We start from the raw sequence: 230,686 nt of genomic DNA on the forward strand, positions 1-230,686 counted from the left end.
CGTGTCAGGTGGCGTCGCACCGGTAAGGCGCGCTTCCAGCTGTTCGGCAAGCAGACCGTTGAACGGCGCGGCTATCCAGTTTGCTATCGTCGAAAAGAAATAGCCGAAAACCAGCAGCACGGAGATAACCGCAATCGGCCAGAGCAGGTAGTCTAGCCACTGTAACCAGTCCGGCACATAGCTCATCAGGGAAGGGATCCAGCTTTCCAGTCTGGTGAACAGCCACCAGAAGGCCCCGCCCATCAGAATAATGTTGATCAGTAACGGCAAAATAACGAAGCGTCGAATGCCCGGCAGGGAGACCAGTTTCCAGCCCTGAGAAAAGTACCAGACCCCGCTGCGTGGGGCAGAAGAAGATGTTGAAACCATACCAGGCTGTACTCCTTTTTACACAACCAGTGGAATTGCCCGCCTATATTATCCAGTTACGGGCCAATGACCAGTTCGGAAATGTTCGAAAAACCAGCAAAAAGCACGATTTAGTTCATCTTTATGCTGTGAATGCTCTGCATACACTTGCACTTGACGTAAACGGCAAATACTCTTAGTGAGTAAATGTTTGCCGTGGTGGCAAGGTGTTAGAACAACAGAGAATATAATGATGCAGGATTTGCGTCTGATATTAATCATTGTTGGCGCGATCGCCATAATCGCTTTACTGGTACATGGTTTCTGGACCAGCCGTAAAGAGCGTTCCTCTATGTTTCGCGATCGTCCACTGAAGCGCATGAAGTCCAGTCGTGACGACGATGACGTTGAAGACGACATCGACGGTCCTGACGACGACGGCGTGGGTGAAGTTCGTGTTCATCGGGTCAATACTGCGCCCGGCGCAGCGCATGGAGAGCATGAAGCCCCCCGCGCTCCGCAGCACCAGTATCAACCACCGTATGCCTCTGCCCAGCCGCGCCAGCCAGCGCCGCCGCCAGTGGAAGAACCTGTTCGTCATCCGCCGCAGCAGCCTGTGCAACAGCAGCCCGTTGCGCCACAGCCTGTACAGCCGCAACCTGTGCAACAGCCTGCACAGCCAGTGCATCAGCCACAGCCTGTTCAGCAGCCGCAGCCGGTACAACAACCGCAGCCGCAGCCTGAACCGCCTGCGCCACAGCCCGCTCCGCGTGTTGAGCCAGAGCCGGTCGCAGAGCCAGAACCGGTTGTTGAAAAGCCGCAGCGTAAAGAAGCGGTGATCATCATGAACGTGGCTGCTCATCATGGCACCCATCTGAACGGTGACGTGCTGCTTAACAGCATCCAACAGGCAGGCTTCAAGTTCGGCGACATGAATATTTTCCATCGCCACCTGAGTCCTGACGGTAGCGGTCCGGCGCTGTTTAGCCTGGCCAATATGGTCAATCCAGGCACGTTTGACCCGGAAATGACCGGTGATTTCGTCACGCCGGGGGTTACGATCTTTATGCAGGTGCCGTCCTACGGTGACGAGCTGCAAAACTTTAAGCTGATGCTACAGTCCGCTCAGCACATCGCCGACGAAGTGGGCGGTGTGGTGCTCGACGATCAGCGTCGAATGATGACGCCGCAGAAACTGCGCGAGTATCAGGACCGCATCCGCGAAGTTAAGGAAGCGAACGCGTAATCGTCGCGTTAACTTCACCTCCTCCTCAACCCCCGCCTGTCGGGGGTTTTTCTCATTGATGGTGCGATATGGACTCAATCGAACAACAACTTACTGAACTGCGAACCACGCTTCGCCATCATGAATATCTCTATCATGTTATGGACGCACCGGAAGTGCCGGATGCGGAATATGACCGCCTGATGCGTGAACTGCGCGAGCTGGAAGCGCAGCACCCCGAACTGATTACGCCCGATTCCCCAACGCAGCGCGTCGGCGCGGAACCGCTGGGCGCTTTCAGCCAGGTGCGCCATGAAGTGCCGATGCTGTCGCTGGATAACGTGTTTGATGAAGAGAGTTTTCTGGCTTTCAACAAGCGTGTGCAGGATCGCCTGAAGAGCATCGACAATCTGAGCTGGTGCTGCGAGCTAAAGCTGGATGGTCTGGCCGTTAGCATTCTTTATGAGAACGGCGTGATGGTGCGTGCCGCAACGCGCGGCGACGGCACTACCGGGGAAGACATCACCACTAATGTGCGCACTATTCGTGCGATCCCGCTGAAACTGCGTGGCGATAACATTCCCGCCCGGCTGGAAGTGCGCGGGGAAGTGTTCCTTCCGCAGGCGGGCTTCGAGAAGATCAACGAAGAAGCGCGTCGTACCGGTGGGAAAGTGTTTGCAAACCCGCGTAACGCGGCGGCAGGTTCGCTGCGTCAGCTCGATCCACGAATCACCGCGAAGCGACCGCTTACTTTCTTCTGCTACGGCGTCGGGATCCTGGAAGGCGGTGACCTGCCAGATACTCACCTGGGTCGTTTAATGCAGTTCAAAGAGTGGGGGTTACCGGTTAGCAACCGCGTGCAGCTCTGCGACTCTCCGGAGGCGGTGCTGGCGTTCTATCACAAGGTTGAAGAGGATCGTCCCACGCTCGGGTTTGATATTGATGGCGTGGTGATCAAGGTTAACTCGCTGGCGTTGCAGGAACAGTTAGGATTTGTGGCCCGTGCGCCGCGCTGGGCGGTGGCCTTTAAGTTCCCGGCGCAGGAGCAGATGACCTTCGTTCGCGACGTGGAGTTTCAGGTAGGGCGTACGGGGGCGATTACGCCTGTGGCGCGTCTGGAGCCTGTGCAGGTGGCTGGCGTGCTGGTAAGTAACGCCACGCTGCATAACGCCGATGAAATTGCCCGCCTGGGCCTGCGCATTGGTGACAAAGTGGTGATTCGCCGCGCGGGCGACGTGATCCCACAGGTGGTTAACGTTGTTGAGTCTGAACGTCCTGCCGATACCCGTGCCATCGAGTTTCCAGCCCACTGTCCGGTATGTGGTTCGGACGTTGAGCGCGTGGAGGGGGAAGCGGTAACGCGCTGTACGGGCGGGTTAATCTGCGGCGCGCAGCGTAAAGAGTCCCTGAAGCACTTTGTCTCCCGCCGGGCGATGGACGTCGACGGAATGGGTGACAAGATTATCGACCAGTTAGTTGAGAAAGAGTACGTCCATACGCCAGCGGACCTCTTTACCCTGACGGCAGGTAAGCTGACCGGTCTTGATCGTATGGGGCCGAAATCTGCCCAGAACATCGTTAACGCGCTCGAGGCGGCCAAAAACACCACCTTTGCCCGTTTCCTTTACGCGCTTGGCATTCGTGAAGTCGGAGAGGCGACGGCGGCAGGGCTGGCGGCGTATTTCGGCACGCTGGACGCGCTGGAGAAAGCCACCATCGACGAGCTACAGAAAGTCCCTGATGTCGGCATTGTGGTCGCTACCCACGTTTTCAACTTCTTCGCCGAAGAGAGCAACCGTGAAGTGATCGGTAAATTACTGGAACAGGGCATTCACTGGCCTGCACCGGTAGTGGTTAATGCCGAAGAGATCGACAGCCCGTTTGCCGGTAAAACGGTAGTGCTGACCGGCAGCCTGAGCCAGCTCTCGCGCGATGACGCGAAAGCGCGCCTGGTGGCGCTGGGGGCAAAAGTGGCGGGCAGCGTATCGAAGAAAACCGACCTGGTGATTGCCGGGGAAGCGGCCGGTTCGAAGCTGGCAAAAGCGCAGGAGCTTGGCATCGAGGTAATCGACGAAGCGGAAATGATGCGCCTGTTAGGAGAGTGACGTGGAAAAAGAGCAGCTCGTTGAGATCGCCAATACGGAGATGCCGTTCGGTAAATATAAGGGTCGCAGGCTGATTGATCTACCGGAAGAGTATCTGCTGTGGTTTGCCCGTAAGGATGAGTTCCCCGCCGGGCGTCTGGGCGAGCTGATGGCTATCACGTTACTGTTCAAAACAGAGGGGCTGACCCAGCTGGTTCAGCCCCTAAAACGTCCTTAAACTTTCGCGGCGCGGGTCTCTTCCTGCGCCAGCTTTTCAGTCTGCGCCTTGTAACGCCGCGCCAGTACCGCGCACACCATCAACTGGATCTGATGGAAAATCATCAGCGGCAACACCATCATCCCAATGACGGACGTCGGGAACAGAATATTGGCCATTGGGATCCCGTTGGCCAGGCTCTTTTTCGATCCGCAAAATACAATGGTGATTTCATCGGCCTTATTGAAGCCGCATTTGCGGGCCACAAAGACGTTAACCGCGATGACAATGGCCAGCAAAACGATGCTTACCACCACAATAAACAGCAGCGATCCAGCGCCCACCCTGTGCCAGATGCCGTTCACCACGGCTTCGCTGAAGGCCGTGTAAACCACCAGCAGAATTGAGCTTTGGTCCGTTTTCCCGATCCATTTTTTATGTTTTGCCACAAACGCCCCAATCCAGGGACGGGATAAGTGTCCGAGCACAAACGGCAGCAGCAGTTGCAGACAAATTTTACCCACCTGCTCCAGATTACCTTCCGCCCCGTGCATGTTCATCAGCAGACCGACCAGTAGCGGTGAAACAAAGATCCCCAGCAGGCTGGAAGCGGAAGCAGAACAAACCGCCGCCGCGACGTTACCGCCCGCCAGCGAGGTAAAGGCAATAGCGGACTGCACGGTGGCCGGCAAAATGCACAGATAAAGGAAACCGGTATACAGCGCCGGATCGACATTCACCGGCGCCCACCAGGCGAACAGCACGCCCAAAACCGGGAAGAGGATAAAGGTGCTGCACATTACCCACAGGTGCAGTCGCCAGTGGCTACCGCCTGCAATAATGGCTTCCCGGGAGAGTTTGGCGCCATGCATAAAGAACAGCAGGGCAATGGCTGCCGTGGTCAGTCCTTCAATAACCGGAACGAAACTGCCCCGCGCCGGGAAGAACGAGGCCAGCAAGACGACACTAATCAGGGTCAGCGTAAACGGATCAAGGATACGAAAAAGTTTCATAATCACTCCTGAAAACAGATGCCGCTATTGTGCTTTCTTCCCTTTGAGAAATAAAATTGATTTATTGCATCCATTCATGAATTAAACAGATGAATTATTCGTTACGTCAGCTTCGCGTTTTCGTCACCGTCGCGCAGGCCCGCAGCTTTAGCCGGGCAGGGGAGATCATTGGCCTCAGCCAGTCGGCGGTGAGCCATAGCGTTAAGGAGCTTGAAACGCAAACGGGAGTGAAGCTGCTCGACCGTACGACGCGAGAAGTGGTACTCACCGAAGCGGGACAGCAGCTGGCAATGCGACTGGAAAGGCTGCTGGATGAACTGAACAGTACGCTCAGGGATGTTGGCCGGCTCGGACAACAGCTTTCCGGTACCGTGAGAGTGGCGGCGAGCCAGACGATTTCAGCGCATCTTATTCCCCAGTGTATCGCTGAAAGTAATCACCGCTATCCGGATATCGATTTTGTTTTGCACGACAGGCCGCAGCAGTGGGTACTGGAGAGTATCCGTCAGGGGGATGTGGATTTTGGCATCGTTATTGATCCCGGAGCGGTAAGCGACCTGGAATGTGAAGTGGTGCTCTCGGAGCCCTTTTTATTGCTCTGCCGCGATGATGATCCGCTGGCATCGATGCCACAGGTGGCCTGGCAGGCCTTGCAGGGGGCAAACCTGGTGTTACAGGATTATGCATCAGGCAGCCGTCCGCTGATAGATGCCGCACTGGCCGCGCAGGGTGTTAAGGCAACCATTGTGCAGGAGATCGGGCATCCTGCCACGCTCTTCCCGATGGTCGAAGCGGGGATTGGCATCAGCGTTCTGCCGGCGCTGGCGCTGCCACTGCCGCAGGGGAGTCGTTTAACGGTAAAGCGTTTCGTACCCTGTGTCGAACGCCAGCTGATGCTGGTACGCCGTAAAAACAGGTCACTTTCCGGCGCGGCGCATGCCTGCTGGGATGTGGTGCGTATGCAGGCCGAACGTTTGATGGAGGCCCGCACACGCGATCCACTTTTTAACGAAACCAATAATCAGATGTAGATATTAATCTGATGCTCCGCGGAGGGCTTATTGATGCCTTCCGCGACTGCCTGACCTTTTTCCTGTTTTGGCATCGCCTCTTCTGCCTGCTGACGCTGCAATTGCGCCAGCTGTGCCTGCAACATAGCCAGCTGAGATTCGAGTAATTCCTGCTGCTTTTGCTTCTCTTCTGCTGTGGCATCACCCATGGCCACTTCTTTGAGCTGCTGAGTGACTTTCGTTATCTGTTTGGTCAGACGGGTGATTTGAGAAGCAATGTCGTTTCCGCCGGAGCTGTTATCTACGCTGCCGATTTCCATCGCCGACAGAGAAACGGGCTTAAGAGTTGTCATATTGAGATCCTTTTCGCCATAAAATAGAGGTATCGGCAAAGAAGGCGTGAGCTTGAGTAAAACAAGCGGTCTGGCTGCAATGGGGATGTGCTATATCGCAGATAGCAAAAAAGCGCCTTTAGGGCGCTTTTTTACATTGGTGGGTCGTGCAGGATTCGAACCTGCGACCAATTGATTAAAAGTCAACTGCTCTACCAACTGAGCTAACGACCCGAAATGGTGGGCGATGACGGGCTCGAACCGCCGACCCCCTCCGTGTAAAGGAGATGCTCTACCAACTGAGCTAATCGCCCATTTCGGAACTGCTGCGATAAGGTGAGAATGGTGGGCGATGACGGGCTCGAACCGCCGACCCCCTCCGTGTAAAGGAGATGCTCTACCAACTGAGCTAATCGCCCAATCTCAATGCTTATCTACACTGCGAGTCTACCGAAGTAGATGGTGGGTGATGACGGGCTCGAACCGCCGACCCCCTCCGTGTAAAGGAGATGCTCTACCAACTGAGCTAATCGCCCATTTCGGAACTGCTGCGATAAGGTGAGAATGGTGGGTGATGACGGGCTCGAACCGCCGACCCCCTCCGTGTAAAGGAGATGCTCTACCAACTGAGCTAATCACCCCCGCTGTGTGGAGTCGCATTATAGGGAGAGTTGAAAATGAGTCAACGCATTTTCTAAAGTTTTTATTCGTTCGTCGTAAAATTAGTCAAAACGATCGCAAAACGGACTGTGGCGCATGATTTATAAACAAAAACAGCAATCTCGAACCGGATAAAGTGATCGACATTGAGGAATCGGCCCACAGTGATAGAATATTGCCCATTGTTTTCTTCCCGGAATTTGCCGATTACCGGCATCTTTATAACGTAAGGCCATTTCATGAAAATCAAAACTCGCTTCGCGCCGAGCCCGACAGGCTATCTCCATGTCGGTGGTGCACGTACCGCTCTCTACTCCTGGCTTTTCGCACGTCACAACAACGGTGAGTTTGTGCTGCGTATTGAAGACACCGATCTGGAGCGCTCAACGCCGGAAGCAATTGAAGCCATTATGGATGGGATGAACTGGCTGAATCTGGCGTGGGACGAAGGCCCATACTTCCAGACCAAACGTTTTGACCGCTATAACGCCGTAATTGACGAGATGCTGGTGGCAGGCACGGCCTATAAGTGCTACTGCTCCAGGGAGCGTCTGGATGCGCTGCGTGAAGAGCAAATGGCAAAAGGCGAAAAACCGCGTTATGACGGTCGTTGCCGCCATGACCACAGCGAGCATGCTGCGGATGAGCCTTGCGTAGTGCGTTTTGCTAACCCACAGGATGGCTCTGTTATCTTTGATGACCAGATCCGTGGCCCGATCGAATTCAGCAACCAGGAGCTGGATGACCTCATCATTCGTCGTACTGACGGATCGCCAACCTATAACTTCTGCGTAGTTGTAGACGACTGGGATATGGAAATCACTCACGTGATCCGTGGTGAAGACCATATCAATAACACCCCGCGTCAGATCAACATTCTGAAAGCGCTGAACGCGCCTGTACCGGTGTATGCGCACGTATCAATGATCAACGGTGACGACGGTAAAAAGCTGTCCAAACGTCATGGCGCGGTGAGCGTGATGCAGTACCGTGATGACGGCTATCTGCCGGAAGCGCTGCTGAACTACCTGGTGCGTCTGGGCTGGGCTCATGGTGACCAGGAGATCTTCACCCGCGAAGAGATGATCGAGCTGTTCTCTCTAAACTCGGTCAGCAAATCAGCCAGCGCGTTCAACACTGACAAACTGCTGTGGCTGAACCATCACTACATCAATACCATGCAGCCAGAATATGTGGCGACTTATCTGCAATGGCACATTGAACAGGCAAACATCGATACCCGTACGGGCCCTGAACTGGCGGATCTGGTGAAGCTGCTTGGCGAGCGTTGCAAAACGCTGAAAGAAATTGCTGAAAGCTGCCGTTACTTCTATGAAGAGTTTGACGCGTTCGACGCCGACGCGGCCAAGAAACACCTGCGTCCGGTTGCGCGTCAGCCGCTGGAAGTGGTGCGTGATAAACTCGAAGCCATTACCGAATGGACTGCGGAAAATGTTCACCACGCGATTCAGGCTACCGCTGATGAGCTGGAAATTGGCATGGGTAAAGTCGGTATGCCGCTGCGCGTTGCGGTGACGGGGGCAGGCCAGTCTCCGGCGCTGGACGTGACCGTTCATGCCATCGGCAAATCACGTAGCGTTGCGCGTATCAACAAAGCGCTGGGCTTTATTGCTGAGCGTGAAAGCCAGCAGTAATACTCGTGTAATACAAAAAACGGCAGGGTAACCTGCCGTTTTTTTATGCCTGTTATTCAGCAATACCAAGACGCGTGAGAAAACCCTGCAACCCTTCACGAGCGAGCAACTTGTGCAAACGTTCCTGTTCGACAGTCGTCATGTTTTCCAGCGAGTCGATAATTTGTGGAAGCAGGCTGGATGAGGTTGCCACGCCGTAGTGGGAGGGGCTTTCCGCCACATGGTAAACAGCCCGACGGTTACGAATGGCGGGAAGACTAATGATGTGCTCCTTAACGTGCGCATCAATACATATCACCCTCGCTCTTCCGCCTTTTACACCGTTGATACCCTCCGTTTTCCATCCCTTCTGTCGTATCCAGCGATTAACGGTTTGTCGGGCTACGCCCAGACTGTCCGCCAGCTCTTCCGTGGTCATTTTGCTGCGTAATCTTTTCATATCAGCGTTGGTCGCGAATCCCTAAACGTTGTAACAAGCCGGTAATCCCTTCCCGCAGTAACAGCGATGTCATCTGCTTTTGCTCTTCCGGCGTCATTTCATTCGCCAGCGTCAGGAGCAGGGCATGAAGCGAGCCCTCGTGGTACGCCTTACCTGGCAGTTCTGGCGTCTCTGTTGCCCTGCGCGCGCTGCGAATAAAGTCGCGCACTTTTTCATTGACGTGTACCAGACGCGCTTTGCCACCCTGAACGCCTGGCTTTGGCGATGTAATCCAACCCTCTTTGCGTACCCATTTATTGATGGTCTGTCGGCTATAGCCAGTCAGCAGGGCTAACTCTTCTGGCGTCATTCGTTCCTTGATCATACAATTTCCTGAATATCTGTGGGGTTAATTAGTGGTTCATTTTATAGCACCGTTTTACGTGAAAACGTGACAAGCTTAACTCCTGGCTGCGAGCAGGCTCTCAAAGTGATTCATTTGCATGATTTTTCGGCGATTGAAAGGCGGAGACTGAATTTGCCGTTGACACTCTGCGGCGGAATTCATATTATGCCGCCCGTCAACATGACAGCTTTACGACGGGGCTATAGCTCAGCTGGGAGAGCGCCTGCATGGCATGCAGGAGGTCAGCGGTTCGATCCCGCTTAGCTCCACCAAACTCTGAACCCAACAGAGTGCGGTAGGTAAAGTAACATGTGGGGCTATAGCTCAGCTGGGAGAGCGCTTGCATGGCATGCAAGAGGTCAGCGGTTCGATCCCGCTTAGCTCCACCAAAATTTAAACCCTCGTCGCAAGACGGGGGTTTTTTTATATCTTGTAAAATATTTTAGACTGTTTTTGTTGCAATTAACGTCGTTTTCTACACCTCACCTCAATCCAAATCAATAAACAAGTCTATAAATAGACCTGAACTTGATTCGTGTTATTAATAAACCTATTATCCATGCGGTCAATGAGACGATGGTAAAATAGATTATCCGGATTAATGAATAGAAAAATTTACAATAATGTAAAGATATTTATGATTGCCCTGGCGCTAAGCCTGATTGCGATTCCTTTTTCTCGTTATATCTCTCCACGGGCCATCGTCAGCGAAAATGATGTTTATCTGGCGTGGTTGCCCTTAAGTGCCATGCTCGCCATCGTGTTGTTATTTGGACGACGGGCAATCATTCCTTTGCTGTTAAGTTTTAGTATTACTAATATTTATAATCTTGATTTAGCACCACTACAATCTGCCGTATTATTATGTTGTCAGACGTTTACCGTCTTCGCCGCCTGTGGCGTCATCCGTCTGGTGCTGGGCAAGCGCTGGCGACACAGCATACCGAATAAGTACATTGGCATACGTATTTTCTGGCTCGGATTTATGGTGCCTGTGGGAATCAAATTATCGATGTATCTGGCGGGATATTTATTTGATTTCCCGGTGACAATCTCCTCCTATTTCGGCGAAGGCTCTGCAATTTATAACGTTATCGATATTCAGAGTCTGATTTGTGCCGCCCTGATTTTCACCATGATGTTCTATTATCCGTTAAGAATGATTATTAATCCTCGCTATGCCCGAACATTCTGGCGGCGAAGCGTGAAGCCCCTCTTTTGTCACAAAAAAGCGTTATTTATCGTTGTGTGGCTGATGCTGTTGATCTCGATGATCGCTATTTTATGCGCGCCTTTTGAGTCGCAGTTTATTGCGGGTTATTTGATGCCAATCGTTTTCATTCTTTTTACTCTGGGGATAGGTCGTCTGAGCTATGCGCTCATCTCTTTATTCTGGGCGGCCTCGGCGCTCATGCTGTTGACCTATAATTATAATTTTCTTAATGGCGTTGAATCGGGCCACTCGCTCTCCTTTATCCTGTCGGTGCTTATCTCTTTCGCCATCTGCCTGCTTTACATGTCGCGGATCTATCAGAAAAGTGAATGGCTGAAACAGGGGTGGCAGGAGAGGGCGCTTACCGATCCGCTCACCGGTCTGCCTAACATTCGTGCGCTGGAAGTGTTTTTACAGCACCATCCCGAGGCCAAAGTCTGCTGCCTGCGCCTGGATAATCTCGAATTCCTGAGCCGTCACTACGGCATCCTCATGCGTGTACATTGTAAAAAGATGATAACCGCGTCGCTGCAACCGTTATTGCAAAAAGACGAGAAGCTCTTCCAGTTGCCGGGCAGTGAGCTGGTAGTGGTCTTGCTGGGTCCGGGCACGGCTGAACGTCTGCAATATATGGTTGATCATCTGAACAGCCGTAAGATTATCTGGAACAAGACTGAGCTCGACATCGAGTTTGGCGCCTCCTGGGGTGAAGTGCCGGATGGAGAAAGCCTGCATCACACGCTGGGTCAGCTGAGCTGGCTCTCCGAGCAGTCCTGTGCCGGGCACAACGTCCTGGCGTTAACCAACAGTCTGGATGATGTCTCCGGTCAGACGACGGACAGAGTGCTGATGCTGGCCCGCATAAAACGCGCCCTTGATATCGGTGGGCTTCACCTTTACGCCCAGCCAATCCATAACGCGCGTGGGGAAGGGTACTTTGAAATCCTCTCAAGGCTTGAAAGCGAGGGTGAGATCATCACGCCTGATCGCTTTATTCCGCTGATTGCTCAGTTTAACCTGAGCCACCGATTTGACCTGAACGTGGTGGAAAAATTGCTGATGTGGATGCGCAGCCATCCGTCCGAACGGGCCGGAACGCGGTTCTCCGTTAATCTGATGCCGCTGACGCTGATGCAAAATGAGATTGCGGCTGAGATCATCGCGCTTTTTGAACGCTACGCCATTGCGCCGCAAGATATCGTCATTGAGATCACCGAGGAACAGGCTTTCTCTGACTCGGGAAGCAGCATCAACAATATCCAGCAGCTGCGGGATTACGGCTTCCGGATTGCTATTGATGACTTTGGTACCGGCTATGCCAACTTTGAGCGCCTGAAGCGGCTGGAGGCCGATATCATTAAGATCGATGGCTGCTTCGTGAAAGATATCTGCACCGACAGCATGGATGCGATGATCGTGCAGTCCATTTGCAACATGGCCAAAACGAAATCGCTTTGTGTGGTGGCTGAATATGTGGAATCGGCTGAACAACGCGAGATGTTGCTGCGATTTGGCGTGGACTATTTGCAGGGCTATTTGATTGGTAAACCACTGCCCCTGACGGCGCTGGAGGCATAAAAAAACCGGGAGCGAGGACTCCCGGTTTTTATTACGCGGTATGAATTACAGAACCAGTGCTGCGATAGAGGCAGACAGGACGCTCACCAGTGTTGAACCGTAAACCAGCTTCAGGCCAAAGCGAGAAACGACGTTACCTTGCTCTTCGTTCAGTCCTTTAATCGCACCAGCGATAATACCGATGGAAGAGAAGTTCGCGAAGGAGACCAGGAAGACGGACAGGATCCCTTCCGCACGAGGGGAGAGTGTGCTGGCAATCTTCTGGAGATCCATCATCGCCACGAACTCATTGGAAACCAGTTTCGTTGCCATGATACTGCCCACCTGCAACGCTTCGTGAGCGGGCACGCCCATCACCCAGGCAATCGGGTAGAAGATGTAGCCCAGAATACCCTGGAAGGAGATACCGAGTACGGCCGCAAACAGGGCGTTCAGCGCAGCGATCAGCGCGATAAAGCCAATCAGCATCGCGGCGACGATAATTGCAACCTTGAAACCCGCCAGAATGTATTCACCCAGCATTTCGAAGAAGCTCTGTCCCTCGTGCAGGTTTGACATCTGAATGTTCTCTTCGCTGGCATCCACGCGGTACGGGTTAATCAGCGAAAGCACGATAAAGGTGCTGAACATGTTCAGAACCAGCGCCGCAACTACGTATTTTGGTTCCAGCATGGTCATATACGCGCCCACGATAGACATGGAAACGGTAGACATTGCGGTTGCCGCCATGGTGTACATGCGGTTACGGGACATCTTGCCGAGAATATCTTTATACGCAATGAAGTTCTCAGACTGACCCAGGATCAGCGAGCTGACTGCGTTAAAGGATTCCAGTTTGCCCATGCCGTTAACTTTCGATAACAGGAAGCCGATCGCACGGATAACCACCGGCAGAACGCGGATGTGCTGAAGGATACCGATCAGGGCAGAGATGAAGACGATAGGGCAGAGCACCTTCAGGAAGAAGAAGGCCAGACCCTGATCGTTCATGCTGCCAAAGACGAAGTTTGTCCCTTCGTTGGCAAATCCGAGCAGTTTTTCGAACATTTCGGAGAAGCCTTTCACGAAGCCCAGGCCTACGTTGGAGTTCAGGAAGAACCACGCAAGTAAAACTTCAATGACCAGCAGTTGGACAACATAGCGAATACGAATTTTTTTGCGGTCTGTGCTGACCAGCAATGCAAGTGCAGTAACGACAACGAGTGCCAGGACAAAATGAAGGACGCGGTCCATATTTGCTCCAAATATGAGGCAGGTTTAATTTCCGTGCACATTCTATGTAACAAGCACAAAGAAAACGAGATCAAGCCCACACTATAGTTACATCCTGTGACGAGTCTCAAAAATAGTGATCAACAAGACATTTTTGTTATGTTAGGTAAATGAGTGAAAAGTTAAGTTTGTGTGCTACGCTTCACAAATGTCTGCGCATTTTCACATTCTGTGACCTTGCTCCACCTGCCTGTCTATCGTTCCTGACTATCAGAGAAATCATGTTAACCGTTACAAATGAACTTGATAATCATTCTCATTTTGATAGCATAAAACATAGCAAAGGCTATATTTCCAGAGGCAGAAATGACGAATAGTCGCGTAGAGAGTAGCAGCGGCAGAGCGGCACGCAAGCTGCGGTTCGCATTAATGGGACCGGCATTCATTGCCGCGATTGGCTACATCGATCCGGGTAATTTTGCGACCAACATTCAGGCCGGGGCCAGTTTCGGCTATAAACTGCTGTGGGTTGTGGTATGGGCCAATCTGATGGCGATGCTGATTCAGATGCTCTCCGCGAAGCTGGGTATTGCTACCGGAAAAAACCTGGCGGAGCAAATCCGCGATCATTATCCACGTCCGGCAGTTTGGTTTTACTGGGTTCAGGCGGAAATTATCGCCATGGCCACCGATCTCGCCGAGTTTATCGGGGCGGCGATCGGCTTTAAGCTTATCCTGGGCGTCTCCCTGCTTCAGGGGGCGGTGCTGACCGGTATCGCCACTTTCCTGATTCTGATGCTCCAGCGGCGGGGGCAAAAACCGCTGGAGAAAGTCATCGGCGGCCTGCTGCTGTTCGTCGCTGCCGCCTATATTGTTGAGCTGATTTTCTCCCAGCCGAATCTGGCGCAGCTGACGAAAGGGATGGTGATCCCGTCGTTACCCACTTCTGAAGCCGTTTTTCTGGCTGCCGGGGTGCTGGGGGCGACCATCATGCCGCACGTCATTTATCTGCACTCTTCATTAACCCAGAATCTGCATGGCGGGACGAGTAAAGAGCGCTACTCCGCCTCGAAATGGGATGTGACTATCGCGATGACCATTGCCGGATTTGTGAATCTGGCGATGATGGCGACCGCCGCCGCCGCGTTCCACTTTAACGGGCATACCGGGGTTGCCGATCTCGACCAGGCTTACCTGACGCTGGAGCCGTTGCTGAGTCATGCCGCTGCCACTATTTTTGGTTTAAGCCTGGTTGCTGCGGGTCTTTCATCTACGGTTGTGGGGACACTGGCCGGGCAGGTGGTGATGCAGGGGTTCGTACGTTTCCATATTCCGCTGTGGGTTCGCCGCTCGGTCACGATGCTGCCATCCTTTGTTGTGATCCTGATGGGGCTGGATCCGACCCGCATTCTGGTGATGAGTCAGGTATTGCTGAGTTTCGGGATTGCGCTGGCGCTGGTGCCACTGCTGATCTTTACCAGTAATAAATCGCTGATGGGCGAACTGGTGAATTCGACGTGGGTGAAGCGCGCCGGGTGGGCCATTGTGGTCGTGGTGGTGGCGTTAAACTTGTGGTTGCTGATAGGCACAGCCGCAGGCCTGTAAAAGAAAAAGGAGCCGGAAGGCTCCTTTTTGTTGTTAATGGTGATGGCCGTGACCGTGGCCTCTGCCTTTTCCATGACCCCAGCCGCCACGGCGGTCGTCACGATCGTTCCAGCCTTCGCGGTAGCCGCGTTCGTAAGCCTTACGCTTATCCCAGCCACGGTGATAGCCGTTATCGTGTTTCCACCAGCGGTTTTGACGCCATTCATAATGGCGGTGCCAGTAGTCACGGTCGCGCCAGTAGCCACCGTCCCAGTATCTGCCGTAGTCATCACGATCGCCAATTTGTAATTTAATCGATGGCAACAGGGTGATTTCGCCCGCACTGGCGACCAGCGGGGCCGAAGCCAGTAATACCGCTGCAAGAATCAGTGACCTGAACATACTCTTCTCCTTCACGATCGGGGCCGCTGTGCGACCTGTTAACGCAATTTTACGAGTTGGTAAACATTCGTTTCATCGCCTCAACTCCTAAATCATGAACGAGAGCACTTTTTGCTAAAAGTGTTTTTAATCTGAACTGGACAGGATCGTATCTATCGTCTTCAGCTCTTCTGCCGTGAACCGACAATTCTCAAGCACGCCTGCTGCATCTTCAATTTGTCCGGTCTTGCTTGCGCCGATGAGCACGGATGTCACCGCATCGTGGCGCAGGATCCAGGCCAGTGCCATTTGCGAAAGCTTTTGCCCCCGGTTTTCCGCCAGCGCATTCAGCTTGCGTACCTTTTCCAGCTTTCTGTCGGTGATCTGCTCCGGGTTAAGGAACTTACTGCCGCTTGCTGCGCGAGAATCCGCCGGGATACCGTTCAGATAGCGATCGGTCAACTGTCCGCCCGCCAGGGGGGAGAAGGGGATACATCCCACCCCTTTATGCTGCAACACGTCCAGCAACCCCTCTTCAGGCGCACGTTCAAACATGGAGTACTTCGGCTGGTGGATCAGACATGGCGTGCCCAGATCCTCCAGTATTTCAATCGCCTGCCTTGCCACTTCTGCCGGGTAGTTGGACAGACCGATGTACAGCGCCTTGCCCTGACGCACCACATGGTCAAGCGCTTTCATGGTTTCACGTAGCGGCGTTTGTGGATCCGGGCGGTGGTGATAGAAAATATCGACATACTCCAGCCCCATACGCCTGAGGCTCTGGTCCAGGCTGGCGATCAGATATTTACGTGAGCCCCAGTCGCCGTAAGGCCCGTCCCACATGGAGTAGCCCGCTTTGGTGGAGATGATTAGCTCATCGCGCCAGGGCAGGAAATCCTCCTGCAAAATGCGCCCGAAATTACGTTCGGCCGAACCAGGAGGCGGGCCGTAATTATTGGCAAGGTCAAAATGCGTAATACCCAAATCGAAAGCACGCTGTAAAAGTTGACGGCTGTTTTCGAGTAACGTCGCGTCGCCAAAATTATGCCAAAGCCCCAGCGAGATGGCGGGAAGCTTAAGGCCGCTTTGCCCACAGCGGCGATATTGCATTGTCTGATAACGATTTTTGTCAGGCTGATAACCCATTGGCGAGACCTCTGGCGCTGGAAAGAAACATCAGTGTATACGTTTACACTAACCTGAAGAAAATGAGCATAGCTCAGCTTTTTTCGTAAAGCATTCTTTCCAGACCCTGATTGTCGCCAATTCTGGACACGCTTCACGCTTATTTAATACTCAGAGTGAGGTCAACGTCAGAAGGACACTTATAATATGCGTACCCCCTATTGCGTCGCCGATTACCTGCTGGACCGACTAACAGATTGTGGTGCCGATCATCTGTTTGGCGTGCCAGGCGACTATAACCTGCAATTTCTCGATCACGTGATAGACAGCCCGGACATCTGCTGGGTGGGCTGTGCCAATGAACTGAACGCGTCTTACGCCGCAGACGGCTATGCCCGCTGTAAGGGCTTTGCCGCGCTCCTGACGACATTCGGCGTTGGGGAGTTAAGCGCCATGAACGGTGTGGCGGGCAGCTTTGCCGAACATGTTCCCGTCCTCCATATTGTGGGGGCCCCGGGTATGGCGGCGCAGCAGCGAGGAGAGTTATTGCACCATACGTTGGGTGACGGCGAGTTCCGCCATTTCTATCATATGAGCGAACCCATCACCGTTGCACAGGCGGTGCTTACCGAACAAAACGCCTGCTATGAAATTGACAGAGTCCTGACCACTATGCTGCGGGAGCGCCGTCCGGGCTACCTGATGCTGCCCGCTGATGTGGCGAAAAAAGCCGCTACGCCCCCTGTAAGCGCTCTCACTGTTAACCCCGCACCGGCTGATTCAGCCTGCTTGCAGGCGTTCCGTGAGGCTGCCGAAAAGCGCTTGTCCACGAGCAAACGCACCGCGCTGTTAGCGGACTTCCTCGTACTCCGCCATGGTCTGCGCACGGCCCTTCAGACGTGGGTGAAAGAGGTGCCGATGGCACACGCCACCATGCTGATGGGCAAGGGCATTTTTGACGAACGACAGAGCGGTTTTTACGGCACCTACAGCGGATCGGCGAGCGCCGCGCCGGTCAAAGAGGCCATCGAGGGGGCTGATACGGTGCTGTGTATTGGCACGCGCTTTACCGATACGCTCACTGCCGGGTTTACCCACCAGCTGACGCCAGACCAGACGATAGAGGTTCAGCCACACGCGTCCCGCGTCGGCGACGTCTGGTTTACGGGTATCCCGATGAGGGAGGCCATTGAAACGCTGACAGCGCTGTGTAAAACCTATGTTCGTGATACGCGAGCGCCATTGGATCACAGCGGCTTTTCGTTCCCGACTATCGAAGGGGCGCTGACTCAGGAGAGCTTCTGGCGTACCCTGCAAACGTTTATCCGCCCCGGAGACATTATTCTGGCTGACCAGGGAACGTCTGCTTTCGGCGCTATCGAACTGCGTTTACCGGCGGACGTGAACTTTATCGTCCAGCCGCTGTGGGGATCGATTGGCTACACGCTGGCGGCAGCGTTTGGCGCGCAAACGGCGTGTCCGAACCGACGCGTGATTGTCCTGACGGGTGACGGCGCCGCGCAGTTGACCATTCAGGAGCTGGGATCGATGCTGCGCGACAAGCAGCGCCCGATTATTCTGGTGCTTAACAACGAAGGATACACGGTGGAAAGGGCCATCCACGGGCCGGAGCAGCGCTATAACGACATTGCCCTCTGGAACTGGACGCAGATCCCGCAGGCGCTGAGCCTGGCGCCTCAGGCAGAGTGCTGGCGCGTCAGCGAAGCGGAAGCGCTGGCGGAGGTGCTGGATAAAGTGGCACACCATGAGCGGCTTTCGCTGATCGAGGTGATGCTGCCGAAAGCCGATATTCCGCCGCTGCTGAGCGCGCTGACCAAAGCGCTGGAGGCGCGCAATAACGCCTGATTACCTGTCGTTTCGCCATCCCATCAGCATCGGTTTGCCCGCCAGCAGGAGCCAGGCGGGCAACATCACGATACAGAGCAGCGGCAGAAGCGTGGTATCCGGTACGACAACGGCCGCCATAAACAGGCTCAGCCACGCATCGCGCGTGACCACCAGTACCAGCCCCAGAATGGAACAGGAGACGGTAATCGCCGCAGGGACAGCGTCAACGTGCTCATGCAGCATCAGCCCCAGCGCGACGCCAACAAATACCGCCGGGAAGATTCGACCTCCCCTGAAACCACAGGCCGCAGCGACCACCAGCGCCGCCAGTTTTACCAGCGCGAACAGCAGATAATCGGAGACGCTAAAGACCTGGCTGAAGGCCAGCTGCTGCATTTCGTCCAGACCCTTAAACAGCGTAACCGTCCCGCCGATGGCGCCTAAAACGCCCAGAATAAAACCCCCCATGCCCAGAATCAGCACCGGATGCTTCAGCCTGTGCATCAGGCGATGCAGGCGAGGGAGACACCATACCGCGACCATCCCCAGCGCAATGGCGATCGCGACGACGACGGCACCGCTGAAAATATCGGTGAGTTGCATCTGGCCGTAGTGGGGGATGGAGAGTGAAAAATGGGGATGGAAAAACAGGCTGGTGGTGAGGGCTCCCGCAGCGGCGGCCATTAGCGGCGCGAAGAGTTTATCCCACAGCGGTACTTCATGATCACTGCTGAGGGTTTGCGAAAAAATGAGCGCAGCCGCGACCGGAGTGCCAAACAGCGCCCCGATGGTGCCTGCTGACGCCAGGATCGTCCAGTCCAGCGCGCCAACGCGCGGAAAAAGACGCGCCCCCAGAAAGACCGCCAGCGCGATATTAACCGCCATAATGGGATATTCAGGCCCGAGGCTTACGCCGCCCGCAAGACCGATAATCAGCGCGATAATAAGCCCCGGCAGAGCAGAGGGAGAGACAGGGGCGCCAATCAAGGGTTCCAGTGCCGGGTCCGGCCCGGCATGACCCGGGCTATAGCGGATCACCAGCCCTACGGCAATCCCGGTCAGGGTCAGCATCATCATGATCCAGCCCGGCGAGTCAATGCTGATGCCGAATTTTACCGGAAGCGCGGTCCATAAAATCGTTTGCAGCACCGCCGCCACTTTCATGACGACGATGAGCACCAGGCTCGACGCCACGCCAATAATCAGCGCCGGGACAGCCAATAACAGCATGGTTCTGGCTCGCGGATGGAGCATGATGATTTCCTTGTACAAAACGGCTTAACGTTACTTTGCACAATCAGCATTGTGGCAATAGTGCAAAAGGTGCTGAAACGGTAAAGTTATAATGTGACGAAGATCGATAATCCATGGGCAGTCACCTTCTGGTCGTTGTTGTTATCACGCCTTGAATTTACAGTGTCCCAAAGATTTATTCTGACTTTAGCGGAGCAGTAGAAGAATGACAAAGTATGCTTTGGTAGGTGATGTAGGCGGCACCAACGCGCGCCTTGCCCTGTGCGATGTGAACAGCGGTGAAATTTCTCAGGCGAAAACCTATTCAGGGCTGGATTACCCAAGCCTGGAAGCGGTGGTTCGCGTCTATCTGGAAGAGCATAAAGTGAGCGTTGAAGACGGTTGTATCGCCATCGCCTGTCCGATCACCGGCGACTGGGTGGCGATGACCAACCACACGTGGGCCTTCTCAATTGCCGAAATGCGGAAAAACCTCGGCTTCTCGCACCTTGAAATTATCAACGACTTCACTGCGGTTTCCATGGCTATCCCAATGCTTAAACCAGAGCATCTGATTCAGTTCGGCGGTACGGCCCCGGTTGAAGGCAAACCGATTGCCGTTTACGGCGCAGGCACCGGCCTGGGGGTGGCGCACCTGGTCCACGTCGACAAACGCTGGGTCAGCCTGCCGGGCGAAGGCGGTCACGTGGATTTTGCGCCGAACAGCGAAGAAGAGGGCATTATTCTGGAGGAGCTACGCGCCGAGATTGGGCACGTGTCGGCCGAGCGGGTGCTTTCTGGCCCGGGCCTGGTGAACCTGTATCGGGCGATTGTAAAATCAGACGGTCGTCTGCCGGAAAATCTGCAACCTAAAGATGTGACCGAACGCGCGCTGGCCGACAGCTGTATTGACTGCCGCCGTGCTTTGTCGCTGTTCTGCGTCATCATGGGGCGTTTTGGCGGCAACCTGGCGCTGAACCTTGGCACCTTTGGCGGGGTCTATATTGCGGGCGGGATCGTGCCGCGCTTCCTCGATTTCTTTACCGCCTCCGGCTTCCGTGGCGGCTTCGAAGACAAAGGCCGCTTCAGGAGCTATGTCCAGGACATTCCTGTTTACCTGATTGTCCACGACAACCCAGGCTTACTGGGCTCCGGGGCGCATCTGCGTCAGGTACTGGGTCAGATCCTCTGACGCTCATTCCCCTCTCCTGCGGGAGAGGGAACGCGCTACAGGTGCATGAGCTGGCGGAACTCTTTCACTCTGCTGCGGCTTACCGGCACCTGAAAATCCAGATCCTTCAGCCGCAAAATATAGGTGTTGTTAAACCAGGGTTCGATTTCGCGGATCTTGTTCAGGTTGACGCAGAACGAGCGGTGGCAGCGGAAGAAGTGGGCGGCCGGGAGTTTATTGCAGAATTCGGTGATGTTCATCGCCATGACGTAGGATTCACGCCGCGTATAGACAAACGTCATTTTTTCATGCGCTTCGGCATAGTAAATATCGTCGACAGGCGTGACGATGATCCGTTCGTCCTTCACCAGATTAATCGTGTCGTTTTCCCGCGCTACCGGGCTGGCGCTGGCGGGTAATGTCTGCTGCTGCCACGCGGCTTCCAGCTTATGCAGCATGCTGATAATACGCGACTCCTGGTACGGCTTGAGAATATAGTCGAACGCCTCAAGCTCGAAGGCCTCCACGGCATGCTCTTTCCACGCGGTGACAAACACAATAAACGGCTTGTGGGCGAACTGATTGATATTTTGCGCCAGCAGGACGCCGTCCAGCGACGGAATATTAATATCGAGGAATATCGCGTCGACCCGGTTATGCTGTAAAAATTTCAGCACGTCCAGACCATCCTCAAAACAGCCAACAATCTCCATCTGGCTGTGGGTTTTGATAAGCCAGCTCAACTCCTGTTGAGCCAGAAATTCATCTTCTACGATGATGACTTTCATCTGTTACTCCGGCCTACGGCAACAAGGATATCGGGGCATTCACGGGCGTTCGCTCATTCGGAACATAAAAGGCAATTTCGGTGCCCGGCTCAAGACGGTGAATATGCAGCCCTTCACCGTACAGCAGTTTGACCCGGTGATGCACATTCAGCAGTCCGATCTTGTTGCCCGGCATTTCGTTTGATTTGACGCGCTCGATGACTTTCGGATCGATGCCGTGCCCGGTATCGCGCACGGCGATGCGCACGCGGTTACCGCTTTCCGTCACGCTAATCGTTACTACGCCTTTGCCTTTACACGGCTGAATACCGTGAACAATGGCGTTTTCCACCAGAGGCTGGATCAGCAGGCTTGGGATCACGCAGCTGACCTCTTCATCAATATCGTAAATGACCGTGAGCTTATCGCCAAAGCGTGCCTGCTCGATGGCGATGTAATCCTTGATTTGATACAGCTCTTTTTTGATGTCGATCTGCTCGTCGTCATTTAGCTCAATGTTGTAGCGCAGATAGCGCGACAGATTAAATATCAGCTGCCGCGCGGTATCCGGATTCAGACGGATGGAAGAGGAGATAGCGTTCAGCGCGTTAAACAGGAAATGGGGATTGATCTTGCTTTGCAGGGCGCGCAGCTCTGCCTTATTTGCCATCTCGCGCAGCTGCTCTGCACGCGAAACCTCAAGTTGAGTGGAGATAATCTGCGACAGGCCAATCGCCATCTCCTGGAGCGAGGAGGTGATTTGGTGCGCATGGCAGTAGTAAATTTTCAGCGTCCCCGTGACCACGCCTTTTTCCCACAGCGGGATCACCAGCATTGAGTGGATCTCTGGCGTCCGGTGGGCTTCATCATTGTTTTTAATGATGATTTTTCCGTAGTTAATCGCCTGTCTGGTGGTCGGGCTGATGTTATCGTCGCTGTCGCGATAATTGTGCTCCCCGACGCCAACGTAAGCCAGCACGTGGTCAATATTGGTGATGGCGACCGCATCGGCGTGAATATCACGGCGGATGATATCGCAAACCTGACGTAAAGATTCGGCGTTAACGTGTCGGAAAAGCGGCAGCGTCTTGTTGGCGATATCCAGCGCCAGCTTGGCCTGACGCGCGGCGCTGGCCTCTTTTTCGCCCTCCACGCTTTGCACCAGCAGCACGATAAAACCGATACAGACGCTCCCGAGGATCATAGGAATACCGATCTTCGAGACGATATCCAGACCCAGCGCAACGGTTGGCGCCCAGACGATGACCAGGATCATGGTCAGCGTTTCGCAGACCATCCCCGCGATAATCCCTGCACGCCAGTGCTGCTTTTTCGGGATTTTGCGGTTAATCCAGCCCGAGAGCAGCCCGGCAATAATGCTGGTGATAAAGCAGGGGACTGCCGTCACGCCGCCAATATCAATCAGGTATCGATGGGTGCCGGCGATGATGCCTGTGATAATCCCTACCCAGGGACCAAAGAGGATCCCGCCCGACATGACGGCGATGATGCGCACGTTCACCAGCGAGCCTTCTACCGGCACCCCGGACCAGGTGCTGAACAGGGCAAACATCGAAAAGATAAACGTGACGGCCAGCAGCTCTTTTGGCGAATGGGCAGATTTATGCAACAGTTCGCGGAACAAGCGGATGCGGATAAGGAAAAAAAGACAGATCAGCATTAATGCCGCGCGGTCGAACACCGCCAGGAGCATATTGAAGATTTCGTGCACGGTCAGGCCTGGGAAAACGGGAAAAATCTATGATAGAAAACATAGGGCCTGATGACCAGCTATCCATCAGATTTATCAAATGGGGAAAAACCATAATTCTCAAAGGGGATTGCTGGCTTTTGACTGAAAGCCGGTGCTTTTCCGTTTGGGGAGAAACGTCAGGTAACGATACTGAAAATATTGTGTTAAATCGTAGCGCTTAAAACTGCCTGTTCGCGATAAGAGTTCCGCTTTTCACTGCAATCACATTCCCGTTTTAGCGCAAAATATTGTTTTGCCGTTATCCTCTCGACAGCGTCTTTTTCTTCAGGTTATTTTCTAAGCACGCCACACGGGTGGCAGCGTCGCTCGGACGGTCCGGGCGCTAACGTGACTCTGAGGAATCTATGGCTGAATTCAGTCCTGAACGCCGTTTTACGCGTATCGATCGTCTCCCCCCTTATGTTTTCAATATCACTGCTGAACTGAAAATGGCTGCGCGTCGGCGCGGCGAAGACATTATCGATTTCAGTATGGGTAACCCTGACGGCCCAACGCCGCCGCATATCGTTGAGAAACTCTGCACGGTTGCGCAGCGTCCTGATACCCATGGGTATTCCACCTCACGCGGCATTCCACGCTTACGTCGGGCGATCTCCCGCTGGTATCAGGATCGTTATCAGGTCGATATCGATCCTGAAAGTGAAGCGATTGTGACCATTGGCTCCAAAGAGGGGCTGGCCCACCTGATGCTGGCGACGCTGGATCACGGCGATACCGTACTGGTGCCGAATCCGAGCTACCCCATTCACATCTATGGGGCGGTGATTGCCGGCGCGCAGGTGCGTTCTGTCCCGCTGGTGGAAGGCGTCGACTTCTTTAACGAGCTGGAACGGGCGATTCGTGAAAGCTATCCGAAGCCGAAAATGATGATCCTCGGTTTCCCGTCAAACCCAACGGCACAATGCGTTGAACTCGAATTCTTCGAGAAAGTGGTCGCGCTGGCTAAGCGTTACGACGTGCTGGTGGTACACGATCTCGCCTACGCCGATATCGTTTATGATGGCTGGAAAGCGCCGTCAATTATGCAGGTACCGGGTGCCCGTGATGTGGCGGTTGAGTTTTTCACCCTGTCGAAAAGCTACAACATGGCGGGCTGGCGAATTGGTTTTATGGTGGGAAACAAAACGCTGGTGAGCGCCCTGGCGCGTATTAAAAGCTACCATGACTATGGCACCTTTACGCCGTTACAGGTCGCGGCCATCGCGGCGCTGGAAGGGGATCAGCAATGCGTGCTCGATATTGCCGCTCAGTATAAACGCCGCCGAGATGTGCTGGTAAAAGGGCTTCATGAAGCAGGCTGGATGGTGGAAATGCCTAAAGCCTCTATGTACGTCTGGGCGAAAATTCCTGAGCCGTATGCTGCGATGGGTTCTCTGGAATTTGCCAAAAAACTGCTTCAGGACGCGAAGGTTTGCGTCTCTCCAGGCATTGGCTTTGGTGACTACGGTGACACGCACGTGCGTTTCGCGCTGATTGAAAACAGCGACCGTATCCGTCAGGCAGTGCGGGGCATTAAAAGCATGTTCCGCGCGGATGGCCTGCTTGCAGCGAAGAGCGTTGCGGAACAACCCGAGTCGTAACGGACAACAAAAAAAACAGGCGCCAACGGCGCCTGTTTTTTTGACTGCATTTTCTTAACTAGATCATCAGAGCAAACGTTCCGGCCCAAACTAAAACAATAACCGAAATGCCCATAAAGAAATATTTCACGTTTCATCGCTCCGCGTATCTTCCGGTACGCATTAAAAAAACAGAGTCCAACTGAGTATAGAGAGTTGAAATCATGCGAAAGGGGAAATCGGAATTATCCCGTGACGTCGCTAACTTCAGCTCTGAATTCTGTGCTTTCCTGTCGCCAGACGGCGCTAATGTACGCCTAAATTTCAGGAGTGACAAGAGGCATTTTTTTAAATAATTTCCTACACTTACGATTGTCGTGGAACGGCGACAGTTTGATTTCGGTACGCAATAAATGCCTGTTGAGCGACGGTCGAAAAAAGCCGTTACGCACTGCGATTACAGGTGTTTGAAAAGGTTAGTTTCTTAGCGAAACTAACCTTCGACAGGGGTCAGATATAGAGTGAGGCTTCGCCCAGGGGACGGGTTTTAAAGCGGCGGTGCATCCACAGATACTGCTCAGGTGCACGCATAATCTCAAACTCAATCACCTTATTGATAAAGGTCGCGGCTTCACTCTCATCTTCAGGATAGTTCGCCATCTCTGGGGAGATATGCAGACGATAGCCTGACTTATCCGCTTTTCTGACCATGGTCACCGTCAACATCGCGGCGCCTGAGAGACGTGAAATCACAAAGGTACCGTTCGTCGTAGCGACATCTTTAACCGCAAAGAAAGGGGCAAAACTGCTGCCTTTAGGACCGTAGTCCTGGTCCGGGGCAAACCAGACGGCTTCCCCTTTTTTCAGGGCGCCAACCATACCGCGCAGATTGTTACGGCTGATCATCGCCTTATTTGAACGCATGCGGCCCCGCGTTTGTACCCATTCCATCAGCGCGCTGTTATGCGGGCGATAGGTTGCCATCATTGGCTGACAAAGACCCATAACGCGGCCGCCCAGCTCAAGCGACATAAAATGCACACCCACAACCATCACGCCGCGGTTTTGCATCTGGGCACGTTTCAGGTTATCCAGGCCTTCCACGTCAAACCATTTACGGACACGCTCGTCTGGCCAGAACCAGGCCATACCGGTTTCAAGCAGCGCCATACCGATAGATTTAAAGTTTTCCGCAATCAGCGTTTCGCGCTGCTGGGCATTGTAATGCGGAAAGCAAAGTTCGAGATTTTTTCGGGCAATGGATTCACGACGCTTAAGAAAGTAACGCGATGCGCTGCCGAGCTTAGAACCCAGGAAACGGATCACGGGATATGGAAGTTGAACCAGCAGCCAAAGCACGCCAAGGCCGAACCATGTAAACCAGTAGCGCGGGTGCAGAAACGCCCGCTGAAATTTGGATTGAGACAAAATAGTGGAACCTATGTGAAGCCTGTGAAGGTAGCGCAGACTTCGCGATACCACGTGCCATTGAGACCGTAGGACGAGGTCATGGTTGCAGGCTTTACCGTTCTTTACGACGTTGCCTGGCCATTGCTGACTTGGGTGGGCGGCATAATGTAGCACCGTTATACATTATGAGCCATCACTCGTTTTTGTTTAAAAAAGCGGCAATTGCGGAGTGGTTTGATTTTGCTATTGTTAAATCTGCGTTCCCGCATGTCTCCTGAAGGTGCAGACCATGGAAACCTACCTGCAAACGGTGAAAGAAGAGTGGGTGAAGCTGATTAATGAAACCGATCCCGATGTGCATCGGCTTGCGACTGAGCTTGCCAGAGACAACGCAACGCCCCTGGTCGCTGAATTCTATCGTGTTGTGCTGGCAGATCCATCGGCAGCTGAATTCCTGACCACCGAACAGGTGGAGAGGCAGCTTCAGGAGGCGCTTCGTCGCTGGCTTATTGATGTGCTCTCATGCCGGGTGGAGCAGGTTGAAGAGCAGATGCGGGCGCAACAGCGCGCTGCGGATGTTCATGCCCGTATTGGTATTTCGGTTGATTTAGTCGAAATGGGCTTCCGCGTTCTGAAAAAGCTGCTGTTGCCTGTCATTACTACCAGCGCCCATTCGCCTGAGGTGAAGCTGCATATTTATCACTACGCGATAAACAGTATCGATCTGGCCATGGAAGTGATGTCGCGGGCCTATGTATTTAGCGAGAACAATGCGGCGAAAGAGGACGAAAATTATCGCATCTTTTCCTTAATGGAGAATGCAGAAGAGGAGAAGGAGAGACAGACCGCGGCGCTGCTGTCATGGGAAATGGTGCTTCTGTATAAGATCACGCTTAATTCCAGTATCGGCAACAGTCTGCCGCTGGGGCAGTCTGAATTTGGACTGTGGTTTAGCCATAAAGGTCGGCACTATTTCAGCGGCATCGCTGAGGCCGGTCATATCTCTCGTCTGATTCAGGAATTCGATGACCTTTTTAACGAGGTCCGTCTTGCAGGGCAGGGTCTGAGTGATAAAGCGCAGCGGGATAAATTCTTGCAGCGAATGCGTAATACCCTCTCGCAAATCATCACGCTTTTGCGCGAACTGTTTGACGAAGTGTCGCGACACGAGGTGGGGGTTGATGTCCTGACCCGCCTGTTGAATCGCCGTTTCCTGCCAACCATCTTCAAACGCGAAATCCTGCACGCCACCCGGGCGGGAACAAAGCTCTCGACGCTGCTGATTGACGTCGACAAATTTAAACAAATCAACGATACCTGGGGGCACAATACCGGGGACGAGATCCTGCGAAAAGTCTCCGGCGCGTTCTACGACAACGTGCGAACCTGTGATTACGTTTTTCGCTACGGCGGCGATGAATTTCTGATTGTGCTAACGGAAATCTCAGAGGTGGACGCGCTGCGAATTGCCGAGCGTATCCGCAGGCGGGTGGAAAAAATCAAGGTTAACTCCCCAACCGGCGATATTATCCCGCTCTCCCTCTCGATAGGCGTTGCGATGTTCAACGGGCATCCCGATTACGAGCGATTGATTCAGGCGGCGGATGAAGCCTTATACGGCGCGAAACGGCGTGGCCGAAACTGCGTGGAGCTTTGGAAGGGGGCGTAAGGAAAGACAGAAGTGTCCCCTGCAGGAATCGAACCTGCAACTAGCCCTTAGGAGGGGCTCGTTATATCCATTTAACTAAGGGGACGAAGCGGCAAGAGTATAGCGTTATTTACACTTTTCGTTAAGCGCATTGCCGCCTGACTGGTCAAAGAGTCACCGTTCACGCCGATTTTTCGGCAGTTTTATCCTTTTTTTCCTGAGCCTTAAGCTCGGCCTTACGCTTGTTGGACATGTCGTTACGGATTTGCGCATGGCTCAGCAGCGCAAAGATAAAGGTCCCGCCACAAATGTTGCCTGCGAGGGTTGGCAGGGCGAACGGCCAGAAAAAGTCGCTCCAGTGGAGTGTGCCGTTAAATACCAGATAAAGGATCTCCACGGTTCCGACAACAATGTGCGTGGTATCGGCGAGTGCGATAAGCCAGGTCATCAGGATAATTACCACGATTTTCGCGCTACCCGCTGACGGGAACATCCAGACCATAGTGGCGATGATCCAGCCGGAAATTATGGCATTAGAGAACATTTCAACCGGCGTGTTTTTCATCACATCCATGCCAATTTTCACAAATGCGTCGCGGGTCGGTTCATCAAATATTGGCATATACTCGAATGCCCAGGCGGCTATGCCCGTACCGATCAGGTTCCCCAGCAGCACGACGCTCCACAGGCGCATCAGTAAACCGAAATTACCGAGGGTCGGATTTTGCATGACGGGCAGTACGGCAGTGACGGTATTCTCCGTAAAAAGCTGCTGTCGCGCCATAATGACGATAATAAAGCCGAACGTGTAGCCTAAATTTTCCAGCAAAAACCCGCCCGGTACGCCTTCCAGCTGAACGTGAAATATCCCTTTGGCGAGCAGAGAGGCGCCCATCGACAGACCGGCTGCAATGGCTGACCACAGCAGGGCCATCGCGTCGCGCTCCATCTCTTTTTCCCCGTCCTGGCGAATATGCTCATGAATAGCCATGGCGCGCGACGGCAGGCGATCTTCATCGACTTCTATCTCTTCTCCCCGGTCTTTCTCCTCGCTTTCAATCTCATGTTCCTCTTTGCTTTCACCAATTTTCTCTTCGCTAATGTCTTTCATAACAGCTCCTTCGGGGTAATTGCTCATTTAAGCGTAGCGGCTTTTAGCGCTTTCCCCGTGGGGATGCTCTTAAATTGCTGAAAATGGCAATAAAGGTGAGACATCTCTTTCAAAGCCAATATAAAATTGCCAGCGAAACGAATTCCGAAAGACAGGCTATGCTGAAATTAGCGTGATGACGCGAGCGGGTCGTCATTGTCCTCGTAGACATCGGTAAGCGTGCTGTTACAATCACTTGCACGTTTCAGGCGGAGCATCTCAGGCTCCGTCACAGATGGCATTCAACGATAGCCATATTGAACAGGGAGAAATTTATGAAGCTTCGGCTGTCGGCGCTTGCGCTGGGCGTAACAATGCTTGTGGGCTGCGCCAGCTCTGGCGAGCAAACGGGACGCTCCGATCCTCTCGAAGGATTTAACCGTTCAATGTACAGCTTTAACTATAATGTGCTGGATCCATATCTGGTTCGTCCGGTTGCCGTGGCATGGCGTGACTATGTTCCGCAGCCGGCGCGTAACGGGCTGAGCAACTTTACCAGTAACCTGGAAGAGCCAGCGGTTATGGTCAACTACTTCCTTCAGGGCGACCCGTATCAGGGGATGGTGCATTTCACCCGCTTCTTCCTGAACTCCCTGCTGGGTATGGGCGGCTTAATTGATGTCGCAGGCATGGCGAACCCGAAATTACAGCGTGAACAGCCGCACCGTTTCGGCAGCACGCTGGGTCATTATGGCGTAGGTTATGGTCCGTATGTGCACCTGCCATTCTACGGCAGCTTTACCGTGCGTGATGATGGCGGCGACATGGTGGATACGCTGTATCCTGTACTGTCATGGCTCACCTGGCCGCTGTCGATTGGTAAATGGACCGTGGAAGGAATTGAAACGCGTGCGCAACTGCTGGATTCTGATGGTCTGCTGCGTCAGTCTTCCGATCCGTACATCATGGTCCGCGAGGCCTACTTCCAGAACCATGATTTTATTGCCAACGGCGGTAAGCTGAAGCCGGAAGATAATCCGAACGCGAAAGCCATCGAGAACGAATTAAAAGATATCGATTCGGAATAAATAAAAAAGGTGAGCAATGCTCACCTTTTTTAATCGTGTTGGGATTAGAACGCGTAGTTGAAGTTGGTACCAAACAGCCAGGCTTTACCTTCAGAGGAAAACTCGTACGGGCCTTCCTGGAAGGTCACCTTCTGGCCATGCATGTACGACACGCCCGCGTCGATAGAGGCATTCTCGTTGAACGCGTAGGTTGCCCCCGCACTCACCCAGAAACGGTCCTGATCCGGAATGGAGATAGAACGTTTATCGGCCGGTACCGGGCTGTCATCAAATGCCACGCCGGTACGGAACGTCCAGTTGTCATCCATATAATAGGTCGTACCAAGCGCGATACGGTAAGCATCGTGGAAGCTTTCGTCTTTATAGAACAGCGTCTGGCCGTTGCTGCCGGTGGCTTTAAGCTCCTCGAACTGGCTCCAGCTGGTATACGCGAGGCTGTAGTGAATTGCCCACTGCGGCGCAACGCGGTTATAACCTGACACTTCCCACATTTCTGGCAGATGCAGCGACAGTGAACCCGGTACGGTTTGATTCGAGGTACCCCATGGAATGGTGGTGCCCGCGCCTGGGACCATACCGTTGACTGGGCTCAGGATGCCGCTTTTGTAATCGCCATCGAAATCAATTTTCACTTCTGAGCGATAGGTCAGACCCCAGCGGTTGTTTTTATCCAGTTCATACAGGATACCGGCGTTCCAGCCGTAACCCCATTCATCACCTTTCAGGCTGGCAATTTTATTGCTGTTTTTCGGCAGTGCAGCAGTTTGCTCCCCGGAGTAACGCTCGATTTTTGCATCGGCGTAGACAGCATCAAAGCCCAGACCAAAGCTCCAGTTATCGTTCAGACGATATGCGCCGCTCAGGTTGAGGTTCAGGGTCGTCAGGTCGGTTTTACCGCCGTATTCCCCGGCCGGATAGTTGTTATTGAACTCCGTTGCCAGGCCATAGTTAGAGGTGACAGAGGCACCCCAACCAAACTGTTCATTGATTGGCGCAACAAAGTGCAGGTTAGGCACCCACGCGGTCGGCGCAATGTTATCCGCCTTCAGATCTGCGCCGGTGAACTGAGATTTGCCAGAAATATTGACATCAGGATCGATGTAAACCGCACCGGCAGAGAAGGTAGGGCGATCAAACATCATGATCAGTGCCGGGTTACGACTCGCGTTGCCTGCGTCATCGGCAATCGCACCTTCCCCGGAATACGCACGGCCAAGGCCAGAGGAAGAAAATTCGTTTAACTGGAAGCCCGCTGACCAGGCGGACGTTGAGACGATTGCCACTGCAACTGCTAAAGCAGTTTGTTTGAACAGGGTTTTCTGGCTCATGACCATAACCTCATTGAGTTATTTTTATTCAATAATTGTTACATACCGTAACAGGAGCGCGAAGTGTAGGGTCTGAGGTATGACTTACAAATCAGACCAGTGGCGAGAGTATAGGTCTGACCAGCTGGGATGTTGCAAGTTTGTTTATTAATATTTTCAGATATGTTTCTTGAAACGAGATCTGGTTGGCAAAATTGTGACCAGTGCGATTCCTCTGAAAAGGGGAATTTTGTTTTAGATCATTTTTTAGTGTGATATTGCTCACTTATCCGATTTTGCGCCATTAACGGCTGGAGGGGGCTCGTTCGGGGGCGTAAAATAGACGCATCGTGTTTATCTCGCGCCCTGCGCGAATACAGAGGAAATTGAGCTATGAGTAAATGCAGTGCTGATGAAACCCCGGTTTGCTGCTGTATGGATGTTGGCACCATTATGGACAACACCGATTGCACCGCCTCTTACAGCCGCGTATTCCCTAACCGCGCTGAAGCGGAAGAGACGCTGGCCGCGCTGAGCCAGCGCGCGCGTGAAGTCGAATCCGATCCGTGTGAAATCAAATCCACCTTCACGGAAGTGGAAGGCGGCGTGCGGCTGGATATCGACTTTGTGTTCGCCTGCGAAGCAGAAACGCTGATCTTCCAGCTGGGCCTGCGTTAATACTTTTTGCACGGGCCTATGATCGTGTAGGCCGGTTAAGGCAACGCCGCAACCCGGCAACAAATCTCACAAATGCCTCTGCCATGCAGGGGCATTTTCTTTTTCTTCTCTGTGCCTTAGCTCGCAATTTTTCGCTTCCCCGATTGGCTCAATGTAAAAAAATAGTTAAGACTATTATCAGGTCAGACCACTTAATGTGTGCGCAAAATTTTTTTACAGGGGAGTGTTATGAGTCAGGCATTACCGCTTATCACCCGACACGGTGACCGCATTGCCATTGTCAGCGGGTTACGTACGCCGTTTGCGCGTCAGGCAACCGCGTTTCACGGTATACCGGCTGTCGATCTGGGAAAAATGGTGGTGGGGGAGATGCTGGCTCGCAGCGAGATCCCGCCACAGGTTATTGAGCAACTGGTTTTCGGCCAGGTGGTGCAAATGCCGGAAGCGCCCAATATCGCACGTGAAATCGTGCTGGGCACCGGCATGAATGTTCACACCGACGCATACAGCGTCAGCCGCGCCTGCGCCACCAGTTTCCAGGCGGTGGCGAACGTGGCGGAAAGCCTGATGGCGGGGACCATTCGCGCGGGGATCGCCGGCGGCGCGGATTCCTCATCCGTGCTGCCCATCGGTGTTAGCAAACAGCTGGCCCGCATCCTCGTGGATGCCAACAAAGCCCGGACCACCGGTGCGAAGCTCAAACTCTTCTCGCGTTTACGTCTGCGCGACCTCATGCCCGTGCCACCTGCCGTTGCTGAATACTCCACCGGCCTGCGTATGGGCGACACTGCCGAGCAGATGGCAAAAACCTACGGTATTACCCGCGAACAGCAGGATGCACTGGCGCATCGCTCGCATCAGCTCGCTGCGAAGGCGTGGTCGGAAGGCAAACTTGCCGACGAGGTGATGACGGCTTACATCCCGCCTTTCCGCGAACCGCTGGTGGAAGATAACAATATCCGTGGCACCTCGACGCTGGAGGATTACGCAAAACTGCGCCCGGCGTTTGATCGTAAACATGGCACCGTTACGGCGGCGAACAGTACGCCACTGACGGACGGTGCCGCCGCCGTGATCCTGATGACGGAATCCCGGGCGAAAGAGCTTGGCATAACACCGCTGGGCTATTTGCGTAGCTACGCCTTTACCGCCATTGATGTCTGGCAGGACATGCTGCTCGGTCCGGCCTGGTCCACGCCGCTGGCGCTGGAGCGTGCGGGGTTGACGCTGGCTGACTTAACCCTGATCGATATGCACGAAGCCTTTGCCGCACAAACCCTGGCAAACATTCAGCTGCTGGCAAGCGAGCGCTTCGCGCGCGATGTACTGGGCCGCGCCCACGCGACCGGCGAAGTGGATCAGAGTAAGTTTAACGTGCTTGGCGGATCCATCGCCTACGGCCATCCATTTGCGGCGACCGGCGCGAGAATGATAACTCAGACTTTGCACGAGCTGCGTCGCCGCGGCGGCGGTTTTGGTCTCGTTACCGCCTGTGCGGCGGGCGGCCTGGGTGCAGCAATGGTTCTGGAGGCTGAATAATGGAAACGACATCTGCATTTAATCTGGCTGTTCGCCTTGATAACGTGGCTGTTATCACCATTGATGTACCCGACGAAAAGATGAACACCCTGAAGGCCGAGTTCGGCGTTCAGGTGCGTGCGATGCTCAGACAGATCCGCGAAAACAAAGCGATACGTGGCCTGGTATTTATCTCGGCAAAGCCGGATAACTTTATTGCCGGGGCCGATATCAACATGATTGCCCGGGCGAAAAGCGCTCAGGAAGCAGAAGACCTGGCGCGTCAGGGGCAGCAGGTAATGGCGGAGATCCATGCGCTGTCGATACCCGTTGTCGCTGCGATCCACGGGGCCTGTCTGGGCGGTGGGCTTGAGCTGGCGCTGGCCTGTCACAGCCGAATTTGTACCGACGATGCGAAAACCGTACTCGGACTGCCGGAGGTACAGCTTGGATTGCTGCCCGGTTCAGGTGGCACGCAGCGCCTGCCGCGTCTGGTGGGCGTCAGTACGGCGCTGGAGATGATTTTAACCGGTAAACAGCTGCGCGCCCGTCAGGCGTTAAAGGCGGGTCTGGTTGATGAGGTCGTTCCGCACGCCATCTTGCTTGAGGCCGCCGTTGAGCGGGCGCTGAAAGGTCGTCAGGCGAAACGCCCTCTGCCGGTGCGCGAGCGTATCCTCGCCGGGCCGCTGGGGCGCACGCTGCTGTTCAATATGGTGGGTAAAAAAACCGAGCAAAAAACCAAAGGGAACTATCCGGCAGCGACGCGCATTCTGAAGGTGATTGAAACCGGTTTATCGCAGGGCAGCAGCAGCGGTTATGCTGCGGAAGCGAAAGCCTTTGGCGAGCTGGCGATGACGCCGCAATCGCAGGCGCTGCGCGGCATTTTCTTTGCCAGCACGGAGGTTAAAAAAGATCCGGGCAGTGAAGCTGAACCGGCTCCGCTGCGCGCCGTTGGCGTTCTGGGTGGTGGGCTGATGGGCGGCGGCATTGCATTTGTCACCGCCAGCAAAGGCAAATTGCCCGTACGTATCAAAGATATCAATCCTAAAGGTATCAACCACGCGTTGCAGTACAGCTGGCAGAACCTTGATCGCAAAGTGAAGCGCCGCCATATCAAGGCCAGTGAGCGTGATAAAACCCTCGCGATGATCACTGGCGCCACCGACTACAGTGGGTTTGCACACCGCGATCTGGTGATTGAAGCCGTGTTCGAAGATCTGGCCCTTAAGCAGCAGATGGTGGCGGACGTTGAACAGCATTGCGCGCCGCACACCATTTTCGCATCAAACACCTCGTCTTTGCCGATCGGCGACATCGCGGCGAAAGCCGTGCGCCCGGAGCAGGTGATAGGGCTGCACTATTTCAGCCCTGTCGAAAAAATGCCGCTGGTGGAGGTTATCCCGCATGCCACAACCAGCCCGCAAACTATTGCCACCGTGGTGAAACTGGCGAAAAAACAGGGCAAAACCCCGATTGTGGTCGCGGACAAAGCCGGCTTCTACGTCAACCGCATTCTGGCGCCGTACATTAACGAAGCGATGCGGTTGCTGACGGAAGGGGAGAAAATTGAGCACGTCGATGACGCCCTGGTGAAGTTTGGCTTCCCCGTCGGCCCAATCCAACTTTTGGATGAGGTAGGAATTGATACGGGGACTAAGATTATCCCTGTGCTGGAAGCGGCTTATGGCGATCGTTTTGCGCCGCCTGCAAACTTTGTTTCCGCAATTTTGAAGGACGATCGCAAAGGCAGAAAAAATGAACGCGGTTTCTATCTTTACGCCGCGAAAGGGCGTAAAAGCAAGAAACAGGTCGACCCTTCGGTTTATGCGCTTATTCCTGTTACGGGTCAGGGAAAACTGTCGGCGGTTCAGTGTGCTGAGCGCTGCGTGATGATGATGCTCAATGAAGCGGCGCGCTGCTTTGGTGAGCAGGTGATCAAAAGCGCGCGCGACGGCGATATCGGCGCCGTGTTTGGTATCGGTTTTCCGCCATTTCTTGGCGGTCCGTTCCGGTATATGGATACCCTCGGGGCGGGTGAAGTGGTTGCGATCCTGCAACGTCTGGCCTCGCAATATGGTCCACGGTTTACACCTTGTGACGAATTATTGCAGATGGCGGAACGGGGTCAGACATTCTGGCCCGCAAGGGAAACTGATTGCGTAAACTGAAGTCAAAGAAGGGTAAATCCTGAGGTGATGGAACCTGTTCTGGCGAAATTGTAAACAGAGATTGACTATACTTACGCCATTGAGGTAAAAAACAGCGTTTCATTCACCGAATGGATCAGGCACAATGCCCGGCCATCGGGTTTTCTACCTCGGAGCATTAATCGCGGGTAGTTAACGCCGGTGATTCTGGTTAACAAAAGCGGTGCAATATGCAAGTTTTTATCATGCGTCACGGCGACGCGGCACTCGATGCCGCCAGTGACTCAGTACGTCCTTTAACCGTCTGTGGCTGCGACGAATCCCGTCAGATGGCGACATGGCTTAAAGGTCAAAAAGTGGACATTGAACGCGTTCTGGTGAGTCCGTTCCTGCGGGCAGAACAGACGCTGGATGTGGTAGGGGAGTGTATGAACCTGCCATCCAGTGTGGATGTTCTCCCTGAACTCACGCCGTGTGGCGATGTTGGCCTTGTCAGTGCTTACCTTCAGGCGCTGTGCAATGAAGGTGTCGCTTCCGCACTGGTCATTTCCCACCTGCCGCTGGTCGGCTATCTGGTATCTGAGCTGTGCCCGGGCGAAACGCCACCGATGTTCACAACGTCCGCCATTGCCAACGTCACCCTCGACGAAACCGGCAAAGGGGTCTTTAACTGGCAAATGAGTCCGTGCAACCTGAAGATGGCAAAAGCCATCTGACGTGACGTGCGATATGGCGGGGTGCAGCGTGCCTCCCGCCATCCTGTCAGGGCAACTCTGGCGGCTGCCACTCCTCCACTTCAATCAATACCAGCAATGCGGCATCTCCGCCATACTCTTTGGGCGCCTGATGAAAAGCCATCACGTGTGGATGCTGAGCCAGCCACAGCGGTGTCTGTTGCTTAAGAATATGTTTGCCGTGGCCGTGCATCACGCAGGCGCAAAAAACATGCTCGCGACGACATGCCGCGATCAACGCCCCCAGCTCCTGTTTCGCCTGCATCTGGGTCAACCCATGCAGATCGAGGAACAGCTCCGGCGAGTAATCTCCCCGGCGTAATTTTTTCAGTTCAAAATGGCTGACGTCTTCGCGCACGTATTTCACCGCACCCTGCGTATTTAGCAGCGGCTGAAACTCATCTGAAAAATAGTGGCTGTTATCGGCCTGCTCCTGGAGCAACCGTTTGACCGGTACCTCGCTGACTTTTTTACGCTGCGGGCGATGGACAATGGTGTCGTGCGTGATTTGACGCGTCCCGGTCATCAGCTGGCGGAATAGAGCCTGATCCTCCTCGCTGAGCGATGTTTTCTTTTTCATTCGTCATTCTCATCTCGTATTTCCGATAGTGTACCCGACTAAACGCATTTTTTAACCTCAAGCGGTACGCGTCATTGCTGATTTATCGCCGTCTTCATGGCAAACTAGCCGCCGAAAATTATGCGAGCATGCCCTGGAGGAAAGAGTGGATAAAATTTTTGTCGATGAAGCAGTAAACGAGCTGCATACCATACAGGACATGTTGCGCTGGTCGGTTAGCCGCTTCAGCGCCGCCAATATCTGGTACGGACACGGTACCGACAATCCGTGGGATGAGGCCGTGCAGCTGGTGCTGCCGTCTCTCTACCTGCCGCTGGATATTCCGGAAGACATGCGCACCGCGCGCCTGACCTCCAGTGAAAAACACCGCATCGTTGAGCGCGTGATCCGTCGCGTAAACGAGCGCATTCCGGTGGCTTACCTGACCAACAAAGCCTGGTTCTGCGGCCACGAATTCTATGTTGATGAGCGCGTGCTGGTGCCGCGTTCGCCGATTGGCGAGCTGATCAACAACCATTTTGACGGCCTGATTAACCATCAGCCGCAGCACATTCTTGATATGTGCACCGGCAGCGGCTGCATCGCCATTGCCTGCGCGTACGCCTTCCCCGAAGCGGAAGTGGACGCCGTCGATATCTCCACCGACGCGCTGGCCGTCACCGAACACAACATTGAAGAGCACGGGCTGATTCATCACGTCACGCCTATCCGCTCTGACCTGTTCCGCGACCTGCCGACGCTGCAATACAACCTGATCGTCACCAATCCGCCGTACGTGGATGCAGAAGATATGTCCGATCTGCCGAACGAGTATCGTCACGAGCCGGAGCTGGGCCTGGCGTCAGGTTCTGACGGGCTGAAGCTGACCCGCCGCATCCTGGCCTGCGCGCCGGATTATCTGACCGACGACGGCGTTCTGATTTGTGAAGTAGGCAACAGCATGGTACATCTGATAGAGCAGTACCCGGATGTGCCGTTCACCTGGCTTGAGTTCGACAACGGCGGTGACGGCGTCTTTATGCTGACCAAGGCGCAGCTGCTTGATGCACGCGAATACTTCAGCATTTACAAAGATTAATCCAGCGGGCTTCGGCCCGTTTCACAACGCTCAAACACAAACAACAACATCGGAGCCGTGATGGCAGGAAACAGTATTGGACAGGTATTCCGTGTGACCACCTTTGGCGAGTCGCACGGTCTGGCACTGGGTTGTATCGTTGATGGCGTCCCGCCAGGCATCGAACTGACCGAAGCCGATTTACAGCATGACCTTGACCGTCGTCGTCCGGGTACCTCTCGCTACACCACGCAGCGTCGCGAGCCGGACCAGGTCAAAATTCTCTCCGGCGTATTTGAAGGCCGTACCACAGGGACCAGCATTGGTCTGCTGATTGAAAACACCGATCAGCGTTCTCAGGACTACGGCGCGATTAAGGACGTTTTCCGTCCTGGTCACGCCGACTATACCTACGAACAAAAATATGGCTTTCGCGACTATCGCGGCGGCGGGCGTTCTTCCGCGCGTGAAACCGCGATGCGCGTGGCGGCAGGGGCAATTGCCAAAAAATATCTCCAGCAGAAATTCGGCATCGTTATCCGCGGCTGTCTGTCCCAGATGGGCGACATTCCGCTGGCAATCAAAGACTGGGATCAGGTAGAGCTCAACCCGTTCTTCTGCGCCGATGCCGACAAGCTGGACGCGCTGGATGAGCTGATGCGTGGCCTGAAAAAAGAGGGCGACTCCATTGGTGCGAAAGTCACCGTGGTGGCCGACGGCGTGCCGGCTGGCTGGGGCGAGCCGGTATTTGACCGCCTTGACGCCGACATCGCCCACGCGCTGATGAGCATCAACGCGGTGAAAGGCGTTGAAATCGGCGACGGTTTTGACGTGGTCAAGCTTCGCGGCAGCCAGAACCGCGACGAAATCACGAAGGCGGGTTTCCAGAGCAACCATGCGGGCGGCATTCTGGGTGGCATCAGCAGCGGGCAGCAAATTATTGCCAATATTGCGCTGAAGCCAACGTCCAGCATTACCGTCCCGGGCCACACGATTAACCGCGCTGGCGATGAAGTTGAGATGATCACCAAAGGGCGTCACGATCCGTGCGTGGGGATCCGCGCGGTGCCGATCGCAGAAGCGATGCTGGCGATCGTGCTGATGGATCACTTCCTGCGCCAGCGCGCGCAGAATGCGGATGTGACGACCACCATTCCACGCTGGTAACTATGAAAAAAACCGCAATCGCTCTGCTGGCGCTGCTGGCCAGTGGAGCAAGCCTGGCCGCTACGCCGTGGCAGAAAATCACCCACCCGGTAGCGGGGAGCGCGCAGTCCATTGGCGCTTTCTCCAACGGGTGTATCGTCGGCGCGCAGGAACTTCCGCTGCAATCGGATACCTATCAGGTGATGCGCACCGACCAGCGCCGTTATTTCGGCCATCCTGACCTGGTGCTGTTTATTCAGCGTCTTGGCAACCAGGTGCATAACCTGGGGCTGGGGACGATGCTGATTGGCGATATGGGGATGCCTGCCGGTGGTCGCTTCAACGGCGGTCACGCCAGCCACCAGACCGGACTGGATGTGGATATCTTCCTGCAATTGCCGAAAACGCGCTGGAGCTCAGCGCAGCTGCTGAAACCGCAGGCGCTGGATCTGGTCTCGGCCGACGGTAAACGGGTCGTCGCCTCGCGCTGGTCGCCGGAAATTTCCAGCATGATTAAGCTGGCGGCAGAGGATAACGACGTCACGCGGATCTTTGTTAATCCGGCCATCAAGCAGCAGCTTTGCCTGGATGCGGGAACGGATCGCGACTGGTTGCGTAAAGTGCGCCCTTGGTTCCAGCACCGGGCGCATATGCATGTTCGCCTGCGCTGTCCGGCGAACAGCCTGGAATGTGAAGATCAGCCGCTGCCACCGCCTGGCGATGGTTGTGGTTACGAACTGCAAAGCTGGTTTGAACCAGCCAAGCCTGGAACCTCTAAGCCTGAGAAGAAGACACCGCCTCCGTTGCCGCCTTCCTGCCAGGCGCTACTGGATGAGCATGTACTTTAATGGATAATTTCGTCGATCTGTTCATGGTGTCACCGCTGCTGCTGGCGGTGCTCTTTTTTGTTGCGATGTTAGCCGGATTTATCGATGCCCTGGCGGGCGGCGGCGGGTTGCTCACCGTTCCGGCGCTGCTGGCGGCAGGCATGAGCCCTGCCCAGGCGCTTGCCACCAACAAACTCCAGGCATGCGGCGGTTCGCTCTCCTCGTCGCTCTATTTCATCCGGCGCAAAGTGGTGAATCTCGCCGATCAGAAGCTCAATATCCTGATGACGTTTATTGGCTCAACGGCGGGTGCGCTGCTGGTCCAGCACGTACAGTCCGACATTCTGCGCCAGATCCTGCCGCTGCTGGTTATCTGTATCGGCCTCTATTTCCTGCTGATGCCAAAGCTCGGGGAAGAAGATCGACAGCGTCGTCTTCACGGCCTGCCGTTTGCGCTGATTGCCGGTGGCTGCGTCGGTTTTTACGATGGCTTCTTTGGCCCGGGGGCAGGTTCGTTTTATGCGCTGGCATTCGTGACGCTGGCCGGATTCAACCTCGCCAAATCCACCGCCCACGCCAAAGTCCTCAACGCGACCTCCAACGTTGGCGGTCTGCTGCTGTTTATCATTGGCGGCAAGGTTATCTGGGCAACCGGGTTTGTGATGATGGCAGGGCAGTTTTTGGGCGCGCGCGCAGGCTCGCGTCTGGTATTAAGCAAAGGACAAAAGCTGATCCGCCCGATGATTGTTGTCGTCTCGGCGGTGATGAGCGCCAAACTTCTTTATGACAGCCATGGACAGGAGATCCTCACCTGGTTGGGGATGAACTAATGAACAGTACGCATAACTACGAACAGCTGATTGAGATCTTCGATAGCTGTTTCGCTGATGATTTTAATACCCGTCTGATTAAAGGCGACGACGAACCGATCTATCTTCCAGCTGATGACGAGGTTCCGTATAACCGCATCATCTTTGCCCACGGCTTTTACGCCAGCGGTTTGCACGAAATTTCGCACTGGTGTATCGCCGGGAAAGCGCGTCGCGAGCTGGTGGACTTTGGTTACTGGTACTGCCCGGACGGGCGCGACGCCGCCACCCAGGGGCAGTTCGAAGATGTGGAGGTGAAACCTCAGGCGCTCGAATGGCTGTTCTGCGTAGCGGCGGGTTTCCCGTTCAACGTAAGCTGTGACAATCTCGAAGGCGACTTCGAGCCAGACCGTATCGTCTTCCAGCGCCGCGTTCATGCGCAGGTGATGGAATATCTTGAGAAAGGCATCCCGGCACGTCCGGCACGCTTGATCGAGGCTTTACAGAATTATTACCACACGCCGGAGATCACGGCGGAATGCTTCCCTTGGCCGGAAGATCTTTAACAGAGGAAAGAAGATGATCGCAGAATTTGAATCACGCATTCTGGCGTTAATTGATGACATGGTGGAACACGCCAGTGATGATGAGCTGTTCGCCAGCGGTTATCTGCGTGGTCACCTGACGCTGGCGGTAGCCGCGCTGGAAGCCGGGGACGATCACTCTGCCGACGCCGTTCACGCGGAAGTCACTCGCAGCCTGGAAAAAGCCATTCTGGCCGGGGAACTCTCTCCGCGCGACCAGTCTTTAGTGCTGGGCATGTGGGACAATTTGTTCCAGCAGGCGAAAGCGAAGTAAGTGTATCACCGCCCTCTCCCACAGGGAGAGGGCCGGGGTGAGGGCACCAGACCGCACCCTACTTGACCATTTTCCCCTTCAGCAATTTCCGCACCCACAGTCGGTTTGGATTCAGCCCCGCGAGCGTAACCCTGTCCAGCGGAACCGGCTCGTCGCTCATTTGCGCGGCTAACGCTTCAGCCAGCAGCGGCGCGGAGCATAATCCCCGCGAGCCTAAGCCACCCAGCATAAACAGCTCGGGGTGAACGGGAGCACTTACCGCCGTTTCTTTGTTGTCAGCAAGATCCTGATAGACTTCAAGCGTGGCGTCATAGTCCGGCACGTTTCCCGCCATCGGCAGGTGATCGCGGGTCGCGCAGCGTACGCCGCAGCGCGCCTGACCCTCACCGACATTCACCTCTTTTGCCCACGACGCATCCGGGAAACAGTCGAGCAGGCGCTGGCGGTTTTGCTGCTGATCCGCTTCGCTGTACTGCATATCTGTTTCACCGCGATGGTAGCTGGCACCGATGCAGTGATGGCCGTTGGACGGGTTTTGCGGCGTCAGGTAGCCGTCGTAACACAGCACCTGACGCAGTTTGCTCAGTTGGGGGGCGGCAGGAATATGGCTTACCTGGCCGCCGACCGGATAAACCGGCAATGACGCTGTCTGGGTAAACTGGCTGATATGATGCCCGTTGGCCAGCACAACGCTGGCATGCTGCGCCTCTTTGCCGTTAGCGAAACGCAAATTCCAGTGCGCAGTGCGGCTTAGCGATTGAACCTTATGGGCATAATGCACTGTCAACCCACGCGACTGCCCGAGGGCTATCGCCGCAGAAGTCAGTTCAGCCGGACACAGCCAGCCGCCGAGTGGATACTGAATACCCCCGCAGCCGGTGTCGACGCCAGCGGTCTCTGCAACCTGCTGCGCCGTGACGGCATGGGCGATGGCCTCCGGCAGACCCAGCGACAGCATTTGTGTGATTTTCTGCTGGCTCTTCTCGTCCCAGCCGAGCTGCGTCACGCCGCACCAGTTGTGGTCGAACGCAACCGGCAGGCTATCGTAAAGGCGGCGAGCAAACGTAAACGCCGCCGGGAAGAACTGGAACAGTGCCGGATCGTGTGAACTTAATAAGGGATAAAGCGCGCCCTGACGGTTGCCTGATGCGCCCGTCGCCGGCGCCTCGTCAGCGCAGTAGAGCGTCACCTGCCAGCCACGGTGCAGCAGCGCCAGCGAGAGCAGGGCGCTGGCGATACCCCCGCCCACAATGGCGACCTCACGCGAGGTGCTGGCGCGACGGGCAAACCAGGGGGCCTGCGCCGGGATCGCCAGATCCTGTTCCATCACCCCGACCAGCATGTCGCGTTTGCGGCCAAAGCCTTTGGTTTTCCGCATGGTAAACCCCGCCTCCTGCAACCCACGGCGAACAAATCCCGCCGAGGTGAAGGTAGCAAGCGTCGCGCCCGGGCGCGCCAGACGTGCCATGGCGCTGAACAGGTGCGGGCTCCACATGTCCGGGTTTTTGGCGGGCGCAAAACCATCCAGGAACCAGGCGTCCACCTTCTGATTCATTGAGTCATCGAGCTTATCGGTCAGGTCGTTAATGTCGCCCAGCCACAGGTCGAGGGTGACGCGTCCGTCGTCCAGAATCAGACGATGACAGCCACCGATAGCCGGAGGCCACTGGGCCTGAAGCTGTTCCGCCCAGTGGGTAAGCTCCGGCCAGCGCTGATGGGCAAGCCGCAGATCGTGCGCGGTAAGCGGAAATTTTTCGAAACTGATGAAATGTAATCTTTGTAAGGTAGCCTCGGGGTGTGCAGCGCGAAACTGGTCGAACGCCTGCCAGAGGGTCAGAAAATTCAGCCCGGTGCCGAAACCGCTCTCCGCTACGACAAACAGGCTGCGCGGATGCTCAGGGAAGCGGGTGCTGAGATGATTTCCTTCGAGGAAGACATAGCGCGTCTCTTCCAGTCCGTTATCATTAGAAAAGTAGACGTCATCAAAATCTCGGGAAACAGGTGTACCCTCAGCGTTGAATTCGAGGTTGGCAGGTTGTATGGCGTTTTGTTTCACGTAAGTTACTCGTCCGACAGGCAGTGGCACGATCTTAGCGATGTGAGCCCATCGGTGCAAATTTCCACAGAAAATGGCTGATCGGACTTGTTCGGCGTACAAGTGTACGCTATTGTGCGACTCGAAACTTTTTATAGTGCGACTTACAGAGGTATTGAATGAAACGTGCAGTGATTACTGGCCTGGGCATCGTTTCCAGCATCGGTAATAACCAGCAGGAAGTCCTGGCATCTCTGCGTGAAGGACGCTCCGGGATCACTTTCTCTGAAGAGTTTAAAGATTCTGGAATGCGTAGCCACGTATGGGGTAACGTTAAACTGGACACCACCGGTTTAATTGACCGTAAAGTGGTTCGTTTCATGAACGATGCCTCTATCTACGCCTATCTTTCCATGCAGGAAGCGATCAAGGATTCTGGTCTGAGCGAAGACGCTTACCAGAACAACCCACGCGTGGGCCTGATTGCAGGCTCCGGCGGTTCCTCTAAAGCTCAGGTGTTCGGTGCTGACGCCATGCGCAGCCCGCGCGGCCTGAAAGCGGTCGGTCCATATGTTGTGACCAAAGCCATGGGTTCAGCGGTTTCCGCGTGCCTGGCAACGCCGTTCAAAATCCACGGTGTGAACTACTCCATCAGCTCCGCATGTGCGACCTCCGCACACTGTATCGGTAATGCGGTTGAGCAGATCCAGCTGGGCAAACAGGACATCGTATTTGCTGGCGGCGGCGAAGAGCTGGGCTGGGAAATGGCCTGTGAGTTCGACGCGATGGGCGCACTGTCCACCAAATACAACGAAACGCCAGACAAAGCGTCCCGTACTTATGACGCACACCGCGACGGTTTTGTTATCGCTGGCGGCGGCGGTATGGTTGTGGTTGAAGAGCTGGAACACGCGCTGGCGCGTGGCGCGCACATCTATGCTGAGATCGTGGGCTACGGCGCAACGTCTGACGGCGCTGACATGGTTGCTCCATCTGGTGAAGGCGCGGTGCGCTGCATGAAGATGGCGATGCACGGTGTTGATACTCCAATCGACTACCTGAACTCCCACGGCACCTCAACGCCGGTAGGCGACGTGAAAGAGCTGGGTGCGATCCGTGAAGTGTTCGGCGACAATAGCCCGGCTATCTCTGCAACCAAAGCCATGACCGGTCACTCTCTGGGAGCGGCGGGCGTGCAGGAAGCGATCTACTCTCTGCTGATGCTGGAAAACGGCTTTATCGCGCCAAGCATCAACATCGAAGAGATGGACGAGCAGGCGGCTGGCCTGAACATCGTGACCGAAACCACCGAACGTGAGCTGACGACCGTTATGTCCAACAGCTTCGGTTTCGGCGGCACCAACGCCACGCTGGTGATGCGTAAGCTGAAAGCGTAAGCGTTTGAAGGTATAGTAGAAGGGAGCCGCGCGGCTCCCTTTTTTATGCCTGAACACGGAGTTATGCATGAAGGCTGTTACCCCTGAGAAGAGCGCTCCTTCCGGGAACCTTTCCCTTTTCCGCATCGCCTTTGCGGTGTTTCTGACCTATATGACCGTTGGCCTGCCGCTGCCGGTGATCCCCTTGTTCGTTCACCAGGAGCTGGGCTATGGCAACACCATGGTCGGTATTGCGGTGGGCATTCAGTTTTTAGCGACGGTATTAACCCGGGGCTACGCCGGTCGCCTGGCGGATCAGCACGGCGCAAAACGCTCGGCGTTGCAGGGCATGTTTGCCTGCGGGCTGGCGGGGGGAGCCTGGCTGCTGGCGGCGCTGTTGCCAATAGATGCAGCGTATAAATTCGCGCTGCTGGTGGCAGGGCGCCTGATCCTCGGCTTTGGCGAAAGCCAGCTGCTGACCGGCACCCTTACCTGGGGAATGGGGCTGGTGGGGCCTGCGCGTTCCGGAAAAGTGATGTCCTGGAACGGAATGGCGATTTACGGCGCGCTGGCGGCAGGCGCACCGCTGGGGCTGCTGATCCACAGCCAGTTTGGTTTTGCGGCGCTGGCAGGCACCACCATGGTATTGCCGCTGCTGGCGTGGGCGTTTAACGGTTCGGTGCGTAAGGTGCCCGCCCATAAAGGCGAGCGTCCTTCGCTGTGGAGCGTGGTGGGGCAAATCTGGCAGCCGGGCCTCGGGCTGGCGCTTCAGGGGGTGGGCTTCGCGGTTATTGGTACCTTTGTCTCCCTCTATTTCATGAGCCGCGGCTGGGCGATGGCGGGCTTTACGCTGACGGCCTTTGGCGGCGCGTTTGTATTGATGCGCGTGCTGTTTGGCTGGATGCCGGATCGCTTTGGCGGCGTGAAGGTGGCCGTGGCGTCACTTGTCATTGAGACCGTGGGGCTGGTACTGCTCTGGCAGGCGCCGTCCGCATCCGTTGCGCTGCTGGGTGCGGCGTTAACCGGCTGCGGCTGCTCGCTGATCTTCCCGGCGCTGGGCGTTGAAGTGGTGAAGCGCGTCGCTCCGCAGGTGCGCGGCACGGCGCTGGGCGGCTATGCGGCGTTTCAGGATATCTCATACGGGGTCACCGGGCCGCTGGCGGGGCTGCTTGCAACGTCGTTTGGCTATCCTTCCGTCTTCCTGGCCGGTGCGGTGTCAGCGGTGGTGGGAATTGTGGTGACGCTGGTGGCGTTTCGCAGGTCGTAGTTTTTGCCCGGTGGCGGCTACGCCTTACCGGGCCTACTGTTCGAGCCGTTGTAGGCCCGGTAAGCGAAGCGCCACCGGGCAAATCCTCACGCAACCAGCCAGAAAATCGCCAGCGCAATCACCAACGCGATAAACATCAATCCCGGACGGGCAGAAAGCGTTTTGAACGTATCAACTACGGGGGCAAACAGCGGGCTGTAGATCGGCTGAATGTTTCTTACCTCCGGCACGCCGCCTTCCCGCTCGGCGCGGCGAATGAAGATCTGATTGAGCACATCCTGCACCTGCGCGGTGGTCAGCACCGTTTGCGGCGTAGCCTGCCAGCTCTGCTGAGCGTAATCCCGAATCATATCGAACTCGTGCGGTTCCAGCGGTTGTTTCAGCGCCGCCTGTACGCTGTGCAGGGTCGGGGCGCTCTGGGTGCTGAGCGTCTGACGCGCCTGGAGCCAGGTGACCAGATGGGTAAACTGTTTTGCCGGGATCATCTCGCCCGCTTTCACACCGGAAAGTTCCAGCATGGATTGCCAGATAAGCTTTGTGGGTTCGCCGGTAGCGGCAGCCAGCTTAGTGACCATCTGCTTGAGCGTATTATGCTCCGCAGGCTGCAATGGCCGCTCTGTAGACGGGCGCTGTTGCGGCTGCGGGATAGAAAGCTGATTGCTTTGTAGCAGGGTCAACACGGTTTTCAGCTGTTCTTGCGAAAGCTGGCTCAGGGCGGTATGACCGTACTGTTGACGGATAAAATCACTCACCGCCTGGCGATTATTCCCCTGGCCCAATAGCTCGGTCAGCTGCGAGATAATCTGGCGGGTAGTATGTTGCTGCTGTGCGCTGGTAAGACGCTGGTTCAGGTTTTGTTCGGCGGCAGGGAAATGGCGCGACTGTAGCGGCGCATCGTTTCTTACGCCCAAATCGTGCTTAACGCCGGCCCATACCTCTGCGTTTTGCTGTGAGGTTAACGCAATAAGACGCGTGATCAGACGCTCCAGTACGGTGCGTTGCTGCGTGGAGAGCGGTTGTTCGCCTGGCGTGTTGGGCGTTACGGGGCCTTCACCCGGAGGGCGCGGAGGCGTACCTGAAATGGGCTGCATCGTCAAAAATCCTTAAAGTCAAACTCTGCGTAACCGGGCGGAGATATATGCCCGGCGGCGAGATTATGGCACACTTGGCAGGTTTACTTCCTCTCAAACAGGTACTCAGACGTGAAAATCCTCGTTGATGAAAATATGCCTTACGCCCGTGAGCTGTTCAGCCGCCTGGGTGAGGTTAAGGCTGTCCCTGGTCGCCCGATTCCGGTCAGCGAACTGGACGATGCAGACGCCCTGATGGTGCGCTCGGTGACCAAAGTAAATGAGGCACTGCTCACCGGCAAAGGGGTTAAATTTGTCGGGACGGCAACGGCCGGGACCGATCATGTGGATGACCAGTGGCTTAAGCAGGCGGGGATTGGTTTTTCCGCGGCGCCAGGCTGTAACGCCATTGCCGTCGTGGAATATGTTTTCTCCTCGCTATTGATGCTGGCCGAGCGCGATGGTTTTGCGCTGAAAGACCGCACCGTCGGGATTGTGGGTGTGGGCAACGTGGGCGGACGTCTGCAAAAGCGTCTGGAAGCCTGGGGTATCCGCACCCTGCTGTGCGATCCGCCGCGTAAGGATAATGGCGATGAAGGCGACTTCCGCACGCTGGATGAGCTGGTCGACGAGTGCGACGTCATCACCTTCCATACACCGCTCTTTAAAGAGGGGCCGTACAAGACTCTGCACCTGGCCGACGAAAAACTGATCCGCCGTCTGAAGGCTGGCACTATTCTGATAAATGCCTGCCGGGGACCGGTGGTGGATAACGCGGCGCTGCTGGCATGTCTCGACGAAGGACAAGAGCTTAGCGTCGTGCTGGACGTCTGGGAACCAGAGCCGGATCTCAACGTCGCCTTGCTGAATAAGGTGGACGTGGGTACCGCGCATATCGCGGGTTATACCCTTGAAGGCAAAGCGCGTGGCACAACCCAGGTGTTTGAGGCTTACAGCGCCTTTATCGGCCATCCGCAGCAGGTGGCGCTGGATACGCTGCTGCCCGCCCCGGCATTCGGCCGCATTACCCTTCATGGCCCGCTGGATGAGGCAACGCTGAAAAGACTGGTGCATTTGGTGTATGATGTGCGCCGCGATGACGCGCTGCTGCGTAAAGTGGCGGGTATTCCGGGTGAGTTTGACAAGCTGCGCAAAAATTACCTTGAGCGCCGCGAGTGGTCTTCCCTGTATGTCATGTGCGATGACGCGTCAGCGGCGGGGCTGCTGCATAAACTGGGATTTAACGCCGTTCACCACCCGGCACGTTAATGTCTTCTTAATGCTCCCTGTCGGATATTCCGGCAGGGACGCTTTTTATTTCTGGAGTAAACCACCATGTCTGAAGGCTGGAACATTGCCATTTTGGGTGCCACTGGCGCCGTGGGCGAAGCCCTGCTTGAAACCCTTGCTGAGCGTCAGTTCCCGGTGGGTGAGATTTACGCACTGGCGCGTACCGACAGCGCAGGAGAACATCTGCGTTTCGGCGGCAAATCCGTGATGGTGCAGGATGCCGCCGCGTTTGACTGGACGCAGGCTCAGCTGGCGTTTTTTGCCGCAGGTGCGGAAGCCACGGCGTCTTACATTGAAGAAGCGACCAGTTCAGGCTGTCTGGTGATCGACCTGAGCGGCCTGTTCTCCCTGGAGCCGGATGTGCCGCTGGTGGTGCCGGACGTCAACCCGTTTGTGCTGGCTGACTACCGCAACCGCAACATCATTGCAGTACCGAACAGCCTCACCAGCCAGCTGCTGACCGCGCTGAAGCCGCTGATCGACGACGGTGGCCTGTCGCGTATTTCCGTGACCAGCCTGCTTTCAGCCTCCGCTAACGGTAAAAAAGCCGTAGACGCACTGGCAGGGCAGAGCGCGAAGCTGTTGAACGGTATCCCGATCGACGAAGATGATTTCTTTGGCCGCCAGCTGGCGTTCAACATGCTGCCGCTGCTGCCGGATCGTGAAGGTTCGGTGCGGGAAGAGCGTCGTATCGTCGATGAAGCACGCAAAATTTTGCAGGATGACGGGCTGATGATCTCCGCGAATGTCGTGCAGTCTCCGGTCTTTTACGGCCACGCGCAGATGGTCGGGTTTGAAGCCCTGCGTCCGCTGGCGGCTGAAGAAGCCCGCGACGCGTTTGGCCGCGGTGAGGACATTGTCCTGTCCGAAGAGAGCGAATTCCCGACGCAGGTGGGCGACGCCACCGGCAGCGCGCATCTCTCTGTGGGCTGCGTGCGTAACGATTACGGTATGCCGGAGCAGGTGCAGTTCTGGTCCGTTGCCGACAACGTGCGTTTTGGCGGCGCGCTGATGGCGGTCAAAATCGCGGAAAAACTGGTGCAGGAGTATCTGTACTGATGTCAGATGTGGAACAAAAGCCGGTCCACAGAATTGCCCTCGGCATTGAATACGATGGCAGTAAATACTATGGCTGGCAGCGGCAGAATGAGGTGCGCAGCGTCCAGGAGAAGCTGGAGAAAGCGCTCTCTCAGGTGGCGAACGAACCGATAAGCGTCTTCTGTGCGGGCCGCACCGATGCCGGCGTTCACGGCACGGGGCAGGTGGTGCATTTTGACACCACCGCCGTGCGCAAAGCCGCGGCCTGGACGCTGGGTGTAAATGCGAATTTGCCTGGTGACATTGCCGTGCGTTGGGTGAAAGCTGTGCCGGATGATTTTCACGCGCGTTTCAGCGCGACGGCGCGGCGCTACCGTTATGTCATCTATAACCAGCGCCTGCGCCCGGCGGTGTTAAGCCAGGGCGTGACGCATTTTTATGAACCGCTGGATGCAGAATGTATGCAGCGTGCGGCGCTGTGTCTGATTGGTGAGAATGATTTTACGTCGTTTCGTGCGGTGCAGTGTCAGTCCCGTACGCCGTGGCGTAACGTCATGCACATTAACGTCAGTCGTTATGGCGCGTATGTGGTGGTGGATATCAAAGCCAATGCCTTTGTACATCATATGGTGCGGAATATTGTAGGCAGCCTGATGGAAGTGGGCGCCGGACACCAGCCGGAGAGCTGGATTGCAGAACTGCTGGCAGCGAAGGACAGAACGCTTGCGGCAGCAACGGCGAAAGCGGAAGGGCTGTATCTGGTTTCGGTGGATTATCCGGACCGGTTCGACCTGCCAAAACCGCCAATGGGCCCGCTGTTTTTAGCGGACTAAACAAAGGTGCAATTAGGGCTTAGACAATATGGACGTAATACGTTTTCTGATTGATTTCATCCTGCATATTGATGTTCACCTGGCGGAGCTGGTCGCGCAGTACGGCGTCTGGGTGTACGCCATTCTGTTCCTCATTCTGTTCTGTGAAACCGGCCTTGTGGTTACGCCGTTCCTGCCGGGAGATTCACTGCTGTTCGTGGCGGGCGCGTTATCCGCACTGCCAACGAATGACCTGAATGTCCATCTGATGGTGGTCCTGATGATCATCGCCGCGATTGTTGGTGATGCGGTCAACTACACCATCGGGCGGGTGTTTGGCGAGCGGTTGTTCAGTAATCCGGACTCGAAGATTTTCCGCCGCAGTTATTTAGATAAAACCCATGCGTTCTATGAGCGCCATGGCGGTAAGACCATTATCCTTGCCCGTTTTGTGCCTATTGTGCGTACATTTGCACCGTTTGTGGCGGGAATGGGTCACATGTCCTATCGTCATTTTGCCATGTACAACGTGGTGGGCGCGCTGCTGTGGGTGCTGCTGTTCACCTATGCAGGCTACCTGTTTGGCGATCTGCCGGTGGTTCAGGAAAACCTTAAGTTACTGATTGTAGCGATTATTGTGCTTTCCGTACTGCCTGGCGTCATCGAAATTATCCGTCACAAACGCGCGGCGGCAAAGCAAGCGAAGTAAATGCATGCTGGCGGTTCGACCACTTTTTTATCCAAAGTTTCGGGCTGTTATGTTTTAATGTGCAACATTCATGGTCTGTTGGAGGCAAAAATGGCATTATTCGCCTCTTACAGCAAAACTGGCATACGACCAGGTTCAGGCAGAAAGGTTATCAATGAGCTGGATTGAACGAATTAAAAGCAACATTACCCCAACGCGTAAAGCGAGCATTCCTGAAGGGGTATGGACGAAGTGTGATAGCTGCGGCCAGGTTCTGTATCGCGCAGAGCTGGAACGCAATCTTGAGGTGTGTCCGAAGTGTGACCACCATATGCGTATGTCGGCGCGCAACCGCCTGCATAGCCTGCTGGACGAAGGTTCTCTGGTAGAACTGGGCAGCGAACTGGAGCCAAAAGATGTGCTTAAGTTCCGCGACTCCAAAAAATACAAAGATCGTCTGGCCTCTGCGCAGAAAGAGACCGGCGAGAAAGACGCGCTGATCGTCATGAAAGGCACCCTGCACGAGATGCCGGTGGTTGCCGCCGCGTTTGAGTTCTCCTTTATGGGCGGCTCAATGGGCTCTGTGGTTGGCGCGCGCTTCGTGCGTGCCGTTGAGCAGGCGCTGGAAGACAACTGCCCGCTGATCTGCTTCTCCGCCTCCGGTGGCGCACGTATGCAGGAAGCGCTGATGTCCCTGATGCAGATGGCGAAAACCTCTGCGGCGCTGGCGAAAATGCAGGAGCGCGGTCTGCCGTACATCTCGGTACTGACCGATCCAACCATGGGCGGCGTTTCTGCAAGCTTCGCGATGCTGGGCGACCTGAACATCGCTGAGCCAAAAGCGCTGATCGGCTTTGCGGGTCCTCGCGTTATCGAGCAGACCGTACGTGAGAAACTGCCGCCGGGCTTCCAGCGCAGTGAGTTCCTCATTGAGAAGGGCGCCATCGACATGATCGTCCGCCGTCCGGAAATGCGCCTGAAACTGGCAAGCGTCCTGGCGAAGCTGATGAATCTGCCGGCGCCGAACCCGGACGAGCCGCGCGAAGGCGTGGTGGTACCGGATCAGGAACCCGAGGCCTGATAACTGAAAAGGGCAGGGCCGAATGGCGCTGCCCTTTTGCTTTCTAAACCGTTAATGACAACCGGGCATCATGGAAAATAAAAGCATTCCTCAAGCCACGTCGCCCCTGGCCGCGTGGCTTTCTTATCTGGAAAACCTGCACAGTAAAACTATCGACATGGGCCTTGAGCGCGTAAGCCAGGTTGCCGCGCGTCTTGACGTGTTGAAACCCGCGCCTTTCGTATTTACCGTGGCCGGCACTAACGGTAAAGGCACCACCTGCCGCACGCTGGAATCTGTCCTGATGGCGGCGGGGTACAAGGTTGGCGTTTACAGCTCGCCGCATCTGGTGCGCTATACCGAGCGCGTGCGCGTGCAAAACACCGAGCTGGCGGAATCCGCCCATACGGCGTCGTTTGCCGCTATCGAAGCGGCGCGCGGCGAAACCTCATTAACCTATTTCGAATACGGCACCCTGTCGGCGCTGTGGCTGTTTAAGCAGGCGCAGCTGGACGTGGTGATCCTGGAAGTGGGGTTGGGCGGGCGTCTGGATGCCACCAATATGGTGGATGCGGATGTCGCCGTCGTCACCAGCATCGCGCTGGATCACACCGACTGGCTGGGCCCGGACCGCGAGAGCATTGGCCGTGAGAAGGCCGGTATTTTCCGGGCCAATAAGCCTGCCGTGGTAGGCGAACCGGACATGCCGCATACCATTGCTGAGGTAGCGAAAGAGAAGGGCGCTCGTCTGCTGCGTCGCGGCGTGGACTGGCAGTATGAGGTGCAGGACAAAGGCTGGCGCTTCAGCGATGCGCAGGGCGTGCTGGAGAGTCTGCCCCTTCCGCAGGTGCCACAGCCTAACGCGGCGACTGCGCTGGCAGCCCTGCGCGCCAGCGGATTAGCGGTAAGTGAGCAGGCGATCCGCGACGGCATTCAGAACGCACTGCTGCCGGGACGTTTTCAGATTGTAAGTGAGTCACCGCGTCTGATTCTGGATGTTGCACATAACCCGCATGCGGCGGCGTACCTCGCAGGACGTCTCAAATCGTTACCAAAAACCGGGCGCGTGCTGGCGGTTATCGGTATGCTTCATGATAAAGATATCGGCGGCACGCTGGCCTGCATGGAGAGTGTGGTCGATAGCTGGTATTGTGCTCCTCTGGAAGGGCCGCGCGGCGCGACTGCTGAGCAGTTGATGGAACATCTCGGCAAAGGCGAAATCTACAACAGTGTGGTTTCGGCCTGGCGTGCCGCGATGGCGGAGGCTAAACCAGAAGATACCGTGCTGGTGTGTGGGTCATTCCACACGGTGGCACATGTCATGGAAGTGATGGACGCGGGGAGAACCGGTGGCGAGTAAGTTTCAGAACCGTTTAACAGGAACCATTGTGCTGGTCGCGCTCGGGGTGATTATTCTCCCGGGACTGCTCGACGGGCAAAAAAAGCATTACCAGGATGAATTTGCGGCCATTCCGCTGGTACCCAAACCGGGCGATCGCGACGAGCCCGATATGCTGCCAGCGGCAACGCAGGCGCTGCCTGCCCAGCCGCCAGAAGGTGCAGCGGAAGAGGTGCGCGCAGGTGATGCAGCCGCGCCGTCTCTTGATCCGTCGCGTCTGGCCGCGAATAACAACGTTGAAATCGATCCTGTACCGGTAGAGCAACCCAAACCGGTTGAAAAACCGAAGCCGGTAGAGAAAACGCAGCCTAAACCGCAGCGTGACAAAGCCGACGAGCAGCTGGCTGCGGCAACGGAAACGCCGCCACCGGCCAAACAGACCCAGCAGGAGGCCGCCCCTACGGGTAAAGCCTATGTCGTTCAGCTCGGTGCGTTGAAAAATGCAGATAAGGTCAATGAGATCGTGAGTAAACTGCGCGGCGCGGGATACCGTGTTTATACTTCACCCACCACGCCAGTACAGGGTAAAATTACCCGTATCCTCGTGGGGCCGGATGCGTCTAAAGATAAGCTCAAAGGTTCGCTTGGCGAGCTGAAGCAAATCTCCGGCCTGAGCGGTGTGGTGATGAACTACAGCGCAAACTGATAGAAATTCCCCCCTCACCCTAAACCTCTCCCCAAAGGGGAGAGGGCCGGGGTGAGGGGGAGGCAGACGTTCACAGAAACGTCAAAGGTGCGGTGGCGTTGAGCATTTTTTCAGCGCCTTTTTTATTTACGCGTGGGAAGGAAATCCCTACGCAAACGTTTTCTTTTTCTGTTAGAATTCGCCCCGAACTGGATGACAGGGCGTTTAATCGTGGGACACATATGGTCTGGATTGATTACGCCATCATTGCGGTGATTGGTTTTTCCTGTCTGGTTAGCCTGATCCGTGGCTTTGTTCGTGAAGCGTTATCGCTGGTAACCTGGGGTTGTGCTTTCTTTGTTGCCAGTCATTACTACACTTACCTGTCTGTCTGGTTCACGGGCTTTGAAGATGAACTGGTCCGAAACGGAATCGCCATCGCGGTGCTGTTTATCGCGACGCTGATTGTCGGCGCTATCGTCAATTACGTGATAGGTCAGCTGGTCGAGAAAACCGGTCTGTCAGGAACGGACAGGGTACTCGGCATCTGTTTCGGCGCGTTGCGAGGCGTGCTCATTGTGGCCGCGATCCTGTTCTTCCTGGATACCTTTACCGGGTTCTCCAAAAGTGAAGACTGGCAAAAATCGCAGCTCATTCCGGAGTTCAGCTTCATCATCAGATGGTTCTTTGACTATCTGCAAAGCTCGTCGAGTTTCTTGCCCAGGGCATAAACCCTGAGATGTGGCTTAACGAGGAAAAGACGAATGTGCGGTATTGTCGGTATCGCCGGTTTCATGCCGGTAAACCAGTCGATTTATGACGCGTTAACGGTGCTTCAGCACCGTGGGCAGGATGCTGCGGGTATCATCACCATTGATGCAAACAACTGCTTCCGTTTACGCAAGGCGAATGGCCTGGTAAACGATGTGTTTGAAGCCCGCCATATGCAGCGTCTGCAAGGTAATATGGGGATCGGTCACGTTCGTTATCCTACTGCTGGCAGTTCCAGCGCCTCTGAGGCTCAGCCTTTTTACGTTAACTCCCCGTATGGCATCACGCTTGCCCACAATGGCAATCTGACCAATGCCCACGAGCTGCGTAAAAAGCTGTTCGAAGAGAAACGTCGCCACATTAACACCACCTCTGATTCTGAAATCCTGCTCAATATCTTTGCCAGCGAACTGGATAACTTCCGCCATTATCCGCTGGAAGCAGACAACATTTTTGCCGCCGTTGCCGCGACTAACCGCCTGATCCGTGGCGCGTATGCTTGCGTGGCGATGATCATCGGTCACGGCATGGTGGCCTTCCGCGATCCAAACGGCATTCGCCCGCTGGTGCTTGGCAAACGTGACCTCGGCGATGGCCGTTCCGAGTACATGGTTGCCTCCGAAAGCGTGGCGCTGGACACTCTGGGCTTCGAATTCCTGCGTGATGTCGCGCCAGGCGAAGCGGTCTACATCACTGAGAAGGGCCAGCTGTTTACCCGTCAGTGCGCCGACAACCCGGTGAGCAACCCGTGCCTGTTCGAATACGTTTACTTCGCGCGTCCGGACTCGTTCATCGACAAGATTTCCGTTTACAGCGCGCGCGTCAACATGGGGACGAAGCTGGGCGAGAAGATTGCCCGCGAGTGGGACGATCTCGACATTGATGTCGTGATCCCAATCCCTGAAACCTCCTGTGATATCGCGCTGGAAATTGCCCGTATTCTGGACAAGCCGTACCGTCAGGGCTTCGTAAAAAACCGCTACGTGGGCCGCACTTTTATCATGCCGGGCCAGCAGCTGCGTCGTAAGTCCGTACGTCGTAAGCTGAACGCTAACCGTGCCGAGTTCCGCGACAAGAACGTGCTGCTGGTGGACGACTCCATTGTGCGCGGCACGACGTCTGAGCAGATCATCGAGATGGCGCGTGAGGCCGGGGCGAAGAAAGTGTATCTCGCCTCCGCAGCGCCGGAAATTCGCTTCCCGAACGTGTATGGCATTGATATGCCAACCGCTAACGAGCTGATTGCTCACGGTCGTGAAGTAGACGAAATTCGGCAGATCATCGGTGCCGACGGCCTGATTTTCCAGGATCTGAACGATCTGATCGACGCGGTGCGCGCCGAGAACCCGGATATTCAGCAGTTCGAATGCTCGGTATTCAATGGGATCTACGTAACGAAAGACGTTGACCAGCAGTATCTCGACTATCTGGATTCGCTGCGTAACGACGATGCGAAAGCCGTCCAGCTGCAAAACGATCTCGAAAGCTTAGAGATGCACAACGAAGGTTGATGCGTATGCAGGTGAGGGCGCTCGCCCTCACTTGCAACTCCCCGTAAAATCCTGCACAGTCTGCCCTGAAATCAGCAAGGGCGAAAATCATGAAACGACTCATTGTAGGGATCAGCGGTGCCAGCGGCGCGATTTATGGCGTCCGGCTTTTACAGGTGCTGCGTGACGTTGCAGGCGTAGAAACCCATCTGGTGATGAGCCAGGCGGCGCGTCAGACCCTCTCTCTTGAAACCGATCTCTCTCTGCGCGACGTTCAGGCCCTGGCTGACGTTGTCCACGATGCCCGCGATATCGCCGCCAGCATCTCTTCGGGCTCGTTTAAAACGGCCGGCATGGTTATTTTGCCCTGTTCGATTAAAACCCTTTCCGGCATTGTAAACAGCTATACCGACACGCTGGTGACGCGTGCAGCGGATGTGGTGCTGAAAGAGCGTCGTCCTCTGGTGCTCTGCGTGCGGGAAACGCCGCTGCACCTGGGACATCTGCGTTTAATGACGCAGGCAGCCGAACTGGGGGCCGTGATTATGCCGCCGGTCCCCGCGTTCTATCATCGTCCGCAAACGCTGGACGATGTCATCAACCAGACCGTTAACCGCGTACTGGATCAGTTCGATATCGACCTGCCGGAAGATCTCTTTACCCGCTGGCAGGGGGCGTGAAGCTGTGCACAAACAAGGTGCATGAAAAGACAATTTGCCCTGTTTCAGGGCAAAACTGCAACCGCGATCATATCCTCGACATTTAATCCGCTTTTTCCCTTTTTCTCTTTCCGGTTCGTTCGGCAGACCTGCTATCTTTCACCATTAAGGCAGTATCGCAACGTTTTATTAACATATTTAACGTCGTAGTTTTAACCCGACGACAATGTGGCATAAGACCTGCAAGAACAGCCTGCAACACAACACACAACATAAACCATAATAAAATCACGGTTCTTGAGGGTAAATGTATGAAGAAGACGGTTCTGGCTCTGTCTTTGCTCGTGGGCTTGAGTGCAGCAGCAAGTAGCTATGCAGCGCTTCCACAGACAGTTCGTATCGGTACAGACGCAACTTACGCGCCATTCTCCTCCAAGGATGCGAAAGGCGACTTCGTGGGGTTTGATATCGATCTGGGAAATGAGATGTGCAAACGCATGGAAGTGAAATGCACATGGGTGGGCAGTGACTTTGATGCGCTGATCCCGTCGCTGAAAGCCAAGAAAATTGATGCCATTATCTCTTCTCTTTCCATCACGGAAAAACGTCAGCAGGAGATCGCCTTCTCTGAGAAGCTCTACGCTGCCGACTCACGTCTGATTGCCGCGAAAGGCTCGCCAATCCAGCCGACCATCGACTCGCTGAAAGGCAAACATGTTGGCGTGCTTCAGGGCTCGACCCAGGAAGGTTACGCCAATGCTAACTGGCGCGAGAAGGGCGTCGATGTTGTGGCTTACCAGAACCAGGATCTGATCTACTCTGACCTGGCGGCAGGCCGTCTGGATGCCGCGTTTCAGGATGAAGTCGCCGCGAGCGAAGGCTTCCTGAAACAGCCTGCGGGTAAAGAGTACGCCTTTGCTGGCCCGTCGGTAAAAGACAAAAAATACTTTGGCGACGGTACCGGTATTGGCCTGCGTAAGGATGATACCGAGCTGAAAGCCGCCTTCGACAAAGCCTTTAATGAGCTGCGTAAAGACGGTACCTACGACAAACTGGCGAAGAAATACTTCGATTTCAACGTCTACGGTGATTAATGCCTGAATGAGATGCACTGAAGTGGTGCATCCCGGCGGGGTTATGTTCCAGTATGGTGCAACACATGCACCATACTGGATCGTTGTGTGCATAGTTAAGCATTTATAATGCAAAAATTCCCGTTCAAAGGCATTAATCTTTGCCTGAATGAGGGGATTAATGGCACATTAACAACACCCCGTCGTCGTAAAAATCTCGTATTAAGACAGTTTGTTGAGGACAGATATGAAAAAACTGGTGTTGTCACTTTCTCTGGTACTGGCTTTTTCCAGCGCCACCGCGGCATTCGCAGCAATTCCGCAGAAAATTCGTATTGGAACTGACCCAACCTATGCACCTTTCGAATCGAAGAATGCGAAGGGGGAACTGGTCGGTTTTGACATCGATCTGGCTAACGAGCTGTGCAAACGCATTAAAGCGCAATGTACCTACGTTGAAAACCCGCTGGATGCGCTGATCCCGTCCCTGAAAGCGAAGAAAATTGACGTGATCATGTCCTCCCTGTCCATCACAGAAAAACGTCAGCAGGAGATTGCCTTCACGGACAAACTCTATGCGGCGGACTCACGTCTGGTGGTGGCGAAATCCTCTGACATTCAGCCAACCCTTGAATCTCTGAAAGGCAAACGCGTGGGCGTGTTGCAGGGTACGACGCAGGAAACCTACGGCAACGAGCATTGGGCGCCAAAGGGGATTGAAATTGTCTCTTACCAAGGCCAGGAAAACATCTACGCAGACCTCACGGCAGGCCGCATTGACGCGGCATTCCAGGATGAAGTGGCGGCAAGCGAAGGCTTCCTGAAACAGCCTGTGGGTAAAGATTACAAGTTCGGCGGTCCGTCCATTAAGGACGAAAAACTCTTTGGCGTCGGTACCGGTATGGGCCTGCGTAAAGAAGACAACGAACTGCGTGAAGCCCTGAACAAAGCGTTCGCCGAGATGCGCGCGGACGGCACCTATGACAAGCTGGCGAAAAAGTACTTCGATTTTAATGTTTACGGCGGCTAATCGCCCCGTCTGATAACGTGCGGCCCCTCCCGTTGCGGGAGGGGAAAAGACACGGTTCCACCACTCACGAGACGACAGGGCACGCGGTATGCTGTACGGATTTTCTGGCGTTATTTTACAGGGCGCGCTTGTCACCCTTGAGCTGGCTATCAGCTCCGTGGTGCTGGCGGTGCTGATAGGCCTGGCGGGCGCGGGGGCAAAATTATCCGCCAACAGACCGCTGGCGCTGATATTTGAAGGCTATACCACGCTGATTCGCGGCGTGCCTGACCTGGTGCTGATGCTGCTGATCTTTTACGGCCTGCAAATCGCACTTAACGGCGTGACGGATGCCATCGGCATGGAGCAGATCGATATCGACCCGATGGTGGCTGGTATTATTACCCTTGGTTTTATCTACGGCGCTTATTTCACTGAGACCTTCCGCGGCGCTTACATGGCCGTGCCGAAAGGGCATATTGAAGCGGCGACCGCCTACGGTTTTACCTCCTCACAAACGTTTCGCCGGATCATGTTCCCGGCCATGATGCGCTACGCGCTGCCGGGCATCGGTAACAACTGGCAGGTTATTCTCAAGGCAACGGCGCTGGTCTCCCTGCTGGGTCTGGAAGATGTGGTGAAGGCCACGCAGCTGGCGGGTAAAAGCACCTGGGAACCTTTCTATTTTGCGGTGGTTTGCGGCGTAATTTATCTGGTCTTTACGACCGTCTCCAATGGTGTGCTGCTTCTGCTCGAACGTCGCTACTCCGTGGGTGTGAAGAGGGCTGACCTGTGATTGAGATTATTCAGGAGTACTGGAAATCCCTGCTGTGGACGGATGGCTACCGCTTTACTGGCGTGGCGATCACGCTGTGGCTGCTGATCTCCTCGGTGGTAATGGGCGGCATTCTGGCGGTGTTTCTCGCCATTGGCCGCGTGTCGAACAATAAATTTATCCAGTTCCCGATCTGGCTGTTCACCTACGTGTTTCGCGGTACGCCGCTGTACGTGCAGCTGCTGGTGTTCTATTCCGGGATGTACACGCTGGAGATCGTGAAAGGCACCGAGATGCTGAACGCGTTCTTCCGCAGCGGCCTGAACTGTACGGTGCTGGCGCTGACGCTCAATACCTGCGCCTATACCACCGAGATCTTCGCCGGGGCCATCCGGTCTGTGCCGCACGGTGAGATCGAGGCGGCGCGCGCGTACGGCTTCTCGTCCGTGAAGCTCTACCGCTGTATTATTCTGCCTTCGGCGCTGCGTATTGCGCTGCCGGCCTACAGCAACGAAGTGATTTTAATGCTGCATTCGACGGCACTGGCGTTTACCGCCACGGTACCGGATCTGTTAAAGATTGCCCGCGATATTAACTCTGCCACCTACCAGCCGTTTACGGCGTTTGGCATTGCGGCAGTGCTCTATTTGATCATTTCTTACGTCCTGATCAGCCTGTTCCGTAAGGCTGAAAAACGCTGGTTACAGCATATAAAACCGTCGACGCACTGAGAATTTATGATGGCTGAGAACAAATTAAACGTAATTGATTTGCACAAGCGCTACGGCGAACATGAAGTGCTGAAAGGGGTGTCGCTGGAGGCTAACGCGGGTGACGTGATCAGTATTATCGGCTCATCAGGTTCGGGTAAAAGTACCTTCCTGCGCTGCATCAACTTCCTCGAAAAACCGAGCGAAGGGTCGATTGTGGTGAGCGGACAGAACATCAATATGGTCCGTGATAAAGACGGCCAGCTTAAAGTGGCGGATAAAAACCAGCTGCGCCTGCTGCGCACACGCCTGACGATGGTGTTCCAGCACTTCAACCTCTGGAGCCACATGACGGTGCTGGAGAACGTGATGGAAGCGCCGGTTCAGGTGCTCGGCTTAAGCAAGCAGGAAGCCCGCGAGCGTGCGGTCAAATACCTGGCGAAAGTGGGTATCGACGAGCGGCAGCAGATCAAATATCCGGTGCACCTGTCAGGGGGGCAGCAGCAGCGTGTTTCCATCGCCCGTGCGCTGGCGATGGAGCCGGAAGTGTTGCTGTTTGACGAACCGACTTCCGCGCTGGATCCTGAACTCGTTGGCGAAGTACTGCGCATCATGCAAAAGCTGGCGGAAGAGGGCAAAACGATGGTGGTGGTGACGCACGAGATGGGCTTCGCCCGTAACGTTTCTAACCACGTTATCTTCCTGCATCAGGGGAAAATTGAAGAGCAGGGGCACCCCGATGAGGTGCTGGCGAACCCGCAAAGCCCGCGTTTGCAGCAGTTCCTGAAAGGATCTCTGAAGTAAAGAGGGCATCAGCCCGCAGAGCCGCGCAATTGCCCGGTGGCGCTTCGCTTACCGGGCCTACAAACCCCGTAGGCCGGGCAAACGCAGTGCCGCCCGGCACTCAACACTCCAGCCGATACACCCAGTCGTCGTACCGTACGCCGTTAATCTCGTACGCTTTCTCCAGCACCTGTGTGCGCACAAAACCCGCTTTCTCAAGGACCCGCACCGACCCGACGTTATCCGCCAGCACGTACGCGTTTATCGCCTTCACGCCCGTCTGGTTAAATGCATACTCGCACACCGCGCGCAGCGCCTCGCTGGCAATGCCTTTTCCCTGCGCGGCAGGCACAACCGTGTAGCCAATATCCGCCTCTTCACGGTTCGCCGCACTGATTTGCAGGCCGATATCCCCGAGCGGCGTAATGTCGTTATGCAGACGGATTACAAAGACATGCTCCGCCATCAGGCGCGCGGCAAATACGCGGCGCGTCTCTTTTTCCGGCGTGATAGCGGCCATATAGCGCATGATGTTGGGGTCTTCGCGCAGAGAGCGGAAGAACGCCCAGTCAGAAGGTTCGAAAGGGGCGAGATGGAGCCGGGTTGTGGTGATGGTTGCCATAGTTACGCCATATCATCCAGACATGGCGTATAACTCTAACATATTCACTGCACCACATCCCCCAGCGCCTCTTCCAGGTCATACCAGCGGAACGTAAACCCGGCCGCTTCCAGCCGTTTTGGCAGCGCGCGCTGCCCGCCCAGCACCAGCACCGAAGACTCACCCATCAACAGACGAATCGCCGTTGCAGGCACGCGCAGCACCGCCGGGCGATGCAGGGCATGGCCCAGGGCGTGAGCAAACTGTTCATTACGTACCGGATACGGAGACACCATGTTAAACGGCCCGCGCAGGTCGTTATCCAGCAGCCAGAGAATGCCGTTGACCATATCCTCGATATGGATCCACGCCAGATACTGACGACCATTGCCGATGGGCCCGCCAAGCCCCATTTTAAACGGCGGCAGCATTTTACCGAGAATACCGCCCTTCGGCGCAAGTACCACGCCGGTGCGCAGCAGGCAGACGCGGGTACGATCGCTTTGCGCCGCGCAGGCGATGCGCTCCCACTGGGCGCAGAGTTTATGGGTAAACTCGTTGTGCGGCGGCTCCTCTTCGGTCACCACCACTTCACCGAGATCGCCATAGTAGCCTGTAGCAGAACCTGAAATCAGCACCGAAGGCGGCGTCTCGCTGCTGCGAATCAGCTCAACCAGCCTTTCGGTCATGTTCCAGCGGCTGCTGCATAAACGCTGTTTTTGCTCTTCGGTCCAGCGTTTATCGGCGATAGGTTCGCCAGCAAGGTTGATGACGGCGTCAAAGCCGTTCAGATCCTGCCTTTCCGCCAGGCCTTTCCAGATCTCAACGCCGACGCCCAGCACCTGGCGCGCTTTCTCCGGGCTGCGCGTGACCACGGTAATGTCGTGATGCAACGCCTGCAAACGTGGAATGAGATGGCGACCAATCAGGCCCGTACCGCCGGTGAGCAGGATCTTCATACAACCTCCAGGTTTACGCCTGGCGCTGCCAGCTTAACGTCATGGAGACGGAGTCGGCGTAGCGCAGGGCGTGAAGTTTATCGATCTCCACTTCAGCATAAGTGACCCAGTGGTGTTCGCGTGCGATGTCGAGCACATCCTGAGTTAATTTTTCCAGTAGCGCAAAACGGTTGTTCTCAACGTACTGGATGATGCTTTTGGTGATCGTGCGATAGTTCAGCGCGTCATTGATGTCCTCGCTGGCACGCGCCTTGTCTGCCGGGTAGTGGATCACTACATTCACCACGATATCCTGGCGATTCGCGATCTCCTCCTCTTTGATACCAATGAACGTGCGTAAGCGTAAGTTTTTTATACGAATAATAGCGTCATGCTGGGACATTGCAGGTCTTCTCCGTGTCAGTATTTTCACCTCATCATACATGAGGAAAACACCTGCACCCAACGGGGCGCAGGCTCAAATCTGATGGATTTTTTGCATGGCGCGTTCGGTGGCCGGGCGCGTCCGGATGCGCTCAAACCAGTTGTTCACTGCCGGATAAGTGGCCAGATCGATCCGGTGGCGTTCATGGGTGTTAATCCACGGCCAGCAGGCGATATCTGCAATGCTGTAATGCTCACCTCCCAGCCACGGTGATTTTTCCAGCCGACGGTTCAGGACCCCGTACAGGCGCTGGGTTTCGACCTGATATCGCTCAATGGCGTAAGGGATCGTCTGCGGCGCATAGGCGGTAAAGTGGTGATTCTGCCCCAGCATTGGCCCCAGGCCGCTCGACTGCCAGAATAACCATTGCAGCGTGTGATGACGCTCGCGCAACTCACCGCTCAGGAGCTTGCCGGTTTTCTCTGCCAGATAGAGCAAAATCTCTCCAGACTCAAACAGGCTTAACGGTTTGCCGCCGTCAGAAGGCAGGTTATCAATGATGGCCGGAATTTTATTGTTGGGCGATATGGCCAGAAAAACGGGGCGGAACTGGTCGCCTTTACTGATATCCACGCGAATGATCCGGTAGTCCACTTCGGCTTCTTCGAGAAAGAGGGTGATCTTATGGCCATTAGGGGTGGGGGCATAATAGAGATCTATCATTCTCAACTCCTGTCAGTGCGAATAGTGTTGCCATAAAAAATCAGTATAGGTGCTTGTTGTAAATCGTGAGTTTTCATCAAGTGACAGCGAGGCAAAGAGATTATATGTTGAGTGAAAACCGATCAGCCGATGAGGATGTTATGAGCCAGCCTGTAATAACGTTGTGGTCCGATGCGAACTTTTTTTCTCCTTATGTCATGAGCGTTTATGTGGCGCTGGCAGAAAAGGGGCTTACTTTTAGTCTGAAAACCGTCGACCTGGACAGCGGCGAACATCTGAAGCCCCAGTGGCAGGGCTACGCGCTCACTCGCCGAGTCCCTGTGCTGGAGATCGACGGTTTTGAGTTGAGTGAATCCTCGGCGATTGACGAGTATCTTGAGGACCGCTTTGCCCCGCCAGAGTGGGAACGCATCTATCCTCACGATCTGCAAAAGCGCGCCCGCGCTCGCCAGATCCAGGCATGGCTGCGTAGCGACCTGGTGCCGATTCGCACAGAACGCTCTACGGACGTGGTGTTCGCTGGCGTCAAAAAGCCCGCCCTCAGCGAGGAAGGCTTATCCAGCGCCCGGAAGCTGATCGAAACTGCCTCATCGCTGCTGGCGCAGGGTAACCCCAACCTGTTTGGCGAGTGGTGTATTGCCGACACCGATCTGGCGCTGATGCTCAATCGCTTGATCCTCAACGGCGATGACGTCCCACAGCTGCTGGTGGATTACGCCACATTCCAGTGGCAACGCGCGTCGGTACAGCGCTATCTGGCACTCTCTGCTAAGCGCGCGGGCTGATAAGACGGGGCGCTTGAGGTATGATAGGGGCAGTCTGAATTCCTGAGGAGTAACTGATGAAACTGATGTTTGCGTCGGATATTCATGGATCGCTGCCCGCGACCGAACGCGTGCTTTCTCTGTTCGCCCAAAGCGGAGCGCAATGGCTGGTGATCCTGGGCGACGTGTTAAACCACGGCCCACGCAATGCGTTGCCGGAAGGCTACGCTCCCGCGCAGGTGGCGGAAAAACTTAATCATTTTGCCTCGCGCATTATCGCCGTTCGCGGCAACTGTGACAGCGAAGTTGACCAGATGCTGCTGAATTTTCCCATCACCGCTCCCTGGCAACAGGTGTTGATGGAAAACAGCCGTTTGTTCCTGACCCACGGGCACCTGTTCGGCCCGGATAACCTGCCGTCACTCGCCGCTGGCGATGTCCTGGTTTATGGTCATACTCATATTCCGGTGGCGGAAAAACGCGGGGCGTTTTATCACTTTAATCCCGGGTCTGTCAGCATTCCTAAAGGCGGCAATCCGGCAAGCTACGGCATGTATGAAGACGGGACATTAAGCGTTATCGCACTTAATGATCAGCAAGTTATTGCGCAGATAGCGATTAATCCGTAAGTTACACCACAACTGCAAACGCGCCGAAAGAGCGCTTAGACGAGAAGGTTTCCCGATGGTGGAGCAGAATCATTTGGCAAGTACTGAGTGGGTTGACATTGTCAGCGAAGAGAATGAAGTGATCGCGCAGGCCAGCCGCGAACAAATGCGTGCGGAGCGTCTGCGTCACCGCGCGACTTACATCGTTGTTCATGATGGCATGGGCAAGATTCTGGTCCAGCGTCGCACCGACACCAAAGATTTTCTTCCTGGTATGCTGGATGCCACAGCAGGTGGCGTTGTGCAGGCCGATGAAGTATTGCTGGATTCCGCGCGTCGTGAAGCGGAAGAAGAGTTAGGTATCGCTGGCGTGCCGTTTGCCGAGCACGGGCAATTTTATTTCGAAGATGAACATTGTCGCGTCTGGGGCGGGCTGTTTAGCTGCGTTTCCCACGGACCTTTCGCCTTGCAGGAAGAGGAAGTGAGCGAAGTGTGCTGGATGACGCCGGAAGAGATCACCGCGCGTTGCGACGAGTTCACGCCAGATTCCCTTAAAGCACTGGCGCTGTGGATGACCCGCAACGCCAAAAACGAATCCGCTAAACCGGAAAATAAGGCGGAAAAAGAGGAAGAGGCTGAGTAAGCCTTAACAGCTTTCCCGCATACACAGGCTGGACGCGATGGGTTTATGATCGCGCCAGTCTCCGTCATTCAGACGTTCCAGTAACGCTTTCCCGGCTTCAATCCCAATCTTGCGATGCGGTACTGCCATCGTTGTCAGCGGCGGCTGACAGACGCGGCTGACGTCGCTGTCACCAAAGCCCACGACCGCTAAATCGTCCGGCACTTTGATGCGTCGACGCTGGCACTCATACAGCGCGCCGCAGGCCAGTTCATCTGATACGCACACCAGCGCATCCAGTTCCGGCCACGCCAGCAGGAACTCTGGCAGTTGTGCCGCGCCGGTGGAGAAGTTCGGCGGCATGGCGGCATTAATCACTCTGTTCGGCGACAGGTGGTGGCGCAGCATCGCCTTGTACCAGCCCTGCAAATGCTGCTGAAAAATCCACTGCTCCTGGTTAGCGCACAGCAGGCCGATATTCTGGTAGCCACGCTGAATCACCATCTCGGTAAGTTCATACATGGCGGCGACGTTATCAATCCCGATATTCATATCAATCGGATCGGCACGCATTGCACCCATTTCCATCACCGGGATAGAGGCGTTTTTCAGCCAGTGGCGTACGGTATCGGAGTGCTCGACGCTGAGCAGTATCGCCGCGGCGATATTCGAGGCCAGCAGCGTTTCGAGCAGTTTCTCTTCCTGTTCAAGACGATGCTGAGATTCCGCCAGCATGATCTGATATCCGGCTGGCTGGAGCACCTGCTGTAGCCCGGCGAACATCTCGGAACAGCCAGCTTCGGAAAGATTGGGAACTACCATCGCGATCGTCCATGACGACGCCGATGCCAGTGCGCTGGCGGCAAGATTGGGCATATAACCCAGCTCCTGCACCGCGGCTTCAATTTTTTCACGCAGTTTATCGGAAACCTGTTCGGGCGTGCGGAGGGCACGGGAAACAGTCATCGTGCCTACGCCGGCAAGCTGTGCGACATCCGCGAGCGTTACTTTTCCGGTACTGCGCCGTTTTCGAGTTAAAGACATACATCTTCCTGCTGACAGGACGCGATTCAGTTTCATCCTTCATTTTACGTGACAGGCAGTATACGCCTTAAATCCCTTTTTTTGCTGTGATTTCGCACCATGATAGCAATTTGATAGCGCTATCACAGTTCTGCATGTTAGTCGTTGGTAGCGCTATCTTTGTGATCGCGATCGCAGTCATTGATTGATGGGTTGAATAGAGTTTGCCCATGTCTGGTCTTTAGCGGGAGTGAAAAATGCTCAAAAAGTGGATATATGATACAACCATCATCCTACAGGATAGCGTTGAAAGCTGGCCCCAGGCGCTGGAACTGTGCGCGAAACCGCTGCTGGATTTGCAGGTTATCGCGCCGGAATATGTTACGGCTATCATCGAGCAGCACCACACGTTAGGTCCCTACTATGTGCTGGCTCCAGGGCTGGCAATGCCACATGCGCGACCGGAAGAAGGGGCGAAAGGACTTGGCCTGTCATTGTTAAAACTGAAACAGGGTGTCTCTTTTGGTGCCGGTGAGTTTGACCCCGTCGATGTGATTGTGATGCTGGCGGCGCCGGACAAGGATAGCCATATCGAAATGATCTCGGCCTTAGCGGAATTATTTTCCAGCGACGAAGATATGGCTGAATTACATCGGGCGAATACGCTGGAGGAGATAAAAACCATCATCGATCGCTTCTGATTTAATTATTTAATCCGATTCATCTCAACATTACGCGTCAGCGTGATGGGGCGTACTCTACTCAAAAAAGGGGATAACAATGAAAATCATGGCTATTTGCGGCTCCGGCCTGGGCAGCAGTTTTATGGTCGAAATGAATATTAAAAAGGTGCTCAAAAAACTGGAAATTGAGGCAGAGGTTGAACACTCCGATCTCTCCTCGGCCACGCCGGGCGCGGCGGACCTGTTTGTAATGGCAAAAGACATTGCCGCCAGCGCCAGCGTGCCGGAAAGCCAGCTGGTGGTAATCAACAATATCATCGATATCAACGAACTCGAAGCGCAGCTGCGCGCCTGGTTCGAAAGACAATAATCCTGATAAGGCGAGGTGGATATGTTTATCCTTGAAACGCTGAATTTCGTTGTTGATATTTTAAAAGTCCCTTCAGTGCTGGTCGGGTTAATTGCCCTGATTGGTCTGGTGGCGCAGAAAAAAGCTTTTTCGGATGTGGTAAAAGGCACAATTAAAACCATTCTCGGCTTTATTGTATTGGGCGGCGGCGCAACCGTGCTGGTGGGCTCTTTAAATCCGCTCGGCGGTATGTTTGAGCACGCCTTTAATATTCAGGGCATTATTCCCAACAATGAAGCTATTGTATCGATTGCCCTGGAGAAATATGGCGCTTCCACCGCGCTCATTATGGCCTTCGGGATGGTGGCGAATATTATTGTTGCGCGCTTTACCCGCCTGAAATACATCTTCCTCACCGGGCATCACACCTTCTACATGGCATGCATGATCGGCGTGATCCTGACGGTTGCAGGCTTCGAGGGGGTCGGGCTGGTCTTTACCGGTTCGTTGATCCTCGGCCTGATTATGGCCTTCTTCCCGGCGATTGCGCAGCGCTATATGAAGCGTATTACCGGCAACGATGAGATCGCCTTCGGTCATTTCGGCACGCTGGGCTACGTGCTGTCCGGCTGGATTGGCAGCAAGGTCGGGAAAGGCTCGCGCTCCACCGAAGAGATGAACCTGCCGAAGAACCTTAGCTTCCTGCGTGACAGTTCAATCTCCATCTCCCTGACCATGATGATTATCTACCTGATCATGGCGGTGAGCGCCGGACGTGAGTACGTGGAGGCCACCTTCAGCGGCGGCCAAAACTACCTGGTATACGCCATCATTATGGCCATCACCTTCGCGGCAGGCGTGTTCATCATCTTGCAGGGCGTGCGCCTGATTCTGGCGGAAATCGTCCCGGCCTTTACCGGCTTCTCGGAAAAACTGGTGCCCAATGCGCGGCCTGCGCTGGACTGCCCGGTGGTCTACCCGTATGCGCCAAACGCGGTGCTGATTGGCTTCCTGTTTAGCTTCCTCGGCGGGATTGTGGGCTTGTTCATCTGCGGTCAGTTTAGCTGGGTGCTGATCCTCCCGGGCGTCGTGCCGCACTTCTTCACCGGCGCAACGGCGGGCGTGTTCGGTAACGCCACCGGTGGACGCCGCGGGGCAATGATTGGCGCCTTTGCTAACGGCCTGCTGATCACCTTCCTCCCGGTCCTGCTGCTGCCTGTTCTGGGCGCAATTGGCTTTGCGAATACGACCTTCTCGGACGCTGATTTTGGTGCGGTCGGGATTGTGCTGGGCAACCTGGCACGCTTCCTGTCGCCGCTTGCCATCACCGGACTGGTTGTTGTGTTGTTCGCGCTGCTGGTGGCCTACAACGTCTTCGCTAAAAACAAACCTGCCAGCGGTAACGCGCAGGAAAACCCCGGAGCCAAATCATGAATGAGAATGAAATAACCGACCTGGCGCGTCAGATCCGCCTTGAGACGCTGAAATCCCTTACGCAGCTGGGTTTTGGTCACTACGGTGGCAGCATGTCAGTCGTTGAAACGCTGGCCGTTCTGTACGGCGCGGTGATGAAAATTGACCCGGCCGATCCGGACTGGCCAGAGCGCGATTACTTTGTGCTGTCGAAAGGCCATGCGGGGCCGGCGCTGTACAGCACGCTGGCGATTAAGGGCTACTTCCCGATTGAAGAGCTGAGCACGCTGAACCAGAACGGGACGCGTCTGCCAAGTCACCCGGATCGCCTGAAAACACGCGGCGTGGATGCCACCACCGGTTCACTGGGGCAGGGGATCTCCATCGCTGGCGGCATGGCGCTGTCGCACAAGCTGGCAGGAAGGCCAAACCGGGTGTTTTGCATCGTTGGCGACGGAGAACTGAATGAAGGGCAGTGCTGGGAAGCCTTCCAGTTTATCGCTCACCATCGACTGAACAACCTGACGGTATTCGTGGACTGGAACAAACAGCAGCTCGACGGCGAGCTGGACGAAATCATCAGCGCCTTCGACCTGGAAGGCAAATTCCGCGCCTTTGGTTTTGACGTGGTGACGGTGAAAGGGGATGACATTCCGGCGCTGCTGGAGGTGACCGCGCCGATCCCTGAGGCTGATGCGCGTCCGCGGGTGGTGATCCTCGACAGCATTAAAGGGCAGGGGGTGCCATACCTTGAACAGCTCAGCAACTCGCATCACCTGCGATTAACCGAGGAGAGCAAAGCGGCGCTTAACGAGACGATTCGCCAACTGGAGGCTTCACATGATTAAGGTTGCACCGACAGGACAGAAAGATGCCGTTGAGATGCGTAAGGTCTACGCGGGTTTTGTGGCAAAACAGATTGAGGCCGGGAGCGAGATCATTGCGCTCGAAGCGGATCTGATGAGTTCGATGGCGATGGACGGCGTAGCGCGTGATTATCCACAGCACGTTATCAACTGCGGCATTATGGAGGCCAACGTGATTGGGACGGCCGCCGGGCTGTCGCTCACCGGACGTAAGCCGTTCGTCCATACCTTTACCGCCTTTGCCAGCCGTCGCTGCTTCGACCAGCTGTTTATGTCCCTGGAATACCAGCGCAATAACGTGAAGGTGATTGCCTCGGATGCGGGCGTGACGGCCTGCCACAACGGCGGGACGCATATGTCGTTTGAGGATATGGGCATCGTGCGCGGTCTGGCGCATTCAGTGGTGCTGGAGGTGACCGATGCGGTGATGTTCGAAGATGTGCTGCGTCAGCTTATCGACCTGGAAGGCTTTTACTGGGTGCGGACCATCCGTAAACAGGCGCCGAGTGTGTATGCCCCGGGGTCAACCTTCACCATCGGCAAGGGCAACGTGCTGCGCGAGGGAACCGATATTACCCTGATTGCTAACGGCATTATGGTGGCGGAAGCGCTGGAGGCGGCGCGCCAGCTGGAGCAGGAGGGGGTAAGCGCAGCGGTCATCGACATGTTTACCCTGAAGCCCATCGATCGGATGCTGGTGAAAAACTATGCCGAGAAAACCGGGCGTATTGTGACCTGCGAAAATCACAGCATTCACAACGGGCTGGGGTCGGCGGTGGCGGAAGTGCTGGTGGAAACCTGTCCGGTGCCTATGCGGCGGGTGGGGGTGAAGGAACGATATGGTCAGGTGGGAACGCAGGACTTCTTGCAAAAGGAGTATGGCCTGACGGCACATGACATTGTGTCGGCGGCGCGGGAGCTGCTGTAATAAAAAAGGCGACCATTTGTGGTCGCCTCTCTTGCCGGATGGCGCTTCGCTTATCCGGCCTACAAAACCGTAGGCCCGGTAAGCGCTAGCGCCACCGGGCTTTTTAGCTTACTGCTGCTGCGAAGACTGGATCGCCGTCAGCGCGATGGTGTAGACGATATCGTCAACCAGCGCACCACGGGACAGGTCGTTCACAGGTTTGCGCATGCCTTGCAGCATTGGCCCGATGGAGATCAGGTCTGCTGAACGCTGTACCGCTTTATAGGTGGTGTTACCGGTGTTCAGATCCGGGAAGATGAACACGGTAGCGCGACCTGCAACCGGCGAGTTCGGCGCTTTGGATTTCGCCACGTCAGCCATTACCGCGGCATCGTACTGGAGCGGGCCGTCGATCATCAGATCCGGACGTTTTTCCTGTGCAATGCGGGTTGCTTCACGGACTTTCTCTACGTCACTACCTGCACCAGAGGTGCCGGTGGAGTAGGAGAGCATCGCGACGCGCGGTTCGATACCGAAGGCAGTTGCGGAGTCCGCAGACTGGATAGCGATTTCTGCCAGCTGCTCTGCGGTTGGGTCCGGGTTGATCGCGCAGTCGCCGTAAACGTAAACCTGTTCAGGCAGCAGCATGAAGAACACGGAGGAGACCAGAGAGCTACCCGGTGCGGTTTTGATCAGCTGCAACGGTGGACGGATGGTATTTGCGGTGGTGTGAACCGCACCGGAAACCAGACCGTCAACTTCGTCCTGCTCCAGCATCAGCGTACCCAGCACCACGTTGTCTTCCAGCTGCTCGCGCGCAACGGCTTCGGTCATGCCTTTGTTCTTACGCAGCTCAACCAGACGGGCAACGTAGCTTTCGCGGACCACGTCAGGATCAACGATTTCGATGCCCGCGCCGAGCTCAACGCCCTGAGACGCCGCAACGCGGTTGATCTCATCCGGGTTACCCAGCAGCACACAGGTCGCGATACCGCGCTCTGCACAGATGGCTGCCGCTTTAACGGTACGTGGTTCGTCGCCTTCTGGCAGAACCACGCGTTTGCCCGCTTTACGCGCCAGCTCGGTCAACTGGTAACGGAAGGCTGGAGGAGACAGACGACGGCTGCGCTCGGAGGTCGCCGTCAGGGATTCGATCCAGTCTGCGTTGATGTAGCCCGCAACGTATTCCTGAACTTTCTCGATACGCTCGTGGTCATCAACCGGCACTTCGAGGTTGAAGCTTTGCAGGCTCAGGGAGGTCTGCCAGGTGTTAGTGTTCACCATGAAGACTGGCAGGCCAGTGGCGAACGCACGTTCGCACAGCTTGCTTACGCGTGGGTCCATCTCGTAGGCACCGGTCAGCAGGATCGCGCCGATCTCCACGCCGTTCATCGCGGCCAGACAGGCTGCAACCAGCACATCCGGACGGTCTGCGGAGGTTACCAGCAGGGAACCTGCACGGAAATGCTCCAGCATGTGTGGAATGCTACGTGCGCAGAAAGTTACGGACTTCACGCGGCGGGTGTTGATATCGCCTTCGTTGATCACGGTGGCGTTCAGGTGACGCGCCATATCAATTGCACGGGTGGCAATCAGATCGAAGCTCCATGGCACCGCGCCCAGAACAGGCAGCGGGCTGGAATCCTGCAACTTAGCCGGGTCAACTTTGATGACTTTCGCTTTGGAAGAGTCGTCAAAAATTTCGGACAGGTCAGGACGCGTACGGCCCTGCTCATCTACTGGCGCGTTCAGCTTGTTAACAATCACGCCGGTGATGCTGGTGTTTTTCGCACCGCCGAAGCTGCTGCGCGTCAGTTCGATACGCTCTTTCAGCTGCTCTGGGGTATCCGTGCCCTGAGACATCACGAAAACGATCTCTGCGTTCAGGGTTTTCGCGATTTCAAAGTTCAGAGACTGGGCAAACTGGTGTTTACGGGTCGGGACCAGGCCTTCAACCAGCACCACTTCCGCGTCCTGCGCGTTTGCGTGGTAGTTGGCAATGATCTCTTCCATCAGCACGTCTTTCTGGTTGCTGGAGAGCAGAGATTCAACGTGGCTCATCTTCAGCGGTTCAGCCGCTGGCAGATTGGAGTTCTTGCGAACGATGGTGGTGGTCTGGTCTGGCGCATCGCCACCGGCACGTGGCTGGGCGATAGGCTTAAAGACGCTCATACGAACGCCTTTGCGTTCCATAGCGCGGATCACGCCGAGGCTGACGCTGGTCAGGCCGACGCTGGTTCCGGTAGGGATCAGCATAATAGTACGGGACACGGTTTATCCTCTTTCGTTACCGCCGCGTTGGGCGGGTTACAAAACAGCACCGCCAGCATTGCTGGCGGTGTGGAATCAGGCAGTCAGGCGGTGCGCGTCTTGCGCGATGACCAGCTCTTCGTTAGTTGGGATAACGATAGCAGGGCGGGTGCCTTCTTTGTTGATGAAGCCAGACTTGCCGAAGCGGGCAGCCAGGTTACGCTCATGATCAACTTCGAAGCCCAGAACGCCCAGTTTGCCCAGGGACAGTTCACGTACCATTGCCGCGTTCTCACCGATACCGCCGGTGAAGATAACAGCATCCAGACGGCCTTCCATCAGCGCGGTGTAAGAACCGATGTACTTCGCCAGACGGTGGCAATAAACGTCCATTGCACGTTTAGCGTCAGCTTTTTCTGCGTAGTTGTCTTCAACGTAACGGCAGTCGCTGGTGACCTCGGTCAGGCCCAGCAGGCCAGACTCTTTGGTCAGCATTTTGTTGATGTCGTCAACGCTCATGCCCAGGGTGTCGTGCAGGTGGAAGATGATCGCCGGGTCGATATCACCGGAACGGGTACCCATCACCAGACCTTCCAGCGGGGTCAGACCCATAGAGGTGTCAACACACTTCCCGTTGCGGATAGCGGAAACAGAACCACCGTTGCCCAGGTGGCAGGTGATGATGTTGACTTCTTCAACCGGCTTGTTCAGCACTTTTGCGGCTTCCTGAGTCACATAGAAGTGGCTGGTGCCGTGTGCGCCGTAACGACGGACGCCGTGCTCTTTGTACAGGCTGTATGGCAGGGCATAGAGGTAAGACTCTTCCGGCATGGTCTGATGGAACGCGGTATCGAACACGGCCACGTTTTTGTCTTTCAGACTCGGGAAGGATTTCAGTGCTTCAGCGATACCGATCAGGTGCGCCGGGTTATGCAGCGGTGCGAAAGACGCAGAGTCTTTGATACCCTGGATCACGGAGTCGTCGATTACCACGGAACTGGTGTATTTTTCGCCGCCGTGGACGATACGGTGACCAATTGCGGTCAGCTGAGCAGACAGTTCTGGTTTTTGTGCCAGAATAGTGTTAACGATAAAGTTCAGCGCTTCACTGTGAGCGGCGCCTGCACCTAAAGCCGCTTCTTGTTTGCTGCCGTCCATCTTCCACTTGATACGTGCTTCAGGCAGATGGAAACATTCGGCCAAACCAGAGAGGTACTCGTCACCGTTGAGCGCATCGATGATGGCGAATTTCAGTGAGGAGCTACCGCAGTTCAGAACCAGTACTAACTTACTCGACATGGAAGTACCTATTATTGATACGTGGCTAAAAAAACGTCAGTGAGTCTAAAAGCGTAACGCATGCTGACCCAGACATTTATGATTAACATCATGCCAAACAAACATTCTGGCAGGATGGAAGAAATACCTATGATTTTAAGCCATTTTGAACATTTTTCAGACAATGGCATAATATGCGATAATTTGACGAGTTAACGCTTATCGTCTACGGCCCTATCAGGCTGGCACAGGATACCCGATACGGGGTAGCGATGACAAAATATTTTGAACGTTGTCATAGCCTGTTGTGGTTTTGCACGAAAATTTTAATTTTTATATGTGAAGTTGAGGTACAGCCATGTCGACACCCGAAATCCCGTCCGTGAACTTTTTTAGTCTGTTTCGTCGGGGACAGCATTACGCAAAGACATGGCCGATGGAAAAGCGCCTCGCGCCCATGTTTATTGAAAATCGCACTATTCGCGCCACGCGCTATGCGATTCGCTTTATGCCCCCGATTGCCGTTTTTACCCTGTGCTGGCAGATAGCGTTAGGTGGACAGCTTGGCCCTGCCGTCGCGACGGCGCTTTTTGCGTTAAGCCTGCCGATGCAGGGGCTATGGTGGTTAGGCAAACGTTCCGTCACGCCACTTCCGCCTTCTGTTTTACACTGGTTTTATGAAGTGCGTGGAAAACTGGAGGAGGCGGGCCAGGCGCTGGCACCGGTTGAAGGCAAGCCAGACTATCAGGCGCTGGCGGATACCCTCAAGCGTGCGTTTAAACAGCTTGATAAAACATTCCTCGATGACTTGTGATTGATCATCGAAACGACGACCAAAAGAAGGCACAGTAACAATCAGTTACCGTGTCTTTTTTTTACAGTGCAATGCGCTACAGGAGTCGAAAGATGGAAATGACCCATGCTCAACGTCTGATTTTGTCTAACCAGTACAAGATGATGACTATGCTTGATCCCGATAACGCTGCGCGCTACAGCCGCCTGCAAACCATTGTTGAACGTGGTTTTGGCTTGCAGATGCGCGAACTGGATCGCGAATTTGGCGAACTGAAAGAGGAAACCTGCCGTATCGTTATCGACATCATGGAGATGTACCATGCGCTGCATGTGTCCTGGACCAATCTGAAGGACCAGCAGACCATTGACGAGCGCCGCGTGACGTTCCTGGGCTTTGATGCTGCGACGGAAGCGCGCTATCTGAGCTATGTACGCTTTATGGTGAATACCGAAGGGCGTTACACCCATTTTGATGCGGGTACGCACGGCTTCAACGCCCAGACCCCGATGTGGGATAAGTATCAACGTATGCTGAGCGCGTGGCACGCCTGTCCGCGTCAGTACCATTTAAGCAGCAACGAAATTCAACAAATCATTAATGCCTGACGGAGGTGTGTGTGCAGTGTAAAGGTTTTCTGTTTGATCTGGACGGTACGCTGGTGGATTCGCTACCGGTGGTGGAGCGCTCGTGGTGCCACTGGGCCGACCGGCACGGCATCGACCATCAGGACGTACTGAATTTCATCCATGGCAAACAGGCCATTACCTCATTGCGGCACTTCCTTGCGGGACGTTCTGAGGAAGAGATTCAGGCGGAGTTCCGCTATCTTGAGCAGATTGAAGCTACCGATACCGAAGGCATCACCGCGCTGCCCGGTGCGCGTGAACTGCTTGAGCACCTGAATGAAGCGCAGATCCCGTGGGCTATCGTCACCTCCGGCTCGGTTCCCGTCGCGCATGCCCGTCATAAGGCGGCAGGTTTACCGACGCCGGATGTCTTCATTACCGCTGAGCGCGTGAAGCGCGGCAAGCCTGAACCGGATGCGTTTCTGCTCGGCGCAGAACTGCTTGGCCTTGCGCCAGCGGAGTGCGTGGTGGTGGAAGACGCGGCGGCAGGCGTGCTGGCCGGGCTGAACGCCGGAAGCCACGTCATTGCCGTTAACGTCCCGGCGGGTTCCCCCCGGCTGGAAGAGGCGGATTTCGTGCTTAACACCCTGACCGCCATCGACGTCTCGAAGGCGTCAGACGGAGTTGTAACCGTCTCGCTAAAAATGTAATCCCATGATATAGCCCCGCATTACCGGGGCTTTTTTATGGCAGAATTGCTTCTCCTCCACTGACAAGGACATGTTGTGAACGGTGAACTGATTTGGGTCCTGAGCCTGCTGTTAATCGCCATCATTCTTTTTGCCACGGGCAAGGTGCGCATGGATGCCGTCGCCCTGTTTGTGATTGTCGCATTCGTTCTGAGCGGTACCCTTTCCCTGCCGGAAGCCTTTTCCGGGTTTAGCGATCCCAACGTTATTTTGATTGCCGCCCTGTTTATTATTGGCGACGGGCTGGTACGCACCGGCGTGGCGACGATGATGGGGTCGTGGTTGGTTAAGGTGGCGGGCAGCAGCGAAACCAAAATGCTGATTTACCTGATGCTGACGGTCGCCGGGCTGGGCGCGTTTATGAGCTCTACGGGCGTCGTGGCCATCTTTATTCCGGTCGTGCTGAGCGTCTGCATGAGGATGCAGATCTCCCCGTCGCGGCTGATGATGCCGTTGAGCTTCGCCGGGCTCATCAGCGGCATGATGACGCTGGTCGCAACGCCGCCGAACCTCGTCGTGAACAGCGAACTGATCCGTGAGGGGCTTCAGGGGTTTAGTTTTTTCAGCGTTACGCCGATCGGGCTGGTGGTACTGGTGATGGGCATTATCTATATGCTGTTGACCCGTTTCGCGCTGAAAGGGGAGAAGCAGGATAAAGCCAAAGAGGGCTGGAAGCGGCGCTCTTTCCGCGATCTGATTAAAGAGTATCGTCTGACCGGGCGTGCCCGACGTCTGGCTATCCGCCCGGGATCGCCTATGGTGGGGCAGCGGCTGGATGACCTTAAGCTACGCGAACGCTATGGCGCGAACGTCATCGGGGTTGAGCGCTGGCGTCGTTTTCGCCGGGTGATCGTTAACGTGAACGGGGTGTCAGAGTTTCGCGCGCGTGACGTCCTGCTGATTGATATGTCCACCGCGGACGTGGATCTGCGCGAGTTTTGTAGCGAACAGCTGCTGGAGCCGATGGTGCTGCGCGGTGAGTATTTCTCCGACCAGGCGCTGGATGTGGGAATGGCCGAGGTGTCCCTGATCCCGGAATCGGAGTTATTGGGTAAAACCGTGCGTGAAATCGGCTTTCGTACCCGCTATGGCCTCAACGTGGTGGGCCTGAAGCGCGATGGCGTAGCCCTTGAAGGGGCGGTGGTGGATGAGCCGATCCTGCTGGGGGATATCTTCCTCGTGGTCGGCAACTGGAAACTGATTAGCCAGCTCGGGCAGAAAGGCCGCGATTTTGTGGTGCTGAATATGCCGATTGAAGAGAACGATGCATCACCGGCGCACAGCCAGGCGCCCCATGCGATTTTTTGCCTGGTATTGATGGTCGCGCTGATGCTGACGGACGAGATCCCTAACCCGGTGGCGGCGATAATCGCCTGTCTGTTAATGGGCAAATTCCGCTGTATTGACGCCGAAAGCGCTTACAAAGCGATTCACTGGCCGAGCATCATTCTCATCGTCGGGATGATGCCCTTCGCCCTGGCGCTACAGAAAACCGGCGGGGTGGATTTGATCGTGAAAGGCCTAATGGACGCGGGCGGGGGATATGGTCCGTACCTGATGATGGTTTGCCTGTTCGTCATGTGTGCCACCATCGGTTTGTTCATCTCCAATACCGCAACGGCGGTGCTGATGGCGCCCATTGCGCTGGCGATGGCAAAATCGATGGGCGTTTCGCCGTATCCGTTTGCGATGATCGTTGCGATGGCGGCGTCCGCGGCATTTATGACGCCGGTCTCTTCCCCGGTCAATACGCTGGTGCTGGGGCCCGGGAATTATAGGTTCAGTGATTTCGTGAAGCTGGGTGTGCCGTTCACCGTGCTGGTGATGGTGGTGTGCGTGGTATTGATACCGGTCCTGTTTCCGTTCTGAGCATTTTGCCGGGTGGCGGCTACGCCTTACCCGGCCTACAACCCCGTAGGCCCTGCAAGCGCAGCGCCGCTGGGCGAAAATCAGAGTGGCGAATCCTGGCTAATCTCATCCAGCGACAAATGGAAGCTCGGCACAAACACGCGCATAAAGTAGTCCATCTCTTCGCTGCGACGGGATTCCAGCGTTTTTTCCAGACGCGTTTTTGCCAGTAAAAATTCGTTATTCCCGGCGGATAACTCTTCCAGACACTTCAGGTAGGCGCACAGCGCATCGGCCTGCTTAACCAGGGATTTCTCCTCTTCCGTATACTGATGCTCATCGATCAGCGGCCCGAAGATATCGCGCAGCTCTTCAGGCACCATGTCGATCAGCTTCTGCTGGGCAATCTTCTCAATGGCCTTATATTCCTGGGCAATCTGCGAGTTGAAATATTTCACCGGCGTAGGCAGATCCCCGGTCAGCACTTCCGATGCATCGTGATACATCGCCAGCAGGGCGATACGTTCGGCATTCACCTGCCCGTTGAATTTGCGGTTTTTAATCGCGGCCAGCGCGTGCGCGACCATGGCAACCTGCAAACTGTGCTCAGACACATTTTCAGTGCGCACGTTGCGCATCAGCGGCCAGCGGTTGATGAGTTTCAGGCGGGAGAGGTGGGCAAAGAAATGACTCTGACTCATAGGTTACCTTATGTCTTCACTGCGACAGACTTCATTGTGCGGGGAGGGGAGGGAAGATGCAAATTTGCGGATGTTGCAGGCCGGGTAAGCGCAGCGCTACCCGGCGAAAAGTCAGCGTTACTGATGGTACCCGGAGAGGAAGCGCCCGAAGCGGCTGATGGCCATCTCGAGATCGTCTTCGCGCGGCAAGGTGACGATACGCACGTGATCCGGCCACGGCCAGTTAAACGCCGTCCCCTGAACCAGTAGCACTTTTTCCTGCAACAGGAAGTCGAGCACCATTTTCTGGTCGTCGTGAATATTGAAGCGCTTCGCGTCGATTTTCGGGAACATGTACAGCGCGCCGTTAGGCTTCACGCAGGAGACGCCCGGAATATCATTAATCAATTCCCATGCGCGGTTGCGCTGTTCATACAGGCGGCCGCCTGGAACGATAAACTCGCTGATGCTTTGATAGCCGCCGAGAGCTGTCTGGATCGCATGTTGCGCCGGTACGTTGGCGCACAGACGCATGGATGCCAGCATCTCCAGCCCTTCAATGTAGCCTTTCGCATGTTTTTTCGGACCGTTCAGTACCATCCAGCCCTGACGGAAACCGGCAACGCGGTAAGTTTTAGACAGTCCGTTAAAGGTGACCGTCAGCAGATCGGGTGCCAGCGCGGCGATAGAGTGGTGCTGCGCCGCGTCGTACAGGATCTTGTCGTAAATCTCGTCGGCAAAGATGATCAGGTTGTGCTGGCGAGCGATCTCGACGATCTCCATCAGCAGCTCTTTTGAATAGACCGCACCCGTCGGGTTATTCGGGTTAATGATCACGATACCCCGGGTGCGCGGGGTAATTTTGGCGCGAATATCATCCAGATCCGGGAACCAGTCAGAGGATTCGTCGCACAGGTAGTGCACCGCTTTACCGCTGGACAGGGACACCGCAGCCGTCCACAGCGGATAATCCGGGGCAGGAACCAGCATTTCATCGCCGCTGTTCAGGAGCGCCTGCATCGCCTGAACGATCAGCTCCGAGACACCGTTGCCAATGTAGATATCTTCAACGGTGACGTCGCGCATACCGCGAGCCTGATAGTGCTGCATGATGGCTTTACGGGCGGAATAAAGCCCTTTTGAATCGCAGTAGCCTTGTGCAGTGGGCAGGTTACGGATCACATCCACCAGGATCTCATCCGGCGCTTCAAAACCAAATGGCGCGGGGTTGCCGATGTTGAGTTTCAGAACCTTATTGCCTTCCTCTTCAAGGCGTTTTGCCTCTTTGAGTACCGGGCCACGGATGTCGTAACAGACGTTGTCGAGCTTGCTGGATTTTTCGATAGGGGACATGAACCTTTAACCTTTTCGCTATTATTGCAACTTCCTGCCGTGGAAGTGAGCACGGAACAATGTACTCCCACCGCGCTTCGTTTTGAAGGGCGCACAGAAGAAGATTTCGTCCAACCGGGCAATGCCGCGGTGATCGCTTACTCTAACGACGGAGTGATTTTGTGCCTGAATTTATCGTGATAAAGAGGGAGGTTGGGTTGTTTGTGCTAAAAATTTCATATAAAGATGAATATTATTCTGGGATAAATAAAAAGACGATTCGGGCTGATGCATTAGTCCCCCTGAGTGACCATTCGTAAAACCTGAATGCTAAGATACCGATTGCCATATTAGCAAAGCCAGGTTAAAAGTTACTCATGTGAAATTAATGTTAAGGGTTATTAATGAATGGCCTGAATCTAAATTAAACTTTATTTATTATTAACGACGAAAATGCAACTTTCGTTAATTTTAATAAAAAGAGTGTAGTTGCTTATCATTGGCGGTAAATCCTTAATATTGCAATAAGACTTATAAATATAGTGGATTTGGGTTAAGATGTGTTTCGGGAATGCAGCATAGCGATAGGCCTGTTACGTATATCGGATACTGCTTTCCTGTATTAATCGATTGTTATTGTTAAAATTATCTCTGGCTGATTGGGTAAGTCACATCTTGCTACGTTGCCAACGCTGCGATATAGATGGCAGAAAACATGTCTTACTCTTTATGGTATTAACATCGACCTGCAAACAACGAAATATCCTGGACGCAAGAGAATAAAAATAACGTCATGAAACGTGATTTCTGACTGGTGATATACCGCAGTACAATAACTATCTGTCAGGCAGTCTGCCGGGCCGGGATGCGAGGGAAACTCTTCAGAAGGAATTGCTTAACTGTTACACACAGCTTCAACCCGGGCAGCTCCGCACGAGCAACCTGAAAGTGAAAAGATATGATAAATGCAAATCGTCCGATAATGAATCTCGACCTCGATCTGCTGAGAACGTTTGTTGCGGTCGCCGATCTCAACACTTTTGCAGCAGCTGCTGCCGCCGTTTGCCGTACCCAGTCCGCCGTGAGTCAGCAAATGCAGCGGCTGGAACAACTGGTTGGTAAAGAGCTTTTTGCGCGTCATGGACGTAATAAGCTTTTAACAGAACATGGTATTCAGCTTCTGGGTTATGCCAGAAAGATACTGCGCTTTAATGATGAAGCCTGTATGTCATTAATGTTTAGCAACCTTCAGGGAGTGTTAACATTAGGGGCGTCAGATGAATCAGCAGATACCATTTTACCCTTCCTTCTCAACCGAATTAGCTCGGTTTATCCGAAGCTTGCCCTGGACGTTAGCGTTAAACGCAATGCTTTCATGGTTGAGATGCTGAAAGAAAACGAGGTTGACCTGGTGGTCACCACGCATCGACCTGGCCAGTTTGACAGCCTGACGCTGCGTACTTCTCCAACGCACTGGTACTGTGCCGCGGAGTATGTATTGCAGAAAGGTGAGCCGATACCCCTGGTCCTGCTGGACGATCCGAGTCCGTTCCGCGATATGGTGCTGGCTGCGCTCAACGAAGCCGGTATTCCATGGCGCCTGGCGTACGTGGCGTCAACCTTGCCCGCAGTGCGAGCGGCGGTGAAGGCCGGGCTTGGCGTAACGGCCCGTCCGGTGGAGATGATGAGCCCCGATCTTCGTGTGCTGGGTCAATCCGAGGGACTCCCGTCGTTGCCGGATACGGAGTACCTGCTGTGCCATAACGCCGCCAGCAACAACGAGCTGGCAAAAGTGGTGTTCGAGGCAATGGAAAACTACCACAATCCATGGCAGTACGCGCCTGTTACTCCCGAAGGAGGGGACGACTCCCTGATCGTGGAAGGGGATTTTGAGTGATCATTCCCTCAAAATTCTCGTAACAAAATGTAAGTGCAAAAAAGAGCCACTCGCATGATTTTTTCCTGCGAGTGGTTTTTTTTGCTATTCATAACCGTGAACGGAGCAGGGATAAAGCAAATACCGCTTATTTATCAATGCAGTAAATGTTTTTGGTTAAGATGTAAACAATACCTGTTCTAACTTACCTCATACCCCGCCGATGTTAAAAAAACAGGAAATATGTTGCTGTTTTTTTGATTGAATTAACAAAAGCGTGTCTCAGATCAAGAAAATACTCCCATTTGGGGGGAGGAATCGTTGGCAAATCCTGTCAAAATAGGAGGGTTATTTTTTTTACTTCCAAAACGGACACGATTCAACAAGATGCATTTGACGGAAAGTCATGTACCCACCAGGGTTAAAGGGCACCAAATGTTAATGAGAATCGCACGTTGTAATTTAATGTGAAGAAACCTTTGTTAAAGTTGACAAAAGGTTATAGAAAGGAGTAAAAAACCCCATCATTTTGCTGTCTATGTCTCATTTCTGACAGTTAGTGTAAGGTTATTTTGTTCCTCCCCATGAATCGATGTGATGCCCATCTGCCAGCAAGAGCAGTGTCGTCGGTATCACTTTTGATGAGTAAGCAATGAGTATGTCAACATCCACAGAAGTCATCGCTCATCACTGGGCATTCGCAATCTTTCTTATTGTAGCCATTGGCCTGTGCTGCCTGATGTTAGTCGGCGGCTGGTTCCTGGGCGGTCGCGCCCGCGCAAGGCACAAAAACACACCTTTCGAATCAGGTATTGATTCAGTAGGTACCGCTCGCTTACGCCTGTCTGCCAAGTTCTACCTGGTAGCCATGTTCTTCGTCATTTTTGACGTGGAAGCGCTTTACCTCTTCGCGTGGTCTACCTCCATTCGCGAAAGTGGTTGGGTGGGCTTTGTCGAGGCCGCAATTTTCATTTTAGTGTTACTGGCCGGTCTGGTTTATCTGGTGCGTATTGGCGCGCTGGACTGGACACCTGTGCGTTCACGCCGTGAACACATCAACCCGGAAAACAGTATCTCTAATCGTCAGCAGTAACAGCGAGGCAATAAGATGGATTATACGCTCACCCGCATAGATCCTAACGGTGAGAATGACCGTTACCCCCTGCAAAAACAGGAGATCGTAACCGACCCCCTGGAGCAAGAAGTCAACAAAAGCGTGTACATGGGCAAGCTCGAACATGCCATGCACGACATGGTCAACTGGGGTCGTAAGAACTCCATCTGGCCATACAACTTTGGCCTTTCTTGCTGCTACGTTGAAATGGTGACGTCATTCACTGCGGTGCATGACGTTGCGCGTTTTGGGGCCGAGGTACTGCGTGCTTCTCCACGTCAGGCTGACCTGATGGTGGTGGCCGGGACCTGCTTTACCAAGATGGCACCGGTTATTCAGCGTCTTTATGACCAGATGCTGGAGCCAAAATGGGTTATCTCCATGGGCGCATGTGCAAACTCCGGCGGTATGTACGACATTTATTCCGTTGTGCAGGGCGTTGATAAGTTCATTCCGGTGGATGTGTACATCCCGGGCTGCCCGCCGCGTCCAGAGGCCTATATGCAGGCGCTGATGCTGCTCCAGGAGTCAATTGGTAAAGAACGCCGCCCGCTTTCATGGGTTGTTGGCGATCAGGGTGTCTATCGCGCGAACATGCAGTCTGAGCGCGAGCGTAAACGTGGTGAACGTATTGCCGTCACCAACCTGCGTACGCCTGACGAAATTTAATTTGCGCCTGTGGGCCTGGAGAACACCTTCGCATATCACTACTCAAATAGCGCGAAGCCAGGCTTAACAGTCACCACGGACCATTTGCAATGGTGAACAATATGACCGACTTAACCGCGCAAGAAGCCGCCTGGCAGACCCGGGATCATCTCGATGACCCCGTCATTGGCGAACTGCGCAACCGTTTTGGGCCGGATGCCTTTACTGTTCAGGCCACCCGCACCGGGGTACCCGTTGTTTGGGTGAAGCGTGAGCAATTACTGGAAGTTGTCGATTTCCTCAAGAAATTGCCAAAACCTTACGTCATGCTGTTTGACTTACACGGCATGGACGAACGTCTGAGAACGCACCGCCAGGGTCTCCCTGCTGCGGATTTTTCCGTTTTCTACCACCTGATCTCAATAGACCGCAACACGGATATCATGCTCAAGGTGGCATTGTCTGAAAACGACATGCATCTGCCGACGATCACCAAACTTTTCCCGAACGCCAACTGGTACGAGCGTGAAACCTGGGAAATGTTCGGCATGACCTTCGACGGTCACCCGCATCTGACGCGCATCATGATGCCGCAGACCTGGACCGGCCACCCGCTGCGTAAAGACTACCCGGCACGCGCCACCGAATTCGACCCGTTTGAGCTGACCAAAGCCAAGCAGGATCTGGAGATGGAAGCGCTGACCTTCAAGCCGGAAGACTGGGGCATGAAGCGCGGCACCGAAAACGAGGACTTCATGTTCCTCAACCTCGGTCCAAACCACCCGTCTGCGCACGGTGCATTCCGTATTATTCTTCAGCTTGACGGCGAAGAGATTGTCGACTGCGTGCCTGACATCGGCTATCACCACCGTGGTGCCGAGAAGATGGGCGAGCGTCAGTCCTGGCACAGCTACATTCCGTACACCGACCGTATCGAATACCTCGGCGGCTGCGTGAACGAAATGCCATACGTGCTGGCCGTTGAGAAGCTGGCAGGCATCACCGTCCCGGATCGCGTTAACGTGATTCGTGTGATGCTGTCTGAACTGTTCCGTATTAACAGCCACCTGCTGTACATCTCCACGTTCATTCAGGACGTCGGCGCGATGACGCCGGTCTTCTTCGCCTTTACCGACCGTCAGAAAATCTACGATCTGGTGGAAGCGATTACCGGTTTCCGTATGCACCCGGCCTGGTTCCGCATCGGCGGTGTGGCGCACGATCTGCCGCGCGGCTGGGACCGTCTGCTGCGTGAATTCCTCGACTGGATGCCAAAACGTCTGGCGTCTTACGAGAAAGCCGCGCTGCGTAACTCCATCCTGAAAGGCCGTTCCCAGGGCGTTGCTGCCTACGGCGCGAAAGAAGCGCTGGAGTGGGGAACCACAGGTGCAGGTCTGCGTGCGACGGGTATTGATTTCGACGTGCGTAAAGCCCGTCCTTACTCTGGTTACGAGAACTTCGACTTTGAAGTCCCGGTTGGCGGCGGCGTATCCGACTGCTACACCCGCGTGATGCTGAAAGTGGAAGAGCTGCGCCAGAGCCTGCGCATCCTTGAGCAGTGCCTCAATAACATGCCGGAAGGCCCGTTCAAGGCGGATCACCCGCTGACGACGCCGCCACCGAAAGAGCGCACGCTGCAACATATCGAAACCCTGATCACCCACTTCCTGCAAGTTTCCTGGGGCCCGGTCATGCCGGCACAGGAATCCTTCCAGATGATTGAAGCGACCAAGGGTATCAACAGCTACTACCTCACCAGCGACGGCAGCACCATGAGCTACCGCACCCGCGTGCGTACGCCAAGCTTCGCACACTTGCAGCAGATCCCGGCCGCCATTCGCGGCAGTCTGGTCTCCGACCTGATTGTGTATCTGGGTAGTATCGATTTTGTTATGTCAGATGTGGACCGCTAATTATGCACGAGAATCAACAACCACAAACCGAGGCTTTTGAGCTGAGTGAAGCAGAGCGTGCCGCCATTGAGCACGAGATGCACCACTACGAAGACCCGCGTGCGGCGTCCATTGAAGCGCTGAAAATCGTACAGAAACAGCGTGGTTGGGTGCCGGATGGGGCGATCTACGAGATCGCGAAAGTGCTGGGCATTCCGGCAAGTGACGTAGAAGGCGTAGCCACGTTCTACAGCCAGATCTTCCGTCAGCCGGTAGGCCGCCATGTGATCCGCTACTGTGACAGCGTGGTCTGCCACATCACCGGTTATCAGGGCATTCAGGCTGCGATTGAGAAGAAACTCAATATCAAGCCGGGCCAGACCACCTTCGACGGACGCTTTACTCTGCTGCCAACCTGCTGCCTGGGTAACTGCGACAAGGGGCCGACCATGATGATTGATGAGGACACTCACAGCCATCTGACGCCGGAAGCGATTCCTGACCTGCTGGAGCAGTACAAATGAAAACTGTAATTCGTACTGCTGAGACGCATCCGCTGACCTGGCGTCTGCGTGATGACAAACAGCCGGTCTGGCTCGACGAATATCAGAGCAAAAACGGCTATGCCGGCGCGCGTAAAGCCCTTGGCGGCATGGCGCCGGACGACATCGTTAACGCGGTGAAAGAGTCTGGCCTGAAAGGCCGCGGGGGCGCGGGCTTCTCCACCGGTCTGAAGTGGAGCCTGATGCCGAAAGATGAATCCATGAACATCCGTTACCTGCTGTGTAACGCCGATGAAATGGAGCCGGGTACCTATAAAGACCGCCTGCTGATGGAACAGCTGCCGCACCTGCTGGTTGAAGGCATGCTGATCTCCGCGTTCGCGCTGAAAGCGTACCGTGGCTACATCTTCCTGCGCGGTGAATACATCGAAGCGGCTGAAAACCTGCGTCGCGCGATTGCCGAAGCCACTGAAGCCGGTCTGCTGGGTAAAAACATCCTGGGCACCGGGTTTGACTTCGAGCTGTTCGTGCACACCGGTGCCGGGCGTTATATCTGCGGTGAAGAAACCGCGCTGATTAACTCCCTGGAAGGCCGCCGCGCGAACCCGCGCTCCAAGCCACCGTTCCCGGCAAGCTCCGGCGTGTGGGGTAAACCGACCTGTGTAAACAACGTCGAAACCCTGTGTAACGTCCCGGCGATCCTTGCGAACGGCGTGGAGTGGTATCAGGGCATCTCCTCAAGCAAAGATGCCGGTACCAAGCTGATGGGCTTCTCCGGTCGCGTGAAGAATCCTGGCGTCTGGGAGCTGCCGTTCGGCACCACCGCACGTGAAATTCTTGAAGACTACGCCGGCGGCATGCGCGATGGCCTGAAATTTAAAGCCTGGCAGCCGGGTGGGGCAGGGACTGACTTCCTGACCGAAGCCCACCTTGACCTGCCAATGGAGTTCGAAAGCATTGGTAAAGCAGGCAGCCGTCTGGGTACGGCGCTGGCGATGGCCGTCGACCACGAGATCGGCATGGTATCCCTGGTGCGTAACCTGGAAGAGTTCTTCGCCCGCGAGTCCTGCGGCTGGTGTACACCGTGCCGTGATGGTCTGCCGTGGAGCGTGAAGATCCTGCGTGCTATCGAACGTGGCGAAGGCCAGCCTGGTGATATCGAGACACTTGAGCAACTGTGTCGATTCTTAGGGCCGGGTAAAACCTTCTGTGCCCACGCACCGGGCGCCGTCGAGCCGCTGCAAAGCGCGATTAAATATTTCCGCGACGAATTCGAAGCAGGCATCAAGCAGCCGTTCAGCAATACCCATTCGATCAATGGTATTCAGCCGAACCTGCTGAAAGCGCGCTGGTAAAAACAGAATTTTGATTAACGCTCGGTTTCGGCCGAGCCAACTGGAAGCATGCTAATGGCTACGATTCATGTAGACGGCAAAGAATACGAAGTCAACGGGGCGGACAACCTGCTGGAAGCTTGTCTGTCTCTTGGCCTCGATATTCCGTACTTTTGCTGGCATCCGGCGCTGGGCAGCGTCGGTGCTTGCCGCCAGTGTGCGGTGAAGCAATATCAAAACGCGGAAGACACGCGTGGTCGCCTGGTGATGTCCTGTATGACGCCAGCCGCCGAAGGCACCTTTATTTCGATTGATGACGAAGAAGCCAAACAGTTCCGTGAAAGCGTGGTGGAGTGGTTGATGACCAACCACCCGCACGACTGTCCGGTGTGTGAGGAGGGCGGTAACTGCCACCTTCAGGATATGACCGTCATGACCGGTCACAGCTTCCGTCGCTATCGCTTTACCAAGCGTACCCACCGTAACCAGGATCTGGGGCCGTTCATCTCTCACGAAATGAACCGCTGCATCGCCTGCTACCGCTGCGTGCGTTACTACAAAGATTATGCAGACGGTCAGGATCTGGGCGTATATGGCGCGCATGACAACGTCTACTTCGGTCGTCCGGAAGACGGTACGCTGGAAAGCGAATTCTCCGGTAACCTGGTAGAAATCTGTCCGACCGGCGTATTCACGGATAAAACCCACTCTGAACGTTACAACCGTAAATGGGACATGCAGTTTGCGCCAAGCATCTGCCAGCAGTGCTCCCTCGGCTGTAACACCAGCCCGGGTGAACGTTACGGCGAACTGCGTCGTATCGAAAACCGTTACAACGGTACCGTTAACCACTACTTCCTCTGCGACCGCGGTCGTTTCGGCTATGGCTATGTGAACCTGAAAGACCGTCCGCGTCAGCCGGTTCAGCGCCGTGGCGACGACTTCATTACCCTCAACGCCGAGCAGGCGATGCAGGGCGCGGCAGATATTCTGCGTCAGTCGAAGAAAGTGATCGGCATCGGCTCCCCGCGCGCCAGCATCGAAAGCAACTTCGCGCTGCGCGAGCTGGTTGGGGCGGAAAACTTCTACACCGGTATCGCCCATGGCGAGCAGGAACGTCTCCAGCTGGTGCTGAAAGTGCTGCGTGAAGGCGGCATTCATACGCCTGCGCTGCGCGAAATCGAATCCTATGATGCGGTTCTGGTGCTGGGTGAAGACCTGACGCAGACCGGCGCACGCGCGGCTCTGGCGGTTCGTCAGGCGGTGAAAGGCAAAGCACGTGAAATGGCAGCGGCGCAGAAAGTGGCTGACTGGCAGATTGCGGCCATCCTTAACATCGGCCAGCGCGCGAAGCATCCTCTGTTTGTGACTAACGTTGACAACACCCGTCTGGACGATATCGCCGCGTGGACCTACTGCGCGCCGGTTGAAGATCAGGCGCGTCTCGGCTTTGCCATTGCCCACGCGCTGGACAGCAGCTCGCCGGCCGTTGAACTGGATCGCGACCTGCAAAACAAGGTCGACGTGATTGTTCAGGCGCTGGCGGGGGCGAAGAAACCTCTGATTATTTCCGGTACCAACGCCGGTAGCGCTGAAATCATTCAGGCCGCAGCGAACGTTGCCAAAGCCCTGAAGGGCCGTGGCGCTGACGTCGGTGTGACTATGATTGCCCGTGCGGTGAACAGCATCGGTCTGGGTATGATTGGCGGCGGCTCGCTGGAAGACGCGTTAAGCGAACTGGAATCCGGTGCCGCTGACGCCGTTGTGGTGCTGGAAAACGACCTGCATCGCCATGCTTCTGCCGCTCGCGTTGACGCCGCGCTCTCCAGAGCGCCGCTGGTGATGGTTATCGACCATCAGCGCACCGCGATCATGGACAAAGCGCACCTCGTGCTCTCTGCGGCAAGCTTCGCAGAAAGCGACGGGACGGTGATCAACAACGAAGGCCGCGCCCAGCGTTTCTTCCAGGTTTATGACCCGGCCTACTACGACAGCAACACTGTGATGCTGGAAAGCTGGCGCTGGCTGCACTCTCTGCACAGCACCGTGCAGAGCCGTGAAGTGGACTGGACGCAGCTCGACCACGTTATCGACGCGGTTGTTGAGAAACTGCCTCAGCTGGCGGGTATTAAAGACGCCGCGCCTGACGCAAGCTTCCGCATTCGCGGCCAGAAACTGGCGCGTGAGCCGCACCGCTACAGCGGTCGTACCGCGATGCGCGCCAACATCAGCGTGCACGAACCGCGTCAGCCGCAGGACAAAGACACCATGTTTGCCTTCTCGATGGAAGGGAACAACCAGCCGTCTGCGCCGCGTTCGCAAATCCCGTTTGCATGGGCACCGGGCTGGAACTCCCCGCAGGCATGGAACAAGTTCCAGGCTGAAGTGGGCGGTCACCTGCGCCACGGCGATCCGGGCGTGCGTCTGATTGAAGCCTCCGAAACCGGTCTGGACTTCTTCACCACCGTTCCGGCGAGCTTCCAGGCGCAGGAAGGTCACTGGCGTATTGCACCGTACTACCATCTGTTCGGTAGCGACGAAATGTCCCAGCGTTCTCCGGTATTCCAGCAGCGTATGCCGCAGCCGTACATCAAGCTCAACCCGGCGGATGCCGCGAAGCTTGGCGTTAACGCGGGTGCGAACATTGCCTTTAGCTACGACGGCCAGACAATCAGCCTGCCGCTGATTATTTCTGAACGCCTGTCAGCAGGGCAGGTGGGTCTGCCGATGGGTATGCCTGGCATCGCGCCGGTCCTGGCGGGTGCGCATCTTGATAACCTTCAGGAGGCAAAAGCATGAGTTGGTTAACGCCGGATCTTATCGACATCCTGCTGAGCATTCTGAAAGCGGTGGTGATTCTGCTGGTGGTCGTCACCTGCGGCGCGTTCATGAGCTTTGGTGAACGTCGTTTGCTCGGTCTGTTCCAGAACCGTTACGGACCGAACCGCGTGGGCTGGGGTGGTTCACTCCAGCTGGTCGCGGACATGATCAAGATGTTCTTTAAAGAGGACTGGGTTCCGCGCTTCTCGGACCGCGTGATCTTTACGCTGGCGCCGATGATCGCCTTCACCTCGCTGCTGCTGGCGTTTGCTATCGTTCCGGTCAGCCCGACCTGGGTGGTGGCTGACCTGAACATCGGCATTCTGTTCTTCCTGATGATGGCAGGCCTCGCGGTTTACGCGGTGCTGTTCGCAGGCTGGTCCAGTAACAACAAATACTCGCTGCTGGGTGCGATGCGTGCTTCCGCGCAGACGCTGAGCTACGAAGTGTTCCTGGGTCTCTCCCTGATGGGCGTGGTGGCGCAGGCCGGTTCATTTAACATGACCGACATCGTCAACAACCAGGCCGACATCTGGAACGTTATCCCGCAGTTCTTTGGGTTTATTACCTTTGCCATCGCGGGCGTGGCGGTGTGTCACCGTCACCCGTTTGACCAGCCAGAAGCCGAACAGGAACTGGCCGACGGTTACCACATTGAATATTCCGGTATGAAGTTCGGTCTGTTCTTCGTGGGCGAGTACATCGGTATCGTCACCATTTCCGCGTTGATGGTAACGCTGTTCTTTGGTGGCTGGCATGGCCCGTTCTTACCGCCGTTCATCTGGTTCGCGCTGAAAACCGCGTTCTTCATGATGATGTTCATTTTGATTCGCGCAGCGTTACCGCGTCCGCGTTATGACCAGGTAATGTCCTTCGGCTGGAAAGTGTGCCTGCCGCTGACGCTCGTCAACTTGTTGGTAACGGCGGCTGTCATTCTCTGGCAGCAGCCATAAGGGGCTTTGAGATCATGACCTTAAAAGAATTATTGGTAGGTTTCGGCACCCAGGTACGCAGTATCTGGATGATCGGCCTGCATGCGTTTGCCAAACGTGAAACCCGGATGTACCCGGAAGAGCCGGTATATCTGCCGCCGCGCTACCGTGGACGTATCGTGCTGACGCGCGACCCGGACGGTTCCGAGCGTTGCGTTGCCTGTAACCTGTGTGCGGTAGCGTGTCCGGTGGGCTGTATCTCTCTGCAAAAAGCAGAGACGGTAGACGGCCGCTGGTACCCTGAGTTCTTCCGCATCAACTTCTCACGCTGCATTTTCTGCGGTCTGTGTGAAGAAGCGTGCCCAACCACGGCGATTCAGCTGACTCCAGACTTCGAGCTGGGTGAGTACAAGCGTCAGGATCTGGTGTACGAGAAAGAGGATCTGCTGATTTCCGGTCCGGGCAAATACCCGGAATATAACTTCTACCGGATGGCGGGTATGGCAATCGACGGCAAAGATAAAGGCGAAGCAGAGAACGAAGCTAAGCCTATCGACGTCAAGAGCCTGTTACCGTAAGGAGAGGGCAATGGAATTCGCTTTTTATATCTGTGGCCTTATCGCCATCCTGGCTACGCTGCGAGTGATCACGCACACCAATCCGGTGCATGCGCTGCTGTATTTAATCATTTCGCTGCTGGCTATTTCCGGGGTGTTCTTTGCGCTGGGCGCGCACTTCGCTGGTGCGCTGGAAATCATCGTCTACGCCGGGGCCATCATGGTGCTGTTTGTGTTCGTGGTGATGATGCTGAACCTGGGCGGCTCTGAAATTGAGCAGGAACGTCAGTGGTTAAAACCACAGGTGTGGATTGGCCCGGCGATTCTGTCGGCCATCATGCTGGCGGTGATTGTTTACGCCATTCTGGGCGTCAACGACCAGGGTATCGACGGGACGCCAATCAGCGCGAAAGCCGTGGGTATCACCCTGTTTGGTCCGTACGTTCTGGCGGTTGAGCTGGCCTCAATGCTGCTGCTGGCGGGTCTGGTTGTGGCCTTCCACGTTGGCCGCGAAGAGCGTGTCGGCGAGGTGCTGAGCAACCGCACTGACGACCGCGCGAAAAGAAAAACGGAGGAACGCGCATGATCCCCTTAACACATGGACTGATCCTCGCTGCGATTTTATTCGTTCTGGGCTTAACTGGTCTGGTTATCCGCCGCAATCTGCTGTTTATGCTGATCGGTCTGGAAATCATGATCAACGCTTCCGCGCTGGCCTTTGTGGTCGCCGGTAGCTACTGGGGCCAGACCGATGGTCAGGTGATGTACATTCTCGCCATCAGCCTCGCGGCTGCTGAAGCGAGTATTGGCCTGGCGCTGTTGCTACAGCTCCATCGTCGCCGCCAGAACCTGAACATCGATTCAGTAAGTGAGTTGCGTGGATGAACATGCTTGCCTTAACCATTATTTTTCCGCTGATTGGCTTCGTGCTGCTGGCGTTTTCTCGCGGCCGCTGGTCTGAGAATCTGTCTGCCACCGTGGGCATTGGCTCTATCGGCCTGGCTGCGCTGGTCACAGCGTATGCGGGTATCGACTTCTTTAACAATGGACGTCAGGCCTACAGCGTACCGCTGTGGAACTGGATGTCGGTCGGTAACTTCAACATCGGTTTCAACCTGGTGCTGGATGGTCTGTCTCTGACCATGCTCTCCGTAGTTACCGGCGTCGGCTTCCTGATCCACATGTTCGCCTCCTGGTACATGCGCGGTGAAGAGGGATACTCCCGCTTCTTCGCCTACACCAACCTGTTTATCGCCAGCATGGTGGTTCTGGTGCTGGCCGATAACCTGCTGCTGATGTATCTGGGCTGGGAAGGCGTGGGTCTGTGTTCTTACCTGCTGATCGGTTTCTACTACACCGATCCGAAGAATGGCGCAGCGGCCATGAAAGCGTTCGTCGTGACCCGCGTGGGTGACGTGTTCCTCGCTTTCGCGCTGTTCATTCTCTACAACGAACTGGGCACGCTGAACTTCCGCGAAATGGTGGAACTGGCGCCGGCGCACTTCGAAGCAGGCAACAACATGCTGTGGTGGGCAACGCTGATGCTGCTGGGTGGCGCTGTGGGTAAATCCGCGCAGCTGCCGTTGCAGACATGGCTGGCCGACGCGATGGCGGGTCCAACCCCTGTCTCCGCGCTGATCCACGCCGCGACCATGGTTACCGCCGGTGTCTACCTGATTGCGCGTACCCATGGCCTGTTCCTGATGACCCCGGAAATTCTGCATCTGGTGGGTATTGTCGGTGCGGTTACGCTGGTGCTGGCAGGCTTTGCCGCGCTGGTGCAGACCGACATCAAACGCGTTCTCGCGTACTCCACCATGAGCCAGATTGGTTACATGTTCCTGGCGCTGGGCGTTCAGGCGTGGGACGCGGCCATTTTCCACCTGATGACGCACGCGTTCTTTAAAGCGCTGCTGTTCCTCTCATCCGGTTCGGTGATTCTGGCCTGCCACCACGAGCAGAACATCTTCAAAATGGGCGGACTGCGTAAGTCCATCCCGCTGGTTTATGTCTGCTTCCTGGTAGGCGGCGCGGCGCTGGCGGCACTGCCGCTGATCACCGCGGGCTTCTTCAGTAAGGACGAAATCCTGGCGGGCGCCATGGCGAATGGTCATATCAATCTGATGGTTGCGGGTCTGGTCGGTGCGTTTATGACCTCCCTGTACACCTTCCGTATGATTTTCATCGTCTTCCACGGTAAAGAACAAATTCACGCTCACGCAGGGAAGGGGATTACCCACCACCTGCCGCTGATTGTGCTGCTGGTCCTGTCCACCTTCGTTGGCGCGATGATTGTGCCACCGTTGCAGGGCGTACTGCCGGCGACAACCGAGCTTGAGCACGGTCGCGTTCTGACGCTTGAAATCACCTCCGGCGTAGTGGCTATCGCGGGCATCCTGATTGCCGCATGGCTGTGGCTGGGCAAACGCACGCTGGTGACTGCCGTTGCCAACAGCGCGCCGGGCCGTCTGCTGGGCACCTGGTGGTACAACGCATGGGGCTTCGACTGGCTGTACGACATGATCTTCGTGAAGCCGTTCCTGGGCATTGCGTGGCTGCTGAAGCGCGATCCACTGAACAGCCTGATGAATATCCCGGCGATCCTCTCTCGCTTTGCAGGTAAAGGCCTGCTGTTCAGCGAGAACGGTTATCTGCGCTGGTATGTGGCGTCCATGAGCATCGGTGCGGTTGTCATACTGGCGCTGCTGATGGTGTTGCGTTGATTTTGAGTTAGCGGGGATTGTCTACGGACCGTAGGCCCGGTAAGCGAAGCGCCACCGGGCAAAAGGCCCCGCACTCAAACGTGAATTTTGTCGAATTCGTTGAAAATCGGTCCCTGAGGGACTTTAACAAGGAATAAAAATCGCCATGTTACTACCCTGGCTAATATTAATTCCCTTCATCGGCGGCTTCCTGTGCTGGCAGACCGAACGCTTTGGCGTGAAGATGCCGCGCTGGATCGCGCTGATCACCATGGGATTGACGCTCGCGCTTGGTCTGCAACTCTGGTTGCAGGGTGGCTACTCACTGACCCAGTCCGCGGGCCTTCCGCAGTGGCAGTCTGAGTTCATTCTGCCGTGGATCCCACGTTTCGGTATTACGATCCACCTCGCGATTGACGGTCTGTCGCTGCTGATGGTGGTGCTGACCGGTCTGCTCGGCGTTCTGGCGGTACTCTGCTCCTGGCGAGAAATCGAAAAATACCAGGGCTTCTTCCACCTGAACCTGATGTGGATCCTGGGCGGCGTGATCGGCGTGTTCCTGGCCATCGACATGTTCCTGTTCTTCTTCTTCTGGGAGATGATGCTGGTGCCGATGTACTTCCTGATCGCGCTGTGGGGCCACAAGGCATCCGACGGTAAAACGCGTATCACGGCGGCCACCAAGTTCTTCATCTACACCCAGGCGAGTGGTCTGGTGATGTTGATTGCCATCCTGGCGCTGGTATTTGTGCATTACAATGCGACCGGCGTGTGGACCTTCAACTACGAAGACCTGCTGAAGACCCCGATGTCTCACGGTGTGGAATACCTGCTGATGCTCGGCTTCTTCATCGCCTTCGCGGTGAAAATGCCGGTCGTACCGCTGCACGGCTGGCTGCCGGACGCGCACTCTCAGGCGCCAACGGCGGGTTCCGTTGACCTGGCGGGTATCTTGCTGAAAACGGCGGCCTACGGTCTGCTGCGTTTCTCCCTGCCGCTGTTCCCGAACGCCTCCGCAGAGTTCGCGCCGATTGCCATGTGGCTGGGCGTGATCGGTATCTTCTACGGTGCATGGATGGCCTTCACGCAGTACGACATCAAACGTCTGATTGCTTACACCTCCGTTTCCCACATGGGCTTCGTGCTGATTGCCATCTACACCGGCAGCCAGCTGGCATACCAGGGCGCGGTGATCCAGATGATTGCGCACGGCCTGTCTGCTGCCGGTCTCTTCATCCTGTGTGGTCAGCTGTACGAACGTCTGCATACCCGCGACATGCGTATGATGGGCGGCCTGTGGGGCAAAATGAAATGGCTGCCGGCGCTCTCCATGTTCTTCGCGGTGGCGACCCTGGGTATGCCGGGTACCGGTAACTTCGTCGGCGAGTTTATGATCCTGTTCGGCAGCTTCAACGTGGTACCGACGATCACCGTCATCTCCACCTTTGGTCTGGTATTTGCCTCCGTGTACTCGCTGGCGATGCTGCACCGCGCTTACTTCGGTAAAGCGAAGAGTGAAATTGCTGCACAAGAACTGCCGGGGATGTCGCTGCGTGAGCTGTTCATCATCCTGCTGCTGGTCGTACTGCTGGTGCTGTTGGGCTTCTATCCGCAGCCGATTCTGGATACCTCGCACTCCGCGATGGGTAACATCCAGCAGTGGTTTGTTAATTCTGCTTCTACTACAAGGCCGTAATTCGCCATGACAATAACTCCACAACAACTGATCGCGCTGCTACCGCTGCTGATCGTCGGATTGACGGTGGTGGTTGTGATGCTCTCCATTGCGTGGCGACGCAATCACTTCCTGAATGCGACCCTGTCCGTTCTGGGTCTGAACGCTGCGTTAGTTTCCCTCTGGTTTGTTGGCCAGGCGGGAGCGATGGACGTCACGCCGCTGATGCGCGTTGACGGTTACGCCATGCTCTACACCGGTCTGGTGCTGCTGGCGAGCCTGGCAACCTGTACCTTTGCGTACCCGTGGCTTGAAGGGTACAACGACAACAAAGAAGAGTTTTACCTGCTGGTACTGATTGCCGCACTGGGCGGCATTCTGCTGGCGAACGCGAACCACCTGGCCGCGCTGTTCCTCGGTATTGAGCTGATCTCTCTGCCGCTGTTCGGCCTGATTGGTTACGCTTTCCGCCAGAAGCGCTCTCTGGAAGCGGCAATCAAGTACACGATCCTGTCTGCTGCCGCGTCGTCGTTCCTGCTGTTTGGTATCGCGCTGCTGTACGCACAGACGGGTAATCTCTCCTTCATGGCGCTCGGTAAGAGCCTTGGCGACGGCATGATGCATGAGCCGCTGCTGCTGGCGGGTCTGGGCATGATGATTGTTGGCCTTGGCTTTAAACTCTCACTGGTTCCGTTCCACCTGTGGACGCCAGACGTCTACCAGGGTGCGCCTGCACCGGTCTCTACCTTCCTGGCGACGGCGAGCAAAATCGCTATCTTCGGTGTGGTCATGCGTCTGTTCCTGTACGCCCCGGTGGGCGACAGCGAAGCGGTCCGCGTGGTGCTGGGCATTATCGCGTTCGTGTCCATCATCTTCGGTAACCTGATGGCGCTGAGCCAGACCAACATCAAGCGTCTGCTGGGCTACTCCTCTATCTCCCATCTGGGTTACCTGCTGGTGGCGCTGATTGCGCTGCAAAGCGGTGAGATGTCGATGGAAACTGTGGGCGTCTATCTGGCCGGTTACCTGTTTAGCAGCCTTGGCGCGTTCGGCGTGGTGAGCCTGATGTCCAGCCCGTACCGTGGCCCGGATGCGGATTCTCTGTTCTCCTACCGTGGTCTGTTCTGGCACCGTCCGATTCTGTCTGCGGTAATGACCGTGATGATGCTCTCTCTGGCGGGTATCCCGATGACGCTGGGCTTTATCGGTAAGTTCTACGTGCTGGCCGTCGGTGTGCAGGCGGGTCTGTGGTGGCTGACGGCGGGTGTCGTTATCGGCTCCGCGATTGGTCTCTACTACTACCTGCGCGTAGCGGTGAGCCTGTACCTGAGCGCGCCTCAGCAGCTCAACCGCGATGCGCCGTCTAACTGGCAGTACAGCGCGGGGGGCATTGTGGTGCTCATCTCCGCGCTGCTGGTGCTGATCTTCGGTATCTATCCGCAGCCGCTGATTGATATCGTGCAGCGCGCGATGCCGCTGATGTAAAAACAAAAAACCCGCCTCGGCGGGTTTTTTATTGTTTTCTCCCTCTCCCCGTGGGAGAGGGCCGGGGTGAGGGCACCAGCCCGCACAGAGTAAAACATGCCCAGCGGCGCTACGCTTGCAGGGCCTACGGGTCCTGTAGGTCGGGTAAGCGTAGCGCCACCCGACTAAGCCAGTTGCTTGCGGCTAATCAACGGCCCTTCAATCTTCTTCATCGAGCGGTCCAGCACCTCTTCAATCACCGACGACAGCTCGTTCAGCTCAAACTTCGCCACATAGCCGTCCGCCTTCACTTTGCGAATATGATCTTCGTTCGCGTTGCCGGAAAGAGACGAGTGGATCACCACCGGAATATCTTTCAGTACCGGGTCGGATTTGATTTTTCGCGTCAGCGTAAATCCGTCCATCTCCGGCATTTCGAGGTCGGTTAATACCAGGGCAATCTTATCGGTAACGGGAACGCCCTCGGCCTGTGCCTGCGCGGCCAGCTGAGTGATTTTCTCCCACGCGTCTTTGCCGGTGATATGCAGCTGGGCCGGGATCTCCATCGCCTGCAATCCCTTCTCCAGCATTGAGCGCGCTACTTTTGAATCTTCTGCAACAATCGCGACAGAGCCAGGCTTGATGTTGAATTTGGTGGTTTCCAGATGGGTGGCGTGCAGATCGTGGTTCGCCGGGGTGATGTCGTACAGGATCTGCTCCACGTCCAGCACCATCGCCAGATCGTTGGTATCGGTCTTCTCGTCCAGACAGGCAATGCTGGTGATGTAGCGACCGCTGACGGCGGTTTCCGCGGCGTGCACCTGCTTCCAGTCCAGACGCATGATATTTTCCACTGATTCCACGGCAAACGCCTGCACGCTGCGGGCATATTCGGTGATCAGCAGGATGTTCAGCCCGGTGGCTGGTTTGCAGCCGGCGACGGCGGCCAGATCGATCACCGGGATCACCTGGTCACGAATGTTCACCATCCCCATCAGCGGAGACTTCATTCCCGCCGGTTTGGTGAAGGTCGGCATCGGCACAATTTCGCGCAATTTGAACACGTTGATGCCGAACAGCTCGGATTTATTTTCGTTCAGAGAGGTGCCAAGACGGAACAGCAACAGTTCAAAACGGTTGGACAGGGTCAGGTTTGCCCTGTCATCAATATCTTTCTGGAAATTATCCATTCTACCCTCAAGAGAAATGCTGGCCTTTTAATCGTTATCGGCACGCTGAGGGAAAAATGAAGGACTAAACGCTGACCTGAGCAAAATCTTCCGCCAGCTCGCATGCCGGAAATACTTCCCGGCACTCTGCCAGCAGGCTTTCAGCGCCGCGGACGTCATAGCGTGAGCTGACGTGAGTAACAATCAGTTTCCGGACGCCAGCCTCACGTGCCAGCTGCGCCGCCTGACGCGTAGAGCTGTGCCCCCGGCTGTTGGCTTTTTCTTCCATCGCCGCTTCCAGCGTCGCCTCATGCACCATCACATCTACACCTCTGGCAAGCCTGAGCGCCGAAGGGCAGGGGGCGGTATCCCCAAAAATAGCCAGTTTTTTGCCCGGCTGCGGTGGGGCGAGGTAATCCTGACCGTTGATGACGCGCCCGTCTTCCAGCGTGACGGTCTCGCCGTGCTTCAGACGCTGGAACAGCGGGCCTGGTTTCACCCCATCGGCCTGCAACGCGGCTGCGTTCAGCGCCCCGGGCTTGTCATGCTCCTCAACGCGATAGCCGTAGCATTCCACCGGATGGTTAAGCGGGTAAGCGCGCACCAGGTAATCTCCGTCATCGAACACCAGACCCTCGCCGATCTCTAACACCTCCAGCGGATAATCGGTCCACGAGCCGCTCAGGCGCAGCGTGGTTTCAACGAATTCCTGAATACCCGCGGGGCCATAAATGGTCAGCGGGTTAGCGTTACCGGCCATCGAACGGCTGCACAGCAGGCCCGGCAGGCCAAACAGATGGTCGCCGTGCAGATGGGTGATAAATATTTTATCCACTTTCCCCGGGTGGTATGAGGTATGCAGCAGCTGATGTTGCGTACCCTCGCCGCAGTCAAACAGCCACAGCCCACCGCGGATAGGATGCTTAAGATCCAGCAGAATCGCCGTCACGTTTCGTGAGCGGGTTGGCACCCCGGCGGACGTACCCAGAAAAATCAGTTCCATAACGCAATCAGCCCTTTGCCGAATGGGAAGGGGTTTAGTATAACGTGATGAACACCAGGAAGGAGAAACACATGATCCAGTGGCAAGATCTACACCACAGCGAACTGACCGTGCATTCACTCTACGCCCTGCTCAAGCTGCGCTGCGAAGTCTTTGTGGTTGAACAAACCTGCCCGTATCAGGATATCGACGGCGATGACCTGATCGGCGATAACCGGCACATCCTCGGCTGGCGCGATAACGAGCTGGTGGCGTATGCGAGGATTCTGAAAAGCGAAGAGGATTTTGACCCTGTCGTCATTGGGCGCGTCATTATCAGCGGCCGCGCGCGCGGTGAAAAGCTGGGCTATCAGCTGATGGAAAAAACGCTGGACGCATGCCAGAAACAGTGGCCGGACAAGGCGTTATACCTGGGCGCGCAGGCGCATTTGCAATCATTCTATGGCCATTTTGGTTTTACCCCGGTCACGGACATTTACGACGAAGACGGCATCCCACACATCGGCATGGCACGCGAAGCGAAACAGGCGCAATAGCAATACGTTGTCTATAGTTACCGGACTGGTGTACTAACATGGAGAAAAATATGTCATTTCAATCCTGGGATACCCGAGTCGACGACGACCTGACGCTGCTAAGCGAAACGCTGGAAGAAGTGCTGCGCTCTTCAGGCGATCCTGCCGATCAGAAGTACATTGAGCTCAAAGCCCGCGCCGAGCAGGCGCTGCATGACGTGAAAAACCGCGTCAGTAACGCATCCGACAATTACTACTACCGCGCCAAGCAGGCGGTTTATCGTGCCGACGATTATGTGCATGAAAAACCGTGGCAGGGCATTGGGGTCGGTGCGGCCGTAGGGCTGGTGCTGGGTCTGCTGTTAGCCCGTCGTTAAGCCGGTAAACCACTCCCTACACGTGGGTACTGCTATTTATCGTCAGTACCCCGTATAATATAAGGCTTTAACAGGGAGAGGTTCGCGTGCACTCGATTTTCCTCGCGCTGCAAAGCCTGCATACTCAGCTTGCGCAAGCATTGCCAGCTACACCCGGTTTACGCCATTTCGATGTCTCTTTCCCGTTAAACGACGCCTTCGATCCGCTGGCCTGGCTCGGTGTGCAGCGATGCTATCCTCAGTTTTACTGGCAACAGCGCAGCGGTGATGAAGAACTTGCCGCGCTCGGAAGCCTCGCCCATTTCGATTCTCTGGCCTCGGCCTCGCGGTTTTTGCACACCCACGACGTAGCCAATGACACCCGTATCTGCGGCCTGAACGCCTTCAACCCGGCGCAGGGCAAGTTGTTTTTACCGCGCCTTCTCTGGCGACGGTCTGGCGGGGTCGCCACGCTGCGTCTGCAACTGTGGAGCGAAACGTCGCTGCGGGAAGATGCCCGTGAGGCGCTGAATTTTGTCGATAACCTGCGCGACGCCGCGCCGATCCGCCCGTTGTCCGTGCAGATTGTGCAGGAAACCCATCATCCGGAAAAACCGGAATGGCTGGCGTTGATTCGTCAGGCGACGGATACCCTTGCTCGCGGCGATTTTGAGAAAGTGGTCCTCGCACGTGCTACAGACGTGCATTGCCAGCAGCCCGTGAACGCCATCGCGCTGATGGCTGCCAGCCGCGCGCTAAACCTCAACTGCTATCATTTTTGTATGGTCTTTGACGCCAGCAACGCGTTCCTCGGCTCGACGCCTGAACGCCTGTGGCGGCGACGCGGCACGCTGCTGCGCACTGAAGCGCTGGCAGGCACCGTCGCCAGCCATTCTGACGATAAGCAGGCTCAGCGTCTGGGCGACTGGCTGATGAACGACGACAAAAATCAGCGGGAAAATATGCTGGTGGTGGAAGATATCTGCCAGCGTCTTCAGCACCATACCCGGACGCTGGAGATCCTGCCTGCGCAGGTGCTGCGTCTGCGCAAGGTGCAGCATTTACGTCGCTGTATCTGGACCGAACTTAAACAGCCTGACGACGAGCAGTGCCTGCATATTCTGCAACCGACGGCGGCGGTGGCCGGGCTGCCGCGACAGGCGGCGCGAGAATTTATTGCGAAAGTGGAGCCGTTTGACCGGGAGTGGTACGCCGGGTCGGCGGGCTATTTATCGCGCGATCAAAGCGAATTCTGTGTGGCATTACGCTCCGCCCGCGTTCACGACGCTGCGCTGCGTCTTTATGCGGGGGCGGGCATCGTCAGCGGCTCCGATCCGGAGCAGGAGTGGCAGGAGATCGAAAACAAGGCCGCCGGGCTGCGTTCCCTTCTCCTAAGGGATTAATACTGATTCGTGCAATCCCGATTCATATCAAAATTCTGACTTTTTCTATTATTTATACTGTGTCGCATTCTTGATACTGGACAATCTCATGTCAGTAAGTTCTTTTAACCGACGCTGGGCGGCGGTGATCCTTGAAGCCCTGACCCGTCATGGTGTCAGGCATGTGTGTATTGCCCCGGGCTCTCGCTCCACGCCGCTCACCCTTGCTGCCGCGGAAAACCGGGCTTTTATTCACCACACCCATTTTGATGAGCGGGGTCTGGGCCATCTGGCGCTCGGGCTGGCGAAAGTCAGCAAAGCGCCCGTGGCGGTGATAGTCACCTCCGGCACGGCGGTGGCGAACCTCTATCCGGCGCTGATAGAAGCGGGATTAACCGGCGAAAAGCTGATTTTACTCACTGCCGACCGTCCCCCGGAACTTATTGACTGCGGTGCTAATCAGGCGATTCGTCAGCCTGGCATTTTTGCCTCGCATCCTTCACAGACGGTCTCGTTGCCGCGCCCCACCCAGGATATTCCCGCCAGCTGGCTGGTCTCAACCCTCGACCACGCCATGAACGCACTGCGCAGCGGCGGGCTGCACATTAACTGCCCGTTTGCCGAGCCGCTGTACGGTGAAATGAACGATACTGGCCTCGTCTGGCAACAGCAGCTGGGAGACTGGTGGGAGAGTGAAAAACCCTGGCTGCGCGAGCAGACGCATCTGGAAAGCGCAAAACAGCGCGACTGGTTCTTCTGGCGCCAGAAGCGCGGCGTGGTGATTGCCGGGCGGATGAGTGCGGCGGAAGGCAAGCTGGCGGCGGAGTGGGCACAAACGCTTGGCTGGCCGCTGATTGGTGACGTGCTTTCCCAGACGGGCCAGCCGCTGCCCTGCGCCGACCTCTGGCTGGGTAACGCGAAAGCGGTTACCGAGCTGGCGCAGGCGCAGATTGTCGTCCAGCTGGGATCGAGCCTGACGGGGAAGCGTCTGCTCCAGTGGCAGGCCACCTGTACCCCAGAAGAGTACTGGCTGGTGGATCCGCTCGAAGGACGCCTTGACCCGGCGCACCATCGCGGCCGCCGCCTGGTGAGCAACATTGACAGCTGGCTGGAATTGCATCCGGCGGAAAAACGCAAACCCTGGGCGGTGGAGATCCCGGCGCTGTCACGTCAGGCGTGGGAACTCACCAAAGCGCAGTGCGAGGCGTTCAGTGAAGCCGGGCTGGCGCACCGTATCCGCAAATATCTTCCCGAGCAGGGACAACTTTTTGTCGGTAACAGCCTGGTGGTGCGCCTGATTGACGCCTTTTCGCAGCTGCCGGCGGGTTATCCGGTGTACAGCAACCGGGGCGCGAGCGGCATTGACGGCCTGATCTCCACCGCCGCTGGCGTACAGCGGGCCAGCGCGAAATCCACGCTGGCGATTGTGGGGGATCTCTCAGCCCTCTACGATCTCAACGCGCTGGCGCTCCTGCGTCGGGCGTCGGCCCCGTTCGTGCTGATTGTTGTGAACAATAACGGCGGGCAGATTTTCTCGTTGCTGCCGACGCCGCAAAGCGAGCGTGAGCGCTTCTATCTGATGCCGCAAAACGTGCAGTTCGAACACGCCGCCGCCATGTTCAGCCTGAAGTACCATCGCCCGGAAAACTGGGACGCGCTGGAGACGGCGCTGAACACCGCCTGGCGGCAGCCTGGTGCGACGCTGATTGAGCTGGTGGTAAACGATGCTGACGGCGCGCAGAAGCTGCAACATCTGCTTGCGCAGGTGAGTCACCTGTGATCCTCGCAGGCTTCTCCCAGCCAGGAAAACCAGGCTACCCCTGGCTGGTTTTCCTGCACGGTTTTTCCGGCGACTGTCGCGAGTGGCAGGCTGTCGGGGCGTCGCTGCATGACTACCCCCGGCTCTACCTTGACCTGCCCGGGCACGGTGGTTCAGCGGATACGGGCGTGACGGGGTTTGCAGAGGTAAGTGAATTGCTCTCGCATACCCTTGTTAGTTACAACATACTAAGATACTGGCTCGTGGGGTACTCCCTCGGCGGCCGCATTGCGATGTTCCATGCCTGCCAGCATCCTGCGGGGTTAGACGGGGTGATTGTGGAAGGTGGACACCCGGGCCTGCAAGACGCCGATGCGCGCCAGGCCCGGCTGATCTCTGACCGCCGCTGGGCGTCACGGTTTCGCAGTGAGCCGCTGGAGGCCGTCTTTGCCGACTGGTATCAACAGCCGGTCTTTGCCTCACTTACGGATGATCAGCGCAGGGCGCTGATCGCGCTGCGCAGCCGGAACAACGGCCCGAGGCTGGCAGAGATGCTGGAGGCCACCTCGCTTGCCGTTCAGCCTGATTTACGTCCCGCGCTCATCGCGCGTGATTTTTCTTTTGACTATCTCTATGGCGAACGTGACGGGAAGTTTGCAGCTATCGCCGCTGAACTTAACGCCACGCGTCATGCTATCCCTCACGCCGGACACAACGCCCACCGGGACAACCCGGACGCGGTTGCCGCGAGTCTGGCTCAGATACTGCGTTATCGAACAAAGGACACGCTATGATCTATCCTGATGAACACATGCTTTACGCGCCGGTTGAATGGCAGGACTGCTCCGAAGGCTACACCGACATTCGTTACCACAAATCCGCCGATGGTATCGCCAAAATTACTATCAACCGTCCACAGGTGCGCAACGCATTTCGTCCGCTGACCGTAAAAGAGATGATCCAGGCGCTGGCGGATGCCCGCTACGACGACACTATCGGCGTCATCATCCTCACCGGGGAAGGGGAGAAAGCCTTCTGCTCCGGCGGCGATCAGAAAGTCCGCGGTGACTACGGCGGATACCAGGATGATGCGGGCACGCACCACCTGAACGTGCTGGATTTCCAGCGCCAGATCCGCACCTGTCCAAAACCGGTGGTCGCGATGGTGGCAGGGTATTCCATCGGCGGCGGTCACGTGCTGCACATGATGTGTGACCTGACGATCGCGGCGGAAAATGCCATTTTCGGTCAGACTGGCCCGAAAGTCGGCTCTTTCGACGGCGGCTGGGGCGCGTCCTATATGGCGCGCATTGTCGGTCAGAAAAAAGCCCGCGAAATCTGGTTCCTGTGCCGTCAGTACAACGCCCAGGAAGCGCTGGATATGGGGCTGGTTAACACCGTGGTGCCGATCGCCGATCTGGAAAAAGAGACCGTGCGCTGGTGTCGCGAAATGCTGCAAAACAGCCCAATGGCGCTGCGCTGCCTGAAAGCGGCTCTCAACGCCGACTGTGACGGTCAGGCGGGCCTTCAGGAGCTGGCGGGTAACGCCACCATGCTGTTCTACATGACCGAAGAGGGTCAGGAAGGGCGCAACGCGTTCAACGAAAAACGCCAGCCAGACTTCAGCAAATACAAACGGAACCCGTAATGCGTTGCGCGCAGGTTTACCGCTGGCAGATACCGATGGACGCGGGCGTGGTGCTGCGTGAACGGCGGTTAAAAACCCGTGACGGCTTTTTCGTGCATCTTCGGCAGGGCGAGCGGGAAGGGTGGGGCGAAATCGCCCCGCTTCCGGGCTTTAGCCTGGAAACGCTGGACGAGGCGCAGGCTGCGCTGATGGCCTGGGCGCATGAATGGCGTGAGGGGGCTGATCCGGCGCTGCCGGACATTCCTTCCGCCGCGTTCGGCATCAGCTGTGCGCTGGCAGAGCTGGACGGCAGTTTGCCGGACGCGGCGAATTATCGCGCCGCGCCGCTCTGTACCGGCGATCCGGATGAACTTTTCGCGCTCCTTTCCGCGATGCCTGGCGAGAAGGTGGCGAAAATAAAGGTTGGCCTGTACGAAGCGGTGCGCGACGGAATGGTGGTTAACCTGTTACTGGAAGCCATTCCCGATCTGCACCTGCGCCTGGACGCCAACCGCGCCTGGACGCCGCTCAGGGCGCAGCAGTTTGCGAAGTACGTCAACCCGGCGTACCGCAGCCGCATCGCGTTTCTTGAAGAGCCGTGCAAAACGCGCGACGACTCTCGCGCCTTCGCCCGGGAAACCGGCATCGCCATTGCCTGGGATGAGAGCCTGCGCGAAGCCGATTTCGCGTTTGCCGCCGAGCCGGGCGTCAGGGCCGTGGTGATTAAGCCAACGCTGACCGGCAGCCTCGACAAGGTGCGCGAGCAGGTTGCGGCGGCCCATGCCGCAGGGCTGACGGCGGTGATCAGTTCATCCATCGAATCCAGCCTCGGCCTGACGCAGCTGGCGCGCATCGCTGCATGGTTAACGCCGGACACCGTTCCCGGTCTCGATACGCTAAACCTGATGCAGGCCCAGCTGATTCGCCAGTGGCCTGGCAGCACCTTGCCGTGCCTCGACGTCGGGGCGCTGGAGCCACTGCGATGAGTTTTACCGACTGGCCGTGGCGGCACTGGCGCACCCGGCGTGCCGATAAACTTGCGCTGCGTTTAGACGATATAACGCTCAGCTGGTCTCAGCTGGGCGAGCGTATCGATCGTCTCGCAGCCGGTTTTCAGTCTCAGGGCGTTACGGACGGTGACGGCGTCATGCTGCTCGCCCACAACCACCCGCAGACCCTGCTGGCCTGGCTGGCGCTGCTTCAGTGCGGCGCCCGCATTTTGCCGGTGAACCCTCAGCTTCCCCGTCCGCTGCTGGACGTCCTCCTGCCGCAGATGACCCTGCGCTTTGCGCTGGTGCTTAACGGTGAGTATGACGGTCTGCCCGGTCTGGTATTAAGAGAGGGCGAGGGGCAGGGCGGCGTCACGTGGCGGGCAGAACGGCTGGCCTCAATGACGCTCACCTCTGGCTCCACCGGCTTGCCGAAAGCGGCGGTGCACACCTGTGCCGCCCACCTTGCCAGCGCAAAGGGCGTGCTGGCGCTGATGCCTTACGGCGGTAGCGACGACTGGCTGCTCTCTCTGCCGCTGTTTCACGTCTCCGGTCAGGGGATTTTGTGGCGCTGGTTGCAGGGCGGAGGCCGTCTCACCGTGCGTGAAAAACAGCCGCTGGAGCAGGCGCTACAGGGCTGTACCCACGCCTCGCTGGTGCCAACGCAGCTGTGGCGGCTGCTTAATTCACACCATCCCGTCGCGCTGAAAGCCGTGCTGCTCGGCGGGGCGGAAATCCCCGTTGCGCTGACCGAACAGGCGCGCGAGCAGGGGATCCGTACGTTCTGCGGTTACGGTCTGACCGAGTTCGCCTCCACCGTCTGCGCCAAAGAGGCCGACGGCGCGCCGGACGTGGGCAGCGCGCTGCCGGGCAGAGACGTTCAGGTGGTGAACGGTGAAGTCTGGATCCGGGCGGAAAGCATGGCGGCGGGCTACTGGCGAGACGGCGCATTATTGCCGCTGGTCAATGAGCAGGGCTGGTTCGCCACCCGCGATCGCGGCGAGTGGCATGACGGACGCCTGACCATTCTGGGCCGAATGGACAATCTCTTTTTCAGCGGCGGAGAAGGGATCCAGCCCGAAGCGCTGGAGCGCGTTATCGCCACGCATCCGCAGGTAAGCCAGGCGTTTGTCGTTCCGCTGGATGATGCCGAGTACGGGCAACGTCCGGTGGCGGTAGTGGAATGCGAGCCGGGCACGGATATCACGCTGTTGCCGGAGTGGGTTCAGGGCAGGCTGGCGCGCTTTGAGCAGCCGGTACACTGGCTGGCGCTGCCGTCAGAACTGAAAAATGGCGGGATTAAAATCTCCCGCCAGGCGTTAAAGCAGTGGGTCAATGCCCTGTTGAGGGGCTAATCAGCCGATATCCGGCTGCGGTTTGTGCTGGCGTCGACGGATCCAGCGCAGCACCGGCGGCACGACAATCACCATAATCGCCATTGCCAGCAGGATCTTCGTCACGCTGCTCTCCCACAGGATCCCCATGTTGCCATTGCTGATGGAGAGGGCGCGGCGCAGGTTCTGCTCCAGCATTTCCCCCAGCACAAACCCTAAAATCAGCGGCGACATCGGGAAGTGCATCTTGCGCAGAATGTAGCCCAGCACGCCGAGCAGCACCATCAACACCAGGTCGAAGGTGGTGCTGTGCACCGCGTACACCCCAACCGCAGAGACGGCGGCGATGGCCGGGACCAGGAACCACAGGGGAATGGTCAGCATGCGGGTGAACAGGCCGATCAGCGGGATGTTCATTACCAGCAACATCACGTTGGCGATCAGCAAGGCGGCAATCAAACCCCAGACGATATCGGGCTGTTCGGTAAACATCGCCGGACCCGGGGTGATGTTATAGAGCGTCAGCGCGCCCATCATTACCGCCGTGGTGCCGGAGCCCGGCACGCCGAGGGTCAGCATCGGGATAAACGAGCCGCAGGCCGAGGCGTTATTCGCCGCCTCCGGCGCCGCCACGCCGCGGATATCGCCTTTGCCGAAGCTGTCGCTGTTACCGCTCAGCTTTTTCTCGGTCATGTAGGTGATGGCGCTGGCGATAGTAGCCCCCGCGCCGGGCAGAATGCCGACGAAGAAACCGATCACCGACGAACGCAGGGTGGCGCCAATACACTGCGCCCCCTCTTTGGCATTAAAGAGCATACGTCCGGTTTTACGCACCAGCGTCTGCCCGCTGCTGGTATGCTCCAGCATCAGTAAGATTTCTGAGACAGAGAACAGACCAATCACCACGACGATAAACTGCACGCCGTCGGAGAGATGAACGCTGTCGAAGGTAAAACGATAAACCCCGGTGTTGGCATCCACGCCGACGGTCGCCAGACTGAGGCCAATCAACGCAGACAAAAACGACTTCAGCGGATTCTGCGCCATCATGCTGCCGAGACAGGCGATGGCGAACACCATCAGGGCAAAATACTCGGCCGGACCAAACGCCAGCGACCACTGGGCCAGCGCCGGGGCGAAGAGGATGATGCCGCCAATGGCGATCAGGGAGCCAAAAAACGAGCTGACGGCGGAAATAGAGAGCGCCACGCCGCCGCGTCCCTGCTGCGCCATCGGGTAGCCATCCAGCGCGGTCATAATGGCGGCGGCATCGCCGGGCACGTTAAGCAGTATCGAGGAAATACGCCCCCCGTATTCGCAGCCGATATAAACCGTCGCCAGCAGGATCAGCGCCGATTCCGCAGGCAGGTGCAGCGCAAAGGCCAGCGGCAGTAAAATCGCCACCCCGTTGATAGGCCCAAGGCCCGGCAGCAGGCCGACGATGGTCCCGACGAAACAGCCGATCAGGGCGATCACCAGGTTTTCCGGGGTCATCGCTACCGCGAACCCCTGAGAGAGATAGATCCAGGTATCCATAGCGTGCTCCGTTAGTTAAACCATGCGCCGAGTGGCAGGGTCACGTCCAGCAGGCGGTCGAAGGCGTACCAGAGTAAAATGCCCAGTACGACCCCGGAGATCCCCGCCGCAGGCAGCGAGGCGTTAAACAGTATGCCAATCACCATCGTCAGCAGGGCGGTGGCAATCGGGAAGCCGAGCCACTCAAAGCCCCACGCGTACATTAGCAGGACAATTACCATTACCAGCAGACGTTGCAGCGTACGGCGTGGCGGCCACTCCACGGTATCCGGATGGCGCAGCAGCAGCGCCACCGAGCAGAGCAGCATCAGGCCGACAATGCCGACGGGGAAGGGGCGTGGCCCCACGGGTTCATAGCTGTATTCGCTGTGGATCTGCCAGGCGACGAACATGCCACCAATGCAGAGCAGCAGCCATATCCCGGCAAAAATGCGATCGCTCATAGCGCCTCCGGTTATTTCGCCAGACCAAAGGCTTTCGCCTGTTCGCGGTAGTCATTCACCTGTTTTTTGACATACTCGTCCAGCTGCTTGCCGTTCAGGTTGAACTCAAACAGCCCGCGCAGATCGCGCTGTTTTTTGAACTCCTCGGTTTGCTGAAGTTTTGCGAAGGTATCCACCCACCACTGGTACTCGGCGTCGGTCACTTTTGGCCCGACGAAGAAGCCGCGGATGATCGGCCAGACCAGGTTATAACCCTGCTCTTTGGCGGTTGGGACGTCTGCCAGCGGGCCCGGCAGACGGTTTTCCGAGAAGACCGCCAGCACGCGGATCTTATCCCCGCTCAGGTAGGGCACCATTTCGCTGAGATCGCCCGATACCGCCTGGACGTGATTGCCCATCAGCGCCGTCACCGGCTCGCCGCCGCCTTCAAAGGCCACGTAACGCATCTTGTGCGGATCCACTTTGGCCTGCTGCGCCAGCAGCGCGGCTTTCATCCAGTCCTGGCTGCCGATAGAGGCGCCCGCGCCAATGACCACGCTGTTCGGATCTTTTTCCATGGCGGTCAGCAGATCTTTCAGGGATTTCCACGGGGAGTCCGCGCGCACGGCGATCATGCCGTAATCAGTGCCTACGGTGGCGAGCCAGCGCACGTCATTCACGTCATAACGACCAAATTTCCCCTGCGACAGGTTCAGCAGCGAACCGCCGGAGAAGGCCACCACGGTGCCCGCTTCGGCAGGGCGCTGCGCGACGATGGCGTTATAGGCTACCGCGCCCACGCCGCCGGGCATGTAGGTGACGCGCATCGGTTTCTCGATGGCCTTCGTCTCCAGCAGGCTGACCTGAATCAGCTTACAGGTCAGGTCGAAGCCGCCGCCGGGTTTGGCCGGGGCGATACATTCGGTACGGGATGGCGCGTCTTGCGCCTGGACGACAGAGGCACTCAACAGCAATACGCTTGCAGCAAGGGTAGAAAGTAATTGTTTTTTCATCGTTTATCCTCACGCCGGAGAACCGGGAGTACGGGTACGGGTGTATTTTTTCTGATTATGTGAACCACCTTGTAGCGGTTCCGTTGCGTGATTGTTAAAACAATAACCTTTCATTTCCCTTTCACTGCGACACCAACTTTACAGGATGTGATATGCGTCTCTTACTGGCGGAAGATAATCGTGAGCTGGCTCACTGGCTGGAAAAAGCGCTGGTACAAAACGGATTTGCCGTGGATTGCGTCAACGATGGACGGGCGGCCGATCATCTTTTGCAGGGAGAAAACTATGCCGTCGCGATCCTTGATATCGGCATGCCCGGCTTCGACGGGCTGGAGGTGGTGCATCGCCTGAGAAAACGCGGGCAGACGCTGCCGGTGCTGTTTCTTACCGCCCGCAGCAACGTGGCAGACAGGGTGAAGGGGTTGAATGCCGGGGCGGATGACTACCTGCCGAAACCGTTCGAGCTGGAGGAGCTTGATGCCCGCCTGCGCGCGCTGCTGCGCCGCAGCGAAGGACGAACCCAGGAGCGCCAGCGGCTGGGAGAGCTGGAGTACGATGATGAAGGCTTTTTTCTGCTGCGCGATGAACCCCTTTCCCTCACGCCGCGCGAACTCTCTTTGCTGAAGGTGCTGATGCACCGCCGGACCCGTCCCGTCTCCCGGCAACAGCTTTTCGACCAGGTATTCAGCCTGAACGACGACGTCAGCCCCGAGAGCATCGATCTCTATATTCACCGCCTGCGTAAGAAGCTGACCGGCAGCGGGGTGCGGATCATTACCCTCCGGGGGCTGGGCTACGTGCTGGAGTGCGGCGATGAGGTGGGTTAAGCCGCAGTCGCTTTACCTGCAACTTTTGCTTTTTCTGGGTTTGCCGCTGCTGCTGTTATGGGGGCTGTCAGCCTTTAACAGCTACGTTAGCGCGCTACAGGCGGCGACGCAGGCCTATGACCGCACGCTGTTATCCTCGGCGCGCACGGTGTCAGAGCGGCTGGTGGTGCACAACGGTAAACTCCAGGTGAACGTGCCCTGGGTCGTGCTCGACAGCTTCGAGCTGAACATGAACGATCGCCTCTATTACAAGGTCGTGGACCCTGACGGGCGGACGATCTCCGGCTACGACGATCTGCCGAATATGCCTCCCTCCACGTCGCGCACTACACACTATCCGGCGCTGGCTTGGTTTTATCATACCGAGTATCGCGGGCAGGCGATCCGCGTGGCGAAGCTGCTCCAGCCGGTTAACGAGGACAGTGTGTTCGGGATGGCGGAGATCTACGTCGCCGAAACGTTGCAGTCGCGGCGCTATCTGGCCACTCAGCTGCTGTTTTCCTCGCTCGTGTCGCAGGGGCTGCTGGTGCTGCTGACGCTGGTCCTGACCGCGTGGCTGCTGCGTCGCGTGCTGCGCCCGATGCGGCAGCTCTCGTCCCTGATGGTGCGCCGTGAGCCGGGGCTGCTGGCTCCGCTGCCGGAGCTGCTGCCCTGGTCGGAAACGCGGCTGCTGATTGTGGCATTTAACCGCTATATCGACAGGTTGCGCGGCGTACTTTCGCGGCAGGCGCGCTTTAACGCCGACGCCTCACACCAGCTCAAAACGCCGCTGGCGGTGCTGAAAACCCAGGTATCGGTTGCCCTGACGCGTAACGATCCGGCGCTGTGGCAGGAGAGCTTACGGGCGATGAACGTCACGCTGGATAACACCATCGTGCTGACGGAAAGGCTGTTGCAGCTTTCGGCGGTGAAGCGAAAAGAGCAGGGGGAGCGACAGTTTGCGCCTGTCGATCTGGTACAGGTGGTGCAAAACTGCTGCTTTTCCCGGCTGGCGCAGGCGCGCAGCAAGGGTATCGATCTCGGTTATGACGGCGTACAGCAGCCGGTAATGATTGAGGGGGATGACGTGTTGCTGGGCGAACTTTGCGCCAACCTGCTGGAGAACGCGATCAAATACACACCGGAGCAGGGCGTCGTGACGGTGTACCTGCGCACGGCTAACGATGCCGTTGAGCTGAGCGTGGAGGACAGCGGACCGGGCATTGCTGAAGACCAGATCTCCCAGGCCATGCTGCCGTTTCATCGGTTGGATAACGTGGGCGATGCCGCCGGGTCCGGCATTGGCCTGGCGCTGGCTAACGATATTGCCCGCCTGCACCGCAGCCATCTTCAGCTGATGCCCAGTGAAAATCTGGGTGGGCTGAGCGTGAAAATGCGCTTTCTGATGCAGGTATAAATGCCGATATTATCAAATCGTTACAAACTAATTGCCCGCCGCACGCGGAGTCCATTGATCACACAGGCAGTCAGGTTAAAATCTCGCGGTTTTTGGACATCTCTGAATAAATTGTGCGGGATCACGACAATGAAAAAAGTGGCATTAATGGGCTTAAGCGGCCTGATGTTTGTTTCAGCAGCGGCAAACGCAATTTCCTTCAACGGCTCGGCGGGACAAGATTATACCCATCTGGGCTTTGGTCTTGGCACGGATAGCGCAGGCCTGGCAATGACCGGCGGCTGGACGCACAACGACGACGATGGGGATGCGGCAAGCCTGGGCCTCGGCTTCAACGTGCCGTTGGGTCCCTTCCTGGCGACCGTCGGCGGTAAAGGCATTTACACCAACCCGAACGACGGCGACGAAGGCTACGCGGCGGCAGTGGGCGGCGGCTTGCAGTGGAAAATTGGCGACAGCTTTGGCCTGTTCGGTGAGTACTACTACTCCCCGGATTCCCTCTCCAGCGGTATCGACAGCTATCAGGAAGCTAATGCCGGCGCGCGCTGGACCATCATGCGTCCGATCACCATCGAAGCGGGCTATCGCTATCTGAACCTGGCCGGTAAAGACGGCAACCGCGACAACGCCCTGGCAGACGGCCCGTACATTGGCGTGAGCGCCGGTTTCTAATCCTCTCGGCGCGGCGTTCAGTCGCGCCAGTTTCTCTCTTCCCCCGGTCCTCGATTGCGCTATAGTGTTTTGACCATTGAAATGGGAGAACACAATGATAAATGTGGAAATGTTATCCACTGGCGACGAAGTGCTGCATGGGCAAATCATTGATACCAATGCCGCCTGGCTCGCCGATCTCTTCTTTGAGCAAGGATTACCGTTAACGCGCCGCAACACCGTAGGTGACAATCTTGAGTCGCTGGTCAACGTTCTGCGCGAGCGCAGCGAACGCTGCGACGTGCTGATTGTGAACGGCGGGCTGGGACCCACCAGCGACGATCTCAGCGCGCTGGCCGCCGCCACGGCCAAAGGCGAAGGCCTGGTTCTGCACGAGGCGTGGCTGGCACAGATGGAGCGCTTTTTCTCCGGGCGTGGCCGCGTGATGGCCCCCAGCAACCGCAAGCAGGCTGAAATTCCCGCCAGCGCGGAACTGATTGATAACCCGGTCGGCACCGCCTGCGGGTTTGCCGTTCAGCTGAACCGCTGCCTGATGTTCTTCACCCCGGGCGTCCCGTCGGAATTTAAAGTGATGGTCGAGCAGCAGATCCTGCCGCGCCTGCGCGCGCGCTTTACGCTGCCTGAACCGCCGCTGTGCCTGCGTCTGACCACCTTTGGTCGCTCGGAAAGCGATCTGGCCCAGAGCCTCGATCACCTGCAACTGCCTCCTGGCGTGTCGATGGGCTATCGCTCCTCCATGCCGATTATTGAACTGAAGCTGACCGGACCGGCGTCAGAGAAAGCCGCCATGCTGGCGCTGTGGCCGGAAGTGCAGCGCGTCGCCGGGGAAAGCCTGATTTTCGAAGGAACGGAAGGGCTGCCGGCGCAGATCGCAGCGCATTTGCAGTCCCGCCAGTTGAGCGTGACGTTAAGCGAGCAGTTTACCGGTGGGCTTCTGGCGCTTCAGCTTACCCGGGCGGGTGCGCCGCTGCTGGCCAGTGAAGTGGTGCCGTTCCAGCAGGAGACGCTGGCGCAGACGGCGCGCTGGGCGTCCGAGCGCAGAGTGAAGCATTTCGCCGGGCTGGCGCTGTTTGTGGGCGGGCTGGATGAGGAGCACCTCAACTTTGCCCTGGCAACGCCGGAAGGGACGCACGCCCTGCGGGTCAGGATGAGCATTACCCGCCACAGCCTGGCCGTGCGTCAGGAGGTGTGCGCGATGATGGCGCTGAACATGCTGCGCCGCTGGCTGAACGGGAAAGAGGTCGCCAGCGAGCACGGCTGGATCAACGTCGTCGAATCGCTGTTCGTGGAGTGAGAGTGTGCCGGGGCCGCGTCCCCGGCAACGGTTACGCCAGAGCTTTTGCCAGCAAGGTAATGGGATGTTCACAGCGTTTGCTGGTGGACATCTCGATCTGCCACTTGCAGGTTTCGCAGTCCGTCACCACGATATCTGCGCCGCTCTCTTCAATCTGCCGGAACAGCGGCGCGCCAATGGCCTGTGACGTTGGGTAGTTTTCACGCTTGAAGCCGTACGTGCCTGCGATGCCGCAGCAGCGTGAGTCCAGCACCGTCAGCTCCAGCCCCGGTATCAGCCGCAGCAGCTCAAGCGTATAGATCGACCAGCCCATCTTCTCCATATGACATGGCGTGTGATACACCACCTTCAGCGGCAATTTGCCCAGCGGTAACGTCTGCCCGCTGTCCAGTTTGCGCCAGAGAAAACGGGTCGCCAGCTCAATGTGCTCGCGCAGGCCGGTGTTATCTACATCCAGCAGATGCGGATATTCATCGCGCAGCGTGAAGGTACAGGTTGACGACGTCGCCAGTACCGGTATGCCTTTGTCGACGATCGCCTCGCGTAAAAAGGTGACGTTGCTGCTCGCCTGCTTGCGCGCTTTGTCGATGAAACCGTTGGCAATCAGCGGAACGCCGCAGCACTTTTCTTTGCTCAGCAGCTGAACGCCCGTTCCCATGGCGTTCAGCACTTTCAGCAGGTCTTTTCCCAGCTGCGGATGGTTGTAGTTCACGTAGCAGCCGTGGAAGAAGGCGACCTGCTCAGAGAACTGCGCCTGTTCTGCCGCCACGGATTTAAACCAGCGGCGGAAGGTGCCGTGAGAATATTTCGGCAGACTGCGGTGATGGTCGATTTTGAGCGTCGCATCCAGCAGCCTGCGCACCGGCTTCAGGGCGGTGGCGGCATTGACGACCGGCGCGAAAGGCGTCGAGAGGCTACCCATCAGATCGGTGTGGCTCAGTATCGCGTCACGCAGCGTCGGTTTTTGCGTACTGTAGCGGGCGCGGGCGCGCTGGATGATATCGCCTATTTTCACGTCCGACGGGCAGGCAACTTCGCAGCGTTTGCAGTTGATGCAGTATTTCAGCGCCTCGTCGTAGAGCGCGCCATCCTTCAGGCGCAGACGCTCCCCGTCGGGACCGGCCTGTTTCGGGCCGGGATAGCGCGGATCGACGCCGCTGACCGGGCAAACCGTGGTGCAGACCGTGCATTTGATACAGCTTTCAAATTGGGTGTCGTTCATTGTGCTCCCTCCCTGCGCTGGAGAATCTGCTCCGCGACATGCAGCGCAGTGACGGCGCAGACGCCGCCACCGCAGCCCTGCGCCACGGGATCGTACCCGCCCAGAACCGAGCCGATGGCGTAAAGATTTTCAACCGGTTCCCCGCCCAGCCGCGGGCGCAGTTGGCTGTCGACGATCACGCCGAACTGCTGCCAGGGCTGCGGGGTGAAGAAATCGCTTTGATACCAGTCCGCGCGGGAAGCGCTTTGCCGGACGTCCAGACCGAGGATCGCCTCACGCACGCCATCCCGGCTGCTCAGCAGACCGTTACTGAAGAAACTGCCACTTGCCAGCACCGTAAAGCGTGCGCGAAGCGGGATGTCGCCGTGGTTGCGGGTCCAGATTTCGCTTACCGCGCCCTCAGCCAGGGTGATTTTTTTCACCTCGTCGCCTGCCATCCAGACGCCACCCTGGGCAACAAACTGACGCTGAAGCTGGGTGTGCAGACGAATGCCGGGCACGGAAGGGGGGAGCGTCGGCAGTAAACCGAGCGTACAGGGCAGGCGCGCCGAGAGCCAGCGCCAGAGCCGGTTGTCCGTTAAGCCAAAACAGGCGGGCATAAACAGGGCGTCGCAGGTCTTGCCGAGCGGTTGAAGCGCCGCGTACAGCTGCGGCCAATAACTTTCATTATCCAGCAGGCGGGCAATGTTCACCGCACGAAACTCGCTGGGGTTTTCGCGCAGCACGTCGAGTTCGGGGAGATCAATCTCCGCCGTATCCACCTGAACACCCTGCTGTCTGAGAGACGCGGCGGCCAGATGTGGCTGGAAATCGAGGAAGCCGCTGATCCCCACCACCCGCACGCGCTCGGCAGCGATGGGGGCGACAGGCACCTCTTCCGGGCTAAGCCAGGCGGCGCGCAGGGTGCCGAGCGGCGTGACGCGCTGATGATTTTGCTCGGCGTCACCCTGCATGCGTGCGCCGCAGGTGGTGAGCAGGTGTTCGGTTTCGCAGGCAAAGCGGGCCATATTCTCTGCGCCCGTCAGGCGGTAGGGATGTTCAGGCGGCAGATCGGCGAACGATAGCGCGCCCAGTAAATCCAGCGAGCCGGAAGAGAAGTGCAGGGCACTCTGACCGCGAGTGACAATGGCGCAGCGCAGACCCCGCTGCGTCAGTTTGAGGCCGCACAGCAGGCCCGCCAGCCCCCCACCCACAATCACGGTATCAAATTTCATGGTTGTGCTCCTTCTCCAGACCGCAAAGCCCCTGATAGACCCAGCGGGTAAACTCGCTTTCGCGCAGGGCATCGCCCCAGGCGACGGGCTGAATGCCTTTCCAGCGCTCGTTTAAAAAATCGCTGAGCTGGGCAAGCGACTGGGTTGACGTGGTGGCGTGAAAACGTTGCAGCAGCCCGGCGGCACGGCAGGCGCACAGCTCCCCCTGACAGGTGCCCATCCCGACGCGCGTGCGGCGGCGTAAATCGAGCAGGTTGTTCACCGTCAGGTTTTCCACGGCATACTGCACCTCGCCTGCGGTCACGGCTTCGCATTCGCACACCAGGCTGCGGCTGAGTCGCCCTTCACCGAGCCAGGTTGGGGTGCGGTCGCCGTGACGGTAAATCGCCGAACCGCGAAGCGGGGCAGGGAGTGAAATGATTTTGTGCAGCGTTTTTTCTGTCGATTGCTGCGAGCCGGGCAGAGCCTGTTCCGCCGTCACGCACGGTGCGGTGTTGCCGAGCTTACGGCAGACGGCATCGGTGGCCCACTGGGCCATCAGCCGGTAGGTCATCAGCTTGCCGCCGGTAATGGTGATAAACCCGTCCATGCCGTCGCGTTCGGCGTGATCGAGCAGCACGATGCCGCGGCTGACGTTACGCCCGCTCGGATCGTTATCGCTGGCGACGAGGGGACGCACGCCCGCGTAGGCACGCAGAATACGCGTCTGCGCCATCACCGGGGCCAGCTTTTCCCCTTCGCGCAGCAGGATATCCACCTCTTCAGCGGTGACGCGGTTGTAATCAATTTCGCTGTAGTCCACATGCATTGAGGTCGTGCCGATTAACGAAATGGTGTCCCCCGGCACGAGGATATCGGCGTCAGACGGTTTACGGCAGCGGTTGATGACATGGTTATTGATGCGGTGGTCGAGGATCAGCAGCGAGCCTTTCGCCGGGAACATGCGCACCGACAGGTCCGCGTATTCCGCGATGCGCTGGCCCCAGATCCCCGCCGCGTTGACCACGACGGCGGCATACAGCTCGCGGTGTTCGTTGTACTGCGCATCAAACACGCGCACCCCGCGCACGCTATTACCTTCACGAATAAGCCCGGTGACGTGATGCCCGGTCAGGATCTGGGCGCCATGTTCCCGCGCGTCGAGCATATTGGCGGCGGTCAGGCGGAAAGGATCAACGGTTCCGTCCGGTACTTTTACCGCGCCCAGTAACGCCGGGTTTACCGAGGGTTCAAGACGGCGCGCCTGCGCAGGATCGATCGCCTCGGCCTGAATGCCTGCCGCCGTGCAGGCGGTGATAAAGGTTTGCTGAAAGCCGAGGTCATCTTCTGGAAGGGTGATAAAAAGACCGTTGGTCGGTTCAACGCAGTGGCGGGCGATGCGCCTGAGGATCTGGTTTTCAGCGATACACTCGCGTGCTGACTCAGCGTCAGTGACCGCATAGCGGGCGCCGCTGTGCAACAGACCGTGATTACGTCCCGTCGCGCCGGTGGCGATATCGTGGCGTTCCAGAAGCGTGACGCTCAATCCCCGCAGGGCGCAGTCGCGTGCGATGCCGGCACCCGTCGCGCCACCGCCAATGATAATCACATCGCTGAAGCGTGGATCGTGAATTGTCATTGCCTTTCCTCTATGTTCGTTTTTTAGCATTTAGCCACATTGATCGTGTGGTTTGTTTGATTTCGAACATAAACGCGCGAAATTCGAAAGTGAAACGTGATTTCATGCGCTTTTTTGCGCATTCTGTCATATTTCTGTAACAATCTGTGCGTTGATTCACAGTAACATTCACCGTGATTTCTTAACATCGCCGCCTCTGTAGCCGGGCGCGAGATGCCCGGTCATTTTTTGAAAGGCCACGGAGGCTGTTATGCTCAGTATCTTTAAACCTGCGCCACATCGGGCGCGACTGCCAGAGGCAGAGATTGATCCTCTCTACCGCCGTCTGCGTTGGCAAATCTTCCTCGGGATCTTCTTCGGGTATGCGGCGTACTATCTGGTACGTAAAAACTTTGCGCTCGCCATGCCGTACCTGGTGGAGCAGGGCTTCTCTCGCGGCGATCTGGGATTTGCGCTGTCGGGGATCTCCATCGCGTACGGTTTTTCGAAGTTCATTATGGGGTCGGTGTCGGATCGTTCGAATCCGCGCGTGTTCCTGCCCGCCGGTCTGATCCTCGCGGCAGCGGTGATGCTGTTCATGGGCTTTGTGCCGTGGGCGACCTCCAGCATTGCCATCATGTTCGTGCTGCTGTTCCTCTGCGGCTGGTTCCAGGGGATGGGATGGCCGCCATGCGGACGCACCATGGTTCACTGGTGGTCACAGAAAGAGCGTGGCGGCATTGTATCGGTCTGGAACTGCGCACATAACGTCGGGGGCGGGCTTCCGCCGCTGCTGTTCCTGCTGGGGATGGCCTGGTTCAACGACTGGCATGCCGCGCTCTATATGCCAGCCTTTGGCGCCATTCTGGTGGCGATTATCGCCTTTGCCCTGATGCGCGACACCCCACAGTCCTGCGGCCTGCCGCCGATCGAAGAGTACAAAAACGACTACCCGGATGATTACAGCGAGAAGCACGAAGAAGAGCTGACGGCAAAGCAGATCTTCATGAAGTACGTGCTGCCGAACAAGCTGCTGTGGTACATCGCGGTGGCAAACGTATTTGTCTACCTGCTGCGCTACGGCATCCTCGACTGGTCGCCAACCTACCTGAAAGAGGTGAAGCACTTCGCGCTGGATAAATCCTCCTGGGCCTATTTCCTGTATGAATACGCGGGCATTCCCGGCACGCTGATCTGTGGCTGGATGTCGGACAAAGTGTTTAAGGGCAACCGTGGGGCGACGGGCGTGTTCTTTATGACGCTGGTCACCATCGCGACGGTCGTTTACTGGCTTAACCCGCCGGGGAATCCGGGTGTGGATATGGCCTGTATGATCGTCATCGGCTTCCTGATTTATGGTCCGGTTATGCTGATTGGTCTGCATGCCCTGGAGCTGGCGCCGAAGAAAGCGGCAGGCACGGCGGCAGGCTTTACCGGTCTGTTTGGCTACCTCGGCGGTTCGGTCGCTGCGAGCGCCATCGTCGGCTACACCGTCGACTTCTTCGGCTGGGATGGCGGCTTTATGGTGATGATTGGCGGCAGCGTGCTGGCTGTTCTGCTGCTGGTTGTTGTGATGATTGGTGAAAAACGTCACCACGCCGAAGTGCTGGCGCGTCGTCAATAAGGAGCATTGCGATGAAATTAACTCAGTTAGCGACAGGTCTGCTGCTGGCGGGCCTGATGACAAGCTCCGCGCTGGCGGCGGATAAGATCGTGATCGCCCACCGTGGCGCCAGCGGTTATCTGCCGGAGCATACGCTGCCGGCAAAAGCGATGGCCTATGCCCAGGGCGCGGATTATCTGGAGCAGGATCTGGTGATGACGAAGGACGACCAGCTGGTCGTTCTGCATGACCACTATCTTGACCGCGTGACGGACGTGGCGGAGCGTTTCCCGGATCGCGCCCGTAAAGATGGTCGCTACTACGCCATCGACTTCACGCTGGCGGAGATCCGCTCGCTGAAGTTTACCGAGGGCTTCGAGATTGAAAACGGTAAGAAGGTACAGGTCTATCCGGGACGTTTCCCGATGGGCAAGTCTGACTTCCGTATTCACACCTTCGAAGAGGAGATCGAGTTTGTTCAGGGGCTGAACCACTCGACAGGAAAAAATATCGGTATCTACCCGGAAATCAAAGCGCCGTGGTTCCACCATCAGGAAGGGAAGGACATTGCCGCGAAGACGCTGGAGGTACTGAAAAAGTACGGCTACACCAGCAAGCAGGATAAGGTTTTTCTGCAATGTTTCGACGCCGCGGAACTGAAGCGCATCAAAACCGAGCTGGAGCCGAAAATGGGGATGGATCTCAATCTGGTGCAGCTGATTGCGTATACCGACTGGAATGAAACCCAGGAAAAACAGCCGGACGGGAAGTGGGTGAACTACAGCTATGACTGGATGTTTAAGCCGGGCGCGATGAAGCAGATTGCGCAGTACGCCGACGGCATCGGGCCGGATTACCACATGCTGGTGGCGGAAGGCTCAACGCCGGGTCACGTGAAGCTGACGGCGATGGTGAAAGAGGCGCATGCGAGCAAGATGCAGGTGCATCCGTATACCGTACGCGCAGACCAGCTGCCGGAGTATGCGACGGACGTGAATCAGCTTTACGACGTGCTGTATAACCAGGCGGATGTGGACGGGTTGTTTACGGATTTCCCGGATAAAGCGGTGAGCTTTTTGAAGGATAAACGCTGAAATTGCCGGGTGGCGGCTGCGCCTTACCCGGCCTACGAACTGCGGTTTTGTAGGTCGGGTCAGCGAAGCGCCACCCGACATAATTACATCTCGATCTCAATATCGCCTTTTGCCCGGCAGCAGCAGGGCAAAATCTCCCCTTCACTGATAAAGGCCAGCGGTTCGGTCAGCCAGTCTACCTGGCCTGCGACCAGACGGCAGCGGCAGGAGCCGCAGTAGCCTTCACGACACTGGTACTCTACTTCTACCTGATGCGCTTCAAGCGCCACCAGCAGAGAAGGGTGCTCTTCCTGGCACAACACCTCTGTACCAGAAAGGCTCAGCGTTACGCGGCTCATCAGAGCTGGAAATCGCTCAGGTCGTCGGTGTTGACTTCAGAATCAATCTGACCGACCAGATAAGAACTCACTTCCACTTCCTGCGGCGCAACCTGCACGTTATCGGACACCAGCCAGGTGTTGATCCACGGAATCGGGTTAGAGCGCGTCTGGAATGGCAGATCGAGACCCACAGCCTGCATGCGGATGTTAGTGATGTACTCCACGTACTGGCACAGAATGTCTTTGTTCAGGCCAATCATGGAGCCGTCGCGGAACAGGTAGTCTGCCCACTCTTTCTCCTGCTGGGCGGCCAGCACGAACAGATCGTAGCATTCCTGCTTGCACTCTTCGGCAATCGCAGCCATTTCCGGGTCGTCCGCGCCGCTGCGCAGCAGGTTCAGCATATGCTGGGTGCCGGTCAGGTGCAGGGCTTCGTCACGGGCGATCAGGCGGATAATTTTGGCGTTACCTTCCATCAGCTTGCGCTCGGCAAAAGCGAAGGAGCAGGCGAAGCTTACGTAGAAGCGGATTGCTTCCAGCGCGTTGACGCTCATCAGGCACAGGTACAGCTGCTTTTTCAGGGCCCGCAGGTTTACGGTAATGGTTTTGCCGTTCACGTTATGCGTGCCTTCGCCCAGCAGATGCCAGTAGCTGGTCATCTCGATCAGCTCGTCGTAGTAGTGCGCAATGCCTTCCGCGCGCTTCTGGATCTGCTCGTTGGTGACGATATCGTCAAAAACCACCGCCGGATCGTTCACGATGTTGCGGATGATGTGGGTGTAAGAGCGGGAGTGGATCGTCTCGGAGAACGCCCAGGTCTCTACCCAGGTTTCCAGCTCAGGAATCGAGATCAGCGGCAGCAGCGCCACGTTCGGACTACGGCCCTGAATGGAGTCCAGCAGCGTCTGGTACTTCAGGTTGCTGAGGAAGATGTGCTTTTCGTGTTCCGGCAGCGCCTGGAAATCGATACGGTCGCGGGAAACGTCAACTTCTTCCGGACGCCAGAAGAAGGAGAGTTGCTTTTCAATCAGCTTTTCGAAGATGTCATATTTTTGCTGATCGTAGCGTGCCACGTTGACCGGCTGGCCGAAGAACATCGGCTCTTTGAGCTGGTCGTTTTTCGTCTGTGAAAAGGTGGTATATGCCATTGCGGTGAGTCCTGTTGAGATTTTATTGCCCGGCGGCACTGCGTTTGCCGGGCCTACAAAACCGTAGGCCGGGTAAGCGTAGCGCCACCCGGCGAAGTGCTTAGATCTTACATGCGCCGCTTTCGCAGCCATCGTCCTGAATTGACGGCACCAGGTCGTCCTGTGCGTCTTCCGCACCATCACGGGTGTTGTGATAGTACAGCGTTTTCACGCCAAATTTGTAGGCGGTGAGCAGGTCTTTCAGCAGTTGCTGCATCGGAACCTTGCCAGACGGGAAGCGCGTTGGGTCGTAGTTGGTATTGGCAGAGATCGACTGGTCGATAAACTTCTGCATGATACCCACCAGTTGCAGATAGCCGTCGTTGTTTGGCATTTCCCACAGCAGCTCGTAGTTGTCACCCAGCGTTTCGTAATCCGGCACCACCTGACGCAGCACGCCGTCTTTCGACGCTTTGATGCTGACGTGGCCGCGCGGTGGCTCAATACCGTTGGTGGCGTTGGAGATCTGCGAAGAGGTCTCGGACGGCATCAGGGCAGAGAGCGTGGAGTTACGCAGGCCGTGAGTTTTAATGGACTCGCGCAGGCCTTCCCAGTCGAGGTGCAGCGGCTCGCTGACGATCGCATCCAGGTCTTTTTTGTAGGTGTCGATCGGCAGAATGCCTTTCGCGTAGGTGGTTTCGTTGAACCACGGGCACGCGCCTTGCTCTTTCGCCAGCTCGTTAGAGGCTTTCATCAGGTAGTACTGGATCGCTTCGAACGTCTGGTGCGTCAGATTGTTGGCGCTGCCTTCGGAGTAACGCTTGCCGTTTTTCGCCAGCCAGTAGGCGAAGTTGATCACGCCGATACCTAAAGTGCGACGGCCCATTGCGCCGCGTTTTGCCGCCGGGATTGGGTAATCCTGGTAATCCAGCAGGGCGTCGAGCGCACGAACCGCCAGCACCGCCAGCTCTTCCAGCTCGTCCAGGCTCTTAATCGCACCCAGGTTGAACGCGGAGAGCGTACAAAGCGCGATTTCACCGTTTTCGTCGTTCACGTCTTCCAGCGGTTTAGTCGGCAGGGCGATCTCCAGGCACAGGTTAGACTGGCGCACTGGCGCAACCACCGGGTCAAACGGGCTGTGGGTGTTGCAGTGGTCAACGTTCTGGATGTAGATACGACCGGTAGAGGCACGTTCCTGCATCATCAGGGAGAACAGATCGACCGCTTTCACGCGCTGCTTGCGGATGCTGTCGTCTTTTTCATATTTGGTGTACAGACGCTCGAACTCGTCCTGATCGGCGAAGAACGCGTCGTACAGACCCGGGACGTCGGACGGGCTGAACAGGGTGATGTCTTCCCCTTTCAGCAGACGGGTGTACATCAACTTGTTGATCTGCACGCCGTAGTCCATGTGACGCACGCGGTTGCCTTCCACGCCGCGGTTGTTCTTCAGAACCAGCAGACTTTCCACTTCCAGGTGCCACATCGGGTAGAACAGGGTCGCTGCACCACCACGCACGCCGCCCTGAGAGCAGGATTTTACTGCCGTCTGGAAGTGCTTGTAGAACGGAATACAGCCGGTGTGGAACGCTTCACCGCCGCGGATCGGGCTGCCCAGTGCACGGATACGGCCGGCGTTGATGCCGATACCGGCACGCTGGGAGACGTATTTCACGATGGCGCTGGAGGTCGCGTTGATGGAATCCAGGCTGTCACCACACTCGATCAGTACGCAGGAGCTGAACTGACGGGTAGGGGTACGCACGCCAGACATGATTGGCGTAGGCAGAGAAATCTTGAACGTAGAGACCGCATCGTAGAAACGCTTCACGTAGTCCAGACGGGTTTCACGCGGGTAATTAGAGAACAGGCAGGCGGCCACCAGAATATAGAGGAACTGAGCGCTCTCGTAGATTTCGCCCGTCACACGGTTCTGAACCAGGTATTTGCCTTCGAGCTGCTTCACCGCCGCGTAGGAGAAGTTCATGTCGCGCCAGTGATCGATAAACCCGTTCATCTGCTCGAACTCTTCTTCCGTATAGTCTTCCAGCAGATGCGTGTCGTATTTGCCCAGCTCGACCATTTTCACTACGTGATCGTAAAGCTTCGGCGGCTCGAACTGGCCGTAGGCTTTTTTACGCAGGTGGAAAATCGCCAGACGCGCAGCGAGGTACTGATAATCCGGGGCGTCGCGGGAGATCAGATCTGCCGCGGCTTTGATAATGGTTTCGTGGATATCAGACGTTTTGATGCCGTCGTAGAACTGAATGTGAGAACGCAGTTCAACCTGGGAGATAGATACGTTGTTCAGTCCTTCTGCTGCCCAGTCGAGAACTCGATGGATTTTGTCCAGATTGATACGCTCGGTGGTACCGTCGCGCTTTGTCACCAGCAGACTCTGATTCATGTGGGTTTTTACCTGTCCGTGAAATAAAAAAATATCCCCCGCTTATCCACAGGCCCGTCTTGTGACTAACTCTGTGGATAAATACTACATATAGGGGTTTTGCGATAAGAAGAACGCTATATGGTGAGTATTCTAGTATCGAATCTTTTCAGCACAAGGGTTGATTTTGACGTTAAATTGAGGTTGTGAAAGGGTAAAAAAGGCTAAGTCCTCGTGCCGTAAGGCCTGGAAGAGATGTCAATAATTAAGAAAAAAAATTCAAAATTTGATCGAGTGCTGATTTCTTCAACGGGAGGTCAGAATTGCGCAACATGATGTCGCGCAATCATTATAAGAATAACGGATGACGTTAGTCGTTTTTGGCGGTTGTGTGCAACATATAGTTAACATCCACGCCTGGGGCAAGTTTGAATTTATCCGTCAGCGGATTGTAGTGCAGGCCCGTCATGTGCTGCTCCTTAAGCCATGTCTGGTCAACCCAGCCCAGCAGTTCGGCAGGCTTGATGAACTTCTTCACGTCGTGCGTCCCTTTCGGCACCATGCGCAGCACGTATTCCGCGCCTACCACGGCCATCAGCCAGGCTTTGCCGTTGCGGTTGATGGTCGAGAAGAAGACCTGTCCACCCGGTTTCACCAGTTTTGCACAGGCGCTGACCACAGACTGCGGATCGGGAACGTGCTCCAGCATCTCCATGCAGGTCACCACGTCATACTGGTGCGCATGTTTTGCCGCGTGCTCTTCCACGGTTTCCTGGACATATTCTACCTGTACGCCGGACTCCAGCGCATGAAGACGCGCAACCTGTAGAGGTTCGAAGCCCATGTCCAGACCGGTGACGGTGGCCCCTTCACGCGCCATACTTTCCGCCAGGATGCCGCCGCCGCAGCCGACGTCGAGCACTTTCTTACCGAACAGACCGCCGGAACGCTCCGCGATATAGCCCAGACGCAGCGGGTTAATACGATGCAGAGGTTTGAACTCACCTTCGAGATCCCACCAGCGGGACGCCACCGCTTCAAATTTGGCAATCTCTTCGTGGTCAACGTTGTGAGCCACCGGGGATTTTTCGGCATTCATGGGCGCTTTTACTCCTTATTTAGCAAGACAAATGAGTATATCAGGCAATCCCTGTGAATAAAGCGTATAGGTTTACCTGTATCACCGCGGCTGTGTTATAATTTGCGACCTTTGAATCCGGGATACAGTAGAGGGATAGCGGTTAGATGAGCGACCTTGCGAGAGAAATTACACCGGTTAACATCGAGGAAGAGCTGAAAAGCTCCTATCTGGACTATGCGATGTCGGTCATTGTTGGCCGTGCGCTGCCGGACGTCCGCGATGGCCTGAAGCCGGTACACCGTCGCGTACTATACGCCATGAACGTATTGGGCAATGACTGGAATAAAGCCTACAAAAAATCTGCCCGTGTCGTTGGTGACGTAATCGGTAAATACCATCCTCATGGTGATTCCGCGGTGTACGACACCATTGTCCGTATGGCGCAGCCCTTCTCGCTGCGTTACATGCTGGTAGATGGTCAGGGTAACTTTGGTTCTATCGACGGCGACTCCGCCGCGGCAATGCGTTATACGGAAATCCGTCTGGCGAAGATTGCCCATGAGCTGATGGCTGACCTGGAAAAAGAGACGGTTGATTTCGTTGATAACTACGACGGCACGGAAAAAATTCCTGACGTTATGCCAACGAAGATCCCAAACCTGCTGGTGAACGGTTCGTCCGGTATCGCCGTCGGTATGGCAACCAACATTCCACCGCACAATATCACGGAAGTGATCAACGGCTGCCTGGCCTACATTGACGATGAAGACATCAGCATTGAAGGGCTGATGGAACACATCCCGGGCCCGGACTTCCCGACGGCGGCAATCATCAATGGCCGTCGCGGTATTGAAGAAGCGTACCGCACCGGTCGCGGCAAGATTTACATCCGTGCCCGCGCCGAAGTGGAAGCGGACGCTAAAACCGGCCGTGAAACCATTATTGTTCACGAGATCCCGTATCAGGTGAACAAAGCGCGACTGATTGAAAAAATCGCCGAGCTGGTAAAAGAAAAACGCGTTGAAGGCATCAGCGCGCTGCGTGACGAGTCTGATAAAGACGGTATGCGCATCGTGATTGAAATCAAGCGCGACGCGGTGGGTGAAGTTGTGCTGAACAACCTTTACTCCCAGACTCAGCTTCAGGTCTCCTTCGGTATCAACATGGTTGCGCTGCACCATGGCCAGCCGAAGATCATGAACCTGAAAGAGATCCTGAGCGCGTTCGTGCGTCACCGCCGTGAAGTGGTGACCCGTCGTACCATCTTCGAACTGCGCAAAGCGCGCGACCGTGCCCATATCCTTGAAGCACTGGCCGTTGCGCTGGCGAACATCGACCCGATCATCGAGCTGATCCGCCGTGCGCCGACGCCGGCAGAAGCGAAGGCGTCGCTGGTTGCGCGTCCATGGGATCTGGGCAACGTGGCGGCAATGCTGGAACGTGCCGGTGATGACGCTGCGCGTCCTGAGTGGCTGGAGCCGGAATTTGGCGTGCGTGACGGTCAGTACTACCTGACTGAACAGCAGGCCCAGGCGATTCTGGATCTGCGTTTGCAGAAACTGACCGGCCTTGAGCATGAAAAACTGCTCGACGAGTACAAAGAGCTGCTGGAGCAGATTGCCGAGCTGCTGCATATCCTGGGTAGCGCAGAGCGCCTGATGGAAGTGATCCGTGAAGAGCTGGAGCTGGTTCGCGATCAGTTCGGCGACGAGCGTCGCACCGAAATCACAGCCAATAGCTCTGATATCAACATTGAAGATCTGATCAACCGCGAAGACGTGGTAGTGACGCTGTCTCACCAGGGCTACGTGAAGTATCAGCCGTTGACCGACTACGAAGCACAGCGTCGTGGCGGTAAAGGCAAATCTGCGGCACGTATTAAAGAAGAAGACTTCATTGACCGTCTGCTGGTGGCCAACACCCACGACACGATCCTCTGCTTCTCCAGCCGGGGCCGTCTGTACTGGATGAAAGTCTATCAGCTGCCGGAAGCGAGCCGTGGCGCGCGGGGTCGTCCTATCGTCAACCTGCTGCCGCTGGAAGCGAACGAACGTATCACCGCTATTCTGCCGGTACGCGAGTACGAAGAGGGCGTGAACGTCTTTATGGCGACCGCGAGCGGTACCGTGAAGAAAACCGCGCTGACCGAGTTCAGCCGTCCACGTTCTGCCGGGATCATCGCGGTGAACCTGAACGAAGGCGATGAGCTGATCGGCGTGGATCTGACCTCCGGTTCTGATGAAGTCATGCTGTTCTCTGCCGCCGGTAAAGTGGTGCGCTTTAAAGAGAACGCCGTGCGCGCAATGGGTCGTACGGCGACCGGCGTGCGTGGTATCAAGCTGGCGGGTGAAGACAGCGTGGTTTCCCTGATCGTTCCTCGTGGCGAAGGCGCAATCCTGACCGTCACCCAGAACGGCTACGGTAAACGTACGGCGGAAAGCGAATACCCGACCAAGTCACGCGGCACGCAGGGCGTTATCTCCATCAAAGTGACCGAGCGCAACGGTTCCGTTGTTGGCGCGGTGCAGGTGGACGACGCGGACCAGATCATGATGATCACCGATGCCGGTACGCTGGTGCGTACCCGCGTGTCTGAGATCAGCGTGGTAGGCCGTAACACCCAGGGCGTTATCCTCATCCGCACTGCGGAAGATGAAAACGTCGTCGGTCTGCAACGCGTTGCTGAGCCGGTGGATGACGAAGAGCTCGACTCTATCGACGGCAGCGTCGCGGAAGGGGATGATGAAATCGCCCCGGAAGCGGACACCGATGATGAAGCAGCGGATGACGCTGACGAGTAACGTCTCCTGACGCATAAAGGGCCGGTTTCCGGCCCTTTTGTTTTGCGCAAGCAGACAAGTGAACGTTGCGACAAGCCGCGTTTACCGCTACCTTAACCACATTCTTTTTGACCCCGACGGCGGAGCCTCGCCCCTTTGAAATACCTCGTCTCCTTTCGTACCACGTTAAAAGTCTCTCGCTATCTGTTTCGGGCGCTTGCGCTACTGCTATGGTTGCTGGTGGCACTGCTCTCGGTGTTTTACATCGTTAACGCGTTACACCAGAAAGAAGCGGAGATCCGCCAGGAGTTTAACTTAAGCTCGGATCAGGCTCAGCGCTATATCCAGCGCACGTCTGACGTGATGAAAGAGCTTAAGTATATTGCTGAGAATCGACTCACGGCGGAGAACGGCATTCTTGCTATCCGCGGTCGGGATGAAAAAACCGAAGTACCTGATTTCGAACCGCTCTTCCCGGACTCCGATTGTTCCGCCATGGGCAAAGCCTGGCGTGGTTCACTGGAGTCCCTGTCATGGTTTATGCGCTACTGGCGCGATAACTTCTCGGCCGCCTACGACCTGAACCGTGTCTACCTGATTGGCAACGAAAATCTCTGCATGGCGGATTTCGGCCTGCGGGATATGCCCGTCGAACGCGAAGACGCGCTGAAAAGTCTGCATGAGCGTATAGTGAAATACCGCAATGCGCCTCAGGAAGAGCGCGGGAACAACATCTTCTGGATAAGCCAGGGGCCGCGCATGGGCGTCGGCTATTTCTATGCCCTGACTCCGGTTTACCTCGGAAACCGCCTGCAAGCGCTGCTGGGGATTGAACAAACCATCCGCATGGAAAACTTCTTCACGCCGGGCAGTCTGCCGATGGGCGTGACCATTCTGGATGAAAACGGCCATCCGCTCATCTCCCTTACCGGGCCTGAAAACCGCCTGAAGGTTGAACCCAGCTGGATGCAGGAGCGGTCATGGTTTGGCTATACCTCCGGGTTCCGCGAGCTGGTGCTGAAAAAAAGTTTACCGCCATCGTCGCTGAGCATTGTCTACTCGCTGCCGGTGGACAAGGTCCTGGAGCGCATTCGCATCCTGATACTTAACGCCATTTTGCTGAACATCGCGGTAGGCGTCGCGCTGTTTATGCTGGCGAGAATGTATGAGCGGCGGATCTTTATTCCGGCGGAAGCGGATGCTCAGCGTCTGGAAGAGCATGAGCAGTTTAACCGTAAAATTGTCGCCTCGGCGCCGGTGGGGATCTGCATCCTGCGTACTCAGGACGGGACAAATATCCTCAGTAACGAGCTTGCCCATAACTACCTGAACATGCTCACGCATGAAGACCGCCAGCGGTTAACGCAGATCATCTGCGGTCAGCAGGTTAACTTTGTGGATGTGCTGACCAGCACCCACACCAACCTGCAAATCAGCTTCGTCCATTCTCGCTACCGCAATGAAAACGTGGCCATTTGCGTGCTGGTGGACGTCTCTGCGCGCGTGAAAATGGAAGAGTCATTGCAGGATATGGCGCAGGCGGCGGAGCAGGCCAGTCAGTCGAAATCGATGTTCCTCGCGACCGTCAGCCATGAGCTGCGAACGCCGCTGTACGGCATTATCGGTAACCTCGATCTGCTCCAGACCAAAGAGCTGCCGAAAGGCGTCGACCGGCTGGTGACGGCCATGAACAACTCGTCCAGCCTGCTGCTGAAAATCATCAGCGATATTCTCGATTTCTCTAAAATTGAATCCGAGCAGTTGAAAATAGAGCCGCGCGAGTTCTCCCCGCGCGAAGTGATGAACCATATCTGCGCTAACTACCTGCCGCTGGTGGTGCGTAAACAGCTTGGGCTGTACTGCTTTATCGAGCCGGATGTGCCGCTGACGCTGCATGGCGATCCGATGCGTCTGCAACAGGTCATCTCAAACCTGCTGAGCAACGCCATCAAATTCACCGATATCGGCTGTATTGTGCTGCACGTCTGTCGGGCAGGGGAGTACCTGACCATTCGCGTGCGCGACACGGGTGTTGGCATTCCGGCGAAAGAGGTCGTTCGCCTGTTCGATCCGTTCTTCCAGGTGGGAACCGGCGTCCAGCGTAATTTCCAGGGGACCGGGCTAGGTCTGGCGATTTGCGAGAAGCTTATCAGTATGATGGATGGAGATATCTCCGTCGATACAGAGCCAGGGATGGGCAGCCAGTTCACTATTCGTATTCCGCTCTATTCGGCGCACTATCCGGCGAAAACCACGGTCGACGGGCTGAGCGATAAGCACTGCTGGCTGGCGGTGCACAACGCCTCCTTACATGATTTCCTGACCTCGATGCTGACCAGCAGCGGTGTGCGGGTTTCACGCTACGAAGGTCAGACGCCGGACGCGGATGACATGCTGATCACCGACGTTGAGCCGGAGCAGGCGTGGGCGGGGCGCGGCGTAGTGATGTTCTGCCGCCGTCATATCGGTATTCCGCTTGAGCGTTCGCCTGGGGTATGGGTGCACAGCGTGGCGACACCGCACGAGCTGCTGGGCTTGCTGGCGCGTATTTACAGCGTGCAGCTTGAGGACAGCGACGGCGCCACCGTGCTGGCTTCCCCTGATGAGCTGGCGTCGGTGAACGACGATATGATGATTCTGGTCGTCGACGATCATCCGATTAACCGTCGTCTGCTCGCAGATCAGCTTGGCTCTCTGGGCTATCAGTGTAAAACGGCCAATGATGGCGTGGATGCCCTGAATGTCTTAAGTAAGAACCATATTGATATTGTGCTCAGCGATGTGAACATGCCTAACATGGACGGCTACCGTCTGACGCAGCGTATCCGACAGCTGGGGCTGACGCTGCCGGTGGTGGGGGTCACAGCCAACGCGCTGGCGGAGGAGAAGCAGCGCTGTCTGGAGTCGGGAATGGACAGCTGCCTGTCGAAGCCGGTCACGCTGGATGTACTGAAGCAGACACTGTCCGTGTATGCGGAGCGGGTACGAAAAGCGAGACAATAAAAAAGGCCCGAAAGGGCCTTTTTTATTTCTCCGGCGGCTGTAGGCCGGGTAAGCGCGAGCGCCACCCGGCGTAGACAGCGAAGATCAATCTTTGTCCGTTGCGCTCAGCGTCACGGAAGAGAGATAGTTCAGCAGGGCGATATCGTTATCCACACCCAGCTTCATCATTGCGGATTTTTTCTGGCTACTGATGGTTTTAATACTGCGGTTCAGCTTTTTGGCGATTTCAGTGACCAGGAAACCTTCAGCGAATAGACGCAGAACTTCACTCTCTTTAGGCGAGAGACGCTTGTCGCCATAACCACCCGCGCTGATTTTTTCAAGCAGGCGTGAGACGCTCTCAGGAGTGAATTTCTTCCCTTTCTGTAGCGCCGCCAGCGCTTTTGGCAGATCGGTAGGTGCGCCTTGTTTCAGCACAATCCCTTCAATATCGAGATCCAGAACGGCGCTCAGGATCGCCGGGTTATTGTTCATGGTCAGAACAATGATCGAAATGTCCGGGAAGTGGCGTTTAATGTATTTGATGAGCGTGATCCCATCACCGTACTTATCTCCAGGCATGGAGAGATCGGTAATGAGCACGTGCGCATCAAGTTTAGGCAGATTGTTAATGAGGGCTGTGGAATCTTCAAATTCACCGACTACATTCACCCACTCGATCTGTTCAAGTGATTTGCGAATACCGAACAGTACAATCGGATGGTCATCGGCAATAATTACGTTCATATTGTTCATGTATAAGGCTACCTTGCTACAGCAAGCTCTTGACGTAAGCGTCAATGTCGCTGATGTATTTTTCAATGCCAGAGGCATCTTTCTCACGAATTAGATGTTCCAGCGTTTCACATAACTGCTTGCCGGGAACCAGATTAAGCATGGCAAACACCCCTTTAAGCCGGTGTGCTGTCTGTGCCAGCGCTGCAAAATCCTGCGCAGCGGACTCAGTATACAACCGCTTAACATCATCTGGTACTGTATCAACGAAGAGCGAATAATATCCGCTGGCATGGAGTTCGGCATTTTCATCGCCGCCTAACGGTGACTCCAGGATCTCTTCCTGCGCCAGATTCTCTTCAATCAGTTGTAATACAGCTTCCTGCATTGCATTGCTCATATTAAAGTTGACGCGCAGCTGCCCAGGGCCGATTTTCCGCACGCCTGGCTCATCATCGCTTAAAAGCAAGCCTGAGGCAGTAAGATTAGACGGATTATCAGTTAAAAATAGATCAAATTCTTGACTCGCGAGCCTTTCGTCCGGGGTAATGCAGGACGCCCCCCAGTTTTCCAGCTGACGAACGACGATATTACGGATCTCACTGGAGGTCACATCCACCATCACCACCACATCGTCCAGCAGACGCTCTTCATCCTCTTCCTGGGGATTCGCCGCCATTTTCACGTGTAAAGAGTAGCGGGTGCCGAGGGATTCGCGCGCCTTGATGTTCAGATGACCGCCGAGCTTACGCGCCAGCTGATCGCAGAGCCAGAAGGTGAGGGCATTCGCCTTGCCGTAGTGGTCGCGCTGGGTATCGTTCAGGAACGGGAAGTGCAGGTTATCAATTTCGCTCACTGTGACGCCTTCGCCCGTATCCAGAATGCGGAACGTCAGACGATCGTCGGTGGACTCATCGGTGCTGACTTCAAGGGTGATCTTGCCGATCTGCGTCGTGGTGACGGCATACTGTATCAACATCATCAGGATGCGACGCAGGGCATCGCGATCGCCGTGACGTTCGTCGTTGGCCGGTAAATGGTTGTTGATCAGCAGCTGGAGTCCCTTGCGCTTGATCACCGGCAGGACTTCCGGCACCACCTCATCAATCAGGTCCTGGATGGAGAAGAGCGTAGGGGTGCCTTTCCAGATATCATTTTCCAGCATGTTCGCAAGCTGGATTTCGTCCACCAGACGAACCAGTGAATCGGCCTGGCTGCTTAGCTGTCGGCTTTCCGGCGTGCTCAGATCAGCAATCTGCGTGGCGAGTGACTTCAACGGTTGTTTAAAGGCATCGCCAATATTTTGCATAAACGCCGCGCGGCCATGTTGGTTTTTCTCGTACAGCCTTTGCGCCTGCTTGAGCTTTTTATTCACCAGCACTTCGCGATCCTGATCGCGAATGATGAAGATTTGCGTGCGCGAGGCGACCTGACTGCGGAACTGGCGGATCTCATACAGTTCATTATTAACGGTGGCCTGAATAACGCCCTGGTGCTGGTCCGCCATGGCCGTAATATTTTGCAGGTTAAGATGCGGCAGAAGGTGATCGGCAATTTTATTGCTCATTACCGTGCGGTTAGCCTCCTGGTCGTGAACGAGCACCCCAAGCGGTAGCACGGAAATAATCTCTTCATTCAGGGCACGAAGAATGCGCAACTCGTTGCTGGTCCCGGCTGATACCGACGTCGAGTCGCTCTGGCGGCCCGACTGGAAACGGAAGGTGCTGTAGCCAAACAGCGCCAGCGCCAGCAGGCCAATATTCAGCAACAGCGGCAGCAGAATGTTTTGCAGAGTATCAAGCATCAGGGTGCCAAAAGGCACCTGCCACACCAGACGCATACCGGTTGAGTTGAGCGATGAGGCAATCTCAATCTTTGAGCCATTAAAGGAGATCGCTACGCTGTCCGCGCCTTCTTTATCCGACGGCGTGCGCATATTTTGGGTGCTGTTGTCTGGCTCCAGACGGAAACTGTCCAGCGGCATATCCGGTGGGATGAGATCGTTAATCGGCAGGTCGAAGGCAACCACGGTCGCCAGATGGCCCGGCTGGTTAAAGGTGGTTCGCAGCGTAAAGTAGTGGCCATTCTGCCAGGCAAGACGGCGTAATGACGAGAAACTTTCTCGCTCGTCCAGCGCGTTGGCCTGTTGCAGCATTTCTGCCCGACGGGAATCCACAATACTGCCAACGGTGGTCTCTTTAAAGCCGGACGAGAGATCCTTAAGCGGCAGGGTCGAGATCAGGATCATGCTGTTGTCCTGACCGTTCAGGTAATACATTGACCACGGTACGGTCTCGGCGCCCCACAGGGTGTCCAGATAGGAGGAGATCCGCTGCGTCATCTCAAGCGTTGCGCTGTCGTGCGAGCCGAAAATCAGGGCTTCCGTCTTGCGCTGCGGTTTTTCAAGGTAATACACATCCTGCTTAAGGCGCGTTTCCTGCAACCCTTCGCCTGACGAGGTGGCAGGCGCGGCAGCGATATTGTCGTAGATTTGCCAGGTCGCATAGCGCCACGTATCAATGCGCTTATGCACCGCATGGGTGATATCGACGATTTGATAGCTTTTATCTTTAAGCCAGGTATTAACGGCGCTCTGAACCATCACCCCCATTGTGACTAACAGCACAACGATCAACAGAAGAAAGAAACGGGTGATGCTGCCCGGTAGAAGGGAGAATTTGCTCGGGGCGGTAGTTTCAGTCTGACTCATCGATGTGTTTAACCCGTAATGGCCGCGCGGTAATGGGATAGGGCAGTATAAAGGGTAATAACTGAATTTCCAGCGTCGTTAACGGTATGACCTTGACTTTTTATCCGGGTAAGCGGCTTCAACGTCCCCGGATGAAAGGTGTACAAAACCCCGTGAAATGTATAAATACGCGATCGCACCGGCAGGAAAATAGCACGAATAAACAAGAAATTAATTTCAATAGCATAAAAAAGAATTCAGCGAAAGCCGGATGCTGGATTTAGTTAATAGTCGTTATCATTTCTGAGGGGTAGCACATAAAATGTAGGCTGACGTAAAGAAAGGTAAAAAAAAACCGAATGCGAAGCATCCGGTTCAATTAGGGATAAACAGACATTCAGAACTGAATGACGGTAATAAATAAAGTTAATGATGATAGCGAGAGTTATTTTAGTGGTGTTGAAGGGAATTTTTTTGTCATTCAGTGCTGTACCGTTTTTTAAGCTAATCACTTGTATTAAATAGAATATATTTTTGTTTTGATTATCCGTGCTATATTTTTAAACTATTTATGCTCTGTAAAAGTTCCTTCAAATTTACAAATTGAAACATGTTGATTGTAAAGTGAAACATCTTCAAAGTTTTCGTATCATATTCCTGTTGGATTATTCTGCATTTTTGAGGAGAATGAACTTGCCGACTGGTTAAGAGGGTTGATCAGTAAGCAGTGGTAAATAATAAGGCATATAACAGAGGGTTAATAAAATGAAAGTTAAAGTACTGTCCCTCCTGGTACCAGCTCTGCTGGTGGCAGGCGCAGCAAATGCGGCTGAAATTTATAACAAAGACGGCAACAAATTAGATCTGTACGGTAAAGTGGATGGTCTGCACTATTTCTCTGATGACGACAGTGCAGACGGCGACCAGACCTACATGCATCTGGGCTTCAAAGGCGAAACTCAGGTTAACGACCAGCTGACCGGTTACGGCCAGTGGGAATACCAGATCCAGGGTAACTCTGGTGAGAACGAAAACAACTCATGGACGCGTGTGGCGTTCGCAGGTCTGAAATTCGCTGATGCGGGTTCATTCGACTACGGTCGTAACTACGGCGTTGTTTACGATGTGACTTCCTGGACCGACGTTCTGCCGGAATTCGGCGGCGATACCTACGGTTCTGACAACTTCATGCAGCAGCGTGGTAACGGCTTCGCGACCTACCGTAACCAGGACTTCTTCGGTCTGGTTGATGGTCTGAACTTCGCGTTGCAGTACCAGGGTAAAAACGGCAGCCCAAGCGGCGAAGGCCAGACCAACAACGGTCGTGAGGCACTGCGTCAGAACGGTGATGGCTACGGTGGCTCTCTGACCTACGATCTGGGCGAAGGCTTCGCACTCGGTACGGCGGTCACCAGCTCTAAACGTACTGATGACCAGAACGCCATGGCCTACGGTAACGGCGATCGTGCTGAGACCTACACCGGTGGTCTGAAATACGACGCGAACAACATCTACCTGGCTGCACAGTATACTCAGACTTACAACGCGACCCGTGCGGGCGACCTGGGCTGGGCTAACAAAGCGCAGAACTTCGAAGTGGTTGCGCAGTATCAGTTCGACTTCGGTCTGCGTCCATCCGTGGCGTACCTGCAATCTAAAGGTAAGGACCTGGAAAACGGCTACGGCGACCAGGATCTGCTGAAATATGTTGATGTTGGCGCGACTTACTACTTCAACAAAAACATGTCCACCTACGTTGATTACAAAATCAACCTGGTTGATGAGAACGACTTCACTCGCGCAGCAGGTATCGGTACTGACGATATCGTCGCGCTGGGTCTGGTTTACCAGTTCTAATTGCTCATACAGCGACAAAGGGGCCATCAGGCCCCTTTTTTCATGCTTTTTTAGGGTCTTACAAATACGCTGTTTTAGTGTACTCTTGCCGCCCTGGCATGAGGATAATAACCAATGGATATGACTTTTTTACGCGCCAGCGTTCTGGCGACTTTTTTACTCCTGACCGCGTGTGACTCTTCCACACAGCCCGCAAAAATCGACGCACCCGCCGCGACGGTGCTGGAAGGGAAAACCATGGGGACCTTCTGGCGCGTCAGCGTGATGGATATTGATAAATCCCGCGCTGAAGAATTACGCGGTAAAATTCAGGCGCAGCTGGATGCCGACGATCAGCTACTCTCTACCTATAAAAATGACTCAGCGCTGATGCGTTTCAATCGCTCCAGCAGCACCTCGCTGTGGCCGGTGAGCGAAGCGATGGCCGATATCGTCACGGAATCCATGCGCGTGGGCTACAAAACCAATGGCGCAATGGATGTGACCGTGGGGCCGCTGGTGAACCTGTGGGGATTTGGCCCCAACAAGCAGCCGGTGACTACACCCGATCAAGCCGCCATCGACGACGCCCGCGCCCGTACAGGGTTACAGCATCTGGCGGTGATCTCCCAGTACGGTCAGCAATACCTGCAAAAAGATATTCCCGACCTGTTTGTCGATCTCTCCACGGTAGGCGAGGGGTATGCTGCGGATCATCTCGCGGCCCTGATGGCGCAGGAAGGCATTCCCCGTTATCTGGTTTCCGTCGGGGGCGCGCTCGTCAGCCGGGGCATGAACGCCAGCGGCAGGCCGTGGCGAGTGGCCATCCAAAAACCAACCGATCAGCAGAACGCGGTGCAGGCGATTGTCGACATCAACGGGCATGGTATCAGCACCTCCGGAAGCTACCGCAACTATTACGAGCTGGATGGCAAACGTATCTCGCACGTGATTGATCCGCAAACCGGACGCCCGATTACCCACAACCTGGTGTCCGTGACGGTGATAGCCCCAACCGCGCTGGAAGCGGATGCCTGGGATACTGGATTGATGGTGCTCGGCACGGAGAAGGCCAAAGAGGTGGTGCGTCAGGAAGGGCTGGCCGTCTATATGATCACCAAAGAGGCTGACGGATTTAAAACCTGGAGTTCGCCGCAGTTCAATAGCTTCCTGGTGAGCGAAAAAAATTAAAAAGCAAGGTTGCGGGTTTTTGTTCGGTGGCGTTCAGGCAAGCTGAGCGTATGCTTGTAAGAGGAGCCGATAATGAAAAACACAACCTATCTTACCGATGAGGATCGCTGGCAGGCCGTACTGGTCCGCGATCCGCGTGCGGATAACCAGTTTGTCTTTGCCGTGCAGACGACCGGCATTTATTGTCGTCCGTCCTGCCGCGCCCGCCACGCGCTGCGTAAAAATGTCTGCTTTTATCCTGATGCTCACCAGGCCGCGCAGGCGGGTTTCCGCCCCTGTAAGCGCTGTAGGCCGGACCAGGTCGACCCTATGGCGCAGAAAAAGGCCAACATTGCGCTGGCCTGTCGACTGCTTGAACAGGATGCCGCGCTGAACCTGGAGGCACTGGCGCAGCAGGTTGCCATGAGTCCGTTCCATTTCCACCGCTTGTTTAAATCCGTCACCGGCATGACGCCGAAAGCATGGCAGCAGGCCGCGCGTGAACAACGCCTGCGCACCCTGCTTGCACAGGGCGGTAAAATCACCGACGCCGTACTGGCCGCTGGCTTTCCGGACGGCAGCAGCTACTACCGTAAAGCCAACGGCGCGCTGGGCATGACGGCAAAACAGTACCGCAACGGAGAGGCTGCGGTCCGCTATGCCATCAGTGACTGCTCGCTGGGCCGCTGTCTGGTGGCGGAAAGCGAGCGCGGGATCTGCGCAATACTGCTGGGTGATGACGACGCCGGGCTGACGGCTGAGCTGCTGTCACTGTTTCCGCTTGCCGTCCGTGAACCGATGGAAGGCGCGTTTGCCGGGCGTGTTCGGCAGGTTATTGCCTCTGTCGACAGCCGCGCGACGCCGCTGATGCTGCCGCTGGATATCCGTGGTACCGCCTTCCAGCAGCAGGTCTGGCAGGCGCTGCGGGATATCCCCTGCGGTGAAACGGCAAGCTATCAGCAGGTGGCGAAGGCCATTGGTAAACCCAATGCCGTACGTGCCGTGGCGGGGGCCTGCGGTGCCAACAAACTGGCGATAGTCATCCCCTGTCACCGCGTGGTGCGTAACGACGGTGCGCTGTCGGGTTATCGCTGGGGCGCAGCGCGTAAGATGCTATTGTTGAAACGTGAGGCGAACAACCCGGAGGGATAATGCTCGATCTTTTTGCTGATGCTGAACCCTGGCACGAGCCGCTCGCGCCGGGGGCGACGATCCTGAGACGCTTCGCGCTTTCCCGCGCGGCGGCGCTGTTCGACGGTATTGATGCCGTTACCGCTTGTTCACCGTTTCGCCATATGGTTACGCCGGGCGGGTATACCATGTCCGTGGCGATGACCAACTGCGGCGAACTGGGATGGGCGACGAATGAGCGGGGCTATGTATATGCCGCGAACGATCCGCTGACGGATCAGCCGTGGCCGCCGATGCCGGAGGCGTTTCAGGCGCTGTGTCATGACGCCGCCGTGGCGGCCGGCTATCCTGATTTTCGACCCGATGCCTGTCTTATCAACCGTTATGCCGTTGGGGCAAAGCTCTCCTTGCATCAGGATAAGGACGAGCCAGACCTGCGCGCGCCGATTGTCTCGGTATCCCTTGGGCTGCCCGCTGTCTTTCAGTTTGGCGGCCTGCGGCGCAACGACCCGCTCAAACGGCTGATGCTGGAGCATGGTGATGTGGTGGTCTGGGGCGGTGAATCACGGCTTTTTTACCACGGTATTCAGCCGCTTAAACCTGGCGATCACCCGGTGGCGGGGGCATTTCGCTACAACCTCACGTTCCGTCAGGCGGCATACAGAGAATAAAAATAAGAATTATTCTTGATGTGTGTGAAAGGCAGTTTACACTGCTGGCTGATTTTTCTTGTCCGGATTGCTCTGCATGCAACTACTTCTTCTTGTCTGGCGGCAGTATCGCTGGCCTTTTATCGCGGTGATGGCGTTAAGCCTTGCCAGCGCGGCGCTGGGGATCGGCCTGATTGCCTTCATTAACGTGCGTTTGATCGAAATGGTCGACACGTCACTCTCCGTCCTGCCGGAATTTCTGGGTTTACTGCTGCTGCTGATGGCAGTCACGCTCGGGTCACAGCTGGCGCTGACCGCCCTCGGCCACCATTTCGTTTTCCGTCTGCGCAGCGAGTTCATCAAACGGATCCTTGATACTCAGGTGGAACGCATCGAACAGCTGGGAAGTGCCTCTCTGCTGGCGGGGCTGACCAGCGATGTGCGCGCCATTACCATCGCCTTTGTGCGCCTGCCGGAGCTGGTGCAGGGGATCATCCTGACCTTTGGCTCGGCAGCCTATCTCGCCTGGCTCTCCAGCAAGATGCTGGCGGTGACTGCGCTGTGGATTGTTATTACCATCTGGGGCGGGTTCCTGCTGGTATCACGCGTTTATAAGCACATGGCGGTGCTGCGCGAAACGGAAGACAAGCTCTATAACGATTACCAGACGGTGCTGGAAGGGCGCAAAGAGCTGACGCTGAACCGCGAGCGTGCCGAGCATATCTTCAACCATCTTTATATCCCGGATGCGCACGAATATCGTCATCACATTATCCGCGCCGATACGTTCCACCTGAGCGCCGTGAACTGGTCCAACATCATGATGCTGGGCGCGATTGGCCTGGTGTTCTGGATGGCGAACAGCCTGGGGTGGGCGGATACCAACGTGGCGGCAACCTACTCCCTGACGCTGCTGTTTTTACGCACGCCGCTGCTGTCGGCCGTTGGCGCACTGCCGACGCTGCTGAGCGCTCAGGTGGCCTTCAACAAGCTGAAGAAATTCGACCTTGCGCCGTTTAAGGCTGAGTTCCCGCGCCCGCAGGCCTTCCCGAACTGGCAAACGCTGGAGCTGCGTAACGTTACCTTCCGCTATCAGGATAACGCCTTCTCCGTAGGGCCGATAAACCTGACCATTCATCGCGGCGAACTGCTGTTCCTTATCGGCGGCAACGGCAGCGGCAAATCTACGCTGGCGATGCTGCTGACGGGCCTCTACCAGCCGCAGGCGGGTGAAATTTTGCTGGATGGTAAAGCGCTGAGCGCGGAGAAACCGGAGGACTACCGCAAGCTCTTCTCGGCGGTATTTACCGACGTCTGGCTGTTCGACCGGCTGCTGGGACCGGAAGGGCAGCAGGCGGATCCGGCGCTGGTGGAAAAGTGGCTTGCGCACCTGCAAATGTCGCACAAGCTGGAGCTTCAGGATGGCAAAATCCTGAATCTCAAGCTGTCGAAAGGGCAGAAGAAGCGCGTGGCGCTGCTGCTGGCCCTGGCCGAGGAGCGTGACATCATCCTGCTGGATGAGTGGGCCGCCGATCAGGACCCGCACTTCCGTCGCGAGTTTTATCAGGTCCTGCTGCCGCTGATGCAGGCGATGGGAAAAACCATTTTTGCCATCAGCCATGACGATCACTACTTCATTCACGCCGACCGTCTGCTGGAGATGCGCGACGGCAAGCTGAGCGAGCTGACCGGCGATGAGCGCGATGCGGCGTCACGGGACGCGGTGGCGCGTACGGCCTGATTGCAATTGTGCCGGGTGGCGCCCGGCACACTAATTTTTCATATATGCCGTTTTTTTCTCCATCCCGACCCGCCGTTTATTCTTATTTACATATCCCCGCGCTATGCTTAACGCCAACTCATTTAATGGATTTATGATTGATGTCGGTATTAAAGAAAAACAGCGCCAGGCAGCGTGACCAGGAGCGTGCGCGGCTCATCTGGCTCCTGACGACCGATAAAGCGGTTACGTCAACGTTATTGGGTAAGCTAACCCTGGCTGAGCAATATGATGTCGGCACGCTGGCCGACGATATTGCTGAGGTAGGTGCGCTGGTTGCACATTTACCGCCCCCGGACCTGGCGGACACCCTGGAGGCATTGCCTTCCGAAGAGCGCCACGCCCTGTGGCGGCTGGTGCAGGATCACGAGCGCGGTCAGGTATTGCTTGAAGCCTCGGAAAACGTCTGGGATGACCTTATCGATGAGATGAGCGACCGGGACATCCTTGACGCCCTGCAAACGCTGGATATCGATGAGCAGATTTACCTCGTTCAGCATCTTCCGCGCAACCTGACCGGACGCCTGCTGGCTTCCCTGCCTGCTGAAGAGCGGGCGCGCGTGCGTCAGGTGATGCACTACGAGAAAAACAGCGTCGGCGCGATCATGGAGTTTGGCGTCATCACCGTGCGCCCGGACGTCACCCTGGGTACGGTGCAGCGCTATCTTCGTCGCCTGGGCAGTATGCCGGACAACACCGATAAACTGTTCGTCACCTCGCGGGATAAAACTCTGCTCGGGGAGCTGGAGCTGAAAACGATCCTGCTGAACAGCACCCAGCAGCGGGTGAGTGAGGTCATGGAAACCGAGCCGATGGTCTTCTCGCCGGAAGACGATGCCGAAAAAGCGGCGCGTACCTTCGAACGTGATGACCTGGTGAGCGCGGCGGTGGTGGATTCGGTGGGCAAGCTGATGGGGCGTCTGACCATCGATGAGATCGTTGACGTGGTCTATGAAGAGACCGATAACGACCTGCGTGCCCTTGGCGGGATCAGTGCCGAAGATGACGTTCATGCCTCCGTCGGCAAGGCCGTCAAAACGCGCTGGGCGTGGCTCGCCATCAATTTATGCACCGCGTTCGTGGCGTCCCGCGTTATTGACGGCTTCGAACATACCATTTCCCAGCTGGTGGCCCTGGCGTCGCTGATGCCGATTGTGGCGGGGATCGGCGGGAACACCGGTAACCAGACTATCACCATGATCGTTCGCGCCCTGGCGCTGGAAAACATACAGCCGGGTAATTTCTCGTGGCTGATTTTCAGGGAGATGGGCGTTGCGCTGATTAATGGCCTGGTCTGGGGCGGCATCATGGGCGGCATTACCTGGTGGCTGTATGATGATATGGCGCTGGGCGGGGTCATGATGCTGGCGATGGTGCTGAACCTGCTGGTGGCGGCGATGATGGGCGTGATTATCCCGTTGACCATGACTCGGCTGGGGCGCGACCCCGCGGTGGGGTCGAGCGTGATGATCACCGCCATTACCGATACCGGCGGTTTCTTTATTTTTCTTGGACTGGCGACGATTTTTCTTCTGTAGCCAGCGCTTTTTGCTTAAGTCGGGCAGGGAGGATGAACATCATCACAATCCCGCCCAGCACGCCAATCGCCAGGTTGCCGGTGAAAACCGTTGCCACAACCGTCACCAGCATCACGACGGTTTCAGCCACCGGCGCGTTTTTCAGCGTTCCGGGCTGAACGCTATGCCAGCTAAAGGTCTTGACGGCCACAATGGCCATAATTCCCGCCAGTACCGCCATCGGAATTTTGGCCATCACCTCGCTGAGCGCCGTAACCAGCACCAGCAGTACGATGCCCGCCGCAAGGGTGGAGATACGGCTTCTGCCTTTCCCCATCTCCACGTTAACGATGGTCTGCCCAATCATCGCGCAGCCCGCAATGCCGCCGTAGAACCCGGCCATAATATTGCCCACGCCCAGCCCGATGCTCTCGCGGCGCTTACTGGAGGGGGTAGCGGTCAGCTCGTCCACCAGTTTTGCCGTCAACAAGGATTCCAGCAGGCCAACGAAAGCGATACTTAGCGCGCACGGCCAGATGATGCTCAGGGTTTCCAGATTGAGCGGCACCAGCAGTTGCGTAAAGCCCGGCAAACCGCCGCCCATGGAACCTTCATCCCCTACCGTCGGCAGGATTTGCCCGCTGGTGACGGTGAACAAAGTCACCAGCACAATGGCAATCAGCGGGGAGGGCACGCTTTTGATATAGCGTGGCACCCACAGCACAATCAGCAGCGTCAGCACGAACAGGCCCACAATCAGCGGGCTTCGGCTCCAGAAATGGGGCACCTGGGCAAAGAAAATCAAAATGCCAAGGGCGTTAACAAACCCGGTCATCACCGACTGGGGAATAAAGCGCATCAGCCGCGCCATACCCAGCGCGCCGAACAGGATCTGAATCACGCCTGCCATCACCACTGCGGGCAGAATGTACTGTACGCCGTGTTGATGGACCATCGGCCCAATCACCAGCGCGACGGAACCTGCCGCCGCCGTCACCATGGCCGGACGCCCGCCGAGCAGGGAAAGGGCGAAACAGAGCACCACGGAGGCGATAAGGCTCACTTTCGGATCCACGCCCGCGACCACGGAAAACGAAATCACTTCCGGGATCAGCGCCAGCGCGGTAATCACACCGGCCAGGGTTTCGCGCATCAGACGGTGAGGCGAACGTAAAACAGTGGCGACATGGCCTTCTTGAGGTACAGACGAGTGGGGTAATGACATAACAATTCGCTGGTAGGGGCAGGCTTCCGTGCGCGCGATCACAAAGTGCAGCATGATAGCCAGGAAAATCGTCGGGTGCCAGCCTGTCTGCCAAATCCCTACAAACAATCCATCATTAAATTTCACAATTACAATAATTTCGTAACCTTTAAACAATATTTAAAAGTTGCTACCGTGCCACCGCAGCGTGTTTCACCTGTAATTTCCACGCATCAAGCACTATTCAACTAAGGCATAAATGATGAAAAAAATGACTGCCGTGCTCTTTTCTCTGGCCGTGGGGCTGAACGTCGTCTCGCTGGCGGCGAAGGCTGACGCACCAAAAGAGCAGGAAACGGATGTCCTTTTAATTGGTGGCGGCATCATGAGCGCCACGCTGGGAACGTATCTTCAGGAATTAGAGCCGAACTGGTCCATGACCATGGTCGAGCGCCTTGATGGCGTGGCACAGGAAAGCTCTAACGGCTGGAACAACGCCGGGACGGGGCACTCGGCACTCATGGAACTGAACTATACGCCGCAGAAAAAGGACGGTTCCATTAGTATCGAGAAGGCGGTAGAGATCAACGAAGCGTTCCAGATCTCACGTCAGTTCTGGTCTCACCAGGTGAACAGCGGTGTGTTGCACAATCCGCACTCCTTCATCAACACCGTACCGCACATGAGCTTTGTGTGGGGCGATCAAAACGTCAACTTCCTGCGCGCGCGCTACGCTGCCCTGCAACAGAGCACGCTTTTCCGCGGGATGAAATACTCTGAAGATCACGCTCAAATCAAAGAGTGGGCGCCGCTGGTCATGGAAGGCCGCGATCCGAACCAGAAAGTAGCGGCGACCCGCACTGAAATTGGTACTGACGTTAACTACGGTGAAATCACCCGTCAGCTGGTGTCCTCTCTGAAGAAAAAAGAGAACTTTAACCTGCAACTCAGCTCCGAAGTGCGTGGTTTCAAGCGCAACGCGGATAACAGCTGGAGCGTGACCGTTGCCGATCTGAAAAACAACGAAGCCGAGCATGTGATTAAGGCGAAGTTCGTGTTTATCGGTGCGGGCGGCGCGGCGCTGAAACTGTTGCAGGAGTCCGGTATTCCGGAAGCGGACGACTACGCGGGCTTCCCGGTCGGCGGCCAGTTCCTGGTGTCGGAAAACCCGGAAGTGGTTAACCGTCATCTGGCTAAAGTGTACGGTCAGGCCTCTGTGGGCGCACCACCGATGTCCGTTCCGCATATCGACACCCGCATGCTGGACGGTAAGCGCGTAGTGCTGTTCGGGCCGTTTGCCACATTCTCCACCAAATTCCTGAAAAACGGTTCCCTGTGGGATCTGCTGAGCGCGACCACGACGTCAAACGTCAAGCCAATGATGGACGTGGGGCTGGATAACTTCGATCTGGTGAAATACCTGATTAGCCAGGTGATGCTCTCTGATGAAGAACGCTTCGAGGCGCTGAAAGAGTACTATCCGCAGGCGAAGAAAGAAGACTGGCGTCTGTGGCAGGCGGGTCAGCGCGTGCAGATTATCAAACGCGATCCGAAAGAGGGCGGCGTGCTGCGTCTGGGCACCGAAGTGGTAAGCGATAAGGATGGCACCATTGCCGCGCTGCTGGGGGCATCTCCGGGGGCGTCTACCGCTGCGCCAATCATGCTGCACCTGATGGAAAAAGTGTTTAAGGACAAAGTATCCAGTCCGGAATGGCAGGCGAAGCTGAAAACCATTATTCCATCCTACGGTACGAAGCTGAACGGTAACGTTGAAGCCACGGAACAAGAGCTGGAATACACCAGCCGTGTTCTGCAACTGCAATACGTCAAACCGCAGGCTGCGGATGCTGCGCCTAAGGCAGAGCTGAAGCCTCAGGCGGAAAGCAAGCCGGTAGCGGATATCGCGCTGTAAGGTAAACGCAAAACGGTAACATCTGTTACCGTTTTTAGTGTTTTCTCCCTCTCCCGGTGGGAGAGGGTTGGGGTGAGGGCACCAGAACGCACCCTTTCCTGGTCGGGTAAGCGAGAGCGCCACCCGACTTATTATTAACGAACTACCGCTTGTCCTACCGTCTCATCCGCCTTCCATACGCGATATTTCACATCCACGTTTTCCGGCGTGTATACGACGATCGGCAGCTTGCTGTTATAGCGCAGCAGACTGTTATCACCCAGATACGCGGTAATAAATTTCTTCTCTTTCTTGCCGTCCGGGCACGCCATCATGGTGGAGACTGGCGAGGTTACTTTGTCGAAGACATAGTAGTCATAGCCCCAGCCTTCCAGCGTTTTGCTTTCCAGCTGGCCGCCCAGGCGATGCTGGTTGCAGTCCACTTCCAGCGTCTGGCCGATTAACAGCTCAACTTTGAAATTTGCTTCATCCTGCTGAGCCGGGAGCTGAATAACCTGGCGCTTCATCCCTTTGTCCGCTTGCGGATACGGAGCAACTTTTTCCAGCGGCTGCTCTTTCTGGGTTTCGCTGGCGAAAGCACTGGTGCTGGCGCACGCAGCGGCGATGAGGGCGATGGCAAATTTAGGTGCGTTTTTCACTGTCATTCCTTTTTGTTAAAACGATCCTGGAAAGACTAACATATAGCACGTGAATAGTTGGCGCAATTTACTCATATTTTCATTTTAAACGGAGTAATGCACTGCTTTTATGTTCATTTATTGGTGATTAATGCTGTGTTGGAGTCGATGCGGCAATCGTGTTATTTTACGCGTTAATTATTGTTATTCATCTGTAAAGGGAGGGGAGATGGTACGGGAAAAACTGAAGACACCTGAAGGCCGCAAGTTCCTGCTGGCGTTACTGGTTGTGTTTATGATTGCTGCTGCATGCGTGGGGCGAGCAACCATTGTCGGTGTGATTGAGCAGTACAACATCCCGCTCTCTGCCTGGACAACCAGCATGTTTGTCCTGCAATCGGCGATGATCTTTGTTTACAGCCTGGTGTTCACCGTCCTGCTGGCGATTCCGCTGGGGATTTTCTTTCTCGGTGGGCGTGAAAAACACTAAGCATTGCGCATGCGGAGACAGGCAATAAAAAACCAGCCATAAGCGGCTGGTTTTTTTGTGTAGTTTTGGTCGGCACGAGAGGATTTGAACCTCCGACCCCCGACACCCCATGACGGTGCGCTACCAGGCTGCGCTACGTGCCGACGCATAAAAGGAATACTACTCGATTCCTTTTTGAATGCAAGGGGCAAGCAACGCTAACTGATTCATAAATAATCAGTTAGCGATAAAGCGCTTCTCGTCTGTCAGCACCTGCAACAGCAAACTGAGCTGCGGTTTCTGGTCTTTCAGCTTCTCGCCTTCGAGGTTATACGTCTGGTAATTGCCGTTGCTGTTCAGCACCAGGGACAACGTCGGCGTGGTCACCACCAGCGTGTTTCCGCCAGCAGCCGTGACCCAGTTATGACGCCGCGTGGCGCTAAAGAGGTCTTGTCCCTGCGAGTACTCAATGGCCGGTGTGCTGACGTGCAGCAGCCGCTGCATTAACGTGGTCATGACGTCTTTATGGTCGGTGAGCATGTTGATGCGCTGCGCGGGAGTGCCCGGCCAGTGGATCACCAGGGGAACATGCAGGTTCGGACGCGACCAGTCCATGCCCTTCGCCTCGTCGCCGAGCGGCACGCCATGCCCCGCCGTGATAATCACGACCGTATTGTCCAGCTTGCCCGCGTCGCGCAGGGCGGTCAGTACGCGGCCGATCTGCGCATCGACGTCACCCGCCGCACGGCTATAGCGGCGCGCGAAGCCTTTCTGATTGCTGTCATCAAGCGTTGTGCCGTTAAACGCAACCCAGGAGAACCAGCGGTTATCTTCCTGCGCATAGCGCTTCAGCCAGTCTATCCACTGGTCAGCGGTCCGATCGTCAGACTGGCTCTGCGCGGCGGGCAGTGAGAAATCAGACAGCAGCGCCTGGCGGTACAGCGAGCTGTTGAAACCATCAGAGGCGAACAGCCCCAGCTGGTAGCCCTGCTGATTAAGCCCGGTAATCAATGCCGCCGGAATACGGGCCGACAGCACGCCGTCCATATAGCTCGGTGAAATGCCGTAGAACAGGCCGAAAATACCCGCGTCGGTCGAATTACCGGAGCTCATATGCTGAGTGAATACGATGTTGTTCTCAGCGAATTCAGCCAGCGCCGGCATCTGCTTCTCATAGCGGGAATAGTTCAGGCCATCGACGGTAATCAGCAGCACGTTCTGACCGCGGCCCATGTCGCGATATTTCAGATCGCTCAGGGGATACTGCACGCTGACCGCTTCCGGATTACCCTGTTCGACCAGACGACGCTGATACTCCTGCGCGTCCAGCAGGCCGTGTTTTTCGAGGAAACGACGCGCCGTCATCGGATAGGAGAGCGGCAGATTTGCGCGCTGCATGGTAATCGGGCGGTAGAAGTTCGCATCTGCCCAGATATACATCAGGTGCGAACCGATAAATGAGGCGAAAAAGAGCGCCGCGACGGGCTTCGCATAATGGCGGCGTCGGGTCAGACTGCGGAGTTTTTGCCAGCTCCACGTGGCGAACAGCATTTCGATCAGCAGGATAATCGGCACGCTGATAAACATCAGCTGCCAGTCGCGCGCGGTCTCGTTCTGATCCGGGTTAATCACCAGCTCCCAGACGACAGGATTCAGGTGCAGGTGGAAACGGGTAAAGACTTCGCTGTCGATCAGCAACAGCGTCATGCCCGCCGTCGCAAGAATGGCGGACAGGAAGCGCATCAGCCGCTGCGACATGACGATAAACGTCAGTGGGAACAGGATCAGCAGATAGGTGGCGAAGACCAGAAAGCTAAAGTGACCAACAAGACTCATCCACGAGTAGATGCGCCCGGTTAACGTGGTTGGCCAGTCCGCCACAAACAGATAACGGCAGCCGAGCACCATCGCCAACAGAATGTTGAACAGGGCAAACCAGTGCCCCCAGCTGACCATCTGGGAGACTTTTTCACGGTAGCGCTGACGATTCGTCACCATAAACTGTTGTTCGTTTCCCTTAGTGTGCCTGGTCGTCGCTAACGGAGGACTGCAAAGCCTGGGCGAAAGATTTGGCGATCGCCTGACGCTGAGCCGGAGCAACGCTGGTATTGATCAGGTTGGTAACCATATTTCCCAAAACCATCAGGGAGAGATCGGTTGGCGTTTTATGTTTTTCCAGTACGTTGACCAGCTCACTGAGCAATTGTTCAACGTGTTCGTCACTGTAGCGGGAATGTTGTGGCATAAATCAAAATCAGTTTGTTGAGAGAAGGGCGACATATTACCGTAGCAACAGCTTTTTTTCCCCTTTTTTATCTTCTGTTGCACACATGCGTTGGTGGTGGTTGAATACCGCCCGGTCTAAAAGGAGAGTTTATCATGAGTCTGGAAATCAACCAGATTGCCTTGCACCAGCTTATCAAGCGTGATGAGCAAACCCTTGAAGTGGTGCTGCGCGATTCGTTACTGGAACCAACGCCTACCGTTGTCGAGATGATGGCGGAGTTGCATCGCGTCTACAGCGCGAAAAATAAAGCCTATGGCTTGTTCAGCGAAGAGAGCGAACTGGCGGATAGCCTGCGCCTGCAACGTCAGGGCGAAGAGGATTTCCTGGCATTCAGCCGCGCTGCTACTGGCCGTCTGCGTGACGAGCTGGCGAAATATCCCTTCGCCGATGGCGGTATCGTCCTGTTCTGCCACTACCGCTATCTGGCGGTAGAGTATCTGCTGGTCACCGTGCTGAATAACTTAAGCAGTATGCGCGTGAACGAGCAACTGGATATCAGCTCAACGCACTACCTGGATATCAACCATGCGGATATTGTGGCGCGTATCGATTTAACCGAATGGGAAACCAACCCGGAATCAACGCGCTATCTGACCTTCCTTAAAGGTCGCGTGGGCCGCAAAGTGGCGGATTTCTTTATGGACTTCCTCGGTGCCAGCGAAGGGCTGAATGCCAAAGCGCAGAACAAAGGTCTCCTCCAGGCGGTGGATGACTTTACGGCTGAGGCGCAGCTTGATAAATCTGAGCGTCAGACCGTGCGTCAGCAGGTTTACAGCTACTGCAACGAGCAGCTACAGGCTGGAGAAGAGATTGAGCTGGAGTCGCTGTCCAAAGAGCTGGCAGGCGTCAGCGAAGTCAGCTTCCAGGAATTTACTGCGGAAAAAGGCTATGAGCTGGAAGAGAGCTTCCCGGCGGATCGCAGTACGCTGCGTCAGCTGACGAAATTTGCCGGTAGCGGCGGTGGGTTAACCATTAACTTTGATGCCATGCTGCTCGGGGAACGTATCTTCTGGGACCCGGCCACCGACACGCTGACCATTAAAGGCACACCGCCGAATCTGCGCGACCAGCTTCAGCGTCGCACTTCAGGCGGTAAGTAACAGCCATAAAAAAACCCCGCAAACGCGGGGTTTTTCTCGACAGGTTTGCGATTACGCGCGAACGAAGTCGATGTGAGTCAGTTTTGGCTTGAACGCGTGACGCTGAACAGCCTGAACTTTCACTTTTTCTTCTTTACCGTCAACAACGATGGTCAGAACTTCGCTGTAGAATTCAGCTTTGTTCTGCATGTTCCATACTTTGTCGTGATCCAGTTCAATAGCAACTGGAGCAGCTTCGCCACCGTAAACGATAGCCGGGAACTTGTTTGCGGTACGCAGGCGGCGGCTCGCACCCTTACCCTGCACGTTACGTACTTCTGCTTCGATAGTGAACATTGATTTCTCTCTGTATTTAAAACCCTACTACAGGCGACCCAGCAGCAGGTGAGTGTTCTGCCTCACGGATGTGAAGCGGGCGGCATTTTATACTCAAATGGCTCGCGCATCAACGAAAAGTCCCGTTAACCGCGCAATTCGTTTGCCCGGCGAAAGCGTCCTTCATAGTCAAAGACCTTCTCACGCACCTGCCAGAACTGCCCTTTTTTACGGGCGACAACAAAATCAGGATGGCGCAGTAACGCCTGCTGGCGCACGATATCGGCCACGGTTATCCAGCGCAGCGGCACGCCAGGCGTGCGGGTATGCGGGCGGATAAAGAGCTGCTCGAACGCGGTGCGCTGGGCGGGCGTCTGGACCCGGAACCGCTCGCTGACGTCTGCGCCATCCTCGTCGTAGTAGGTAATTTTTAGCCACTCGCCTTTTTCATCCGCGCCGGGCTGTAAGGCCATGCCGGAACAGCGCAGCACCAGCGCATCTTTCAGCTTCAGCGCCGCTTTCAGCATGTCGTCCGGGTCGACCAGGACCGTGTCGCACTCCCGACAGCGGCGGGCGGCAATGTCGTTTTCGGCATTGCACTGCGGGCAGTTTTTGAAGCGGAAGCGGAAATCACACTGTTCGCGATGGCCTTCATCGTCTTCAAACCAGCCCTGACAGCGGCGGCCAAAATGTTCGATCAGCGTGCCGTCGGCGGTGGTTTTCCCCCAGAAGGTGTTGGCAAACCCGCAGGCAGGGCAAAAAACCTGAACGGGCACGTTGTCGCTCTTGCCTTTTGGCGTGCCGACTTCCGGCGAATAGAGATCGTGCGGGTTACCGGCGTAATCAAGGATCAGACAGTCGGTTTTGCCCGGCGCCAGACGCAGCCCGCGGCCAACAATCTGCTGATACAGGCTGACGGATTCCGTCGGGCGAAGAATCGCAATCAGGTCGACGTGCGGGGCGTCAAAGCCGGTGGTTAGTACGGAGACATTCACCAGATAGCGGAACCGCTGAGCTTTGAAGTCCTCAATCAGGCTGTCGCGCTCCGGGCCGGGGGTTTCACCGGTAATTAACGCCGCGTCGTCGGCGGGCAGCAGCCCCGTAATTTCGCGCGCGTGTTCGACAGTGGCAGCAAAAATCATCACCCCTTTGCGCGTTTGTGCGAACTCTTCAATCTGGCTGATGATATGCGGCGTGATCCGCTTCTGTTTTTTCAGCTCATGGTTAAGATCAGCCTCGCTGAACAGCCCGTTGCTCTGCACCTGTAAGCGGCTGAAATCGTACTGCACGACGGGCATATCCAGCCGCTCCGGCGGCGTCAGGTAGCCGTGCTTGATCATGTAGCGCAGCGGAAGCTCATAGATACAGTCGCGGAACAGGGCCTTTTCATCGCCACGCACCATGCCGTGATAATGAAACTGATAAATCCAGCCCTTGCCCAGACGAAACGGCGTGGCGGTGAGGCCAAGCAGACGGAGGTGAGGATTCACCTTTTTCAGATGAGTGAGGATTTGCTGATACTGGCTGTCGTCGTCATCGCTGATGCGGTGACACTCATCGACAATCAGCAGGGAAAACTCGCTGCGAAACAGTTCCAGGTTGCGCGCAACGGATTGTACGCTGCCAAACACCACTTTTCCGTGGCTCTCTTTGCGCTTCAGTCCGGCGGCAAAAATGTCGGCCTCCAGGCCGAGCGCGCAATATTTGGCGTGGTTTTGCGCCACCAGCTCTTTGACGTGCGCCAGCACCAGCACGCGTCCGCGGGCCAGGCGCGCCAGTTCGGCAATCACCAGGCTTTTACCGGCTCCGGTCGGGAGAACGATGGCGGCGGGCTCCCGATGCTTGCGAAACCAGGCGAGGGTGGCATCAACGGCTTCCTGCTGATAGGGGCGTAATGTGAACGTCATGGCTTCTCTATTCAGTTAACTCGCATATAGTATGCCACGAAACTTTTTCCCTTGAGTGGCGCAACCAGACCATTATACTGAACTGTTTCTGACTGCTTCTTTTTCGGACGCGTAGTCCGACTTCCAGCACCATTAAGGCTAAAAAGATTTCATGCGACTTGATAAGTTTATCGCTCAGCAACTCGGCGTAAGCCGCGCTATTGCCGGGCGTGAAATTCGCGCCAGCCGCGTAACCGTGGACGGCGACATTGTGAAAGACAGCGCTTTTAAACTCCAGCCTGAGCACCAGGTGGAGTATGACGGCAACCCGCTGACCCAGCAGAATGGCCCGCGCTACTTCATGCTCAACAAACCGGAAGGTTACGTCTGTTCAACGGACGATCCGGATCACCCGACGGTGCTCTACTTCCTCGACGAACCTGTGGCGCACAAGCTGCATGCGGCAGGGCGACTGGATATCGATACCACCGGCCTGGTGCTGATGACCGATGACGGCCAGTGGTCGCACCGCATCACCTCCCCGCGCCATCACTGCGAGAAAACCTATCGGGTGACGCTTGAGTCTCCGGTCTCGGATGACACGGCAGAGCAATTCGCGAAAGGCGTTCAGCTGCATAATGAGAAGGATCTGACCAAACCGGCGGTGCTGGAAATCCTCACCCCCACGGACGTCCGTCTGACCATCAGTGAAGGCCGCTACCACCAGGTGAAACGGATGTTTGCCGCCGTGGGCAACCACGTTGTGGGGCTGCATCGTGAACGTATTGGCGCGATTGAACTCGATCCAGACCTGGCGCCAGGGGAATATCGCCCGCTGACGGAAGAAGAGATTGCCAGCGTCGGGCTGCCTTCACGCTAAATTCAGGAGAACCCTGTGACCACCAGGCCACACTCGTCGTTTAAAATTGTATTTATCCTTGGCCTGCTGGCCATGCTGATGCCGCTGTCTATCGATATGTATCTGCCCGCGCTGCCGGTGATTTCCGCGCAGTTTGGCGTACCGGCAGGCAGCGCGCAGATGACGCTCAGCACCTACATTCTTGGTTTTGCCCTCGGTCAGCTCTTTTATGGCCCAATGGCCGACAGCCTGGGGCGTAAACCGGTTATCCTGGGCGGGACATTGATATTTGCCGCGGCGGCGGTGGCCTGCGCGCTGGCGCAGAGTATCGATCAGCTGATTGTGATGCGCTTCTTCCATGGCCTGGCGGCGGCTGCGGCAAGCGTGGTGATTAACGCGCTGATGCGCGACGTCTACCCGAAGGAAGAGTTCTCACGCATGATGTCGTTCGTCATGCTGGTCACGACAATTGCGCCGCTGGTCGCCCCCATGGTGGGCGGGGCGGTCCTGGTGTGGTTCAGCTGGCATGCGATTTTCTGGATCCTGGCGATTGCCGCGCTGCTGGCCTCGGTGATGATCTTCGTCTTTATCGATGAAACGCTGCCGGTCGAGCGACGTCAGAAGTTCCACATTCGCACCACGCTTGGCAACTTTGCCTCGCTGTTTCGCCATAAGCGTGTGCTCAGCTATATGCTGGCCAGCGGCTTCAGCTTTGCCGGAATGTTCTCGTTCCTGAGCGCGGGGCCGTTTGTGTACATCGAACTGAACCATGTGTCACCCCAGCATTTTGGTTACTACTTCGCGCTGAATATTGTGTTCCTGTTTGTGATGACCATTATCAACAGCCGCTTTGTCCGGCGGGTTGGGGCGCTGAATATGTTCCGAGCCGGGCTGTGGATCCAGTTCGTGATGGCTATCTGGCTGGTATTGAGCGCGTTGCTGGGCGTCGGTTTCTGGGCGCTGGTGGTGGGCGTGGCGGCGTTTGTCGGCTGCGTGTCGATGGTTTCATCCAACGCGATGGCGGTGATCCTCGACGAATTTCCGCATATGGCGGGCACCGCCTCGTCGCTGGCAGGAACGTTCCGTTTCGGAATTGGCGCGATAGTCGGGGCGCTGCTCTCGACGGCGACGTTTAATACCGCCTGGCCGATGCTGTGGGCTATTGCCCTCTGCGCGACCTGCTCCATACTCTTCTATCTTTACGCCAGCCGGCCGCGAAAGACGGCGCATAAATGACCACTTAAGGCCCGTGACGGGCCTTTTTGTTGACCCATATCAACCAACCCTCCGTTCGTTTACCCTGTGTTTGTTTCTTTTATGTAAAATCTATTTATGTAAAAAGTCACATCATTGTATTTAAAAAGGTTGAGTTAGATCGCAGAAACGGGTACATATAGCGCCGACGCGAGCCTGCAACGCCTATAAAATCCGCTAAACAGTGCAGGTTGGCGATGATGTGTTACTATAAATGTAAATAAATTGTGAAGTAAATTTGCTTCCGGGGATCTGAACGTGAATACATTACAACTCTCCATTGTCCATCGCTTGCCCCAGAGCTATCGCTGGTCGACGGGTTTTGCAGGTTCGAAAGTTGAACCGATTCCGCAAAGCGTTGCCGGGGAGGATAATTGTCTGGTGGCCCTCAAACTGCTCAGCCCGAGCGATGAAAATGCGTGGCCGGTCATGGAACGTCTCAGCCAGGCGCTGACGGACATCGAAGTGGACAGCTCCGTGCTGGAATGCGAAGGTGAGCCGTGCCTGTTTGTTAACAGCCAGGATGAGTTTGCCGCCACCTGTCGTCTGAAAAACTTCGGCGTGGCCATTGCCGAGCCGTTCTCCGGTCAATATCCTTTCTGAGTGCTAGTCAGCGGACAATAGCTGGCGCGTGTAATCCTGCGTCGGCGCGGTGAATACGCGCTGGCACTCTCCCTGCTCAACGACTTCTCCCTGCCGCAATACCACCACCTGATGGCAAAGCGCACGCACCACCTGTAAATCGTGGCTGATAAAGATATAGGCCAGCCGATGCTTTTCCTGTAGCCCCTTCAGCAGCGCCAGAATTTGCGCCTGCACGGTGCGGTCCAGGGAAGAGGTTGGCTCGTCCAGCACGATCAGCTCCGGTTTCAGGATCAGCGCGCGGGCAATCGCTATACGCTGGCGCTGTCCGCCGGAAAACTCAGCCGGATACCGGTGCCGGGTCTCGGGATCTAAACCCACTTCCGCCATCACCCGCATCACGTCGATTTCACGCTGTTGCGCCGTCATTGTCGGCTGGTGGACGCGCAGGCCCTCTTCAATAATCTGTAATACGCTCAGGCGCGGGTTAAGCGAAGAGTTTGGATCCTGAAATACCACCTGCATCCGCGGACGCACGGGAAGCATCATCCGGCGATTCAGGTTTTGCAGCGGCATGCCGTCAAAAACAATGCTTCCCTGAGAGGCGATCAGGCGCAGCAGCGCCAGGCCGGTGGTGCTTTTGCCTGAACCGGACTCGCCCACAAGCCCAAGCGATTCGCCTGGACGCAGAGCGAAGCTCATGTCTTTCAGAACATGATTGTGATCGACCACGCGACGCAAAATGCCTTTGCGGATCGGGAATGACACCGACAGCCCCTCAACCCTCAGCAACGGCGCGCTGTCAGCGTTAAGCGGAACCGGGTCGCCAGCGGGTTCGCTATCGAGCAGGCGCTGTGTATACGGGTGCTGAGGCGCGCTCAGCAGGGCGGATGCCCGGTTCTGTTCCACGCAGCGGCCGTTTTGCATCACGGCCACCGTGTCAGCGAGCTTTTTCACGATGCTCAGGTTGTGCGTAATAAACAGCAGGCTCATGTTCAGCTCGTCGCGCAGTTCGCGCAGCAGTTGCAGAATTTGTGCCTGTACCGTGACGTCCAGCGCGGTAGTAGGTTCATCGGCAATCAGCAGTTCGGGGCGCGTGAGCAGGGCCATTGCAATCATCACGCGCTGGCGCTCGCCGCCGGAAAGCTGGTGCGGGAAATCGTTCAGCCGTTTCGCCGCATTACGGATACCGGTGCGTTCAAGGCAGTCCAGAATTTCACCCCGCGCTGCCTCTTTACGCATTCCCCGATGAAGTGACAGCACTTCATAGAGCTGTTTTTCCAGGGTATGCAGTGGGTTGAGCGACACCATCGGCTCCTGAAAAATCATGGCGATGGTGTTGCCACGAATGCCGCGCAGGGTTTGCTCGTCAGCGTTCAGCAGCGATTGTCCATGGAACAGAATATCCCCCTGCGGATAGCTGACCGGCGGGGAAGGGAGCAGGCGCAGCACCGACAGCGCCGAAACGCTCTTACCGGAGCCGGATTCCCCGACCAGCGCCAGCGTCTCTCCGCGCTGGATCTGCAACGATAAATCCGTCACCACCGTGCGTGATTCGCCCTGTTTTGAAAACGCAATCGACAGGTTCTCTATGCTCAGAAGAGGCCGGGTCATGTCATACCGCCTTGTTGGGATCGAAGGCATCGCGCACGGCTTCGCCAATAAAAATCAGCAGGGAAAGGAGCACCGCCACGGAGAGGAATGCGGCGATGCCCAGCCAGGGGGCCTGGAGATTGTTTTTGCCCTGCAACAGCAGTTCGCCAAGGGACGGTGAGCCCAGCGGCAAACCGAAACCAAGAAAATCAAGCGACGTCAGGGTGGTAATGGAGCTGCACAAAATAAACGGCAGGAAGGTGAGGGTCGCCACCACCGCATTGGGAAGCATGTGACGGAAGATGATTGCGCCATCGCTCACGCCTAACGCCTGCGCAGCGCGAATATAGTCGTAATTCCGCGTACGCAGAAACTCCGCGCGCACCACGCCGACCAGCGCCATCCAGCCGAACAGGACGGTGATCCCGAGCAGCCACCAGAAGCCAGGCTGTACCACGCTGGACAGCAGGATAATCAGAAACAGCGTCGGCATACCGGACCAGACTTCAATCACGCGCTGTCCCCATAAATCTATTTTACCCCCGTAATAGCCCTGCACGGCGCCCGCCACAACGCCCATTACGCTGCTAAAGAGCGTCAGCAGCAGCCCAAACAGGAGCGAGATGCGGGTGCCATAGAGAATGCGCGCCAGCACATCGCCGCCGTTGGCGTCCGTTCCCAGCCAGTTTTGCGCGGAAGGCGGCGAAGGGAAGGGGGTGGACGTGGCGAAGTTAATACTGTTTGCGCCAAAACGAATCGGCGCCCAGATAGCCCAGCCGTGCTGCGCTATCTGTTCACGTAACCAGGGATCCTGGTACTCGGCTGGCGTCGCAAACGGGCCGCCAAAATCGCTTTCGCTGTAGGTGGCCAGCACCGGCACATACCAGCGGTCTTTGAAATGCACCAGCAGGGGTTTATCGTTGGCAATCAGTTCCGAACACATACTTAAGGCGAACAGGACGGCGAAGATCCACAGCGACCAGTAGCCGCGACGGTTGTGGCGAAAGCGCGCCCAGCGGGCCTGATTGACGGGGCTTAAACGCGACATCAGCGACCCTCAAAATCGATACGGGGATCGACCAGCGTATAGCTGATATCGCTGATGATGTTCAGCAGCAGGCCGATCAGGGTGAAAATGTAGAGTGTGCCAAACATCACCGGATAATCACGGGAGACGGTGGCCTCATAGCCCAGCAGCCCTAATCCGTTGAGCGAGAACATCACCTCTATCAGCAGCGAGCCGGTAAAAAACATACTGATGAACGTGGCGGGGAAACCGGCAATCACCAGCAGCATGGCGTTACGAAAAACGTGCTTCCACATGATCTGCTTTTCACCGACGCCTTTGGCGCGCGCGGTGACGACGTACTGTTTGCGGATCTCATCAAGAAAGGCGTTTTTGGTCAGCATCGTAAGCGCCGCAAAACCGCCGATGACCGTCGCCAGCACCGGAAGCGTGATGTGCCAGAAGTAATCGGTGATTTTCTGATACCACGGCAGGGTGCTGAAATCCGCAGAGACCAGCCCGCGCAGCGGGAAGAGGTCGAAATAACTGCCGCCGGCGAAAAAGACAATCAGCAGCACGGCAAACAGAAACGCCGGGATAGCGTAGCCGATGATAATGAATGTGCTGCTCCAGATATCAAAACGGCTACCGTTGTAGACCGCTTTTCGGATCCCCAGCGGAATGGAGACCAGATAAATAATCAGCGTCCCCCACAGTCCGAGCGTGATGGAAACCGGCAGGCTTTGTTTGATCAGGGTTAACACCGAGGCGCTGCGAAACAGGCTGTCGCCAAAATCGAAACGGACATAATCCCAGAGCATCCTGAAATAACGCTCGTGCAGCGGCTTGTCAAAACCATAGCGATGGGTGATCTCGGCGATCACCTCCGGATCCAGTCCGCGACCGCCCCGGTAGTGGCTTTCGCTGATGTTGCCCACGCCCGTCCGGGCATGGCTGGCCCCCATTCCTTCACCGCCGCCGCCCGGCATGCCGCCAGCGTGACCAAATTCTATTGCCGCAATTGCCTGGTCCACCGGACCGCCGGGGGCGATCTGGACGATAAAAAAGTTAATGGTAATGATGGCCCACAGCGTCGGGATCACTAACAGCAGCCGGCGGATAAGATAAGCGCCCATCGTCACTCCTTAACGCCGCTCTGCGGGCAGTTTTGCGGCTTTATTCACGTCATACCACCAGGTGTCAAAGCCGAGGGTGTAGACCGGGCGAACGGCAGGCAGGGAGAATTTATCCCAGCGGGCCACGCGATCTTCGCCCATATACCACATCGGCAGCATGTAATAGTTCCAGGTTAAGACCCGATCGAGCGCGCGGCCAAGCGGCAGAAGCTTGTTCTTATCGCCCTGAGCGGCGACAATTTTTGCAATCAGCGCATCTATCACCGGGCTCTTTACGCCCGGGGCGTTGTAGGAGGAGTCGATATAACCCGATGCCCAGGAGATTTGCAGATCTGAACTTGGCCACGGCTGCGCGGCCCACAGGGTCTGCATCATGTCGTAATCGCGACTGCGCTTGCGGTTGGTTAACTGGGCCATATCGACCTGGCGGATATTCATGGTGACGCCAAGCCGGGCAAGGTTCTTCTTAAATGGCAGCACCCACTGATCGTTTGCGCCGGAGGCAATCAGCAGTTCGAAGCTGAGCGGTTTACTGGTTTGCGCATTAACCCGTTGCCGATTTTTCAGCACCCAGCCAGCATCATCCAGCAGGTTGCTGGCTTTCAGCAGGTTGTCCCGGTCGAACCCGTTTCCGTCGGATTTGGGCGGTTCAAATACGCGGGTGAACACCTCCGGCGGGAGCTCCGCTTTCATTGGCGCCAGCAAAACCAGCTCGTCCGCGTGGGGATAATCACGGGCGGCATATTCAGTATTCTGGAAATAGCTGTTCGCCCGGCTGTAGGCTCCGTAAAACAGCGCTTTGTTCATCCATTCGAAATCAAACGCCAGGGTAATGGCTTCACGCACCCGACGATCGGAAAAAACCGGGCGCTGAATATTAAACGCCAGCCAGCGCGTGTCCTGCGCGGATTCGTTTTTGTGTTCGTCTTTAACGATATAGCCTTTCGCGAAATTTTTTCCGATATAGCGGGTCGCCCAATTTTTGGCGCTGTTCTCGACACGTAAATCAAACGCGCCCGCCTTAAATGCCTCGAAGGCCACGTTATCATCCAGGTAGTAGTCGTAGCGGATTGTATCGAAGTTCCAGCGGCCCCGGTTTACCGGCAGCGTGGCTGCCCAGTAATCTTTCACCCGGGAATAGATCACGTACTGGCCCATTCGCCAGTCGGTAATGCGATACGGCCCTCCGGCCAGCGGCGGGGTAGAGAGAGGATCGCTCAGCTTATGATTTTTCCAGAAGGATTCGGGCATGACGGGCAGGGAGAACAGGCTCAGCATATTCTCTTTGTTCGGCTCAGGGAGTTCGATTCGCACGGTCAGCGGGGCGATGGCTTTCACCGTGGTGCCCTTGTACACCAGACGAAACTGCGGCACGCCTTCGGTCATAAATTTATGAAAGGTGAATGCCACGTCACGGGCGCTAACCGGCGTACCGTCGTGAAAACGCGCCCGCGGATTAATCGCGATTTCTGCCCAGCTGAAATCATCGGCGTAACGCACGTTCTCAGCAACCAGGGGATAATAGCTGCCGGGCTCGTCGTCGGAGGTGACGAACAGCGTGTCATAGAGGGATTCGGTACGCGCTGCCGCCACGCCGCGCAGGGCAAAGCGGTTAAAGTTGTCAAACGTTCCCGTGGCGGAAAGCGTCACGTTTCCGCCTTTCGGGGCGGCGGGGTTAACGTAATCGTAGTGGTTAAAGTTAACCGCGTACTTCGGCTCGCCAATGACGGCAAAGGCCGTGCTCTCTTTGATGGTCTGCGCCTGGCTCGACAGGCTCACCAGCGCCAATAGCGTCAACACAACGCGCATAATCATAGTGCGGCGGATCCCTTTGTTCACAGGCAGGCTCGGTTGAACAGAATAATAAGGGACAGCGCCGTGATTGTGAAATTATTCCCCGAGCGTGATGTCGGGTTGCCACGTCCTGAACTGCTCCAGCGGCATCGGGCGGCCGATCCAGTAGCCCTGAAGATAGTTCACGCCATGCTCGCGCAGCCACGCCGCCTGCTCCGGCGTTTCAACACCCTCGGCAACGGTTAACATATTCAGGCGTTCTGCCAGCGTCAGCACCGCGTCAAGCACTGGCGAGGTGACGGTTTCAGTCCCGATGGCATTCACGAAGCCACGGTCAATTTTCAGGTAATCCATCGTGAAGCGTTCCAGATAGATCAGCGCGCTGTGGCCGGTGCCAAAATCATCGATGGCGATTTCAAAACCTTCTTCGTGCAGCCATTCGAATAGCTGATTAGCCTCGCGGTGGTTGATCATGTCGCGCTCGGTTATTTCCAGCACAATCTGGAAGTGATCGGGCGGAAGGGCGGCGGCAAACGCGCGCATATCCTCTTTAAAGCTTTCCGCATGCAGATGACCGGGCGCGATGTTGATCCCAAACTTGGCCCCAGGCGGGAGCACCGTTTGCAGGACAGGGGCATCGCGGATAATCAGGTCAAAAAGATGCAGCGTCAGCGGGACAATCAGCTTCTGCGCTTCAGCGAAATTAATAAAGGCATCCGGCGGAATTTCTCCCATCACCGGATGCTTCCAGCGCATCAGGACTTCCAGCCCGGTCATTTTGAGCGACTGCGCATCCACGACGGGTTGATAGACCACGTAAAACTGGTCGCGCTTGATGGCCGTGAGGATCTCTTTCCCCGGATTAAGACGGATAGTAAGAATATAGAAATTCAACAGGCCCGCCGCGATACCGCAGACCAGGCCGAAAAACAGGGCGTACAGCACTTCATCGGTCGTCCAGGCTTCCGCATAAACATGGATGGTCAGAGGCACATTTTTCAGCGTGGCGGTACGGACCGGGATATCAGGCAAATCACGCGCAGGGACCAGCGTTCCGGAATGGGTTGATAACGCATAATCGCCAATAATGATGGAAATACCGGCAAACTCATCCTGTCTTGAGGTGTAGAGGAGATAAGGAGTCAGGTTAAGATTAACGGAGGTAAATACACCGCCGTCCTTCACCAGTGGGTTGCGATACCAGATGGCAATCGCGGGTTTGTCCGGCAGCATGGGAGTGCCCGGCAGGAGCGCCATATCAACCTGTTTATTGATGTGCAATTCAGGAATAAGCGCTTCCAGAGGGACATTCATCGGGCCGGTGGCGGAAGAGCAGTAGGCGTTTTTATCCCTGACCAGCAAAAAGGCGCGCACGTTGATGCTAAAGGCCGCCCGGGAGGTCAGGGCGGCACTCACTTCCTCGCAGCTGTTCAGCGTGAGTGGCTGGAGCGTATCAATCGACATTTTGAGCTCATCGAAATAGCTCTCCATGTAGACGCTTAAATCGGTAATAAGGGTATCGAATCTGACGTCTCGCTTGTGATAACTCCAGTAAAACTGTAATGCTCCCAGGAGCAGGGCAGTGAATAACCCCGTAAGGAAACTGAGAAACAGAATCTTGCGGTTGCTGGAGAAGTAGCGGGTAAACATAGATGTCGTGATTCCTGAAATGCCGCTGGATAGTTATCAGTGTAACGGGCAAAAAAAAACACTGCCGGAGCAGTGCTTTTTTTATCGTATCGCCAGCCAAGGGATAACCAACGATACGACAGCAATATTAACTACGGCTCAGAACGCGGCGAGCTTCGTTGTAGCGCTTCTTCCAGTAAGGTTCGTTCATGCTGGAAATCGTCACACCACTGCTGGTGGAAGCATGGACAAACTGATCGTTACCGATATAGATGCCAACGTGTCGACCGGTTGAACCCGCTCTGAACAGGACTAAATCGCCCGTGCGCAGTTTAGTGCGCGAAATGGATTTGCCCATTTCCTGCTGTTCATAAGTAGAACGCGGAAGGTCTAACCCAAACTGCTCACGGAACGTACGCTGTACGAACGCGGAACAATCGATGCCTTTCTTGGTGCTGCCGCCCAGACGGTAACGCACGCCTTTCCAGTCAGCATACTGATCCATAATACGCGACTTAACGTCGAGATTACGTACCATATTTTCAAATTCATCCTGAGAGGCTTGCAGTGAAGAGGAATCTTCCATTCCCACAACACGCGTCTCAGGATGCATATTCTTCGCGGTGTTCGTCGTACTACATGCCGAAAGCAGAACCGCCACTGCAATCGCCGGGATCCCCCGCAAGATATATCTCAAGATTGGTTGAGATTTGACCATTTTGTTTGTTTTCCCTTGAAGTCCTTAACGAAAATATCGTTATAAAAATGCCAACCGTGACGAGACTAATAATCTGTTCACAATGAGACAATTCTTTATGGTGAAAACTGTGGCTCAACGCACAAAATTATTCACCATGATAATAATTATCTCAGTGGGGCAAAACGAGTTCGAGGTTAACCGATTGCACGGGGTATTGCGAGCAAAAAAGTCCGTTTTTTTATAAGAAAATGTGATACACAAAGTTACAGCGCGGAATTGCTCAAAATGCCGCCATTCATATCGGTAATCCCTGCAATTGCTTCATTTTTATCACGAATTGTATGACGGGGTGATGACAGCGTTGAATGACGCCGAAAAGAAGTGACGCAGGGATCGAAAACGATCCCTGATGAATGGTGTTAATTTCCGTTATTTATTTGTTTCCAGCTTGTTTAAATTTACCAGGAAGATAGCGATCAAAAATGCCTATTATGCGATCGCTCAGTGGGGTCATCAGCACCCACGGTAAACCAATTAACACCGCCGTGAGGGAGCCTACGGCGATATCTGTCAGCCAGTGAGCGCCAATCATCACCCGCGGGAATGCAAATACCACCACAATAACCAGGGCGATGGTGAAGGCTTTTTTACCAAAATAGCGCAGCATGAAGCCTGCAAAAATCAGCAGCATCATACCGTGGTCGCCCGGGAAACTGTCCTTCGAGGCATCTTTGGTTGGAATATGAAGCAGCTCGCTGACGCGGTTAATATTCGGGAAAAAGAGCGAAGGACTGGCGCGTTTAACCGGCATCAGATGCTGCGCCAGCTGGTTGATAATCACGGCCGTCAGCAGCATCACCAGGCCGATAATCAGAATACGGCGACGACCCGTTTTATCTTCCTTCAGCCAGAAGGAGAGCATCAGACAGCCCATTGCCAGCAGCGAACAGCCGTCAAACGCGCGGTTGTTGGTGATCGCCACCAGCCACAGGAAGGCTTCACTCTTCGCCAGCGCCTGGTTAAAGAAGTGGAACAGCCCGGAATCCAGCGGGAACCAGAAACCGTGATCCGCCGGGATATACCAGGAGAAAAAGATCGCCAGGCCGGCAGCGTTGAGCAATAAAATAGCAGGAAGTCGAGTCGTCATAGTCTTCAGCAATGTGTGAAATCAGGGGCAACGTTAGCCGCCCAAACTTAAACGAAGCTTCAACAGGCTTGACTGGAGGGCATTCCAGTCGGTATTAACCGCACTAATTAACTCTATCCGGCTGTCGGGTGGCGCGACGTTCTGGGTTTCAATAAAGAAATCCTCGCCCTGACGGTTAATGCGCACCAGACCATCCGGAGTGCGCATGATCCCTTTTACCCGCTCAACCGGCGCGAGTCTCGCCCATTCCAGTATACCAATGGTGTCGAAAACCGTATCGGCATCGAAGATCCACCCGCAGGCCTGATGCCCCTGGCCGCTGTTCAGGTTGCGACGCCAGCGCTGATGCTCCGGCAGGCTCAGTGCAGCCAGGCCTTGCTTCACGCCGTGGCTATGCGAATGCTCAGCGCTGGCAGGCAGTTGCGTCTGGTTGAGGCGGGGAAGGTCGAGCAGGGCGCCATCGATGTTGCCCTGGGTCGTCTGCACATACTGACGTCCACCGCCAGCCTTCTGCCACCAGGACTCGAACGCGGTCTGACTCTCAGCCGTCGCGCGATCGGATTTATTCGCCACGATAATATCTGCCGAGGCGAGCTGGTCGCGGAAATTGTCATTATTGATCGCTTTTTCATCCAGCAGCTGGCGGGGGTCGAGCAGGCAAAGCGTCGCACGCAGCTCAAGCCACGGCTCGTATACCGGGGCGGTCAGTAAATCAAGGATTTGCTTAGGATGACCCAGCCCGGTGGGCTCAATCAGCAGACGGTCCGGCTTGCCCTGACGCAGCAGCGTATTCAGCCCGACCTGCATCGGCAGACCATTCACGCAGCACATACACCCGCCCGGGATCTCTTTCACCATCGCGCCGCTGTCGGCGAGCAACGCGCCGTCGATCCCCACTTCGCCAAATTCGTTGACCAGCACGGCCCACTTTTCCGCCGGGTCTTTATTGGCCAGCAAATGCAGAATGGACGTAGTTTTACCGCTGCCTAGAAAACCGGTGATCAGGTTGGTTTTGGTCACGTGCGCTCCGATAAATAATTGTGATGTAGTAACAACTATCTATCATCCTGACGAAAAAATCGGGCATTGAGAAGAGGGAGGGCGAACGGAGCATAAAACCGTTCGCCTTAAACGCAATAATCGCTAAATTTTTAACGTTTCGATAACGGCCTGGCGCGCGCCGAGCCGGACGAGGCGCTGGTACGCGCTGGTGATTGCCTCGACAAAGACAGGGTTTTGCGGCAGGTCGTCGCCAAAGATTTCATTTAGCGTCAGCAGGGCGCTAACGCGTTCTGCGTCGCTGCTGGTAGCGACAATGGCCTGAAACTTGTCGCTCAGCTGATCGCGTACGTCAATGGCGTTGCCCTGTTCGTCCGTACCGCTGACGTAGCGCATCCAGCCCGCCACCCCCAGCGCCAGTAATGGCCAGGCGGTGTTACGCTCAAGATGCATGCGGATCCCTTCCAGCATGCGCTGAGGCAGCTTCTGGCTGCCGTCCATGGCGATTTGCCATGTACGATGCTGTAGGGCCGGGTTGGCGAAGCGGTCAAGCAGGCTGTCAGCATAGGCTGTCAGATCAACGTTGGTGATGCGCAGCGTAGGGGCCTGCTCATTCAGCATCAGCCTGCGGGCCGCCTCGCGTAAACTGTCGTCCTGCATACATTCATTTATGTGCGCGTAGCCGGCAAGGTAGCCCAGATACGCGAGGAAGGAGTGACTGCCGTTCAGCATCCGCAGCTTCATCTGCTCCCAGGGCAGGACATCCTCAACCATCTGTACGCCTGCCACCTCCCACTCCGGACGCCCGGCGACAAAGTTATCTTCCACTACCCACTGAATGAACGGTTCACAGCTGATGGCGCAGGGATCTTCAACGCCAAGTTCCTGGGTGATTTCCGCGAGTGAGGCGTCGGTGGCGGCGGGCACGATTCGGTCGACCATGGTACCAGGGAAGCTCACGTGCGCCTCGATCCATGCGGCCAGCTCTGCGGAACGCTTTCCGGCCATGCCGAGAACGGCATTTTTCACCACGTGGCCGTTGTCGGGAATATTGTCGCAGGAGAGCACGGTAAACGCCGGCAGGCCCCGCTCGCGGCGGCGATGAAGCGCTTCAACCAGAATACCCGGCGCGGAATGCGGCTCAGACGGGTGCTCGAGATCGTGCAGGATGCGGCTGTTCCGCATATCCAGTTTTCCCGTCGCCGGATCGATGCAGTAGCCTTTTTCGGTAATGGTGAGGGAGACAATTGCCACCTGCGGTTCGCAGAATTTCTCAATAATGGCTGCCAGCGAGTCGAGTTTGGCGTTCAGGCACTCTTTTACCGCACCGATAATAATGGGCTGATTGCCTTCGGCACCTTTCTCCAGCACGGTAAACAGATGATCCTGCGCCCGGAGCTGGCCCATAAGGACATCGCCGCTAAAGAGGCTAATCTCACAAATTCCCCAGTCGCCTCCTTTGGCATTCAGTACCCGGTTTGTTAACAACGCCTGATGCGCCCGGTGGAACGCGCCAAAACCGAAATGGACGATGCGGGAGTGTAACTGCTCGCGATCGTAGCGGGGCTGCTGGACATGAGCAGGAAGCGCGGTGGAGGCAATAGTCTTCATGTAATACACACCTGAGTAACCATTAATTAACAATGCCAGTGTAAAGTTATATGACAACCAATTAAATTGGTAAGCCGTAAATATCCCTGTTATGTGAGTTTGATCAATCAATGCCGCGTGCTGTATTGACCACTTCGATTAAACATGTATGGTAGTCGTCATTGAAGTAACACATATTGGTATAACAACTTGAGAGGGTGGGGCAATGGAACAAACCTGGCGTTGGTACGGGCCGAACGATCCGGTTTCTCTTGATGATGTGCGTCAGGCTGGCGCAACGGGTGTGGTCACGGCGCTGCATCATATTCCGAACGGTCAGGTGTGGCCGGTGGAGGAAATCCAAAAGCGTCAGGCTCAGCTGGCAGAGAAGGGGTTAACCTGGTCTGTTGTGGAAAGTATTCCGGTTCACGAAGATATCAAAACCCACTCCGGTGAGTGTGATACCTGGATTGCGAATTATCAGCAGAGCATTCGTAACCTGGCAGCCTGTGGTATTGATACCGTCTGCTACAACTTTATGCCGATCCTGGACTGGACGCGTACCGACCTGGAATATGAAATGGCCGATGGTTCGAAGGCGCTGCGTTTCGATCAAATCGCTTTTGCGGCTTTCGAACTGCACATTCTGAAGCGTCCGGGGGCGGAAACAGACTACACCGCCGAAGAGCAGCAGCAGGCGCTGGCGTGGTTCAATGCCGCCGGTGAGTCGGACATTGAGAAGCTGGTTCGCAATATCATCGCGGGCCTGCCGGGGGCGGAAGAGGGTTATACCCTCGATCAGTTCCGCGCGCGCCTGGCGGAATATGGCGATATCGATAAAAACCAGCTGCGTGAAAACATGGCGCACTTCCTGCGCGCTATTGTGCCGGTGGCAGAAGAAGTCGGCGTGCGGCTGGCGGTTCATCCTGACGATCCACCGCGCCCTATCCTCGGCCTGCCGCGTATCGTGTCTACGATTGAAGATATGCAGTGGCTGAAAGAGACGGTGGACAGCATCTACAACGGCTTTACCATGTGTACGGGCTCGTATGGCGTGCGGGCGGATAACGATCTGGTGCGGATGATCGAAACCTTCGGCGATCGCATTCATTTCACCCACCTGCGTGCAACCTGCCGTGAAGAGAACCCGAAAACCTTCCACGAAGCAGCCCATCTTGGCGGCGACGTGAACATGGTTGCGGTGGTGGATGCCATTCTCTCTGAAGAGGTACGTCGTAAGCAGGCGGGGGATGTACGTCCTATCCCGTTCCGTCCGGATCACGGGCACCAGATGCTGGACGATCTGCGCAAGAAAACGAATCCAGGGTATTCGGCGATTGGCCGTCTGAAAGGGATGGCGGAAGTGCGCGGTATCGAGCTGGCGCTGAAAATGACGAAGTATCCTGAACTGCTGTAAAGTTTGTTGCCGGGTGGCGGCTGCGCCTTACCCGGCCTACAAAAACACAAAAACCGGCATCAGAGCCGGTTTTTTGTAGGCCCGGTAAGCGTAGCGCCACCGGGCGAAAAGCAGGATCAGTCAGCACGACCCATATAGCGTTTTTCTTCGATATGGATACGGATTTTCTCGCCCGCTGACAGGTACTCTGGCACCTGTACGACCAGACCGGTAGTCAGGGTAGCCGGTTTGTTACGCGCACTTGCAGACGCGCCTTTGATGCCCGGTGCCGTTTCAACAATTTCCAGATCAACGGTCTGCGGCAGCTCCAGCGCCAGCAGCACGCCATCCCAGGTCAGCACCTGCATGTCCGGCATCCCACCTTCAGGAATAAACAGCAGCTCTTCTTCGATCTGATCTTTAGTGAAGATATACGGGGTGTAATCCTCTTTATCCATGAACACGTATTCGTTGCCGTCGATGTAGGAGAAATCAACGTAGCGACGGGTCAGGGTCACGGTATCAACGATATCGTCGCCTTTAAAACGTTCTTCCACTTTCAGGCCGGTGCGGACATCGGAGAAACGCATTTTGTACAGCGTTGCTGCGCCACGGGCGCTGGGTGCCTGAATATCGATATCTTTCACAATCAGCAGTTTGCCGTTGTAATTCAGTACCATACCTTTCTTAATTTCGTTCGCTCTTGGCATTGCAGTAATCCTGTTTACGGGAGGTAAAAAATATCGCGCCAAATTACTCGCGCGCGGCCTTTCAGGCAAGCGGAATTCGTGGGTTTTGCTATCAATACATAAAAGGTGTTACTGTGCGCGCAATGCCCGACTGCGCGGGCATCTGCCACCAACAGAGAGCATGTATGGATTGTCGTTCCGACTGTGGCGCGTGCTGTACCGCACCGTCCATCTCAAGCCCCATTCCAGGCATGCCGGAGGGCAAGCCTGCCAATACCCGCTGCGCTCAGCTCTCTGACACTAACCTGTGCATGATCTTTGGCTCGCCCCTGCGCCCGAAGGTGTGCTCCGGGCTCCAGCCAACCGCCGAAATGTGCGGCAGTACGCGCCAGCAGGCCATCACTTATCTGCTTGAGCTGGAAGCGCTCACCGCGCCTTAAACGTCTTTGATCCGCGTCAGGCAGCTCAGCGTCAGGACGCACATCACCAGCGCAATCCAGAACACCGTATGATAGTTCCAGATTTCAGCCACAACGCCCGCCAGTGAGCCTGCAATAATCCAGCCCACGCGGGTGGTATTAGTATAAAGGGTGGTGGCAGAGCCTGCCTGACCCGGCATCAGATCCTGGAAGTAGAGCATGCCGATACCGGCCAGAATGCCGATGTAAATGGCGTTCAGCAGCTGTAAAGCCAGAAGCAGGGCTGGCGTATGAACCGTCAGCATACCGACATAAAACAGCAGCCCGGCTACGGCGGCGACGCGCATCAAAAAGCGCTTGCCGAAGCGCTTCGCGTAATAGCCCGCAATCAGCATGGTGGGGATCTCAAGCCCCGCGGCGGTTCCCATCATGATCCCGGCCAGCTTCTCCGGCAGATGCAGCTCATCAATAATAAATAGCGGCATATTAATGATATAGAGGCTGTTGGTGCCCCACATCAGCGTACAGATAATGAATAACAGCAGCGCGTCGCGGCGGTTGCGTCGCGGAGCTTCCAGCGTACCGGTCGCCACTTTCGGCTCTTTGCGCATGGAGGGCAGGAAGAACCAGACCATTGCGCCGCATACCACGAAGGCCACGGCTGCGCTGAGGTACATCACCGTAAAGCCAAAACCCATCGCCAGCGCGTAGGCGAGCGGGGGGCCAATCACCCATGCCAGCGACACCTGCGCGCGCAGTATCGAGCTGAACATCACCGCTTCCCGCCCGGTGCGGTCGGCATGCTCGCGGGCAAGGGCGAACATCTGCGGGTTGGCGGTCGAGCCGAAACTGCTCAGGAAGACGCCCACAAACAGCAGAATGAAGTAGTTACGGTTCCAGGCAAACAGCAGGCAGGCAAACACCCCGAGCAGGCAGCAAAAAACGATCAGGCTTTTGCGATCGCCTTTGCGGTCTGAACGCCCGGCAAGAAACTGGCTGACGAAAATGCCGATGATGGCGCTCCCGGTGAAGAAGAAGCCAACCATCGCCGGGCGGGCGTGGACTTCGTTGGTCAGAAACAGGCTCAGCGTAGGCGTTTGTAACGCACCGGCAATACCGGTGAGAAAAGCAACGATCAAAAACGCCGTTGACGTCAAATCAAAAGGCTTTGGTGAGGCGGCAGCGGGGGTGTTATGCATGTTCAGTCTTTGCGAGTAACAGAGAGAGGCGGAGTTTACGCCGCCTGTCATGAAATAAACAGAGGGCAAAATCAAGATTGCCACAATAAATCAAAATAGCATTTCAGTTTATCGCCGTTTCGCTGAAGCGTGCTGAACCTGTTTGCTGAACATCAGCAAAAACCTCCCGACTGAAGAAGAAATGTGCTGCACTTCTAAATTCTGCAACAAGAAATGTAACTTTTCTTGCAACCTTTTGTAGAAAAGACAAGACTTCTTGAAACGTTTCAGCGCTATCTTGCATGTCCTGACGAAGCAGGCTAGCGCTTATTTTCTCAGTTAAGCTGAAACGATTCAATTTCAGCAGGAGAGGAGAATCATGTTCCAGTTATCTGTTCAGGATATTCACCCGGGCGAACAGGCCGGGAATAAAGAAGAGGCTATTCGCCAGGTCGCCGCTGCGCTCGTGCAGGCTGGCAACGTGGCTGACGGCTATGTCAACGGCATGCTGGCGCGTGAACAGCAGACCTCAACCTTCCTCGGTAACGGTATTGCAATTCCGCACGGCACCACGGACACCCGCGATCAGGTGCTGAAAACCGGCGTGCAGGTCTTCCAGTTCCCGCAGGGCGTGCTGTGGGGCGAGGGTCAGGTGGCTTACGTGGCGATTGGCATCGCGGCCAGCGGTGACGAACACCTGGGCCTGCTGCGTCAGCTGACGCACGTGCTGAGTGATGATGCCGTCGCGGAACAGCTTAAATCCGCCACCACTGCTGAAGAGCTGCGTGCCCTGCTGATGGGCGAAAAACAGAGCGAAGCGCTGAAGCTGGATAATGAAACTCTGACGCTGGACGTCGTCGCGTCCGATTTGCTGACGCTCCAGGCGCTGAACGCGGCCCGCCTGAAAGAAGTGGGAGCGGCAGATACCACTTTTGTGACGCGCGCCATCAATGATAAGCCATTAAACCTGGGTCAGGGCATCTGGCTGAACGACAGTGCTGAAGGCAACCTGCGTAGCGCTATCGCGGTCAGCCGTGCTGCGGTTGCCTTTGAGACAGACGGCGAACACGCCGCGATGCTGGTAACGGTTGCCATGGCGGACGATCAGCCGGTATCCGTGCTGAAGCGTCTGGGCGATCTGCTGCTGAACAATAAAGCTGAAAAACTGCTGAACGCAGACGCGGCGACGGTGCTGGCCCTGCTGACCAGCGACGATGCGCTGACGGATGACCTGCTGAGCGCAGAGTACGTGGTGCGTAACGAACACGGCCTGCATGCCCGTCCGGGCACCATGCTGGTGAATACCATTAAACAATTTGAAAGTGAGATCACCGTGACCAATCTGGACGGTTCGGGTAAACCAGCCAACGGGCGCAGCCTGATGAAAGTTGTCGCGCTGGGCGTGAAGAAAGGCCATCGTCTGCGCTTTACCGCGCAGGGTGCGGATGCTGAACAGGCGCTGAAAGCGATTGGCGACGCCATCGCGGCCGGTCTGGGGGAGGGCGCATAATGAGCAGACGTGTTGCGACCATTACGCTGAACCCGGCTTACGATCTGGTGGGTTTCTGCCCGGAAATTGAGCGTGGCGAAGTCAACCTGGTGCGGACGACCGGCCTGCATGCCGCAGGAAAAGGGATTAACGTGGCGAAGGTGCTGAAAGATCTCGGCATCGACGTCACCGTAGGCGGCTTCCTCGGTAAAGACAACCAGGATGGTTTTCAGCAGTTGTTCAGTGAACTGGGCATCGCTAACCGTTTTCAGGTTGTGCAGGGCCGTACCCGCATCAACGTTAAGCTGACCGAGAAAGACGGTGAAGTGACCGATCTGAACTTCTCCGGCTTCGAAGTGACCCCGGCTGACTGGGAGCGCTTTGTTGCCGATTCCCTGAGCTGGCTGGGCCAGTTTGACATGGTGTGCGTCAGCGGCAGTCTGCCGTCCGGCGTCAGCCCGGAAGCGTTCACCGACTGGATGACGCGCCTGCGCAGCCAGTGCCCGTGCATTATTTTCGACAGCAGCCGCGACGCGCTGGTCGCCGGTCTGAAAGCCTCGCCATGGCTGGTTAAGCCTAACCGCCGCGAACTGGAGATCTGGGCGGGCCGTAAGCTGCCAGAATTAAAGGATGTGATTGACGCTGCCCATGCGCTGCGCGAGCAGGGTATCGCTCACGTGGTGATTTCGCTGGGTGCAGAAGGTGCCCTGTGGGTTAACGCCTCCGGGGAATGGATTGCCAAACCGCCTTCAATGGAGGTGGTCAGCACCGTGGGTGCCGGGGATTCGATGGTTGGCGGCCTGATCTACGGTCTGCTGATGCGCGAATCCAGTGAACATACCTTACGTCTTGCTACCGCCGTTGCGGCCCTGGCCGTGAGCCAGAGCAATGTCGGTATTACCGATCGTACCCAGTTAGCCGCGATGATGGCGCGCGTTGACTTAAAACCTTTTAACTAACAGCAGGAGAGGAATAATGAAAACGCTGCTGATCATTGACTCCGGTCTCGGACAGGCTCGTGCCTATATGGCGAAGACCCTGCTGGGCGCGGCGGCACAAAAAGCGCATCTGGATATCATTGATAACCCGGGTGATGCTGAAATGGCGATTGTTCTGGGCGACAAAATCCCCGCTGACAGCGCCCTGAACGGCAAAAAAGTGTGGCTGGGTGATATTAATCGCGCGGTGGCACACCCTGAACTGTTTCTGAGCGAAGCAAAAGGTCATGCGACGGTTTACAGCGCACCTGTTGAGGCGGCGCCGGTTGCCGCCGCTGGGCCGAAACGCATTGTTGCGGTAACGGCCTGCCCGACAGGTGTGGCGCACACCTTTATGGCGGCTGAAGCCATTGAAACCGAAGCGAAAAAACGTGGCTGGTGGGTGAAGGTTGAAACCCGCGGCTCTGTTGGTGCGGGCAATGCCATCACGCCTGAAGAGGTGGCGGAAGCCGATCTGGTGATTGTGGCGGCGGATATCGAAGTGGATCTGGCGAAGTTTGCCGGCAAGCCGATGTACCGTACCTCTACCGGCCTGGCGCTGAAGAAGACCGCGCAGGAGTTTGATAAGGCGCTGGCAGAAGCCAAACCGTATCAGGCAACCGGTGCGGCTAAAACTGCGACCGAAGGGAAAAAAGAGTCTGCGGGCGCGTATCGTCACCTGCTGACCGGCGTGTCCTACATGCTGCCGATGGTGGTGGCGGGCGGCCTGTGTATTGCGCTCTCCTTCGCCTTTGGTATCGAGGCGTTTAAAGAGCCGGGCACACTGGCGGCCGCGTTGATGCAGATTGGCGGCGGCTCCGCGTTTGCGTTGATGGTGCCGGTGCTGGCGGGCTTTATCGCCTTCTCCATTGCTGACCGTCCGGGTCTGACGCCGGGTCTTATCGGCGGTATGCTCGCCGTGAGCACCGGTTCTGGCTTTATCGGCGGTATCATTGCCGGTTTCCTCGCCGGTTATGTGGCGAAGCTGATCAGCTCGAAGCTGAAGCTACCGCAGAGTATGGAGGCGCTGAAACCTATCCTGATCATCCCGCTGATTTCCAGCCTGGTGGTCGGTCTGGCGATGATTTACCTGATTGGTAAGCCGGTCGCGGGCATTCTGGAAGGTCTGACCCACTGGCTGCAAACCATGGGGACGGCGAACGCGGTGCTGCTGGGCGCAATCCTCGGCGGTATGATGTGTACCGACATGGGGGGGCCGGTGAACAAAGCGGCATATGCTTTTGGCGTTGGCCTGCTGAGTACCCAGACCTACGCGCCGATGGCGGCGATCATGGCGGCCGGTATGGTGCCTCCGCTGGCGCTCGGTCTGGCGACGATTATTGCCCGCCGTAAGTTCGATAAAGCGCAGCAGGAAGGCGGTAAAGCGGCGCTGGTGCTGGGCCTGTGCTTCATCACCGAAGGCGCAATTCCGTTTGCGGCACGCGATCCAATGCGTGTTCTGCCGTGCTGTATCGTGGGTGGTGCGGTGACGGGGGCTATCTCCATGGCGGTAGGTGCGAAACTGATGGCGCCGCACGGCGGTCTGTTCGTCCTGCTGATCCCTGGCGCCATCACGCCGGTGCTGGGTTATCTGCTGGCGATTGTTGCCGGTACGCTGGTGGCAGGCCTGTCTTACGCGGTGCTGAAGCGCCCGGAAGCGGAAGTGGTCGCAAAGGCAGCCTAAAAGCGGTGTCGGGTGGCGGCTTCGCCTTACCCGACCTACAAAAAAAGCCGGGTGCGTAAGCAGCCCGGCTTTTTTTATGCCGCCTGGTCAGCGGTTTGCTGCGCCTTCAGCCAGGCAATCTCTTCCGCCCAGATATCCGGATTGATGGTTTCCAGCACCATTGGAATGCCGTCGAAGCGGGCATCCTGCATGATAAAGCGGAACGCATCATGGCCGATGTTGCCTTCGCCCAGGCTGTGGTGGCGGTCAACGCGACTGCCGAACGCGCTTTTCGCATCGTTTAAGTGCATACCGCGAAGGTATTTAAAACCGACAATACGCTCGAACTCCTCGAAGGTATTTTTCGTGGCCTCGGTTGTGCGCAGGTCATAGCCGGCGGCAAAGGCGTGACAGGTATCGATGCACACCCCCACGCGGGATTTATCTTCCACGCCGTCGATGATCGCCGCCAGATGCTCAAACTTAAAGCCGAGGTTGCTGCCCTGACCGGCGGTATTCTCAATCACCGCCGTCACGCCCTGGGTTTTATCCAGCGTCATGTTGATGGACTCGGCGATGCGCGCCAGACAGGCTTCTTCGTCAATCTGCATCAGATGGCTGCCGGGATGGAAGTTCAGCAGCGTCAGCCCCAGCTGTTCACAGCGCTGAACCTCATCCAGGAACGCTTCGCGGGATTTTTCCAGCGCCTCGGCAACCGGGTGACCGAGGTTAATGAGGTAGCTGTCGTGGGGAAGGATTTGGCCAGGCCCATAGTGGTATTTCTCACAGGCGGCTTTGAAATCATCAATCACTTCAGCGGTGAGCGCTGCGGCGCGCCACTGGCGCTGGTTTTTGGTGAACAGGGCGAAAGCGGTCGCCTCGATTTCGGCGGCGCGAATGGCGGCATTCGCAAGGCCACCGGCAGCGCTGACGTGCGCTCCAACATATTTCATAAAAAGACTCCTGTTAACCCGAAATGCCTATGATAGCGGGTTAACAGGAGAAGGACGAGATGGTTTATGCCAACAGGCTGTGCACGGCGAGGTTAATCGCACCACCGCCAACGATTAGCCAGATGAAGAGCACCAGCGCCATCAGCAGCGGTTTCGCGCCGGCTTTTTTCAGCGCGCTGACGTGTGTGGTGACGCCCAGCGCCGCCATCGCCATCGCCAGCAGGACCGTATCCAGCGTCACCAGCATATCCACCATCGCTTTTGGCAGCAGGTGGAAAGAGTTGAAGACAGCGACCACGATGAACAGGATCGCAAACCACGGAATGGTGATTTTGCTTTTCTCGCTGCCGCCTGCCGGAGCAAGCTGTTTAACCCGCGCCGCGAGGAAAATCAGGAACGGGGCCAGCATCATCACGCGCAGCATTTTGGCGATGACCGCCGCGTTTTCCGCTTCCGGGTTAATGGCGTGACCTGCCGCCACCACCTGCGCCACTTCGTGCATGGTTGAGCCGATATAAATGCCGTAGGTTTCCGGACTAAACCAGTGCGCCACCAGCGGATACATGGCCGGATACAGGAAGATCGCCAGCGTACCGAAGATAACTACCGTCGCGACGGCAACCGTGACTTTACTGGCTTCGGCTTTAACGACGGGTTCTGTTGCCAGTACCGCCGCCGCGCCGCAGATGCTGCTACCCGCACCGATCAGCCAACTGGTCTGTTTGTCCAGCCCAAAGATCTTCTGGCCGATAAAGCACGCCAGTAAAAAGGTGCTCGAAAGGGTCAGGACGTCAATGGCAATCCCGCTGACACCGACATCCGCAATCTGCGAAAAGGTGAGACGGAAGCCATAAAGGATGATCCCGAGACGTAATAAATGCTGCTTGGCGAAAATCACGCCGCCGTCGCAGGATTTCCAGATGTGCGGGTAAACGGTATTCCCGACCACCATGCCGAGCAAAATGGCCAGCGTTAGCGCGCTGAAACCTGCACCGGCGACCGCCGGAATACTGCCGCCCCATAAAGCCACGCCGGTCACCACGGCGCTGAGCGCGAGGCCCGGCACGAAGTGCCACACTGTACGATGATGTTGTAAGGTGATTTCTGACATAACCTTCTCCTTTGTCTGGCTAAAGGTTACGGCGCTCTGGCTTAAAAATAAAATTGATTATATATTTATAATCAATCTTTATAAGTGGTAAGCAACCATGCACATTACATTGCGTCAGCTGGAAGTTTTTGCCGAGGTGCTGAAAAGCGGCTCGACAACCCAGGCGTCACAAATGCTGGCGCTCTCGCAGTCCGCCGTTAGCGCGGCCTTGACCGATCTTGAAGGGCAACTGGGCGTTCAGCTTTTCGACAGGGTAGGAAAGCGGCTGGTGGTGAACGAACATGGCCGCCTGCTGTATCCGCGTGCCCTGGCCTTGCTGGAGCAGGCGACGGAGATCGAACAGCTGTTCCGCGAGGACAACGGCGCTATTCGCGTCTACGCCAGCAGCACGATCGGTAACTACATCCTGCCGGAAGTGATTGCCCGCTACCGCCGGGATTTTCCGACCCTGCCGCTGGAAATGAGCGTCGGCAACAGCCAGGACGTGATCAACGCGGTGATCGATTTCCGCGTGGACATCGGGCTTATCGAAGGGCCGTGCCACAACGTGGATATCATTGCGGAACCCTGGCTGGAGGATGAGCTGGTGGTGTTTGCCTCCCCGGCCTCTTCTTTACTCCAGGGCGAGGTGACGCTGGAGCGTCTGGCGCAGGCGCAGTGGATCCTGCGAGAGCAGGGCTCCGGCACGCGTGAGATTGTCGATTATCTGCTGCTGTCTCATCTGCCGCAGTTCCAGTTAGGGATGGAGTTAGGTAACTCCGAGGCGATTAAGCATGCGGTGCGTCATGGCCTGGGCATTAGCTGTCTTTCCCGACGGGTGATTGCCGAACAGCTGGAAACCGGCTCACTGGTTGAGATCCCCGTTCCGCTGCCGAAGCTGGTGCGCACGCTGTGGTGCATCCATCATCGTCAGAAACACCTTTCCAGTTCGCTCCAGCGTTTTCTGCGTTACTGCGAGATGTAAAAGCTCCCCTCACCCTGGCCCTCTCCCCAAAGGGGAGAGGGAAAAATTATGCTTTACTTATAATCCTGGCCGAGTCATGAAGCTCTCTTATAACTGAGCATTTCTGCCGGAAGCAACGCAGATCGTCTGCTACAATCGCGCCTCATTTATTGAATGGACAGCATTTTCACATGGTTTCAGAAACTAAAACCACAGAAGCGCCCGCGCTACGTCGCGCACTTAAGGCGCGTCACCTGACGATGATCGCCATTGGCGGCTCCATCGGTACGGGTCTTTTCGTTGCCTCTGGCGCAACAATTTCGGCAGCCGGCCCGGGTGGGGCACTATTCTCTTATATCCTTATTGGCCTGATGGTCTACTTCCTGATGACCAGCCTGGGTGAACTGGCGGCATACATGCCGGTGTCTGGTTCGTTTTCGACCTACGGACAAAAATACGTTGAGGAAGGCTTCGGCTTCGCGCTGGGCTGGAACTATTGGTACAACTGGGCGGTGACCATCGCCGTTGACCTCGTCGCCGCACAGCTGGTGATGACCTGGTGGTTCCCGGACACGCCAGGCTGGATCTGGAGCGCCCTGTTCCTGGCGGTCATCTTCCTGCTGAACTACATCTCCGTGCGCGGCTTTGGCGAAGCGGAATACTGGTTCTCTTTGATTAAAGTGGCAACCGTCATCATCTTTATCGTCGTCGGTGTGGCGATGATCGTTGGTATTTTCAAAGGGGCTGAACCGGCGGGCTGGAGTAACTGGACTATAGGCGATGCGCCGTTTGCCGGGGGCTTCTCGGCGATGATTGGCGTGGCGATGATTGTCGGCTTCTCCTTCCAGGGTACCGAGCTGATTGGTATCGCGGCCGGTGAATCCGAAAACCCGGAGAAGAACATTCCGCGCGCGGTGCGTCAGGTGTTCTGGCGTATCCTGCTGTTCTATGTGTTCGCGATCCTGATTATCAGCCTGATTATTCCGTATACCGACCCAAGCCTGCTGCGTAACGATGTGAAAGACATCAGCGTCAGCCCGTTCACGCTGGTCTTCCAGCACGCGGGTCTGCTCTCTGCCGCGGCGGTGATGAACGCGGTGATCCTGACGGCGGTACTGTCTGCGGGTAACTCCGGGATGTACGCCTCCACCCGCATGCTCTACACCCTGGCCTGCGACGGTAAAGCGCCGCGTATTTTCTCGAAACTGTCTCGCGGTGGCGTGCCGCGCAACGCGCTGTATGCGACCACGGTGATTGCGGGTCTCTGTTTCCTGACCTCCATGTTCGGCAATCAGACGGTCTACCTGTGGCTGCTTAACACCTCTGGTATGACGGGCTTCATTGCCTGGCTGGGCATTGCCATCAGCCACTACCGTTTCCGTCGCGGGTACGTCAAGCAGGGTCATGATCTGAATAATCTGCCGTACCGGTCAGGGTTCTTCCCGCTGGGGCCGATCTTCGCCTTCGTTCTGTGCCTGATTATTACCCTGGGTCAGAACTATGAGGCCTTCCTTGCGGACACCATTGACTGGGGCGCCGTCACGGCCACCTATATTGGCATTCCGCTGTTCCTGATCATCTGGTTTGGCTACAAACTGACGAAAGGAACACGCTTCGTTCGCTACAGTGAAATGGATTTCCCGGAACGATTTAAACAATAACCGCACTTCCTCTCTTTTAGCCCGCTCAGTTGAGCGGGTTTTTTTATGGGCAGATCAGAAGCTGTAGGTCATGCCGACGGTATAGCGACGGCCATCCAGCACGGTGTCATACGTATCGTAATCAATCTGCTTATCGAGCACGTTATACACACCGGCAGTAACCAGCAGGTTTTTGTTGGCGTTGTAGCGCATACCGACATCAACCTGAGTGTAGGACGGCGTACCCTGGGACATTGACGTGCGGCTCAGGTACTCAGACGTTTTACCGCGCAGGTTCAGACGGCTCCAGAATCCGACATCTGGCGTCGCCTGCCAGTCCAGGGTAGTGTTGAACATGTGTTTCGGCATTTTGTTCAGTGGCTTGCCGGAGAACTGGCCGCTCTTCTGCTCGGACTCCGTATAGGTGTAGTTTGCAGTCCAGTTCACATCGCGCGTGATTTTCCACCCGAAGGAGGACTCCACACCGCGCATGTTGGCTTTGTCCACGTTGACGCGATCGCTGACGAAATCATAGCTGTGATCGCCAATCGTACAGGCGGGATCGGCGCTGCTGTTACAGCGGCGAACTTCCGTAATCTTGTCCTTGAAGTCGGTATTAAACAGCGTTACGCCGGCATTCAGGTTATCGTTGTTATCCCAGAGCAGGGCGAGCTCTTCGCTCAGACTCTTCTCTGGTTTCAGATCCGGGTTGCCAACGATGATACCGTCAAGACGGCCGCCACCCGTTACCTGGCCCCAGCTGGCAGACGACTGACGCAGATCCGGCGCACGATAGCCAGCCGAAACCCCGCCTTTTAATGTCCACTGATCGGCCAGGTGCCATACGCCGTAACCGCGCGGCGTCCAGTTAGTACCGTAGTTTTGGTCTTTGTCCATACGCAGGCCGCCGGTCAACGTAAAGCTTTCCGTCATTGCCCATTCATCTTCGGCAAACAGGGCCCAGCTCCAGCGCGTCAGTTTGTTCAGGCCGTCAGCAGCTTCCAGCTGATTACCCTTGTCGCGCAGTTTCTCATAACGATACTGCCCGCCGAGGGTCAACGTATGATCGCCGAGGAAAATCTGGTTCTGGTTGTTGAAGGTGGTGTTATAGGAGCGCATTTTGCGACCTGGATTATTGGTCTCTTCCTGCTGGATATAGCTGGTGGTATTGAAGTCGTCGTAATACCCGCTGTGGGTTAACGAGTAGGTCGTGTGTTCATAGCGCGAGTCGCTTTTGGTATTTGGCGTACAGGTTGTACCCCGGCAGGTTTCAGCCGCTTTCGACATCCCCGGGGTGCTGTTTCTGTCCTGAAGCTCGCGAGCAAAGTCGAGGTCGAAATCGTTCTTCTCGTCCGGCGTGAAGTTCAGCGTAATGCCACCGTTACGCATTTTCTGCTCGTTATAGCCGTTCACGATTTTATCTTCTGCGCGGCGTGACAACAGCCCCGTCACTTTTGCGCCCAGCAGTCCGTCGATCAGGGGACCAGAAGCGTAGGCGTTGGTCTGGAAGATATCGCCGGAATCATTGTTTTCCTGGAAGGTCGCATCGCCATGCAACGAACCGGTCCAGGCTTTAGTGTTCGAGACTTTTTTGGTAATGACGTTAATTACGCCACCCATAGCATCGGAGCCGTAAAGCGAGGACATCGGGCCGCGGATGACCTCGATGCGCTCAATGGACTCCAGCGGCGGCAGCCAGCCTTGTTCAATACCCGAGTTGTCGCTGTTGGGGCGGGTGCTTCGCGTACTGACGCGTTTGCCGTTCACCAGGAACAGGGTGTACTGAGAGGCCATGCCGCGAATACTGATATCACTGCTGCTCCCGCCGCCAGTGACGACAACGCCCGGGACGTCTCTCAGGGCATCGGTAACATCACGGTAGGCTTTATCTTCAATCTGCTGTTTTGAAATCACAGAGATGGAGGCGGGGGCATTCTGGATTTTTTGTTCAAAACCCGTCGCGGTGACGACAACGGTGTCCTGATCGGCTGCGTGAACGAAGGGGGAACATGTGGCAGCGCCAATGGCGACGGCCAGGAGCTTAATGCGCGGTATTGTCATTTGTACATTCCGTATAAAAATGAATAAAACTCCATCGGGATAACCCTGAGAACTGTATGTTTTTGTCTTGTAAGAACTCTTTGAGATGGAGAAGAGCCTGGAATTGTACAAAAGAATGTAGAATTGTAAACACAAATGATAATTGAAATCATTTGTGTTTGGGTGTCGGCGACAGAAATCAGGCTGGATTCAAGCGGATAGAAGTATGTAAAGAGGGGGAGGGGAAGACCCGGTAGGCAGGAGGCGCTACCGGGCAAAAGGCGGAACTTATCTGAACAGATGCTCCGCATGGAAGCGGAGATGATCCTCAATAAAGGACGCCATGAAGTAATAGCTGTGGTCGTATCCCGGCTGAATGCGCAGCGTTAGCGGCCAGTCCTTCTGGCGCGCGGCTTCCGCCAGCACCGCAGGCTGTAGTTGTCCGGCGAGGAACTGATCCGCATCGCCCTGATCGATAAGCATTGGGATCGCATTCACCGAATCGCTCGCCAGCATCAACGCGCAGCTGTCCCATTCCTGCCATTTTTCTGCATCTTCACCCAGATAGTGCGTAAAGGCTTTTTGCCCCCACGGCACCTGCGTTGGGTTCACAATCGGCGCAAATGCGGACACGCTGGTGTATTTCCCCGGATTTTTCAGCGCCATTATCAGCGCCCCGTGGCCCCCCATCGAATGTCCGCTTATCGCGCAGCGCTCGCTGACCGCGAACTGAGAGTGCACCAGGGCAGGCAGTTCATCGCGAATGTAGTCATACATGCGGTAATGGCTCGCCCACGGTTGTTCCGTGGCGTTGAGATAGAACCCGGCGCCTTTACCCAAATCGTATCCGGCATCGTCGGCCACGTCATCGCCACGCGGGCTGGTATCTGGCATCACCAGCGCAATGCCCAGTTCGGCGGCAATACGCTGGGCACCCGCTTTGGTGGTGAAGTTTTCGTCGTTGCAGGTCAGGCCTGAAAGCCAGTACAGCACCGGTGGATTGTCCGCAGGGGGCAGGAAAATGCTGAACGTCATAGCACAATTCAGCGTGGTGGAGTCGTGCCGCCAGCGCTGCTGTCGACCTTCAAAACAACGATGCTCTTCGAGCAGTTCCATGCAGGGCTCCTTAAAGGTAAGACGATTCATAAAACGCATAATACAGAGTTTTCATTGACCTGTGAGCAACTTTCACTTTCGCAGGACGGCGAGATGTTGCATCATAAATTTACTTTTCTTTAACAATTGGAGCGATCATGGCGCTGCGTATCGCGCTCAGCGGATTTGTGGTTCTGGTCGTGGCGATGGGGATAGGGCGCTTCGCCTTCACGCCTCAGGTGCCGCTGATGATAGCCGCCGGGCAACTCACGCTTACCAGCGCGGGGCTGGTGGCGGCAATGAACTATCTGGGCTATCTGGTGGGGGCATGGGATGCCATGCGCGCCCATCGCTTCGTTGAAACGCGTCTCTGGCTTGGCATCACCGGTGCGGTGGCGCTAACGCTGCTCTCCGCGGCGGCAGATAATGCCGTTGTTCACGGTCTGCTGCGCTTTGTGATCGGCTGCATGAGCGGCTGGTCGATGGTGCTGATTGCCGCCTGGACCAACGAGCGGCTGGGGCAGCTGGGCAAACCGGGACTCAGTGCGGCCGTCTTTGCCGGACCCGGGGCCGGCATCGCCCTGAGCGGCCTGCTGGCGGTCTATATTCAGGCGAAATCCTTGTCCGCCGGGGCGGCATGGCAAATCTACGGCGTACTGGCGCTGGTGCTGATTGTGCTGGTGGCGCGCTACCTGCCGCGGTCCGGGCAGCTCCATCGGCCCGGTACCGCGCCTGAACCGCTGCTGCTGACCGCAGATCTCAAGCGTCTGGTCTGGAGCTACAGCCTGGCAGGGTTCGGCTATATCCTCCCGGCGACCTTTTTATCGCAAATGGCGGCGGTGCGTTTTCCCGGCAGCCTGTTTGCCCAGTTTGTCTGGCCGATATTTGGCGCCGCCTCGGTGGTGGGAATTGCGCTCAGCATTGCCCTGCGGCATACATCAAGCGCTAACCGCAGGCTGGCGATTGTTCTGTGGTTACAGGGGATTGGCGTGCTGGCGGCCTGGCTGCTGCCGGGCATAGGCGGCTTGCTGACGGGTGGGCTGCTGGTGGGCGGCGGGTTCCTCTGCGCCGTGCAGCTCTCTCTTTTGTACGGTCGCGAGCTGGCGCCAGACCACACGCGTTATATGGCGGGACTGCTCACCACCGGGTATGCCATTGGTCAGCTGGTGGGTCCGGTCACGTCGGCACTGTCGACCTGGCTCACGCATCGGCTGGAACCTGCGCTGGGGCTGGCGGGGATCGCGCTGTTCGTTGGCGGAGCGTTAGTCTGGAACCGTCAGGCTGAAAGGCAACAGCAATTGCAATAATTATCGTCGTGAATACTGGATTATGTGCGTCGCCTCACGCACAATGAGCGCACACTTTTGCCACAACGAGGGCAAAAGACGCCACACCTGCAGGAGAAAAGAATGTCATCACTCAGTAAAGAAGCAGCCCTTGTCCATGAAGCGCTGGTTGCGCGCGGTCTTGAAACGCCACTGCGCCCGCCCGTGCAGGAGCTGGACAATGATACCCGCAAGAGTCTGATCGCCGGCCATATGACGGAGATCATGCAACTGCTGAATCTCGATCTGAGCGACGACAGCCTGATGGAGACGCCGCACCGCATCGCGAAGATGTACGTCGACGAAATTTTCTCCGGCCTGGATTACGCGAACTTCCCGAAAATCACCGTCATTGAAAATAAGATGAAGGTCGATGAGATGGTGACGGTACGCGATATCACGCTGACCAGCACCTGCGAGCATCACTTTGTGACCATCGATGGTAAAGCGACGGTGGCCTATATTCCAAAAGATACGGTCATTGGCCTGTCCAAGATCAACCGCATCGTGCAGTTCTTTGCCCAGCGTCCGCAGGTGCAGGAGCGTCTGACGCAGCAGATCCTGACCGCACTGCAAACTCTGTTGGGTACTAACAACGTGGCGGTGTCTATCGACGCGGTGCACTACTGCGTGAAGGCGCGCGGCGTGCGTGATGCAACCAGCGCAACCACCACCACTTCGCTGGGCGGCCTGTTCAAATCGAGCCAGAACACCCGCCAGGAGTTCCTGCGCGCCGTGCGTCACCACAACTAATCAGACAGGGCAGGGACCATGGAGCGAAACGTCACGCTCGATTTTGTTCGCGGCGTCGCCATTCTCGGTATCCTGCTGCTGAATATCAGCGCCTTCGGTCTGCCGAAGGCCGCTTATCTGAATCCTGCGTGGTATGGCGACATCACGCGCAGCGACGCCTGGACGTGGGCAATCCTCGATCTCTTTGCACAGGTTAAATTCCTGACCCTCTTTGCGCTTCTGTTTGGCGCGGGACTTCAGCTTCTCCTCAAACGCGGTACGCGCTGGATCCAGTCGCGTTTAACGCTGCTGGTTATCCTCGGTTTTATTCACGGGCTGCTGTTCTGGGACGGCGATATTCTGCTCGCGTATGGTCTGGTGGGGCTGATTTGCTGGCGGCTGATCCGCGACGCGCCCGGTGTGAAAAGCCTGTTTAATACCGGCGTGATGCTCTATGTCATGGGACTGGCCGTGTTATTGCTGCTTGGCATGATTGCCGATGCTTCCACCAGTCGTTCATGGATCCCGGATGCGGCCAACCTGCAATATGAGCAGTTCTGGAAGCTGAAAGGCGGCATGGAAGCGATAGGCAACCGGGCCGATATGCTCGGCGATAATCTGCTGGCGCTGGGCGCGCAATACGGCTGGCAACTGGCGGGGATGATGCTGATGGGCGCAGCCCTGATGCGCACCGGCTGGCTGAAAGGGGAATTTAGCCTGCGACACTATCGTCGTACGGGAGCAGGGCTGGTGCTGCTCGGCGTGATCATCAACCTCCCGGCGGTGATGATGCAGTGGCATCTTCAGTGGGATTACCGCTGGTGTGCATTCCTGTTGCAGGTGCCGCGCGAACTGAGCGCGCCGTTCCAGACTATTGGCTATGCGGCGCTGATCTACGGCTTCTGGCCCCAGCTTTCCCGCCTGTGGATCGTCAGTGCGGTGGCCTGCGTTGGGCGGATGGCGTTAAGCAATTACATCCTGCAAACGCTGATATGCACCACGCTTTTCTACCGATTCGGCCTGTTTATGAAATTCGACCGCCTGACGCTGCTGGCGTTTGTTATTCCGGTCTGGATTGTTAACGTGGTGTTTTCGGTTGTCTGGCTGCGTTTTTTCCGCCAGGGCCCGCTGGAATGGGCATGGCGACGGTTAACCGCCCGTGCTTCGGGCGTGTCATTGCGTAATACATCCAGATAACGATCTGGATCACAATCATTAACAAAACGGATGTAAGCGTTTTCATCTGTGTGAGCTTCTTCACGTAGTCTCCTCTCTCTCGCTGCCAGAATAGCCACCTTGCTAAACACAGGGGGTGTCTGTGAGTTGCTGCAATCCTTTAAAGGGTGGTGAATATGATCACCATTCGTGACGTCGCCCGCCAGGCGGGTGTTTCTGTTGCTACTGTCTCCCGCGTGCTGAACAACAGTGCGCTGGTCAGCCCTGAAACGCGTGAAACCGTAATGAAAGCCGTGACCCAACTGGGGTACCGGCCAAACGCTAATGCCCAGGCGCTGGCGACGCAGGTCAGCGATACCATTGGCGTAGTGGTGATGGACGTGTCTGACGCCTTCTTCGGCGCGCTGGTCAAAGCGGTAGACGTCGTTGCCCAGCAGCACCAGAAATATGTGTTGATTGGCAACAGCTATCACGAGGCTGAAAAAGAGCGTTATGCCATTGAGGTACTGATCCGCCAGCGCTGTAACGCCCTGATTGTGCACTCTAAAGCCCTGAGCGATGAAGAGCTGGCCGGGTTTATGGAGCAAATCCCCGGCATGGTGCTTATCAATCGTATCGTCCCCGGCTACGCGCACCGCTGCGTCGGTCTGGATAACATCAGCGGCGCGATGATGGCGACGCGGATGCTCATCAGCAACGGCCATCAGCGCATTGGTTATCTGGCCTCCAGCCACGGTATTGAAGACGACATGATGCGCCGCGAGGGCTGGCAAAACGCCCTGAAAGAGCAGGGCATTGCGCCGCTGGAAAGCTGGGTAGGTACCGGTTCGCCGGACATGCAGGGCGGTGAAGCGGCAATGGTGGAACTGCTGGGGCGTAATCTTCAGCTGACGGCCGTGTTTGCCTATAACGACAGCATGGCGGCAGGTGCGCTTACCGCGCTGAAAGACAACGGCATTGCGGTGCCACAGCATTTATCGCTGATCGGCTTTGACGATATCCCGATTGCCCGTTACACCGATCCGCAGCTGACAACGGTGCGTTACCCCATTGCGTCGATGGCGAAACTGGCGACAGAGCTGGCGTTACAGGGGGCGGCAGGGCTGTTAGATCCTGACGCAACGCATTGTTTTATGCCGACTTTAGTACGCCGCCATTCGGTCGCTATCCGACAAACTGTGGCTCCGATCACTAACTGATAACATCACGTGATGTAACCGTTTTCAATCTGTGAGTAAATTCACAGTATCTTAACAAGCCGCTGTCTATGATGTCAGCGTTTTAGGGGCTGAAACACAATGTAACGGTGATTATTCACTTTTACCGTTACCAGCATGCCTCAAACAACGAATAAAACGCATTTCTGGAGCGTTACCGAACACGGAAGCTGGACATTTTATAAGTGAACTTCGGCGATCAGTAACGTTTTATTAACTTCTGCCCGCCGACCGTTTTTCACAAGAACTACCCTGCATAAAAAAAACCGGAGATACCATGAATAAGAAGGTGTTGACTCTGTCTGCTGTCATGGCAAGCATGCTTTTTGGCGCAGCAGCGCACGCAGCGGATACCCGTATTGGCGTGACTATCTATAAATACGACGACAACTTCATGTCCGTTGTGCGTAAAGCAATTGAAAAAGATGCTAAATCAGCGCCAGACGTGCAGCTGCTGATGAATGACTCCCAGAATGACCAGTCCAAACAGAACGATCAGATTGACGTTCTTCTGGCAAAAGGCGTGAAAGCGCTGGCTATTAACCTGGTTGACCCGGCGGCGGCAGGCACGGTGATCGAGAAAGCGCGCGGCCAGAACGTGCCAATTGTCTTCTTCAACAAAGAACCTTCCCGTAAGGCGCTGGACAGCTACGATAAAGCGTATTACGTGGGTACCGACTCCAAAGAGTCCGGGATTATCCAGGGCGATCTGATTGCGAAACACTGGGCGGCGAACCCGAACTGGGATCTGAACAAAGATGGTCAGATTCAGTTCGTTCTGCTGAAAGGCGAACCGGGCCATCCGGATGCTGAAGCACGTACCACCTACGTTATTAAAGAGCTGAACGACAAGGGCCTGAAAACCCAGCAGCTGGCGTTAGACACCGCAATGTGGGACACCGCTCAGGCGAAAGATAAGATGGACGCGTGGCTGTCTGGTCCGAACGCCAACAAAATTGAAGTGGTCATCGCCAACAACGATGCGATGGCAATGGGTGCGGTAGAAGCGCTGAAAGCCCACAACAAATCCGCCATTCCTGTATTCGGTGTGGATGCCCTGCCAGAAGCGCTGGCGCTGGTGAAATCTGGCGCTATGGCCGGTACCGTGCTGAACGATGCCAACAACCAGGCGAAAGCCACCTTCGATCTGGCGAAAAACCTGGCCGACGGTAAAGGCGCCGCTGACGGGACTAACTGGAAAATTGACAACAAAATCGTTCGCGTTCCTTACGTGGGCGTAGACCAGTCCAACCTGGCTGAGTTTATCGGTAAATAAGTTATCTGCATTGTCTTCACTGGGCGCAATTCGTTGCGCCCTTTTATAACGCGATATGCGAGGCCAACAAGGTATAATTATGGTCAGCACAACTACTCAGTCGTCCGGTGAATACTTGTTGGAAATGACCGGTGTCAACAAGTCATTCCCCGGTGTTAAGGCGCTCGATAATGTTAATTTAAAAGTTCGTCCACACTCTATTCATGCGTTAATGGGTGAAAACGGTGCGGGTAAATCAACATTATTAAAATGCCTCTTTGGGATCTATCAAAAAGATTCTGGCAGCATTCTTTTTCAGGGAAAAGAGATCGACTTCCATTCAGCGAAAGAAGCGCTGGAGAACGGTATCTCGATGGTACACCAGGAATTAAACCTGGTTCTGCAACGTTCAGTTATGGATAATATGTGGTTGGGTCGTTATCCAACCAAAGGTGTCTTTGTCGATCAGGATAAAATGTATCGCGACACCAAAGCCATTTTTGATGAGCTGGATATTGATATCGACCCGCGCGCACGCGTCGGGACATTATCCGTTTCCCAGATGCAGATGATCGAAATTGCCAAAGCGTTCTCCTATGATGCGAAAATCGTGATCATGGATGAACCGACATCGTCATTAACGGAAAAAGAGGTTAACCACCTTTTTACCATTATTCGTAAGCTGAAAGATCGCGGCTGCGGCATTGTCTATATCTCACATAAAATGGAAGAGATCTTCCAGCTGTGCGATGAAATCACCATCCTGCGCGACGGCCAGTGGATCGCCACCCAGCCGCTGGAAGGGCTGGATATGGACAAGATCATCGCCATGATGGTTGGCCGTTCTCTGAACCAGCGTTTCCCGGATAAAGAAAACAAGCCAGGCGAAGTGATTCTGGAGGTGCGTAACCTGACCTCGCTGCGTCAGCCGTCTATCCGCGATGTCTCTTTCGATCTGCACAAGGGGGAGATCCTTGGCATCGCAGGGCTGGTGGGCGCCAAGCGCACCGATATCGTGGAAACCCTGTTTGGTATCCGTGAGAAAGCCGAAGGCACCATTACGCTGCACGGTAAGAAGATCAACAACCACAACGCCAACGAAGCCATTAATAATGGCTTTGCGCTGGTGACGGAAGAGCGTCGTTCCACCGGTATTTACGCTTATCTGGATATTAACTTTAACTCGTTAATTTCTAATATTCGCAATTACAAAAATAAAGTCGGGCTGCTGGATAATTCCCGCATGAAGAGCGATACCCAGTGGGTGATTGACTCCATGCGCGTGAAAACGCCGGGCCACCGCACGCAAATTGGCTCACTCTCGGGAGGGAACCAGCAGAAAGTCATTATTGGTCGCTGGCTATTAACCCAGCCTGAAATTCTGATGCTGGATGAACCTACGCGCGGTATCGACGTGGGTGCAAAATTTGAGATTTACCAGCTGATCGCCGAGCTGGCGAAAAAAGATAAAGGGATCATTATTATTTCTTCCGAAATGCCGGAATTGTTAGGGATCACAGACCGTATTCTGGTTATGAGCAATGGTCTCGTTGCCGGTATTGTTGAAACCAAAACGACAACGCAAAACGAAATTTTGCGTCTTGCGTCTTTGCACCTTTAAGATCAGGGGCTCCTCATGAGTGCGTTAAATAAAAAAAGTTTTCTCACTTATCTGAAAGAAGGCGGTATTTACGTTGTTCTTTTAGTCTTGCTGGCGATTATTATTTTCCAGGACCCTACGTTCTTAAGTCTGCTGAACTTGAGTAACATTCTGACCCAGTCTTCCGTACGTATTATTATCGCGCTTGGCGTGGCGGGACTTATCGTTACCCAGGGGACTGACCTTTCGGCAGGGCGCCAGGTGGGTCTGGCGGCGGTCATTGCGGCAACCCTGTTGCAGTCGATGGAAAACGCCAACAAGGTGTTCCCGGAGATGGCGACCATGCCGATTTTCGTGGTGATCCTGATCGTGTGCGCCATCGGCGCGGTAATTGGCCTGATTAACGGCATCATCATTGCTTACCTGAACGTGACGCCATTCATCACCACGCTTGGCACGATGATCATCGTTTATGGTATCAACTCCCTGTACTACGATTTCGTCGGCGCGTCTCCAATCTCTGGCTTCGACAGCGGCTTCTCGACCTTCACGCAGGGGTTTGTTGCGCTGGGCAGCTTCCGTCTCTCCTACATCACCTTCTATGCGCTGATTGCGGTGGCGTTCGTCTGGATCCTGTGGAACAAAACCCGCTTCGGTAAAAACATCTTTGCTATCGGCGGTAACCCTGAAGCGGCGAAAGTGTCCGGGGTCAACGTGGCTCTGAACCTGCTGATGATTTACGCCCTGTCCGGGGTCTTCTACGCCTTCGGCGGGATGCTGGAAGCGGGCCGTATCGGCTCTGCAACCAACAACCTCGGCTTTATGTACGAACTGGATGCGATTGCAGCCTGCGTGGTTGGCGGCGTCTCCTTCAGCGGCGGCGTGGGTACCGTGCTGGGCGTGGTGACCGGTGTGATCATCTTCACCGTTATCAACTACGGCCTGACCTACATCGGCGTGAACCCCTACTGGCAGTACATCATCAAGGGCGCCATCATCATCTTCGCGGTTGCGCTGGATTCACTGAAGTACGCGCGTAAGAAGTAAGATCTTCAGAATGAAAAGGCCCGCTCACGTAGCGGGCCTTTTTTTGCCTGGTGGCGCGACGCTTACCGGGCCTACAAAATCGCGATCGTAGGTCGGGTAAGGCGAAGCCGCCACCCGACAAAAGTTATTACTTCTTCTGAATTTCCAGCAACTGCTCTGGCGTTACCGCCGGGTAACCCTGTGCATTCTCCGGCACTTCGTGCATCGTTGGGATCGGCACCAGCGGGCCTAAAAAGCGCGGTTCACGTTTGAACAGGTACAGGTCAGCCAGCGCACCAAAACGGGCGCCAAACTCACGTACGCGCACGCTCAGCATATCCTTTGGCGATGGCACCGCATAACACTGCGCCTGAATGCCCATATGCAGGGCGATAAACAGCGCCCGCTCGCAGTGGAAACGCTGGGTAATGATGATGAAATCATTGGTGTCGAACACCTTGCGGGTACGCACGATGGAATCAAGCGTGCGGAATCCGGCGTAGTCGAGCACGATATCGGCCGGGTCGACGCCTGCGGCAATCAGATCTTTGCGCATCGTCACCGGCTCGTTATAGCTTTGCAGCGCGTTATCGCCGCTCAGCAGCAGATAGTTCACCTTGCCGCTGTTATAGGCGTTCAGCGCGCCCTGAATACGATACCGGTAATACTGATTTATGACGCCAGTGCGGTAATACTTGGCGGTGCCAAGCACCACACCAACCTGACGGTAGGGGAGATCCTGTAGGTCATCAAAAATGTAGGGGGCTGTTTTCCAGCTCATCCAGCGGTCGAGACCCAGCACGATCAACAGCAGTATGCCGACCAGGACAGACAGGCTGTAAAACACGCGCTTTAACATGCAGATGGCTCGTACCGATGATGAAATTTCCCTCAGGCTACTGTACCCGCCTGGTTAGCGCAAGAAACAGCGATTCAACTGAGGGGTTTTTCGTCAGACTGGCGGGCAACTCTGCCCGCCGAACAGATTATGCCAGCAGCACGCGGTCGATGGTTGAACAGCCCAGCGCTTTCAGCGTGGCTGCGGTCGCGTCCCACTGGATCAGCGGCGCATCGGCCTTTTCAGCCAGGATTGCGCGCTGAATATCCGGGTAGTCATACCCGTTCAGGCTAAGCAGGTTCAGGGCACCCTGGAGCGGAGGCAGCGTCGGGTTAAATGCGGCGTTCTCTGCATAGCTGCCGGTGAAGATGCGGCCGTCGCGGCACTGAAGGGCGACGCCGCTTGGAGATTTGCTGTATGGCGTGTGGCTTTTATTGGCGGCGGCAATGGCCGCTTCGCTCAGCTCATCTCCCGAGAGCGCATAACCGTGGTCCTGCTCGTCCATTAGCAGGGTTTTGATCTCAAGATCTTTCGGGCCGAAAGCATCCGGCAGGTAATCACCCAGCGTATGCGGTGCGCGTCCTGGCAGGTTGATACGCAGTTCAAGACCGCTGTTCAGCTCATTCATAAACTGGCGGCAGTGGCCGCAAGGGGTATAGTTGACGGTGATGGCGCGCAGGGCTTTTTCGCCGCGCAGCCAGGCGTGACTGATGGCGCTCTGCTCCGCGTGGACGGTTTGCTGCATGGTCGCACCAAGAAACTCCATGTTTCCGCCGAAGTACCAGGTTCCGCTCACGCCGCGCGCAATTGCGCCTACGTTAAAATGGGAAAGGTCAGCGCGGGCGCAGGCAGCCGCAAGGGGCAGCAGGGCGAAAGCCAGCGCGTCTTCGTCCAGCCCCGTTGCCTGTTTAAGGGCCGTGACCTGATCTGCCGTCAGCAGGGCGGGGAAATGCGCATCCGCCAGAACCGGAGCCAGGGCTGATTGCAAATTCTCTGCAAGCTGAGAGAAAGCAGCTTGAAAACGTGGATGCATGACGTTGCCTCATCAAGGTTAATGGATCGGTAGTGTACGGAGCCGTACGGCCTTTATATGTGATCCAAATCTCATTATGTGTGCAACTTATGAAATGAAAATGAAATTTGCGCGACGCATCGCAAATTTTAGCCCATGACTGCCAGAATAATCGGGAAGATAAACGGCGCGACCAGGGAAGTGATAATCCCGCAGATCACCAGCGCCAGCGAGCTGAATGCCCCTTCCTGATAATCCAGTTCCGCGCAGCGTGCGGTGCCCAGCGCGTGCGAGGCGGTACCCATCGCCAGACCGCGTGCCGCTTTGGTCCGAATTTTCATGATATTCAGCAGCGTATGACCAAACACCGCGCCCAGGATACCGACGAAAATCACGCACACGGCGCTGATGGCCGGAATGCCCCCGATGCTGCCGCCCACGGCCATGGCAATCGGCGTGGTGACGGATTTAGGCAGGATAGAGGCGGCGATCTGCGGCGACGCGCCCATCAATAAGGCCACCGAGGTACCGGTGATCATCGCAACAAGGCTACCCACAAAGCAGATGGTAATGATGGATTTCCAGCGCGCGCGGATCTGATGCAGTTGCTCATATAAAGGAAACGCCAGCGCCACCACGGCAGGCTGCAACAAATCGTTGAGGATCTTGCTCCCGGCGAAGTAACGCTCATAAGGAATGCCAGTGAGCAGCAGAAAAGGAATAATCACCACCATGGCGACCAGCAGCGGGTTGAGCAACGGCATTTTGAAACGCACCGCAAGCTTACGCGCAGCAAAGAACACCACCAGGGTTAACGGCAGGGACCACCAGATATTCGCCATCATTTTTTTGTTTTCTCCCCGACGACCTTGCGTTCGCCATGCACAATGTGTGAACTCCAGCTGACGACCAGGAATACCACCAGCGTACTGATGGCGCAGGAGACCACAATCGGGCCGAACTGCGCTTTAAGCACATCGTAATACTGCATCACCCCAACGCCGATAGGCACAAAAAGCAGGGCCATATAGCGAATGAGAACGAAGCACCCCGGATTAACCCATTTCGCGGGCAGCACCTGTAATGCCAGCAGCACAAACAGGATCAGCATGCCGATAATGCTGCCGGGTATCGTAATCGGCAGCAGCGAAGCGATAAAAATGCCGGCGTATAGGCAGGCATAAATGAGGACGAAGGCGCGAAGGTATTGCCAGATAGTATTCAGTGATTTGCTCATGGTGAAAGTCCTTGCTGAGACGTATTCATCATACAATTAAACCTGAAAATGTGCCACGGATCACATCATGAATTTTGGGCATACCAGACATTCCGCAATGGAACGCCGGGCTTTCAACATACATAGAGAGCAGCTACTATAGCGCGTCTTTTTTCACAGGTACTCAGAATGCGTGTTTTACTGGCCCCGATGGAAGGTGTGCTCGACTCTCTCGTGCGCGAGCTGCTTACCGAGGTGAACGATTACGATCTCTGCGTGACGGAGTTCCTGCGCGTGGTCGATATGTTGCTGCCAGAAAAATCATTTTATCGTCTCTGCCCGGAACTGCATCGTCAGAGCCGTACCCCGTCCGGTACGCTGGTGCGTGTCCAGCTGCTCGGCCAGTATCCCGAGTGGCTGGCTGAAAACGCCGCCCGCGCGGTAGCGCTTGGTTCGTACGGCGTCGATCTTAACTGCGGCTGTCCGTCAAAGCTGGTCAACGGCAGCGGCGGGGGGGCGACGCTACTTAAAGATCCGGAGCTGATTTATCGCGGCGCAAAGGCCATGCGTGAGGCGGTGCCATCGCACCTGCCGGTGACGGTCAAAGTGCGTCTGGGATGGGACAGCGACGACAAGCAGTTCGAAATTGCTGACGCGGTGCAGCAGGCGGGCGCCACCGAGCTGGTGGTGCACGGGCGAACCAAAGAGGATGGTTATAAAGCCGAGCGCATTAACTGGCAGGCGATTGGCGAGATCCGCAAACGGCTTACGATCCCGGTGATTGCCAACGGCGAAATCTGGGATTATGAGAGCGCGCAGGCCTGCCTCGAAGAGACCGGCTGTAATGCCGTGATGATTGGCCGCGGTGCGCTGAACGTGCCGAACCTCAGCCGGGTGGTGAAATATAATGAGCCGCGGATGCCGTGGGCGGATGTGGTGAAACTACTGCAAAAATACACGCGGCTGGAAAAGCAGGGCGATACCGGCTTGTATCACGTCGCGCGCATTAAGCAGTGGCTGAGTTATTTGCGTAAAGAGTACGACGACGCGCTGGGATTATTTCAGGAGATCCGTACCCTACAGACGTCTGCGGATATTGCCCGGGTGATCCAGTCGAAGTCCTGAGCGAAGTGTGAAGAGTTTGCCCGGCACGGAGCCGGGCAACAGAATCAGAAAATCATCTTGAATACGCCTGTTACCACCAGCAGCCCTATCAGAAATATAATCAAAATAACCCACAATAATATTTTCATTCGCCTCTCCTGCGTATGTCTGTCGAAGTAAGTGTAGCAGTCAATTCATAATTAGCATGAATACATGAAATTAAATCATTGTCTTGGGGAATAAATTTCCGGATATGAAAATGTATAACAATATGCGGATTGCCACGCGTTACTAAAAAACGGAACGTCAGTAAGCGTAAGTTGCGCCTTTATTTTTTTGAGTTCATGGCGTAATGAAACGTTCTCTTACTTTATCTCTGAGTGCTCCTCTTGTTTTTATGCTGGCCGCCTGCGCGCCGGAACATGCCACGGTGTCTCCAGTAAAAACGCAAGCCGCCGCCGCAGCTGTAAATACCCAACTGCGTCATGCCGACTGGCCAAAAAGCGAATGGTGGAAAGACTTTAACGACCCCCAGCTCAACGCGCTGATCGACAAAGCGCTGGCGGATGCGCCGGATATGCAAATTGCCCGTCAGCGTATTACCCTGGCGGAAGCACAAGCGAAAGCCGCTGTCGCTGCTGAGGGTCCACAGCTGGATTTTTCCGCAGATGTTGAACGGCAAAAAATGTCGGCAGAGGGGCTGATGGGGCCATTTGCGCTGACCGACCCGGCGGCGGGAACAACCGGCCCCTGGTACACCAACGGCACCTTTGGTCTGACGGCGGGTTGGGATCTGGATTTATGGGGTAAAAACCGCGCCCAAATTGAGGCCCGCATCGGTCAGGTGAATGCGCAAAAAGCGGAGCTGGAGCAGACCCGCCAGCTGCTCGCCAGCAGCGTCGCGCGGCTGTACTGGGACTGGCAGACCGAGGCCGCGGTGGGTGACGTACTCGCGCAAATCAAACGGGAGCAGGAAAATATCATCGGTGCCGATCGTGAGCTTTATCAGCACGGCATTACCTCCTCGGTGGAAGGCGTTGAAACGGATATTAATGCCAGCAAAACCGATGAACAGCTCGCTGACGTGCACGGCAAAATGAAGGTCATTGAGGCGCGTCTGAATGCGTTGACCCATACCCCTTCAGTCACGCTCGCCCGGCATGCCTTACCTGATGCAGAGGCGTCGCTGCCGTCAACGCTCGGTTATGAACTGCTGGCTCGGCGCCCGGATTTGCAGGAGGCGCACTGGTATATCGAAGCATCCATGAGCGAAGTGGATGCCGCCAGAGCCGCGTTCTACCCTGACATCAATTTGATGGCATTCTTGCAGCAGGATGCATTGCACCTGAGTGACCTGTTCCGCTCATCTGCGCAGCAAATGGGCGTAACCGCCGGGCTGACGCTGCCAATTTTTGACAGCGGTCGGTTGAATGCGAACCTGGATATCGCCCAGGCGCAAAACAACCTCTCCGTGGCGAACTACAACAAGGCCGTGGTAGATGCCGTAAACCAGGTTGCCCGGACGGCCAGCGAAGTGGAAACGCTGACCGCCAAAAATCAGCACCAGCAGCAGATCGAAAAAGATGCGGCGCGCGTCGTTGCGCTGGCACAGGCGCGCTTCAGCGCCGGGATCATTGCCGGCTCCCGGGTGAGTGAAGCAAAAATTCCGGCGCTCAAAGAGCGTATTACCGGGTTGATGCTGAAAGGTCAGTACGTGGATGCCACGCTCCAGCTCACCTCCGCGCTGGGTGGCGGATATCATCACGGCTAACATTGCGCATTATCTATACTTACCTCTTTGCAGATTATCAGGAGGTGAGTATGACGCGAGTCGCAATTGTTACCGCATCGGATTCAGGAATTGGCAAAACGACGGCCCTGATGCTGGCCGAACGCGGGTTTGATGTCGGAGTAACCTGGCATTCAGATGAGAAAGGGGCGCTGGCAACCTGCCGTGAAATTGAAGCGCGCGGGCAGCGTGCCGAGGCCATTCATCTCGACTTAAGCAATTTGCCGGAAGGCGCAAAGGCCATTGAAACCCTGATTACGCGTTTCGGGCGGCTGGATGTGCTGGTTAACAATGCCGGGGCGATGAATAAAGCGCCATTTCTGGACCTGTCGTTTGACGACTGGCGGCACATATTCACCGTTGACGTGGACGGCGCGTTTCTCTGCTCGCAAATCGCGGCGCGTCAGATGGTGAAGCAGGGGGAAGGGGGGCGGATCGTGAATATCACCTCGGTGCATGAACATACGCCATTGCCGGACGCCAGCGCCTATACGGCGGCCAAACATGCGCTGGGCGGGTTAACGAAGTCGATGGCGCTGGAGCTGGTTAAACATAAGATTCTGGTGAACGCCGTTGCGCCCGGAGCGATCGCCACGCCGATGAATGATATGGACGACAGCGAAGTGAAAGAAGGCGCAATGCCGGAAATCCCGCTGGCACGGCCAGGGCATACCAAAGAAATTGCCAGCCTGGTGGCGTGGCTGTGTGACAGCGACGCCAGCTACACCACCGGGCAGTCGTTTATCGTCGACGGCGGTTTTATGCTGGCGAATCCGCAGTTTAAGCCTGCGGAATAAGCATTCCCCTCACCCCCTGTACAGTCCGGGGACATGGTAGACAGGTGTTCGGGGACATGGTGAACACTTTTTAACATCCTTTACCCATGATGATCGACTTTTTCTTCAGGTCGATCATCCCCACTTTCGTGCTGTACCACCATACTTCATAGCAGCCGTCCTCCTGTGTCTCCCTCAGCCCCACACGCTCTCCCCTGAAGGCCTTCCCTGCGTTCAGACTGATACCCTGTATGCTCAGCTTCCCGCTGATATCCACCTTCCTGACCACCACGCCTTCATCGTACTCCGGTGGGGGTGTGCCGGCGCGGTACTGCCGCGCAGACGGCTGGTATCTCGAGGCCGGTACTGCCATGTCCAGCGCTTCATGTGGCCGTTCAAGGTTGTACACCGTCCGCCAGTGGTCGAAAGCGCGCTGCAACTCACCGCTGTCCGCGAACCATCTCTCCTGTAGCACTTCCGCCTTCAGGCTGCGGTGAAAACGCTCCAGCTTGCCCTGCGTCTGCGGATGGTAAGGCCGGGAATGGCCCACCCGGATACCGTGGCGCATCAGCCACAGCTCCAGCGCCGTCCAGGTGCCGGTGGTGTCACCCCACGGCGAGCCGTTGTCCATCGTCATCCGGTCCGGCAGGCCGTAACGCTCAAACACGCTGACCAGTTGCTGCTGCACGGTCTCGCGCCGTTCATCGGTACAGTGCGCCAGGCACAGGGAAAAACGGGAGTGGTCATCCAGCAGGGTGAGCGGATGGCAGCGGCCACCGCCAAAGGGAAAGTGGCCCTTAAAATCCATCTGCCAGAGCCTGTTCGGCGCATCGTGTTCGAAGCGGCCCGTAGCCGGAATACCGGGCGCCGTTCCCGGCAGCAGGCCATGGCGGGCCATCAGGTTATGGACGGTGCTGAAGGCAGGCATGGTGTGTCCCTGGTCTTCGAGCCAGCGCTTAATCTTGCGGGCTCCCCAGCGTTCATGACGGGCATGTGCCATGCGCAGCAGGGCAGTGATGTCGTCTGACGAGCGGTTCGGGGAATGGTGCGGTATGCGCGGGCGGTCCTGAAGGCCGGCGGCGCCTTCCTGAACCCAGCGCTGAAGCCACTTGTAGCCGGTGGCAGGGGAAATGCCGTAGTGACGGCAGAGGGAACGGATGTTCGCCCCGTCCTGCGAGGCGAACAAAACAAACTCGGTACGTAATGACATGGTATCTCTCGCATCCCAGGGCATAAGCGACTCCATAAACGGGTTCTTATGCCTTAGTTGTAAGTGTCTACCATGTCCCCGAACAAGTGTTCACTATGTCCCCGGACCGTACAACCCCCAAGGGGAGAGGGTGTATAGCGTTTGGGGAGAGGGGTAGGGTGAGGGGCAGCAGGCCGAACTCACTCTTCATCCCGCCGCTTTTCGCGATGCTTGAGCCACAGCCGTACCACAATCACCACCGCAACAACCAGGATCAACCAGGCCCAGTGTTTAAGATGCTGATCGAGATTATGCAGCCACGGACCTATTACTTCGCCACCCACGTAGCCAAGCGTGGTGAAAATAAGCGCCCAGGCAATCGCCCCGAGAATGTTCAGCGGCAGGAAGATTTTCGGCGGTAAGCGGCTCGCGCCAATCAGTATTGGCCCGATGATGCGAAAGCCGTACATAAAGCGGGTACCAATCACAAACAGCCAGGGACGTCGCTGGATAAGCCGCTGAGCACGGCGAATTTTCTTTTGATGCTTAGCAAAACGTTGCAAAAGCGTCGGGCCAAAGCGCAGCCCCAGAAAGTAGAGCAGCTGATCGCCAATCATACCGCCCAACGCGACGGCGGCGACCACCAGCGAGAATTTCAGCAAACCCTGGTGTGCGGCCACCCCGCCCAGCAGCGTGATGGTTTCGCCTTCCGCGACGCTGCCGATCACCAGCGCGGCGTATCCATATTGTTCAATAAGACCGTTGATATCCATTACGTAAACGTCATCTCCCTTACTGTGCCTGCGTTAATCATATACCCCATCCATCAACCGCGCGGCAATCAACGGAAATTTCCCACTGTACATAAAATAATCTAAAGCCTGCATTATACTTAAGCTATCGCTGACGGGCCGACAACAAGGGGGCGTTATGAACCATGTCTGGGGACTTTTCTCCCATCCCGATCGTGAAATGCAGGTGATCCGTAACGAGAACGAAACGGTCGCGCATCACTATACCCACCATGTCCTGCTGATGGCAGCGGTGCCGGTGGTCTGCGCGTTTATTGGTACTACGCAGATAGGCTGGAACTTTGGTGACGGCACCGTGGTTCAGCTTTCCTGGTTTACCGGACTGTACCTGGCCATTCTGTTTTATGGCCTGATGCTGGCCGGGGTGGCGGTGATGGGGCGGGTCATCCACTGGATGGCGCGCAACTATCCGCAGCGCCCGTCGCTGGCACACTGTATGGTCTTCGCCGGATACGTCGCGACCCCGCTGTTTTTGAGCGGTATTGTCGCGCTCTATCCACTGGTCTGGCTGTGCGCGCTGATCGGTACGGTTGCCCTCTTTTACACCGGTTATCTGCTGTATGTAGGGGTGCCAACCTTCCTCAATATCAATAAAGAAGAGGGCCTGAGCTTCTCCAGCTCTACGCTTGCCATCGGCGTACTGGTCCTTGAGGCGCTACTGGCCCTGACAGTTATTCTTTGGGGTTATGGATACCGTCTCTTTTAAGTTCCCTGCATTGCTGGCGTAAATGCCAGCAATGCAGCATCTGGTTATGATTCTCCGCTGGCGACAACGCACGGTGATCGCTATGATGCCGAAGCCAGCCTGTGTTTATCCGTTGACACAGGCGGTGTACGTCATAACGTGCGTGAATCATTATCAGAAGTCTCATCATGCTGAAATTTCGAGTGTCACTCCTTAGTCTTGCGCTGCTGCTGGGCGTCTCCGCTACCGCGCCAGCCATCGCCAAAACGACCGCAGTCACCACCGCTGCTGCGCAACCCCAGATTGCGTCCGGCAGCGCGATGATCGTTGACCTGAATACCAACAAGGTGATCTACGCCAGTCATCCGGATCTGGTGCGCCCGATCGCTTCCATAACCAAAGTCATGACCGCGATGGTGGTGCTTGATGCACGACTGCCGCTGGACGAAAAGCTGAAGGTGGATATCAGCCACACGCCAGAGATGAAAGGGATCTACTCTCGCGTGCGTCTGAACAGTGAAATCAGCCGTAAAAATATGCTGCTGCTGGCGCTGATGTCCTCTGAGAACCGCGCGGCGGCAAGCCTTGCCCACCATTATCCTGGTGGTTACGACGCGTTTATCCGCGCGATGAACGCCAAAGCCAAAGCGCTGGGGATGAAAAATACCCATTTCGTAGAGCCAACCGGTCTGTCGATTCATAACGTCTCGACGGCGCGTGATTTAACCAAGCTGCTGATCGCCAGTAAGCAATACCCGCTGATCGGTCAGCTCAGTACCACGCGTGAGGAGATGGCGACATTCTCGAACCCGGCGTATACGCTGCCGTTCCGCAACACTAACCATCTGGTGTATCGCGATAACTGGAATATTCAGTTAACCAAGACCGGATTCACTAATGCGGCAGGGCACTGCCTGGTGATGCGCACCGTGTTTAACGGTAAGCCAGTGGCGCTGGTGGTGATGGATGCCTTCGGCAAATATACCCACTTTGCGGACGCCAGCCGCCTGCGCACCTGGATTGAAACCGGGAAAGTGCAGCCGGTGCCGGCTTCAGCGCTGGCGTATAAAAAGCAGAAAGCGGAACAGATGGCGACGGCGCAGAACGACTGAGCCGCCTGTCTGTGCCGGGTGGCGGCTTCGCCTTACCCGGCCTACGGCCCTAAAGCGGCCCCGATACGTAGGCCCGGTAAGCGAAGCGCCACCGGGCGAAAGCGCCTACTCCGGCAGCGTCCAGTCACCATCGTTGAGTGGACGCTGCATGATCAACGTATCCCGCCAGTCGCCCTTCTTATACCCCACGCTGCGCAGTTGACCGACAACCTCGAAGCCATGTTTTTTATGCAGCCGTAACGATCCCGCATTATTGTTTCCGTCACCAACCACGGCAATCATCTGCCGCCAGGGTCCTTGTTCACAACGGGCGATCAGTGCCTGGAGTAAGGCCGAGCCAAACCCGCGCCCGGTAGTGCTGGCATCCACATAGATGGATTCCTCAAGGGTGTACCGGTAGGCCTGGCGTGGACGATAAAACGTGGCGTAGCAGTAGCCGACAACAATGCCGCGATACAGCGCAACCAGCCACGGTAAACCGCTGTCGGTCACGCTCTTCATCCGCTGACGCATCTCATCGACGGTGGGAGGAATTTCCTCGAAGGACGCACGGCCATGAAGCACATGCCAGGCGTATATCGCCGAGATGGCATGCGCATCGTCAGGAAGGGCGTCGCGCACCTCGATTTCAGTTTCGGGGAAAATTTCTACAGCCGACATGTTCTGCCCGCTCCATGTTTGGAAAGCCAGAAAAACGTTTCTCTGGCAACAGGCAGATACTCTAGTACGTTTGAGGAGGGCTTAACAATCTCTTAAATTTGGCTATAAGAGTTCATCAGAGGCTTGCGTATTGTGTTCCTCTGTTTCGGCACTCTCTTTCCAGTATTTCTTCCGCGTTGTCTTACCAATGCCCGGGTTCATACTGTTTGTAGGGTCATTTTTGCGATAAAACTGTTTAAGCGTCTCCGGCGCTTTGTACAGGTGTCCTACGTTGTGCTCGGCAGGATATTGCGCGCCACGCTCGTGCAGCAGCGCCAGCATCTGTTCTTTCAGCGCGTGTGCATCAACCCCTTTTTTGACGATGTAATCCTGATGGAAGACATAGCACATAAAGTGGCCGTAATAGAGCTTATGCACCAGCTTGCTGTCGATCTCCGGCGGCAGATGTTCAAACCACTCGGTATCGTTGCGACGCAGGGCGATATCCAGCGCCAGAATATCCTCCACCTCTTCGGAATGCACCGCCTGATAACGGATGGCAGCACCCGCCGCGGCGAAGCGGTGCAGGAAGGCTTTGCTGCCTTCTTCCGGCGTACAGGCAAAGAAATCCCCGTCGGCGGTTTTGAAGAATTCGGTGAGCCAGCTCTGCGCTTCGGCAATTCCGTCCCCGGCCATTTTCAGCAGCAGATGGTGCTCATACTTGTCGTGCCAGGTCTTCATCCGCTCCGGTAAATGCGCCGGGAAGACGTTACCCAGCTTCTGCATAAAGCGGTCGGTGAAGTGCGGTTTGAACAACGATACTTTCTCCAGCATCGCGTCGGTGCGGCCCTTCATAGTGAAGAAGAACGGCATTTTGTCGGTGCCGAGCTTGTCGATCATCAGGAAGGTATCTTTGCCGTAGCGCTCGGCGATGTCGTAAATGTCCCGGTGCATATACTCGCCCGCCACCGGCAGGTGAGTGAACTCGGCCAGAATATGACGACGGATCTCCGTCAGCACCTCCGGCTGATTGGTGCCGATGTAAAACACCTGCTGCTTTTTCTCTGCCGGGAAGGTATCGAGGCGCACCGCAAAAACGGCCAGCTTGCCCGCGCAGCCGGAGGATTCAAACAGGCGATCCGGATCGGCGTTATAGCGCGCCGGCGTATCGGCATTGATATCGCGCACGCGGGTGATGTAATCGTGGTCATGCGCGTGACGGCCATCGTGCTGAACGTCTTCGTCCTTTACGCGGTCATCGTCGAGTTTGCTGAGGATCTGCTCTGGCGTTACGCCCAGATCGATCCCCAGATGGTTAACCAGCGTCAGCTTGCCGTTTTCATCGATACGGGCGAACAGCGACATTTCCGTGTAAGCCGGGCCGCGCTGCACCAGCGAGCCGCCGGAGTTATTGCAGATCCCGCCGATCACCGAGGCGCCAATGCACGATGAGCCGATCACCGAGTGCGGTTCGCGTCCCAGCGGCTTAAGCGCTTTTTCCAGCGAGTAAAGCGTGGTGCCGGGGAAGGCGAGCACCTGTTCGCCCTTGTCCAGCAGGTGTAGTTTGTCGAGGCGCAGGGTGCTGATAATCACGATGTCACGATCGTAATCGTTGCCGTTCGGCGTGGAGCCTTCGGTCAGGCCGGTATTCGCAGCCTGCATTAAAATAATCTTGTCTGCCGCAACGCAGGCGCTGAGCACGCGCCACAGTTCGAGCAACGTACCGGGGAAGACTACCGCCAGCGCGTCGCCCTGGCCGGAGCGAAAGCCCTTCCGATAGCGGGCGGTTTTGGCCGGGTCGGTAAGCAGGTGAGAGTGACCAACCAGGCGAGACAGTTCGTTAATAAATGTAGTGTTATCGTCAGTTCGAACAGAAGACATCTTCCACTCCTTGTGGTGGGGCAAATTTCTCGCTGTAAAGCATAGCGCGATTAGCCGTTGAGCGGTCGAGTATTCATGAGAAAAATCAGAGAATAACCCTGCAAGGTTTTCAGGCTTTATGGCACACTGCGCTTTTCGCACGGTCTGGCCGGGTGCTTCCCGCGGTTATTGATGAGAGAGAATAACAACATGAAATGGCTATATTCTGTAGGTGTCGCCGTCAGCCTGGCGCTGCAACCTGCGCTGGCAGAGGATTTGTTTGGTAATCACCCGCTCACGCCCGAAGCCCGCGACGCCTTTGTCACGGATTTACTCAAAAAGATGACGGTCGATGAGAAAATCGGCCAGCTGCGCCTGATCAGCGTCGGTCCGGATAACCCGAAAGAAGCCATTCGCGAGATGATCAAAGACGGGCAGGTAGGGGCCATTTTTAACACCGTTACCCGCCAGGATATCCGCAAGATGCAGGATCAGGTGATGGAGCTGAGCCGCCTGAAAATTCCACTGTTCTTCGCTTATGACGTGGTGCACGGCCAGCGTACCGTCTTCCCGATTAGCCTCGGCTTAGCCTCCTCTTTTAATCTTGATGCGGTGAAAACCGTCGGGCGCGTTTCGGCATATGAAGCCGCAGACGACGGCCTGAATATGACCTGGGCGCCGATGGTTGACGTCTCCCGCGATCCGCGCTGGGGCCGCGCTTCGGAGGGCTTCGGTGAAGACACGTATTTAACCGCCACGATGGGCAAAACCATGGTGGAAGCGATGCAGGGCAAAAGTCCGGCAGATCGTTACTCGGTCATGACCAGCGTCAAGCACTTCGCCGCCTATGGCGCGGTGGAGGGCGGTAAAGAGTACAACACCGTCGACATGAGCCCACAGCGCCTGTTCAACGACTACATGCCGCCATACAAGGCAGGGCTGGACGCGGGCAGCGGGGCGGTGATGGTAGCGCTGAACTCTCTCAACGGCACGCCTGCCACCTCCGATTCGTGGCTGCTGAAAGACGTGTTGCGCGACCAGTGGGGCTTTAAGGGCATTACCGTCTCTGACCACGGCGCGATTAAAGAGCTGATTAAACACGGCACGGCGTCCGATCCGGAAGACGCGGTACGCGTGGCGCTCAAGTCCGGCATCAACATGAGCATGAGCGACGAGTACTACAGCAAATACCTGCCGGGGCTGGTGAAGAGCGGCAAAGTGACGATGGCAGAGCTGGACGACGCCGCTCGCCACGTGCTGAACGTGAAATATGACATGGGGCTGTTTAACGATCCTTACAGCCATCTGGGGCCGAAGGATTCAGACCCGGCGGACACTAACGCCGAAAGCCGTCTGCACCGTAAAGAAGCCCGGGAAGTAGCGCGCGAAAGCCTGGTGCTGCTGAAAAACCGTCTCGACACGCTGCCGCTGAAAAAATCCGGCACCATTGCCGTGGTTGGTCCGCTGGCCGACAGCAAGCGCGACGTCATGGGCAGCTGGTCCGCCGCAGGCGTGGCGGATCAGTCCGTTACCGTGCTGACCGGCATTAAGAGCGCCGTGGGTGATAATGCAAAAGTGGTTTACGCCAAAGGCGCGAACGTCACCAACGATAAAGACATCGTGACCTTCCTCAACCAGTACGAGGAAGCGGTGAAGGTGGATCCGCGCACGCCGAAAGAGATGATCGACGAAGCGGTGAACGCCGCGAAGCAGTCCGACGTGGTGGTCGCGGTGGTGGGTGAAGCGCAGGGGATGGCGCACGAAGCCTCCAGCCGTACCGACATTACCATCCCGCAAAGCCAGCGCGATCTGATCGCGGCCCTGAAAGCCACCGGCAAGCCGCTGGTGCTGGTGCTGATGAACGGGCGTCCGCTGGCGCTGGTGAAAGAAGACCAGCAGGCTGACGCCATTCTGGAAACCTGGTTCGCCGGTACCGAAGGCGGTAACGCCATTGCCGACGTGCTGTTTGGCGATTACAACCCGTCCGGCAAGCTGCCGATGTCCTTCCCGCGCTCCGTCGGGCAGATCCCGGTTTACTACAGCCACCTGAACACCGGTCGTCCGTATAACGCCGACAAGCCGAACAAGTACACGTCTCGTTATTTCGATGAGGCGAACGGCCCGCTGTATCCGTTTGGCTATGGCCTGAGCTACACCACCTTCAAGGTGTCTGACGTGAAAATGTCGGCGCCTACGATGAAGCATGACGGCAAAGTGACCGCCAGCGTGGAGGTGACCAACAGCGGCAAACGCGAAGGCGCGACGGTGATCCAGATGTACATTCAGGATGTCACGGCCTCCATGAGCCGTCCGGTGAAACAGCTGCGCGGCTTCGAGAAGGTCAACCTGAAATCGGGCGAAACCAGAACGGTCAGCTTCCCGATTGACGTGAATGCGCTGAAGTTCTGGAACCAGCAGATGAAATACGATGCCGAGCCTGGCAAATTCAACGTCTTCATTGGCGTGGATTCCGCCCGCGTGAACAAAGCCGAATTCGAGCTGCAATAATCTTACCTTCCTCCCCATCCCCCGCCTGGCGGGGGATGCCTCTCATCTTGTACGAAAAACGGTTAAATTCGCTGTTTTAAGCTACGCTTTTGTCTCAAGCCTATGAAAAAGGCCACAAAATAATGAGGAAAGCAGAATGACGATTATTAAGGGGATAACAGGATCGGCGGTGCTTCTGGCGGCGCTAAGCCTGCCGCTACAGGCCGCAGAGCCGGTTAAGGTGGGTTCCAAAATTGATACCGAGGGCGCGTTGCTCGGCAATATCATTTTGCAGGTACTCGAAAGCCACGGCGTGAAAACGGTCAATAAAGTACAGCTTGGCACCACACCTGTCGTGCGCGGTGCCATCACGTCCGGCGAGCTGGATATCTACCCGGAATACACCGGCAACGGGGCATTCTTCTTCAAGGATGAAAACGATCCGGCCTGGAAAAATGCCAAAGCCGGGTACGAAAAAGTCAAAAAGCTGGACGCGGAAAAAAATAAGCTGGTCTGGCTTACGCCGGCACCGGCCAACAACACCTGGACTATCGCGGTGCGTAAAGATATTGCCGAGAAAGGCAAGCTCACCTCGCTTGACGATCTCAGCCGCTACCTGAAAGAGAAGGGCGAGTTTAAGCTCGCGGCCTCGGCAGAGTTTATCGAGCGCGCTGATGCCCTGCCAGCGTTTGAGAAAGCCTATGATTTCAAGCTCGATCAGGCACAGCTGCTCTCGCTGGCGGGCGGCGACACGGCGGTGACCATTAAGGCGGCGGCGCAGCAAACCTCCGGCGTCAACGCGGCGATGGCCTACGGCACCGACGGCCCGGTCGCGGCGCTTGGTCTGCAAACCCTGACCGACCCGAAAGGCGTTCAGCCCATTTACGCCCCAACCCCGGTCGTGCGCGAGGCGGTGCTGAAAGCCTACCCGGATATTGCGGAATGGCTCAAACCGGTGTTTGAAAAACTGGATGCGAAAACGCTGCAACAGCTGAATGCCAGCATTGCCGTTGAGGGGCTGGATGCCAAAAAGGTGGCTGCCGACTTCCTGAAACAACAAGGGCTTGTGAAGTAACGGGACAAGGCTGTGCCAATAAAATGTTATAACCGCGTCCTGCTGCTGTTGGCCTGTGTGGCCATTGCGGCGGTCGCGTTACCCTTTGTAAATGTCGCGCCAAACCGTCTGGTGTCGGGCGAACCGCGCGCGCTCTGGCAGATCTGGTCATTTACGCCGCTACTGCTGGGCGCGGCGCTGGCGAGTACTGTAGCCTTAGCCTTCTGGCCAGGGCGAGCTGCCCTTTGGCTGACGCTTCTGCTCAGCGAAGCACTGTTTATCGTGCTGTTCTGGAGCGCGGGACAGGCGGCAACGCAGATGGCCTCGGTTGAAAGCCCGCTGGCGCGCACGTCGATTGGCAGCGGGCTGTGGCTGTGGCTGGCACTTTGTCTGCTGGTCTGTAGCGATGCCATTCGCCGTCTCACGCCGCTACCCGTCTGGCGCTGGCTGCTGAACGCGCAATTCTGGGTCATCCCTCTGCTGATCCTCTTCAGCGGCGATCTGAATCAACTCTCGCTGTTAAAAGAGTACGCCAACCGCCAGGAGGTGTTTGACAACGCGCTGGCGCAACATCTGACGATCCTGTTTGGGACGCTGATCCCGGCGCTGCTGCTGGGCGTGCCGCTGGGCATCGGGTGCTACCGGCATCCCAGCCGCCAGGGTGCCGTCTTTACCGTGCTCAACGTTATTCAGACCATCCCCTCCGTTGCCCTGTTTGGCCTGCTGATTGCCCCCCTGGCCGGTCTGGTGAAATCCTTCCCTGCGTTGGCCGCGGCAGGCATTGCCGGAACCGGGCTGACGCCTGCCCTTATCGCCCTTGTGCTGTATGCGCTGCTGCCGCTGGTGCGCGGCGTGGTGGCGGGGTTAAGCCAGGTTCCGCCTGACGTGCTGGAAAGCGCCCATGCGATGGGGATGAGTGCGCGCCAGTGTTTCTGGAAAATACAGCTGCCGCTTGCGCTTTCGCTGCTGGTTCGCAGCCTGCGGGTGGTGACGGTGCAAACCGTGGGGATGGCGGTGATTGCCGCGCTGATCGGGGCGGGCGGCTTTGGGGCACTGGTGTTCCAGGGGCTGCTGAGCAGCGCGCTGGATCTGGTGCTGCTGGGTGTTGTGCCCACGATTGCGCTGGCGGTCGTACTGGATGCATTGTTTGCCCTGTGGCTCGCGCTGCTCAGGAGAAGAGCCAATGATTGAATTTCATGATGTGAGTAAAACCTTTGCGGGCCGTCCGGCGGCAAGCCACCTCAATCTGCATTTTGCCGAGGGGGCGTTCTCGGTATTGATCGGGACGTCGGGGTCGGGAAAATCGACGACGCTGAAGATGATCAACCGGCTGGTGGAACATGACAGCGGGACGATTCGCTTTGCCGGAGAGGAGATCCGCAGCCTGCCGGTGCTGGAACTGCGGCGGCGTATGGGCTACGCCATTCAGTCCATCGGCCTGTTTCCCCACTGGACGGTGGCCCAGAACATTGCCACCGTGCTACAGCTGGAAAAATGGTCCCGGGGGAAGATCAATGAGCGTGTCGACGAGCTGATGGCGCTGCTGGGCCTGGACGCGTCGCTTCGCGACCGCTATCCGCACCAGCTTTCCGGCGGACAGCAGCAGCGGGTCGGGGTGGCGCGCGCGCTGGCCGCTAACCCGCAGGTGCTGCTGATGGATGAGCCCTTCGGCGCGCTGGATCCGGTCACCCGCGGCGCACTTCAGGCGGAGATGAGTCGCATCCACCGTATTCTAGGGCGCACCATCGTGCTGGTGACGCATGATATCGACGAAGCGCTGCGGCTGGCCGATCGTCTGATACTGATGGATCACGGCGAAGTCGTCCAGCAGGGTACGCCGCTTGAGCTGTTAACCTCGCCGGCGAATGATTTTGTGCGTGAATTTTTTGGCCGCAGCGAGCTGGGCGTCAGGCTGCTCTCGCTACGCACCGTCAGGGACTATCTGCGTCCGCAGGATGCGCAAATCGGTGGTGAACCGCTGCACGATGGGATGAGCCTGCGCGATGCCCTGTCGGCGTTTGTCGCCCGGCAGTGCGAGGTGTTACCCGTTGCGGACGGGCAGGGGACGCCATGTGGGACGATCCATTTTCGCGATCTGCTGGCGGGGGAGGTGACGCGTGAAGTGGGTCCGTGATCCGTTACTCTGGCTGACAGGGCTGTTTATCGCCTTACTCTACCTGATGCCGCACAGCGCGGCGCTGTTTAATGCGCTTATCCCCGGGCTGCCGCGCCCGGTGTACCAGCAGGAGAGCTTTGTTAATCTCACCCTGGCGCACTTCTGGCTGGTGGCGGTGTCAAGCGTGATTGCCATCGTGCTGGGCACAGGCGCCGGGATTGCGGTGACGAGACCTGCGGGCAGGGAGTTTCGTCCGCTGGTGGAGACCATCGCCGCAACGGGGCAGACCTTCCCGCCGGTGGCCGTGCTGGCGATTGCCGTGCCGGCGATTGGTTTTGGGCAGGAGCCTGCCATCATTGCGCTGATTTTGTACGGCGTGTTGCCCATTCTGCAAGGGACGCTGGCGGGGATTGCGGCGGTGCCTGCATCGGTGCTGAGCGTAGCGGAAGGGATGGGGATGAGCGCCTGGCAGCGGCTGGTGAAGGTCGAACTGCCGCTGGCCGCACCGGTGATTATCGCCGGCGTGCGAACGTCCGTGATTATCAACATTGGTACGGCAACCATCGCCTCGACGGTCGGAGCCAATACGCTGGGAACGCCGATCATTATCGGGTTAAGCGGGTTTAATACGGCTTACATTATTCAGGGGGCGGTTCTGGTTGCGCTGGCGGCGATTGTGGTGGATCGCCTGTTTGAACGCCTGGCCGGATACCTCAGCCAACACCGCCGCGAACAATAAATGAATAACCTGCAAGCATAACGCCACCGATACCGCTGATGGCCATCAGTGCAAAGAGGGTAATTACGGCCAGTTTCGTTGCCTTCATCATGTGCTCCTGTTGTTAACGGAACAATTATACGGTGAAGCGCAGCTGTTAATGAACCATTAAATGCCGTTACGACGCATTTGGCCCCAGCGAGTAAACGGGATAACCATGTTCGCGCCATTCCGTCAGGAGCTGCTGCTGGGAAGCGAAGGGGACTTCGCCGCACCAGACCAGCAGCGTCTGTCCCTCAAACAGTTCCGGCCTGAGCTGGGCCAGGGAGTGGGCAAGCACGTCAACGCGCCAGCCCTGCTGGGTGGCAATCCAGGCTTCGAGCCACAGCCGGGTGGTATCGTGTACGTTCCAGCCGATCACCAGCGCATCTTTGCTGTTTTTATTCCGCGCTGAGGCAAGACAGACGGAAATATAGTTAATCAGCACGCCATCAAGCATGCTGAGCAGTGCCTGTAAGGTGGTTTGCTGACACTGAAGCCGACGCCGTAAGGGAATAAAAAGATGGGTGATCAGGGTTTGCGCCGGGTAGTCTCGACCCTGTTCTTTGATCCAGCCGCGCAGACGCTGCAAATTGCCACTCTGCAACAGCCTCAGCAGCGTTTCCTGCTGCTCGCGCCAGAGAAGTTGCGTATCTGGATCGTCCTGGCTCAGAAGCGATTTTACCTTGCCGACCTGTACGCCATTGTCGATCCAGCTTTTGATCTCGCGGATCCGGTCAATATCCGCATCGTTAAACAGGCGGTGCCCGCCGTCCGTTCTTTGCGGCTTAAGCAATCCATACCGTCGCTGCCACGCCCGTAGCGTAACGGGATTGATATCACACAGGAGTGCCACTTCACCTATTGTGTAAAGCGCCATTTTCGCCCCCAGGCTTGCGCGTCCCCAGCTTAACTGTAGACCCACTTTGCGGAACCAGGAAGATTTGATTCTTTTTTGTACAAATTATACGAAAGACAGGTTATCTCCGGCAAAAGGTGTGATGGCGGACACGATTTATCGCTTTTTTGGCACGTTTCAAAGAAAGTTAACCGCTATCAGTGTATGTTACGCGTTTTTAGAATGTGCGGTTTGTGAGTATGTACGAGTTTAATCTGGTGCTGCTGTTGCTTCAGCAGATGTGCGTGTTCCTTGTCATCGCCTGGTTGATGAGCAAAACGCGCCTGTTTATCCCGCTGATGCAGGTTACCGTCCGTCTGCCGCACAAATTCCTCTGCTACGTCGTATTTTCCATATTCTGCATTATGGGGACCTGGTTTGGTCTCCATATCGAAGATTCCATTGCCAATACGCGCGCCATCGGCGCGGTAATGGGCGGGCTGCTCGGAGGCCCGGTTGTCGGCGGTCTGGTGGGGTTAACCGGCGGCCTGCACCGCTATTCGATGGGCGGTATGACGGCGCTGAGCTGCATGATCTCCACCATCGTCGAAGGGCTGCTCGGTGGTCTCGTCCACAGCTATATGATTAAGCGCGGTCGCCCGGATAAAGTGTTCAGTCCCTTTACCGCAGGGGCGATTACCTTCGTGGCGGAAATGGCGCAGATGGCGATCATCCTGCTGATCGCGCGCCCGTTTGACGATGCGTTACATCTGGTCAGCAGCATTGCCGCACCGATGATGGTCACCAATACCGTAGGTGCGGCGCTGTTTATGCGCATTCTGCTCGACAAACGCGCCATGTTCGAAAAATACACCTCGGCATTTTCTGCCACCGCCTTAAAAGTTGCGGCGTCGACGGAAGGGATCCTGCGGCAGGGATTCAACGAGGAGAACAGTATGAAGGTGGCGCAGGTGCTGTATAAAGAGCTGGATATCGGAGCCGTGGCGATTACCGATCGCGAGAAGCTGCTGGCGTTTACCGGTACCGGCGACGACCACCATCTGCCGGGCAAACCGATCTCCTCGGCCTATACCCTGCGCGCTATTGAAACGGGTGAAGTGGTGTATGCCGACGGAAATGAAGTGCCGTACCGCTGTTCCCTGCATCCGCAGTGCAAACTCGGCTCTACGCTGGTCATTCCCCTGCGGGGTGAAAACCAGCGCGTCATGGGCACTATTAAGCTTTACGAAGCCAAAAACCGCCTGTTCAGCTCCATCAACCGCACGCTGGGGGAGGGGATCGCCCAGCTGCTTTCGGCGCAAATCCTGGCGGGGCAGTATGAACGGCAAAAAGCGCTGCTGACGCAGTCAGAAATTAAGCTCCTGCACGCTCAGGTGAACCCGCATTTCCTGTTTAACGCGCTCAACACGCTGAAGGCGGTGATCCGCCGCGACAGCGATCAGGCCGCGCAGCTGGTGCAATTTCTCTCGACCTTTTTCCGCAAAAATCTGAAGCGACCCTCGGAGATCGTCACCCTCGCGGACGAGATTGAGCATGTAAACGCCTATCTGCAAATTGAAAAAGCGCGCTTCCAGTCACGTTTACAGGTGTCGTTATCCGTCCCGGACGATCTGGCGTATCAGCATCTTCCTGCCTTTACCCTGCAACCGATTGTAGAAAATGCCATTAAGCATGGGACGTCGCAGCTGCTGGGAAGTGGAGAGATTATGATTTCCGCTTCCCGTTTTAACCACCATCTGGTGCTGGATATTGAAGACAACGCGGGGCTGTATGAAGCTTCCGCGTCAGGCGGTCTGGGCATGAGCCTGGTGGATAAACGCCTGCGCGCCCATTTTGGCGATGACTGCGGTATCACCGTCGCCTGTGAGCCAGACCGCTATACCCGAATTACCTTACGATTGCCGCTGGAGGAGAACGCATGTTAAGAGTGCTGATTGTCGATGATGAGCCGTTAGCACGGGAAAACCTGCGTGTTCTGTTGCAGGAGCAGAGTGATATCGAGGTTGTGGGGGAATGTGCCAATGCGATTGAAGGCATCGGTGCGGTGCATAAACTGCGCCCGGACGTGCTGTTCCTCGATATTCAGATGCCGCGCATCAGCGGGCTGGAGATGGTCGGCATGCTCGACCCGGAGCACCGTCCCTATATCGTCTTTCTGACGGCCTTTGATGAGTACGCGGTAAAGGCGTTTGAAGAGCACGCATTTGATTATCTGCTGAAGCCGATTGAAGAGAAACGGCTTGAAAAGACCCTGACCCGCCTGCATCAGGAGCGTACCGTGCAGGACGTGACGCTGCTGCCGGAGCATCAGCAGCCCCTGAAGTTTATACCCTGTACCGGGCACAGCCGGATTTACCTCCTGCAAATGGACGACGTTGCCTTTGTCAGCAGCCGTCTGAGCGGGGTATACGTCACCAGCGCTGAAGGTAACGAAGGCTTTACCGAGCTGACCCTGCGCACGCTGGAGAGTCGCACCCCGCTAATCCGCTGCCATCGTCAGTATCTGGTGAACATGGCGCACCTGAAGGAGATCCGTCTGGAAGATAACGGCCAGGCCGAGCTGGTGTTACGTGCCGGGCAAACCGTTCCCGTCAGTCGTCGCTACCTGAAAAGTTTGAAAGAGGCGATAGGGCTGTAAAACTGGTACACTGCGCGCCATTGCATCATCGACATTCGAAGGCCCTATGCTAAGTAACGATATTCTTCGTAGCCTGCGCTACACCCTGAAAGCGAACAATAATGACATGGTGCGCATTCTTGCGCTCTCCGACATGGAATCCACGTCCGCCGGGTTCGACACCTGGATGACTAAAGAAGATGAAGAGGGTTTTGTTCGCTGCCCGGACATTATTCTGTCGGGCTTTCTGAATGGCCTGATCTACGACAAGCGCGGCAAAGATGAATCTGCGCCTGAGCTGGCGCTGGAGCGTCGGGTGAATAACAACACGGTGCTGAAAAAGCTGCGTATTGCTTTCTCCCTGAAAACTGACGACATTCTGGCGATCATGACCGAGCAGAAATTTCGCGTGTCGATGCCGGAAATCACCGCCATGATGCGCGCGCCGGATCATAAGAATTACCGCGAGTGTGGGGATCAGTTTCTGCGTTATTTCCTGCGTGGGTTGACGCAGCGGGTGCATAACCAGAAGGGGTGATTTTAGCCGGGTGGCGGCTTCGCCTGACCCGGCCTACAAAACCCGTAGGCCCGTGCAAGCGTAGCGCCGCCGGGCAAAAAAAAGCCGGATTCTCATCCGGCTTTTTTATTACTTCACCTGCTGACCCGGCTTCGCGCCTTCGTCAGGGCTTAACAGGAAGATATCTTTCCCGCCCGGGCCTGCGGCCATCACCATCCCCTCAGAGATGCCGAAGCGCATTTTGCGCGGCGCCAGGTTTGCCACCATCACGGTCTGACGACCAATCAGCACTTGCGGATCGGGATACGCGGAACGAATGCCGGAGAAGACGTTACGCTTCTCGCCGCCCAGATCCAGGGTCAGACGCAGCAGTTTGTCAGAACCTTCCACGAACTCCGCGTTTTCGATCAGCGCCACGCGCAGGTCGACTTTGGCGAAATCATCAAAGGTGATGGTCTCCTGAATCGGATCGTCCGCCAGCGGGCCGGTCACCGGTGCGGCAGCCGCTTTCACCTCTTCTTTGGATGCTTCCACCAGCGCGTCAACCTGCTTCATCTCGATGCGGTTATACAGCGCCTTGAAGGTGTTCACCTTGTGGCCGAGCAGCGGCTGCTGGATGGCATCCCAGGTCAGTTCGGTGTTCAGGAATGCTTCCGCACGGGCTGCCAGCTGCGGCAGAACCGGCTTCAGCCAGGTCATCAGCACGCGGAACATGTTCAGACCCATGGTGCAGATCGCCTGCAAGTCGGCGTCGCGGCCTTCCTGTTTCGCCACCACCCACGGCGCCTGCTCGTCCACATAGCGGTTGGCCACGTCTGCCAGCGCCATGATTTCGCGAATGGCTTTACCGAATTCACGGCTTTCCCAGGCTTCGCCAACCGCAGCGGCGGCGTCGGTGAAGGTTTTATACAGCTCAGGATCGGCCAGTTCGGCAGAAAGCACGCCGTCAAAGCGTTTGGCGATAAAACCTGCGTTACGGGACGCCAGGTTCACCACCTTGTTGACGATGTCCGCGTTCACGCGCTGCACGAAATCTTCCAGATTCAGGTCGATATCGTCGATGCGGGAAGAGAGCTTCGCGGTGTAGTAGTAGCGCAGGCTGTCCGCGTCAAAGTGGTTCAGCCAGGTGCTGGCCTTAATAAACGTCCCGCGAGATTTAGACATCTTCGCGCCGTTCACTGTTACGTAGCCATGTACGAACAGGTTGGTCGGCTTGCGGAAGTTGCTGCCTTCCAGCATTGCTGGCCAGAACAGGCTGTGGAAGTAAACGATGTCTTTACCGATGAAGTGATACAGCTCGGCATCGGAATCTTTCTTCCAGTATTCGTCGAAGCTTACGGTGTCGCCGCGCTTGTCACACAGATTCTTGAACGACCCCATGTAGCCAATCGGCGCATCAAGCCAGACGTAAAAATATTTGCCCGGCGCGTTCGGGATTTCGAAGCCAAAGTAGGGCGCATCGCGGGAGATATCCCACTGTTGCAGCCCGGATTCGAACCACTCCTGCATTTTGTTCGCGACCTGCTCCTGCAACGCACCGCTGCGGGTCCACGCCTTCAGCATTTCGCTGAACGACGGCAGGTCGAAGAAGAAGTGCTCGGAGTCACGCATCACCGGCGTCGCGCCGGAGACCACGGACTTCGGTTCGATAAGCTCGGTCGGGCTGTAGGTTGCGCCGCACACTTCGCAGTTATCGCCGTACTGGTCCGGGGATTTACATTTCGGACAGGTGCCTTTGACGAAACGGTCCGGCAGGAACATGCCTTTTTCCGGATCGTACAGCTGAGAGATGGTGCGGTTTTTAATGAAACCGTTCTCTTTCAGACGGGAGTAGATCAGCTCTGACAGCTCGCGGTTTTCGTCGCTGTGCGTGGAGTGATAGTTGTCATAGCTGATGTCAAAGCCAGCAAAATCGGTCTGATGCTCCTGACTCATTTCGGCGATCATCTGTTCCGGGGAAATGCCCAGCTGCTGCGCTTTCAGCATGATCGGCGTGCCGTGGGCATCGTCCGCACAGATGAAGTTCACCTCGTGGCCGCGCATTCGCTGGTAACGGACCCAGACATCAGCCTGGATATGCTCCAGCATGTGGCCGAGGTGGATTGAGCCGTTGGCGTACGGCAGGGCGCACGTTACCAGAATTTTTTTCGCGACTTGAGTCATAGTAGGCATTACTTCTTTTAACTGTGAAAAGGGTTTTCGATATTACCAAAAGGGGCATTATTAAGTAAGCACAAACCGCGGCCTTTCAGGTAAACTTGTTTGTCTAAGGTCTTATTCACAAGAACAAAGGAGTCGGGATGAGTTCTCAATCCCAGGCCAAATCACCGGAAGCCTTACGAGCAATGGTCGCCGGGACGCTGGCTAATTTTCAGCATCCAACCCTGAAGCACAATCTCACGACGCTGAAAGCGCTTCATCACGTCGCATGGCTGGACGATACGCTGCACATTGAGCTACAGATGCCGTTCGTCTGGACCAGCGCCTTTGATGCTCTGAAAGAGCAAACCAGCTCTGAGTTGCTGCGCATTACCGGCGCAAAAGCAATTGACTGGAAGCTAAGCCACAGCATCGCCACGCTCAAGCGCGTGAAAAATCAGCCGGGCGTTAACGGCGTGAAGAACATCATCGCCGTCAGCTCGGGCAAGGGCGGGGTGGGTAAATCGTCGACCGCCGTGAACCTGGCGCTTGCGCTGGCGGCTGAAGGGGCGAAAGTCGGCATTCTGGATGCGGATATCTACGGCCCGTCCATTCCAAACATGCTGGGGGCGGAAAACCAGCGTCCAACCTCGCCGGACGGCACCCACATGGCGCCAATCGTGGCGCACGGTCTGGCGACCAACTCCATTGGTTACCTGGTCACGGACGATAACGCAATGGTCTGGCGTGGCCCGATGGCCAGCAAGGCGCTGCTGCAAATGTTGCAGGAGACAATGTGGCCTGACCTCGATTATCTGGTACTGGACATGCCGCCGGGCACCGGTGATATCCAGCTGACGCTGGCGCAGAACATTCCGGTTACCGGCGCCGTCGTGGTCACCACGCCGCAGGATATCGCGCTGATCGACGCCAAAAAAGGCATCGTCATGTTCGAGAAGGTGGAGGTGCCGGTACTGGGTATCGTCGAGAACATGAGCATGCACATTTGCAGCAACTGCGGGCACCATGAGCCTATCTTTGGTACCGGTGGTGCCGAAAAGCTGGCGGCGCAATACCACACGCAACTGCTGGGGCAACTGCCGCTGCATATCACACTGCGTGAAGATCTGGATAGCGGTAAGCCGACGGTGGTCAGCCGTCCGGATAGCGAATTCACGGAAATCTATCGTCAGCTGGCGGGGCGCGTTGCGGCGCAGCTTTACTGGCAGGGCGAAGTCATTCCGGGTGAAATCGCCTTCCGCGCGGTTTAACGCCTCTGCGCGTTAGTGCCGGGTGGCGGCTTCGCCTTACCCGGCCTGGCTCGATTTTGTAGGTCAGGTAAGCGTAGCGCCACCTGACTTTACCCAAGCCGATAGTGCATCAAATAATACTCTCCGTCCGGAGAATCTCCCGTCGCCTCAATGTGCCAGCCGTGGCGCTGGTAAAACGCAACCGCCCGCTCATTCTTCACCAGACACTTGAGTGAACCCGTGCTGGTAAACGTCTTCTGCACGTGTTCAAGCAACACATGTCCGACGCCCAGGCTCTGATAGTTCGGATCGACAAACAGGTTGTGCAAAAAATTATCGTTCGTCGAGACTGAGGCAAAGCCAAGTCGGTGCCCATCCTGCTCCGCCACCCAAATCCCTTCGTCCAGGGTTGCCGCGTCAAAATCTTCAAGCTGCCACGCAGAACTGTCCATCCACGGCCAGGCTTCACGTCGGGCGTGAAGGAAGAGCGTGCGCAGGAAAGGGCGATCGCTCTCCTGCCACGGACGGATTAGGATCGTATCAGCGGTGATAGAAAATATCTCCGTTATAGGCTTTGTAGATTTTGCCATCGGCATCGCCAATCAGAACATAATTCTCACCCATGTAGGTCCAGTGTGTGTCGGCATCGGGCGCGGGAAGGTTACGCAGCTGGTACTGTTTGATGGTGTACTCAGGCGTCTGATACTGCGCGGGCGCGGTGTCGCCGATTTTAAACTTCGTAAAATCGGCAATAAACTCTTGCTCTTCATAGGCCTTGATGCCGGAAGGCGCTGTCGATGTTTGCGGTGCAGCGTGCGCGGCCCCCGCCAGTGACAGTAATACACCCAGAAGCAACAATTTACGCTTAGCCATTTTTTCTCCAGTCATATCGTTACTGATACTTTTTGTGTGCAGATCCGCTAACGGATGGCAGACAGTTCATTTTAAGTATCCTCACAGGGTGAGTTTGCAAAAAATGTAACAAAAGTACACGGTTTTGTGTAGTCGCAACCGTCATTAATTATTACTTCGACGAATAAATATGAGCTTATACAGATAACATAATTATTGGTTTATTAATTAATTCTGAAAAAACATTTTCAAGGCAAATTTACTAAGATTCAGGCATGCATTCAACAAATAGAACATTTAAGATTGCCTGAAACCCTCTTTCCGAATGCCTGATTAAGACAATGCAGGGCTGTAAAGTCTGCCCAAAGGAATGTCGTGTGGTTTGATAAATACTCTTTGTGTTTCTGTTAATTCATTGAATAACAGCAACTTGTGCTTGAGTGAAATGTTACTGTTTTATCCTGTATACGATAATCACTACTATAAAAGATATTATGTAATAAATGAAAAACACAACAGTTGTATCGATATTATTTTTAATTATTACCCCCTTATCTGGCTGCGTATTTTATCCTGGCCAGCATCTCGATCTCGCTGGGAAAAAGATAATTGCCGCAGAAGATGTAAATGATCGTCTTGAGAAACGGATTGATGTTTATCCTCTTACGCCTTCGTTAATTGAAAAAATGCGACCATCGGTTTTGAAATCTCAGGCAAATCCTAATCTGGATGAACAGGTCAAAAACTGGGAATACCGTATCGGCGTTGGGGATATTCTAACCGTCACCGTCTGGGATCACCCTGAACTGACAACCCCGGCAGGGCAGTATCGTAGCGCCAGTGACACCGGTAACTGGGTCAATGCCGACGGCACGCTTTTCTATCCCTATGTCGGTAAATTGCCGGTGGCTGGCAAAACGGTCGCACGGGTACGCGAGGAGATCACGGCCCGGCTGAACAATGTTATTGAAAGCCCGCAGGTGGATGTCAGCGTCGCCTCTTTTCGCTCACAAAAAGCCTATGTGACGGGCGAGGTGGTGAAGTCAGGGCAGCAGGCTATTACCAATATCCCGTTAACGGTCATGGATGCCGTGAACGCCGCTGGGGGGCTCTCTGCCGACGCGGACTGGCGCAATGTCGTGCTGACGCATAATGGGAAGGACACGCGCCTCTCGCTATATGCGCTGATGCAGCATGGCGATCTCACGCAAAATAAGCTGCTCTATCCCGGCGATATTCTGTTTGTCCCCCGTAACGATGCGCTGAAAGTGTTCGTCATGGGCGAGGTCGTTAAACAGAGCACGCTGAAAATGGATCGCAGCGGCATGACCCTGGCCGAAGCGCTGGGCAATGCCGGTGGGCTGAACCAGAATATGGCCGATGCCACCGGAATTTTTGTCATTCGTTCGCTGCCGAAAAGCGAGCGTTCAGAAAAAATTGCCAACCTCTACCAGCTCAATGCTCAGGACGCATCAGCCATGGTGTTAGGCACCGAGTTTCAGCTTGAGCCCTATGACATTGTCTATGTCACCACTGCACCACTGTCCCGCTGGAATCGCGTGATATCACAGCTTGTTCCGACCATCAGCGGGGTGCATGACCTTACCGAAACGGTTCGTTACATCAGATCGTGGCCGCAATAATGTTCAAATCAATACTCGTGGTTTGCACCGGAAATGTCTGCCGTTCTCCGATTGGGGAGCGGCTTTTACGCCAGCACCTGCCCGACAGATATATCGCTTCGGCGGGCATATTCGGGCTTGAAGGGCACCCGGCGGATGACAGCGCCCAGGACGTAGCCTGGCGGCATGGGATTTCCCTCGACGGTCATGTGGCGCGCAGGCTGACACGCAATTTGATGCAGGGATCCGATCTTATCCTGGTTATGGAGCCGGAACATCTTCGCTTCATTGCGGCCATGGCGCCGGAGATTCGAGGAAAGTCGCTGCTTTTTGGGCAATGGCTGGAGCCGCAGGAGATCCCCGATCCCTACCGTCAAAGCCGGGAAGCGTTTGAATATGTGTTTGGGCTATTGGGTAAAGCCAGTCAGGAATGGGCACGTCGTTTAGGTCAGAAAGGAATGAAGCATTAATGTCGTCTTACACAACAGACAATTATGGTGCAGCGGCACCCCAACAACATGAAGTCGATCTCGTTCGTTTGCTCGTCGAGATGATCGACCACCGCACGATGATTTTGTGCGTGACGTTCCTGTTCATCCTGTGCGCCGGTCTCTATGCCTGGATTGCGCCACCTGTTTATCAGGCGGATGCCATGGTGCAAATTGAAAACAAACAGGATAACAACCTGCTCAAAGGTTTGAGCCAGCTGGGCACCGATGTGTCGCCGGATGTTGCCCCTGAAATTTTACTGCTGAAATCACGCATGATCCTCGGCGAGACCGTTGACAAATTAGCTCTGACACAGCAGGCAAAGCAGCGCGTTTTGCCTGTGGTGGGGCGTCTCTGGCAGCGTCTGCAAGGGCGTGAGCAGGGCAAAATCACGTTAGGCGAACTCCAGATCCCGCAGGTGGAAGGCAAAGCGCAAGAGCTCACGCTGACCGTACAGGAAGCGGGAAAATATCACCTGACGGGCGAAAACATTGAGGCCGACGGCCAGGTTGGGAAAACGCTGGTTACGCAAGGGATCGTTCTGCTGGTGACGTCGATTGAGGCGATGCCAGGCACGCAATTTTCGCTTAAGTCGTTGACGCGGCTTGAGACGATCAACGCGCTGAAGAAGCGTCTCACGGTTGCGGAATCGGAGAAACAGAGCGGTATCGTGACCTTAACCCTGACGGGCGAAGATCCTGACAGCATCGCCCGGGTGCTGAATGCAATTGCTGAAAATTATCTCCAGCAAAATATCGCGCGCCAGGAGGCTCAGGATTCTCGTAGTCTGGATTTTTTACAGGCGCAGTTGCCGAAAATCAGCGCGGACCTTGATCAGGCAGAAGCGCGGCTGAATGCCTACCGGGCGCAGCGAGACTCGGTGGACCTGTCTCTGGAGGCAAAATCTGTCCTGGATCAGGTTGTTAACGTTGAGAATCAGCTAAATGAGCTGACGTTCCGGGAGGCAGAGATCTCCCAGCTCTTTAAAAAAAGTCACCCTACCTATCGTGCATTGCATGAAAAGAGACAGACCCTTGAGCGGGAACGGGAGCGTCTCAATAACCGTGTGTCAGCTATGCCCTCCACGCAGCAGGAGATTTTACGCCTGAGCCGTGATGTTGAGTCGGGTCGCACGATTTATTTACAGCTATTGACGCGCCAGCAGGAGCTGAATATTTCCCGCTCCAGCGCTGTCGGGAACGTGAGGATCATTGATGAGGCTGTTACGCTGCCGGACCCGATAAAGCCGCGTAAAGCGTTAATCATCGTTCTTGGCGCGCTGTTCGGGCTAATGCTCTCAATGGGGACCGTGCTGGTACGTCAGGCGTTCAAACGTGGGATCACGCTTTCCGAACAGCTGGAAGCGCAGGGGATGCCGGTTCTGGCTACGTTGCCACGTTCACAGTGGCTGTGGAGTAAAACGCAGTTGCGCAGAAAAAATCCGTTTTCTCGTCGCTGGAAACACAAAACCTCGGATGTGCCTTTCCTGCCCGTCGATCGCCCTGCTGATATGTTTGTTGAAGCGGTGCGCGGGCTGCGGACCAGTCTGCATTTCACCATGATGGAGGCTGAGAACCGCATTGTGATGATTTCTGGCCCCACGCAGGACTGCGGAAAAACGCTGGTGGCGACGAATCTGGCGGCCATCGCCGGGCAGAGCGGTCAGCGGGTGCTGTTTATTGATGCGGATATGCGCCAGGGCTATGTTCATAATATTTTTGGTCTGGAGAACCGCCACGGATTGTCCTGCCTGCTCGAAGGGAAACGCGACTTAGCGGAGGTCATTCAGCATGCTGAAAAAGGGGGAATTGACGTCATCACCTGCGGCCCGGAACCCCTGTGCCCGTTAGAATTGCTGTTAAGCGAACGATTCCTTTCCGTCATGTCCTGGGTTAACGAGCAATATGACATCGTCATCATTGATACACCGCCGGTCCTGGCCGTCACCGATGCCGCGCTGGTCGCCAGAGCAGCCGGAACAACGCTAATGGTTGCCCGTTTCGATAACACCAGCGTGAAAGAGATGGAGAATACCGTTAAACGGTTACAGCACGTTGGCGTGAAGGTCAGCGGCACAATCCTCAACGATATTGTTAAATCCGCAGCGCTGTATTACAGCTCGGGGTACAGCCAGTATGAATACGGTTATGCTTCGAGGAAAAAAGGGGAAAGGCGTTAGCGCGGGAAAAACAATCCCTCTCCCGGGTGGGAGAGGGATAAGTATTACTTCGCCATCACTTCCTGCGCGGTACGCTCAACCAGAGACAGCAGGATTTTTACGTCCTCCAGCGTCACGGTTGGGTTCAGCAGGGTCAGCTTCAGGCAGGTGATACCGTTATGCTCGGTCACACCGACGTTTGCACGGCCAGACTCCAGCAGCGCATCGCCAATTTTCTGGTTCAGCAGGGCAATACCGGCGTCATTCATCTGCGCCTGCGGACGGAATCGGAACAGCACGCTTGCCAGCTGGGGTTGCATCACCAGTTCCAGAGCAGACTGCTCTTTCACGTAAGCCGCAACCTGCTGTGCCAGCGTCACGCCGTGATCGATGATTGCCGCGTATTGCTCCTGACCCAGCGCTTCCAGGCTCATCCACAGTTTCAGCGCGTCGAAACGGCGCGTGGTTTGCAGAGATTTGGAGACCAGGTTAGGTACACCCGCTTCTTCATCGAACTCAGAGTTCAGATAGGCCGCCTGATAGCGCATCAGTTCATAGTGACGCGCTTCTTTCAGCAGGAACGCACCGCAGCTGATGGTCTGGAAGAACTGCTTGTGGAAGTCCAGGGTGACGGAATCCACCAGCTCGATACCGTCCAGGTAGTGACGATACTGCTCAGACATCAGCAGCGCGCCGCCCCAGGCCGCATCAACGTGCACCCAGATATTCTGTTTCGCAGCCAGCTCAGCAATAGCACGCAGCGGATCGATAGCACCCGCATCGGTCGTACCGGCCGTGGCCACAATCGCCAGGATCTGCTCGCCGTTCGCGTTGCACTGTTCGATTTTCGCCGCCAGATCGGTGAGATCCATGCGGGAGAATTCGTCAGTTTTCACCTGCACCACGGACTGGTAGCCCAGACCCATCAGCGCCATGTTTTTCTGCACGGAGAAGTGGGCATTTTCCGAACACAGCACGCGGATCTTACGCAGATCGCCTGTCAGACCGTCCTGCTGAACCGAGTGGCCCTGACGCGCAAAGAACGCGTCACGCGCCAGCATCAGGCCCATCAGGTTACTCTGGGTGCCGCCGCTGGTGAAGACGCCTGCGTCGCCAGCCTGATAACCCACGCGGGTACGCAGCCATTCGATCAGTTTGATCTCAATGATGGTTGCGGACGGGCTTTGATCCCAGGAGTCCATACTCTGGTTAGTGGCGTTGATCAGCACTTCCGCCGCCTGGCTAACCACCAGGCTTGGGCAGTGCAGGTGCGCCACGCACTGCGGGTGATGAACGGACAAACTGTCTTTCAGGAAGAACTCCACGGCGCGTTCGATCGCCGCTTCGTTGCCCAGCCCTTTCGGGGTGAAATCCAGCTTAATACGGTCGCGCAGCTCCGCGACCGTTTTGCCCTGGTACATCTCAGGCTGTTTCAGCCACTGCATCACAGCCTGAGTGCTTTGTTCAATCGCCTGCTGGTAAGCTTCAATGCTCTGCGCAGAGGAGAACAAAATTGGGTTTGAATCAGACATCGTATTCAACAACTCCGGTTACGCCGGGCTAACGCCCGCAGCAAGCAGTGCCTGCTCGAATTTATCCAGGAAGACTTTCAGCTCGTCATCGCTGATCAGCAGAGAAGGCAGCAGACGCAGAACGATACCGTTACGGCCGCCACGCTCCAGAATCAGGCCGGCTTCGAAGCATTTCTTCTGGATCAGTGCAGACAGCTCGCCATCGCCCGGGAAGCAACCCATGTGATCGGCGGCTTCATGTGGCTTAACGATTTCAATACCGATCATCATGCCCAGACCGCGAACGTGGCCGATCACCGGATAGCGTTTCGCCATCTCTTTCAGCTGGCCTTTCAGCCATTCGCCCTGTGCAGCTACTTTGCCCGCGATGTTCTGGTCTTTCAGGATCTTCAGCGTGGTCAGACCGGTAGCCATCGCCAGCTGGTTGCCGCGGAAAGTACCGGTATGGTGACCTGGCGCCCATGCATCGAACTGCTTTTTGATACCGAGCACGGCCAGCGGCAGACCGCCACCGACTGCTTTAGACATCACGATGATGTCTGGCTCAATGCCAGCGTGTTCGAAGGCAAAGAATTTACCGGTACGGGCAAAGCCAGCCTGGACTTCGTCGAGGATCAGCAGGATACCGTGTTCCTGAGTGACTTTACGGATGCGCTGCAACCACTCAACAGGCGCCGGGTTCACGCCACCTTCACCCTGAACGGCTTCGAGGATCACCGCGGCAGGTTTACGCACGCCGCTTTCGACGTCGTTAATCAGATTTTCGAAGTAGTAGGTCAGCGCCTTCACGCCCGCTTCACCACCGATACCCAGTGGGCAACGGTACTCGTGTGGGTAAGGCATGAACTGGACTTCTGGCATCATACCGTCAACCGCTTCTTTCGGAGACAGGTTGCCGGTGACGGACAGTGCGCCGTGGGTCATACCGTGGTAACCACCAGAGAAACTGATGATACCGCTACGACCGGTCACTTTTTTCGCCAGCTTCAGCGCCGCTTCAACGGCATCAGCCCCGGACGGGCCAGTGAATTGCAGGCAGTACTCTTTGCCCTGACCAGGCAACAGAGAGAGCAGGTATTCTGAAAACGCGTCTTTCAACGGCGTAGTCAGATCCAGGGTATGTAACGGCAAGCCGCTGGTAATGACATTTTGGATGCTTTTCAGCACATCAGGATGATTGTGTCCAAGCGCGAGGGTGCCTGCGCCTGCTAAACAGTCAAGGTATTCTTTATTATCTGCATCGGTGATCCACACGCCTTCTGCTTTCGTAATCGCTAAAGGCAATTTGCGCGGATAACTCCTGACGTTAGATTCAAATTCGGCCTGACGGGCCAGATAGGTTTCGTTGCTTTTGTGGGCATCTACGGTGTCAATACGGACTTTATCCGTCATCATATCACTCCTACAACCGCCGCTTCGTTATGAGCAACGATTGAATAAAAAGTTAAAAAACAGATGGGGCCTGAAAAAAACGCCGCCAATATAGAGCCTTTTGTCACCGGGCTCAATGGTTAATTTGCTTACTGTTTTGTGACACAGGGCACAGGGCAGGGAAGAACGCCGTTTGTATGGGGGAGATTGCACTTTATGCTAAATAAAAACAGTAGCTTACGTATGATTTATCCGCATTGTAAAATCAGACAAAAGAGTGTGACAAATCGTGCGATTATCAGGTGAAAAGGAGGCAGTGAGCCTCCTTACGCTGTTTATTTCTGGCTAACGCGTAAAATACCGTGTTCACGTCCCTTCGTTTTATTCCACGACGCGTCCGTAATACCGTTTTCATCCAGGCTTAGCGATATCACAAAACCATTACCACGGATCTCATAGAAATTCGCATTCAGACGTTTAACGCTGGCTTTTTTGCCGTTTACGGTGGCGCTAAAGAAGCCGTGAGAAAGCGTGGCGTTAACCGTATCCGACGAGAACGAGGCTTCACGCAGGGGATCGTGAACGGATGTCGTTGGTTCGTGTTGTGACGCATTTTCCGCTTTGGTTTTGCTGATATCGCAAGAGCCATCGCCAGCGCTAATTTGCGTGCATCCCGAACGCTCTAATTGAGCGCGATAATGGGCGTTTATGGCGTGCGCAGGCGAGACACAACCTGCAAGCACCGCAGTACCTATAACGAACATCATTACTTTTTTCATTTTACCGCCTTAAAAACGACACAAATACCAGGAGACATACATCACGCCGATCCAGATCCCGACCGAAATCAGCATCAGATACAGGGCTACCGAAATAAAAATATATTTAGACATCTTTTTGTATCAACGAAATGCTCATCCGCTAAAATGAGGCTTTATATTTGTCCCGATGATTGTTTTACGCTTTAAAAGCCCATTCCAATCCCAACCGAAGCGCCCATATTATTCGCGGTATCATCTGAGAAGCTCACTTTCGCGATGACATGGGAATTAAAGTTAACGGATGCACCGACAGCAAGCGCGCTCTCGCTGTTGTAAGTCGCGCCGGCATCGCCTTTATCACCTTTCTCTCCATCTGTGCCGTTAGTCGCCACACCCTGTAGGGCCGTCTCACATCAGCAAGCGCACCGGCAAGCAACGCTTTCTGATGTGCGTCGTTAGCCATTTTATCCACGACTAACACACCTGGTTTTGTGGACTGAAGGTCGTCATTAACCTGCGTTAAGCGGTTATCCGTTGCGATATCACGGTTAATGCTATCAGCTTTGTTTTGTGCAATCTGATCCTGATGGTCATTTACAATATTAGTGATTTGCTGATCGTCCCAAACCGTATTCGCGGCTTCAGCCAGGCTCGTTGTACCCACTAAGACAACGCCCATTACAAAAATAGCAATAAAGGTTTTATTCATAGATTTCATTTGAAAAGCTCACGTCATTAACTGTTGAAAATACTGAAGCTGAACAGATTTATTTTCGGGATTCAAAAACGGTTGAACGTTGTCTAAATATTACTTAGTAACGCGAGTAAACTATCAATTAAACGCAAACCAATGATTTTGATCTAAGTCATAAATATTATGAATAGTTCCGACGACGTAAAATCATGTTGCGGTTGTTATTAATGTAAGCATTAAGGTGAGAATAACGTAGTGAATGAGATGGTTAAATTAAGTGTTTGACAGGAATGAAATTATGCAAGATAAATGTTTACATTAATATACGGGTTTATTTCATACGAAAGAAGGTGGGCTGTCTTATAAAAGTACTCCCGGTGCGTCATTATGGATAAAAATAATATTTCTCAGCACAGTGAGTAAATAATATTTTTCATGTGTTCTTAACAAATCTGGCGGGATAATTAACTGAACAATAATGTATACATATAGAGGGTAGTTAATATCTTGTCGTTTATTGTTCGTTACAGGGGATTAACGGACAGCCCAAAACCCCTTGCACCCGGGTTACCCCCCGGTTACACTACATGACTACGAATTGCTATTTCGTAAATAGCTGTTTTATAAGTAATTTGACTCGGGGTGCCCTTCTTTGTGAAGGCTGAGAAATACCCGTATTACCTGATCTGGATAATGCCAGCGTAGTCTGGCGATTATTCATTGAAAATAAAAAGAAATTTCTAGCTTTAACGTCCTGTTTTGATAGTTCATTACTCAATGAGGCTTTCAGAATGGGCCACAGAACCATACGTCATACCATCACACGCAACGGGATTTATTACGTTCGTTTCCGCTTGCCTGGTAATAAATATTTTCGCAAGTCGCTGGAGACTGACAGCCACACCCAGGCGCAGTTGCTCATGTCTTTTGCTTCTCCTGTAATTCCTCTGGTTCAACGTGGCACCATCCAACCGGATCACTTCGGTAAGCGTCTTTCTGAGTATGGCAATAGCCTGAAGCAGCAGAATGAACAATGGCTGGCACAACAATTTCTCAGTGAAGAACGGCGCAATCTTCAGCCGATAGTTGTTCAGGAATACCGCGAGCTTGTTGCGCCTTCAGAAGATGAGGAAGAACAAACAGAAGCACAGTCAAAGGATGTGTTAACACTTGCTGGCGCTTGGAATATGTACAAAAAGGAGAAAGCCCAAAACTGGACGAAGGCAATTTCACAAGCCAATGAGCGCTTTATGGAAGTCATGTTCATTGTTCTTGGTGCATCAACAGATGTAATGACGATCACCAAGCAGGACATCAAGCAGGCGATGGAAGTTGTTGAAAACTTGCCAAAGCGTGTTGTGCAGCCTTATCGGTCAATGACGGTTCAGCAACTGAGCGAGTGTGATGATGTTCCTCCAGAAGATTTGGTTGGCGCTGAGTCTATCCACAAGCATTTGAAGATTTACAAATCGCTGTTTAAAACCTTCCTGACTGACAATAAAGATATTCTGGAGAAATCACCGACTGATGGTGTAGTCGCCGCACCGTCGAAAGCGAGGTTTGGAGCTTACAGTGCAGCAGAAATGAGAAAGTTTGTAGGGTGGGCGCTCAAGCAGCCTGATGGCTGGCA

205 protein-coding genes, 9 tRNA genes and 1 riboswitch (2 of these 215 only partly in view) are annotated in these 230,686 nt (G+C 55.9%); of the genes, 127 read left to right on the forward strand and 87 right to left on the reverse strand.

What is annotated here, in order from left to right; all coding sequences use genetic code 11:
• On the reverse strand, window positions 1–369 hold the 5' end (the start) of the coding sequence (gene cysZ / locus SK62_RS05720) for a sulfate transporter CysZ (protein WP_047719302.1). 393 nt of this gene lie to the left of the window's left edge; 369 of the gene's 762 nt are visible here — the first part of the coding sequence; the start codon lies at window positions 367–369; its stop codon lies off the left edge, out of view.
• 229 nt (window positions 370–598) lie between these two features.
• On the opposite strand from cysZ, the gene zipA reads away from it, so the two are divergent.
• The 3 genes from zipA to SK62_RS05735 all read left to right on the forward strand — a co-directional run bounded on the left by zipA (window position 599) and on the right by SK62_RS05735 (window position 3,895).
• Complete coding sequence (gene zipA / locus SK62_RS05725; protein ID WP_015572226.1) at window positions 599–1,594, forward strand: cell division protein ZipA; 996 nt, start codon at window positions 599–601, stop codon at window positions 1,592–1,594.
• Window positions 1,595–1,662: 68 nt separating this feature from the next.
• Window positions 1,663–3,678 carry an NAD-dependent DNA ligase LigA gene (ligA, locus tag SK62_RS05730; RefSeq protein ID WP_017383473.1) on the forward strand — a complete coding sequence of 672 codons (2,016 nt, stop codon included), beginning with the start codon at window positions 1,663–1,665 and terminating at the stop codon, window positions 3,676–3,678.
• 1 nt (window position 3,679) lies between these two features.
• Window positions 3,680–3,895: a DUF3820 family protein gene (locus SK62_RS05735; RefSeq protein ID WP_047719301.1), complete on the forward strand. Its 216-nt coding sequence runs from the start codon at window positions 3,680–3,682 to the stop codon at window positions 3,893–3,895.
• On the opposite strand, the gene SK62_RS05740 is transcribed toward SK62_RS05735, so the two are convergent.
• Entirely contained in the window at window positions 3,892–4,887 is a 996-nt protein-coding gene (locus SK62_RS05740; RefSeq protein WP_023304176.1) for a bile acid:sodium symporter family protein, read from the reverse strand. The two genes, SK62_RS05735 and SK62_RS05740, sit on opposite strands and share 4 nt — an antisense overlap.
• Window positions 4,888–4,976: 89 nt before the next feature.
• On the opposite strand from SK62_RS05740, the gene SK62_RS05745 reads away from it, so the two are divergent.
• Complete coding sequence (locus tag SK62_RS05745; RefSeq protein WP_017383472.1) at window positions 4,977–5,918, forward strand: LysR family transcriptional regulator; 942 nt, start codon at window positions 4,977–4,979, stop codon at window positions 5,916–5,918.
• Here SK62_RS05745 and SK62_RS05750 read toward each other — a convergent pair.
• From SK62_RS05750 to SK62_RS05775, 6 genes are all read right to left on the reverse strand, one after another.
• On the reverse strand, window positions 5,909–6,250 hold the full coding sequence (locus tag SK62_RS05750) for a FlxA-like family protein (protein WP_017383471.1): 342 nt from the start codon (window positions 6,248–6,250) through the stop codon (window positions 5,909–5,911). The two genes, SK62_RS05745 and SK62_RS05750, sit on opposite strands and share 10 nt — an antisense overlap.
• 137 nt (window positions 6,251–6,387) lie before the next feature.
• Window positions 6,388–6,463 (reverse strand) — tRNA-Lys (locus SK62_RS05755).
• Between the two features lie 4 nt (window positions 6,464–6,467).
• Window positions 6,468–6,543: transfer RNA gene (locus SK62_RS05760), tRNA-Val, on the reverse strand.
• A gap of 29 nt (window positions 6,544–6,572) precedes the next feature.
• Window positions 6,573–6,648 (reverse strand) — tRNA-Val (locus SK62_RS05765).
• A gap of 41 nt (window positions 6,649–6,689) precedes the next feature.
• Window positions 6,690–6,765: transfer RNA gene (locus tag SK62_RS05770), tRNA-Val, on the reverse strand.
• A 29-nt stretch (window positions 6,766–6,794) separates the two neighbouring features.
• A tRNA-Val gene (locus SK62_RS05775) sits at window positions 6,795–6,870 on the reverse strand.
• A 258-nt stretch (window positions 6,871–7,128) separates the two neighbouring features.
• Between SK62_RS05775 and gltX the strand changes: the two genes are divergently transcribed.
• Window positions 7,129–8,544: a glutamate--tRNA ligase gene (gene gltX / locus SK62_RS05780; protein ID WP_039270228.1), complete on the forward strand. Its 1,416-nt coding sequence runs from the start codon at window positions 7,129–7,131 to the stop codon at window positions 8,542–8,544.
• 52 nt (window positions 8,545–8,596) lie between these two features.
• On the opposite strand, the gene SK62_RS05785 is transcribed toward gltX, so the two are convergent.
• Together SK62_RS05785 and SK62_RS05790 are read right to left on the reverse strand one after the other, a co-directional pair.
• Window positions 8,597–8,983 (reverse strand): YfeC-like transcriptional regulator, encoded by a 387-nt coding sequence (locus SK62_RS05785; RefSeq protein WP_017383469.1) that lies wholly within the window; start codon window positions 8,981–8,983, stop codon window positions 8,597–8,599.
• Between the two features lies 1 nt (window position 8,984).
• Window positions 8,985–9,347 (reverse strand): YfeC-like transcriptional regulator, encoded by a 363-nt coding sequence (locus tag SK62_RS05790; protein ID WP_039270229.1) that lies wholly within the window; start codon window positions 9,345–9,347, stop codon window positions 8,985–8,987.
• 217 nt (window positions 9,348–9,564) lie between these two features.
• On the opposite strand from SK62_RS05790, the gene SK62_RS05795 reads away from it, so the two are divergent.
• From SK62_RS05795 to SK62_RS05805, 3 genes are all read left to right on the forward strand, one after another.
• Window positions 9,565–9,640, forward strand: a tRNA-Ala gene (locus tag SK62_RS05795).
• A 41-nt stretch (window positions 9,641–9,681) separates the two neighbouring features.
• A tRNA-Ala gene (locus SK62_RS05800) sits at window positions 9,682–9,757 on the forward strand.
• Window positions 9,758–9,969: 212 nt separating this feature from the next.
• Entirely contained in the window at window positions 9,970–12,159 is a 2,190-nt protein-coding gene (locus tag SK62_RS05805; RefSeq protein WP_032669423.1) for a sensor domain-containing phosphodiesterase, read from the forward strand.
• Window positions 12,160–12,204: 45 nt separating this feature from the next.
• Here the strand turns inward: SK62_RS05805 and nupC are convergent, their stop codons facing one another.
• On the reverse strand, window positions 12,205–13,392 hold the full coding sequence (nupC, locus tag SK62_RS05810; protein ID WP_006811440.1) for a nucleoside permease NupC: 1,188 nt from the start codon (window positions 13,390–13,392) through the stop codon (window positions 12,205–12,207).
• Between the two features lie 345 nt (window positions 13,393–13,737).
• On the opposite strand from nupC, the gene SK62_RS05815 reads away from it, so the two are divergent.
• Window positions 13,738–14,976, forward strand: a complete 1,239-nt coding sequence (locus SK62_RS05815) for an Nramp family divalent metal transporter (protein ID WP_023295104.1) — start codon at window positions 13,738–13,740, stop codon at window positions 14,974–14,976.
• 33 nt (window positions 14,977–15,009) lie between these two features.
• On the opposite strand, the gene SK62_RS05820 is transcribed toward SK62_RS05815, so the two are convergent.
• Window positions 15,010–15,357, reverse strand: a complete 348-nt coding sequence (locus tag SK62_RS05820) for a DUF2502 domain-containing protein (RefSeq protein ID WP_015572233.1) — start codon at window positions 15,355–15,357, stop codon at window positions 15,010–15,012.
• Between the two features lie 126 nt (window positions 15,358–15,483).
• Entirely contained in the window at window positions 15,484–16,482 is a 999-nt protein-coding gene (mgrA, locus tag SK62_RS05825) for an L-glyceraldehyde 3-phosphate reductase (RefSeq protein WP_047719300.1), read from the reverse strand.
• Window positions 16,483–16,668: 186 nt separating this feature from the next.
• On the opposite strand from mgrA, the gene ipdC reads away from it, so the two are divergent.
• Window positions 16,669–18,327 carry an indolepyruvate decarboxylase gene (gene ipdC, locus SK62_RS05830; protein WP_047719299.1) on the forward strand — a complete coding sequence of 553 codons (1,659 nt, stop codon included), beginning with the start codon at window positions 16,669–16,671 and terminating at the stop codon, window positions 18,325–18,327.
• Here ipdC and SK62_RS05835 read toward each other — a convergent pair whose 3' ends face one another.
• Window positions 18,328–19,563, reverse strand: a complete 1,236-nt coding sequence (locus tag SK62_RS05835; protein ID WP_047719298.1) for an ion channel protein — start codon at window positions 19,561–19,563, stop codon at window positions 18,328–18,330.
• Between the two features lie 205 nt (window positions 19,564–19,768).
• Here SK62_RS05835 and glk point away from each other — a divergent pair, with 205 nt between their 5' ends.
• Window positions 19,769–20,734, forward strand: coding sequence for a glucokinase (glk, locus tag SK62_RS05840; protein WP_003861352.1), 966 nt, complete (start codon window positions 19,769–19,771; stop codon window positions 20,732–20,734).
• A gap of 35 nt (window positions 20,735–20,769) precedes the next feature.
• Here the strand turns inward: glk and SK62_RS05845 are convergent, their stop codons facing one another.
• On the reverse strand, window positions 20,770–21,501 hold the full coding sequence (locus tag SK62_RS05845; RefSeq protein WP_047719297.1) for a LytR/AlgR family response regulator transcription factor: 732 nt from the start codon (window positions 21,499–21,501) through the stop codon (window positions 20,770–20,772).
• A 13-nt stretch (window positions 21,502–21,514) separates the two neighbouring features.
• Window positions 21,515–23,212: a sensor histidine kinase gene (locus tag SK62_RS05850; RefSeq protein WP_047719296.1), complete on the reverse strand. Its 1,698-nt coding sequence runs from the start codon at window positions 23,210–23,212 to the stop codon at window positions 21,515–21,517.
• 386 nt (window positions 23,213–23,598) lie between these two features.
• On the opposite strand from SK62_RS05850, the gene alaC reads away from it, so the two are divergent.
• Window positions 23,599–24,834 (forward strand): alanine transaminase, encoded by a 1,236-nt coding sequence (gene alaC, locus SK62_RS05855; protein ID WP_017383460.1) that lies wholly within the window; start codon window positions 23,599–23,601, stop codon window positions 24,832–24,834.
• Window positions 24,835–24,892: 58 nt separating this feature from the next.
• On the opposite strand, the gene ypdK is transcribed toward alaC, so the two are convergent.
• Both ypdK and lpxP read right to left on the reverse strand, forming a co-directional pair.
• Complete coding sequence (gene ypdK / locus SK62_RS22810) at window positions 24,893–24,964, reverse strand: membrane protein YpdK (protein ID WP_099458937.1); 72 nt, start codon at window positions 24,962–24,964, stop codon at window positions 24,893–24,895.
• Between the two features lie 359 nt (window positions 24,965–25,323).
• On the reverse strand, window positions 25,324–26,244 hold the full coding sequence (lpxP, locus tag SK62_RS05865; RefSeq protein WP_026080619.1) for a kdo(2)-lipid IV(A) palmitoleoyltransferase: 921 nt from the start codon (window positions 26,242–26,244) through the stop codon (window positions 25,324–25,326).
• Between the two features lie 268 nt (window positions 26,245–26,512).
• Between lpxP and SK62_RS05870 the strand changes: the two genes are divergently transcribed.
• A complete protein-coding gene (locus SK62_RS05870) occupies window positions 26,513–27,892 on the forward strand; it encodes a diguanylate cyclase (protein WP_032102748.1) in 1,380 nt (459 codons plus the stop codon).
• A 13-nt stretch (window positions 27,893–27,905) separates the two neighbouring features.
• On the opposite strand, the gene SK62_RS05875 is transcribed toward SK62_RS05870, so the two are convergent.
• Window positions 27,906–27,977: transfer RNA gene (locus tag SK62_RS05875), tRNA-Arg, on the reverse strand.
• A gap of 75 nt (window positions 27,978–28,052) precedes the next feature.
• Window positions 28,053–28,982 (reverse strand): formate/nitrite transporter family protein, encoded by a 930-nt coding sequence (locus SK62_RS05880; protein ID WP_017383457.1) that lies wholly within the window; start codon window positions 28,980–28,982, stop codon window positions 28,053–28,055.
• Between the two features lie 314 nt (window positions 28,983–29,296).
• Between SK62_RS05880 and mlaA the strand changes: the two genes are divergently transcribed.
• Window positions 29,297–30,049 carry a phospholipid-binding lipoprotein MlaA gene (mlaA, locus tag SK62_RS05885; RefSeq protein WP_003861365.1) on the forward strand — a complete coding sequence of 251 codons (753 nt, stop codon included), beginning with the start codon at window positions 29,297–29,299 and terminating at the stop codon, window positions 30,047–30,049.
• 44 nt (window positions 30,050–30,093) lie between these two features.
• Here mlaA and fadL read toward each other — a convergent pair whose 3' ends face one another.
• Complete coding sequence (fadL, locus tag SK62_RS05890) at window positions 30,094–31,377, reverse strand: long-chain fatty acid transporter FadL (protein WP_017383456.1); 1,284 nt, start codon at window positions 31,375–31,377, stop codon at window positions 30,094–30,096.
• Between the two features lie 372 nt (window positions 31,378–31,749).
• Between fadL and SK62_RS05895 the strand changes: the two genes are divergently transcribed.
• The 4 genes from SK62_RS05895 to sixA all read left to right on the forward strand — a co-directional run bounded on the left by SK62_RS05895 (window position 31,750) and on the right by sixA (window position 36,415).
• Window positions 31,750–32,034 carry a YfcZ/YiiS family protein gene (locus SK62_RS05895; RefSeq protein WP_017383455.1) on the forward strand — a complete coding sequence of 95 codons (285 nt, stop codon included), beginning with the start codon at window positions 31,750–31,752 and terminating at the stop codon, window positions 32,032–32,034.
• Between the two features lie 228 nt (window positions 32,035–32,262).
• Window positions 32,263–33,573, forward strand: a complete 1,311-nt coding sequence (fadI, locus tag SK62_RS05900) for an acetyl-CoA C-acyltransferase FadI (protein ID WP_047719294.1) — start codon at window positions 32,263–32,265, stop codon at window positions 33,571–33,573.
• Window positions 33,573–35,720 (forward strand): fatty acid oxidation complex subunit alpha FadJ, encoded by a 2,148-nt coding sequence (gene fadJ / locus SK62_RS05905; protein ID WP_023295098.1) that lies wholly within the window; start codon window positions 33,573–33,575, stop codon window positions 35,718–35,720. Before fadI ends, fadJ begins: the two co-directional genes overlap by 1 nt.
• 209 nt (window positions 35,721–35,929) lie before the next feature.
• Complete coding sequence (sixA, locus tag SK62_RS05910) at window positions 35,930–36,415, forward strand: phosphohistidine phosphatase SixA (RefSeq protein ID WP_003861375.1); 486 nt, start codon at window positions 35,930–35,932, stop codon at window positions 36,413–36,415.
• Window positions 36,416–36,461: 46 nt separating this feature from the next.
• Here the strand turns inward: sixA and smrB are convergent, their stop codons facing one another.
• Window positions 36,462–37,013 carry an endonuclease SmrB gene (gene smrB / locus SK62_RS05915; protein WP_015572246.1) on the reverse strand — a complete coding sequence of 184 codons (552 nt, stop codon included), beginning with the start codon at window positions 37,011–37,013 and terminating at the stop codon, window positions 36,462–36,464.
• A 145-nt stretch (window positions 37,014–37,158) separates the two neighbouring features.
• Here smrB and prmB point away from each other — a divergent pair, with 145 nt between their 5' ends.
• From prmB to SK62_RS05945, 6 genes are read left to right on the forward strand one after another with little or no spacing between them, the layout of a single operon-like run.
• On the forward strand, window positions 37,159–38,091 hold the full coding sequence (gene prmB, locus SK62_RS05920) for a 50S ribosomal protein L3 N(5)-glutamine methyltransferase (protein WP_047719293.1): 933 nt from the start codon (window positions 37,159–37,161) through the stop codon (window positions 38,089–38,091).
• 60 nt (window positions 38,092–38,151) lie between these two features.
• Window positions 38,152–39,237, forward strand: coding sequence for a chorismate synthase (gene aroC / locus SK62_RS05925; RefSeq protein WP_015572247.1), 1,086 nt, complete (start codon window positions 38,152–38,154; stop codon window positions 39,235–39,237).
• Between the two features lie 2 nt (window positions 39,238–39,239).
• The gene (mepA, locus tag SK62_RS05930) at window positions 39,240–40,064 is read left to right on the forward strand and encodes a penicillin-insensitive murein endopeptidase (RefSeq protein ID WP_003861385.1); all 825 of its coding nucleotides are present in this window, start codon (window positions 39,240–39,242) and stop codon (window positions 40,062–40,064) included.
• A complete protein-coding gene (locus SK62_RS05935) occupies window positions 40,064–40,873 on the forward strand; it encodes a sulfite exporter TauE/SafE family protein (protein WP_003861386.1) in 810 nt (269 codons plus the stop codon). Before mepA ends, SK62_RS05935 begins: the two co-directional genes overlap by 1 nt.
• The gene (locus tag SK62_RS05940; RefSeq protein WP_003861390.1) at window positions 40,873–41,418 is read left to right on the forward strand and encodes an elongation factor P hydroxylase; all 546 of its coding nucleotides are present in this window, start codon (window positions 40,873–40,875) and stop codon (window positions 41,416–41,418) included. Before SK62_RS05935 ends, SK62_RS05940 begins: the two co-directional genes overlap by 1 nt.
• A gap of 13 nt (window positions 41,419–41,431) precedes the next feature.
• Window positions 41,432–41,710: a YfcL family protein gene (locus tag SK62_RS05945; RefSeq protein WP_017383451.1), complete on the forward strand. Its 279-nt coding sequence runs from the start codon at window positions 41,432–41,434 to the stop codon at window positions 41,708–41,710.
• 58 nt (window positions 41,711–41,768) lie between these two features.
• Here SK62_RS05945 and mnmC read toward each other — a convergent pair whose 3' ends face one another.
• Window positions 41,769–43,766 (reverse strand): bifunctional tRNA (5-methylaminomethyl-2-thiouridine)(34)-methyltransferase MnmC2/FAD-dependent 5-carboxymethylaminomethyl-2-thiouridine(34) oxidoreductase MnmC1, encoded by a 1,998-nt coding sequence (gene mnmC / locus SK62_RS05950; protein ID WP_017383450.1) that lies wholly within the window; start codon window positions 43,764–43,766, stop codon window positions 41,769–41,771.
• Between the two features lie 158 nt (window positions 43,767–43,924).
• On the opposite strand from mnmC, the gene fabB reads away from it, so the two are divergent.
• Window positions 43,925–45,142: a beta-ketoacyl-ACP synthase I gene (fabB, locus tag SK62_RS05955; RefSeq protein WP_017383449.1), complete on the forward strand. Its 1,218-nt coding sequence runs from the start codon at window positions 43,925–43,927 to the stop codon at window positions 45,140–45,142.
• Window positions 45,143–45,209: 67 nt separating this feature from the next.
• Window positions 45,210–46,388: an MFS transporter gene (locus SK62_RS05960; protein ID WP_047719292.1), complete on the forward strand. Its 1,179-nt coding sequence runs from the start codon at window positions 45,210–45,212 to the stop codon at window positions 46,386–46,388.
• An 86-nt stretch (window positions 46,389–46,474) separates the two neighbouring features.
• Here SK62_RS05960 and flk read toward each other — a convergent pair whose 3' ends face one another.
• Window positions 46,475–47,479 carry a flagella biosynthesis regulator Flk gene (flk, locus tag SK62_RS05965; protein WP_015572251.1) on the reverse strand — a complete coding sequence of 335 codons (1,005 nt, stop codon included), beginning with the start codon at window positions 47,477–47,479 and terminating at the stop codon, window positions 46,475–46,477.
• Window positions 47,480–47,590: 111 nt separating this feature from the next.
• Between flk and pdxB the strand changes: the two genes are divergently transcribed.
• The 15 genes from pdxB (at window position 47,591) to hisP (ending at window position 61,661) form a co-directional block, all read left to right on the forward strand.
• Window positions 47,591–48,727, forward strand: coding sequence for a 4-phosphoerythronate dehydrogenase PdxB (pdxB, locus tag SK62_RS05970; protein ID WP_047719291.1), 1,137 nt, complete (start codon window positions 47,591–47,593; stop codon window positions 48,725–48,727).
• Between the two features lie 66 nt (window positions 48,728–48,793).
• Window positions 48,794–49,807 (forward strand): aspartate-semialdehyde dehydrogenase, encoded by a 1,014-nt coding sequence (locus SK62_RS05975; protein ID WP_023304157.1) that lies wholly within the window; start codon window positions 48,794–48,796, stop codon window positions 49,805–49,807.
• A complete protein-coding gene (gene truA / locus SK62_RS05980; RefSeq protein WP_047719290.1) occupies window positions 49,807–50,619 on the forward strand; it encodes a tRNA pseudouridine(38-40) synthase TruA in 813 nt (270 codons plus the stop codon). The genes SK62_RS05975 and truA overlap by 1 nt, the downstream gene beginning before the upstream one ends.
• Before the next feature lie 28 nt (window positions 50,620–50,647).
• The gene (locus tag SK62_RS05985) at window positions 50,648–51,307 is read left to right on the forward strand and encodes a DedA family protein (protein ID WP_003861406.1); all 660 of its coding nucleotides are present in this window, start codon (window positions 50,648–50,650) and stop codon (window positions 51,305–51,307) included.
• Between the two features lie 154 nt (window positions 51,308–51,461).
• The gene (gene accD / locus SK62_RS05990; RefSeq protein ID WP_014884667.1) at window positions 51,462–52,367 is read left to right on the forward strand and encodes an acetyl-CoA carboxylase, carboxyltransferase subunit beta; all 906 of its coding nucleotides are present in this window, start codon (window positions 51,462–51,464) and stop codon (window positions 52,365–52,367) included.
• Between the two features lie 70 nt (window positions 52,368–52,437).
• Complete coding sequence (gene folC / locus SK62_RS05995) at window positions 52,438–53,706, forward strand: bifunctional tetrahydrofolate synthase/dihydrofolate synthase (protein ID WP_045343830.1); 1,269 nt, start codon at window positions 52,438–52,440, stop codon at window positions 53,704–53,706.
• The gene (dedD, locus tag SK62_RS06000) at window positions 53,696–54,391 is read left to right on the forward strand and encodes a cell division protein DedD (protein ID WP_017383444.1); all 696 of its coding nucleotides are present in this window, start codon (window positions 53,696–53,698) and stop codon (window positions 54,389–54,391) included. Before folC ends, dedD begins: the two co-directional genes overlap by 11 nt.
• Before the next feature lie 221 nt (window positions 54,392–54,612).
• Window positions 54,613–55,101: a colicin V production protein gene (cvpA, locus tag SK62_RS06005; RefSeq protein WP_000262116.1), complete on the forward strand. Its 489-nt coding sequence runs from the start codon at window positions 54,613–54,615 to the stop codon at window positions 55,099–55,101.
• Between the two features lie 33 nt (window positions 55,102–55,134).
• Window positions 55,135–56,652: an amidophosphoribosyltransferase gene (purF, locus tag SK62_RS06010; protein WP_006811407.1), complete on the forward strand. Its 1,518-nt coding sequence runs from the start codon at window positions 55,135–55,137 to the stop codon at window positions 56,650–56,652.
• Between the two features lie 89 nt (window positions 56,653–56,741).
• Window positions 56,742–57,311 carry a UbiX family flavin prenyltransferase gene (locus tag SK62_RS06015; RefSeq protein ID WP_015572254.1) on the forward strand — a complete coding sequence of 190 codons (570 nt, stop codon included), beginning with the start codon at window positions 56,742–56,744 and terminating at the stop codon, window positions 57,309–57,311.
• A 290-nt stretch (window positions 57,312–57,601) separates the two neighbouring features.
• Entirely contained in the window at window positions 57,602–58,384 is a 783-nt protein-coding gene (gene argT, locus SK62_RS06020) for a lysine/arginine/ornithine ABC transporter substrate-binding protein ArgT (RefSeq protein WP_015572255.1), read from the forward strand.
• A 226-nt stretch (window positions 58,385–58,610) separates the two neighbouring features.
• Window positions 58,611–59,393, forward strand: a complete 783-nt coding sequence (gene hisJ, locus SK62_RS06025) for a histidine ABC transporter substrate-binding protein HisJ (RefSeq protein ID WP_003861421.1) — start codon at window positions 58,611–58,613, stop codon at window positions 59,391–59,393.
• 88 nt (window positions 59,394–59,481) lie between these two features.
• On the forward strand, window positions 59,482–60,168 hold the full coding sequence (locus SK62_RS06030) for a histidine ABC transporter permease HisQ (protein ID WP_015572256.1): 687 nt from the start codon (window positions 59,482–59,484) through the stop codon (window positions 60,166–60,168).
• Window positions 60,165–60,878, forward strand: a complete 714-nt coding sequence (locus tag SK62_RS06035) for an ABC transporter permease (protein ID WP_003861424.1) — start codon at window positions 60,165–60,167, stop codon at window positions 60,876–60,878. The genes SK62_RS06030 and SK62_RS06035 overlap by 4 nt, the downstream gene beginning before the upstream one ends.
• Before the next feature lie 9 nt (window positions 60,879–60,887).
• Window positions 60,888–61,661, forward strand: coding sequence for a histidine ABC transporter ATP-binding protein HisP (hisP, locus tag SK62_RS06040; protein ID WP_003861426.1), 774 nt, complete (start codon window positions 60,888–60,890; stop codon window positions 61,659–61,661).
• Window positions 61,662–61,761: 100 nt separating this feature from the next.
• Here the strand turns inward: hisP and SK62_RS06045 are convergent, their stop codons facing one another.
• From SK62_RS06045 to yfcG, 4 genes are all read right to left on the reverse strand, one after another.
• Entirely contained in the window at window positions 61,762–62,262 is a 501-nt protein-coding gene (locus SK62_RS06045; protein ID WP_045338084.1) for a GNAT family N-acetyltransferase, read from the reverse strand.
• 44 nt (window positions 62,263–62,306) lie between these two features.
• A complete protein-coding gene (locus tag SK62_RS06050; protein WP_023295087.1) occupies window positions 62,307–63,200 on the reverse strand; it encodes a TIGR01777 family oxidoreductase in 894 nt (297 codons plus the stop codon).
• 13 nt (window positions 63,201–63,213) lie between these two features.
• Window positions 63,214–63,582 (reverse strand): dihydroneopterin triphosphate 2'-epimerase, encoded by a 369-nt coding sequence (gene folX, locus SK62_RS06055; protein ID WP_003861432.1) that lies wholly within the window; start codon window positions 63,580–63,582, stop codon window positions 63,214–63,216.
• A gap of 75 nt (window positions 63,583–63,657) precedes the next feature.
• Window positions 63,658–64,287 carry a GSH-dependent disulfide bond oxidoreductase gene (gene yfcG, locus SK62_RS06060; RefSeq protein ID WP_003861434.1) on the reverse strand — a complete coding sequence of 210 codons (630 nt, stop codon included), beginning with the start codon at window positions 64,285–64,287 and terminating at the stop codon, window positions 63,658–63,660.
• A gap of 140 nt (window positions 64,288–64,427) precedes the next feature.
• Here yfcG and yfcF point away from each other — a divergent pair, with 140 nt between their 5' ends.
• Genes yfcF through yfcD form a run of 3 tightly spaced genes read left to right on the forward strand, consistent with a single transcriptional unit; the run spans window position 64,428 to window position 66,302 of the window.
• Window positions 64,428–65,072, forward strand: coding sequence for a glutathione transferase (gene yfcF / locus SK62_RS06065; protein ID WP_017692996.1), 645 nt, complete (start codon window positions 64,428–64,430; stop codon window positions 65,070–65,072).
• A 56-nt stretch (window positions 65,073–65,128) separates the two neighbouring features.
• Window positions 65,129–65,680 (forward strand): phosphodiesterase, encoded by a 552-nt coding sequence (yfcE, locus tag SK62_RS06070; protein WP_003861437.1) that lies wholly within the window; start codon window positions 65,129–65,131, stop codon window positions 65,678–65,680.
• 55 nt (window positions 65,681–65,735) lie between these two features.
• A complete protein-coding gene (gene yfcD / locus SK62_RS06075) occupies window positions 65,736–66,302 on the forward strand; it encodes an NUDIX hydrolase YfcD (RefSeq protein ID WP_006811396.1) in 567 nt (188 codons plus the stop codon).
• Window positions 66,303–66,305: 3 nt separating this feature from the next.
• Here yfcD and SK62_RS06080 read toward each other — a convergent pair whose 3' ends face one another.
• The gene (locus SK62_RS06080) at window positions 66,306–67,325 is read right to left on the reverse strand and encodes a LacI family DNA-binding transcriptional regulator (protein ID WP_017692998.1); all 1,020 of its coding nucleotides are present in this window, start codon (window positions 67,323–67,325) and stop codon (window positions 66,306–66,308) included.
• 236 nt (window positions 67,326–67,561) lie between these two features.
• Here SK62_RS06080 and SK62_RS06085 point away from each other — a divergent pair, with 236 nt between their 5' ends.
• The 5 genes from SK62_RS06085 (at window position 67,562) to SK62_RS06105 (ending at window position 71,543) form a co-directional block, all read left to right on the forward strand.
• Window positions 67,562–68,005, forward strand: coding sequence for a PTS sugar transporter subunit IIA (locus SK62_RS06085; RefSeq protein ID WP_032648961.1), 444 nt, complete (start codon window positions 67,562–67,564; stop codon window positions 68,003–68,005).
• A 79-nt stretch (window positions 68,006–68,084) separates the two neighbouring features.
• The gene (locus SK62_RS06090; protein ID WP_003861447.1) at window positions 68,085–68,357 is read left to right on the forward strand and encodes a PTS sugar transporter subunit IIB; all 273 of its coding nucleotides are present in this window, start codon (window positions 68,085–68,087) and stop codon (window positions 68,355–68,357) included.
• A 21-nt stretch (window positions 68,358–68,378) separates the two neighbouring features.
• Window positions 68,379–69,770 carry a PTS ascorbate transporter subunit IIC gene (locus tag SK62_RS06095; protein WP_017383437.1) on the forward strand — a complete coding sequence of 464 codons (1,392 nt, stop codon included), beginning with the start codon at window positions 68,379–68,381 and terminating at the stop codon, window positions 69,768–69,770.
• Complete coding sequence (locus SK62_RS06100) at window positions 69,767–70,597, forward strand: transketolase (protein WP_015572264.1); 831 nt, start codon at window positions 69,767–69,769, stop codon at window positions 70,595–70,597. Before SK62_RS06095 ends, SK62_RS06100 begins: the two co-directional genes overlap by 4 nt.
• Window positions 70,590–71,543: a transketolase family protein gene (locus SK62_RS06105; RefSeq protein WP_039270273.1), complete on the forward strand. Its 954-nt coding sequence runs from the start codon at window positions 70,590–70,592 to the stop codon at window positions 71,541–71,543. The genes SK62_RS06100 and SK62_RS06105 overlap by 8 nt, the downstream gene beginning before the upstream one ends.
• 108 nt (window positions 71,544–71,651) lie before the next feature.
• Here SK62_RS06105 and pta read toward each other — a convergent pair whose 3' ends face one another.
• Both pta and ackA read right to left on the reverse strand, forming a co-directional pair.
• Window positions 71,652–73,793 carry a phosphate acetyltransferase gene (gene pta, locus SK62_RS06110; protein ID WP_047719289.1) on the reverse strand — a complete coding sequence of 714 codons (2,142 nt, stop codon included), beginning with the start codon at window positions 73,791–73,793 and terminating at the stop codon, window positions 71,652–71,654.
• 75 nt (window positions 73,794–73,868) lie between these two features.
• Window positions 73,869–75,071, reverse strand: a complete 1,203-nt coding sequence (gene ackA, locus SK62_RS06115; protein WP_015572267.1) for an acetate kinase — start codon at window positions 75,069–75,071, stop codon at window positions 73,869–73,871.
• Between the two features lie 337 nt (window positions 75,072–75,408).
• Between ackA and yfbV the strand changes: the two genes are divergently transcribed.
• From yfbV to SK62_RS06135, 4 genes are all read left to right on the forward strand, one after another.
• Complete coding sequence (gene yfbV, locus SK62_RS06120; protein ID WP_017383434.1) at window positions 75,409–75,864, forward strand: terminus macrodomain insulation protein YfbV; 456 nt, start codon at window positions 75,409–75,411, stop codon at window positions 75,862–75,864.
• A gap of 92 nt (window positions 75,865–75,956) precedes the next feature.
• Complete coding sequence (locus SK62_RS06125) at window positions 75,957–76,451, forward strand: YfbU family protein (RefSeq protein ID WP_003861461.1); 495 nt, start codon at window positions 75,957–75,959, stop codon at window positions 76,449–76,451.
• Between the two features lie 11 nt (window positions 76,452–76,462).
• On the forward strand, window positions 76,463–77,122 hold the full coding sequence (locus SK62_RS06130) for a sugar phosphatase (RefSeq protein ID WP_003861463.1): 660 nt from the start codon (window positions 76,463–76,465) through the stop codon (window positions 77,120–77,122).
• A 75-nt stretch (window positions 77,123–77,197) separates the two neighbouring features.
• Window positions 77,198–79,030: an SLC13 family permease gene (locus SK62_RS06135; RefSeq protein ID WP_047719288.1), complete on the forward strand. Its 1,833-nt coding sequence runs from the start codon at window positions 77,198–77,200 to the stop codon at window positions 79,028–79,030.
• Window positions 79,031–79,110: 80 nt separating this feature from the next.
• On the opposite strand, the gene yfbR is transcribed toward SK62_RS06135, so the two are convergent.
• Both yfbR and alaA read right to left on the reverse strand, forming a co-directional pair.
• Window positions 79,111–79,710, reverse strand: a complete 600-nt coding sequence (gene yfbR / locus SK62_RS06140; RefSeq protein WP_003861468.1) for a 5'-deoxynucleotidase — start codon at window positions 79,708–79,710, stop codon at window positions 79,111–79,113.
• Between the two features lie 117 nt (window positions 79,711–79,827).
• Complete coding sequence (alaA, locus tag SK62_RS06145; RefSeq protein WP_003861471.1) at window positions 79,828–81,042, reverse strand: alanine transaminase AlaA; 1,215 nt, start codon at window positions 81,040–81,042, stop codon at window positions 79,828–79,830.
• Between the two features lie 937 nt (window positions 81,043–81,979).
• Here alaA and lrhA point away from each other — a divergent pair.
• The 14 genes from lrhA (at window position 81,980) to nuoN (ending at window position 98,559) form a co-directional block, all read left to right on the forward strand.
• The gene (gene lrhA / locus SK62_RS06150; RefSeq protein ID WP_017693002.1) at window positions 81,980–82,918 is read left to right on the forward strand and encodes a transcriptional regulator LrhA; all 939 of its coding nucleotides are present in this window, start codon (window positions 81,980–81,982) and stop codon (window positions 82,916–82,918) included.
• 631 nt (window positions 82,919–83,549) lie between these two features.
• Window positions 83,550–83,990, forward strand: a complete 441-nt coding sequence (gene nuoA / locus SK62_RS06155; RefSeq protein WP_003861475.1) for an NADH-quinone oxidoreductase subunit NuoA — start codon at window positions 83,550–83,552, stop codon at window positions 83,988–83,990.
• Window positions 83,991–84,005: 15 nt separating this feature from the next.
• Entirely contained in the window at window positions 84,006–84,680 is a 675-nt protein-coding gene (gene nuoB, locus SK62_RS06160) for an NADH-quinone oxidoreductase subunit NuoB (RefSeq protein ID WP_003861482.1), read from the forward strand.
• Between the two features lie 89 nt (window positions 84,681–84,769).
• Entirely contained in the window at window positions 84,770–86,572 is a 1,803-nt protein-coding gene (nuoC, locus tag SK62_RS06165) for an NADH-quinone oxidoreductase subunit C/D (RefSeq protein WP_003861484.1), read from the forward strand.
• A gap of 2 nt (window positions 86,573–86,574) precedes the next feature.
• Window positions 86,575–87,075, forward strand: coding sequence for an NADH-quinone oxidoreductase subunit NuoE (nuoE, locus tag SK62_RS06170; protein WP_006176513.1), 501 nt, complete (start codon window positions 86,575–86,577; stop codon window positions 87,073–87,075).
• Window positions 87,072–88,409, forward strand: coding sequence for an NADH-quinone oxidoreductase subunit NuoF (gene nuoF / locus SK62_RS06175; RefSeq protein WP_003861487.1), 1,338 nt, complete (start codon window positions 87,072–87,074; stop codon window positions 88,407–88,409). Before nuoE ends, nuoF begins: the two co-directional genes overlap by 4 nt.
• 54 nt (window positions 88,410–88,463) lie before the next feature.
• Window positions 88,464–91,187: an NADH-quinone oxidoreductase subunit NuoG gene (nuoG, locus tag SK62_RS06180; RefSeq protein WP_047719287.1), complete on the forward strand. Its 2,724-nt coding sequence runs from the start codon at window positions 88,464–88,466 to the stop codon at window positions 91,185–91,187.
• Window positions 91,184–92,161: an NADH-quinone oxidoreductase subunit NuoH gene (gene nuoH, locus SK62_RS06185; protein WP_003861490.1), complete on the forward strand. Its 978-nt coding sequence runs from the start codon at window positions 91,184–91,186 to the stop codon at window positions 92,159–92,161. Before nuoG ends, nuoH begins: the two co-directional genes overlap by 4 nt.
• A gap of 14 nt (window positions 92,162–92,175) precedes the next feature.
• Window positions 92,176–92,718, forward strand: coding sequence for an NADH-quinone oxidoreductase subunit NuoI (gene nuoI, locus SK62_RS06190; RefSeq protein WP_003861491.1), 543 nt, complete (start codon window positions 92,176–92,178; stop codon window positions 92,716–92,718).
• Window positions 92,719–92,728: 10 nt separating this feature from the next.
• Window positions 92,729–93,283 (forward strand): NADH-quinone oxidoreductase subunit J, encoded by a 555-nt coding sequence (nuoJ, locus tag SK62_RS06195; protein ID WP_003861493.1) that lies wholly within the window; start codon window positions 92,729–92,731, stop codon window positions 93,281–93,283.
• Complete coding sequence (nuoK, locus tag SK62_RS06200) at window positions 93,280–93,582, forward strand: NADH-quinone oxidoreductase subunit NuoK (RefSeq protein ID WP_003861496.1); 303 nt, start codon at window positions 93,280–93,282, stop codon at window positions 93,580–93,582. The genes nuoJ and nuoK overlap by 4 nt, the downstream gene beginning before the upstream one ends.
• Window positions 93,579–95,420 (forward strand): NADH-quinone oxidoreductase subunit L, encoded by a 1,842-nt coding sequence (nuoL, locus tag SK62_RS06205; RefSeq protein ID WP_015572272.1) that lies wholly within the window; start codon window positions 93,579–93,581, stop codon window positions 95,418–95,420. Before nuoK ends, nuoL begins: the two co-directional genes overlap by 4 nt.
• Before the next feature lie 145 nt (window positions 95,421–95,565).
• Window positions 95,566–97,095, forward strand: coding sequence for an NADH-quinone oxidoreductase subunit M (gene nuoM / locus SK62_RS06210; RefSeq protein WP_003861498.1), 1,530 nt, complete (start codon window positions 95,566–95,568; stop codon window positions 97,093–97,095).
• 6 nt (window positions 97,096–97,101) lie between these two features.
• Complete coding sequence (gene nuoN / locus SK62_RS06215) at window positions 97,102–98,559, forward strand: NADH-quinone oxidoreductase subunit NuoN (RefSeq protein WP_015572273.1); 1,458 nt, start codon at window positions 97,102–97,104, stop codon at window positions 98,557–98,559.
• 164 nt (window positions 98,560–98,723) lie between these two features.
• Here nuoN and SK62_RS06220 read toward each other — a convergent pair whose 3' ends face one another.
• Together SK62_RS06220 and rnz are read right to left on the reverse strand one after the other, a co-directional pair.
• Window positions 98,724–99,728 (reverse strand): chemotaxis protein, encoded by a 1,005-nt coding sequence (locus SK62_RS06220; protein ID WP_015572274.1) that lies wholly within the window; start codon window positions 99,726–99,728, stop codon window positions 98,724–98,726.
• A 64-nt stretch (window positions 99,729–99,792) separates the two neighbouring features.
• On the reverse strand, window positions 99,793–100,710 hold the full coding sequence (gene rnz, locus SK62_RS06225) for a ribonuclease Z (RefSeq protein ID WP_047719286.1): 918 nt from the start codon (window positions 100,708–100,710) through the stop codon (window positions 99,793–99,795).
• A 71-nt stretch (window positions 100,711–100,781) separates the two neighbouring features.
• Between rnz and SK62_RS06230 the strand changes: the two genes are divergently transcribed.
• The 8 genes from SK62_RS06230 to menE all read left to right on the forward strand — a co-directional run bounded on the left by SK62_RS06230 (window position 100,782) and on the right by menE (window position 108,693).
• On the forward strand, window positions 100,782–101,246 hold the full coding sequence (locus SK62_RS06230) for a GNAT family N-acetyltransferase (protein WP_047719285.1): 465 nt from the start codon (window positions 100,782–100,784) through the stop codon (window positions 101,244–101,246).
• Between the two features lie 50 nt (window positions 101,247–101,296).
• Window positions 101,297–101,602 (forward strand): stress response protein ElaB, encoded by a 306-nt coding sequence (gene elaB, locus SK62_RS06235; protein ID WP_017693006.1) that lies wholly within the window; start codon window positions 101,297–101,299, stop codon window positions 101,600–101,602.
• A gap of 86 nt (window positions 101,603–101,688) precedes the next feature.
• Window positions 101,689–102,984 (forward strand): isochorismate synthase MenF, encoded by a 1,296-nt coding sequence (gene menF, locus SK62_RS06240; RefSeq protein WP_047719284.1) that lies wholly within the window; start codon window positions 101,689–101,691, stop codon window positions 102,982–102,984.
• A gap of 88 nt (window positions 102,985–103,072) precedes the next feature.
• Entirely contained in the window at window positions 103,073–104,743 is a 1,671-nt protein-coding gene (gene menD / locus SK62_RS06245) for a 2-succinyl-5-enolpyruvyl-6-hydroxy-3-cyclohexene-1-carboxylic-acid synthase (protein WP_023304148.1), read from the forward strand.
• A complete protein-coding gene (menH, locus tag SK62_RS06250) occupies window positions 104,740–105,516 on the forward strand; it encodes a 2-succinyl-6-hydroxy-2,4-cyclohexadiene-1-carboxylate synthase (RefSeq protein WP_033487373.1) in 777 nt (258 codons plus the stop codon). Before menD ends, menH begins: the two co-directional genes overlap by 4 nt.
• The gene (gene menB, locus SK62_RS06255) at window positions 105,513–106,370 is read left to right on the forward strand and encodes a 1,4-dihydroxy-2-naphthoyl-CoA synthase (protein ID WP_003859452.1); all 858 of its coding nucleotides are present in this window, start codon (window positions 105,513–105,515) and stop codon (window positions 106,368–106,370) included. Before menH ends, menB begins: the two co-directional genes overlap by 4 nt.
• Window positions 106,370–107,335: an o-succinylbenzoate synthase gene (gene menC, locus SK62_RS06260; RefSeq protein ID WP_017693010.1), complete on the forward strand. Its 966-nt coding sequence runs from the start codon at window positions 106,370–106,372 to the stop codon at window positions 107,333–107,335. The genes menB and menC overlap by 1 nt, the downstream gene beginning before the upstream one ends.
• On the forward strand, window positions 107,332–108,693 hold the full coding sequence (gene menE, locus SK62_RS06265; protein WP_045333677.1) for an o-succinylbenzoate--CoA ligase: 1,362 nt from the start codon (window positions 107,332–107,334) through the stop codon (window positions 108,691–108,693). Before menC ends, menE begins: the two co-directional genes overlap by 4 nt.
• On the opposite strand, the gene SK62_RS06270 is transcribed toward menE, so the two are convergent.
• Genes SK62_RS06270 through SK62_RS06280 form a run of 3 tightly spaced genes read right to left on the reverse strand, consistent with a single transcriptional unit; the run spans window position 108,694 to window position 111,643 of the window.
• The gene (locus SK62_RS06270) at window positions 108,694–110,208 is read right to left on the reverse strand and encodes a tripartite tricarboxylate transporter permease (RefSeq protein WP_045141709.1); all 1,515 of its coding nucleotides are present in this window, start codon (window positions 110,206–110,208) and stop codon (window positions 108,694–108,696) included.
• 11 nt (window positions 110,209–110,219) lie between these two features.
• Window positions 110,220–110,651: a tripartite tricarboxylate transporter TctB family protein gene (locus tag SK62_RS06275; protein ID WP_003859443.1), complete on the reverse strand. Its 432-nt coding sequence runs from the start codon at window positions 110,649–110,651 to the stop codon at window positions 110,220–110,222.
• An 11-nt stretch (window positions 110,652–110,662) separates the two neighbouring features.
• Entirely contained in the window at window positions 110,663–111,643 is a 981-nt protein-coding gene (locus SK62_RS06280; protein WP_023304142.1) for a Bug family tripartite tricarboxylate transporter substrate binding protein, read from the reverse strand.
• Window positions 111,644–111,795: 152 nt separating this feature from the next.
• Here SK62_RS06280 and tctD point away from each other — a divergent pair, with 152 nt between their 5' ends.
• The 4 genes from tctD (at window position 111,796) to SK62_RS06300 (ending at window position 115,832) form a co-directional block, all read left to right on the forward strand.
• Complete coding sequence (gene tctD, locus SK62_RS06285) at window positions 111,796–112,470, forward strand: transcriptional regulator TctD (RefSeq protein ID WP_006811361.1); 675 nt, start codon at window positions 111,796–111,798, stop codon at window positions 112,468–112,470.
• Complete coding sequence (locus SK62_RS06290; protein WP_023304141.1) at window positions 112,457–113,866, forward strand: sensor histidine kinase; 1,410 nt, start codon at window positions 112,457–112,459, stop codon at window positions 113,864–113,866. The genes tctD and SK62_RS06290 overlap by 14 nt, the downstream gene beginning before the upstream one ends.
• Window positions 113,867–113,995: 129 nt before the next feature.
• A complete protein-coding gene (locus SK62_RS06295) occupies window positions 113,996–114,538 on the forward strand; it encodes a YfaZ family outer membrane protein (protein ID WP_017383419.1) in 543 nt (180 codons plus the stop codon).
• Window positions 114,539–114,632: 94 nt separating this feature from the next.
• The gene (locus SK62_RS06300) at window positions 114,633–115,832 is read left to right on the forward strand and encodes a nicotinamide mononucleotide deamidase-related protein YfaY (protein ID WP_017693016.1); all 1,200 of its coding nucleotides are present in this window, start codon (window positions 114,633–114,635) and stop codon (window positions 115,830–115,832) included.
• Between the two features lie 31 nt (window positions 115,833–115,863).
• Here the strand turns inward: SK62_RS06300 and glpC are convergent, their stop codons facing one another.
• Genes glpC through glpA form a run of 3 tightly spaced genes read right to left on the reverse strand, consistent with a single transcriptional unit; the run spans window position 115,864 to window position 119,886 of the window.
• Window positions 115,864–117,054 carry an anaerobic glycerol-3-phosphate dehydrogenase subunit GlpC gene (gene glpC, locus SK62_RS06305; RefSeq protein ID WP_023304139.1) on the reverse strand — a complete coding sequence of 397 codons (1,191 nt, stop codon included), beginning with the start codon at window positions 117,052–117,054 and terminating at the stop codon, window positions 115,864–115,866.
• Window positions 117,051–118,268, reverse strand: coding sequence for a glycerol-3-phosphate dehydrogenase subunit GlpB (gene glpB, locus SK62_RS06310; protein WP_047719283.1), 1,218 nt, complete (start codon window positions 118,266–118,268; stop codon window positions 117,051–117,053). Before glpB ends, glpC begins: the two co-directional genes overlap by 4 nt.
• Window positions 118,258–119,886, reverse strand: a complete 1,629-nt coding sequence (glpA, locus tag SK62_RS06315) for an anaerobic glycerol-3-phosphate dehydrogenase subunit A (RefSeq protein WP_047365172.1) — start codon at window positions 119,884–119,886, stop codon at window positions 118,258–118,260. The genes glpB and glpA overlap by 11 nt, the downstream gene beginning before the upstream one ends.
• 250 nt (window positions 119,887–120,136) lie before the next feature.
• Between glpA and glpT the strand changes: the two genes are divergently transcribed.
• Together glpT and glpQ are read left to right on the forward strand one after the other, a co-directional pair.
• Window positions 120,137–121,489, forward strand: a complete 1,353-nt coding sequence (gene glpT, locus SK62_RS06320) for a glycerol-3-phosphate transporter (protein WP_003859423.1) — start codon at window positions 120,137–120,139, stop codon at window positions 121,487–121,489.
• A gap of 11 nt (window positions 121,490–121,500) precedes the next feature.
• Window positions 121,501–122,562 carry a glycerophosphodiester phosphodiesterase gene (glpQ, locus tag SK62_RS06325; protein WP_047719282.1) on the forward strand — a complete coding sequence of 354 codons (1,062 nt, stop codon included), beginning with the start codon at window positions 121,501–121,503 and terminating at the stop codon, window positions 122,560–122,562.
• An 83-nt stretch (window positions 122,563–122,645) separates the two neighbouring features.
• Here the strand turns inward: glpQ and yfaE are convergent, their stop codons facing one another.
• The 4 genes from yfaE to ubiG all read right to left on the reverse strand — a co-directional run bounded on the left by yfaE (window position 122,646) and on the right by ubiG (window position 127,494).
• On the reverse strand, window positions 122,646–122,900 hold the full coding sequence (gene yfaE, locus SK62_RS06330) for a class I ribonucleotide reductase maintenance protein YfaE (RefSeq protein WP_003859419.1): 255 nt from the start codon (window positions 122,898–122,900) through the stop codon (window positions 122,646–122,648).
• Entirely contained in the window at window positions 122,900–124,030 is a 1,131-nt protein-coding gene (gene nrdB, locus SK62_RS06335) for a class Ia ribonucleoside-diphosphate reductase subunit beta (protein ID WP_026080618.1), read from the reverse strand. The genes yfaE and nrdB overlap by 1 nt, the downstream gene beginning before the upstream one ends.
• A gap of 100 nt (window positions 124,031–124,130) precedes the next feature.
• Complete coding sequence (gene nrdA, locus SK62_RS06340; RefSeq protein WP_047719281.1) at window positions 124,131–126,416, reverse strand: class 1a ribonucleoside-diphosphate reductase subunit alpha; 2,286 nt, start codon at window positions 126,414–126,416, stop codon at window positions 124,131–124,133.
• Between the two features lie 349 nt (window positions 126,417–126,765).
• Window positions 126,766–127,494: a bifunctional 2-polyprenyl-6-hydroxyphenol methylase/3-demethylubiquinol 3-O-methyltransferase UbiG gene (ubiG, locus tag SK62_RS06345; protein ID WP_006811346.1), complete on the reverse strand. Its 729-nt coding sequence runs from the start codon at window positions 127,492–127,494 to the stop codon at window positions 126,766–126,768.
• A gap of 146 nt (window positions 127,495–127,640) precedes the next feature.
• Between ubiG and gyrA the strand changes: the two genes are divergently transcribed.
• Together gyrA and rcsC are read left to right on the forward strand one after the other, a co-directional pair.
• A complete protein-coding gene (gyrA, locus tag SK62_RS06350; protein ID WP_015572288.1) occupies window positions 127,641–130,277 on the forward strand; it encodes a DNA topoisomerase (ATP-hydrolyzing) subunit A in 2,637 nt (878 codons plus the stop codon).
• A gap of 135 nt (window positions 130,278–130,412) precedes the next feature.
• Window positions 130,413–133,259: a two-component system sensor histidine kinase RcsC gene (gene rcsC / locus SK62_RS06355; RefSeq protein ID WP_017383412.1), complete on the forward strand. Its 2,847-nt coding sequence runs from the start codon at window positions 130,413–130,415 to the stop codon at window positions 133,257–133,259.
• Between the two features lie 84 nt (window positions 133,260–133,343).
• On the opposite strand, the gene rcsB is transcribed toward rcsC, so the two are convergent.
• A complete protein-coding gene (gene rcsB, locus SK62_RS06360; protein WP_003859405.1) occupies window positions 133,344–133,994 on the reverse strand; it encodes a response regulator transcription factor RcsB in 651 nt (216 codons plus the stop codon).
• 16 nt (window positions 133,995–134,010) lie between these two features.
• Window positions 134,011–136,683, reverse strand: a complete 2,673-nt coding sequence (gene rcsD, locus SK62_RS06365; RefSeq protein WP_017383411.1) for a phosphotransferase RcsD — start codon at window positions 136,681–136,683, stop codon at window positions 134,011–134,013.
• A 744-nt stretch (window positions 136,684–137,427) separates the two neighbouring features.
• Here rcsD and SK62_RS06370 point away from each other — a divergent pair.
• From SK62_RS06370 to mgtE, 6 genes are all read left to right on the forward strand, one after another.
• Window positions 137,428–138,519 (forward strand): porin OmpC, encoded by a 1,092-nt coding sequence (locus SK62_RS06370; protein WP_048249351.1) that lies wholly within the window; start codon window positions 137,428–137,430, stop codon window positions 138,517–138,519.
• A 114-nt stretch (window positions 138,520–138,633) separates the two neighbouring features.
• Window positions 138,634–139,689 (forward strand): FAD:protein FMN transferase ApbE, encoded by a 1,056-nt coding sequence (gene apbE, locus SK62_RS06375; RefSeq protein ID WP_015572290.1) that lies wholly within the window; start codon window positions 138,634–138,636, stop codon window positions 139,687–139,689.
• A gap of 72 nt (window positions 139,690–139,761) precedes the next feature.
• Window positions 139,762–140,820, forward strand: a complete 1,059-nt coding sequence (gene ada, locus SK62_RS06380) for a bifunctional DNA-binding transcriptional regulator/O6-methylguanine-DNA methyltransferase Ada (RefSeq protein WP_017693025.1) — start codon at window positions 139,762–139,764, stop codon at window positions 140,818–140,820.
• Complete coding sequence (gene alkB / locus SK62_RS06385) at window positions 140,820–141,470, forward strand: DNA oxidative demethylase AlkB (RefSeq protein WP_003859395.1); 651 nt, start codon at window positions 140,820–140,822, stop codon at window positions 141,468–141,470. The genes ada and alkB overlap by 1 nt, the downstream gene beginning before the upstream one ends.
• A gap of 76 nt (window positions 141,471–141,546) precedes the next feature.
• Window positions 141,547–143,190 (forward strand): multidrug ABC transporter permease/ATP-binding protein, encoded by a 1,644-nt coding sequence (locus tag SK62_RS06390; RefSeq protein ID WP_017383408.1) that lies wholly within the window; start codon window positions 141,547–141,549, stop codon window positions 143,188–143,190.
• Window positions 143,191–143,330: 140 nt separating this feature from the next.
• Window positions 143,331–144,767, forward strand: coding sequence for a magnesium transporter (gene mgtE, locus SK62_RS06395; RefSeq protein ID WP_006811337.1), 1,437 nt, complete (start codon window positions 143,331–143,333; stop codon window positions 144,765–144,767).
• Here the strand turns inward: mgtE and SK62_RS06400 are convergent.
• A complete protein-coding gene (locus SK62_RS06400; RefSeq protein WP_049017514.1) occupies window positions 144,730–146,025 on the reverse strand; it encodes a SulP family inorganic anion transporter in 1,296 nt (431 codons plus the stop codon). The two genes, mgtE and SK62_RS06400, sit on opposite strands and share 38 nt — an antisense overlap.
• Window positions 146,026–146,212: 187 nt before the next feature.
• Between SK62_RS06400 and mqo the strand changes: the two genes are divergently transcribed.
• The gene (mqo, locus tag SK62_RS06405; RefSeq protein WP_032619315.1) at window positions 146,213–147,862 is read left to right on the forward strand and encodes a malate dehydrogenase (quinone); all 1,650 of its coding nucleotides are present in this window, start codon (window positions 146,213–146,215) and stop codon (window positions 147,860–147,862) included.
• A 134-nt stretch (window positions 147,863–147,996) separates the two neighbouring features.
• Here the strand turns inward: mqo and eco are convergent, their stop codons facing one another.
• Window positions 147,997–148,506 (reverse strand): serine protease inhibitor ecotin, encoded by a 510-nt coding sequence (gene eco, locus SK62_RS06410; protein ID WP_032648923.1) that lies wholly within the window; start codon window positions 148,504–148,506, stop codon window positions 147,997–147,999.
• 202 nt (window positions 148,507–148,708) lie between these two features.
• Here eco and SK62_RS06415 point away from each other — a divergent pair, with 202 nt between their 5' ends.
• Window positions 148,709–148,969: a DUF2534 family protein gene (locus tag SK62_RS06415; protein ID WP_006811332.1), complete on the forward strand. Its 261-nt coding sequence runs from the start codon at window positions 148,709–148,711 to the stop codon at window positions 148,967–148,969.
• A 66-nt stretch (window positions 148,970–149,035) separates the two neighbouring features.
• Here the strand turns inward: SK62_RS06415 and SK62_RS06420 are convergent.
• From SK62_RS06420 to SK62_RS06430, 3 genes are all read right to left on the reverse strand, one after another.
• Window positions 149,036–149,112, reverse strand: a tRNA-Pro gene (locus SK62_RS06420).
• 73 nt (window positions 149,113–149,185) lie between these two features.
• Window positions 149,186–150,946: an LPS biosynthesis-modulating metalloenzyme YejM gene (gene yejM, locus SK62_RS06425; protein ID WP_047719280.1), complete on the reverse strand. Its 1,761-nt coding sequence runs from the start codon at window positions 150,944–150,946 to the stop codon at window positions 149,186–149,188.
• A gap of 19 nt (window positions 150,947–150,965) precedes the next feature.
• Complete coding sequence (locus SK62_RS06430) at window positions 150,966–151,193, reverse strand: YejL family protein (protein ID WP_001135586.1); 228 nt, start codon at window positions 151,191–151,193, stop codon at window positions 150,966–150,968.
• Between the two features lie 134 nt (window positions 151,194–151,327).
• Here SK62_RS06430 and yejK point away from each other — a divergent pair, with 134 nt between their 5' ends.
• Window positions 151,328–152,335, forward strand: a complete 1,008-nt coding sequence (gene yejK, locus SK62_RS06435) for a nucleoid-associated protein YejK (protein WP_017693031.1) — start codon at window positions 151,328–151,330, stop codon at window positions 152,333–152,335.
• Window positions 152,336–152,386: 51 nt separating this feature from the next.
• Here yejK and rplY read toward each other — a convergent pair whose 3' ends face one another.
• Window positions 152,387–152,671, reverse strand: coding sequence for a 50S ribosomal protein L25 (gene rplY / locus SK62_RS06440; RefSeq protein ID WP_015572298.1), 285 nt, complete (start codon window positions 152,669–152,671; stop codon window positions 152,387–152,389).
• A gap of 125 nt (window positions 152,672–152,796) precedes the next feature.
• Complete coding sequence (locus tag SK62_RS06445) at window positions 152,797–154,557, reverse strand: DEAD/DEAH box helicase (RefSeq protein WP_017383402.1); 1,761 nt, start codon at window positions 154,555–154,557, stop codon at window positions 152,797–152,799.
• A gap of 151 nt (window positions 154,558–154,708) precedes the next feature.
• On the opposite strand from SK62_RS06445, the gene rsuA reads away from it, so the two are divergent.
• From rsuA to SK62_RS06460, 3 genes are all read left to right on the forward strand, one after another.
• The gene (gene rsuA, locus SK62_RS06450; protein ID WP_045341042.1) at window positions 154,709–155,416 is read left to right on the forward strand and encodes a 16S rRNA pseudouridine(516) synthase RsuA; all 708 of its coding nucleotides are present in this window, start codon (window positions 154,709–154,711) and stop codon (window positions 155,414–155,416) included.
• Between the two features lie 15 nt (window positions 155,417–155,431).
• On the forward strand, window positions 155,432–156,631 hold the full coding sequence (locus SK62_RS06455; protein ID WP_017383400.1) for a Bcr/CflA family multidrug efflux MFS transporter: 1,200 nt from the start codon (window positions 155,432–155,434) through the stop codon (window positions 156,629–156,631).
• A gap of 276 nt (window positions 156,632–156,907) precedes the next feature.
• Window positions 156,908–157,252 (forward strand): YejG family protein, encoded by a 345-nt coding sequence (locus tag SK62_RS06460; RefSeq protein WP_003859372.1) that lies wholly within the window; start codon window positions 156,908–156,910, stop codon window positions 157,250–157,252.
• A 3-nt stretch (window positions 157,253–157,255) separates the two neighbouring features.
• On the opposite strand, the gene yejF is transcribed toward SK62_RS06460, so the two are convergent.
• The 9 genes from yejF to SK62_RS06505 all read right to left on the reverse strand — a co-directional run bounded on the left by yejF (window position 157,256) and on the right by SK62_RS06505 (window position 168,846).
• Window positions 157,256–158,845, reverse strand: a complete 1,590-nt coding sequence (yejF, locus tag SK62_RS06465) for a microcin C ABC transporter ATP-binding protein YejF (protein WP_045910719.1) — start codon at window positions 158,843–158,845, stop codon at window positions 157,256–157,258.
• A gap of 1 nt (window position 158,846) precedes the next feature.
• Complete coding sequence (locus SK62_RS06470; RefSeq protein WP_017693033.1) at window positions 158,847–159,872, reverse strand: microcin C ABC transporter permease; 1,026 nt, start codon at window positions 159,870–159,872, stop codon at window positions 158,847–158,849.
• Complete coding sequence (locus SK62_RS06475) at window positions 159,872–160,966, reverse strand: microcin C ABC transporter permease YejB (RefSeq protein WP_003859369.1); 1,095 nt, start codon at window positions 160,964–160,966, stop codon at window positions 159,872–159,874. Before SK62_RS06475 ends, SK62_RS06470 begins: the two co-directional genes overlap by 1 nt.
• A gap of 9 nt (window positions 160,967–160,975) precedes the next feature.
• Window positions 160,976–162,781, reverse strand: coding sequence for an extracellular solute-binding protein (locus SK62_RS06480; protein ID WP_045333661.1), 1,806 nt, complete (start codon window positions 162,779–162,781; stop codon window positions 160,976–160,978).
• 75 nt (window positions 162,782–162,856) lie between these two features.
• Window positions 162,857–164,410, reverse strand: coding sequence for a cyclic di-GMP phosphodiesterase (locus SK62_RS06485; protein ID WP_032671775.1), 1,554 nt, complete (start codon window positions 164,408–164,410; stop codon window positions 162,857–162,859).
• 127 nt (window positions 164,411–164,537) lie between these two features.
• Window positions 164,538–165,107, reverse strand: coding sequence for a bifunctional murein DD-endopeptidase/murein LD-carboxypeptidase (gene mepS / locus SK62_RS06490; protein ID WP_003859364.1), 570 nt, complete (start codon window positions 165,105–165,107; stop codon window positions 164,538–164,540).
• A 415-nt stretch (window positions 165,108–165,522) separates the two neighbouring features.
• A complete protein-coding gene (locus tag SK62_RS06495; protein ID WP_017693036.1) occupies window positions 165,523–166,236 on the reverse strand; it encodes a phosphatase PAP2 family protein in 714 nt (237 codons plus the stop codon).
• 33 nt (window positions 166,237–166,269) lie between these two features.
• A complete protein-coding gene (locus SK62_RS06500; protein ID WP_047719279.1) occupies window positions 166,270–167,256 on the reverse strand; it encodes a CobW family GTP-binding protein in 987 nt (328 codons plus the stop codon).
• Window positions 167,257–167,379: 123 nt separating this feature from the next.
• Window positions 167,380–168,846, reverse strand: coding sequence for a mannitol dehydrogenase family protein (locus tag SK62_RS06505; protein WP_048249354.1), 1,467 nt, complete (start codon window positions 168,844–168,846; stop codon window positions 167,380–167,382).
• Between the two features lie 205 nt (window positions 168,847–169,051).
• Between SK62_RS06505 and uxuA the strand changes: the two genes are divergently transcribed.
• The gene (gene uxuA, locus SK62_RS06510; protein ID WP_023295062.1) at window positions 169,052–170,242 is read left to right on the forward strand and encodes a mannonate dehydratase; all 1,191 of its coding nucleotides are present in this window, start codon (window positions 169,052–169,054) and stop codon (window positions 170,240–170,242) included.
• Window positions 170,243–170,358: 116 nt separating this feature from the next.
• Here uxuA and yeiP read toward each other — a convergent pair whose 3' ends face one another.
• Window positions 170,359–170,931, reverse strand: coding sequence for an elongation factor P-like protein YeiP (yeiP, locus tag SK62_RS06515; RefSeq protein WP_003859355.1), 573 nt, complete (start codon window positions 170,929–170,931; stop codon window positions 170,359–170,361).
• Between the two features lie 164 nt (window positions 170,932–171,095).
• Here yeiP and SK62_RS06520 point away from each other — a divergent pair, with 164 nt between their 5' ends.
• Complete coding sequence (locus SK62_RS06520) at window positions 171,096–171,350, forward strand: YkgJ family cysteine cluster protein (RefSeq protein WP_047719277.1); 255 nt, start codon at window positions 171,096–171,098, stop codon at window positions 171,348–171,350.
• Here SK62_RS06520 and setB read toward each other — a convergent pair.
• Window positions 171,347–172,528 (reverse strand): sugar efflux transporter SetB, encoded by a 1,182-nt coding sequence (gene setB / locus SK62_RS06525; RefSeq protein WP_015572310.1) that lies wholly within the window; start codon window positions 172,526–172,528, stop codon window positions 171,347–171,349. The two genes, SK62_RS06520 and setB, sit on opposite strands and share 4 nt — an antisense overlap.
• A 103-nt stretch (window positions 172,529–172,631) precedes the next feature.
• Window positions 172,632–172,811 (reverse strand): hypothetical protein, encoded by a 180-nt coding sequence (locus SK62_RS22815; RefSeq protein ID WP_139152746.1) that lies wholly within the window; start codon window positions 172,809–172,811, stop codon window positions 172,632–172,634.
• Between the two features lie 75 nt (window positions 172,812–172,886).
• On the opposite strand from SK62_RS22815, the gene fruB reads away from it, so the two are divergent.
• Genes fruB through fruA form a run of 3 tightly spaced genes read left to right on the forward strand, consistent with a single transcriptional unit; the run spans window position 172,887 to window position 176,657 of the window.
• A complete protein-coding gene (gene fruB / locus SK62_RS06530; RefSeq protein WP_047719276.1) occupies window positions 172,887–174,017 on the forward strand; it encodes a fused PTS fructose transporter subunit IIA/HPr protein in 1,131 nt (376 codons plus the stop codon).
• Window positions 174,017–174,955, forward strand: a complete 939-nt coding sequence (fruK, locus tag SK62_RS06535) for a 1-phosphofructokinase (RefSeq protein ID WP_006811313.1) — start codon at window positions 174,017–174,019, stop codon at window positions 174,953–174,955. The genes fruB and fruK overlap by 1 nt, the downstream gene beginning before the upstream one ends.
• A gap of 16 nt (window positions 174,956–174,971) precedes the next feature.
• A complete protein-coding gene (fruA, locus tag SK62_RS06540) occupies window positions 174,972–176,657 on the forward strand; it encodes a PTS fructose transporter subunit IIBC (protein WP_015572312.1) in 1,686 nt (561 codons plus the stop codon).
• 74 nt (window positions 176,658–176,731) lie between these two features.
• Here fruA and nfo read toward each other — a convergent pair whose 3' ends face one another.
• Entirely contained in the window at window positions 176,732–177,589 is an 858-nt protein-coding gene (nfo, locus tag SK62_RS06545; RefSeq protein ID WP_047719275.1) for a deoxyribonuclease IV, read from the reverse strand.
• Window positions 177,590–177,653: 64 nt separating this feature from the next.
• A complete protein-coding gene (locus SK62_RS06550) occupies window positions 177,654–178,700 on the reverse strand; it encodes a YeiH family protein (protein ID WP_017383388.1) in 1,047 nt (348 codons plus the stop codon).
• 97 nt (window positions 178,701–178,797) lie between these two features.
• On the opposite strand from SK62_RS06550, the gene yieE reads away from it, so the two are divergent.
• Together yieE and SK62_RS06560 are read left to right on the forward strand one after the other, a co-directional pair.
• Entirely contained in the window at window positions 178,798–179,664 is an 867-nt protein-coding gene (yieE, locus tag SK62_RS06555) for a DNA-binding transcriptional regulator YeiE (RefSeq protein ID WP_003859337.1), read from the forward strand.
• A gap of 170 nt (window positions 179,665–179,834) precedes the next feature.
• Window positions 179,835–181,304 carry an amino acid permease gene (locus SK62_RS06560; RefSeq protein WP_006811308.1) on the forward strand — a complete coding sequence of 490 codons (1,470 nt, stop codon included), beginning with the start codon at window positions 179,835–179,837 and terminating at the stop codon, window positions 181,302–181,304.
• Window positions 181,305–181,358: 54 nt separating this feature from the next.
• Here SK62_RS06560 and SK62_RS06565 read toward each other — a convergent pair whose 3' ends face one another.
• Together SK62_RS06565 and fghA are read right to left on the reverse strand one after the other, a co-directional pair.
• Window positions 181,359–183,344, reverse strand: coding sequence for a ligand-gated channel protein (locus tag SK62_RS06565; RefSeq protein WP_015572315.1), 1,986 nt, complete (start codon window positions 183,342–183,344; stop codon window positions 181,359–181,361).
• Window positions 183,345–183,611: 267 nt separating this feature from the next.
• A complete protein-coding gene (fghA, locus tag SK62_RS06570) occupies window positions 183,612–184,439 on the reverse strand; it encodes an S-formylglutathione hydrolase (protein ID WP_017383386.1) in 828 nt (275 codons plus the stop codon).
• A gap of 137 nt (window positions 184,440–184,576) precedes the next feature.
• Between fghA and SK62_RS06575 the strand changes: the two genes are divergently transcribed.
• From SK62_RS06575 to mglC, 7 genes are all read left to right on the forward strand, one after another.
• Window positions 184,577–185,725 carry a YbfB/YjiJ family MFS transporter gene (locus tag SK62_RS06575; RefSeq protein ID WP_017383385.1) on the forward strand — a complete coding sequence of 383 codons (1,149 nt, stop codon included), beginning with the start codon at window positions 184,577–184,579 and terminating at the stop codon, window positions 185,723–185,725.
• A gap of 102 nt (window positions 185,726–185,827) precedes the next feature.
• On the forward strand, window positions 185,828–186,496 hold the full coding sequence (gene folE / locus SK62_RS06580; RefSeq protein WP_015572317.1) for a GTP cyclohydrolase I FolE: 669 nt from the start codon (window positions 185,828–185,830) through the stop codon (window positions 186,494–186,496).
• An 18-nt stretch (window positions 186,497–186,514) separates the two neighbouring features.
• The gene (gene yeiB, locus SK62_RS06585; RefSeq protein ID WP_015572318.1) at window positions 186,515–187,672 is read left to right on the forward strand and encodes a DUF418 domain-containing protein YeiB; all 1,158 of its coding nucleotides are present in this window, start codon (window positions 186,515–186,517) and stop codon (window positions 187,670–187,672) included.
• Window positions 187,673–187,827: 155 nt separating this feature from the next.
• Window positions 187,828–188,850, forward strand: a complete 1,023-nt coding sequence (gene galS / locus SK62_RS06590; protein WP_003859324.1) for an HTH-type transcriptional regulator GalS — start codon at window positions 187,828–187,830, stop codon at window positions 188,848–188,850.
• 295 nt (window positions 188,851–189,145) lie between these two features.
• The gene (mglB, locus tag SK62_RS06595) at window positions 189,146–190,144 is read left to right on the forward strand and encodes a galactose/glucose ABC transporter substrate-binding protein MglB (protein ID WP_017383382.1); all 999 of its coding nucleotides are present in this window, start codon (window positions 189,146–189,148) and stop codon (window positions 190,142–190,144) included.
• A 79-nt stretch (window positions 190,145–190,223) separates the two neighbouring features.
• On the forward strand, window positions 190,224–191,744 hold the full coding sequence (gene mglA, locus SK62_RS06600) for a galactose/methyl galactoside ABC transporter ATP-binding protein MglA (protein ID WP_003859320.1): 1,521 nt from the start codon (window positions 190,224–190,226) through the stop codon (window positions 191,742–191,744).
• A 15-nt stretch (window positions 191,745–191,759) separates the two neighbouring features.
• Window positions 191,760–192,770 carry a galactose/methyl galactoside ABC transporter permease MglC gene (gene mglC, locus SK62_RS06605; RefSeq protein WP_003859318.1) on the forward strand — a complete coding sequence of 337 codons (1,011 nt, stop codon included), beginning with the start codon at window positions 191,760–191,762 and terminating at the stop codon, window positions 192,768–192,770.
• Window positions 192,771–192,897: 127 nt separating this feature from the next.
• Here the strand turns inward: mglC and sanA are convergent, their stop codons facing one another.
• From sanA to SK62_RS06625, 4 genes are all read right to left on the reverse strand, one after another.
• Window positions 192,898–193,608 carry an outer membrane permeability protein SanA gene (sanA, locus tag SK62_RS06610; protein WP_017383381.1) on the reverse strand — a complete coding sequence of 237 codons (711 nt, stop codon included), beginning with the start codon at window positions 193,606–193,608 and terminating at the stop codon, window positions 192,898–192,900.
• Window positions 193,609–193,735: 127 nt separating this feature from the next.
• On the reverse strand, window positions 193,736–194,620 hold the full coding sequence (gene cdd, locus SK62_RS06615; protein WP_017383380.1) for a cytidine deaminase: 885 nt from the start codon (window positions 194,618–194,620) through the stop codon (window positions 193,736–193,738).
• Between the two features lie 128 nt (window positions 194,621–194,748).
• A complete protein-coding gene (locus SK62_RS06620; RefSeq protein ID WP_015572322.1) occupies window positions 194,749–195,444 on the reverse strand; it encodes a CidB/LrgB family autolysis modulator in 696 nt (231 codons plus the stop codon).
• A complete protein-coding gene (locus SK62_RS06625) occupies window positions 195,441–195,836 on the reverse strand; it encodes a CidA/LrgA family protein (RefSeq protein WP_003859308.1) in 396 nt (131 codons plus the stop codon). The genes SK62_RS06620 and SK62_RS06625 overlap by 4 nt, the downstream gene beginning before the upstream one ends.
• 168 nt (window positions 195,837–196,004) lie before the next feature.
• Here SK62_RS06625 and dusC point away from each other — a divergent pair, with 168 nt between their 5' ends.
• From dusC to SK62_RS06640, 3 genes are all read left to right on the forward strand, one after another.
• Window positions 196,005–196,940 (forward strand): tRNA dihydrouridine(16) synthase DusC, encoded by a 936-nt coding sequence (gene dusC, locus SK62_RS06630; RefSeq protein WP_048249356.1) that lies wholly within the window; start codon window positions 196,005–196,007, stop codon window positions 196,938–196,940.
• Between the two features lie 331 nt (window positions 196,941–197,271).
• Window positions 197,272–198,690, forward strand: a complete 1,419-nt coding sequence (gene mdtQ, locus SK62_RS06635; protein WP_032648905.1) for a multidrug resistance outer membrane protein MdtQ — start codon at window positions 197,272–197,274, stop codon at window positions 198,688–198,690.
• 50 nt (window positions 198,691–198,740) lie between these two features.
• Window positions 198,741–199,505, forward strand: a complete 765-nt coding sequence (locus SK62_RS06640) for an SDR family oxidoreductase (protein WP_023295053.1) — start codon at window positions 198,741–198,743, stop codon at window positions 199,503–199,505.
• 70 nt (window positions 199,506–199,575) lie between these two features.
• Here SK62_RS06640 and SK62_RS06645 read toward each other — a convergent pair whose 3' ends face one another.
• On the reverse strand, window positions 199,576–200,730 hold the full coding sequence (locus SK62_RS06645; protein WP_080346137.1) for an IS481 family transposase: 1,155 nt from the start codon (window positions 200,728–200,730) through the stop codon (window positions 199,576–199,578).
• Between the two features lie 143 nt (window positions 200,731–200,873).
• Window positions 200,874–201,446, reverse strand: a complete 573-nt coding sequence (locus SK62_RS06650) for a DedA family protein (RefSeq protein ID WP_015572327.1) — start codon at window positions 201,444–201,446, stop codon at window positions 200,874–200,876.
• 157 nt (window positions 201,447–201,603) lie between these two features.
• Between SK62_RS06650 and SK62_RS06655 the strand changes: the two genes are divergently transcribed.
• Together SK62_RS06655 and pbpG are read left to right on the forward strand one after the other, a co-directional pair.
• Window positions 201,604–202,191, forward strand: a complete 588-nt coding sequence (locus tag SK62_RS06655) for a Yip1 family protein (protein ID WP_003859296.1) — start codon at window positions 201,604–201,606, stop codon at window positions 202,189–202,191.
• Window positions 202,192–202,358: 167 nt separating this feature from the next.
• The gene (gene pbpG / locus SK62_RS06660) at window positions 202,359–203,282 is read left to right on the forward strand and encodes a D-alanyl-D-alanine endopeptidase (RefSeq protein ID WP_017383378.1); all 924 of its coding nucleotides are present in this window, start codon (window positions 202,359–202,361) and stop codon (window positions 203,280–203,282) included.
• Window positions 203,283–203,387: 105 nt separating this feature from the next.
• On the opposite strand, the gene SK62_RS06665 is transcribed toward pbpG, so the two are convergent.
• Both SK62_RS06665 and dld read right to left on the reverse strand, forming a co-directional pair.
• Entirely contained in the window at window positions 203,388–203,942 is a 555-nt protein-coding gene (locus tag SK62_RS06665) for a GNAT family N-acetyltransferase (protein ID WP_015572330.1), read from the reverse strand.
• 102 nt (window positions 203,943–204,044) lie between these two features.
• Complete coding sequence (gene dld / locus SK62_RS06670) at window positions 204,045–205,802, reverse strand: D-lactate dehydrogenase (protein ID WP_023295052.1); 1,758 nt, start codon at window positions 205,800–205,802, stop codon at window positions 204,045–204,047.
• Window positions 205,803–205,991: 189 nt separating this feature from the next.
• Between dld and bglX the strand changes: the two genes are divergently transcribed.
• The 5 genes from bglX to SK62_RS06695 all read left to right on the forward strand — a co-directional run bounded on the left by bglX (window position 205,992) and on the right by SK62_RS06695 (window position 212,177).
• Window positions 205,992–208,289, forward strand: coding sequence for a beta-glucosidase BglX (gene bglX / locus SK62_RS06675; RefSeq protein WP_047719274.1), 2,298 nt, complete (start codon window positions 205,992–205,994; stop codon window positions 208,287–208,289).
• Between the two features lie 136 nt (window positions 208,290–208,425).
• Window positions 208,426–209,343 carry a glycine betaine ABC transporter substrate-binding protein OsmF gene (locus tag SK62_RS06680; protein WP_023304109.1) on the forward strand — a complete coding sequence of 306 codons (918 nt, stop codon included), beginning with the start codon at window positions 208,426–208,428 and terminating at the stop codon, window positions 209,341–209,343.
• A 12-nt stretch (window positions 209,344–209,355) separates the two neighbouring features.
• Complete coding sequence (locus tag SK62_RS06685; RefSeq protein WP_048249359.1) at window positions 209,356–210,513, forward strand: ABC transporter permease; 1,158 nt, start codon at window positions 209,356–209,358, stop codon at window positions 210,511–210,513.
• The gene (locus SK62_RS06690) at window positions 210,506–211,456 is read left to right on the forward strand and encodes an ABC transporter ATP-binding protein (RefSeq protein WP_015572334.1); all 951 of its coding nucleotides are present in this window, start codon (window positions 210,506–210,508) and stop codon (window positions 211,454–211,456) included. Before SK62_RS06685 ends, SK62_RS06690 begins: the two co-directional genes overlap by 8 nt.
• Window positions 211,440–212,177 (forward strand): ABC transporter permease, encoded by a 738-nt coding sequence (locus SK62_RS06695; RefSeq protein WP_017383373.1) that lies wholly within the window; start codon window positions 211,440–211,442, stop codon window positions 212,175–212,177. Before SK62_RS06690 ends, SK62_RS06695 begins: the two co-directional genes overlap by 17 nt.
• Here SK62_RS06695 and SK62_RS22125 read toward each other — a convergent pair.
• Complete coding sequence (locus tag SK62_RS22125) at window positions 212,152–212,265, reverse strand: protein YohO (protein WP_017383372.1); 114 nt, start codon at window positions 212,263–212,265, stop codon at window positions 212,152–212,154. The two genes, SK62_RS06695 and SK62_RS22125, sit on opposite strands and share 26 nt — an antisense overlap.
• A 69-nt stretch (window positions 212,266–212,334) precedes the next feature.
• Window positions 212,335–213,075, reverse strand: coding sequence for an HTH-type transcriptional regulator MlrA (mlrA, locus tag SK62_RS06700; RefSeq protein WP_059295774.1), 741 nt, complete (start codon window positions 213,073–213,075; stop codon window positions 212,335–212,337).
• Between the two features lie 218 nt (window positions 213,076–213,293).
• Between mlrA and SK62_RS06705 the strand changes: the two genes are divergently transcribed.
• The 3 genes from SK62_RS06705 to SK62_RS06715 are packed head-to-tail and all read left to right on the forward strand — an operon-like array spanning window position 213,294 to window position 216,209.
• On the forward strand, window positions 213,294–214,979 hold the full coding sequence (locus SK62_RS06705) for a sensor histidine kinase (protein WP_017383370.1): 1,686 nt from the start codon (window positions 213,294–213,296) through the stop codon (window positions 214,977–214,979).
• The gene (gene btsR, locus SK62_RS06710; protein WP_015572336.1) at window positions 214,973–215,692 is read left to right on the forward strand and encodes a two-component system response regulator BtsR; all 720 of its coding nucleotides are present in this window, start codon (window positions 214,973–214,975) and stop codon (window positions 215,690–215,692) included. The genes SK62_RS06705 and btsR overlap by 7 nt, the downstream gene beginning before the upstream one ends.
• 46 nt (window positions 215,693–215,738) lie before the next feature.
• Window positions 215,739–216,209, forward strand: a complete 471-nt coding sequence (locus tag SK62_RS06715; RefSeq protein ID WP_015572337.1) for a YehS family protein — start codon at window positions 215,739–215,741, stop codon at window positions 216,207–216,209.
• Between the two features lie 108 nt (window positions 216,210–216,317).
• Here SK62_RS06715 and metG read toward each other — a convergent pair whose 3' ends face one another.
• Window positions 216,318–218,351: a methionine--tRNA ligase gene (gene metG, locus SK62_RS06720; RefSeq protein ID WP_023304104.1), complete on the reverse strand. Its 2,034-nt coding sequence runs from the start codon at window positions 218,349–218,351 to the stop codon at window positions 216,318–216,320.
• 137 nt (window positions 218,352–218,488) lie between these two features.
• Between metG and apbC the strand changes: the two genes are divergently transcribed.
• A complete protein-coding gene (gene apbC, locus SK62_RS06725) occupies window positions 218,489–219,598 on the forward strand; it encodes an iron-sulfur cluster carrier protein ApbC (RefSeq protein WP_017383367.1) in 1,110 nt (369 codons plus the stop codon).
• Between the two features lie 89 nt (window positions 219,599–219,687).
• Here apbC and SK62_RS06730 read toward each other — a convergent pair whose 3' ends face one another.
• Entirely contained in the window at window positions 219,688–220,167 is a 480-nt protein-coding gene (locus tag SK62_RS06730) for a GNAT family N-acetyltransferase (RefSeq protein WP_032619327.1), read from the reverse strand.
• Window positions 220,118–220,450 (reverse strand): RcnB family protein, encoded by a 333-nt coding sequence (locus SK62_RS06735; protein ID WP_047719271.1) that lies wholly within the window; start codon window positions 220,448–220,450, stop codon window positions 220,118–220,120. Before SK62_RS06735 ends, SK62_RS06730 begins: the two co-directional genes overlap by 50 nt.
• A gap of 482 nt (window positions 220,451–220,932) precedes the next feature.
• On the opposite strand from SK62_RS06735, the gene SK62_RS06740 reads away from it, so the two are divergent.
• The 3 genes from SK62_RS06740 to SK62_RS06750 are packed head-to-tail and all read left to right on the forward strand — an operon-like array spanning window position 220,933 to window position 224,719.
• Complete coding sequence (locus tag SK62_RS06740) at window positions 220,933–222,072, forward strand: polysaccharide export protein (RefSeq protein WP_045340314.1); 1,140 nt, start codon at window positions 220,933–220,935, stop codon at window positions 222,070–222,072.
• Complete coding sequence (locus SK62_RS06745) at window positions 222,072–222,521, forward strand: arsenate reductase/protein-tyrosine-phosphatase family protein (protein WP_045340312.1); 450 nt, start codon at window positions 222,072–222,074, stop codon at window positions 222,519–222,521. The genes SK62_RS06740 and SK62_RS06745 overlap by 1 nt, the downstream gene beginning before the upstream one ends.
• The gene (locus tag SK62_RS06750) at window positions 222,521–224,719 is read left to right on the forward strand and encodes a polysaccharide biosynthesis tyrosine autokinase (RefSeq protein ID WP_047719270.1); all 2,199 of its coding nucleotides are present in this window, start codon (window positions 222,521–222,523) and stop codon (window positions 224,717–224,719) included. Before SK62_RS06745 ends, SK62_RS06750 begins: the two co-directional genes overlap by 1 nt.
• Window positions 224,720–224,763: 44 nt before the next feature.
• On the opposite strand, the gene SK62_RS06755 is transcribed toward SK62_RS06750, so the two are convergent.
• The 4 genes from SK62_RS06755 to SK62_RS22130 form a co-directional block, all read right to left on the reverse strand.
• Window positions 224,764–226,230, reverse strand: coding sequence for a pyridoxal phosphate-dependent decarboxylase family protein (locus SK62_RS06755; RefSeq protein WP_047719269.1), 1,467 nt, complete (start codon window positions 226,228–226,230; stop codon window positions 224,764–224,766).
• An 18-nt stretch (window positions 226,231–226,248) separates the two neighbouring features.
• Window positions 226,249–227,625 (reverse strand): diaminobutyrate--2-oxoglutarate transaminase, encoded by a 1,377-nt coding sequence (locus SK62_RS06760; RefSeq protein WP_015572345.1) that lies wholly within the window; start codon window positions 227,623–227,625, stop codon window positions 226,249–226,251.
• Between the two features lie 311 nt (window positions 227,626–227,936).
• Complete coding sequence (locus SK62_RS06765) at window positions 227,937–228,380, reverse strand: hypothetical protein (RefSeq protein ID WP_047719268.1); 444 nt, start codon at window positions 228,378–228,380, stop codon at window positions 227,937–227,939.
• A 185-nt stretch (window positions 228,381–228,565) separates the two neighbouring features.
• Entirely contained in the window at window positions 228,566–228,754 is a 189-nt protein-coding gene (locus SK62_RS22130) for a YadA-like family protein (protein WP_071788661.1), read from the reverse strand.
• 930 nt (window positions 228,755–229,684) lie between these two features.
• A riboswitch (TPP riboswitch) is annotated at window positions 229,685–229,780 on the forward strand.
• 67 nt (window positions 229,781–229,847) lie between these two features.
• Between SK62_RS22130 and SK62_RS06775 the strand changes: the two genes are divergently transcribed.
• Window positions 229,848–230,686: the 5' portion of a site-specific integrase gene (locus SK62_RS06775; protein ID WP_047719267.1), read on the forward strand. It continues 517 nt past the right edge of the window; only the first 839 of its 1,356 coding nucleotides appear in the window; the start codon lies at window positions 229,848–229,850; its stop codon lies beyond the right edge, outside the window.

Origin of the sequence: Enterobacter sp. BIDMC109, from assembly GCF_001037885.1 — a bacterium.
GTDB lineage: Bacteria > Pseudomonadota > Gammaproteobacteria > Enterobacterales > Enterobacteriaceae > Enterobacter > Enterobacter hormaechei_C.

Excerpts from the sequence above, each read along its gene's own strand:
- glk (WP_003861352.1), top strand. The coding sequence starts at position 19,769 with ATGACAAAGTATGCTTTGGTAGGTGATGTAGGCGGCACCAACGCGCGC.
- menC (WP_017693010.1), top strand. The coding sequence starts at position 106,370 with ATGCGTTGCGCGCAGGTTTACCGCTGGCAGATACCGATGGACGCGGGC.
- ada (WP_017693025.1), top strand. The coding sequence starts at position 139,762 with ATGAAAAACACAACCTATCTTACCGATGAGGATCGCTGGCAGGCCGTA.
- SK62_RS05790 (WP_039270229.1), bottom strand. The coding sequence starts at position 9,347 with ATGATCAAGGAACGAATGACGCCAGAAGAGTTAGCCCTGCTGACTGGC.
- menE (WP_045333677.1), top strand. The coding sequence starts at position 107,332 with ATGAGTTTTACCGACTGGCCGTGGCGGCACTGGCGCACCCGGCGTGCC.
- SK62_RS06680 (WP_023304109.1), top strand. The coding sequence starts at position 208,426 with ATGACGATTATTAAGGGGATAACAGGATCGGCGGTGCTTCTGGCGGCG.
- SK62_RS06665 (WP_015572330.1), bottom strand. The coding sequence starts at position 203,942 with ATGTCGGCTGTAGAAATTTTCCCCGAAACTGAAATCGAGGTGCGCGAC.
- SK62_RS06575 (WP_017383385.1), top strand. The coding sequence starts at position 184,577 with ATGGCGCTGCGTATCGCGCTCAGCGGATTTGTGGTTCTGGTCGTGGCG.
- alkB (WP_003859395.1), top strand. The coding sequence starts at position 140,820 with ATGCTCGATCTTTTTGCTGATGCTGAACCCTGGCACGAGCCGCTCGCG.
- rnz (WP_047719286.1), bottom strand. The coding sequence starts at position 100,710 with ATGGAACTGATTTTTCTGGGTACGTCCGCCGGGGTGCCAACCCGCTCA.
- nuoA (WP_003861475.1), top strand. The coding sequence starts at position 83,550 with ATGAGTATGTCAACATCCACAGAAGTCATCGCTCATCACTGGGCATTC.
- mglB (WP_017383382.1), top strand. The coding sequence starts at position 189,146 with ATGAATAAGAAGGTGTTGACTCTGTCTGCTGTCATGGCAAGCATGCTT.
- galS (WP_003859324.1), top strand. The coding sequence starts at position 187,828 with ATGATCACCATTCGTGACGTCGCCCGCCAGGCGGGTGTTTCTGTTGCT.
- SK62_RS05940 (WP_003861390.1), top strand. The coding sequence starts at position 40,873 with ATGAACAGTACGCATAACTACGAACAGCTGATTGAGATCTTCGATAGC.
- yfbV (WP_017383434.1), top strand. The coding sequence starts at position 75,409 with ATGTCGACACCCGAAATCCCGTCCGTGAACTTTTTTAGTCTGTTTCGT.
- fadJ (WP_023295098.1), top strand. The coding sequence starts at position 33,573 with ATGGAAACGACATCTGCATTTAATCTGGCTGTTCGCCTTGATAACGTG.
- fabB (WP_017383449.1), top strand. The coding sequence starts at position 43,925 with ATGAAACGTGCAGTGATTACTGGCCTGGGCATCGTTTCCAGCATCGGT.
- yfcG (WP_003861434.1), bottom strand. The coding sequence starts at position 64,287 with ATGATAGATCTCTATTATGCCCCCACCCCTAATGGCCATAAGATCACC.
- nuoH (WP_003861490.1), top strand. The coding sequence starts at position 91,184 with ATGAGTTGGTTAACGCCGGATCTTATCGACATCCTGCTGAGCATTCTG.
- SK62_RS06275 (WP_003859443.1), bottom strand. The coding sequence starts at position 110,651 with ATGAGCGATCGCATTTTTGCCGGGATATGGCTGCTGCTCTGCATTGGT.
- SK62_RS06270 (WP_045141709.1), bottom strand. The coding sequence starts at position 110,208 with ATGGATACCTGGATCTATCTCTCTCAGGGGTTCGCGGTAGCGATGACC.
- gyrA (WP_015572288.1), top strand. The coding sequence starts at position 127,641 with ATGAGCGACCTTGCGAGAGAAATTACACCGGTTAACATCGAGGAAGAG.
- rcsD (WP_017383411.1), bottom strand. The coding sequence starts at position 136,683 with ATGAGTCAGACTGAAACTACCGCCCCGAGCAAATTCTCCCTTCTACCG.
- fadI (WP_047719294.1), top strand. The coding sequence starts at position 32,263 with ATGAGTCAGGCATTACCGCTTATCACCCGACACGGTGACCGCATTGCC.
- fruA (WP_015572312.1), top strand. The coding sequence starts at position 174,972 with ATGAAAACGCTGCTGATCATTGACTCCGGTCTCGGACAGGCTCGTGCC.
- yfcE (WP_003861437.1), top strand. The coding sequence starts at position 65,129 with ATGAAACTGATGTTTGCGTCGGATATTCATGGATCGCTGCCCGCGACC.
- SK62_RS06495 (WP_017693036.1), bottom strand. The coding sequence starts at position 166,236 with ATGACGACTCGACTTCCTGCTATTTTATTGCTCAACGCTGCCGGCCTG.
- SK62_RS06740 (WP_045340314.1), top strand. The coding sequence starts at position 220,933 with ATGAAAAACACAACAGTTGTATCGATATTATTTTTAATTATTACCCCC.
- nuoK (WP_003861496.1), top strand. The coding sequence starts at position 93,280 with ATGATCCCCTTAACACATGGACTGATCCTCGCTGCGATTTTATTCGTT.
- menB (WP_003859452.1), top strand. The coding sequence starts at position 105,513 with ATGATCTATCCTGATGAACACATGCTTTACGCGCCGGTTGAATGGCAG.
- SK62_RS06565 (WP_015572315.1), bottom strand. The coding sequence starts at position 183,344 with ATGACAATACCGCGCATTAAGCTCCTGGCCGTCGCCATTGGCGCTGCC.
- SK62_RS06655 (WP_003859296.1), top strand. The coding sequence starts at position 201,604 with ATGAACCATGTCTGGGGACTTTTCTCCCATCCCGATCGTGAAATGCAG.
- mepS (WP_003859364.1), bottom strand. The coding sequence starts at position 165,107 with ATGGTCAAATCTCAACCAATCTTGAGATATATCTTGCGGGGGATCCCG.
- argT (WP_015572255.1), top strand. The coding sequence starts at position 57,602 with ATGAAGAAGACGGTTCTGGCTCTGTCTTTGCTCGTGGGCTTGAGTGCA.
- SK62_RS06105 (WP_039270273.1), top strand. The coding sequence starts at position 70,590 with ATGATTAAGGTTGCACCGACAGGACAGAAAGATGCCGTTGAGATGCGT.
- SK62_RS06290 (WP_023304141.1), top strand. The coding sequence starts at position 112,457 with ATGAGGTGGGTTAAGCCGCAGTCGCTTTACCTGCAACTTTTGCTTTTT.
- flk (WP_015572251.1), bottom strand. The coding sequence starts at position 47,479 with ATGCAGCCCATTTCAGGTACGCCTCCGCGCCCTCCGGGTGAAGGCCCC.
- SK62_RS06300 (WP_017693016.1), top strand. The coding sequence starts at position 114,633 with ATGATAAATGTGGAAATGTTATCCACTGGCGACGAAGTGCTGCATGGG.
- fghA (WP_017383386.1), bottom strand. The coding sequence starts at position 184,439 with ATGGAACTGCTCGAAGAGCATCGTTGTTTTGAAGGTCGACAGCAGCGC.
- mlaA (WP_003861365.1), top strand. The coding sequence starts at position 29,297 with ATGAAGCTTCGGCTGTCGGCGCTTGCGCTGGGCGTAACAATGCTTGTG.
- fadL (WP_017383456.1), bottom strand. The coding sequence starts at position 31,377 with ATGAGCCAGAAAACCCTGTTCAAACAAACTGCTTTAGCAGTTGCAGTG.
- dusC (WP_048249356.1), top strand. The coding sequence starts at position 196,005 with ATGCGTGTTTTACTGGCCCCGATGGAAGGTGTGCTCGACTCTCTCGTG.
- nuoG (WP_047719287.1), top strand. The coding sequence starts at position 88,464 with ATGGCTACGATTCATGTAGACGGCAAAGAATACGAAGTCAACGGGGCG.
- fruK (WP_006811313.1), top strand. The coding sequence starts at position 174,017 with ATGAGCAGACGTGTTGCGACCATTACGCTGAACCCGGCTTACGATCTG.
- SK62_RS05935 (WP_003861386.1), top strand. The coding sequence starts at position 40,064 with ATGGATAATTTCGTCGATCTGTTCATGGTGTCACCGCTGCTGCTGGCG.
- pbpG (WP_017383378.1), top strand. The coding sequence starts at position 202,359 with ATGCTGAAATTTCGAGTGTCACTCCTTAGTCTTGCGCTGCTGCTGGGC.
- SK62_RS22815 (WP_139152746.1), bottom strand. The coding sequence starts at position 172,811 with ATGCAAGATAGCGCTGAAACGTTTCAAGAAGTCTTGTCTTTTCTACAA.
- SK62_RS05740 (WP_023304176.1), bottom strand. The coding sequence starts at position 4,887 with ATGAAACTTTTTCGTATCCTTGATCCGTTTACGCTGACCCTGATTAGT.
- rsuA (WP_045341042.1), top strand. The coding sequence starts at position 154,709 with ATGCGACTTGATAAGTTTATCGCTCAGCAACTCGGCGTAAGCCGCGCT.
- mgtE (WP_006811337.1), top strand. The coding sequence starts at position 143,331 with ATGTCGGTATTAAAGAAAAACAGCGCCAGGCAGCGTGACCAGGAGCGT.
- yfcF (WP_017692996.1), top strand. The coding sequence starts at position 64,428 with ATGAGCCAGCCTGTAATAACGTTGTGGTCCGATGCGAACTTTTTTTCT.
- yejM (WP_047719280.1), bottom strand. The coding sequence starts at position 150,946 with ATGGTGACGAATCGTCAGCGCTACCGTGAAAAAGTCTCCCAGATGGTC.
- SK62_RS06050 (WP_023295087.1), bottom strand. The coding sequence starts at position 63,200 with ATGAAGATCCTGCTCACCGGCGGTACGGGCCTGATTGGTCGCCATCTC.
- nuoM (WP_003861498.1), top strand. The coding sequence starts at position 95,566 with ATGTTACTACCCTGGCTAATATTAATTCCCTTCATCGGCGGCTTCCTG.
- SK62_RS06390 (WP_017383408.1), top strand. The coding sequence starts at position 141,547 with ATGCAACTACTTCTTCTTGTCTGGCGGCAGTATCGCTGGCCTTTTATC.
- mdtQ (WP_032648905.1), top strand. The coding sequence starts at position 197,272 with ATGAAACGTTCTCTTACTTTATCTCTGAGTGCTCCTCTTGTTTTTATG.
- SK62_RS06730 (WP_032619327.1), bottom strand. The coding sequence starts at position 220,167 with ATGGCAAAATCTACAAAGCCTATAACGGAGATATTTTCTATCACCGCT.
- SK62_RS06485 (WP_032671775.1), bottom strand. The coding sequence starts at position 164,410 with ATGTTTACCCGCTACTTCTCCAGCAACCGCAAGATTCTGTTTCTCAGT.
- SK62_RS05895 (WP_017383455.1), top strand. The coding sequence starts at position 31,750 with ATGAGTAAATGCAGTGCTGATGAAACCCCGGTTTGCTGCTGTATGGAT.
- smrB (WP_015572246.1), bottom strand. The coding sequence starts at position 37,013 with ATGAAAAAGAAAACATCGCTCAGCGAGGAGGATCAGGCTCTATTCCGC.
- SK62_RS06280 (WP_023304142.1), bottom strand. The coding sequence starts at position 111,643 with ATGAAAAAACAATTACTTTCTACCCTTGCTGCAAGCGTATTGCTGTTG.
- alaA (WP_003861471.1), bottom strand. The coding sequence starts at position 81,042 with ATGTCCCCTATCGAAAAATCCAGCAAGCTCGACAACGTCTGTTACGAC.
- yejF (WP_045910719.1), bottom strand. The coding sequence starts at position 158,845 with ATGACCCGGCCTCTTCTGAGCATAGAGAACCTGTCGATTGCGTTTTCA.
- nuoI (WP_003861491.1), top strand. The coding sequence starts at position 92,176 with ATGACCTTAAAAGAATTATTGGTAGGTTTCGGCACCCAGGTACGCAGT.
- ipdC (WP_047719299.1), top strand. The coding sequence starts at position 16,669 with ATGCGTACCCCCTATTGCGTCGCCGATTACCTGCTGGACCGACTAACA.
- nuoL (WP_015572272.1), top strand. The coding sequence starts at position 93,579 with ATGAACATGCTTGCCTTAACCATTATTTTTCCGCTGATTGGCTTCGTG.
- mlrA (WP_059295774.1), bottom strand. The coding sequence starts at position 213,075 with ATGGCGCTTTACACAATAGGTGAAGTGGCACTCCTGTGTGATATCAAT.
- SK62_RS06640 (WP_023295053.1), top strand. The coding sequence starts at position 198,741 with ATGACGCGAGTCGCAATTGTTACCGCATCGGATTCAGGAATTGGCAAA.
- cvpA (WP_000262116.1), top strand. The coding sequence starts at position 54,613 with ATGGTCTGGATTGATTACGCCATCATTGCGGTGATTGGTTTTTCCTGT.
- dld (WP_023295052.1), bottom strand. The coding sequence starts at position 205,802 with ATGTCTTCTGTTCGAACTGACGATAACACTACATTTATTAACGAACTG.
- purF (WP_006811407.1), top strand. The coding sequence starts at position 55,135 with ATGTGCGGTATTGTCGGTATCGCCGGTTTCATGCCGGTAAACCAGTCG.
- hisJ (WP_003861421.1), top strand. The coding sequence starts at position 58,611 with ATGAAAAAACTGGTGTTGTCACTTTCTCTGGTACTGGCTTTTTCCAGC.
- folX (WP_003861432.1), bottom strand. The coding sequence starts at position 63,582 with ATGTCCCAGCATGACGCTATTATTCGTATAAAAAACTTACGCTTACGC.
- SK62_RS06415 (WP_006811332.1), top strand. The coding sequence starts at position 148,709 with ATGGTACGGGAAAAACTGAAGACACCTGAAGGCCGCAAGTTCCTGCTG.
- mglA (WP_003859320.1), top strand. The coding sequence starts at position 190,224 with ATGGTCAGCACAACTACTCAGTCGTCCGGTGAATACTTGTTGGAAATG.
- SK62_RS06690 (WP_015572334.1), top strand. The coding sequence starts at position 210,506 with ATGATTGAATTTCATGATGTGAGTAAAACCTTTGCGGGCCGTCCGGCG.
- sanA (WP_017383381.1), bottom strand. The coding sequence starts at position 193,608 with ATGTTAAAGCGCGTGTTTTACAGCCTGTCTGTCCTGGTCGGCATACTG.
- SK62_RS06750 (WP_047719270.1), top strand. The coding sequence starts at position 222,521 with ATGTCGTCTTACACAACAGACAATTATGGTGCAGCGGCACCCCAACAA.
- SK62_RS05985 (WP_003861406.1), top strand. The coding sequence starts at position 50,648 with ATGGACGTAATACGTTTTCTGATTGATTTCATCCTGCATATTGATGTT.
- SK62_RS05880 (WP_017383457.1), bottom strand. The coding sequence starts at position 28,982 with ATGAAAGACATTAGCGAAGAGAAAATTGGTGAAAGCAAAGAGGAACAT.
- rplY (WP_015572298.1), bottom strand. The coding sequence starts at position 152,671 with ATGTTCACTATCGAAGCAGAAGTACGTAACGTGCAGGGTAAGGGTGCG.
- SK62_RS05750 (WP_017383471.1), bottom strand. The coding sequence starts at position 6,250 with ATGACAACTCTTAAGCCCGTTTCTCTGTCGGCGATGGAAATCGGCAGC.
- yfcD (WP_006811396.1), top strand. The coding sequence starts at position 65,736 with ATGGTGGAGCAGAATCATTTGGCAAGTACTGAGTGGGTTGACATTGTC.
- aroC (WP_015572247.1), top strand. The coding sequence starts at position 38,152 with ATGGCAGGAAACAGTATTGGACAGGTATTCCGTGTGACCACCTTTGGC.
- SK62_RS06445 (WP_017383402.1), bottom strand. The coding sequence starts at position 154,557 with ATGACGTTCACATTACGCCCCTATCAGCAGGAAGCCGTTGATGCCACC.
- SK62_RS06625 (WP_003859308.1), bottom strand. The coding sequence starts at position 195,836 with ATGAGCAAATCACTGAATACTATCTGGCAATACCTTCGCGCCTTCGTC.
- SK62_RS06475 (WP_003859369.1), bottom strand. The coding sequence starts at position 160,966 with ATGGGCGCTTATCTTATCCGCCGGCTGCTGTTAGTGATCCCGACGCTG.
- cdd (WP_017383380.1), bottom strand. The coding sequence starts at position 194,620 with ATGCATCCACGTTTTCAAGCTGCTTTCTCTCAGCTTGCAGAGAATTTG.
- SK62_RS06430 (WP_001135586.1), bottom strand. The coding sequence starts at position 151,193 with ATGCCACAACATTCCCGCTACAGTGACGAACACGTTGAACAATTGCTC.
- yieE (WP_003859337.1), top strand. The coding sequence starts at position 178,798 with ATGCACATTACATTGCGTCAGCTGGAAGTTTTTGCCGAGGTGCTGAAA.
- truA (WP_047719290.1), top strand. The coding sequence starts at position 49,807 with ATGTCAGATGTGGAACAAAAGCCGGTCCACAGAATTGCCCTCGGCATT.
- SK62_RS06520 (WP_047719277.1), top strand. The coding sequence starts at position 171,096 with ATGGATTGTCGTTCCGACTGTGGCGCGTGCTGTACCGCACCGTCCATC.
- glpC (WP_023304139.1), bottom strand. The coding sequence starts at position 117,054 with ATGAACGACACCCAATTTGAAAGCTGTATCAAATGCACGGTCTGCACC.
- glpB (WP_047719283.1), bottom strand. The coding sequence starts at position 118,268 with ATGAAATTTGATACCGTGATTGTGGGTGGGGGGCTGGCGGGCCTGCTG.
- SK62_RS06080 (WP_017692998.1), bottom strand. The coding sequence starts at position 67,325 with ATGTCTTTAACTCGAAAACGGCGCAGTACCGGAAAAGTAACGCTCGCG.
- SK62_RS05945 (WP_017383451.1), top strand. The coding sequence starts at position 41,432 with ATGATCGCAGAATTTGAATCACGCATTCTGGCGTTAATTGATGACATG.
- SK62_RS05785 (WP_017383469.1), bottom strand. The coding sequence starts at position 8,983 with ATGAAAAGATTACGCAGCAAAATGACCACGGAAGAGCTGGCGGACAGT.
- metG (WP_023304104.1), bottom strand. The coding sequence starts at position 218,351 with ATGACTCAAGTCGCGAAAAAAATTCTGGTAACGTGCGCCCTGCCGTAC.
- SK62_RS06230 (WP_047719285.1), top strand. The coding sequence starts at position 100,782 with ATGATCCAGTGGCAAGATCTACACCACAGCGAACTGACCGTGCATTCA.
- SK62_RS06220 (WP_015572274.1), bottom strand. The coding sequence starts at position 99,728 with ATGGATAATTTCCAGAAAGATATTGATGACAGGGCAAACCTGACCCTG.
- SK62_RS05845 (WP_047719297.1), bottom strand. The coding sequence starts at position 21,501 with ATGAAAGTCATCATCGTAGAAGATGAATTTCTGGCTCAACAGGAGTTG.
- yfbR (WP_003861468.1), bottom strand. The coding sequence starts at position 79,710 with ATGAGTCAGAGTCATTTCTTTGCCCACCTCTCCCGCCTGAAACTCATC.
- btsR (WP_015572336.1), top strand. The coding sequence starts at position 214,973 with ATGTTAAGAGTGCTGATTGTCGATGATGAGCCGTTAGCACGGGAAAAC.
- SK62_RS05805 (WP_032669423.1), top strand. The coding sequence starts at position 9,970 with ATGAATAGAAAAATTTACAATAATGTAAAGATATTTATGATTGCCCTG.
- rcsB (WP_003859405.1), bottom strand. The coding sequence starts at position 133,994 with ATGAACAATATGAACGTAATTATTGCCGATGACCATCCGATTGTACTG.
- SK62_RS06765 (WP_047719268.1), bottom strand. The coding sequence starts at position 228,380 with ATGAAAAAAGTAATGATGTTCGTTATAGGTACTGCGGTGCTTGCAGGT.
- SK62_RS06370 (WP_048249351.1), top strand. The coding sequence starts at position 137,428 with ATGAAAGTTAAAGTACTGTCCCTCCTGGTACCAGCTCTGCTGGTGGCA.
- SK62_RS06560 (WP_006811308.1), top strand. The coding sequence starts at position 179,835 with ATGGTTTCAGAAACTAAAACCACAGAAGCGCCCGCGCTACGTCGCGCA.
- nuoJ (WP_003861493.1), top strand. The coding sequence starts at position 92,729 with ATGGAATTCGCTTTTTATATCTGTGGCCTTATCGCCATCCTGGCTACG.
- gltX (WP_039270228.1), top strand. The coding sequence starts at position 7,129 with ATGAAAATCAAAACTCGCTTCGCGCCGAGCCCGACAGGCTATCTCCAT.
- mqo (WP_032619315.1), top strand. The coding sequence starts at position 146,213 with ATGAAAAAAATGACTGCCGTGCTCTTTTCTCTGGCCGTGGGGCTGAAC.
- elaB (WP_017693006.1), top strand. The coding sequence starts at position 101,297 with ATGTCATTTCAATCCTGGGATACCCGAGTCGACGACGACCTGACGCTG.
- uxuA (WP_023295062.1), top strand. The coding sequence starts at position 169,052 with ATGGAACAAACCTGGCGTTGGTACGGGCCGAACGATCCGGTTTCTCTT.
- SK62_RS05975 (WP_023304157.1), top strand. The coding sequence starts at position 48,794 with ATGTCTGAAGGCTGGAACATTGCCATTTTGGGTGCCACTGGCGCCGTG.
- SK62_RS06090 (WP_003861447.1), top strand. The coding sequence starts at position 68,085 with ATGAAAATCATGGCTATTTGCGGCTCCGGCCTGGGCAGCAGTTTTATG.
- SK62_RS06755 (WP_047719269.1), bottom strand. The coding sequence starts at position 226,230 with ATGTCTGATTCAAACCCAATTTTGTTCTCCTCTGCGCAGAGCATTGAA.
- menD (WP_023304148.1), top strand. The coding sequence starts at position 103,073 with ATGTCAGTAAGTTCTTTTAACCGACGCTGGGCGGCGGTGATCCTTGAA.
- glpT (WP_003859423.1), top strand. The coding sequence starts at position 120,137 with ATGCTCAGTATCTTTAAACCTGCGCCACATCGGGCGCGACTGCCAGAG.
- glpQ (WP_047719282.1), top strand. The coding sequence starts at position 121,501 with ATGAAATTAACTCAGTTAGCGACAGGTCTGCTGCTGGCGGGCCTGATG.
- nuoC (WP_003861484.1), top strand. The coding sequence starts at position 84,770 with ATGGTGAACAATATGACCGACTTAACCGCGCAAGAAGCCGCCTGGCAG.
- eco (WP_032648923.1), bottom strand. The coding sequence starts at position 148,506 with ATGACAGTGAAAAACGCACCTAAATTTGCCATCGCCCTCATCGCCGCT.
- glpA (WP_047365172.1), bottom strand. The coding sequence starts at position 119,886 with ATGACAATTCACGATCCACGCTTCAGCGATGTGATTATCATTGGCGGT.
- SK62_RS05745 (WP_017383472.1), top strand. The coding sequence starts at position 4,977 with ATGAATTATTCGTTACGTCAGCTTCGCGTTTTCGTCACCGTCGCGCAG.
- SK62_RS06400 (WP_049017514.1), bottom strand. The coding sequence starts at position 146,025 with ATGCTGCACTTTGTGATCGCGCGCACGGAAGCCTGCCCCTACCAGCGA.
- SK62_RS06620 (WP_015572322.1), bottom strand. The coding sequence starts at position 195,444 with ATGATGGCGAATATCTGGTGGTCCCTGCCGTTAACCCTGGTGGTGTTC.
- apbC (WP_017383367.1), top strand. The coding sequence starts at position 218,489 with ATGAGTTCTCAATCCCAGGCCAAATCACCGGAAGCCTTACGAGCAATG.
- SK62_RS05870 (WP_032102748.1), top strand. The coding sequence starts at position 26,513 with ATGGAAACCTACCTGCAAACGGTGAAAGAAGAGTGGGTGAAGCTGATT.
- zipA (WP_015572226.1), top strand. The coding sequence starts at position 599 with ATGATGCAGGATTTGCGTCTGATATTAATCATTGTTGGCGCGATCGCC.
- SK62_RS06045 (WP_045338084.1), bottom strand. The coding sequence starts at position 62,262 with ATGGCAACCATCACCACAACCCGGCTCCATCTCGCCCCTTTCGAACCT.
- SK62_RS06125 (WP_003861461.1), top strand. The coding sequence starts at position 75,957 with ATGGAAATGACCCATGCTCAACGTCTGATTTTGTCTAACCAGTACAAG.
- alaC (WP_017383460.1), top strand. The coding sequence starts at position 23,599 with ATGGCTGAATTCAGTCCTGAACGCCGTTTTACGCGTATCGATCGTCTC.
- ligA (WP_017383473.1), top strand. The coding sequence starts at position 1,663 with ATGGACTCAATCGAACAACAACTTACTGAACTGCGAACCACGCTTCGC.
- SK62_RS22125 (WP_017383372.1), bottom strand. The coding sequence starts at position 212,265 with ATGAAGGCAACGAAACTGGCCGTAATTACCCTCTTTGCACTGATGGCC.
- SK62_RS06295 (WP_017383419.1), top strand. The coding sequence starts at position 113,996 with ATGAAAAAAGTGGCATTAATGGGCTTAAGCGGCCTGATGTTTGTTTCA.
- SK62_RS06030 (WP_015572256.1), top strand. The coding sequence starts at position 59,482 with ATGCTGTACGGATTTTCTGGCGTTATTTTACAGGGCGCGCTTGTCACC.
- mglC (WP_003859318.1), top strand. The coding sequence starts at position 191,760 with ATGAGTGCGTTAAATAAAAAAAGTTTTCTCACTTATCTGAAAGAAGGC.
- SK62_RS06095 (WP_017383437.1), top strand. The coding sequence starts at position 68,379 with ATGTTTATCCTTGAAACGCTGAATTTCGTTGTTGATATTTTAAAAGTC.
- ubiG (WP_006811346.1), bottom strand. The coding sequence starts at position 127,494 with ATGAATGCCGAAAAATCCCCGGTGGCTCACAACGTTGACCACGAAGAG.
- folE (WP_015572317.1), top strand. The coding sequence starts at position 185,828 with ATGTCATCACTCAGTAAAGAAGCAGCCCTTGTCCATGAAGCGCTGGTT.
- SK62_RS06715 (WP_015572337.1), top strand. The coding sequence starts at position 215,739 with ATGCTAAGTAACGATATTCTTCGTAGCCTGCGCTACACCCTGAAAGCG.
- mepA (WP_003861385.1), top strand. The coding sequence starts at position 39,240 with ATGAAAAAAACCGCAATCGCTCTGCTGGCGCTGCTGGCCAGTGGAGCA.
- sixA (WP_003861375.1), top strand. The coding sequence starts at position 35,930 with ATGCAAGTTTTTATCATGCGTCACGGCGACGCGGCACTCGATGCCGCC.
- nuoN (WP_015572273.1), top strand. The coding sequence starts at position 97,102 with ATGACAATAACTCCACAACAACTGATCGCGCTGCTACCGCTGCTGATC.
- nrdB (WP_026080618.1), bottom strand. The coding sequence starts at position 124,030 with ATGGCATATACCACCTTTTCACAGACGAAAAACGACCAGCTCAAAGAG.
- setB (WP_015572310.1), bottom strand. The coding sequence starts at position 172,528 with ATGCATAACACCCCCGCTGCCGCCTCACCAAAGCCTTTTGATTTGACG.
- SK62_RS06550 (WP_017383388.1), bottom strand. The coding sequence starts at position 178,700 with ATGTCAGAAATCACCTTACAACATCATCGTACAGTGTGGCACTTCGTG.
- SK62_RS06735 (WP_047719271.1), bottom strand. The coding sequence starts at position 220,450 with ATGGCTAAGCGTAAATTGTTGCTTCTGGGTGTATTACTGTCACTGGCG.
- yfaE (WP_003859419.1), bottom strand. The coding sequence starts at position 122,900 with ATGAGCCGCGTAACGCTGAGCCTTTCTGGTACAGAGGTGTTGTGCCAG.
- apbE (WP_015572290.1), top strand. The coding sequence starts at position 138,634 with ATGGATATGACTTTTTTACGCGCCAGCGTTCTGGCGACTTTTTTACTC.
- SK62_RS06705 (WP_017383370.1), top strand. The coding sequence starts at position 213,294 with ATGTACGAGTTTAATCTGGTGCTGCTGTTGCTTCAGCAGATGTGCGTG.
- bglX (WP_047719274.1), top strand. The coding sequence starts at position 205,992 with ATGAAATGGCTATATTCTGTAGGTGTCGCCGTCAGCCTGGCGCTGCAA.
- lrhA (WP_017693002.1), top strand. The coding sequence starts at position 81,980 with ATGATAAATGCAAATCGTCCGATAATGAATCTCGACCTCGATCTGCTG.
- SK62_RS06760 (WP_015572345.1), bottom strand. The coding sequence starts at position 227,625 with ATGATGACGGATAAAGTCCGTATTGACACCGTAGATGCCCACAAAAGC.
- yeiP (WP_003859355.1), bottom strand. The coding sequence starts at position 170,931 with ATGCCAAGAGCGAACGAAATTAAGAAAGGTATGGTACTGAATTACAAC.
- nuoF (WP_003861487.1), top strand. The coding sequence starts at position 87,072 with ATGAAAACTGTAATTCGTACTGCTGAGACGCATCCGCTGACCTGGCGT.
- SK62_RS06085 (WP_032648961.1), top strand. The coding sequence starts at position 67,562 with ATGCTCAAAAAGTGGATATATGATACAACCATCATCCTACAGGATAGC.
- SK62_RS06015 (WP_015572254.1), top strand. The coding sequence starts at position 56,742 with ATGAAACGACTCATTGTAGGGATCAGCGGTGCCAGCGGCGCGATTTAT.
- fruB (WP_047719276.1), top strand. The coding sequence starts at position 172,887 with ATGTTCCAGTTATCTGTTCAGGATATTCACCCGGGCGAACAGGCCGGG.
- SK62_RS06100 (WP_015572264.1), top strand. The coding sequence starts at position 69,767 with ATGAATGAGAATGAAATAACCGACCTGGCGCGTCAGATCCGCCTTGAG.
- mgrA (WP_047719300.1), bottom strand. The coding sequence starts at position 16,482 with ATGGGTTATCAGCCTGACAAAAATCGTTATCAGACAATGCAATATCGC.
- SK62_RS05815 (WP_023295104.1), top strand. The coding sequence starts at position 13,738 with ATGACGAATAGTCGCGTAGAGAGTAGCAGCGGCAGAGCGGCACGCAAG.
- SK62_RS05820 (WP_015572233.1), bottom strand. The coding sequence starts at position 15,357 with ATGTTCAGGTCACTGATTCTTGCAGCGGTATTACTGGCTTCGGCCCCG.
- nrdA (WP_047719281.1), bottom strand. The coding sequence starts at position 126,416 with ATGAATCAGAGTCTGCTGGTGACAAAGCGCGACGGTACCACCGAGCGT.
- SK62_RS06470 (WP_017693033.1), bottom strand. The coding sequence starts at position 159,872 with ATGTCGCGTTTAAGCCCCGTCAATCAGGCCCGCTGGGCGCGCTTTCGC.
- nfo (WP_047719275.1), bottom strand. The coding sequence starts at position 177,589 with ATGAAATATGTTGGAGCGCACGTCAGCGCTGCCGGTGGCCTTGCGAAT.
- nuoB (WP_003861482.1), top strand. The coding sequence starts at position 84,006 with ATGGATTATACGCTCACCCGCATAGATCCTAACGGTGAGAATGACCGT.
- SK62_RS06650 (WP_015572327.1), bottom strand. The coding sequence starts at position 201,446 with ATGGATATCAACGGTCTTATTGAACAATATGGATACGCCGCGCTGGTG.
- SK62_RS05960 (WP_047719292.1), top strand. The coding sequence starts at position 45,210 with ATGAAGGCTGTTACCCCTGAGAAGAGCGCTCCTTCCGGGAACCTTTCC.
- accD (WP_014884667.1), top strand. The coding sequence starts at position 51,462 with ATGAGCTGGATTGAACGAATTAAAAGCAACATTACCCCAACGCGTAAA.
- SK62_RS06505 (WP_048249354.1), bottom strand. The coding sequence starts at position 168,846 with ATGAAGACTATTGCCTCCACCGCGCTTCCTGCTCATGTCCAGCAGCCC.
- nuoE (WP_006176513.1), top strand. The coding sequence starts at position 86,575 with ATGCACGAGAATCAACAACCACAAACCGAGGCTTTTGAGCTGAGTGAA.
- ackA (WP_015572267.1), bottom strand. The coding sequence starts at position 75,071 with ATGTCGAGTAAGTTAGTACTGGTTCTGAACTGCGGTAGCTCCTCACTG.
- SK62_RS06645 (WP_080346137.1), bottom strand. The coding sequence starts at position 200,730 with ATGGAGTCGCTTATGCCCTGGGATGCGAGAGATACCATGTCATTACGT.
- SK62_RS06480 (WP_045333661.1), bottom strand. The coding sequence starts at position 162,781 with ATGATTATGCGCGTTGTGTTGACGCTATTGGCGCTGGTGAGCCTGTCG.
- nupC (WP_006811440.1), bottom strand. The coding sequence starts at position 13,392 with ATGGACCGCGTCCTTCATTTTGTCCTGGCACTCGTTGTCGTTACTGCA.
- hisP (WP_003861426.1), top strand. The coding sequence starts at position 60,888 with ATGGCTGAGAACAAATTAAACGTAATTGATTTGCACAAGCGCTACGGC.
- SK62_RS06745 (WP_045340312.1), top strand. The coding sequence starts at position 222,072 with ATGTTCAAATCAATACTCGTGGTTTGCACCGGAAATGTCTGCCGTTCT.
- SK62_RS05835 (WP_047719298.1), bottom strand. The coding sequence starts at position 19,563 with ATGCTCCATCCGCGAGCCAGAACCATGCTGTTATTGGCTGTCCCGGCG.
- tctD (WP_006811361.1), top strand. The coding sequence starts at position 111,796 with ATGCGTCTCTTACTGGCGGAAGATAATCGTGAGCTGGCTCACTGGCTG.
- folC (WP_045343830.1), top strand. The coding sequence starts at position 52,438 with ATGGAAAATAAAAGCATTCCTCAAGCCACGTCGCCCCTGGCCGCGTGG.
- yejK (WP_017693031.1), top strand. The coding sequence starts at position 151,328 with ATGAGTCTGGAAATCAACCAGATTGCCTTGCACCAGCTTATCAAGCGT.
- yeiB (WP_015572318.1), top strand. The coding sequence starts at position 186,515 with ATGGAGCGAAACGTCACGCTCGATTTTGTTCGCGGCGTCGCCATTCTC.